The sequence below is a fragment of the Paenibacillus sp. YIM B09110 genome (genome assembly GCF_037167145.1).
Taxonomy (GTDB): Bacteria; Bacillota; Bacilli; order Paenibacillales; family Paenibacillaceae; genus Pristimantibacillus.
On record NZ_JBANSP010000003.1, the window covers coordinates 288,357 to 512,747 of the forward strand.

The window sequence follows — 224,391 nt, forward strand, 5'->3', positions numbered from 1 at the left end:
TGCTCGGCAGGGAGTAACGGAGGCAACAATACCAATGGAGCGAGTCCAACGGCCTCGCCTACTAATACGGCTGCAACAAGCACGAATGCGCCGCAAGCAGCTCAGCAAGCGTATCCGGTCGTTATTAAGCATGCGAAGGGTGAATTAACCCTCGAGCAGCATCCGGTGAAGATTGCAGTGCTTGATACGAAGTTCGTCGATCAGCTGGTAACTTTAGAAGAGCAGCCTTCGGGCAGTGTGAAGGCAGCTGCGGACAATTCCGATTTCCCTGCTTACTTGGTTAACAAGCTGACGGACGTGAAAGTGCTTGGAACGAGGGATGAGCCTAATCTGGAAGCTATCGTTGCCATGGAACCGGACTTGATCATTTGTACCGAATTTCAAGATAAAGTGTATGACAGCTTGACTAAGATTGCTCCAACCATCATGCTCGACTTTAATGAAGATTGGCGCGACACGTTGGTCACGATTGGCAAAATCGTAGGCAAGTCGGAAGAAGCGAATGCGGTACTGGAATCCTACAAGGAGAAAACAGCAAAGCTGAAAGAAGAGCTTAAAGCTAAGCTCGGAGATCAGACGGTGGCGTTAATAAGACCACGGGATGAAGGCATTCGCGTTCATACGGCAGGCCACCGTGCAGCTGCGATCCTATATAATGATCTTGGCTTATCCGCCCCGCAACAGGTACAGGAGCAGCAAGATAGCGCCTATGAAATCTCGCTTGAAGCATTGCCGGAAGTGGGAGCAGACCATTACTTCCTTGTTCAAGACGATATGTTCAAGAAAGTCGTTGAGGAGCTTCAGCAGTCCGAGGTTTGGAAAAGTATCGATGCCGTGAAAAATAATCAAGTGTATGACGTTGATTCGAACGTATGGATTGCTTATTATGGTCCGATCGCTATTAATATGGTTGTAGACAGAGTCGCGGAAGTGATCCTTGGAACTCCATAATATACCGCAGCAGCTGTCAAAGTCGGAGTGGGCGGATTTGAAAGGAAGATTCAACCTCACTTTTGCAAATGAAACTGCGCACTCAGCCCTGTCTATTGACTCTAGCGATTTGTTGGATAGGGAAAAGTGCGAAATCTACTTAGACGGTTTAGCCGCTCAGATTGGCTCGCCATCGAGACGAGTAACTGCGTCGATGCTTGCTAAACGCTACGCCTATCTTGTCATTGTACCTGTCTTGTATGCGATGAGCGTATACAATAAGGGCTTGCAGCTGACGCTGGATCAATGTCGATTGGCTGCGCCTGACGACAATGAATATAAAGCCAGCAATTCCAAATTCCCTAATCTACGGATTAGGGAGCTTCGTGTAACGGAACCGGAAGCGGACAAACGGGAAGAATGGCGGAATCAAGTGGTAAGTGAGCTGTTTGGAAATCACATTACCCCGTTATTTCGTTCATTATCGGTGTTTGGCCGAGTGCCCATGCCGATCTTATGGGAGAATGCGGTTGTTCGTATCGTTCCGTTGTATGAGGATGGATTAGAAGATGAAGACGACCCGGCAGTATGGCAACGATATAAGGATGACTTTACGTTTATATCTCAGACTGCGCAGGCGAGCCTCTTCGGAGAACGCCGCAATCCGCTTACAAAGTTCATTATCGCTGCGCATGAAGGAGTCGCCAACGAGCCGGCTCCCTACATGCGTCAGACATGCTGCTTCTACTACGAGATGTCTCCTGAATATTGCAGAGCTTGTCCGAAGTCGCCTTGTCCCGTTTAGGGGCAAGGCGGCTTTTCATTACATGCTGATTATATTATTGCTGTCTTCTTGCTGCGAATATGCCCTGAACCTTCGCTACCGTACCACCGTCAACACGGATGTCGGTGCCGGTAATATAGGAGCTGTCGCTGCTGCATAGGAATGCAATGGCGCCAGCGATTTCACTTGCTTCACCCTCGCGTCCGAGTGGGGTATTGTCAAGCAGCATCTTCATGCTTTGACTTTCTTCCGCTTCTTGTCTGCCCATTGGCGTATTGATCGAACCCGGAGAAACGGAGACGATGCGAGCGCCCTTTTGTCCCCAATCCCAAGCTTGTTCCTCTACGATCAATTGAACGCCAAGCTTCGAGAAGCCATAGGAAGTATCCGACTTGCCTTGCGTAACTTGTTCGATACGATCCAAGAAGTCTGGAGCAAGCGGGTTCTTAAGAAGATCATTGTAAGCTTCGTTACGCGGGAAGAAAAACGCCGACATCGACGCGATACAGACGGCAACGGAACCGGGAACGGCTAAAGGCAAGAAAGACTTCAAAATCAGTCCCGTCCCAACCATGTTGACTTCCATAATTCTGCGACCGTTCGACATCGTCGGCGACAAGCCTGCAGTGTGAACAATTGCCCCCAGCTCGCCTAGCTTAGCTGCGGAAGCGGCAAGCTCATCGACTTGCTGTTCGTTCGTAATATCGACAGTCTGGATGTAGACATCCGTAATGCCTTCTGCAGCGAGCTCTGCTACGGCTTGATTCAGGCGTTCTTCGCTCACATCTGCAAGGAGCAGCGTTCCTGCTTTGCCGAGACGGCGAGCAGTCGCCTTCCCTATTCCACCGGATCCGCCCGTAATCACATATACTTTGCTCATTGTTTTTTGCCTCCTATTAGGTTTGCTGGTATCATGAAGTAGAACTTATTTCTAGCATAGGCTAGATCGAATTCGTTCTTCAACTTACAATCGCATAGCAAATGTCCATTTATATAAGGAGGCGTATCTGATGAGCGTAGCTGGCAGAAACGTGATATCCGCACGTTGGCTCATTATGGAGGCCTTTACTTTATTATTGGCCGTACTTCCGCTTGAGAAAATTTCGGTGCATGCCATCGTCCATAAAGCCGGCATCAGCAGGTCAACGTTCTACTCGCATTTTCAAGATAAATTCGATTTGCTTGAGCAGGTGACTGAAGAAATCACGAGCAAGCTTCTCGACATTTACGAAGGTAAAACCAGCGAGGAACATGTGCGGATCATGGAATCGTATACGGACCAAATTCCGATTCCGGCTACGTTCGTCATATGCGAGCATATACGTTCCTACGAGAGTTTCTATCGTAACCGCTTTCATGATCCGCATTTCTTAAGCTGGTTGAATGAGAAGCTGCGGGAACGGCTTCAACTCATCTATGGCAATGAAGCTCAAGCAACCTTCGCCGCTGGCGGAACAGTCGGTTTTATTGGCCGTTGGCTGCTTAACGGGCTGCCGGGCACTTCGCTTGAGAATGCGCTCCAACTGAGCAAACTAGCTACGTTCTCGCTATCTGAAGGGCACATAACGAATAGGCAGTAATTGAAGCTCAAGAGCGCTGAAATGCTTCATATCGATTATTGGAGGAGTTAAAATGAAATTTCAAGCAACCGTCTTGTTAGCAAAAAAGTCAGCAACGGGAATCGAAGTTCCCGCTACTATTGTTGAAGGATTAGGCGCAGGGAAGAAGCCTGCAGTTAAAGTGACGATTGGGGATTATAGTTATCGCAGCACCGTTGCATCTATGAGCGGTACATATATGCTTCCGCTTAGCGCAGAACATCGTGCCGGCGCAAGCATTCAAGCCGGAGATACGGTAGAGGTTGATATCGTGCTCGACGACAATGAGCCGCGTGAAGTGACCCTGCCCTCTGATTTCTTAGAGGAGCTCGATCGTAATCCGAGTGCCAAAGCATTTTTCGAAAATTTATCCTACAGCAATAAACGGCGGTTCTTGCTGAACATAGAGGGCGCAAAGACATCTGAAACACGAACACGCAGACTGGAGAAAACGATCGCGGCTTTGAACGAAGGGCGTCTCCAGTAGAGGATGCCCATTCCAAGCTCTCATCAAGTATAAGTTATGGTCAGCCCGTCGAGATTGCTTCGTTTGGTAATGGCAGCGGGAGGTGAAGACTCAGCAGTGCCAATAGCTGCTCGACCATCTCCTCCGCAGGATAGGGCATCGATTGAATAATCCACCATTCCACCAGACCGACAGCAGCCGAAGTTAGAAATTGAACAGTAATGTCTCTATTCATTCCCCGCTTAATGCCGTAAATCTTTATTTGCTCCTCGATTCCTTGCGCCATGATGGTCATCAGCCGGTTTCTGAATGCCGGAATCCCTTTTCTAGTCAATAACATTGTATAGATGTAGGCGTGCTTCTCCAAGTATTGAAACGTAAGAAGAAGCGATTCCTTGGCAGTTAACTGGAGTGTGCCGCCGTTGTTTGGCATGCAGCTTTCGTACAATTGCTGCAAGTACGTTTCGATACATTGATCCAGCAGATCGTATTTGTCGGTGTAATGCAGGTAAACCGTTCCGCGATTGACATTGGCGCGGTCGGCAATATCATTGATTGTTATTTGGTCTAAATCCCGCTCTCCAAGCAGCTCGACTAAAGCGTCGATTATAGCTTTACGCGTTTTGAGTACTCGTCTATCCATCCGATCGCCTCCTTCTCTATTAGACATTTTGGGATCATTCGTTGATTATTCAACAATAACGGTTTTATTAAGCATTGAAGCGTATCTATGCGTTTGCTAAGCTTATTTTATTCAACATTTGTTGATAAATCAACGTTCATTCATAAAAGATGAGATAGAGGGATGCCGAATGAAAATTTTAGTGTACGGTGCCGGCGTGTTGGGCAGCTATCTTGCACATGCTTTGAAGCGCGGAGGCAATGACGTAACTGTTCTTGCTAGAGGTAAGCGGGCGGATGAGCTGGAGAGGAACGGAGTTGTGGTTCGTCATTTTTTTCAACTTCGAACGACGGTGGATCGAGTTCGCGTCATCCGGACGCTCGAAGCCGATGATCAATTTGATCTTATTTTCGTAGTGATGAAATATAGCGACTTCCCGTCTGTGCTTCCGATTCTGGCCGCCAATCAAAGCAGCCATATCGTTATCGTAGGGAATAATGCGGATGCCAGGCAGATGCAAGCCTATTTAGAGGAAAACAGTCGAACCAGAAAGCATGTTGCATTCGGCTTCCAGCTAAGCGGCGGTCGCCGATACGAAGACGGACGTGTACTGGCGGTGCGCGGAGGCGGACAAATGGTGCTGGGCGGGCTGGACGGCCCGATCCCATTCAAGTCATTGCTGGACAAAGCTTTCGCAAAAGCGAATTACAAGCTGGATTACCACGATGATATAGATGCTTGGCTGAAAAGCCACATCATCGCCATTCTAGTGCTTAATGCGGTCAGCTTCTCGCCGGAGGGAGTTATGAAGAAGCTGGATGGCAACAAAAAACTGCTGATGGAAATGATTGAAGCTATGGATGAGGGCTTTCGTGTACTGGAGGCGATGGACATTACGGTTACGCCGGCCGGACAAGTCAAGTTTATCCGCGAGCGTAAGCGGTTGGTTTATTATTTCTTGAAGCTGTACAGCATAGTTCCCATTTATAAATTAATTGACGGAACTATCTCCGAGATGGAAGCGTTAAGCAGCGTATTCGTCCAATGGAAGCGGGTAACGAATAGTCTGACACCTTCCTTGGATAAGTTGGCTAACAAGTTTTTGCCTCATCCATAAGTCGCGCATACAGAAATAAATAGGATCAGCGGATATGTTAAATATCCGCTGATTTTTTTGTTAATAATAGGTAGGGCTTATGTTTAGTTTTAGTTATCGATATTAAGTATTCGTTATTTCGTAGAGGATCAGGATCAAGTATCGTTAATGTTGCTGTAGCAATATCATTTCAGGAGGTTATGGCATGAGGCGATCCGGCGCGGCTCTTATACTTGCAGCTATAGCGGCAACCGGATGCGGGAACAGCTCAGATAATCGTTCCGCTGGAGAGAAGGGTACGGCGGACAAGCCTTTCGCCGGACAATCGATCACATTAGTGACGGGTTCTCATCCATGGGTCGATGCCATTAGGCCGCTTCTGCCGCAGTTCGAAGCCAAGACGGGAATGAGCGTTAGCGTGCAAAGTTTTTTCGAGGATCAGTTGACTCAGAAGCTAACCGTTCAATTCACGTCGCGCTCCGAAACGCCTGATGTATTCATGTATCGGCCTCTTCAGGAGGGCAAGCTGTTTTTTCGAAATGGCTGGTTAGAGCCGCTTGATGACTTTGTTAAGCAGACAACGGATTACGATTATGAGGATTTTACAGCTCAATCAATTGGATCATCGATCGTGGATGGAAGGCTAACGGGAATTCCGATTATTATCGAGCAAGCTATATTGTATTATCGCAAAGACCTGTTACAAAAAGCCGGTATACCGGTTCCTCAGACGATCGAGCAATTAGCAGAAGCCGCGTCCCGATTGCATGATCCGGATAACGGGGTGTACGGATTTGTTGCCCGCGGCGGGCGCAGTCCGCTTGTCACTCAAGTATCTTCCTACCTATATTCGGAGGGAGGAGACTTTACTTTGGGCAATAAAGCAACGATTAATACGCCTGCGGCAATCAAGGCATTCACGATGTACGGCACGCTGCTCCGGGATTACGGCCCGTCAGATGTGATTAATATGTCATGGCCGCAAGCGAGCGCTTATTTTGCGGAGGGCAAGGCGGCGCTGTATACGGATGCCAATTCGATCTACAAGATGACGATGGATCCAGATTATCCTGATGTTGCAGGCAATGTGGGCTTCGCGACCTTTCCGGCGGGGGCGAAGGGGTCGAGACCATATAACATCACCTCGTGGGGGCTGGCCATTAACCCGAAGTCGGCTCATAAAGAAGCGGCATGGACATTTATCGAATGGGCGACCAGCAAGGAGATTACGATGCTGATTCAACAGAAAGGGATTCCCGGGCCGAGATCCTCCGTATGGAATCAGGAAGAAGGAACGGCCGGATTTCCTGCCGAGCTCGTAAAAGTATTCAAGAAATCGGTGAATGGCGGAGTCGATCATGACCGACCGACAACGATCAATGTGACGGAAGCCCGTGAGACGGTCGGTGAAATCGTGCAAAAGGTTATAACCGGGGAGACGAATATACAAGAGACGGCAGATCAGGCGAACGCTGCCTTGCAGGCGATTCTCGATAAAGAAGCGGAGTAAGAAGGTGTAACGAGTGCGGAACAGATTATCTATTTTCAGCAAAATTGTCGTTACGACCGTTCTCTTGCTCATCCCGATCTTGCTTCTGTACAGCTATTCCAATCGCATAGCAAGCAGCGTGGTAGAAAAGCAGGTCCGATCATCCAATTTGAATCAGCTTACTTTCCAGATGAATCAAATGGATTCGATCATCGAGAACTTGTCGGTGTTCCCTGTGATCATTAGTTACGATCCTTACATCCGTGAATTTATTAGCGGAACAGGCGAATCGTTGAAAGCGCAAGCTCGCGTGACCGAGAAGCTAAGTCTGCAGAGTGTGTCCAGCGCTTGGTCGAATGATCTTACCATCGAGCTGCCAGTCGCGAAGAAGATTCTCTCTTCTAATATTTACGTGAATGGAGCGGCAACAAGGCCGGAAGAGCGGCCCATACGTACAACATGGACGTATGACCAGGACAGATCGCGGGGATATCCGGTTGGAACCTTTATTAGGGAAATAACCGAACCAGCTAACGCGGGCACATACAACGATTTAACTGCGATGTTTCAAGTGCGTTTTCCCGTGCAAAATATGAGCGATATGCTTGATATCCACAAAAAAGAAAATAGAAGCGATCCTTTCTTCTATCATCCGAATTATGAGACGATCTCGAACAGTACGCTCTCTTCAGCAGCGGCTGAATCCATTATCCGCACTATTCTGAACGATGCTTCCGGAAGTTCGGGGCAACGGACGATTAGCATCGATCGCGAAAAGTATCTGGTCAGCTATGTGAAATCTCGTCAGCTTGGATGGTATCTCGTCGATTACGTCCCGGTTGAGCGCATCGTATCGCCAATCATAACCGCGCGTAATTGGTTTTACAGTTCCATTGCGCTGCTGCTTATGATGAGCGTTGTGGCTGCCTTTCTGCTATATCGAAACGTTCAGATTCCGCTGCACAAAATGATCCGCGGCGTCCAACGAATGAAGGACGGCGATCTCTCATGGCGGATTAACTACAAGGCCAAGAGTGAGTTTGATGATCTGATCCGTCATTACAACGAGATGGCTGAGCAGATTCAGCGTTTAATCGAAGATGTGTATACCGAAAAGCTACGCTCGCGGGATGCGACATTAAAGCAGCTGCAATCTCAGATTAATCCGCATTTCTTATATAATTCGCTGTTCTTCATTATCAACTCTGCGATGATGGACGATCGTGAAGCGGTCATCTCCATGACGGAAAATTTGGCGGAATTTTATCGGTATACGACGAAGGTCGAGAATCAACAGGTCACGGTTGCAGATGAGTTGAATTTAGTAAGGCATTATCTGGCTATCCATCATCTGCGAATGGGACGTCTGGCTTACATCATTAACGTATCTGACACCATGTTAAGCGAGCCGATATCTCGTCTTATTCTTCAGCCGCTTGTCGAAAATGCCATCGTCCACGGCATCGAGCCGCGTATAGGCGGAGGAATGATCGTCATCACAGGTGAGCAGGACGGTCAATATAATCGGATTCACGTAACGGATAACGGCGTCGGGATGAAGGATGCTGAACTAGAACAATTGCAAGGACGGTTAGAGCAAAAAGACTCTAGTACGGATGAGTTGGGAAGCGGAATACGAAATGTGCACCAGCGTCTGCGTTATCAATACGGCGAAGGTTCCGGTCTAAGCTTTCGCAATGCGCCTGACGGCGGTCTAATCGTTACCGCAACCTGGACTCGCGATAGCGGCGGCGTTGATTCGGAATAGGAGGACGGAATGCGATGGCACAGCTATTGTTGGTGGACGATGAAGCGCATGTAGTGGATCGTTTTGCGACGACTATCGATTGGAAGTCAATAAACATTGAGCAGGTATATCGTGCTTATTCCAGTCTAGAGGCACTTGAATTGCTTAGTCAGTTCTCAATCGATATCGTCATCACCGATATTAAGATGCCGGGTATGTCGGGGCTTCAGTTATTAGCCGAAATCCGCCGCCTGTGGCCGAAAACCAAATGCATCCTCTTGTCCGGCTATTCCGATTTCGACTTTGCAAAGCAGGCTATTCTGCATCAGACCGAGGATTACTTGCTTAAGCCGGTCAAAGAGGACGAGCTGCTGGCAACGGTGAAGCGGGTGTTAATCAAGCTTGAGCAGAATTGGGAAGAAGTGCTCTCCAGCCAGCGAATGAGCTATACGCTCAAAGAAAATATGCCGCTTCTTCGGGCGAATCTCCTTCAAGAGCTGCTTCAGGGCAAGAAGTGGAGCGCAGAGCTGCTTCAAGAGAAGATGGCCAGGCTTGAAATGGGAAGTCACGTTTGGTCAGCCATTTCGTTAATGGTCATTCGGCTGGACGAGTCTTTCCTGCAATACGAACTTGAAGATTTGGCATGGAAAGAATATGCCGTCAGCAACATGGTCGAGGAATTGTTCGGTACAAGGTATGCCATCTGGCATACGAAGGACGCTCATGATTATTTAGTGTTTGTGATGACGGCGAAGCAGGATGACGGCGACCAGGATGATTCGGTCTGGTTCGAACGGACGGCAGCCTCGCTGCAATCTGCCGCATGTACGTATCTGAAAAGCAAAATATCCATTTTGGTGAGTAATAAAGGGAAGTTTCCAAGCGATGTTGCTGCTTACTACAACCGTGCTATTTCTTCTTTTCGGAAGCGTATCGGGAACGAGCGAGAGCTCTTCATGCGTCTTGAAGACGAGCCTACATCGGAGCCGCCCATCTATTCCTTGCAAAGTCTTTACGACCCGCCAACCTTGATTCATTTGCTTGAGGCAGCCCGGTGGGAGATCATCGACGAGAAGCTCCGCTATATTTTTGAATCGATGGAGCACGGCGATGATCCTTCACAGGAGCATCTGCTCGAGATCTATTTCACGATTGCATCAGCCTACACGTATATAACCCACAAGAACGGACGGCACTTAGCCGACTTGATTGGCAGCCACTTCGATCGGATGTCGGAAGGCATACCTTTCCGGTCTTTGAATCACTTGCGGGAATGGTCGTTCCGCACTCTGCAGCATATAAGAGACGACATGGAACGAGAAACGAAAGATTCCAGATCTACGCTCATACGGGATATTCAAACCTTTATTGAAGAGAACGTGACGCGCGATATTTCGCTGCAAAAGATTGCCGAGAACGTATTTCTCCATCCGGTCTATGTCTCGAAAGTATATAAGCTGGAAACCGGGGAAAATATGAGTGATTATGTGCAGCGCGTCAAAATGAAAAAAGCGGAATATATGTTGAAGCAGAGCAACGAGAAGATCTATGAGATTGCTGCTCTGCTAGGCTACCAGAGGCCGCACTCCTTCATCTACGCGTTTAAGAAGATGTACGGAATGACACCTCAAGATTATCGAGATCGTTGATCGTTAAATCACATACACAAACGGAGGGAACACACATCATGTTGTTATTTATCGTTCTTGCAGCGATCGTCGTGCTGCTATTGTTGATTACCGTTGTGAAGCTCAATCCTTTCGTCGCTCTGATTATCACCGCGATCGGTGCAGGGCTTGCCGCAGGAATGCCGCTTCTGACAACGGAAGACTCGCCGGGAATCATCGATTCCATTAAGACAGGCATGGGCAATACGCTCGGGTTCCTCGCTATCGTCTTGGCGCTTGGAACCATGCTTGGCAAAATGATGGCGGAGTCCGGCGGGGCAGAGCGCATCGCCCGGACCCTTATCAAATTGTTCGGTGAGCGCAACGTTCATTGGGCGATGATGTGCGTCGCATTTATCGTTGGCATTCCGGTGTTTTTCCAAGTCGGTTTTGTTCTTCTCATTCCGCTCGTATTCACGATTGCCAGACAAACAGGCCTTTCGCTAGTGAAGATCGGCGTTCCGCTCGTTGCCGGCTTGTCCGTCGTTCACGGCCTGGTGCCTCCGCATCCGGCGGCAATGGCTGCGGTTGGAATCTTTAATGCCGATATCGGCAAGACGATTCTGTACTCCATCATCGTCGGGTTGCCGACCGCTATCGTTGCAGGTCCGCTGTACGGGAACTGGATCGGCAAGCGAATCCATAAGGAAGTTCCGAAGGAAATGGGCGATCAGCTTACGGAAAATGCGGAAACAAAGCAGCTTCCTGGTTTCTTTAACACGTTGTTTACGATATTGGTGCCTGTATTTCTAATGCTCATTGCGACCGTCGCTGATCTGTTCCTGGAGAACGGGACGCTTGCGAGCGGGGACTTCCTCTACCAAGCGGCCAAGTTTGTCGGCGATCCAGTCGTAGCCTTGCTGATTGCAACGGTGTACTCGTTCTTCAGCCTTGGCTTCTTCAGAGGCCTAAGCCGCGAAACGGTACTGAAATTTACGAATGACTGCTTGGCGCCTACGGCTACCATTCTTCTCGTAATCGGCGCAGGCGGCGCTTTCAACCGCGTATTGCTGGATTCGGGCATCGGCGACTATATCGCAGAGCTTGCTACCGAGTCGAATGTTTCGCCGATTCTGCTGGGCTGGGGGATTGCGGCAATGATCCGCGTAGCGACCGGCTCTGCAACCGTATCGATGATGACGGCAGCCGGAATCGTTGCTCCAATCGCAATGGCGATGCCGGGAACGAATGTGGAGCTGCTCGTGCTTGCGACGGGCGCTGGCTCGCTCATTCTCTCGCATGTGAACGACTCGGGCTTCTGGCTGATCAAAGAATATTTTGGCATGAGCGTGAAAGAGACGCTTCTAACGTGGACAGCGCTTGAGACGATCATTTCGGTCGTAGCGCTTGGTTTGATCCTCGTCTTGAACACGGTTGTCTAACCGGAATACGAGGATGAAGTGGAAGAAAGGAGTGGAGGTATGATGGCTTCCTCTTATGTAATCGGCGTTGATATTGGAACAACAAGCACAAAGTCCGTTCTGTTCGATACGAAAGGCGTGCTTCAAGCAAGTCATACCATAGAGTATCCTTTATATTCGCCTAAGCCGGATGTTGCTGAACAGAATCCGGACGAGATCTTTCGCGCTGTCATCGGCACGATCAAACAAGTCGTGCAAGATAGCGGCGTTAATCCAACAAGCGTTTTGTGCGTGTCGTTCAGCTCAGCCATGCACAGCGTCATTGCGGTTGACGGCGACGGCAACCCGCTTACGAAATGCATCACCTGGGCGGATAACCGGAGTGCCTTCTGGACGGAACGAATTAAGAACGAGATGAACGGTCATCAAATTTATTTGCGCACGGGAACTCCGCTGCATCCGATGGCCCCGCTATCCAAGCTCACTTGGCTTAGACATGCGGAGCCGGATCTGTTCGCACGGACGCATAAGTTTATTTCCATCAAAGAATATGTGTTCTTTAAGCTGTTCAAGCAATATGTGATCGACTATTCCATCGCCTCGGCAACGGGCATGTTCAATTTGACGAAGCTGGCTTGGGATGCGGAAGCGCTTGAGGTAGCGGGCGTTACAGCCGAGCGATTGTCTGAGCCGGTGCCGACGACCTATAGCTTGACCGGCCTTGCTTCCGAATGGGCGGCCGAGCTGGGCTTGCCGGCTTCGACGCCTTTTGTCGTAGGCGCGAGTGACGGCGTGTTGTCCAACCTCGGCGTCAATGCGATCGATCCGGGAACGGTTGCCGTGACGATCGGGACGAGCGGAGCGATCCGTACCGTCACCGATCGTCCGATTACCGATCCGAAGGGAAGAATTTTCTGTTATGCGCTAACCGAGGATATGTGGGTAATCGGCGGACCGGTCAATAACGGCGGGATGATATTCCGGTGGCTTCGCGATCAGTTATGCTCTGCGGAGGTTGAGACGGCGCTTCGGCTAGGCAAGGACCCTTACGAGGTGCTCACCGAAATCGCTGCCCGCGTTCCGGCAGGGGCCGACGGTTTGTTGTTCCATCCTTATTTGGCAGGAGAGCGGGCGCCGCTATGGGATGCGAATGCAAGAGGCTCATTCTTCGGACTTGGCCTTCACCATAAGAAGCAGCATATGATTCGCGCTGTTCTGGAAGGTGTTATTTTCAACTTGTTTACCGTATTTATGGCGCTCGAAGAGCTGATCGGCCAGCCGAAGAAAATACAGGCGACAGGCGGCTTCGCACGGTCGGAGCTATGGCGTCAGATGATGGCCGATATATTCGACCAAGAGGTGCAAGTGCCTGAGAGCTTCGAAAGCTCCTGCTTGGGGGCCGCCATTCTAGGGATGTACAGCATCGGCGAGGTCGATTCGCTGCATGTCGTATCGACGATGATGGGTTCGTCGCATAAGCATCTGCCGAATCAAGACAATGTGTTGAAATATAAAGAGCTAAGCCGCATCTTCGTGCGGATGTCCAGGCTTCTGACGGATGAGTACCAGGAAATCGCAGCTTATCAGAAAAAGTGGATGTAAAGTTTGATCGCGGTGACCTTGTTGAAGTCAACAACATGAAATCGTGTTGCAAAAGGTATATGATTAAAGAGTCTTCCTAATAGGGGGACTCTTTTTACTAGTATCGGTACGGTATGGTTCATTTTGGGGAGGTAATGGGCTTGAGCCTTTTAAATAACGTTTTGTTTCGTTCGCTCGTATGCTCAATTGTATTTCTAAGCTTATTCATTGGACTAGCATCATTAGTTGGGCAGCAGCAAATAGCGGTCTTCGACGATCATGTTGCTCATTATATTCAAGGCTTTCATTCCGATTCGAATACCGCAATCATGAAGGGGGTCACAACGGCTGGATCCGGTTTATACGTCGTGTTGATTATCGGCGTTATTGTCATAACTCTGTTCGTTATCGGATACCGAAGAGAATTGTTCTTTTTTGTCGGCACTATTGTCGGCTCCAGCTTGCTTAACGTCGTGCTCAAGCTGCTGTTTCAACGGACTCGGCCGGATATGAACCGAATAATTGACGCTGCCGGCTACAGCTTTCCGAGCGGTCATTCCATGTCGGCCTTCACGCTATATGGGCTCACCATTTATTTCCTTTGGAAGCATATTCGTCATATTTGGCTTCGTATTGCGGCACTCGCGATCGGAATCGGCATGATCCTTATGATCGGCATTAGCCGGATTTATCTTGGCGTACATTACCCAAGCGATGTGATCGGCGGTTATTTAATGAGCTCGGTGTGGCTCTTTGCGGCTATTGGCTGGTACGAGCACTATCTAGAGCCGAGATGGCGATCCAACAAGTCACGCGCCTTCAGGAAAAGTCCTGCGTGAAGTTAAGCGCATTTTCAAGCTGCCTCGCCGAGGCGGCTTTTTTTAGTTGGCGACAGCCGTTTACGCTTGTGTTATGTCACAAAATTCAACTCATTATCGTTATACAAGAAATCGAGTCAATAGGAGTGGTCATAATGAAAACATTAACTTGCGTCGTTATTGGCGCTGGATACGCAGGCATACATGCCATGAATGAAATTCGTAAAAGCTTGCAGCGAAAAGAGGGCAGCCAATCCGTCCGGTTCGTTCTCATCGATAAAAATAAATATCATTTTCGCAAGGTGAAGCTATTTAAGCCAGCAGTAACGGACGAAGAAATTCGAGTGCCGCTCTCGCAGCTTTTTCCTGAGGGCATAACGCTAATTCAGGGAACTGTCACGGAGATTATAACGTCAGCGAAAAAAATACAACTGACGGACGCTGCCGGCGACTCGCAAAACTTGGATTATGATATTCTTGTTGTAGCGGCTGGCAGCATCGTTCGGCGGCCTGAGCCAAGTGCAGGGGGGCAACCGCTAGGAAATCTGGATGATGCCCTCAAGATACGGGAAATATGGCTTGCCAATCTGCGAAAGGCTGCCGTCGAACGGGATCCGCAGGAGCGCAAACGTTTGTTGACGATTGCGGTAGCGGGAGCGGGAATTAGCGGCATTGAGACGGCGGCGGAGCTGGCCTATTATGTCCGAGAGGAAGCCCGGAAGCTCGACATCGAGACGAATGAAATTGATATTCGCTTGTATAATGCGCATGATCGTCTCTTTACTGACGGACCGGACGGCGTGTCCCGGAAATTGGATCATTTTTTAAGAGATTGCGGCGTAAAGGTTGTCCATGCAAACCGAGTGCTACAGGAAACAGCAGGTATCGTTTACTTATCCGACGGTGAGAAGCTGCCCGCAGGCTTATGTGTGTGGACATTGGGACTAACGCCAAGTCCTGCGCTCGAACAATTCGGCCTGTCGGTTACTTCCGACGGTTATGTGAAGGTCGATGCCAGCTACCGGGTACAAGCTGCTCCCGGCGTATACAGTATCGGCGATTGCGCCAAAGTCATCGATCCGCTTAACGGCCGTTCCGACGGGATGACTTGTAAGGAAGCCATCCCTCAAGCGGGTAGATTGGCGAAAGTCATCGCGGCGGATCTTGCCGGTAAACCGGCACCTGTGCATACCAGCTATATGGACAGCTTCAGTATTGGCTTGGGTCCTGATAAAGGTCTCACATGGGTGCGCAAATGGGGAATTGATTTCATAATTACCGGCAAAATGGGCTATCGGATTAAGCTTTTTACTTGGAATTTGGCGAGTACAATCAAATAATAGGATATTCACCACTAGTGATGGAGGCGTAGGAATGGAGCAAATGTATATAAAATATAAAGGTTTGCTGCTTTCTATAGCTTACCAGATGACCGGCTCATTCTCAGATGCGGAGGACATCGTTCAGGATGTCTTCCTGAAGGCATATGACGGAAACCCGCAAGGATTGGCGGAAGCGCCGCAAGCGTATTTGTGCAAGATGGTGACGAATCGTTGCCGGGATTTGCACAAGTCGGCGCGCAAACGCAAGGAGCAATATTTTGGCGAATGGCTGCCCGAGCCCGTTCCTACCTCTGATGACGAAAATTTCGAAATGATCGCTCGCTCCGAATTATTATCCTATGCCATGCTGGTTATGCTGGAAAGGTTGTCGCCCGCGGAGCGGGCGGTGTTTGTCCTTCGCGAAGCGCTTGGTTTTGAATACGCGGATATTGCTGCCATTATCGATAAGAACGAGGCCAATACCCGCAAGCTGTTCAGCCGTGCGAAAGCGAAATTGAGAGAGGCTGGCAACGCGGCTGCCTTACCCTTCACCGATGATAATGCAGCATGGGTTCGCCAGTTTTTGAACATGCTTGAACAAGACCGAGTCGACGAAGTGATGGAGATGCTAGCCCAAGATGTCGTGTTGATTTCCGATGGAGGGGGAAAAGTTGTCTCCGCGGTTCATCCGATCGTGAGCAGGTCATTTGTTTCCCGTTTCTTGCTAGGTATCATGCGCAAAAGTGCCAGCGACGGTGTTTCCTCGTCATTCCGAGTAAGTGAAATTAATGGACAGATCGGCATCTCGATTTACTCCGAACAGGGCATAGAGGCCGTTACTTTATTTCAAATCGAAGACCAACTCCTTCGTAACATTTATTTGGTCAGAAATCCGGATAAGCTGAAGCTGTTCTAGAGCAATTGAACCAAGGTTTTGCAATCTGAACCATGTCGCTATGACGTGGTTTTTTTCTTTGGTAAATCCATAATTTACTCAACGTTGCAATTGATTCTGGGATCTTCTCCATTGCGTAGGCGTTGTGCCGACGAACCGTTTGAATACCGTTGCAAAATGCTGGCTCGATTGATATCCCAGCTGGAAAGAGATGTCCGTTATCGATGCTTCCGATTCCATAAGTTGACGACATGCCGCTTTCACACGAAGCCGCTCGACGAATGTCATAGGCGGCTCTCCGGAAAAGTCCTGAAACGTGCGGTAAAAGTGCGAGGAGCTGACGCCGGCGAAAGCTGCAAGCTCATCTACGGAGGGACGCCATTCCGGCTGTTTGCTCATTCTGGCAATAAGCTCATGAAAGGCATGAATCAAATCGGATGCGATATCATTCGTTCCGGAGCGAGGCCCTATAAAGGCAAGAATGATCTCAATTAATGCGGAACGCACAGCGGTGCTTTGACTAGGGCTATCTTTCATTAAAGCCGACTTTAATTTCTTGAAAACTTCAACGGCCGGCAGTCCAAGATGAAAATGGCGCGGTAATTGCAACAATGCTTCTTCGATGACTAAGCTTTCTGAAGGCGGCAAGCATAACCAACCGTCATGATGAGGCGCTTCGATGATCAACCACCAAAACTTGCAGGGCTCGATCACATTGAAGCCCCCTCTATGCTTCTCTCCGGGACGCGAATGGAATAGATCACCTGTCAATGTCTCATAAAATTGTCCTTCAAGCACCCAGCTTGCTTTTCCTTGCTCAATTAGAACAAATTCATAACATCCGGGATGTTCATGCTCATGCAGCGGCAGTGCCTTACGCAATTCATCGCTGCCAAGCATGACGAATTCCGGTACGCTTCCAATAGGCGGATTGCTGTCGATATCGTATGTCCAGCGTTTGTTCATGAAAGGGGAAGGCTCCTATCGATTGTTTGAGTATGTACTCTATGTTTCTCATCCTACTTCGTAAGAACTTGAACGTCAATCGCCAATGGTTCAGGTTAAGATGATGTCAATCGCAAATAAGGAGGAACATAGATGGCATTACAAGCTGAAAGACAGTACAAAATTACGCAGCAGGACAAAGAAATTTTTAACCGCGATGGCTATTGGATTAGCCCCAAGCTCTTTGATGACGAGCAGATCGAACAATTGCGCGAGGCGCATCGCCGAATATGGTCGGGCGATTACGATGGCGACGGGGTACCGATGAATCATTTTCGGCTTAGCGACAACCCTGGCGCGCTTCGCAAGCTGGATAACGGCTGGTGGATCAATGACGAGGTGAAGAAGGCCGTATTGGATCCGTTCATTGGAGAGCTGTCCGCCGATTTGTTGGATACGGATGAAATACGGCTTTGGCATGATCAGGTTATTTATAAGCCCGGTATCGGCAGTGAAATTTCCGATGCGGGCAATGTGGGCTGGCATCAAGACTACGGTTACTGGCAATGCTCGGATACGCCCGATATGATAACCGTTTGGATTGCACTGCAGGACACGGATTTATCGAACGGGGGCATGATGACGATACTCGGCTCTCACAAGTGGGGATTGGTACCCGACAGCGACTCCTTCTTTAACCAGAACATGGAGGAACTGAAGCATAAATATTCGGATGGCCGAAGCTGGGTAGAGGAGCCATGTATTCTGAAGGCAGGACAAGCAAGCTTTCATCACGGTCTTACCTTCCATGGATCGGGACCGAATCGGACGAATGATCCGCGGTTATCGGTTGTATCCCATGTGATGAAAGGCGGTACGAGCTATCGGGCAGGCATTCAGCGTCATGACAACATTCGCCTGCTGGGACCGCGTCCGGTTCTTGGTCAGCCGTTCGCCAATGACTATTTCCCGGTTCTATTCAAGAGATAATACTTACAAGCACGCTAACAAACAGCCCTGCTCTCCTATTGGAGAAGCAGGGCTGTTATTGTTCATTCGGCATTAGTGATTAAGCACTTGTTTTCTTTGTTTATCGAAAGAAACGATTACGGCGAACATTAGTAGAATGATGCCCGTGAACATAAATCCTCCGATGGTATCGAAGGGCAGCCAGCCGAGTACGCTGGAACCGGCGACGACACCGAGCGAGAAGAAGGCATAGAAGTAACCATAGGCTTTGCCTCGCAGATCGGCCGGCGTTGCTTGGATAAGCATCGTATTAATAGATGGAAATAAGAAGGCGAAGCCTACTCCGTATAGACCGAGTACCAGATAAAGTGAGAGTGTCGTATTCGACTGACTTATCAATAGTTGGCTTGCTCCCATTAACCCCATGCCGATGGCCATTGTCCTTGAAGGGGCGACACGGTCGAATATGCGATTCGTCGGAAGTACAAACAGCAGGACGGCAATGATGCCAAACGTGCTCATTAACGTACCGCTTAACCTTGAATCATAACCGAGCGACTGAACATGCAGAGGCAGTAAGTAAGCAATTACGCCTTGCGAGAACATTAAGAAAAATGCGCCGCCGTAAGCCTTTATTACACCTGCTTGGAAGAGCGAGCCAGCCGATTGTGCTTTAGCTTCGGTCTTCTCATTTTTTGTGATTTTATATTTACTGAGAAAAATAGCAGATAAGACGGCAAGCAGCAATCCGAGAACGGCTACGCAAGTAAAGACGAACGGCACGGACGTTCTGCTTGCCATTATACCGCTGAAGGCAGGGCCGATAATGGCGGCAAGTCCGACGAAGGTACCCGTGAAGGCAACTTTCTTCCCTTGCTCGTTACTCATCGTCGTATTCGCGGAGTAGGTGAACGCTGCCGGAACGATCAGCCCGGCGACGAAGCCGTGCAGTATTCGAACGATAATGAGCAGAGTTGGTTCTTCGACGAAATGATAGAGCAGCAAAGCGCCGCTCGATAAGACCATTCCGGCCATCAAGATCCGGAAGGGGCCAACCTTATCCGTCATTATGCCGGATAATATGTTGCCAAGTGTATTGGCCAGTGAGTACAGACCGATAACAAAACCAACGATAAAAGAGCTGGCGCCGACAGATGCCGCGAAGGTGCTCATGACCGGCAATTGCGCGAATAGATCGAAGAAAGAGAAGAATACGATTGCGTACACAAGCACGGAAATGTTGATCTGGCGAAGCTCGTATTTGGCTTTCGCTTTCTTCAGTTGCCAGTCGAGCACGAAGTTGCCCAGCGGGACGAAGGCCGCAAGGACGGCCACGGCAGGCCAGAGGAGGTTCCACTTCACTCGAATAGCCGAATAGGCGATAGCGGCCGCATAGAGACAGAAGATGCCGCCATGTATGCTGCCTACGATCGTGACCGCTTCTTCGATTCCGCCTATATACTTCAATGGCATCGCAATGCCTAATAATACGATCAGCGATATGCCGTCTAGAATGCCTGTTAGGCGTAAAAGGTTAATGGGATGTGCCCGCACTTGATTTGCTCCTAATCGCGTAATAATTGCTTCCTCTATTTTAGCATGCCGTTAAGCGTGTAACACGCAAACAAATGGACATTGTTTAAACTCCGTTTAAATTGGCGCGTTATGATCGCTTTATTCAGTTTTCATTTGCATAGGAGGAATCGCAATGAGTCATGTATACAGAAAAGAAACCGGAGAGTGGGCCGTTGAGGCACAAGGGCTTGTCAAAATTTTCGGTGACAATCGTGCTGTAGACGGTGTGGATCTGAAAGTGCCTACGGGTTCGATTTACGGCGTTCTTGGTCCGAACGGAGCCGGGAAGACGACAACGATCCGCATGCTGGCGACGCTGCTGAGGCCGGATGCCGGATCGGCTAAAATATTCGGGCATGATGTGGTAAAGGAATCTCAGATCGTGAGGCAATTGATTGGCGTGACCGGTCAATACGCTTCGGTAGACGAGTCGCTTAGCGCTACCGAGAATCTAATTATATTTTCCCGCTTGCTAGGGCTGGGGCGAGCGGAATCGAAGCGCAAAGCTGAGGAGCTGCTTGAGGAATTCGGCCTTACGGAGGCTGCGAAACGGCCGCTTCGCAACTTCTCTGGCGGCATGCGCCGCCGGCTCGATCTTGCGGCCAGTCTGATCGCGCAGCCGCCGCTCCTGTTCCTTGATGAGCCGACGACCGGTCTCGATCCGCGTACCCGTTCACAGATGTGGGATACGATTCGTCGTCTGGTGAATACCGGTTCAACCGTTCTGCTTACGACACAATATCTCGAGGAAGCAGATCAGCTTGCCGACAGAGTAGCGGTTATCGATCGCGGTCTCGTCGTCGCCGAAGGCACCGTAGATGAATTGAAAGCGTCTGTTGGAACGTCGTCTCTGCATTTGCGAGTAGCCGATGCAGAGTACATCGGTCAGGCGCGCCGAATCGTCGAGCAAGTGCTCCGCGTTCAGACGAGCGTATCATCAGAAGCTGCGAAGATTACGGCACCAATGGCGGATGCCGACCTAGTGACCGATCTATTGATCGCGCTTCGCTCGTCAGGCATTCATTTGGCAGAGCTTAGCGTACAGAAGCCGACGCTTGATGAAGTGTTTCTAACGATTACAGGACATGGCGTTAAGGAGGAAGTAACGGTATGAACCACACAACTACCAAATCAACAGTCTATAGCGAGCTGAGAAACCGCACGAGCTTTAGACAATCGGTACGCAACTCGTTCACGATGGCTTATCGGGGCTTGCTCAAAATTAAGCGTACGCCTGAGCAATTATTTGACGTAACGCTGCAGCCGATTATTTTCACTCTTATGTTCACGTATATTTTCGGCGGAGCGATTTCCGGCGATGTCATCAGCTACTTGCCTGTCATTATTCCCGGCATCCTCGTTCAAACCGTTATCACTACCTCTGTCGTTACAGGTGTTCAATTGCGCGAGGATATGGACAAAGGCGTATTTGACCGATTCAAGTCGCTGCCGATCGCCCGTATCGCGCCGCTTGCCGGAGCGTTGCTGGCAGATACGGTACGGTACAGCATTGCCACGGTGCTTACGTTCTCCATGGGTTATGTAATGGGCTACCATCCCGAAGGCGGCTTAGGAAGCGTTGCGCTTGCCGCACTGCTCGTCATCTTCTGCTCGTGGGCGATCAGCTGGATCTTTGCTTTCTTCGGCGTTATTGCGCGTACAGCATCAAGCGTGCAAGGCATCTCGATGCTCGTACTGTTCCCGCTTACGTTCCTGTCCAATGCGTTCGTACCGGTCGATACGATGCCGAACTGGCTGCAATGGTTTGTGAAGATCAATCCAATCTCACATCTCGTTACAGCCGTCCGCGAACTTACCAATTCAGGCACGGTAGGCATAGATCTTGTTATCTCGCTTATCGGCGCTGCGGTCATCGTAGCGGTCTTCGCACCAATTACGGTCAAAGCCTACATGCGCCGGACATAAGTCCAAACATTGTTAATAATATATGCCAAACAGTCTTGCTTTATAGCGGGACTGTTTTTTGATTATATAGGTAAAGATTTTTATGCTTTACCAGCGTTTTAAGCTATAGTAAGATCCAATCATTTTGGAATCAAATAAGAGGTGAATGACAGCTAAGAAGGGCGTATAATGGTGCACATACACTTCTAGAAATTTATCGCAGAATGGATGATTCAGGTTGCAGCTCAAGTTATCATCGGTCTACTTGCTCTATTACATGGGGCTTGGCGCATATGCGCCGTATTTAAGCTTATACCTTCACGATAGGGGAATAAGCGGCTCTCAGATGGGGCTTATTTTAGCGTTTGGCTCGCTGGCGGGCATCGTGGCTCAGCCTTTATTCGGATTACTTAACGACCGTTCGAAAGATTATCGCTCGATCTTGCGATGGATTTCGCTGCTCTCAGCCATCGTCGTGCTAACGCTTGTCCCCGATCAAGGCTTAACGGCTCTGATTATAACCTTTGTTTTGTTCTCGTTCATTAGCTCGCCTACTTCTCCGCTCATCGATGCGATCGCTGTTCAGCACGGAACGGGGCACGGTTTTTCTTTCGGTGAAGTCCGGGTATGGGGCGCTATCGGTTTTTCGGTCATTACGGTTTTTGCTGGATATCTTTATCAGGATATCGGCTATAAGCATATATTCACGGCTTATTCGCTGTTCGCGCTGCTTCTGTTTCTCGTCCTCTTCTGGCTGCCTGCAGTTCCAAGAGCGAAGATGAAGCAGCGGATCGAGAAGGGCGTCTTCCGCCAGCTCGTAACCAATTGGCGTTTTGTAAGCTTTATCGTTATCAGCATCCTCGTATCGGTAAGCATGACGATGAATTTCAACTACTTATCGATCTTTCTTCAAAGGCTCGATTATCCGGTGGAGCTTGTCGGATGGAGCTTCACGGTTGCTGCCGTCGTCGAAATTCCGTTATTTTGGCTCTCTTACAAGGTTATTCGCCGGCTCGGCTTGTTCCCGCTGCTTATCGGCAGCGTGCTCATGTACGCCTTGAAGTATATCGCGCTTAGCTTCGCGCCGCCGACCTCGATCGTTCTCTTACTGCAGGCCGCAGACGGCATCGCACTCGTCTTTTACTACAGCACGGCTGTCGAAATCGTGAATCTTATGGCGCCGGACAACGGCAAAGCGACAGCGCAAACGATGTTTGCTGCCGCAGGCGGCATTGCCGGAATTGCAGCCAATGCGGCTGCCGGCTGGATCGTAGACCACCAAGGCCCGCAATTTCTGTTCGGCATGATGGGCGCCATGGGCGTTGCGGCCACGCTATTGTTCCTGTTATTCTACGTTAAAGGCGATAATCGGCAGCAGCTGGCAAACGTCGATTGATAGAAGACTTATATGAATGAGCTATGTCCAAGAGGGACATAGCTTTTTTTAAGCCTTTGTCTAGTTACCCGTGTATAGATACAGGGAATTTCTCCAGTTATTCATTGGAAAACAAGCCGGCAGATTAGAATAACGTGAATTCCTCCTGTTATATTCACCGATATCGCTTAGCCTACTCGAAAACGGAGTTATTAACGGAGAAAATCCCTCTATATCATAAAGAATGGACAAGGATAGTCGTAATAACGGGAGAAATTCCAGTTATCTCGTTATACAAATAATTGACGGATATTGAGGGTTCACTCTCTCATAAAAAAAGCGCTTGCAAAGGAAGTTATTGTCATGGTATATTCTTTTCAACAAAATCTAAACGTTTAAATACGGAGGTGCAGTCGTGTCCAGCATAAGCATAAAAGACATCGCCGCAAAGGCTAAAGTATCCACCGCGACCGTATCCTATGTATTGAACGGGACCCGCAACGTCAAGCAGCAAACGAGAGAACGCGTCCTGCAAGTCATTGACGAAATGAATTATAAACCGAACAACGCCGCCCAAAGCCTGAAGCGCAGACGCACGAATACGATCGGCGTTATTGCGGAGGACGTCACGGTGTTCAACGTACCTGAAATTATCGACGGCATCAACGATTGCGCGGATCGGCTCGACATGCATATTTTGCTGACGAACTTGCGGCTGGATAAGAGAATCGGGCGCAGCTTCGACAATGTCGATGCATACCGGCATTTTGCTGACAATGCAGTGTCCGAGCTGCTGAGCAAGCAGGTGGAAGGAATTATTTATATCGGCGTTCATCCCCGCGACCTGACGGGACTGTGCGATACGCTGGACAAGCCGATCGTGTATACCTATTGCTATACGCAAAAAGATCTTTCGATTCAGTACGATGACGAGCAAGCCTCCTACGAGGCAATGGAGTATTTGGTGAAGAAAGGCCACTCCCGTATTGCGATAATCAGCGGGGCGATGGATTCGATTCCGTCACGGCTGCGTTTTAACGGTTTCTACAAGGCGGTAACCGAGTTTGAATTGCCTTTCGACCCGCTTCTGATCAAGATGGGGGATTGGGAAGCGGAATCCGGCTACCGGTTAACGAAGGAACTGCTGTCGCTGCCCGTTCCGCCGACGGCAATCCTCTCCATGAACGACGTGATGGCGGTCGGCATTTTACAGGCGGCCCGTGAGCTAAACGTTGTGATTCCCGAGAAGCTCTCGGTCATCGGCTTCGACAACAGGGAATTCAGCGAGTATTTGACACCGCGGCTTACAACGATGGGGCTTCCGCTTCATGAGATTGGCTATCAGGCGATGGAGGCGCTGTCCCGTATCCTTCAAGGTGAAGAGCCAGGCGTCAGCTCGAAACCGATATGTAAGCTAATTGAAAGAAACTCCGTAGCTTCACCATAAAAGGCCTTCGCCTTTTTTTCACTAAAAATCTAAACGTTTAGATTTTAGCGAAAGCGCTAACTCTAGCATTGGCTATGATCCGTATAGGATTGAGCATATATACCAAATCAACTAAAGGGGATGATGGAATGCGCAAGACAGGTATTGCTTTAACAGCACTAATCTTTATTTTATCGATCGTATTGGCTGGATGCGGAGGCAACAACGGTAACAACAAAGCAACGGAGGAAAGCCCGACTGCAGCGCCGGCGGAGACGAATAAAGCAACCGAAGAGGCGCCGCCTTCGGCAGAGCCGACGAAGCTAACGTTATGGACTTTCGTTCAACAGCATGCAGACTTCTACACATTCATGGCGAATGAATGGAACAAAGCAAATCCGGATCAAACGATCGAATTGGATGCGCAGAACATTCCATATGACGATATGCATACACGGTTGATGCTTGCCTTCCAGTCCGGAGAAGGCGCGCCCGATTTGGTCGATATCGAGCAAAGCAAATTCCCGAATTTCATGAAAGGCGACGTGCAGCTGGTTGAGCTTAACGATGTCGTCGATCCTGAGATCCCGAATATCGTCAAATCGCGTGTCGACATCTACAGCAAGGACGGCAAATATTACGGCGTTGATATGCACGTAGGCGCGACAGTCATGTACTACAACAAAGAAATTATGGATAAAGCAGGCGTTAATCCAGATGACATTAAGCTGTGGAGCGACGTAGAAACATACGGCAAAACAGTCGTCGAGAAAACAGGCGTTCCGTTCATCACGTTCGAAGGCGCTGGCAACTGGTCTTGGTGGCCGGCTATCAACCAATTGAAGTCCGATCAAGTGGGACCAAATGGTGAAATCACGGTTGATGATCCGCGAAATATTCAAGCGATGACGTACTTTAAGAAGCTGGTCGACGAGAAGATTGCCGCTGTATCTCCGGGCGTCGGACATGATACGCCGGAATACAAAGCGTTCATGAACGCAGGCGGCGCAGCAGCGGTATTCATGCCATTCTGGTTCATGAACCGGTTCACCGACGAAATGCCGGATTTGAAGGGTAAAATGATCATTCGTCCGATGCCTGCATGGGAAGAGGGCGGCAATCGCTCTGCCGGTATGGGCGGTACAGGCTTGTCGATTACGAATCAGTCGAAAGCATTGGACATATCCAAAAAATTCCTGGCATACGCCAAGCTGTCGAAGGAAGGCAATATTCAAGTATGGAAGCAGCTCGGTATGGACCCGATCCGCACAGAGGTATGGAGCGATCCGGCAATGGCTGAGCCGAACAAATTCACGGATTACTTCGGCACGGATATCTTCACTACGTTAAATGAGGTTAAGAACGAAATCTATCCAGTTAACATTCGTGAAACGTCACCGAAAGTATTCGACGCGGTTCGCAACGAGATCGTACCGAAGATCTTCCAATTCGGCGAAGATCCTGAGACAGTAATCAAAAAAGCAGCGGAAGCGCTTCGCAAAGATACAGGTCAATAACAACATCCAGTAACAAGGCCGCCGGCGAAGCTGTTCATGAATAGCCGTGCCCAGCAACGCCGGCGGCCGATTTATTTATAACACCAGATTGCTTAGGGGTGAGACGTACATGAATGCAGACAATCGAGTCTCCTATAGGCGGAAGGACAGTGTGAAGGCTGGCAAATTCAACAGTCAGAAGCTGGCACCTTATCTTTTTATTTTGCCTTTTCTATTATCTTTTGTCATTTTCTTCTCCTATCCGCTCGTAAGCGCTATTATCATGAGCTTCCAACGGGTGCTGCCCGGTGATGTCGCCTTCATCGGACTGGACAATTACAAGCGGTTACTGAATCCCGATTTCTACAAAGCTTTGTGGAACAGCACGCGCTATACGTTCTGGACGCTGCTCGTGCTCGTCCCGATACCGCTGCTGCTCGCTGTACTGCTTAACGCAAAGGCGATGCGCGCCCGCAACTTGTTCAGGGCCAGCTTGTTCATCCCCGCATTGACTTCGATCGTTGTTGCGGGCATTATTTTCCGTCTTATTTTCAGCGAGCTGGACGGAGCAATTATGAATTCATTCATTAAGCTATTCGGCTTTGACAGCCAGAAGTGGCTGCTTAGCTCATCGCTCAGCATGTTTGCTCTTGTCGTGCTTGCAACTTGGCGTTGGGCAGGGATTAACATCTTGTATTTTCTTTCGGCGCTGCAAAGCATCCCGAGGGAGCTGTATGAATCCGCAGATATTGACGGAGCGGGCACGCTGGGCAAGTTTTTCAAAATTACGGTTCCGTTATTAAAGCCAATATCCATCTATGTGTTCACGATATCGATATACGGCGGCTACGCGATGTTTACCGAAAGCTTTATGCTGTGGGGGAGCAGAGGGTCACCGCAAAATATCGGCCTAACGATGGTTGGCTACATTTATCAGCAGGGCTTCCAATACTTTGATTTGGGCTTCGGCTCGACAATCGGCATCACGCTTCTAGTGATAACGCTGCTCGTCAGCATGCTGCAGTTGAACGTGCTCGGATTTTTCAAGAAGGAGGACTAACATGACAGGGGCTAAGCGGGTCGGGATTATTCCCTCCTTATTGTTGATAGTGTTATTCACGGTGCTTGCCATTATTGCGTTATTTCCTTTATTCGCGCTGTTTCTAGCGTCAGTGAAGCCGGCATCGGAGCTCTTCCGTTTCGGTCTCAATGTACGGCTCGATTTCGATGTGATGACTTTGGCCAACTATAAGGCCATCTTTACAGGCAAGGGCGGCTCGAAGAACTTTTTCGACTGGTACAGCAATAGCTTAATCATTACTGCTGTTTTTACAGTCATATGCTTGTTTTTGTCCTCCATGGTCGGCTACGGGCTGGCTATGTACAAATTCAAGGGCAGGACGTTTGTTTTCACCCTCGTGTTAGCTGTAATGATGATACCGATGGAAATTATTATTTTGCCTCTATATAAGCTATCTATCGATTTGCTGATTATTGATTCCATATGGGGCGTCATATTACCCTTTGTCGTCGCTCCGCTGCCGATCTTTTTCTTCCGCCAGTTCGCATCGGGATTGCCCAAGGACTTCATGGATGCGGGGAGAATCGACGGATGCTCGGAAATGGGGATCTTTTTGCGAATCATGGTGCCGCTGCTGCTGCCTGCTTACGGGGCAATGACGATCTTGCAGGCGCTGTCCAGCTGGAACAACTTCCTATGGCCGGTCATCGTGCTGCGAACGACCGAGAAGTTTACGCTGCCGATCGGACTCGCTGGGCTGCTGTCGCCGACGAGCAACAATTATGAGGTGCTTCTAGCAGGCGCCATTTTGACCATTTTGCCTATACTGCTGCTATTCCTGTTCTTCCAGCGTTTCTTCATTGAAGGTCTGACGGTTGGCGGCGTGAAAGGTTAAAGATAGAGAGAAAAGGAGAGATAGCCAAGATGAAAGCGCAACATTCAGCTCCGGTTCCGCCGGGCATTCGAAAGGTAACGATACAGGACAGCTTCTGGTCCGACTATATACAGCTTGTTCGCAACGTAGTTGTGCCCTATCAATGGGAGGTATTAAATGATCGCGTCGCGGAGGCCGAGCCCAGTCATGCAATCCGAAATTTCAAGATCGCGGCAGGCTTGGAGAAGGGTGATTTTTATGGAATGGTGTTCCAAGACAGCGATGTGGCCAAGTGGCTGGAGGCTGTAGCGTATTTATTGGAAAGCGAACCGGATTCGGAACTGGAGTCTCTAGCAGATACTGTCGTTGAGCTCATTGCAAGAGCACAGCAGCCTGACGGTTACGTCAACACCTACTTTACGATAAAAGAAAAGGATCAGCGCTGGAGCAACTTGGCCGAATGTCATGAGCTTTATTGCGCGGGCCATCTCATAGAAGCAGCCGTTGCGTATTCGAACGCTACGGGCAAACGGACTATCCTTGATGTTGCATGCAGGTTCGCAGATTACATCGGCAACGTGTTCGGAGACGAGCCAGGCAAGCTGAACGGATATGACGGCCATCAGGAAATCGAGCTTGCGCTCGTCAAGCTCTACCATGCAACGGGAAGGCAGACGTATTTGGAGCTTAGCCGTTATTTCTTGAATCAGCGCGGAGCGAAGCCTAACTTCTATAACGAGCAATGGGAAGAGCGTGGACGGACGGTTCACTTTCCGGAGTTGCAAATGTCCCACGATCTGGAATACAGTCAATCTCATCTTCCGGTCAAGCAGCAGGAGCATGCAGTCGGGCATGCGGTACGTCTCGTATACATGTGTACGGCCATGGCCGATATTGCGGCAGAGACCGGTGACGAAGAACTGCTTGCCGCCTGCAGAAGGCTGTGGAGCAGCATCGTTTCTAAGCGCATGTACTTAACGGGAGCGATCGGCTCCATGGCGCATGGCGAATCTTTTACACAGGATTACGATTTGCCGAGCGATACCGCTTACGCTGAGACCTGCGCGTCTATCGGACTCATTTTCTTCGCGCAGCGGATGCTGCAAATCGAGCCGAGCAGCGTATACGCGAACGTGATGGAACGGGCGCTGTACAACACAGTCGTCAGCGGAATGTCCAGGGACGGCAAGCAGTTCTTTTATGTGAATCCGCTTGAGGTGTATCCGCCCGTGCTTGGCAAAAACAAAAATTACGATCATGTGCAGCCGAGAAGACAAGGCTGGTTCGGCTGTGCCTGCTGTCCGCCTAATATCGCAAGACTGCTGGCTTCGCTCGGCCAATACGTCTACACCGTCAAGGATGAGACGATCTATGCGCATTTGTACATCGGCGGAATAGCGCAATTCGAGCTGGACTCCGGTACCGTAACGCTAGAGCAACGTTCCGACTATGCATGGGATGGGGCAGCATCGTTTCACGTTCACGTGCCGCGCGTGAGTGCCTTCACGCTTGCGCTGCGCATACCGGATTGGAGCGGCGGCATTAAGCATTTGCGGGTGAACGGCTCCGAATATCTTTATGACGCGAAGGAAGTAGAGAAAGGCTATATTCGATTGGACCGCGTATGGGCTACAGGCGATACAGTTGAGGTTTCATTCGAAATGCCCGTTCTTCGCATGCAGGGTCATCCGCTCATTCGTCAGACCGCTGGCAAAGTGGCGTTGCAGCGCGGTCCGTTCGTATACTGTCTGGAGGAAGCGGACAACGGCGGGCAGCTCTATCAATTGACTTTGGCGGCAGGTAGCGAACTCGCCGTTTCCTTCGACGAAGAGCTGTTAGGCGGCATGCAGGTCATTAAGGCGCAAGGCGAACGCCGCAGTTCGGCGCCGTGGCAGGAGGAGCTCTACCGCCCGGATGCGCAATGGATCCAGGAGAAGACGGAATTGACGTTTATTCCCTATTACGCTTGGGCGAACAGAGAGCCTGGCGAGATGACCGTATGGACGAATCATTCATCTTAATTGACAAGTCAACATGAATATTGACACCCCCTATTTCCAGCAGCAGGCAATTGACATGCTTAAGCTCTGAGAGGTAGGGGGTTTTTGTAAGCAAAAAAATAGCCATGAGAGGAGGTGATGCAGCGGAGCATTGTCAATAGGAGGAGGTGACGTGTTCGGCATTGCGCATGCAATCGCCAGTTGGAAACGAAATCCAGACACCATGATGTGGACAAATGCTGCACCAAATAATCCGATATACAGGAGGCTTAAATGATGTGGAATCAAGCCCTACCCCTACACCGGAGATGGATTCTGCTTGCAGCGTCATTTTTTGTAACCGCTTCATTTATTATTGTTTACCCCCAAATCGCTTCTGCTTACACGCTAACGGACAGCAACTTCAATATTACGACGGGAACGCATGGCGAGATTAACTCCTTAAGGCTCGTCGGCGACACGTTCAACACCCAATACGTCATGAATCCGACCGTAACGCCGAATCAGAATACGGCAGACCACCAATGGCTTGGCGAGCTTATTTTCAAATACCGCTTAGGCACAGGCGCCTGGCAAACGGCGATGACCCAAAGCTCAGCCGATGCCAGAACGCAGGCCCAAAGCGGCAATACGGCGACAATTACGTATCAAAATTCAACGAATGCGAACGGCATCAAAAACTTCAAGCTCGTTAACAAGTACTCTCTCGTTAGCGACTACTTCCTCTGGGAATTCGAAATGACGAACACGAGCACGCAAACGATCGAATTCGGGGATGTGGGTCTGCCACTTCCGTTTAACGAGTTCTGGACGGGCGGCGGCAACGAGCAAATCTACGAATCGAGGGTGCTGACGCATTCCTTCGTGGGCAATAACAGCTCCTACATTACGGTCGGACGTCCAAGCGGTATCGGCCCTTCGCTGCTCATGGTGCCTGACGCCAGCACGGGAGCGGGGTTCGAATATCAGGATCGTTGGAGAGTTGAAGAGCATCCGGGCAGCATGTGGGCCATGGATCAAGGCGGCTGGATCGAAGGACTGAACGTGTTCTATATCCACTCGAATGTGATCAAGAGCACGAACCGCGGCTATTTGCCTAACACGAGCTTGACGCTCGCGCCGGGCGCAAGCAAGAAATACGCGTTCAAGTTTTTTAAAGTGACCGGCGAGAACCAAGTTAAGGATCGCCTATATAGCGAAGGCCATATCGACGTAACGGTCGTGCCGGGCATGATGGTGCCAACGGACCAAACGGCGAAGTTCGACCTGCACACGTCGAAAACAATCAATTCCGTCGTTGCGCAATATCCGTCCGAGACGACGATCACCTCGTTAGGCACGACAGGAACGAATCACAAAATTTATTCCATTCAAATGAACAGGCTCGGTCCGAATAACGTAACGGTGAACTATGGCAACGGAGAGAAAACGGTGCTTCAGTTCTACGCGATCGAACCGATCGGCGATGCGCTTCAACGGCACTCGACGTTCATGGTCAACAGCACGCAGTGGAATGTTCCCGGCGATCTTAGGGATAAAGTATTCGACGACTGGATGATGAATACGAATTCCAAACGCAACGTGTTCAACGGTTATTGGGGCTGGGGAGATGACTGGGGTTTGACGCATGGTCAATTCCTCGCCGAGAAAAACGTTCAGACACCTGTAGCTTCTGAGGTTCAGGCCGTCGACGACTATTTAACGGTAGCGATCTGGCAGAACCTGATGGGCGAGCACCAAACGGACTATCTCATTCATGACTTCCTCATGCCTGATCCGAACGATACGCCAACGTATCGCGGTTATGCTTATCCTCATATTTATAATACCTACTTCAGCATGTACAAGATCGCGAAGCTCTACCCCGATCTGATCACCTACGATAATCCGCGAAATACGTACCTGCTTCGGGCTTATAACATATTTAACGCTTTATACGGATCGGGGGTCGCCTACAACTGGAATACGGGGCTTATGGGCGAGCTGACGACACCGGAAATTATCAAGGCGCTTCAAGATGAAGGCTACACGACGCAAGCGAACAGCATCATTACCAAAATGGCTACCAAATACAACAACTTCGCCAATACGACCTATCCATACGGCTCCGAATACAACTACGACAATACCGGTGAAGAAGCCGTGTATACCCTCGCCAAGATGAACAACAACAATACGATGAAGAGCAAAATCAATACGAAGACGCGCGCGGCTCGCGGACATATGCCGATCTGGTACTATTACACATCGCCGGTGACGATTACGGGCGAGAACTGGTGGAACTTCCAATACACCGTTTCATTGGCCGGTTACGCGATGGACGATTGGATTCGGTTCCACTCCACGACGCCCGAGGTGGAGCAGCGATTGTCCTATGCGGCCAAGATCGCGAACATCGGTTCGATCAATTCGGGTCAGATCAGCTCCGATCCAGCAGATATAGGCGCTGTTGCATGGACTTACCAGGCGGAGAAAGGCAATTACAATGCGCTTGGCCACGGCGGCGGTCCGCTGCAGAACGGCTGGAGAGGCATGTCCGGCGAGGCTGACCTCGGCTTGTTCGGCGCAATCAAGATTCTTAGCTCCGACGTTGCGGTCGATCCGATCTTCGGTCTGTACTGCTACGGCTGCGAAGTAGCGAATACAAGCACAACCTATACGGTCGTGCCGAAGGACGGCGTATTCCAACGCTTGAACCTCATTACCGAGAAATTCGGCATGGAGCTGGAGCGGGACAAATATACGACGGCAACGGTTGCGAAGGCGAAAAATGCGGTTAACTTCACGCTGAAGAGCTCGACGCCAGGCACAGCCCACACGACAAAAGTGACTTTTAGAGGGCTGGCAGCAGGCAGCTACAATATTCTGGTTAATAACGTTGCCGTCGGCTCCGTCAATGCGGTCAACAACGTCAATGCGACGATTACCCTGAATATCGGCACTGCGGCAACGTACAACATTTCGCTGCAGCAAGGCACGCCGCTTCCGAATACGGCACCGGTTGTAGATGCCGGAGCGAATAGCACCTTCACTCTTCCGTCGACTGTTGCTCTTGCAGGAACGGCAAGTGACGACGGTTTGCCTAGCGGAACGGTCACGACGACCTGGACGCTGGTCAGCGGACCTGGCACGGCAACGTTTGCGAACAGCGCGGCGCTGAATACAACGGCTACCGTAACGGTAGCGGGAACGTATGTCTTCCAGCTGAGCGCAACCGATGGAAGCTTGTCGGCTAACGATACTGTTACGCATACGGTCAATCCGGCTGCTCCGGTGCCGGAGGTTATTGCAAGCTACGCCTTTAATGAAACGAGCGGCACCTCGGCCAGCGACTCTTCCGGCAACGGCAAGCATGCGACGTTAACCGGCGGAACAGCATGGTCGCCTGGCAAGACGGCTAACGGGCTTGAATTGAACGGCAGCAACGCTTATGCCAGTCTGCCGGCAGGCATCGTCAGCAACGTAAACGATTTCACGATTGCGACATGGGTGAAGGTGGACACCTTGAGCGATTGGTCGCGCATCTTCGACTTTGGTACGGGTACAACCAATTATATGTTCCTAGCGCCTAGAGCAGGCGGATCGGGACTGCGATTCAGCATTACAACAGGCGGGAACGGGTCGGAGCAGCAGCTTAACGCGCCTGCTTTGCCGACTGGAGTCTGGAAGCATGTTGCGGTCACACTCACAGGCACGACAGGGCGACTTTACGTTGACGGAGCGCTTGCCGCAACGAATACGGGGATGACCTTGAAGCCTTCAAGTCTTGGCAGCACGACCGCGAACTATATTGGCAAATCGCAATTTTCAGATCCATACTTGGACGGTATGGTCGACGACTTCAAAATTTACAGCCGTGCGCTCAGCGGAACGGAGATCAGCACCTTATTCAGCGGATCGCCGTCAGCGGCCGATATTGCACCGCTTGGAGTCGCCACGACCTCTTTCGTATCGACTTGGGAAAGTCTTGCCGGTCTGAACGACGGCTATGCGCCGACAAGCTCGGCAGACCGAGGTCATCCGATATACGGCAACTGGAACAATCCGAATACGACGCAATGGGTGCAATACGATTTCTCGCAAAATTACACGATATCCGGTATCCAAGTATATTGGTTCGACGACAATGGGGGGATCGACCTGCCGGCATCGTATACGATTCAATACTGGGACGGTACGGCTTGGGTGAACGTCTCAAGCCCGTCGGGGCTTGGCGTTCTTGCGGACCAGTACAACGTAACGACGTTCACGCCGGTATCGACGAACAAGATCCGAATCAACGTAACGGCGAAAGCGACGACGTCGACAGGCATTTCATCTTGGAAAGTATTAGGGTACTAAAGTGAAAGAGGGCTTTCCCGAGGAGGCAGATTGTCGACCTCAACGGAAAGCCCTTCTTTTTTTCGATTAACCTTTATTGGATCCGGACGTCAGCCCATCGACAAAGTAGCGCTGCAAGTACATGAACAGCAGCGTGATCGGAATCGCGATAAGCACGGCCCCAGCCGCGAACAGCGTAAAATAGGCGTTTTGGTAGGAATTGACCATATCGTACAGCCCGACGGCAACCGTCCATTTTTCCTTGGACCGCAGCACGAGGCTGGCGAATATAAAGTCTACCCATGCCCCGGTAAAGGCGGTCAATGCGACGAATACCAGCATCGGTTTGGACAGCGGCAGCATAATGCTCGTGAACACCCGCAGATTGCTGGCGCCGTCGATTCGGGCAGCTTCCTCGATGCCTTTAGGCAGCGTGTCGAAGAAACCTTTGGCCACGAACAGATTGAAGATGACCGATCCGAACGAATAGACGATGACCAGCGCCGTATGGGTATTCAGCAGACCTACCTGCATAAGCAGAATATAAACGGCTACCATGCTCATAAATCCAGGGAACATTCCGAGGATGAGCATCAAGGTTAAGGAGGCTTTCCTGAACGGGAAACGGAATCTAGACAAAGCATAGGCAGAGACCGTGACGAGAAGCGTACTGAAGATCATGCTGAATACAGCGACTTTGAATGTATTGAAATACCAGGTTGCGAACATCAGACTCTCGGAATGGAACAATTCCGCATAATGGCCAAGCGTCAAGCTTTTCGGAATAAACGTTTCGCTGTAGAGCGATTTGCCGGGCTTGAAGGAGGAGATGACGACCCACGCGGCGGGATACAGGCTCCAGCAGACGACGGCGAGCAGAAAAGCATAGCTGGCGCATACGCGTATTTTGGTCGCTGCTTTCATGCTCATTGAATCATCTCCTCATCCTTGAACGATTTCGTTTGTCTATAGTTCCATATGGAAAAGCCGGCGATGATGATGAACAAAATGATGCCGATCGCCGAAGCGATATTGTAAATGTTGTTGTTAAGAGTTAGCTTGTATAGCCAAGTAATCAACAGATCGGTATGACCCGCGTATTGGTACTGCGGATTCGATGGACCGCCGTTCGTAAGCAAATAAATGACATTGAAGTTATTGAAATTGCCCGCGGTTTGGATGATCATAATCGGGGCGATCGCGAACAGCAGAATCGGGAACGTCACGATTTTTCCCTGCTGCCAGCGTCCCGCGCCTTCGACCTTCGCTGCTTCGTACAAATCGGCCGGAATCGTCGACAGAACGCTGCTGACGAGAAGGAAGGACAACGGCATCCCGATCCAGATGTTAACGATGATGACCGTAAACTTGGCCCAATAGGGATCCGTCAGCCAAGGCAGCTGTCCCAACCCGAAGTAAGACAGATACTGGTTAATGGGGCCGAACTTGCCGTTGAACATCATTTTCATCGCCAGCAAAGAGATCATTTGGGGAATGGCGTACGGTATGATGACAGCCGTTCTCCATGCCCCTTTCAGTCGGATTTCCTTCTGCGAAAGGACGAGCGCGACGATCAAGCCGCTTGCGAACGTCGTTACGGTCGCAACCGCAGCCCATATTACCGTCCAGCCAAGCACGCCGACGAACGTACTGCTCCAGCTTTTCAACCGAAAGAGCTGCGCGAACGAGTCGAACCCGACCCAATCCACTAGATTGCCCGGCGGAATATGGTGCGGCGAGGAATAGTTGGTGAAAGCGAGCAGAATCATGAACACGATCGGCAATATCGTAATGAATAGAATGCCCGCTGCCGGAACGAACAGCAGCAGCTGCGCAAACTTGAAGTCGTGAATAAACGTTAGCGTTTGCCTGAAGCCAGACGGGGAACGTCCGTTATCGCGTAGACGACCGGTACGATAAGCGTCCCTAATCGAGCTGGCGTAAAGGAACAGGGCCAGCATGAAAAGAAAGAGCACGATCAAGCTTTCGATCATTAAGTTAATCGAATGGTCGCCGGCAATATGCTGCGATTTGCCGTTGACTTCGACGAGGCGGGAAGGGGCTTCCCCGAGCGTGGAGATTCCCCAGACCGCATGCTCCAAGTTGCTGCCGAAGTAAATCGCCGCCGCAGCGCTTACGGCAACGAGCAACATTCCTTTTATCCATTGCCGGTTGTACAATTGCCCGATGCCAGGTGTCAGTGCCGAGAGGAGGGCTGCGGCCAGCCGATGTTTGCTGTTCGGTTGCATGTTAGAATGGAGCCTCCGGCGATTGTTCAGGCTGCTGGGCGTTCAGCGCAATGGCATCCTTGATTTGCTTCACGGCCCGGTCCAGCGTTTGCTTGATGTCCTTGCCCTCCCAAATCTCGATCATGGCAGCATCCATCGGAACCCATACGCCGCTAACCTCGGGGATGGATGGGGCCGGGTGCGAACCGCTGAACTGATTGTAAAATGCGCTCGTTATTTCGTCGGCTTGAATAACGGGGTTTCCAGCTGCTTCCTTGTGCGTAGGCACAGCGCCCGTAAGCTCATAATTAAGCAGTTGAGCCGATTGGGTGGAAGCGAATCTCGCGAATAGTTTGGCTGCGTTCGGATATTTGCTATAAGCGCTTACATACCATGAGTTGACTTGCGAAAGCGTAACGGATTCGCTGCCTGCGATAGCCGGAATCGGAGCGACGCCAAAGTTGACGCCCGCTTGCCGGAACGTATCGATAAACCAGGAGCCGGTAACGTTCATCGCTACGCTGCCTTCGCTGAACAACGTTGTTTTGATGTCGCTGGCGATATCGCCTGCCGTTACGGGAAGCACCTCCTTGCGCAGAGACGCGAACGTCTCCATTCCTTTAATGGCACCGTCGTTGTTAAGACCGATGTCTCCCGCATCGGTGCCATCCTTGCCGAATATATAGCCGCCGGTAGAGCCGATGAACGGGTAACTGAAGTAGAAGAAGGGCGCATCGAACATGAATGCGTATTTATTGTTTGCGGTGTCGTTGAACGTTTTGGCATACTCGATTACTTCTTCCATCGTAGCCGGAGGCTCGCTGATCAGGTCCTTGTTATAGAACATCGCGTAAGTCATGACCTTAATGGGATAGCCGTACAGCTTATCCTTATAGGATGCGGTCGCGATCGCGACTTCCTCGTGCTCGGCTTTCGTTACCGCTTCGAATTCGTCGTTAGGCAAAATAAGTCCGGCGCTTGCCGCTTTGCCAAGATGATCCTGCGAGGTCGTAATGACGTCGGCGGCCAGGCCGGCTGGGCCATCCAACTCGAACTTGCCGATCTGATCCATGGTGCCGAGCTCCTGCATCGTTACTTCCACGCCGTAAATTTCCGTGAATTGTTTCATGATCGCTTCGACGAACGGCCTTGCTTCCTTGCTCTCCCAGACTAACAGTTTCGCGCCGGGTTCGGGCGTCAGTTCCGTATCCAGCTTCTCGAACTTCAGATCGAACTGGCCTTGCGGACCATCGTTATTGGATTTCGGGCGTTCCTGCCCGGTTTGATTGGAGCATGCGGCAGTAAGGACGAGAGATAACGATAAGCTGCAAAGCGCGAGCCTTGCTCCCGTGCGTGCTGATAGATTCCTCTTCATGGTCATTCCTCCGATTGTTTTTGTCTTATAGGGTATTTCCTTGAACCCAGCCTTTCACTTCGTACCGGATCTTCAGATTTTCATTCGCAATGAATCTGCGCTTCGGCAATTCGGCTCCTCCAGCATCCGTCTCCTGCATCCCCGAATAATCGCAGATACGGAATGAATATCCCGTGCCTCTAGGAAGGGAGAAGCGTCTTCTATAGATTTGACGGCCCGTTCTCTGGAGCTCAACCCCGGCATGAATCTTGGCGCTATGTGGGGTGTCCGCCGGTACGACGACCTTAAGCTCTACGGTTACTTGCGGAGGCAGCTCGTCGATTACCGCAAGGAGATGCTCGCTCTTTAGGCCGAATCGGCGGTACTCTACGTGATAACGGCCTGTTTTGGCAGCGAGAATGGTTCCTTGTGGAGAAATACGGACGCCTTCTCTCGGTATGACGCTGAATGCTGCATGAAGATCGACGATATTTAAACCGCTTTCATATTGAACGATCGGATACAGACAGCTCTTTGCTCCGCTGAGGGCAGCAAGCTCGTCGCCAATCAACAGGACGGCCGCGGGGGCCCCTTTGTCGCCGAAGAAACCAATCAAAGGACCGTGGACTCTTGATTCCCAGGCGGCTTCGTTATGCTCTGCGGTCTGCTCGTAACAGAAGTGCAAGTCGTCTCCCGAACGGTATCCGAGCTGGATGAAATGTTCCGCCATGCTTCTTACATGGGCAGCCAGCACGGTCATCCCTTCCATGCCGCCGACATCGATCCAAAGCTTAAGCGGCTGTTTCTTCTCGAATCGCAGCGCGATGGGGCTATGCTGCATCTTCTCTTCGTCGTATTGGGCGAAATAAGGAGAGAGCATGGCCAGCATGCCGAACACGTCGGGACGGCGAAAGCCGATATGATACGTGACGAGTCCTCCTCTGGACGAGCCCATGAGCGCCGTATGCCGGCTTTCCCGTTTCGTCCGGTACGTACGGTCGATATGTGGCTTTAACTCCTCGATCAAGAAACGTTCGTACATTTCGCCGCAGCATGGATAGTCCAACTCGCCGGCGAACGGTCCGTTGTGAGCATATTCGCTGTTTCTGGCAACGCCCATGTTGGATATCGCGACGACGATCAGCTTCTCGATGCGCCGCTGGGCAATCAATTGGTCGCATATGCCGTGAAGATTCCACGTCTGACCATTGAACGCTTTGGCAAATACGTTCTGTCCGTCATGCACGTACATAACCGGATACGATGCTTCCCGTTCCCGGTCGTAGCCCGGGGGCAAATAAACGAAAACATCTCTATCGTTGTTTAAGCAAACAGAATGGAAGGAGGTGATCGTCTCTATTCGAGAATGTACGTTCATCATTATTGCTCCTTTCCTATGTTGACGGGGTTTAAGTCTATCCAGTTGTTGACGGTATAGCTGACTTTTTTGTCGCCGTCCGCTACGAGCCGCCTATACGGAATCGGCCTGAACTCCTCATCGACTTCTTCTTTCTCGTACCCCCGCGTAATGAGGAAGTCGAAAACCAGATTTCGCGGCAATCGGATCGCCCCTCCGTATAAGCCCTTCTCAAGCTTGGGGATTCCGAAGGTCGCATAGATTTCTGCGTCTTCCGGCGTGGAAGGCGGTACGCGAACTTCCAACTCAATCGTTACGGTTTCCGATAATTGTTCCTTCACGGAATATACCTTGGAAGTTTGTAAGCCGTCGTACTCGTATACGATCGTCGCGCTCCCCGGTTGTTTGGGCAGCAGCCGCCCATTGGGGGCAACGTCCATGATTTGAGGCTGCAATGAACGATAACAGCCGGACAAGTCGCTGAACCTCAGCCCGCTATCCAGCGTGACTACTGCATTGGCATAGGTAGTCGGGCCGGCAATGCCAACGACCTCGGGACCCTCAAGCGCCACGCTTTCGGCAACGCCTTTGCCGCCGAAGAAATGAAGCAGCGGCATATGCGCCCTCCGGCCCCAATCCCATTCGGAATGGGCGGCTTCCTTGTCTTGGAAGTAATAAAGCTCCTCGCCCTGCTTCCAGCCCTCGTTCAGCAAAGCCTCGGCTGCAGCCTGAACATGGGCGGGCATGAAGAAACCTTCCGAGCCGCCGATATCCAACCATAATTTCTGTCCTTCGTTGTACGGATAAAGCCGATATTGCGGTTTTTCCTTCAGCGTACTCGGTTCAACTTGAATGAAGAAAGGGGACAGGATGCCGAGCATGCCGAATACATTCGGATTGCGCATGCCGATATTGTAAGTCGCGATACCGGCTGCAGAAGATCCCATCAGTGCAGTATGGGCAGCGTCGGTTAACGTTCTGAAACGGCCGTCTATCATTGGCTTGAGTTCTTCCACCAAAAAGTGCTCGTATTGCTTCCCTGTGCAGCGAATCGGATAAGCGCAAAGGTCATGGAAATATTCGCTTGTTCCATCTTCGAATTTGTGCTCGACGGCAACGATGATGATCGGCCGGATCAAGCCGTCGGCGATCAAACGATCCGCAATCCGGTGCATCGCCCAGGATTCGCCGGATTGCTTCCGCGGCTCGAAAACATGCTGTCCGACGTGCATGTACAGCACGGGATAACGGGCGTCCGCCTTCTCTTCATATCCGGCGGGCAAATATACGTAAATTTCTCTTTCGTTGCCTAGACGGGAAGCACGGATCCCCGAAAGAACAATTAATTGCGATGTTTGTAAGGAATTAGACATGCGTTACGTCCTTTCTGTCACTATTATTGCGTAATTGGATAACAACTTAACCGGTTAAGTTAAGCCTAGTATAGGGGATGCCCAATTGACTGTCAACTGCTCGAATTGACATTTTTCCAATATGGGATTTATGATTAGCTAAGCTTATAATTCGGATAAGGCGGGTTCTAATACGATGAAAAAAACGACGTTGAGGGACGTTGCCAAAGAAGCGGGCGTCTCTGTCGCTACGGTCAGCTACGTTCTAAATAATGTAAGCAAGCAAACGATTCCCGAAGAAACGAGACAGCGGGTATTCCAAGCCGCCAGTAAGCTGAAGTACGTTCAGAACCTGACGGCCAAGGCGTTATCGCTCGGCAAAACGAACGTCCTCGGCGTCCTCATCGTCAGTCCTAACGATGCCATCGTTCCGAAGACGGTCAGCTATGGGGCATACCTTGACCGGCTGGAGCGGAGATGCAGGGAGAAAGGTTACCATCTGCTAATCTCGCAGCTCGATCCCTCGGAGCCGAGCCTCGATATAATCGCGGAGAGAAAGCTGGACGGCGTGTTTCTAATCGATGCTGTCGCGCATTCGTTTCATGCGATCTCTAGCCATCTTCAATACGGCTCGCCACTGGTGCTCATCGATGGGCGGATCAACGATCCTTTGTTTCGTGAAGTGATGCCGGATCTGCAAGGGATATCGGAGATTCTGAACAATCGAATGCTGCCCGGTGAGCCCTTCGCCCTCATACATGAGCAGCTATCGAATATACCCTATGAACAATCGCTCCGTGACGCATTCGGGCTGGATGATTCAAGCATGCTCTTGGCAACGAGCGAGGAGGAAGTGTTGCGGTCCTTCATCGAGCGGCATTCGGACAAGTCTCTTGTCGTATTCAACGAATTCGTCGCGTTGCAGGCGTTGCGCTATCGCAGCCCTGAGAGCATTGTTGTCGTGTGCACGTCGGAGTGTCCGGAACTTCTGCCGGCGAGGATGAGGAAGCTTGTTCCGTTGCACTCCAAGGCAGACGCCAGCTTTGACTTGATGAGCGAGCTGCTGGTTTCGCCTTTCGGCTCGTCGTTGGATGGACGAATTCCGTTTCGAGCGGACTGTTTCGAATCCTAATGGTAAATATTTTCGAAAAAAATCCCCTGCTGATGAAATCATCAACAGGGGATTTTTTCGAACGCATACATTCTAAATGTCAGGATTCATGGCCGAGGATCCTCTCTGATTCGCGGGCTTGTATTGCTTTTACGCTAAACGAGCCCCCATCCTCTTCGCTTGCTCTAGCCACTTCTTCCGATTCTCTGCCGTTGCGTGGGTGACCGGACCGATATCCGTTACGCGAACGGGCTTGATGCCGCAGAATTGCAGGATACTTTGCTTCACGACTCGGTGTCCCGCTCGCCCGTAGATCAGCCGATTGTACCAAGACGGCGTGTCGCTCGTCACGATGAGCCGGGCGGTCTTGCCGGTTAGCAGCTTATCGAAGAAGACGGAGTTCTCCTTATACCTGAAGGCAAAGCCCGGCAGCAGGATGCGGTCAAAGAAACCTTTCATTACGGCCGGCATCATGCCCCACCATACGGGGTAGACAAGCACGATATGATCCGCCCATCGGATAAGCTCTTGAGCTTTAAGCAGATCAGCCTCCAGCTCCGTTCTTTGGCGGTAACCGAACTTTAAGTTCGGCTCGAATTCGAGCTCGCCCATATGAAGGGTACGAACTTGGACCGCCTGCTCCTTGGCGCCCTCGATATAAGCTTGGGACAACGCCGAACAGAAGCTTTCGGTGTCGGGGTGGCCGGTAATGACGAGAATATTTGATTTCATGATCGATCTCCTCCGCGATATTGTTGTAAGATATATACAGCATAATGAAACTGCGGCAAGAGATGAATGACGAGCGGCGCAATAAAAGTGAACAAAAGCGCAAAGGCGGGATTTAGCTTGAAAGATCAACGAATAGCGATTTCGATGGTTTATCCGATCATGAAGACGCTTGTTCATATGGGATATGAGACGGAGCGTTTCTTCCGAGCCGCTTCCTTCGACGAAGCTTTGCTGCAGGATCCGGAAGCACGGATATCGGGCAGGGAATTGGAGCGGTTAATATTATGCGCTGCAGAATATGCCGGAGACGAATTTTTCGGCTTGCATCAAGGGGAGCTGGCGGAGATCGCCGATATGGGCATTCTTGGCTATGTCATGATGCATTCAGGGAAGGTAGCCGAGGCGCTCGCAGCCTATCAGCGTTACAATGTTATCCTCGTGAGCGGGTTCAACCTGGAATGGGTGGAGCGGGGAGACGATGTCATCATCCGCTTATACACGAGCAATCGAGCAGAGCGCATGTCCCGCCATTGCATAGAGGATATGGCAAGCTCGCTTTATCGTTTGATTGGCAGACTGAGCAATCGTCGCATCACGCTCGATGAGGTGCAGTTTATGCATGAAGCGCCTTCTTCTACGCAGCCTTACGAGTCTGTATTCGGCAGAACGCCCCGATTCGGCACAGAGGATAACTTTTTGCGAATGAATAAGGAAGTGCTGAATTACCCTGTTCTGTACGCGGACCCGAAGCTGCTTAGCATCTTCGAGAAGCTGGCGGAAGAGACGAAGGAGAGGCTCATACAAGGGAATGCGTTCTCTAACCAAGTGTTTCAGTGGATGATGAAATGTATGCCCGCCTATTTTCCTACGCTGCAGCAGACGGCCGACTATTTCAATATGAGTACTAGAACGCTGCAAAATAAGCTGAATGACGAGCAAACCTCGTACAATCTATTGTCCGCCCGCGTAAGGAAGGAGCTCGCATTCAGTTATTTGGAAATAAAAGCTTATTCGATAGGCGAAATTGCTTATTTGCTTCACTTCTCCGAGCCTAGCGCGTTCCAGAACGCGTTCAAGAAGTGGACCGGCGTTTCTCCTGGACAATACCGCATTACAGGGCTTGGTGTACATTGAGTCAAGAGGACTGATTCAGAAGTATGCATTTGCAAGCTTTATATAAATTTAAGGAGCTATATGTCTACTTGATGTGATAAAATACCTATAATTCGGCAAATTATGCCAGATCATTGGAATCGCTCACCGTTTCTAGCGTGAGGAAGGAGACATCATGGTAAACTATCAAATTTGCGACTTTTGTGGAGAATTATCCGAGAGAACGAGCAAAAACATGTGCAAAAGCTGTGAGGACATGTATTACAAGCTGCGCGACATTGTTGTCGCTTATCCGGATACGATGGTTCTCGATCTTTCGAACCAAACCGGCATTAGCGTAAGTAGAATCCTTTCCTTCGCGAACAGAGGGTATTTCGTAATGAGAGAAGGAACGATCGAGGTAAACGAGTAGTCTGTTCTCCTCTTAACCTATGTATGTAAGAAACATGCCTGTTATAACTGGCATGTTTCTTTTTGTTGCGTACAAATCTATAGATTTATAAGTTTCACAGAGATGCCGATATGATAAACTAAGGAAAACGCTTTTACGCAAAGAGAGAGAGGTCGAATTCGAAAATGCCATTAGTAGACAAACCTATTGCAGAGCTTTATAAGTATGAGGGGCGGAATCCGAAACCGTCTGATCATGCCGAGTATTGGGATCGGGCGATTGCCGAAATGAAGGCGGTCGATGCTCAAATCGAGTTGATTCGAAGCGAATTTCAAGTGCCTAACGCGGAATGCTTCGATCTGTATTTTACCGGTGTCAGAGGAGCGCGAATTCATGCTAAATATTTGAAGCCGCTGCATACTGCTGAGCCTCATCCTGCGATCGTGCAATTCCATGGCTATTCGGGTAATGCGGGCGACTGGCAGGACAAGCTTCAATACGTAGCGCTTGGCTTCTCGGTGTTCTCGATGGATTGCCGCGGGCAAGGCGGGCTGTCGGAAGATACGGGCGGCGTGAAGGGGACGACGATGAACGGACATATTGTCCGCGGATTGGACGGTAATCCTGATCATTTGTTATTCCGCCATATTTTCCTGGACACGGCGCAGCTGGCTGGAATTGCGATGTCGATGCCGGAGGTTGACGCTGAGCGCGTAGGCGCGATGGGCGGCTCGCAAGGGGGCGCTCTCACGATTGCTTGTGCAGCGCTTGAACCGCGCATTAAGCGGTTAGCTGCTGTATTTCCGTTTCTAAGCGATTATCAGCGCGTATGGGAAATGGACCTCGCTAAGGATGCATATGCCGAGCTTAGGACGTTCTTCCGTCATTTTGATCCGCAGCATGAGCGTGAGGAAGAAATTTTTACGAAGCTGGGCTATATTGATATCCAGTATTTGGCTGATCGAATCGAAGGCGACGTGCTGATGGGGGTTGGGTTAAGCGATACGGTCTGCCCTCCATCCACGCAATTCGCGGCTTATAATAAGATCAAAGCTACGAAGCAGGTTGAGCTGTTCCCGGACTTCGGTCACGAGCATCTGCCTGGATTCAACGATAAAGCGATGCAGTTTTTGCTCAAGCTGTAATCTAAGGGAGAATTCGAATATGGATGGAAAAAAGCTTGCCGGAGAAAAAGCGGCTGCGTATGTAGAGAACGGGATGGTCGTAGGTCTCGGTACGGGTTCGACGGTTTATTGGACGATTATGAAGCTTGGCGAAAGGGTTCGCGAGGGGCTGCGAATCCAAGGCGTACCGACGTCACGGAGAACGGAAGAGCTGGCGCTTGAGCTAGGCATCCCGCTGCTGGATCTAGCCGAGGTGGATGAGATCGACTTGACGATTGACGGCGCCGACGAATCGGACGGCGATCTGAACTTAATTAAGGGCGGAGGCGGCGCTTTGCTTCGCGAGAAGCTGGTTGCTTCCGTATCCCGGCGATTCATCGTCGTTGCCGATGAGTCCAAATGGGTTGCGTCATTAGGGAAGTTCCCGCTGCCGGTGGAAGTTGTGCCGTTCGGCTGGGAGCTGACGAGAAGGCAACTGGGCAAGCTTGGCTGCGATCCGGTTCTTCGAATGGCCGGTAATGAGATTTACGTCACCGATAACGGAAACTACATTATTGATTGTCACTTCGGAGTAATTAAGGATGCGAAGTCCTTAAGCGAAACTTTGAATAAGTGGCCGGGCGTCGTTGAGAACGGGCTGTTCGTGAATATGGCGGAAAGAATCGTCTTAGGTTATACGGATGGTTCGGTAGAGGAACGATTGCCGGAGTAATTCATTGCTTTTAGCTGCCCCATGGTCAGAACATGACCATGGGGCAGCTTCGTTATCCCGATAAAGAAGATTCCTTGATTCGGAATGCGCTTGGCAGTAGCGCCGCGGTCAACACAACGAACACGAGCATCGCCGGTAGAATGGAGCCGAACGCGTCGGTGGATTTCTCGAACAAATATACGAATGCAGTGCCTGACACTTGACCGCCCAGCAGAATGACGCCTAGAGACGTGCCTTCTTGGACGGGATATGCGGTTTCTGAGCCGTGTTGGAACAAAATCGGCGCTACGCCCATGATGGCGAAGCCGGCAATTCCGGCAGTGATGATAAGCCATATGACGTTATTGGCAAGGGCAAGCGCCAGATAAGTAGGAAGCAGCAGGGCGATTGCCGTAATGAAGAAGGGGACTCTTAGCCGGCGTTTATCGGAGTACAGGGGTAGCAGAATAGCACCGATAATTCCTGCAACGATGAAGATAGCGCCAATTATGCTTGCTTCGTCTGTCGTTATTCCTCTTGGCAGCATAATATTCTCAAGCAGCGTTAAGATGGTATTGAAGATGCCGATTGATATGAAGCTAATGAGTAAAATGCGACCGTAAGCCCGATTGTTGATCAGCTGTTTCACAGTTGCTAGATTCATTCGCGTTTCAGTTGGCGACGGCTCGCCAGCGCCGGTAGGCGGTTTCACGAAGGCGAATAGAATCGCGATGCATGCCGATACAATGGCGATAATCGCGAACAGCATGAACAATTGCGGAATGCCGGATTGCTCCGCTACGATCGGTGCCACCACCACGGGAACGATGAATCCCATGTATTGAGCTAGCGTCAACAGACCTGCTGCGGTTGATCGTTCGGTCGCAGGAAACCATTCGGCGGCTGCTTTGGTAGACAGATTCAGCAGAAATGGCTGTGCGATAGCAATAATGAACTGGGTTATTAAGACGATTGTAAAGTCATCAGCGAAGACGGCTCTAAGCAATCCGAAGACGGCGGTTAATGATGCGCCGATTATCAAGGAGGTCCGATAGCCGTAACGGTCGATCACCCATGATGCCGGAAAGGAGAAGAGGATGAACATCAGCATGAAGCTCATTGAGCATAAAGCGATGGACAAGCTGCCGACTCCGTAATAGCTCTCGGCTAAGCTTGAAATCGGCGCTAATGATAACCACATCATTTCAATTGAAACGATGATCGGGATCATGGAAATCAGAACGATCCATCTGTACTTTGAATGTATATTTGCTTTTATAACAATTCCACCTTTGGCCATAGGATCGTTCACAAGTCTTATTAGAAAAATCAACTAGAATATACCATGGATCAGCAGGTTATGCCAAAGCGTATTTTCGGGCATATGAGTACGGACTAGACTGCTCAAGCGGCAAAATGCTATGATGGTAATGGGTGAAGCAGACGATGAACAATGAGACGAAAAATGCAGACGTCAATGGCAACAACGAGAATCAAGCAAACGATTCCAACGAAAGAATGGTCGAATTGATCAAGGCAGTCTATCATAACGGACTTACGGCATTGAAGATGTATTTCGACGATGTCGAGGGTCAAGTAGTGAATCAAGAACGATATGGCCCGGTATTCCTCTTTCAAGTGAAGGACGAGTCCAAGAACGGATATGTATGCGGTTTCTTCCTGCAAGAGCTCGTCGCGAAGTTCCAGTCTGGCGGCGATCCTGCGCAGTGGATGTCCTCGTTCTACTTCGAAATGATGAAGCAAGAAGGCGGCAAACCGTTTCCAACCCCTCCGGCTACTGAGGAAGCAGCCAAAGGCATTATCGACAATCAGCTCGTACCGGCTTGCATGGAGGCCATTCGCTCGGAATTCGCACCGGAGAAGGTGCATGTAGGTCTTGATATGCATCCCGAGCAAGGTCCGGTTCTAGAAGCCGGATTCCCGTCCATTATCGACGGCAACAATGTTTGTGCTGTTCCGCTCCATCTTTTGTTTACGCATCTGATGATGAACCGCGATCCTGCGGAATTGCTCATTCAAGGTCTATACAAGATTCGCGAAGAGCATGGCTTAGATTAGCATTTGTGATACGATAAACGTAAGTCGAACAACCGACACTCCTTCATATAGAAGGAGTGTTTTCTATGTTGTGTTACAAACAAGAGCCCGCTAGGAATGACTTCTTCCTGGCGGGCTCTTCGTTATACAAAACTAAGTTAAGCGGCTACGTCGCGTTTCGTGAACAACAGCCAAGCGACAAGCTGGAACACGACATAGTAAGCGACGAGCATGATGATCGAGAACGATAGCGTCATTTCCGGTCGCAGCGGCGATGAGCCGCTCAAATATTGCGTCAAATCGATGTTGGAGAACAGCAGGTACTTCACCCACCCGTAACCGCTCAATAGGGCCGAAAGCATGTTGCCGACCAGCATGAACAGCAAGGAGAAGGCGATCGCCATCGAAGAGCTGCGGAATGCGGACGAAATCATGAAAGCCATCGTGACGTACATGAGCATCGATACGACGGAAAAGCCGTATTTCTCCAGCGATTGCACGAAATAGGAGCTCTCTTCGATTACGCCTGCTTCGGTTATGGTTATGCTCGATTGGCTGGTGCCGTCGAAGCCTTCAAGGATGCCGCCTGCCGCATATGCGCTTGCGAAGCTTAGGATCAGCAGCAGAAGCGCGAAGCCGAGCGTTGCGATATATTTGCTTAATAATATTTTCGAACGAGAAGCCGGACCGACAAGCAGAAGCTTAATCGTGCCCCAAGTGAATTCGGCGGCAATCATGTCGGCAGCGATAATGACCGTAAGTATCGTCGCCAGTATAATCAAGGAAGCCGAGTTGTTCACATAGGTCCATAACGACAATTGGTTAGGATTTATGTTCTGTTCCAGGTAATATTCGTTGAGCTTTATTTCATTCGTGAAATAGGTTTTGTCACCCTCGGAAAGCTCTTTGTTATTTTGAAGCTCTTGTTGATAATAGTTGTTTTGCTCGATCAGGCTATTTTCCCAGTTGACATTGGAATCCTGACCCGAATCCCATTTCATAATACCGCTCATCAGCGCTATTGCCAAAATGAGAAAGGCAATCATGAGCCACGTTCGAGGACGGCGATAAATTTTCATATTTTCATTTCGAATTAGATTAGACAAACTAGACAACCATCTCACCTCCGGTAATTTCAAGGAACTGGTCTTCCAGCGACTTCTGTACGGCGTGAATGCCAAGCACATCTATTTCCGAGCTGACGAGCAGCCTTGTAATATCGGGAATCGCTGCTTTATCTGCGGAAAGCTCAAGCAGATTGCCTTTCACGGTAATTCGCGACGCGTCGAAGATAGAAGCAAGCAGCTGCTGCGCGCCAAGCTGGTCGCCGACCTCGATTACGATCTTCGATTCGATCGAATCGCGCGCTTCCTGCAGCGAGCGTATATCGATGAGCTTGCCCGCTTGGATGATGGCGACTCTATCGCACATGAGTTCCATCTCGGATAGCAGATGGGAGGAGACGATGACGGAGATGCCTTCTTCTCTCGTCAGCTTGCGCAAATAATCGCGCAGCTCGCGAATGCCTGCCGGGTCAAGTCCGTTAGTCGGCTCGTCAAGTATAAGCAGCGAAGGGCGATGCAGAATCGCCTGTGCTACGCCAAGCCTCTGTCTCATGCCAAGCGAGTAGCGCTTGACCTTCTCGTGGATGCGGTTCTGAAGCCCGAGCAGCTGTACGACCTCATTGATTCTTTCTTTCGTAATTCCTTTATGCCGCCTTGCAAAATGAACGAGGTTCTGATATCCGGTCAAAAATTTATACATTTCCGGATTTTCGACGATTGCCCCGACATGCGTCATTGCCAGCTCGAAGTGCTCGCTAACGGATATGCCCTTAATGAGGGCCTCCCCTTTGGACATCGAGATCAAGCCTACAATCATACGAATCGTTGTTGTTTTACCGGCACCGTTCGGCCCTAGAAATCCGAATACTTCACCTGCCGGTATATCGAAACTCAGATTGTCGACGATTTTGCGTCCGCCAATCGATTTGGTTACGTTGCGAAGCTGCAACACGGCTTCTGTCATGCGAATAAAACCTCCTAGAATTATTGTACATTTGAACTATACTGGAAGTAGTATCGGGATAAAATAGACCTTTGATTAGTATTTTCCCCCTGCTTAGGTCGAGTATACCTAGAGTTGATCCGGCTATTACTGAAATGATTTTGTATGCAGCCGCCGCTCTTTGAATATATAATTCCTTTAGAGCAGATGAAAGTTTCAGAGCAGGAGGCTGGCCGATGGATACGAAGCAATGGATGGTTATTTTATTAGTGCTCGCCATACTACTCATGTTGTTTGTCGCTTCGTTGTCTTATCGGAAACGGCACTTGCCCGGCGCGAAAACATTGATTGCCATTATGATAGGCGCTGTCCTTTATGCGTCAGGCTACGTTCTTGAACTACTAAGCAGCGATTTGAATGCGTTCAAGCTGTCGCTCCAGATCGAATATTTGGGCATACCTTTCGTCTCTACGCTTTGGCTGCTGCAGGCAATCCAATTCACGGGGACGGCGCCGAAGTTCAGCAGAAGCATGACGGCAGCTCTCTTCATTACTCCCGTAGTTATCTTTTTCCTGCATCTAACGAATGACTGGCATCATCTCATCTACGAGCGATACATATGGCATTCTGACACCTCCATTCCGCTATATACGACGGTTAAGGGATTCGGGTACAAAGTACATTCGGCTTACAACTACGCTGTCATGCTTTGCGGCATTATGCTTTACCTATCGATGTACTGGCGATCCATGGCGAATGTGCGCAAGCAAATCGCCGTGCTTCTGATCGGCGCAGCAGCTCCGTTCTTATTCAATATGTTTTTCTGGACAGGCATTAACGTCGATCTGACTCCGTTCGGCTTTGCCGTGTCGGGCGTTGCTTACTTATGGGGCATCTATCGCATTAATCTGCTCCGTCTGACTCCGCTAGCAATGGCCAAAGTATTTGATACGATTCGCGATGGCGCGATACTGCTCGACTATGAGGATCAGATCGTCAGCTTCAATAAGGCGGCTGGCGAAGTGCTTCCGGAGCTTGGCCTGGCGAAGCAATTGCCGATCCCGGCTGTTCAGGTCCTGTCCGATTGTCCGGAGCTTCTGACGCCTGTTATTGCAGCAACGTCCGAAGAGGAACGCTTCTCGTTCCAACGGTTCATGTTGAACCGCAATCGTCACTATGATTGCAGATTATCGTTCATTTACGATACAAGCACGCTCCCGATAGGCAAAATATTGCTGTTCACCGATATTACCGAGATGAAGGAGAACGAGGCGAGGCTGCGTGAGAACGCAAGGCAATTGTCCGAGCTGAACGCATTCAAGGACAAGCTGTTCACCGTCGTCACCCATGATATTCGCGATCCGATCGCGATTCTCGTTAGCTTAACCGAGCTTCTCGGCGAGGAACTGACTGAGGCTGATATGGAGCATGCCGAGTTGTTCCGCGAGCTGAAAGGGCAAATGCAAAACACGTTTCACCTGGTCGAGAACCTGCTTGACTGGTATCGCAGCCAGCGAGGGAAAGTCGTATTCCGGCCGTCGGGCTGGAATTTGCAGCAGGTTGTCAGGCAAGCTCTGTCCTTGGTTAATACGAAAGCCGGCATGAAGCAAATCCGTATGACAGAGCGGATCGATGAGCGGCTCACCGTACGAGCGGACAAAGAGATGTTGGATCTCATTCTGCGCAACCTGCTCTCGAATGCGATAAAATATACAGGAGTGGGCGGATTTATTGAGCTGGAAGCCGTATTGGAAGGGGAGGTTGTCGTCGTATCCGTAAGCGATAACGGTATAGGCATGGATAAGAAGACGTCTGAATTGCTGCTCATGGAGGAGCCCCTCCTCGGTCCGCTAGATCAAGAGGACGAACGCGGTGCGATGCGATTCGGACTCGTGCTGAGTCGGGAATTCGTTCGTATTAACGGAGGCACCCTGTGGTTCAGCACCGAAGCAGGCAAGGGGACGACATTCTCCTTCACGCTGCCAGGATCCATTGGCGGGCGCGAGGCGTTTGACAGTGAAGGAGAGGAGGCGGAATTGTATGAAAGTTATACTGGTTGATGACGAACCCGCGATGCATCTTATTTTGCGTAAAATGTTAGCGAAGCTGCCGGGGATTGAAGTTGCAGGCGCGTTTACAGATACGAAGTCCGCCGCTTCCTTCATACGCGACAGCGGGGATATTGAGCTGGCATTCGTCGATATCTCGATACCGGGAGAGAGCGGAATGGAGTTCGCCGTCAGCATGGAAGCTGCGAATGCTGAATTACAGATTGTATTCGTCACGTCGCATAAGGATTATGCGCTTAGAGCCTATGAGCTTGCCGTCGTTGATTATCTCGTAAAGCCGGTCTCTCAAGAACGGCTTGGGCGGACAGTGAACCGTATCCTTGCGAACCGCAGGCAGGCGAGTCCTTCACGAGAGGTCGAGCCGGTCGCGGAGCAGTCGGGCACGACAAGGGTAACGGCGCTTGGCGATGTTTCCGTCAGCAATGAACGAGGAAGGGTGAAGTGGACCTCGCGCAAGTGCGCAGAGCTATTCGCCTACTTGCTTATCTATCATGGACGGCGAATTCCCCGTTCCAGACTCGTCGAGGATATATTCGGCGGTATGGTCGCTTCGAATGCGGAGAGATATCTGAATACGACTGTTTATCAGCTTCGTAAGTCGCTGGAGACAATAGGCTTGCGCGATGTTGTACGGTCGGAGAATGACGGCTATGCACTGGAATTAAAGGATTCCATCATCGATTATATAGAGTTCGCTAGGAGAGTCGAAGAGATTCGGCCAAACGAAGTTCGTGATATGGAGCGAGCGCTGCAGGTTGAAAGGCTTTATGCGGGCAGATTATTCGGCGACAAGGCGTACATATGGGCCATTTATGAAACGGAGCGTTATGAGGATTTGTATGCTTCATTCGTTAAGCAGCTTGCAGAGATGCTTATCTCCATAGGGGATGCGTCGGCAGCATCAAAGCTGCTGCTCAAGCTTAACGAGCGTAATCCGCTGGATGATTCGGTTACTCGAATGCTGATGACCATTCGGGAGATGACAGGGGATAAGAAAGGATTGACGGCTCTTTATACGGATTATGCAAGGCTGCTTAGCCGAGAGCTCGGTATCCGTCCTTCGAAAGAAATGATTCATCATTATGATTTATTGATTAGCAGATTTGACGATAGCAATAAGAGAAGTACGACATTAGAAAGGAAATGATATTTGTCTATGGCCCATTTTGCCAAAAAAGTAACCTGGCTCGAATTATTTTATGATCTGCTCTTTGTAGCAGCAGTGTCGAAGGCTGGTCATGTGCTTCTTCATGTCGAGCATGACACCATTCCCATTCAGTATTTGCTGAAGTTTGTTCTTATTATTGTGCCTGTCTGGTGGGCTTGGGTTGGCCAATCGCTGTTCGTTAATCGGTACGGGGAGGATACCGTCTCCCATCGTGTGTTTCTTATACTGCAGCTGTTCTTCTCGCTGATTATGACGGCGAGTCTTTCCGTCGAGTTCGATGAATATTACTTAACCTTTCTAATCGGTTATGCTGGACTTAGAGCGATGACGGCTATTCAATATTTAGCGGTCAGCAAGCGGGAGAGCGATCATCGCAAGGATACGGCTCGATATTTGGGCAGCCGTTTCTGGATCGGTCTAATCATTTCCTCCCTATCGTTGTTCTTCGATTCATGGGTACGATATGCTGTCCTTTATGCAGGAATAGTCATCGATATGGCTCTGCCGCTTATGGGCAGACGCTATTTGGTTAAGACGTCAATCAATACCCATCATTTGCTGGAGCGCTTCGCCTTGTTCACGCTTATTTTGCTTGGAGAAATATTGGTCAGCATACTTGCTGTCTTGCAGTCCAGCGAGTGGACTTGGGAATCCGTTCTATTCGCTGTACTCACCTTCCTGCTTGCTATCGCGGTATGGTGGCAATACTTTGATAATGTCGAGCTGAAGGTGAACAAAAATATAAATACAACGGGACAAATTATTATTTACGGCCATTTGCTTATTTTCATATCACTATGTATGCTGGCGGCGTCCATTCGTCTATTATTTCTAGATCAGCTGGATTACGTCTATATGGTCACGTTCCTGTTCGGTTCGGTGCTGCTTTACTTTTTCTCAACCACGCTTGTATTCCATAAGTATAGACATAGCGATCAGAGACTCGGGACTTCTCATCTTGCTTTATTGCTCGGCGTTCTCGCCGTATTTATTGTCATCAGCTTCATCACGGTATTGCCTAGCTACTTGCTTGTAGGTGAGGTCATGTTGTTCTTCGCCTTGTATGCCAAAGTGACCACGAAATAGAAAGAAAGGGAGTACATTAAACAAATGACGATACATGTTGCGTTACTGCGCGGGATCAATGTCGGAGGCAATAACAAAATTAAGATGGCTGATCTGAGAGCTGCACTTGCCGACCTTGGTTTAGCGAATGTGCAGACGTATATTCAGAGCGGCAATATTTTGTTCGAATCGGCAGAAGACGAGGGTGTATTGCGCGATCGGATTGAGCAGCAGATTCAGAAGGTATTCGGGTTCTCGATCAAGACGATTATTCGAACGGCTGATGAGTTGAGAGCTATTGTTGCGGGCCTTCCGTTCTCGGATGAGCTGATGGCTGAAGCGGAAGCTGGAGAAGGCGAGAGCTTGTATGTGACGATGCTGCTTAGCGAGCCGGAGCCGGAGCGTGTCGAAAGACTGCGCACATTCGAGACGGACGAAGAGCGATTCGTAATCGCGGGCAAAGACGTCTACTTATTGTTCAAGCAGAGCATTCGCAACTCCAAGCTGGCCGCTCAAGTGGAGAAGCTCGGTGTACTTCCAACGACTCGCAATTGGAAAACAATGAATAAGCTCATCGCGTTAGCCGACGAGATGGCTAATGGGAAGTCGGAATAATTATTGATTGGGATGAATGAAAGGTCTAATGGTTTCTAGCAGAGAAGTAACCGGAGAGCCGATCAGCCGCTCCATCGCATCCGAGGTTGACGAGGTGTCCAGCTTACGAAGAAGTCCGTAGATCCAATGCTGGGCAGCAGCGTCCTCTCGAACGGTTATGGATGTTCCCGTCAGCTCGGATAGTGCATTAGCTAGATCGTTGAACTGCCAAGCGGTCGGTACAGTTAACTCGTAGATTCTATTGCTATGAAGCTCGGGCTCGGATAGGACAGAAGCGATCGCCCTCCCCAGATCGAAACGGCTAACGGCATTGAAATGCCAATTCCCCGGGGCAATCACAAGTTCACGGCTTGTTATAGCCGTGTTCAAGTCTAACACGTTAACGAAATCAACGTAGAAGGCATTTCGAAAAAAGGTATACGTCATGCCTGCTGCCAGAATCGTTTGCTCCGTCGCTCTATGCATATGAGCAATGGAGGCGGAGGACGCTTCCGGATAGGCGAAGCTCGTGTACATCAAATGGCTGATGTCTGCTCTCTTGGCCGCCTCGATGACATGCGAATGCTGGCGAATACGAACAAGATCGTCACGATGGGAGCTGGAAATAAGGAGTACATGCGTAGCACCTTCGAATGCCTGCGGCAGCGTATCCGGCTGGTCGTAATCGCATCGCTTAACCGTTACTCCTAGTTGCCCATACCGTTTCATCGTACCCGGCTCTCGAACGCAAGCGATCATTTGCTCGGCGGGGAGTCGCGTGAGCAGCTGCTCCATAATGATTATTCCTAATTGGCCATTCGCTCCTGTTATAGCGATTTTCATATCAAGTTATCCTTTCTTGCGGGAGATAGTTAAAGGCTTAACTAAATGGGCAAGCAAACGACATCACGCTTGCTGCAGCTTATGAAGCAACGCGAGCAGCTGGTGAAGCTCCTCTTCAGATAACCGTTGCATCTTATTGGAGATAAGCTGCCGATTGTCAGGCAGATGCCGCAGCAATACGCTTTGGCCTTCAGCTGTAATGGAAATAACCGACATGCGTCCATCGCTGGGATGCGGCTTGCGGCTTATTAAGCCGTCGCTCTCGAGCGGACTGAGCAACAAGCTAATGTTCGATTTGGTTACGCCGATCTTGCGGGCAAGCGTTGAGGGGAGAATCGTGCCGCCTTCCTTCATGATCTCGACGAGAAGCCGAATTCGCGCTCCATTCAGCCCTTTGGATTGCCAATATTGCTCCGATACGTCTACTAAGCTGGCAGTTGCCTCTACAAGCGCGAAAAATACGCGGTTGCGCAAGGGCAGATCATGAATAAATTGTTCGAGATCATCCATTCTTTTGTTGCCTCCACATAGTTAAGTGCTTAACTAAATACAGTATATGATTTTATCTCTGGTTTGTAAATAATGGATTCCATAAGTCTTCTGATTTCATTTACAGGTATTGGCAGAGGAGATACAATTACATTCATAAGTTTGGACGCTGCAGCAAGCGTATGAAAGGATGGTGACGATGTACAACTACCGTTTACTGGAGAAGCTGTTGTTTTCCTCTGGGATGCGTCTGGATAGGAGCAGATTGACCGCTGCTCTTCGCAAGAAGACGATTCTTATTACCGGCGCCAGCTCCGGCATTGGGGAACGACTGGCATATAGGCTGGCCGAATTGCCCGTACATCTGATCCTTGTAGCTAGGCGAGAGGATAGACTGCTCGTTATGAAGCAGGAGATGGAGAAGCTGTTTGCACGGGTGAGCATCTATGGCGCTGATCTGCGTGACGCGGACGAACGGGAAGGGCTGCTGTCATTCATTCATCGATTGCCAGACGGACTTGATATCGTTGTAAGCAATGCAGGTTTATCGATCAATCGCTCCATAATGGATTCATTGGATCGAAAACATGATTTTACGAGAACGATGGCGATTAACTATGTTGCCCCAGTAGAGCTTCTGTTGTCGCTCATTCCGCTGCTGAGGCGTGCTCAGGGACATATCATCAATATTTCAACGATTAATACATCAATCGTTCCGCTTCCCAAATGGGCTGCTTATCAAGCATCCAAATCGGCTTTCGATATATGGCTGCGATCTGCTTCATCTGAGCTGCACGTATCAGGCATCGCAACGACGTCTATTTACTTGCCGCTCGTACGGACGCCAATGATCGAGCCAACGGCAGCGTATCGCTCCGTGCCTGCGATGAGTCCGGATCATGTTGCGGACATTATCGCAAAATCGATGTATACGAGGCGAAGAAGCTGGATGCCTTGGTGGTTGCTGTTCGGTCAGCTTGCTTCGGTTCTGTTCAGAGGAACGCTTGAGCGATTGGCGGAAAAAAAGCTTCGCGGAAGGGGGAGATGACGCTGCTAATGCTGACATTACTGTCGGTATTACACCGAATGAAGCTGCTAACACCTGTCGGCGTGTTCCGATTGCTATTCGTTATTTGCGGATATGGGATTAACCTGATGGGCTTGTTGAAGCTTGCTGCCAGCTCGCATCGTCATCTTGTCGCTCTATCCGATGACCGTGAGACGTTAACCTATCAGCAGCTGTTGGATCAATCAGAATGCCTGGCCGTGCAGCTCCGTGAGCAATACGGACTTGGCAGCCGCTCGAAGGCAGGTTTGCTTTGCCGCAACCATGCTTCACTAGTCAAATCGATTTTTGCGTTATCCATGACAGGTGCGGATATTTATTTGATGAACGCCGAGATGAGCTCGGATGAGTTCGCACAACTGCTGGATGCTCATGCATTCGATTTCCTTATTTATGATGAGGAGTTCACAGCTGTTATAGAGCAATCCTCCTATACGGGGGCAAGTGTTTTAAGCTATCATGAACATTTTCCGGCAATTAGCAATTTGATGCATGTTCCTATTAAGGGGAGGTCTAGAGGGCATCGGAACTCGGACAGCAAGCTTATGCTGCTCACGGGCGGCACAACGGGAAGAGCGAAGAAGGTTGCCCATAAGCCTTCTATGTTCCATTACTTGCCTCCTTTCTCGTCCATGCTGAAGAGGCTGCGGCTCTTGCGGTATAAGACGGTCTATATTGCGACGCCGATCTACCATGGTTATGGGATCGCGATATTGCTATTGTTCGTCGCGCTCGGGAAGAAATCAGTCATTACGGACAAGTTCCAAGCTGAGCATGCTTGCCAACTCGTACGGGAGCATCAGGCAGAAGTTATAACGGTCGTTCCGCTGATGATCGACAAAATGCTCCGCGCAAGCAACGCCGAAGGAGATTTGAAGTCGCTTGCCTGTATCGCGTCAGGAGGGGCGGAGCTAAATCCGAGACTGGCGGAAGAGGTGTCTGCGAGGCTGGGAGAAGTGTTGTACAATCTGTACGGCACATCGGAAGCGGGACTGAGTATCATCGCAACGCCGCAAGATTTGGATGCGGCATCAGGCACGATCGGCAAGCTCATCGAAGGCGTGGGATTGAAAGTGCTGGATGGCAGCATGAATGAAGCTGCGGCTGGCGAGATTGGACAGTTTTGCGTAACAAGCGGGCCTACGTGGATCAAGACGGGCGATATGGGCTATCGGGATGAAAGGGGCTTCTTCTACTTGAAAGGAAGAGTGGATGATATGATCGTATCGGCCGGCGAAAATGTGTACCCGAGCGAGCTTGAGCATATTCTTCTCCAGCATCCTTTCATCGAAGATGCCGCCGTCGTCGGTGTACCGGACGAGCTATTCGGACAACGTCTGAAGGCGGTCGTCCAGGTTAAGGTTGGCACCGAGCTTGACGCGGAGACGCTTATCGAATGGCTGCGACCGAGAGCCGCGAGATACCAGATGCCGCGAGAGATTGTATTCGTCGATGAATTGGACTATACTCCGCTGGGCAAGGTTGATCGCAAGCAATTGCATTGAGCGGATTTCTGTTTTGGCGCAGCCGAATCCTCTATTAAACCGCCGAATGGCGGTCATTCTGGGCGATTCGGAAGAGCGCCTTTTATTTTTGCTGCCTCTAAAAAACGACTCGTTCGGAAATTTGTCCAAAGATTCTTTCGAAATTGTCCATTGGCATATCGTACTAATCACGTTATAGTAGTGAGTATGATAATCATTATCGAATAATAGAATCGAAAGGTAGGAATTCACACATGCTTCGCCGTTTTTTTGACTATTACCGTCCTTATAAGGGCCTGTTTATACTCGATTTTACATGTGCCATATTGGCAGCGCTGCTCGAGCTCGTATTTCCGCTGGCGCTCAATCGGGTCATTGACGATTTGCTGCCAAGCGGCAAGTGGGACACCATCCTCTATGCATGCCTTGGACTGCTTGGCGTATATGTAATCAGTGCCGTTATGCATTTTGTAGTAACCTATTGGGGGCATAAGCTCGGCATCAACATTGAATCGGACATGCGCAAAAAGCTGTTCGACCGGATACAGAAGCTCAGCTTCGGCTTCTTCGATAACAATAAGACCGGTCATCTCGTCTCCCGTATGACCAACGATCTGATGGATATCGGGGAAATCGCCCACCATGGTCCGGAGGATATGTTTATCGCCGTCATGACACTTATGGGCACGTTCGGAATTATGTTAAGCATCAACTGGCAGCTTGCCGTGTTGACCTTCATCATTATTCCGCTCATTGTTTATTTGTCTTTATATTTCAGCCGCAAAATGTCGCGTGCATTCGATAGCCTGTTCGCGAATATTGCCGATTACAACGCACAGGTGGAGAACAACGTAAGCGGCATTCGCGTCGTTCAAGCTTTCTCGAACGAAAAACACGAAATGAAACGTTTTGCCGTGCAAAACGAAAACTTCCGGCTTAATAAGCTGCTTACTTACCGGATTATGGCATGGAATTCTTCGATAAGCTTTATTTTGATGAAGTTGATTTCTTTATTCGTAATTGTCGTCGGCGCATGGTATGTAATGGAGGATCGCATGACTTACGGCCAGTTCATCGCTTTCGTCATGCTGTCGAATATGTTCCTTCAGCCGATTAGACAAATCAATTCGTTCATTGAATCATTCCCCAAAGGGATTGCCGGGTTTAAGCGATACTTGGAGCTGCTCGAGACGGAACCGGACATCGCCGATGCGCCGGATGCCGTAGCGGTGAGCAAAGTGAAGGGGGATATCGCATTCAAGGGCGTCAGCTTCGGCTATGAGGATCGGCCGGACGTACTGAAAGGCATCGATCTGTCGGTGCGCGCCGGCGAGACGATCGCTTTGGTGGGTCCTTCGGGAGCCGGCAAGACGACGTTATGCAGTCTGCTGCCAAGGTTCTACGAGGTGACGGGCGGAGCGATTACTATCGACGGCATCGATATCCGCAAGATGACGCTGGAGTCTCTGCGCTCGCATATCGGGATCGTACAGCAGGATGTATTCCTGTTCGATGGTACGATTAGAGACAATATCGCGTATGGCAGATTGGGCGCTTCCGAAGAGGAATTATGGGAAGCTGCCCGCCGCGCGCAGCTCGAGGAGCTGATTGCCTCCCAGCCAAGCGGGATGGATACGATTATCGGAGAGCGGGGGGTTAAGTTGTCCGGCGGACAGAAGCAGCGGCTATCCATTGCCCGGATGTTCCTCAAAAATCCTTCCATTCTCATCTTGGACGAAGCGACCTCGGCGCTCGATACGGAAACGGAAGCGGCGATTCAGCTGGCATTATCGGAATTGTCGACCGGCCGGACGACGCTCATTATCGCGCATCGTCTGGCAACGATCAAGAACGCCGACCGTATTGTCGTTATTGCGGACCAAGGCGTAGCAGAACAAGGCAAGCATGAAGAGCTGCTTAGCGTCGGCGGCGCATATAGCCGTTTGCACCGCGCATAATCAAGGGGAGAAGAGCGCCGAACGAGGCCGCTAATAGAGTCGTATTCTTTCCCTTAAAAAATAGAGGAGAACCAGCCACGCGGCTGGTTCTTTTTCTGCTTCGCCGTCAAATCTTATCTAACCAGACATGGTAGAAGCGGGCATGGATAAGATCCGTATATTTTATTTTGTAGAAGAACCGAAATCCGTAATTTTAAGCTTTATATCAAAAGTAACTGGAACCTGGCTGAAAACTTCATCCCAATTACCTTTAACCTCTTTCCATTTATGAGGATATTTAATGGAGAGATGTTTCCCGAAACCAGCTACATCTACTTTGTATTTCGCTTGCATTTTCGACATCAAATTATCGATCATTTTTTTCAATCGTGCTTCAAAAACCTTCTCTGCTGCTTCTAAATAGGCCATTTCGGATGGGTTTTCTTCTACATCCCAATTCTCAATTAATCTCCCGTTTGATTCAATGTCAACGTGAAAGGATAAATTATCACCTTGTAATTTTACAGTCGTTTTACTCTTCATCGATTTTATTTCATAGGTAATCGTCTCTTTTCTCCAATCATAGCTTTTAATGACTCCGCCTTTACCCGTACCTTTAACCCAAGATATGCTTTCTACATTTTCTTGATTGAGATCACCAATCCACTTGCCCGTATCCCCCTTAATAATACCGGCTCCTGCAAATTTGATTTCACCCTTTGAAGTGAAGATATTTTGCAGCAAGAAGCTTTGCTTAGAATGAATCAATCCATCCAACTGTGTTAGATTAACCTCAGGCATTACTTTATTTGTTCTATAACTATTTTGAGTCATAGAGTTAATCCGAAAGGATGGAACCACTTCCGGCTGGTCGCTAAGAAACGTATCATAAGCTCTGCCCTTACTGAAGAACACCCTGCAACTGGGACGTATATCATTATCACGGAGCACAAAGTCCATCAATTGATCCATATTTTGCCGCTGAGCTAATTTTGTTGATACAACAATCACTTTAAGATGATGTCCGATGACTGGACGATCACGACGTGTGGAGTATTGACGCATAATTTCGAATACTGAATCCCCTGTTAATCTCAAGTTTGAATATTTCAATAACTGCTTTTCTTTCGATTTCTCTTTTCGTCCAAACGAATTAATCGGCACGATTTGCACAGTAGCGGTAATTACATTTTTCTTATAATAATTTGCTCCCTGACTTTCTAAATCCCGTTCCGTTGCAACCCGTTCGCCTACATCTAATGCTAGACCTGCGTAAACACTTAAATCCTCGATCTCTTTACTGCTCCAGCAGCCTTGTATGATAACAAGCGAGGACAATAGAACAATAATTAGCAAGAACTTATGTCTATACATTCTGTTTTAAAACCTTCTTTCTCAATATGAACATGAATGAAAGGAAGACTGGCACGAGAAAAAACAATACAATCCCCATCTTGCCTATCATGTCTCCCAACTTAAAAACCTCATTCATTCGCTGTGGCAGCAGCGTCATAATGAACATGGCGGGTATTAATCCAAATATCACTGCTTGAATTTTAAAGCCAAACACCTGAGAAATGCCTAGTGATGCATTGTAATAAAAGCTGGTGAAGTTGCAAAATAATTGCATCATCCAGATGACCAAAAACGGAAACTCAAAACGTTCAAAAATTAACCCGGCAATTTCAAAGCTTCGTAGCAGGTCAATTGTTGGCCATGTGCTATTCAAAACGGAATCTACACTCATTCCTCCAATTACGACAATGACAGTCATAAGATATAGCACAAACGGAATGCCTATTCCTACAAAAGTAGCTTTCACTGCCCGCTCGGGATGCTGCATGTGTGCAACAAGAATCATGATGGCTTCGAATCCAGTAAAGGTAAGCACGGTAGACTTCAAACCTTTAAAAACCGGTAGTAAGCCTTCGCTTAAAACAGGACGTAAATGATTAATATCGAACAACCGAATACTGAGGAAATAAGAAAGCACCAGTATGAGGATACTGATCGGGAAAATAATTTGAAACACTCTTGCAATCGAATTAATTCCACCAAAGCAAATATAGGCGCCTACCCAAATAAAAGGAATGACAATCGCCCAAATCGGTGTTCCTTCCAGCAAATAATACATGGTAACCTCTGCAAATACCCTAACCTCGAATCCAGCAATAACGATGAAATAAATAATTAAGCACAAACTTAACACGCCGCCGGGAACCGTGCCAACGATTCGTTTAGCATATTGATACACCGTATGTTTAGGAAACTGCTGGCTTAATTTCACCATAACTAACGCTGCCAGCATGACGACAAAACCACCTAATATTACAGATAACCAAACATCAGGAGTTTGCGCAGCTTCGATTACACTTCTTGGCAAAGTCAAAATACCTGCACCCAGAACTGAATCTGTTACAAATATCGAGGTTTGTGTAGTGGTGATTTTATCATCTGTCCGTATAAACATCGCTGTCCCTCCAATCGAAGCGGCTATGAGATTCGATTCTTGTCCTGCGTCTTCATCATTTTCGGTCGTTTTTTCATTAAAGGTAACGGAGCACGAATAAACAAATCCTTCCAATCATTAAAGCGAAACGGTGAGATCGGTGTAACATATGGGACGCCAAAGCTTTTCAGCTTGCTTAAGTGGCCGCATAGTAACAAAAAAAACAAAATCGTTCCAAACATCCCCAGCACTGCAGCGCATAACATGCCTCCGAATCTTAAAATCCGCAACGTAATTCCTGCGCTATATACGGGAATGGAGAAAGAAGAGATTGCAGTCACAGCAACCACGATGACCAAAAAGGGGCTAACAATGCCTGCTTGTACTGCAGCCTCACCGATGATCAAGCCTCCAACGATGCCCATTGCGGGTCCAATCGGTTTGGGTAACCGTATTCCGGCTTCGCGCAATATTTCGATAGAGATCTCCAGAATCATTACCTCTATTAAGGCAGGAAAGGGAACGCCTTGCCTTGCTTCAATAATGCTGATCGCCAGCTCTGTCGGGATTAATCCGGGGTGAAAGGAAATAAATGATATGTATAATGCTGGTGCCATCAGTGCTAAGAATGCTGCAAAAAAACGCAGCATCCGCAATAAAGTGCCAGGAAGCCAACGGTCATAATAATCCTCTGGCGATTGCAGCAGCATACTGAACGTTACAGGAACAATAAGAGCGAATGGAGTGCCGTCCAATAGAATAGCTATCCTTCCTTCCAATAAACCGCTAATGACGCGATCGGGCCGCTCTGTATTATGAGCCTGCTGAAACGGACTAAGGTAATCATCCTCTATGAGTTGTTCTACATAACCAGCTTCAGCGATGAAATCCATATGGATGGTTTCAATTCGATCTCTTACTCCCTGGAGAAGGTCTGGATTAACAATATCTTTCATGTATGCTATAACTAATTTTCTTTTTATTCGAGCTCCTACCACATAGCTATTGATTTCCAGGCTCTCATTGTAGCCTTGTCTTCGAAGCATCAATGTATTCTCGCTTAATACTTCTGTGAAACCGATACGAGGACCGCGAAGTAATGCTTCCGAGCTTGGTTCGTTAATCTCCCTGGACTTCATATTGGACGAGTGAATGAGGAGTGCGCTTGGCATACCTTCTATAAGCAAGGCACTACACCCCATCAGAATGGATTGATTTAGTTCATGAAGCTCTACAGCTTCATAAGCCTCACAAACAGGAAGTACCTTATGTAGAAGATACGTCGCTAACAATACCGAACTTATGTCTGTTAAGTCCTTCTCCGAGTCTGACATTAAAATGTTCATAATATGACCGTTGATCAGTTCTTCATTCTGCAGCCCGTCAATAAAAATAAGCACGGCTCGAGCTTGAAGCTTGGTTGCTTCAAATTCACGGAAATGAACATCGCTATTATTGCCTATGAGTTGTTTGATTGCATTCAAATTGTCTTCATAATTGATCGACAAATTTGTATAATCTGTCTGATCGTTTCCATGATTATCTTTCTGGGATGGAGCACCGTTCTTTGTAACTAACGATCTTAGAAATTTGTTTAGATAATAAATACCTATGGCGATAAACATACTTAGGAAAGCTTGCGCGAATATTTTCCAATCGGGAAGTTTCGATATTATTGCAGCCCACATGGCAATCATTCCTTTCCAAAGTATCTTTCAATTAACTTGCCCTAGAAAAATTCTTCTTATTAGATGATTGTGGGGATCGTTCTTTCTTGAGAAAAAGACTGTGATAATATACTGTTTGTGATATAAACTATTTATAGTTTTAAAGCGGCTGATGCTAGGGAGCTATACATACATTGGCTCACTACAATAAAAGGAGCATGAACGATGGCTAACGTGCAGAGCAGACAAAGAGAGATCATCTGCCAATTGGCGAGCCGCGCATGGAATGAACCGCTGCTGGACAGCGGGCTTTGGCGGCATGATGATATTCGCAACAACCTGTATGATGCGTCTTACTTGGTGGCTGCCTCTTCCGATTCAGTATGCAGCGATAAGCTGGGAATAAACTCTCGGGAGGCGATGGCCAAAGCGGTCAGCGTTTTCGAGCGTGTACTGGAGCTTCAGGACAAAAACAGTGCAAGAGATACATATGGTCATTGGCCTCTTGGTCTCGGCGATAAGCCTGACGAGGCGCAGCCCAATCCGCTTCCGGCTGAGCTGATGGGTGTACTGATCGTTTACTTCCAGCAGCAATACGGGGCACAGCTTCCTGAGTCTCTCAGTCAATCACTGAATGAGGCGATTGAAGCATTGTACCAAAGTGCTTACTATCGTGAGCCTGTGAAGGCATTTAATCATCATGAAGCGAAGTATACGGCGACGAAGCTTATTTTCGGATATCGCTTCAAGGATGAAGAGCTGTTGGAAAGAGGCAGGCTGGATTTGCAGCAAACTTTGGACCGCGTGAGGACGCTAGGTTTACCGGAATACGGCGCGCTTCCTTGGTTCTGGCATTGGATTCAGGCGTTCACCTGTGCTTATGAAATCATAGCTGTACATGACATTCGCGAAGATCTGGCCTCGCTGTTGAATGAGCTTTGGAATTACCGAGCGACCTACTACTTGAAGGGGGCATGGACGGGTGGACGGATGCGCAGCTTAGGGCATGATTTGCCAAGAGACGGCAATGTCGCATTCGATTATGTTCAGTTCGGCGACTTTTCCTTGCCGCAAGCGCTGACGCGAGTCGAATATGCGGGACTACTGTTCTACCCAGCACCAGAGAGTGCTATACGTACAGCGATGAACAGAGATCTGCCTCAAATCATCGAGCGAGTCATTACGCCTGCTGGTGAAGATGTGAAGCGATCGCTGCATAGCTACCTGTACGTGGATAAAGGTTTCGCCATGGGCGGAATCAGGGAACGCGTCAAGGAGTATGACAACGAGCAGCATCGTTGGGGCATTGATTTTCCATTGCGCCAAGACGGTGGCGTGAACCGTCTGTACATCATGCAGCCGGGCGAAGGTTACAACGATGGCGATCCGCGCCATGCCGGGGAGTCGGGACAACTATTGTTCCATCGCAATGCAATCATCGCTTTATTTCCTTTCGCGCAAGGCGAGGACGGAAGGCTGGTTGGCGTTCTTCCGAAGGGAGAATGGATGCGCACAGACCATTCGCTCTTTGGACGCATTGATGATGTGTTCATCGCTTTGTATTTGCTCCATGACTTCACGCTTGTCGAAGAGGTTGACCGTATCGCGCTAACCAGCCGGGGACTTGATGCTGGCGGCGTAGTCGTAGAAGCAGTAAGCGCTGATACAGCAGCACGCAAACACCTTAACAGCTTGAAGGACTTTATGGAGGAAATGGCAAACCATAATCCGTTATGGTCAGGTGGCTTTCATCAGTCGCTGCGAGTGGAATATTCGAACTTGGATGGAGAAATATTGGCGTTAACTCTTCACGAGGAGCCGCAACGAACCCGGCGGAACATGAACGATACAGTAGAGAGCGAAGGTGATGTAAATTGACAAGCTCGGTTGGAACGCGAGAAACCTTGATCGGCTGGTTCGAGGAGCCGCGCTTAGCGGGAGCAGCCTTGTACACGAAGAATGGAAACGCTGTAGATTGGAAGAGGATAGCGAATGATTCCCTCTATGCCGACATGATCAAGGAAATAAAGGATGAGGGAGAGCGGCTGCTGACAGAACCGATACCGGAACTGACTCAAGAGTTGTATGCGCTGTTCGAAACGACGGGCAATCGACTGTCCTATGAAGGTCTTTACTTCAATCGGAGACGGAGACTAACGACATTTGCGCTGCTGTCTCTTCTATATCCGGATACTGCGGCGTATAGAAGCGCGCTTGAACGAATCGTGGAAGCGATCATAACTGAACCGACCTGGTGTCTGCCCGCGCATATGAAAGGTCACATCATCGGGAGAAATATCGATCTGTTCGCCGCGGAGACCGGCTTTGCGTTTTGCGAGATTTTATCGATGGCAGGCGATTTATTGCCGCAGACTCTGAGGGATGAAATGTTGGAGCAAGTGGATCAGAGATTGTTTATCCCTTACTTATGTTACGGCCCGTATCATTGGGAGACGGCGGATCATAACTGGGCGGCTGTATGCGCAGGATCGATTGCCTCAGCCGCATTGCTTGTCGAACGCGATAATGAGCGACTCGCTCAAATGATTGTGAAAGCGCTAGACACGATGGAGCATTATTTGTCCGGCTTCGGCGCGGACGGGGCTTGCCTGGAAGGGCCGGGCTACTGGAATTACGGTTTCGGCTATTATATTTATTTCGCTGATCTGCTGTATAACGCAACAGGTGGCCGGGCTAGCTTGCTTGATAATGCGAAGGTCAGAGAGATTGCGATGTTCCAGCAACGAAGCTATTTAACCGGTAATAGGCCAGCCAATTTTTCTGATGCGATGCCTAGTGTAAGCGTTCACATCGGGTTATCCGATTATTTGGCCGTATCCTTTGATGAAGCGGAGCATCCGCCCCTCTCCATCCGTGCTGCATTTAGCGAGGATCATTGCATGCGTTATGCGCCTGCCTTGCGGAATTTGATCTGGTATCGTCCAGAGGCGGCCAGACAAGCCGATTGGAGTCCGGCCAGCTGGTACTTGCCAGACGCCGAGTGGCTTATATCGCGCAGCCGATCAAGCGTAGGCAGCTTCGGCTTCGCGGCTAAGGGAGGCAACAATAACGAGCCGCATAACCATAACGACGTCGGCCATTTTATATTGCTCGCGGATGACGATCCGGCATTTGCTGCCGATCTAGGCGCTGGGGAATACACGGCACAATATTTTGGTCCTGATAGATACAGCTATGATTGTACTGGCGCGCAAGGGCATTCGCTTCCTGTCGTGGGGGGGAGACTGCAGCAGACGGGAGCCGGCAGTATGGCCTCCGTGCTTGAAGCGCATACGAGCGCGGATGAAGATCGGTTGGAGCTTGAACTAGCTAGCTGTTATTCGGATGTTGCCGAATTGTCCTCTTTCAAGCGGCAGTTCATATGGCGCAAGCTTACGCGGCCGGTTCTCGAGCTGACAGATTCATTTCGATTCACGGACAAAACGCTGTCCATCGTGGAGACCGTCATTACACGTTGCAAGCCATCGTTGCTCGAAGACGGGCACATACGTCTTCAAGGGGAACAACGACATGACGTTGCCCTCGAGTTCGAAGCTGGACGGTATGACGTAACGATCGATGAGATACGTTTTTCCAATCATTTTGGCCAAGTAGAAAGCTATTACCGCATTCAACTGATCGTGAAGGACGAAGTTTCGAGCGAGCCTGTCTATAAATTGTTATTCAAATTTTGATTGTTCAACCATTGCTATGGGTTAATGAAGCCTGGGAGCAAGCCGTCACGAAAGTAAGGCGGACTAGCGGCCGACGGCTGGCTTCTGGCCGGGATTGCTGTGGCTGCTGCATGAGGGCAGCGAGGAAGCTTCATTCCGGATCATTGCCGAGCAATGCGAGCAACGGCTGGACGATGTGCTAAACGGTTAGCGAATATATTTAATAGAAATCTTCCGGTCTACAGCGGCAACAAACAGTTGCGGCTGGAGATCGGATTTTTTTTGCGAAGCAGGGCATGGACGCGGCAGAATTGTGCTACATGTTGCGGAAGAGTAAGTGCAATTATTTTCCGCCGTTATCGTCCTGCTGCTAGCGATTGCTGCAACAATTATCCATTTGCCAGCGTTTTACAATTAGGAAGCGTCAGTGACGACTCAGTGAGAGGATGAAAGGCAATGTTAAAGCAACTGAAGGTGCGTATACGAATGACAGGTTTGCTATTCATTGCTGGCCTGCTGTTAGCGTCATGTTCTGCAACGAATGAGCAACCTGGAGAAAATTCGCTCTCCGCGAGTTCGGGATCTGTAGCCTCGGAGGCCCCGCCAACCGCAGCGCCGGTCAGCAACGAGCCGGATTTTAAGCCAGAGCAATTAGCATCCATTCCAGGTAAAGACATCTATTTGTATAGTCAACAGTCAGAAGGCGTTACGCTGCAAGTTGGCGAAAAGGAGCAGTCGTTTGATTGGATTTATGCGACGCCAAGAAATATTCCACCGCATATGAAAGCATTGGATTACGATGGAGATGGGGAGGACGAACTGGCAGTAGACTTGTATATGGGCTCCGGAACAGGCGTCTCTGTTGAGCAATTGCGCGTGGTAGAGCTGAATGATACAGGGCTAGAAAACGGACATTTCTTCAAGGACCATGTCTATATTCCAGACGTATACTTAGGGCAGCTTCATGATGCGGTTGCTTTTAGTTTGTCGAAGGCGGATGATGCGTTAAGCGGCTTAATCACGATAGGTGATCATTTGTATACCGTTAATTTAGAGCCTTATGAAACGCCGGATTTAGGATCGATCAATGAGGGTTTGGTGTTCGGAAGTATTGTCCGTTTCTCCTTTGAGGACAAAGTCATCAAGGCGGAATTCGGATCCGGCATTACTGCCGGATCAGCGGTTTCTCCCACATATATTGGCGTAATTCAAGGAGATGTTCTGTACTCAGATGGACAATTTCAACTGACGAATATACAATTTGCAGAAACAGATAGTATCCAAATTGAGCATTGAAATTCACCGATCGTTATGATATGATGATGAAAATTTTTGATAACAGCGTTGATGAGAAGGAATACAATGCGCTTCATGTCCAGAGAGCAAGGGAATTGCTGCAACCTTTGCCTTAAGCCTTGTAGATCGTCGTCTCTGAGCTATTCGAAGGAAAGCAGAGTGCATCTACTTCAGATGCATATGGATTGCGAGTAGAATCGAACGGATTGGCACTCGTTACTGTGCTGCAGGCAAACTATTTTGCCTCATGAGACCGAAATGACAACATTTTGGTGAATCAGGGTGGTACCGCGAAAAGTTAACCCCTTTCGTCCCTTTGGCTATAGCAGCATATGCTGCCGCCATCGGATGGAAGGGGTTTTGTTGTTGCTATTATCAACGATATAAATGCGATGAAGAGAAGAAGTACAAAGGCTTTATGTCCAGAGAGCAAGGGGAACGCTGCAACCTTTGCCTTAAGGTCCTGTACAAGTCGTCTCGGAGCTGTTGAAGGAAACCGCGCCTGTCGTTATTCCACCGCGAAGGCTAGCGAGTAGTAGAATCAACCGGAATGGCACACGATATCGTGCTGCAGACAAGTCGTATGTCTTGTCTCATGAGGCTGGAATGGCAACATTTCGGCAAATCAGGGTGGTACCGCGAAATGATAACCTCTTTCGTCCCTTGGCTTAGCAGCTGTATGCTGTCGCCAACGGATGAGAGAGGTTTTTTTATTTAGCTAAGTTTAATCGATAGAAATAAGCGATGAAGAGAAGCGTTTACGAATGCGTTATGTACAGAGAGCAAAGGAAACGGTGCAACCTTTGCCATAAGGCGCGTGAACGGTCGTCTCGGAGCTGTTGAAGGAAAGCCAAGACGGGCAGAAGCAATGCGTTGTTCGTCCATTTGGCGAGTAGACTTAACCGGATTGGCACACGTTAACGTGCTGCAGACAGATCGAATGATCTTGTCTCATGAGGCCGAAATCGCTACAATAACATTTCGGTGAATCAGGGTGGTACCACGAGAAGCTAACCCCTTTCGTCCCTTTGGCTGGCAGCGCATGCTGTCGCCATGGGAGGAGAGGGGTTTTTGATTTGCATAAATACTAAACCAATGGAGGGATTGGAATGAACAAAGGAACAACGGATTACATTAGTGGGTCGGAGGCGCTTCTGCGCTGTCTGCAGGCAGAGGGTGTGGATTGCGTATTCGGCTATCCGGGCGGCAGTGCGCTCTACATTTACGATGCAATGGTAGGCAATCCGGACTTTAAGCATATATTGACTCGACATGAACAAGGGGCGGTTCACGCAGCCGACGGTTATGCGCGCTCGACAGGCAAGGTCGGCGTCTGTCTCGCGACATCCGGTCCTGGTGCGACGAACCTCGTTACAGGCATTGCCACGGCACATATGGATTCCGTGCCGCTTGTTGTTATTACCGCTAATGTGTTCCAGTCGTTGAAGGGCTCGGATGCGTTCCAAGAAGCGGATATAATATCTATCACGATGCCGATTACGAAGCATAGCTATTATGTCAGCGATGCCGAGGAGCTTCCACGTATCGTTCATGAAGCGTTCTTTCTTGCGAACAGCGGCAGGAAAGGCCCAGTCCTGATCGATATACCAAAGGACGTATCGAATCAGAAGCTGCATTACAAGCCGCACAAGCACAAGGAGATCGATATTCGGGGGTATAATGCTTCTCCGTCACTTGATCTTATGCAAGTTGATGAACTGCTTGAAGCGATTGCCGTATCGGAACGCCCGGTTATTATAGCAGGGGGCGGTGTCGTCTATTCGGGCGCAGCAGATGAGCTGCTAACTTTCGCTGAGTTGACAAGTATGCCTGTAGCGACGACGCTGCTTGGTTTAGGCGCATTCCCAAGCGCGCATGAGCTATGGCTTGGCATGCCTGGCCACCATGGCACGTATACAGCTAATATGGCGATTCAACAGGCTGATCTCATTCTGTCCATCGGCTCGAGATTCGACGATCGGGTCACGATGAAGGTAGACGGCTTCGCGCCGCAAGCGAAAGTAATTGCCCATATCGATATCGATCCGGCGGAGATCGGCAAAATCGTCAAGACGGATATTGCTTGTGTCGGAGATATTAAAGAAGTGCTGACTCACGCGAATAGGAGTGCTCGCAGTGCTTGGTCGGCGCAATGGATCGAAGAGCTTAAGCTCAGCTGTCTGAAGCATCCGTTGCGCTATGCCGATTCAGATAAAGTACTGAAGCCGCAATTCGTCATGGAGTTGATTAGCGAAACGACAGGCGGCGAAGCGATCATTACGACCGATGTCGGCCAACATCAAATGTGGGCAGCGCAGTTCTATAAGTTCAAATATCCGCGCTCGCTCGTAACTTCGGGAGGTTTCGGCACGATGGGCTTCGGATTCCCGTCGGCTATCGGCGCTCAGATCGGCAATCCGCACCGGCTTGTCGTTTCCATTAATGGCGATGGAGGCATGCAAATGTGCGCACAGGAGCTGGCGATATGTGCGATTCATCAAATTCCGGTTAAGATCGTCGTAATCAACAACCAGGTGCTCGGCATGGTTAAGCAGCAGCAAGAGCTCATGTACGACAAACGGTTCAGTCAGATCGACCTTGCCGGCAGTCCGGACTTCGTCATGCTTGCCGATGCTTATGGGGTTAAAGGTCTCAGGGCCAGCACGAAAGCGGAAGCTGTGCGCATATGGGAAGAGGCACTGGCAACCCCTGGGCCGGTATTGCTGGAGTTTGTTATCCCGTCGGACGAGAATGTGTATCCGATGGTGCTGGGGGGGACGACGCTCGATCAGATGCTGCTCGGAAGCTTCGATTCGTAATTGCGGCCCTCGGCTTCCGCGATGCCGAAATGTTGATCGAGTTTCTCGGCAATTCCCGGTTGCTCGTAGAACGCGATTTTGTTATCAATAAGCTTCAGGTGATTAGCCAAATCGTCTATTTGCTTTAGTACGGCTTGCCGATGCAAAGTCAGCATTTCCTTGCGTGGATGAATCGTTCTGCCGCCTTCCTTGGCCCATTCCATATATTTCTTGATTTCCTTGATCGGCATCCCCGTATCTTTCAAGCAGCAGATGAGCGCAACCCAATCCAGATCGTTGTCGGAAAATGATCGGTTGCCCGATGAATTGCGGGAGATAAAGGGGAGAAGGCCCTCTTTGTCATAATATCGGAGCGTATGCGCGGACAGTCCAAACTTCGCGGCAACCTCATTAATCGTGTATGGCATATTTATTTTCATCCTCTCGCTTGACTTCGAGTTAACTCTAAGTGATAGCCTTACTTTAGACCGAAATGCTTCTATAAGCAAGCGGTTAAAAAAACAGGTTAGAGGAGAATGCAGAATGGGCAATACGACCACAATCGCGCTAGTAACCGGCGGAAGCCGCGGTTTAGGCAGGAATTCGGCCATTGCGCTGTCCAAGAAAGGCATCGATGTCATTGTGACTTACAATAAAGAGCAGGAGCTCGCCGATTCCGCCGTAAGTGAAATTGAAAGCAATGGAGCAAAGGGTTATGCGATGAAGCTTGATGCAGGAGATGTGTTTTCTTTCGAAGCATTCAGGTCGCAGCTGCAAGCTGTGCTTAAGGAACAATGGAATCGGGATCATATCGATTTTCTAGTCAACAATGCGGGTTTCGGCATAAATGCGCCGATTGCCGATACGACTGTCGAGCAGTTCGATAGCTTGATGAACGTTCACTTTAAAGGGGTATTTTTCCTTACGCAGACGCTGCTGCCGGTTATGAACGATCATGGCGGTATCGTTAATATTTCCACGGGACTGACGCGCTTCTCCATGAAGGGCAGTGCAGCTTATGCGGCAATGAAAGGCGCAATCGAAGTGCTTACGAAGTATATGGCGCAGGAGCTGGGCGAGCGCGGCATCCGCGTTAACGTCGTTGCGCCCGGCGCGATTGCGACCGATTTCGGCGGCGGACGCATAAAGTCGAACCAAGGTCTAAGGGACCACATCGGATCGATTACAGCGCTCGGACGAGCGGGCGAAGCCGACGATATTGGCGGCGTGGTCGCGGCACTTTGCACGCCGGAGCTCGCTTGGGTCAACGCTCAACGTATCGAAGCATCCGGAGGTATGCTTTTGTAAGTTAGCTGCAATAACGAAGAAGAACGCAAGGCCGAGGCTTCTAAAGCCCTCTGCCTTGCGTTCTTTTGGATTAGGATTCGTAAGGAATCGTTTGAATAGTGCCATCCTCATTGTAATGCAACTCTGTAAACTTAACGCTTCGCTTATTATCCGCACCGCCCGACAGCGAGCTGTCATGATAGAATAAGTACCACTTTTCATTGAACTGCACGATCGAGTGATGCGTAGTCCAGCCTAAGACCGGTGTAAGAATCGTTCCCTGATATACATAAGGCCCCTGGGGATCTTTGCTGATCGCGTAGACGATCTTATGCGTCGTTCCCGTGGAGTAGGACAAGTAATAGTATCCGTTGTACTTATGTACCCATGGGCCTTCGAAGTATCTGCGGTCTTCGTCGCCTGCCGGTATCGGATTGCCATCCTCGTCTACGATTGAGATTTGCTTCGGCTCGCTCTTGAACGTTAGCAAATCATCGCTAAGCTCAGCTACGATTGGACCGAGCGCCGGTTCAGACGCTGCCGGGCCTTCCGCATCTTCTACAAAGGAACCAGTCTGCCATTTCTCAAGCTGACCGCCCCATAATCCGCCGAAATAAATATATGCCTTATCGTCTTCGTCGATGAAGACGGCCGGATCGATGCTGAAGCTGCCAGGAATGTAGTCCGGCTGCGCCGTGAAAGGTCCCGCAGGCGATGTGCCGGTTGCTACGCCTAGTCGGAAAATATCGTCATGATCTCTAGCCGGGAAAAATAAATAGTACGTATTGTTGCGATAAGCCGCGTCAGGTGCCCACATTTGCTTTTTGGCCCAAGGAACATCTTTAACGTGAAGCGCTTCGCCGTGGTCAACACACTCGGAATTAACGTCATCCATTGAGAGAACGTGGTAATCTTCCATATCGTATTGGTCGCCGTTATCATTGGATGTCATCTCGTGATCGAGATCGTGGGAAGGATAAATATAAAGCTTGCCATCGAATACATGGGCAGAAGGGTCAGCGGTATAGATATGGGTTACTAAAGGCTTGTTCGGTGTAGTCATCGTTTCCTCCTAGTGAGTTCCTATGTTCGCGAAACCGTTTTCCTCCTTATTCTATCAAACAACGCTGCCCATTAAACCCTAACAATGTTTTGTTTTTAGCCCAAAATATTTAGATTTTCTCCCAAGCTTCCGTGATTAGCTCGCCGTTAAGGACAGCTGCAGCTAGCGACCCCATAGATGCGGCGGCAATCGCTTGATACATCTCTGTTGCGGCGTCTCCGGCGCTAAAGACGCCGGCAACGCTCGTCTTGCCGAAGTTGTCGATGACGACGGTTCCGGAATCGGTCATGTTGCAGCCAAGCATTTCAGGCAGTTTGGAGCCGGCAGCGAGCTTCGGAGCGAAGAAAATGCCCGTGCAGCTAATAATGCTCCCGTCTTCCAGCCGTATTTGGTTTACGATGCCGTCGTTTGACTCAATTTGCCCGATCGGCGAAGAATAGACGGCAACATTATGCCGGTTCAGCTCCTCGCGCTGCTCCTCGGACAGCTCGTCGGGCCCATTCGAGCATATAACCGTTTGATTCGTCCAACCGGTGAGCATCTTCGCGAGATGATGCGCTCCCTGCCCCTTCGCAATAATGGCGAGCGGCTGATCCCGCAGTTCCCAGCCGTCGCAATAAGGACAGACGAAAGCGCTCTTGCCATATACTTCTCGCAATCCATTGATCTCTACCGGCAGATCTCGTTTGCCAACGGCGAAGAGCAGCTTTTTAACATAGTATACCGCCCCTTGAGACGTCGTAATCATGAATCTGCCATCCGAACCGGATACGGCTGTCGCAGTTTCGTCGACGAAACGAACGCTAGGATAGGCGCTTATCTCCTCGCGCGCTACCTTCCTGAAGTCGGCGGGCTTAATGCCGTCGCGAGTGAGGTAACCATGAGTTGCATGCGTAACCCGATTGCGAGCCCGTCCCTCATCGATCAAGACAACGGTTTTTCTTGCTCTGCCCAGCACAAGGGCTGCACTCAAACCTGCAGGCCCGCCGCCGATAATACCTACATCCATCAATTGTTCCATTATAATCTCCCTTTCGGATCGTTAATTATAGACTTTCAATATCCATTATAGACTTTAATTATCCATAATTCAATGCGACGTTATCAAACTAAAGAAAAGGCTGCCCATGCGGGCAGCCTTCGTACTTTATTCGCCCCTAACATAGGCAAGCAGCTTCTGCAGCCATGTTAGGTTGTTTTGGAGCATTTGATAGGCATGCTCAGAGATAAGCTTGACCGGCACAAGCTTATTCTCCGAAATGTCGTGAAGAAGCTCGGGATCGCTATTTTCGATGAGTTCTATTCGTTTGGCCATACGATCGATCGATTCCTCAATGAGATAAGCCAGCTTGTGCTTATCGACTTTATCGAGAAATAGGAGCGAGGAGTAGAGCGTTGTTACGTTCGTGACGTTTTGGAAGACGGCATAGATGTCATCCTCCAGCGCCTTACGTCCTTTATCCGTTATGCCGTAAGTCGTTTTCTCGGGACGATTCTCCGATTGAACGACTTTAATTTTTTTGATTAAGCCTTTTTTGGCAAGTACCTCAAAATGATAATACAGCGTTCCATCATTAATGGATATGGCGCTGTCCAATGATTTGAGCACCTGCTTCTTCAGATCGTAGGGATGGCGCTCACCCTCGCTTAACGTTCCTAATATAAAAATTTGAAGTGTCATTATGGCCTCCTTAGCAACGGCAGACAAAAGGGCTGGCAGGACTATGAATCGTCTGCCGGCCCTTAAATTCTATAATAGCACATTAGAAAGCGTAATAATTACGTAAACTTTACATCATGATTGGCTGTGCAGCGGGCGGTTGCTGGGTGCCGCTTGGCTCTGCAGCTTCTTGAACGGCCTCCGATTTGCCTCCTTTGATAGCATGAATAACGGTATTGATAACAAGCGCGCCGACTGCGACAAGAGCAAGCCCGAGCACATAATAGCCTGTTCGGCCTCCGCCGAATAAGTTGTTGTAGACCAATTGAACATTGTAGAACATTGGCGTAACGTGGCTAACGGCTTTGAAGAAACCTGGCATCATATCTTGCGGCATCACAGCGCCGTTACTGACCGTTTGGCTAAGCAGGATCGGCAGGTTCACCAGCATGCCGGCCTGGCCGAGCAAGATGCAGAAGATGCTTGTGAATTCGATGGCTGCGAACATTTCCAGCGACTGAGTAAGCCACATATGAACAAACGTTTCGAAGCCGTAGCCTTGAACGGCAAAATAAATCGATATTCCAATGAGCGGAAGGATAAGCGACAGCAATACGTTAACGCCCTGCAACGACATGAACGCCTTCCACTTGCCGAGCTTAGACTTCAGCTCATTCAAAGCGCCAATGCTCATCATGGAGTAGATCATGGCAGCGGCATAGATAGACATCGTTAGAAACATCGGCGCCATCTGATTGTGCATCCCGGCAGGCGGTTGGTTCGTCATAACGATACTAGCCGCAAACTTGTTCTGAATCGCTTCTGTCATTTGCTTTGACTGCTCCTCAGGGACGTTCAGCGATTGCAGCGCACCTTGCGTCGACTGAGCGAGCAATTGCGAGCTCATTTGATTAGAAATTTGATCGGCTACGCTCTGGACGGTGCTGACGACAGAAGCAGGATTGGATTGATTAATGAAAAACTCAAGCTTTGCTTGCTCGCCCTGCTCTGACAGCTTCTGTGAGAAATCGGCCGGGATATGAATTAGAAGATGGGAGCTGCGGTCATCAAGTTGTTTCTTAGCATGATCCAACGAGTCATCCATTATGACTTTAAGCGGCAACTGTTCTTGCATTTGCTTTACGAACTCGTCCCCGTATTGCGCATCCTCATTGACGATGGAAACGGTAAGCTGGTCTACATTTTTGGGAATAGCGCTGTAACCCGACATGAAAATAACGATCATTACGACTTGATAAAAAACCATCATGAAAATGCCTGATGCAATCCCTTTGTGCTTCAAAAAACTTTTCATAGCTCCACTCTCCGCTCTTAATCTATACTCTATATAATATACTTTAATTAGAGTACTCTGTATGTAGTTTGTTGTCAAGTTCAATGGCAATGGACCAAGCATGCAGCGCTTGTACGTGAGCAAGTGCAAAAGTCCAAAAAATGATGCCTCTTATCTAAAAAATGCTACCTATAACGACCGCGCGCCAATTGCTACTATTTAATCGAAGGCTAGTTAGACGTCGTAACGAAGCAAAAAAACGATTCGGGAGGTAACATTCGTGAGGAAGATGGCAACCGTATTTATTGTTCTCGTCTTAGTACTGAACGGGTTCGCGACAATGGTTCATGCTGATTCGTCATCTGCGCCAGAAGGCTTGAATGGCATAATGACAGTCAATTCTGCTCAGTTGAGCTGGTCAGCCGCAGAAAATGCAATCGCTTACAATTTATACCGGGCACAAAGCAGTTCAGGGCCATACGAGAAGGTGAACGATGCTTCTATTGCAACAGCAAGCTATACGGACAAAGGTTTGGCGTCGGATACAACCTATTATTACAAGGTGTCCGCGCTAAGGGAGAGCGGAGAATCAAGTCTATCCGCAGAATTTGCAGGCACGACGGTTGTGGCCCTCGGCCCCAATGTGAAAGTCTATGATCCGACGATGGATATAGCAACGATCCAGTCGGAGGTTGATGACATCTTCGCCGAACAGGAACGGGCGGAGTTCGGTCAAAGCCGTTATTCGCTACTATTCAAGCCAGGCGTCTATAACAATCTGAACGTGAGAGTCGGCTTTTACACGCAAGTAGCAGGCCTTGGCCAAGACCCGGACGATGTGCTTATTAACGGCGGCGTCACGGCCGATGCCAAGTGGGACAACGGCAATGCCACACGCAATTTTTGGCGTTCGGTGGAAAATTTATCGTTTAAGCCGCTTGACCTGACCAAAAATCCGCCAACGCTGACCGATGCGAAGTGGGCGGTGTCGCAGGCTGCGCCGATGCGGCGCGTGCATGTGCTTGGGAAGATTAATTTATTCGACTTTACATCAAGCTGGGACGCGGGCTGGGCGAGCGGCGGCTATATCGCGGATTCTATTATCGACGGCACCATACTTCCAGCATCACAGCAACAATTTTTCTCCCGCAATAATGAGTATACGAGCTGGTTGAACGGCGTATGGAATATGATGTTCGTCGGCGATACGAACCCGCCTGAAGGAACATTCCCGGCACAGCCTTATACAGTCATCGATGAAACGCCGGCGATTAAGGAAAAGCCTTATCTCTATATCGACGATAGCGGCGAATATAACGTTTTTGTACCTTCACTGCAAACCGATAAAGTAGGCGTTAGCTGGAAGGACGGCTCGACTCCAGGCGACTCACTGCCGATTAGCGATTTTTACATTGCTGATCCCGAGAGCTCGACGGCGGACGATATTAATGCGGCCCTTGATAATGGACTTCATCTATTGTTTACGCCAGGCTTCTATTACTTGGACGATACGATAAGAGTAGAGAATCCGGACACCGTCGTAATGGGTCTTGGATATGCTTCGCTTGTGCCGACAACAGGATTGCCGGCTATGACGGTTGCCGACGTTGATGGAGTAAGCGTATCTTCGCTCTTCTTTATTGCCGGAGAGGAAATGTCTCCATCGCTTCTAACCGTTGGAGAGGAAAATTCAGGAGTCGACCATTCCGCTAATCCGATTCTTATTGCGGATCTATTCTTCGGTATAGGCGGATTTCTTCCAGGCAGCGCGGACGTCGGTCTTATCGTGAACAGCGACGACGTCATTGGCGATCACTTCTGGATTTGGCGCGCAGACCATGGCGCCGGAGCAAGCTGGGATACGAATATAAGCAATAACGGTATAATCGTGAACGGCAAAGATGTGACGATCTATGGGTTGTTCAACGAGCATCATGAGCAATACCAGACGATCTGGAACGGCAATGGCGGCAGGCTGTACTTCTATCAGTCCGAAATTCCATATGACCCGCCTTCCCAAGAAGCTTGGATGAGCCATGACGGAACCGTTAACGGCTATGCTTCCTATAAGGTTGGCGACGATGTAACGACTCATGAGGCGTGGGGGCTTGGCATTTATTCCTTTTTCAGGGACGCTGACGTTGACTTGGAAAATGCGATGGAGGTTCCGCAAGTAGAAGGGGTCAAGATCCATCATGTGACAACGATATGGCTGAACGGCGTGGCAGGCAGCGAGATTACGCATATTATTAACGGCACCGGCGGCAAAGTATATGCCAACTCGCCGGCAAGCGCGATGCGCCAGACGGTTACGCATTATACGACAGGCGACAGCGAAGCGCCTACCGAACCGACAGACTTAACGGCGCTTGCGGTATCCAGCAAGCAGATCGACTTGACCTGGACGGCTGCAACCGACAATATCGGCGTTGAAAGCTACGATATTTATCGCAATGGCGTGAAGGTGGGTACTGCGAACGGATCGTCCTATAGCGATTCGGGACTTAAAGCGAAGAAGGAATACAGCTATACGGTCGTAGCGCGAGACTCCGCAGGCAATCAATCGGAGGCCAGCAATGAAGCAAGCGCCGTGACGCAAAGAGAATTAACGACTTACAATCAAAGCGAATGGACAGCAACGGCCTCGTCCGGTACCGGCAGCGTCGGCAGTCTAATAGACGGCAATGCAAGCTCGCGCTGGAGCTCGGGAACGCCGATGGTTCCAGGACAATACTTTGCTATCGATATGAAGTCGGCCAAGCAAATTTCACGCTTGTCGATTACGTTGCCGGCAGGCAATAACGACTATGCGCGCGGTTACGAGATATACATCTCGCAAGACGGCATCGATTGGGGTACGGCGGTCGCAAGCGATTCGGGCAGCGCGTCCATCATCGTTGACTTCGAAGAAGCATTAACGGCGCAATTCGTTAAAGTCGTGCAGACGGGCTCAGCCGGAAGCTGGTGGGCCGTCGATGAATTCGGCGTTTACACGGATACGGAGAAATCGCTTGATCGGAAGACATGGACGGCAACGGCTTCGCCGGCAGGCGACTCTACAGCCAATCTGCTTGACGATAAGCCTTCAACCCGTTGGAGCTCTGGTACGACGATGGTTCCCGGCCAATCGATCGTCATTGATATGAAGGCAGAGCAAAGGTTTAACAAAATCGTAGTGGACTCTAATGGAAGCAGCAACGATTATTCACGTTCTTATGAAATCTATATTTCTGACGATGGCGCAGAATGGGGGACGGCGCTCGTTGCGGGAAACGCGAACGGTCCGCTCATTGTATCCGATTTTGCCGATCAGACGGCTCGCTATTTGAAGCTCGTTCAGACGGCGACGAATAGCAGCTGGTGGTCCATCCATGAGATTATCGTTTACCGTGACGGTACGGTGCCAGTGACGGTAAGTGAACTTGAAGTAGCGGCCGCTGGCGGAGCGGAGGCGATTACGGCGAAAGGAGGAACGCTCCAAATGACGGCGCAGGCGCTGCCGGTCTATGCGGATGATACGGACGTCGTTTGGTCGATCACAGGAACAGACGATGAGGAGACCGATCTCGCGACGATTAGCGCAAGCGGTCTGGTAACCGCACTCGATAACGGTGCGGTGAAGGCAGTTGCCACGGCGGTTGACGGTTCGGGGGTAACAGGGAGCGCGGTCATTGAAATAAGCGGCCAACATCCGGTCACTGCAATAGTCGTAACGGCTGAAGACGATGCAACATCGATTACAACCGCAGGCGGAGAGCTGCAGCTGTTCGCAGCCGTTTCGCCGGACAATGCTGACGATCCAGGCGTAATCTGGTCCGTGACGGGCTCTAACGGAGATGAGACGACAGCAGCGGCAATTAACGATAACGGCGTTTTGACCGCCCTCGATAACGGTACAGTCAAAGCCGTAGCTACGGCAATCGACGGAACGGGGGTCACAGGCAGTCTTACGATTGCGATTAGCGGACAACATCCGGTAACCGATATTGAAGTAACAGGAGCAGGCGGAGCGTCAACGATTGCGACAAAAGGCGGTACTTTGCAGTTGAATGCCGAAGTTCGGCCTTCGGATGCGGACAATAAAGAGTACGTTTGGTCGGTAACCGGAACGGACAGCTTGCCAACGGCACTGGCAACGATAAGCAGTTCGGGTCTGTTGACCGCGGTCGATAACGGTTCTGTGAACGTTGTGGCGTCTGCAACAGACGGCTCTGGCGTAACGGGTATCCTAACCGTAGATATTAGCGGCCAACATCCCGTAACAAGTATTGCAGTAACAGCGGCAGGCGGTGCAACTGCGATTACAGCTAAGGGCGGAACGCTGCAGCTGAATGCCGACGTACTGCCAGCCGATGCGGATAATGATACGGTAGTATGGTCAGTTGCGGCGCCTGACGACACCCCGACAGATAAAGCAACAATAAGTGTAGACGGATTATTAACGGCCGTTAAGAATGGAGAAATCAAAGCAGTTGCGACAGCAGCGGACGGCTCGGGCGTCACTGGCACTATTGTTATTGTCATTAGCGGTCAGAAGTCGCAAAATACAAGCAATCCTCCAGTGGATCAGCCATCCGTCCCTGAGCAATCGGGAGAAGATACCGAGCTTGTGCTGCAAGGCGAGAAAGCGGTAGCGGAGCTGTCTCCTGGGGAGACGGAGGCGCAACTATCGGTAGACAGTATCAAAGCAGTTGGCAACCATCCCGTTGTCATTCAAGCGGATGACGTGTCCATCACGATTCCGAATGCTGTTCTTGCGCAATTGATCGGTTTGGTTCCTGGGGCGATAGACGCTAAGGTCACCATTCGCATTCATGGCGCAGCACAGGCAGATACACCTGCCGGTCCGAACCTGACGTTCGGCGGCCAAGTGTTCGAACTCGATCTTTTTCTTACAGATAAGGACGGTAAGCAAGTGAAGCTATCGTCTTTCCCTGAACCTGTCGTCATTACGCTTCCTATCACTTCTAATAATGTCGATAAAGAGCTGCTCGGCGTTTATTACTACAATGAAGCGACGAAGGTGTGGGAGTATGTAGGCGGGACGGTTGATCCGTCAGGGACAGCAGTCGTCGTCAGCTTGCAGCACTTTAGCAAATATGCGGTTATGGCCTATAACAAGTCATTCACTGATGTGCCAATATCCCATTGGGCATATAAGACGATCAAAGTGCTCGCTTCGAAACATATTGTGAATGGCGTGACGGAGGTATCTTTTAATCCTGCCGGACAGACGACGCGCGCGCAATTCGTTACGATGCTTGCTAATGCGCTCGGGCTGACAAGCGATAACGGGGTTACGCCGTTCACCGATGTGGATGCTCAGGGTTGGTACGCAGGAAGTATTGCGGCTGCATATAAGGCCGGGTTAGTAACAGGAGTATCGGAGACGAGTTTCGCTCCGAATGCGACAATCACAAGAGAGCAGATGGCGATATTGATGGTAAGGGCTTATGAGCTGGCGAGCGGCAAGAAGGCATCGGATCAAGCAAGCTTGGCAAGCTTGAAGGACGGGGAGAAAGTTTCCGTTTGGGCTGCGGATGGTGTTGCGAAAGCTATCGAGTTGGGCTTAATGAAGGGCCAATCAGCAGCGTTGTTCGCTCCTCAGGATCAAGCGAGCCGCGCGGAAACGGCGCAAGCGATCTATAATTTATTGAACAAGTTGCAGCGGATATAGAATAACGGACGAGAGCAGAGAGGCTGAACCTGAGCAACGGCAGGTTCGGCCTCTTCGTCATTCTAATTGTGAACATTGTATGCCAGTCCGGATAAACCTTCATTTTGCGCCGATAGGTTGGTATACTTGGGACAAGTAGCAGGACAAGACGCGATGAATGGAGCTATTCCTATGTATAGTAGTTTGGAGCAATGTTTAATTGATCTTGAGAAAAACGGCCATCTCGTTCGGATTAAGGAAGAGGTTGACCCGTATTTAGAGATGGCGGCTATCCATATGAAAGTTTTTGAGGCGGGAGGACCTGCCTTATTGTTCGAAAATGTGAAAGGAACGAAGTTCCGATCCGTATCGAATCTGTTCGGTACGACTGAGCGGAGCATGTTCATCTTCCGCCAAACATGGGATGCAGTTCAGAAGGTAATGGCTGTTCGCAGCGATCCGATGAGCGCGCTGAAGCGGCCCTTCAGCAATATCGGAACAGGCTTAGCGGCTTGGAATGCGCTCCCCGTGAAGAAGACGCGCAGTCCGCTTGCGCTTCATGAAGTGAACATCTCCGACTTGCCGCTCATCCAGAGCTGGCCGATGGATGGCGGAGCTTTCGTAACGCTGCCTCAAGTGTATTCGGAGGATCCGGATAAGCCTGGCATTATGAATTCCAATCTCGGAATGTACCGCATTCAGCTAAGCGGCAACGAATACGAGATGAACAAGGAAGTCGGTCTGCATTATCAGATACATCGGGGCATTGGCATCCATCAGGAAAAGGCGACGAGGAAGGGGCAGCCGCTCAAGGTAAGCATCTTCATCGGCGGCCCTCCCGCACATACGCTGTCGGCGGTTATGCCGCTGCCCGAGGGCTTAAGCGAAATGACGTTCGCAGGTCTGCTTGCAGGTCGGCGTTTCAACTACAGCTATGTCGACGGCTATTGCATTAGCAATGACGCCGACTTTGTCATTACGGGTGAGATTCATCCCGGCGAGACGAAGCCGGAAGGCCCGTTCGGTGATCACCTCGGCTATTACAGCCTGACCCATGAGTTCCCGCTCATGAAGGTGCATAAGGTATACGCCAAACCCGGCGCCATCTGGCCATTCACGGTCGTAGGTCGTCCGCCGCAGGAAGATACGGCATTCGGCAATCTCATTCATGATTTAACGGGAGATGCCATTAAGCAGGAAATTCCTGGCGTGAAGCAGGTTCACGCGGTTGATGCCGCGGGCGTTCATCCGTTGCTGTTCGCTATCGGCAGCGAGCGCTACACGCCATACCAGCAGGTGAAGCAGCCTGCCGAGCTGCTCACGATTGCCAATCGGATTCTCGGTACGGGGCAGCTAAGTCTTGCCAAATATTTGTTCATTACGGCCGAAGAGAAGCAGCCGCTTGATACGCACCGCGAAGCGGATTTCCTGGCTTATATATTGGAACGTCTTGATTTAAGACGAGATATTCATTTCTACACGAATACGACGATCGATACGCTCGATTATTCGGGGACGGGTATAAATAGCGGCAGTAAAGTCGTGTTCGCTGCCTATGGAGATAAGAAGCGTGAGCTCTGCAGCGAGACGCCGGAGCCGCTTAAGCTGCTGAGCGGCTATGACAATCCGCGTATGATTATGCCGGGGATCGCCGTCTTGCAAGGCGCGGCGTTCACCGATTATGACAGCGCGAAGCTGGAGATGGCCAGCCTAAGCGAAGCTATTGCGGAGAGAGGATCGCTTGATTCATGCCCGATCATTATTGTCGCCGACGACAGCTCGTTCATGAGCGAGACCTTAGGCAATTTCCTGTGGGCTACGTTCACGCGCAGCAATCCGTCGCACGACATGTACGGAGTGAACAGCTTCTATGAGCATAAGCATTGGAGCTGCGATAACGTCATTATCGATGCCAGAGTAAAGCCGCATCAAGCGCCTCCGCTTATTCCCGATCCGAATGTCGAGAAGAGCATCGAGCGAATATTCGTCAAGGGAGCAAGCCTAGGGCATTTGAACATTTAATCTATGCAACGGCCCTGAGGAAATTTTCTTCGGGGCTTTCGATTGGATAAGCATCGTCATTTGTTAAATGCTAAGGGAAGTCAGACATCAGGGAGAATGACATATGCCGGCATTATCCAAGCTGCAGACGAGCTTATTGCTCGCTTTTTTAATTATCGTATGGGGGATTAATTGGCCTGTGTCCAAATACGCTTTGGATTACATGCCGCCTGTCTTGTTCTCAGGCATTAGAACGTTGATCGGAGGTTTACTGCTGCTCGCAGTCGCCATTCCGAGATGGAGTCGGCTTCGGCTCAAGGAAACTTGGGTGATCTATGTCGTATCATCGATCGTAAATGTTATTTTGTACTATGGATTGCAGACAATCGGATTGAATTATTTGCCTTCGGGGTTGTTCTCGGCAATCGTATTTCTACAGCCTGTGCTCGTCGGCATTTTCTCATGGCTATGGCTCGGCGAATCAATGAATGTGATTAAGATCGGCGGACTCTTACTCGGCTTCGCGGGCGTAGGCGTCATATGCAGCGGAGCGGGCGGCCTTTCAGGCCATATTTCCGTAGAGGGAATACTGCTAGCGCTTGGTTCCGCGTTTAGCTGGGCATTAGGTACGATATACGTGAAGAAGACGAGCGCTCGCGTTGATCCCATCTGGCTCGTGACGAACCAACTGCTGATCGGCGGCTTATTCATGACGGCTGTGGGCTCGGGCGTAGAGAACTGGTCTGAAGTCGAATGGAGCTCAGGATTTATTATCGCATTATTGTTCATATCGATCTTCGTCATTGCGATTGGCTGGATCATCTTCTATAAACTGATGGATTCGGGCGAAGCGAGCAAAGTGGCCTCGTTTACGTTTCTAATCCCGCTCATCGCTATCCTAATCGGGACGCTGTTCCTGAACGAGCCTTTCACGATGTCTTTGCTTGCCGGCCTTGTGCTCATTCTTCTAAGCATCTACTTCGTCAACCGCAGAACCAATAGAACTTAGAATAAACGAATCCCCTGCTTCACCGCATATGCGGAGAGAGGCAGGGGATTCGTTCTGTATTCAAAGTCAGACTAATGGTTGATATCGCATTTGTTCAATATAAACGAGATTTGATTTTCAAGTCGATTGATCGTTTCTTGAGATTCCTTGTCTTCCGCTTGCCGTCCACGAAGCGCTTCTAGCTCCTGCTTGAGTTGATGCAGATCGTCTCCCGCATTGGCGCAATCATAATTGCTCTCGAGGTTACCTAGCATGTCTAATCCTCCAATCAGTAGGTAGGTGTACCTGACTATTATGGTGGATTTTAAGCAACTTATTCATTTCCCCCAGATGCTACTTTCTTGTCGTTATCGGTTTAATCTATAATTCCGGTCGTTGAAGCTGACAGATTGCCCTTTTATGAGCGTGACATAGACGCGTTCGTTGTCGACGGGCTCGCCGGCTAACATCTTGAGCAACTGCTCGGAGGCTAGCGCTCCCCATTTGCGCATGGAATAATCGACGGTAGTAAGTCTAGGCTGGACGAATTGGGCCAGCTCGATATTGTCGAAGCCGATCAGATGAATATGCTCGCCGATGATAAGCTCGCTATGGTCGCGAACGTAACCATACACGCCAATAGCCATCTCATCGTTCAGGCATAAGACGGCAGCTGGACCGTCATATTGCTCGACGATTCGCTGCGCTGCCGCTGCGCCGCTTGCCTTACTGAAATCGCCCTCAAGCTCGATTAACTGCACGTCGTACGAACGCTCGGCTACCTGATGAACGGCGCGCAGCCTCTGGTTGGCATCGTAAGAGCCTTTCGGTCCCGTTACCGCATAGATTCGGTCATGACCTTGTTCAAGCAAAAACTCCATAGCGAGCGTGGCGCCCGCTTTATTGTCGAGCAGCACCTGATTAATAAGAGGATGGTGCAATTCACGGTCCAGCACGACCGACTTATGCCCTTGTCCCGCGTATTGAAGCAGCTCATCATTCGAAAATGTTTCATCGAGAATAATGGCGCCATCGATCATTCCTTCCGGTATGAGACGGCGGGATTGCGATCCGCTGCATACGAGCAAGTCATAACCCTTGACGCTCAAAAAGTCTTTGACGCCTTGAAGCAAATCGCCGTAGAAGCTGCCGCTGAAATCGGTTAAGAAGATGCCGATCAAATTCGATTTTTTCTTCTTCAATAGCCGAGCAGCGGCGTGAGGAACGTGATTCAGCTCCGCGGCGATTTGCAATATCCGAGCAGCGGTCTCTTTCGTAACCTTGTCGCTTCCGTTAAGCGCGTAGGAAACGGTGGATATGGATACGCCGGCTTGCTTTGCAATGTCTTTGATGCTTGCCAATGGTTTCGTGCCTCCGATATCGTTGGTGAAACGTTTTTATTTTATCTATTTTTGACTATAACGTATTAACAATTGTTTATCAATAGAAGGATTTATACGCATTGAGGCTTCAATTAAACGTTTGACAGCCTGAATAATGCGGATTTATAATCGATTATATGGTCAATCGAAACGTTTCGATTGATTAATAATCTTATTTTGGAGAGGTTGCGACCGCCATGTCAAATCACAATACAACTCAAACGCAGCAAGCTCAATCCCGCAAAGACATTGATCTGAATGGACTCATCAAACAAATGACGCTGGACGAAAAAATCGCCCAGTTAATACAATTGGCCGTGCCTTTCTATGAAGGCGCGGTTGGCGCTGGACAAATTACGGGACCGATGGAGTCGCTTGGCATTACGGAAGAGACTGTCCACAACTCGGGCTCCGTACTTGGGATGGCAGGCGCCCAGGATGTTATCAATGTGCAGCGCACCCATTTAAGCAACAATCGGCACGGCATTCCGCTGCTTATGATGGCGGACATCGTGCATGGTTTTAAGACGATCTTCCCGGTGCCGCTTGCGATCGGCTGCTCATGGGACATGGAGCTAGCCGAGTTGAGCGCGGCCATTGCTGCCAAGGAGGCTGCCGTATCCGGCGTTCATGTGACGTATGCGCCGATGGTCGATCTCGTTCGCGATCCGAGATGGGGGCGCGTCGTGGAATCGACTGGCGAAGACCCATATTTGAACTCGCTGTATGCCCGCGCATTCGTACGAGGTTTCCAAGGCTCGGATCTTGCTGGAGACATGGATAAGGTCGCTGCATGCGTGAAGCATTTCGCAGCATACGGCGCGGCTGAGGGCGGTCGTGATTACAATACGGTGGATCTTTCCGATCGCCAAATGCGCGAGTTTTATTTGCCGGCTTACAAAGCTGCTTTGGACGAAGGCTGCGAGATGGTCATGACTTCCTTCAACACCGTGGACGGCGTGCCGGCAACCGGCAACTCCAAGCTGATGCGGAAGCTGCTTCGTGAGGAATGGGGCTTCGACGGCATCCTTATATCCGACTGGGGAGCGGTGAAGGAGCTGATCGCCCACGGCATTGCTGCAGATGAATCGGAAGCTGCGCTGAAAGCGATCAAGGCAGGCGTCGATATTGAGATGATGACCTCCTGCTACGTGAGCCATCTATCCGAGCTTGTAGCGAGCAAGGAAGTCAATGAAGAGCTTATTGACGAGGCTGTCCTGCGAATATTGAAGCTGAAGCATAAGCTCGGCTTGTTCGACAATCCGTATCGTGCAGCAGATCCGAAGCGGGAGGCAGAAGTCGTGTTTTGCGATGAGCATCGCGATTCGGCAAGAGAGCTGGCTGTTAAATCATGCGTTTTGTTGAAAAACGACGGGGCACTTCCGCTGTCAGCCGATCGTAAGATCGCGCTTATCGGCCCTTTTGCCAAAAACAGCGACGTGCTTGGCCCGTGGTCGTGGACAGGCTCGAAGGATGCCGCGGTAACGATGGAAGCAGGCATGAGAAACAGGCTCGGCGATGCAGCTGAACTGCTTGTCGCGGAAGGCTGCGGCATCGAATCAGCGACGGAGGAGCAGTGGCAGGAGGCGCTTGCAGCGGCAACGGCCGCCGATATCGTCGTATTGGCGCTCGGCGAGCACTCGGATATGAGCGGCGAAGCCGGCTGCAGAGCGGACATTCGCTTGCCAGGCATTCAGCTTGAATTGATTCGTAAGATCAAGGCGTTAGGCAAGCAAGTCGTAGCTGTCCTGTTCAACGGACGTCCGCTCGATCTGCATGGCATATACGAGGATGCGGACGCGATTCTTGAAGCGTGGTATCCGGGCTCCGAAGCGGGCAGCGCGGTAGCGGCATTGCTGTTCGGCGATGCGAATCCTTCCGGACGGTTGACGATGTCCTTCCCGTATAGCGTCGGTCAAGTTCCCGTTTACTACAACGCGTATAATACGGGCCGTCCGCAAGGGGCGCCGGATGCGCAGGTTCGCTACGTGTCGCAGTACCTCGACATTCCGAATGAGCCTTTATTGCCGTTCGGGTTTGGACTTAGCTACAGCGAATTCGCATATAGTGAAGCAAGCTTGTCGTCGGAGACGATGACGGAGTCTGATCAACTTAAAGTAACGGTGAAAATCACGAATACAGGAAGCGTTGCTGGCGTAGAAACCGTACAGCTCTACGTGCGCGATCTGTCGGGCGAGGTTGTCCGTCCAGTGAAGGAGCTGAAGGATTTCCGGAAGGTAGAGCTTCAACCAGGGGAGTCCAGTGTAGTGGAATTCGTGCTCACAGAGCAGCAGTTGCGGTATTACCATTCCGATCTTGCGCATGAAAGTGATGCAGGTGCATTCGTTGCATTCGCAGGACCGAACAGCAAAACCAATGCGGCGCTGCCATTCAAGCTAATCAAATAATTAACGCCTGCACAATCAAACATAAAGGGGCTGCCGACGGAACCAAACGCCTGCAGCCTCTTTGCTTTTGGAGTACAAGCGCATATACGCTTTTACAGCGCCAATCTCTAAGGATGCGGGACGGCGAGGGTGGCAGTAAGCTCGTATGTGCTCTTACAACGCAGGAGTAACTGGTTACTTGGATGTGAAAGAGCATATATGCTCTTACAGATGGATACTGAGCGAGTGGACGCATCTACGAGAGCGTCTAGGCTCTTAAATGCACATAAAAAAAGCCGTCCGCACCATGAAGGGCGGACAGCCGAGGTTGATCATCCTATTCTTTTACCGCACCGATAACGATGCCTTTAACGAAGAAGCGCTGCAGGAACGGATAGACGAGCAGGATCGGCAAGGCGCCGATGAATATTTGCGAGGCGCGGAGCGTCCGCTGCGACAGATTGGCAATAACGGCGGGATCAAAGCTCGTCGTATTCCCTTGCACGATGATCGTCTGCATGAAGCTCGCAAGCGGGAGATTTTCCGATCCCTTCATATAAATAAGTCCGTCGAAGTACGCGTTCCAGTGGCCGACCATCGTGAACAAGGCGATCGTGGCGATTGCCGGCAGCGAAATGGGCAGATAGATCGAAATAAAGCTTCGAAAATGTCCCGCGCCGTCCATGAACGTCGCTTCTTCCAGCTCCTTAGGCACGGTGCGGAAAAAGTTGAGCAGCAATATAATGTTATATACGGCGACGAGGCCCGGAAGAATGAGCGCAAGCAGGTTGTTAATCAACCCGAGACGCAAGATTAGAATATAACCCGGAATGAGGCCGCCGCTGAACAGCATCGTGACGACGAAATACCAGAGATAGGCGTTGCGGCCGCGGAACACGCGGTTGTCCTTGGACAGCGCATAGGCGGCAAGCGAGTTTACGAGCAGAGCTAACGCCGTACCGAACACGGTACGCTTGACCGAGATCCATAACGATGCCAAGAAGTTGGCGTTGTCGAACGTCTTGACGTAGGCCTCGACCGTGAAGCCGATCGGCCAGAAGGTGACAAGTCCGGCATTGGCGGGCGCGGTATCGCTAAGCGATACCATCAACAAGTGGAACAGCGGAAGCAAACAGCATACAGAGATGACGGCGAGTAAAATATAGTTGAATACGCTGAAAATGCGGTAAGGCAGCGTCTTGTGGTACATAAGCGTTCATCCTTTCAAATCTAGCAGAGTCGGTTTAGAAGATGCGGTAACCGGCGTATTTGTACGCAAGACGGTATGAGATAACGATCAAGACAAGACTGATCATCGACTTGAACAGGCTGACCGCGGTCGCGAAGCTGAATTGTCCGCTTAACAAGCCTTCCCGGTAGACGAACGTATCGATTATGTCGCCTTGCTGGTAGATCATCGGACTGTACAGGTTGAATACTTGGTCGAAGTTCGCGTTAAGCACGTTTCCGAGCGCAAGCGTAGCAACAACGATCAGGATAGGCACGAGCGAAGGGATCGTAATATGCAGCGTCTGCTTCAAGCGGGTAGCACCGTCAACTTCGGCCGCTTCATAAAGCGCAGGGTTAATGCCGGCAAGTGCAGCCAGGAAGATGATTGTATTGAACCCGAACTCCTTCCATACGTCGCTGAAAATAATCGTTAAGCGGAACCAAGTGCCGTCGCCAAGGAAAAAGATCGGCTTATCCAACCCGAATACGTTAGTCAGCAATTGGTTAACAATTCCAGTCTGTGCGAGCAGGTCGATCAGAATGCCGCCGAGCGTAACCCATGACAGGAAGTGGGGCAAATAAACGAGCGTCTGAATCGAACGTTTGAAGCCCATGTTGCGGACCTCGTTCAGCAGCAAAGCGAAGCCGAATGGAATGATTAGATTCATGATGATTTTGGAGCAGGCGAAAATTAAGGTGTTGCCGGTAATTTTCATAAAATAGTCATTTTCGAACATGTACTGAAAATGCTTCAAGCCGACGAACGGAGAATCGGCAAAGCCAAGCGATGCCTTATAATCCTGGAAGGCCATAATAATGCCCGACATCGGCAGGTAGGAAAAGACGAAAACGAGCAATACGGCCGGCAGCACCATCAGATGCAGCACCCACGGTACCCGGTAGCCCTTTCTTTTTCCCGTTTTACGGGCGGCCCCGAGGTTAGCGTCTTTCAGAGTCAATTGTTCCATAGCCCTCTCCCGTTCTATAAAAAATTTATTTGTATATGAGGTGTAGCCCTGCTATATATAATATCAACGCGTACGATCAGCGAACTATAAGACATTATTAGGATCGATAGTGTTTTGTTAGGGTTATTTCCTAGGGGGAGAGAAATATGAAGCGGGGTTCAGTCATCGGTTATCTAAGAAAAAGGATGGGAGCCAAGTTCAGCTTGTTCGCCAAAATGAACGGATTGATCGTCATCTTGTTCATTCCGATCACCATTCTTTTTACTTACTCCAATGGAGTTGCGTCAAGCGTCATCGACAAGGAGCTGCAGGCGTCGAACATTAAGCAGCTGTCGTTCCTCGCGAGTCAGATCGATTCGCGGATCAGCCAAACGATGGACTTCGTACTGACGTTCTCAAGAGATCCGAACGTCCGCAAGTTCAACGGCCTTAACATCTGGGACGATCAATACGACCGGATGCAGACGAAGTATGTCATACAGGAGAAGATGATGCTGCAATCGGGCGTCATGAACATATGGCCGGTCAAGTTCACCGTCTACTCGCAACTTCACAAGGAAGCGATCTCTAACGCGAGCAGCATGGCTGAGTATGACGAGGATTACTTGAAAAGAAACGTAACCGGCAAGTGGAACTACGGCGACGGAAACGAAGTCCCCGCGGGAGGAAGGAAGGCGTTCCACTGGTTTTATACCGATTCATTCGGTCAGCAGGGCGCGCTCAAAGGGAGCAATTTGGTCGTACAAGCTACCTTCGAGCATGAAAATATTCAAAATATGCTAGATACGTACAAAGCGGGAGGGCAAGGCGATCCTTTGTTTTACCGCAAGGGAGACGCGCCGATCCTCAACCGCAGCGCCGACGAGAAGCTGACGAACGAGCTTGTCCGGTATCTCGATGACGGCACCCTGAAGGACACATGGCAAGAGGTCGTCAAGCTGGATGATCAGCGTTATCTGGTCAGCGCCGTGAAATCGCTGAATTTGGATTGGTATTTGGTCGATCTCGTACCGCTTGAACAAATTACGGGACCGATCTCGACAAGCCGCAATCTGTTTTATTTGGCGATGGCGATGCTGTTTGTCGTTGGTCTATCGTCTTCGGTCTTGCTTTACCGCAATGTGCAGCGTCCCATCCGCAAGCTCGTCCGCGGCTTGCAGAGCGTACAGCGGGGAGATTTCTCGATACAGCTCGATTCGAACGTTAATAACGAGTTTTCGTTTTTATTTTACCGGTTCAACGATATGTCCCGGCAAATCCAAAGCTTGATCGAGAACGTGCTGAACGAGAAGCTGCGATCGCGCGAGGCGACGCTGAAGCAGCTTCAAGCGCAGATTAATCCGCATTTCCTGTATAACTGCATCGGCTACATGATCAATATGGCGCAAATGAAGGATGACGAAGCTGTCGTATCGATGGGACATAATTTGAGCGCTTATTACAGGTACATGACGCGGCTCGAGAAGCCTACGGCATCGCTTGGCGACGAAATCGGCCTGATCGTCAATTATTTGGATATACAGAAGCTGCGCAACGGCAGAATTCATTACGATATCGCCATCCCCGAGGAGATGCTGAAACAACAAGTTCCGAGGCTGCTGCTGCAGCCGATCGTCGAGAATGCCGTCATTCACGGCGTAGGCAAGTCCTATTCCTCGGGCGAAATCCGTATCGCCGGCGAAATGGATAACGGCTGCTGCAAGCTGTACGTCGACGACGACGGTCCGGGTATGGACATGGAGCAGCTCGAGACGCTAAACCGCAAGATGAAGGGGCCGCTGGAGGAGGATATGGGCTACGGTTTCTGGAATACGAATCAGCGCATTATCCATCTATTCGGTGACAAATCTTCGCTCAGCTTCGCGCATTCGGAGCTGGGAGGACTTCGCGCAGTCATCGTCTGGGAGCCCGTCCAAGGAGCATTGCCAAGCAAACAAACGAACAACCTAAAAGGAGAACCGCCGCATGCAAATGATCATCGTTGACGACGAAGCCCACTGGGTAGACAGCCTGTACGCAACAAAGCCGTGGCATACGCTCGGCATTGAACAGGTTCATAAAGCTTATTCTGCGCATGAGGCGCTGCAACTATTGGAAACTCACCCGATCGATCTCGTCCTATCGGATGTTCTAATGCCGGAGATGACGGGAATCGAGCTTATAGCCAAAATCCGCGAAAGGGACCCGAAGATCAAGTGCATCATCCTCTCCGGGCACTCTGATTTCGAATACGCGCAGGAAGCGCTTCGTCATCAAGCGGTTAATTATTTGCTGAAACCGCCGACCGATCAAGAGCTGCTCGACGCGGTGTCTGCGGCCATTGGCCAATTGAAGGCGGAGTGGGAGAGCATCAGCTCAAACGAGCGGACCGAATTCACGTTGCGAGAAAATTTGCCGATGCTGCGAGGCCAATTACTGCTTGGCGCTTTACGCGGAGAGCGGCTGTCCGAATCCGACTGGAACCGGAAGCTGGAGAGCTACGATTTGCCGTTCTCCTTCGGGGAATGCGCTCTTCTTCTCGTACGGATGGAGGAGGAGTTCGGGCAGTACCGCAACAATGGCCAGCAGCTAATGGAGTACGCCATTATTAACATAGCGGAAGAAATACTTGGCGAATTCGCGAAGGTGTGGGGCGTCAAGGACGACCACGGCTATCTCGTATTCTTGCTCCAATTCAAAGAGCCGTACGACAGCGCTCTGAAGGAAACGATGCTCGAGAAGTCCGCCATGCAGCTCCAATCGAAAGTAAAGCAATTTTTGAGAGGCTCATTGTCTATCGTAACGACGGAGCCGTTCCTATTTCCCGATAAGCTGTCGGATCGTTATCGGCACGCTGTTGCGTATTTCCGCCAAATCGTCGGCGACGAGCGGGAGTTCGTCATGCGGGCTGACGATCTGGAGAACCAAGTGTCGCATGGCGCTCTAGATGCGATCCATGCTCCCCCAGCTTTGCGTAACTTGCTAGAGGCCGGCCGCTGGGAGGCGGCGGAGCAGAAGCTGGGTGAAGTATTCGCGGAGCTGGACGACAAATGGTCCGATTCGTGGGAGCACTGCCTGGAGGCGGGTTATATCATCGCATCCTCCTATACGCACTATGCACATCGCAACGGACATACGTTAGCCGGTCTATTGGGCGATCATATCGAGCAGCTGCAGAGCGGGGAGGCGTTCTCCTCGATCGGCAAGCTGAGGAGCTGGGCGCTTGGCGCGCTGGACCTGCTGGACAAAGGTACGTCCGAAGAAGTGAAGGACATCCGCTCCGTCTATGTGAAGAAGATTCAATCGTTCGTGGAGGCCAACCTGCATCTTGACGTATCGCTTCGCGCGCTTGCGGACCATGTCAATCTGCATCCGACACATCTCTCGAAGTTGTATAAGATCGAGACGGGTGAAGGCATCAGCGATTACGTATCCCGGCTGCGCATGGAGACGGCTTGCCATCTGTTGCGAACGACCGACAAGAAGGTATACGAAATAAGCTCGGAGATCGGTTATTTGGATCCCGCCTACTTCATCAAAGTGTTCAAAAGACAATTCGGATCTACGCCGCAGGAATTCCGCGAAGGAAATTAACAACATGACAGAGTCCTATGGAAACTAACAAAATCCTATAGATGACCTCCTAGTTGCGCCTGTAAAGTAACACTTGTAACCAACTTACACCATAGGGGGAGAATCAAATGGGTAATTTCAAAAAGCTATGGCTGCCTCTCATTGCGATCGTGATGGTCGTATCGGCTTGCAGCGGCAATGCCGGCAACAACAACGAGAACAAAGGCGGAACGAGTTCTGAAAGTCCGGCTGCGACGGATTCGGCAACGAAGTCCGAAGCGGATCTCGCATTCGAAAAAGGTAAATATGATCCGCCGATTGAAATCAGCACGATCATTATGCCGAAGGAATATACAAAAGGCGAGTCAAAAGAAAATAACGTGCATGACCGCTGGATGCTGGAGACGCTTGGTATCAAGCACAAGGATACGTGGTATCCGGCAGGCAGCGACCAATACAAGCAACAGCTTCAACTGGCGTTAACATCGGGAGAGAAGCTGCCAGACTTCGTCATGGTGCCTACGGACGCCGTACTGACGAATCAACTTATCGATTCGGGTCAATTCATCGCGATTGACGAGCTGTTCGAGAAATACGCGAATGAAACGTGGAAAAGCCATGCTGCCGAGCATCCTGAACTGTGGTACCCGTTCACGAAGGACGGCAAGAAATGGAACCTTCCGATCATGGAATACACAGACAACGATGATACGCTTCTATGGCTCCGTGAAGACTGGATGGAGAAGCTGAACCTCGAAGCGCCGAAGACGATCGCGGACCTCGAGAACATCATGGATAAATTCAAAAACAAGAATCCGGACGGATTGGCTGCAAAAGACGTATATCCGCTCGCAATCTCGCTCAAAAACAATACAAACACATGGATGGGCGGACTTGACTGGCTGTTCGGCGCTTATGGCAGCGTGCAAGAGCAATGGAACAAGGACGCAAGCGGCAACTTAGAATACGGTTCGGTTAATCCGGGAGCGAAGCAAGCGCTCGCTAAGCTGCAGGAGTGGATGGACAAAGGTTATATTCACCCCGATTCCGCGCTTTGGGATGAAGGCAAATCGGCTGAAATTTGGACCAAAGGAAACGCAGGCGTATTGCCAGGCGCGAACTGGGTACCGGATTGGCCGGCTCCAGACCTTCTGAAGAACGTTGCTGGTTCGAAATACAAAGCGTATCCGATCCCTGCTGGACCTGATGGCTTGATCGGTACCAAATGGCAAAATTCCGGCGTCAACAGCAGCTTCATGATCAACAAAGACGCGAAGCATCCGGAAGCGATCATTCTTTATTACAACACGCTGCTCGACAATCTAGCTAACCCTGCAGTAGGCAGTAAATACGAATATGGCTTCGCACAAGGCTACGACTGGGATGTAATTGACGGTCAGCCTACGAATGACAAAGAAAAGATCAAAGACTTCTTTGACGCATTCCCGTATATTACAGGTCCTGCGCGTATTCCTGGTCTGTACATGAAATCGCTCGTTAAGCTGGCAGACGGCGGTACGCCTGAGACGCCTTACGAGAAACAGCTTGCTACGTTCCGCAAGCCGGAGAACTGGTATGCCGCGAAGGTCGTTATGTCGCAAATCGATATTCGCAAGCAAAACTACTTCACGGGCGCAGCAACGCCAACGATGATCGAGAAATGGAACTTGCTCCGTCAATCCGAGCTGGAGACGTTCAACAAAATCATCTACGGCAAGCTGCCTGTTGATGCATTTGATGAGTTCGTTGCTAACTGGAAAGCAAATGGCGGCGAGCAAGTAACGAAGGAAGTAAACGAGTGGTTCAAGTCGGTATCGCAATAGGAAGTTCGAGTTCGAGAACCTCATCTCCCAGGTGTAGATGGGGTTCTTCTCATTCTTGAGCTTATTTTGCCGAAGTATGCTAAACTCTAATCGATATGAAGTAGACGAGCATACCCGAAGAGGAGCGATACAGATGGCCAAAGAATTATGGCTGAGCCTTCCAGTGAAGGATCTGGCGAAATCGAGACAGTTTTTCGCCGAGCTCGGATTTTCTTTTCACCCCAGACATGAGGGTAGCGATGCAATGGCGGGGTTGATCATCGGGGACAAGCAAGTGATGGTCATGCTCGTTCCCGAAACGACATTCAAGCAATTCACGAGCCACGACATCGCGGATACGGAGCGCGGCAGCGAAGTGCTGATCTCGTTCGATGCGGAGAGCAAGGAAGAGGTCGACGAGCTGCTTGCGAAAGTCGATCGCGCAGGCGGCACGATCTACGGCAAGCCCAGCGATCAAGGCTGGATGTACGGTGCGGGCTTCTCCGACCTTGATGGACATCGTTGGAACGTACTGTATATGGACGAAAGTCAGATGCCGAAGGGCTGAGTTTGACATCGACATCGCAATACTAATAGACGAACACGTCTTTTCTTTCGAGGCGTGTTCTTTTAACTTTTTATATCCGCTTCGGACAATCGTTACATCCAAATATCGCTTTAGATACACGGGAATTTAAAACAACCCCATAAAGTTTTCTTTTGCCCCCGTGCAATCCAAAATACAGTCAGTTAGTATGGAGATAAGCAAATCAATAAATAATCCGACTAAGTAAAAGCATAATAAGGGAAGGTGAGATAATGCTGCGTGCGCTAATTGTGGATGACGAGTTCGAAATCCGCGAAGGTTTGCGTAACCGCTTTCCTTGGGAAGCCTACGGCATCGAAGAAGTATTAATGGCTGATGACGGGGATACGGCGCTCATGCTAGCGCTGGATAAGCGGCCTGATCTTATCGTGTCTGACATCAAGATGAATCGAATGTCGGGAATCGAGTTTATACGTTCTTTGCTGCCTGTAGAGGACTATCATCCAGAGGCCATCGTTATAAGCGGCTATGATGATTTTGAGCTTGTAAGGCAGGCGCTGCAGATTGGCGTGCTGGACTATATTTTGAAGCCGATTAATATGCAGGAGCTGGAACAGGTCGTTCGCAGGACGATGGAGAAAATACATCAGAAGAGGATGGACCTGCACAACGAGCAGCTGCTTATTAATCAAGTGAAGTTTGCGATTCCCAAGATGCGCGAGGAGCTGCTGAGGGAAATGGTGGAGAAGGAATACGATCCCTATCGCGAATCGAGAAGAATTCATCGATTGAAGTCATTGAATCTCGATTGGATCGCAAGCGGGCAGCTCACGTTAATCGTTATTGAGGCTGACGATTTGAAGGCGATCGAGAATCGCCGCGCCAAAGAGAAAGAACTCATATTGTTCGGAATCGGCAATGTCGTTAATCAGACGCTGGAGGAGGAATATCCTTACTCGTCCGCTCTTTGTATGGATGGAAGCAACAGGTGGGTTATCATCTTAGGCTGCTCTCGTCCCGAGCATGCGGAGCTTAGTCCGGGAATCGCGCAGCTATGCATCAAGCGAATCAACGACTTTGTGAAGGTAAAGGCGAGCGCCGGTATTCCGACAGCGATTTGTACGTTCGAGCATTTGCATGAGATATATGTTGAATCCTTGTCCGTTCTTGAGCAGAAGGCCGTATATGGAGGCAATCGAGTGTTCACGGTACAGGAGAATTACCCCGAGGTCGAAGGTGCGGATTTGTCGCTTGCCGAGCCGGAGGAGGTGCTTGATCTCGTTAAGTTCGGTTCAGATGAGGAAATTACGATGGCGATGGATCGATTTGTGGCCATGGTACAAGCTTGGCAATTCACCCAATTGCGCGATATTCAGCAAAAAATATTCGAGTGGCTGTTCGAAGTATTCCGCAGAGCCGCAGCGGCAGGAATGCCGAACAAGCATTGGGGTAACAACCCCATCGCGGTATGGGAGCAGCTGGAGCAATACGATACGCTGCAATCGCTCCGCGTGCAGGTGGAAGTATTCCTGAAGTCGATAGCGGACGACTTCCGCAAGCTCTCCTCGACGCCAAGCCAGATCGTATATGAGGCGGAGAAAATTTTGCAGCGCGATTATGCGGAAGGGCTGACGCTGCAAAGCGTGGCGACGGCCGTTCATGTTACGCCGGTGTGGCTGAGCAAGCTGTTCAAGAAAGAGAAACGCCAGACCTTCCTTGAATATTTGACCGATATACGGATCGAGAAAGCGAAGGAGATGCTCGGCGACATTAAGTATAAAGTGTATCAAATCTCGTTCCAGGTCGGCTACAAGGATCCGGTGCACTTCTCCAAGCTGTTCAAGAAACAGGTTGGCTGTACGCCTAAGGAATATCGGCGGCAGAGAGGGATTAACGACGAATAAACAAACCTTAGATCACCCGCACATAGAAGCAGCCCCCAAGGTTCATTTTGCTTGTCCCTTGGAGGCTGTTTTTTAATCTGGTTTATTTTTGAGGAATGCCGATCGTCACGATTTTGAACCCTTCGACTTGAACGGTGTTCGCAATCTGCTCGGATGACTTATCCTCGAGAATATTGCTCACATAGCTGTTGTCGGCGGAGTCAGGATGAATCGCAAGACTCGTCGTGCTGCCGGACAGATTGTACCAGCGCACCATTTGATCGCCGCGTTCCTCGTTGATCTTGATGCTCGAGAAGGCAAGGCCATCGCCGCTCCACTTCAGGAAATGCTGTTCAAGCGGGAGCTCGCCCTCATGAAGCTTGCTGCTAAAGGCAGTCAGCGGAATAGGGAAGCGGTATGCTTCGCGATAAGCAGAGAAACGTTCTTTTTCGCCGCCATAAGGAATGATCATCCATTCGGCTTCTTGGACGCCGATGCACTGGGCGTCCGGCGTATGGAATACGCCCCAGTCGCCGAGCTCGCCAACCGAGCGCAGCAGTGTAACCGCAAGCGTATTGCGACCATCCTGCAGTACCTCGTATTCGTTCAGCCCTTTGCCTGCTACTGTCAATCCGCGATTGCTGTCATGCGTATCGATAAACGTCTGCATGTGCTGAGCGTTGCTTGGATTTTCCCATTCCTTCGACGGCACATTGTCACGTTCCGCTACCTCGAAGATCGAGTCTGCGAAGTGAGTTGTCGCCTTTGTATCGGAAGGCAGAAGGACGCGGATGCGGTGGTCTTTCGAATGATTGTCCATGGTTGCGTGCACACGGACGCCTTTGCCGGATTGCTCCAGGCTAATCCGAGTCACGATCCGCAGCGGTGCAAGCTCGCTCGATCTGCCTGCCTTGCGCTGGCGGAATTCTACCATCGCATTGACCTCTTTAGCTAGTTGCTCATCTGCGCTCGCTGGAATCGAAAGCTCATGGACGACCTCAATCGTCGCGCGATATGGCGTATCTTCAACAATAGCAATAGCAGATGCTTTAACGCCTTTGGTTGTAATCGCGATATCGCCGTTCGGCTGCTTGAAAATATATTCGTTGCCGATATCGCCTACGTTCTCGTAATGGCCAAGGTTCGAATATTGTTGTTTGTTCCGCTTGTCATAAAGCGAGTAGCTGCCATCTTCTTCGACCGTTATCTTGAGAAGGCCGTTCTCGAGCGTTCTATCATCCTTGACTAAGGATGAAGGCTCAAGCTCGCCGGAATCTTCTGCCGTAATCCAAGCAAACGTCGAATATCCCATTGCCGGCATCGTGCCTGTCTCGAAGGTCAGGCGCATAGCGCGAGCCATGTACGGCTGACGGAACTTATCGCTTGGCAGCTCATAGCCGAACCTGACGCCAAGATCCTCTGCCGTGCAGGCGAGGCGTTCTCCGGCAGCGTTCACGAGGTACCCGCGTCCATGTGTTCTTGCTCTAACGATGCCGGCGATCTCGATTGGATCTTCACTTTGATTGAAGAAGCGGTGCGACCATTCGACCTCGGTCGTAATGACGCTAGACCCTTCATAACCGCTTGTGTTGAATACGACAAGAGGAGCTGCCGCTTCACCGTAAGACGCGAAGCTAGACGTATCGATCTTGCCGCTAATGAACCTGGCGCTCTCCGCCGTTAAGGCTTTGCCGACCTCCATGCTTTTCGCGAAGCGGGTCTTCATCTCGTGATACACTTCGTCGACGCTGCAGCCGCAGATGCTGTCATGCGGATGGTTCTGCATGAGCGTCTTCCAAGCGTATTGGAGCATGCCATGCGGATACGGCTTGCCCAATTGGTGGGCGATCGCGGCGATCGGCTCTGTTACTTTCTCTAGCAGCGTTTGGTTTTGTGCATTGAGCTGCTTAATATAGACGCGAGCCGACGCCGTATTAACGAGCGAATACCAGCCGTCTGTCTTCTGACCGCGGAGCTCGCCGCGCGTTAGGCTTAAGTTCGCAGGCAGCTCAGCTTGCACGGCTGCCACGTAATCGTCGTAGTTCGAATGGACGAACTCGTAATCAGGGAACAGCTCTCGTGCGACGCGGAGCGCCTCAGACAGGTTCGTCTGTACCGGCTGATGGTCGCAGCCGTTCATCAGCAACAGATGCGGCGTCGATGCGAACTGCTCCGCTCTTGCCAGCCGGTGCTCCCAGTACCCTTTCGCTTCAGCCGGATCGACGGGAATCTCCATCCCGTTGTTGTACCAGTTCGCGAACAACAATCCGAGTACCGTCGAGCCGTCGGGGGACTGCCAGAGCAGCTCGGAATAAGGCGATTCAAGCGAAGGGCCTTCTTCGACCCGGTTGTTGAAGCCGGTAGCCTTGACGCCTCTGCCGAATACGGCAGTGCCGATGCCGGCTTGCTGCAGCAGCTGCGCGGCCTGGCCCATGTTGCCGAATGAATCAGGGAAGTAACCGAGCTTCGAGATCGGACCGAACTTCGCTGCGTCGCGGTGTCCGATTTGCAAGTTGCGAACGTTGGCTTCGCTGCTCGTAAGGAATTCGTCCTGGAGAATATACCATGGGCCGAGCGATAACTTGCCTTCGTCACATAACTTCTGAATGAGGTCGCGTTTCTCGGGATACACCTGCAAATAATCGTCCAGCACAATCGTTTGTCCATCTAAATAAAAGCTGCGGAATTCGGGATCTTTCTCGAACGTCTCCAGCAGCGTGTCCATCGTTTCGATCAGCTTCACGTGATGGGCTTCATAAGGCATATACCATTCGCGATCCCAGTGGGTATGCGATATGACGTGTACAACCCGCTTCGATGCAGTCATTGTTGTTCCTCTTTTCCATGAAGGTTAAGTGTTACGGAACTAGTGTAAATAATCGGCCATCACCGAACAATGAGAGAAAAGCAAACTTTAAGGGGGATTGTTGTCGCCTTCCTGTAAGAGAGGAGCGAGCGAATGCATGAATGTGAAAATACAGCTTGCATGAAAGCGTTTGTATGATTAAAATCGAGGACGAGCATGTTCAATCGATTATTGAATGCTAAAGCTAGAATGAGGAAAGGAGGCAGGCACTTGTGAAAAAAGTATCGTTCCGATTGGCATCATCGTTTCGTAATCGAATGATCCTTATCTTTCTTGTTATTATCATCGTGCCTTTCCTGCTTTTCGCCTATTACGCTCATATTAAGTCCATAGAGGGCATTTCCAATACGAATACGAAGATGACGATGAGTTATCTCCAGCAAGCGAAGAAAAACTTCGAAATTTACTTAAACAGGCTGAACGAGCAAGTGAATGAGGTTATCGGGGACAAATCCGTTCAGGAGTTGCTGGAGCGGGAGCCAATTACCGATATGGATGAAGAGGCTTTTGCCGTCAGTATGGTCAATGCGCTGCACAATGCAACACAAGTTATTGATGGCTTCCGAGTAAAGGTGTATCCGATGAATCCGGCCAAGTTCCCGAATTACATGAGAATGATCGACGAGTCGAGGCGCATCGGCGACGAGTATTGGTTCCAGCGCTCTAGGGCTACGGTAAGTCCGACCTGGTATTTAACAATGCCAAGGCAAGGGAAATACAGCAGGCCGCTGCTGACATATGTCAAACGATTTTCCGGTTTATACGATCAGAAGTTAAGGGGTATTATTGCAACGGATTTATCCGAAGATTATTTAAGACGGTTTTTCTCGCCGTCAGACCAGCTTCAGGATCAGAAAATGCTGCTGATCAACGAGAAAGGGGTCGTCCACTATGATTCCTCGGTCAATCAATGGACGGGAAAGGTGTTTCCTTCGGCATCGTTTATTGCAAAAATTCAAGGAAGCGAATCGGGTTCAGAGTCGCTTACGATTGACGGACAGACGTTTCTCGCAACGTATCTGAACATGGCGAACCATCCTTGGACGATTGTGAGCTTAACGCCGCTGCATGAGCTGACGAGCACGATCGACGAGATTAATCGGATGCTTGTCTACTTTCTCATCATTTATTTAATTTGCGGATTTAGTGTTGTGGTATACATTACCGCAACGTATACACAGCCGATAGCTCATCTCGTTCGGCTGATGCGAAGACTCGAAGCGGATAATCTTCATTATTTGCTGCCATGGTCGTCGCGCAAGGATGAGGTCGGGTGGCTGTACAGAGGCGTTAGCAATCTGGTTTCGCGTATCGAAGGGCTCATTGAGGAAGGAGCGCGCGCTGAACGGAACAAGAAGGCGCTTGAATTCCAAGTGCTCAGTCATCAGATCAATCCTCACTTCCTCTACAATACGCTCGAGTCCATTAGATGGAAGGCCGAGAATCATGGTCGTAGCGACATCAGCGAAATGGTGTCGTCGCTTGGCAATCTGCTGCGGCTTAGCTTGAATCAGGGCAAAGAAATTACGACGCTGCGGCGCGAGATCGAGCAAGTAAAGGCTTATGTGTCGATTGAGCAAGCGCGCATGGGCAAGACCGTTCGTATTTTATACGCATGTGACGATACGATAATGGATTCTCCGTTCCTCAGACTGTTGCTTCAGCCTTTGGTCGAGAACGCGATTCAACATAGCGTCCGTGACGATTTCGATAAGGGCAAGATTATGATTACGGCTGCCAAGGAGGATGCAGATCTCGTACTTGTAATCGCCGATAACGGAAAAGGGATCCCGCAGCATGTGCTTGAGCAGCTCGAGCAAGAGGAACAGCCTAGCGACCAATACTCGCATGCGCGCAGAGGCGTCGGGCTTCGCAACGTCAACGACCGGTTAAAGCTTTATTTTGGCGACAATTACAAGCTGCGTATCGAGACTGGACCTGAGATCGGCACCAGGATCACTCTTCGCCACCCGATACTGCAAGAAGGCCAAGAACTGGATACAATCGGAAACGGATAGAGCCAATCTCTAAGGAGGCATAGCCTTGAAAAGCAGACAATCAATTGCATATGCGAAGAGCATGCTGCTGCTTGCCATTCTCTCCATCACCCTTACCGCATGTACCATAGAAGGATGGCCTGGCGTCGATGGCAAGAATGGACGCAAGCCCTCGGACGATCAGCAGACAGTAGAGAGGACACCGGTTGAATTGAAGCTATTAACCTGGTCGGACGAAACGTACCAGGAGCTCTATGACATGTTCAATCGCAAGTATCCATGGATCACAATAAAGCCGATTTATATTACGAATGGAGGAGACCCGGCAATCGTCGCGAAGATTCAGGAGCTGCAGGCCGCGGGAACGCCTGCCGACCTGACGTGGGTCGCTGGCGATTTGCTCCAATACGAGCAACAAGGATTGCTCGAGAATTTGAAGCCTTACATGGATGCGGACGCTTCCTTCCGAGAGAAGGAGCTTCCCGACGGATATTTCAATATGATGGCGTTCTCCGGCCGCAGACTGGCTGTACCGTTCGTCGATGTGCCGATGTGGATCGTCGTAAACAAAGATTTGCTTAAGAAGAACGGCGTTGAGATGCCGCCGAACAACTGGACGTTCGATGACTTCAGGGAAATCGCGAAGAAGGTGACAGACCCCTCAGCCGGTGAATACGGTTTAACGACGAGCAGCGACTTTGTTATGCGACTGCTTCCGATGAAGTCGGCTGCGGACGGGCATGCTCCGAATTTGTCTTATATGAATGAAAATCTTAACCAGAGTCTGCTGAACACGCCGGAAGTAATGGCTGACGTTCGTTGGCTGACGGAATTCGTTACCGTGGACGGCACGATGCAATCGTGGGAGGAAGCGACCAAGCAAGGCGATGTAACGAGAGATTTCCTGAACGGCAAGACAGCATTCGAAGTCGGAGGAGACTGGCTGCTGCCGCGATTGCAGAAAAATGCGAAGTTTGAATGGGACATTCTCCCGTTTCCGCGCGGCAAGATCAATCAGTATTCGTTCCATATCTATGGACCGCTGGCGCTGCTTAGCGGCTCGAAGCACAAGGACGAGGCGTACAAATGGATTAGCTTCCAGTTTGAGATGGAAGCGCAGAAGTGGAAGATGGAGAAGGGAGCTAACGCTTCCGTCTTGGATCCCGAGCTAACCGCTTATCTTGACAAAGTGCCGCTCTGGCAAGGCAAAAATCTCGAGGCGGTCAAGATGACGAAGGATAACGGCCTCGTTCTGCCTGGCGCAACGATACCATGGTTCTCGGAATACGATTGGATCAACGTCATTAATGATATCGTTTTTGGCGGTTCGGACCCGAATCGTGTCATCGCTTCGACGGATGCGTGGAATAAGAAAACGTTGGAGCTGCGACAGCAGTGGAAGCGAAACTAAATTAAATACTGTTCAAATACAAGGCCGTTCTCACATGAGGACGGCCTTGTTATCGTCTTCGGAGGAGATAAGGGACAGAGGATAAATCAATACTACAAAGTATAAGAATGGCTCATGGTATGCGAATTGCCTCTCAACTACAATAAAACTATCACATAAACGAAAGGAAACACGATATGAAAACAAATGGAGTCATTCGGGAACTGCTTAGAAATCGTACGTTGCTGCTTATGTTCTTGCCCGTAGCGGTACTCCTATTTCTGTTCAACTACTTGCCGCTTGCCGGACTCGTAATCGCGTTCAAAGATTTCGATTTCCAGAAAGGCATCTTCGGCAGTGATTGGATGGATCCGCTGTTAAACAACTTTGATTATTTGTTCTCGTCCTCGACAGCTTTTCGGGCGATGAGGAACACCATATTGCTTAATGCGTTGTTCATCGCGGTAGGGCTTATATTCGAAGTAGGCTTCGCTTTGCTGCTCAACGAGGTTCGCAACAAATATTTCAAACGCGTTTCCCAGTCGCTGACCTTCCTGCCTTTCTTCATTTCTTGGATCGTCGTAGGCGTATTCGCCTACAATCTGCTCGACTTCGAGAGCGGGGCGGTCAATCGGGTATTGGAGAGCATAGGGTTCTCGCCGATCGATTTCTACAGTGAAGCGGGCTTATGGCCGCTCATCTTAACAATCGCGATTCGGTGGAAGATTACGGGTTATGGAACGATTATCTATCTGGCTGCATTGACATCGGTTGATAATTCGTATTACGAAGCGGCATCCATAGACGGTGCTACGAGATGGCAACAAATTCGGTATATTAGCATTCCGATGCTGCGGCCAACGATTATTATTTTGACACTGCTCGCGGTGGGCAGAATTATGAATGCGGACTTCGGCATGTTCTATGCCATGGTCGGCGACGCTTCCCTCCTATTCCCGACAACGGACGTTATCGATACCTTCGTTTATCGGAGCTTACGCAAATCCGGCGACATCGGCATGGCATCCGCGGCAGGTTTCCTGCAGTCGTTGATTGCTTTCGTGCTTATCATCGGCAGTAACTATGCGGCTCGCAAAATTGACAAGGATTCCGCGATATTCTAACTAGGGGAGGAACAACATAATGGTAGCAAAAAAATTCTCTATCTCACAATTGATGATCATTATTGTCATCTCCCTGTTCAGCTTGGCTTGTTTGTTCCCATTCATCATGGTTATATCAGGCTCGCTCAGCACGGAGAAAGACATCATGGATTACGGTTACACGCTTTGGCCGAAGACATTTACTTTCGATTCGTACCGAATCCTGCTGCTTGGCTCCACTCGCATCATTGACGCTTACGGAGTCAGCATTCTCGTAACGGTAGCCGGAACGGTGCTTTCACTGCTCGTAACGAGCATGGGTGCTTACGTTATGGCAAGACGGTCGTTTAAGTATAGAAATATTTTGTCCATTTACGTCATTATTACTATGCTTTTCAATGGCGGACTTGTTCCTTGGTACATCATCTGCGTCCGTTATTTGGATCTGAAGGATACGCTGTGGGCACTCATTCTACCGATGTTGGCGAATGCGTTCAACATGTTCCTGATCCGCAACTTCATGATGTCGATCCCCGAGGATATGAACGAATCGGCGAAAATGGACGGAGCGGGCGAGTTCAAAATTTTTTACGCCCTCATCATGCCGCTTTCGCTGCCGGTACTTGCGACTGTCGGACTTTTCGTAGCGCTGAGCTATTGGAATGATTGGTTCCTCGGGCTCATGTTCGTCGACAAGCAAGAGCTGCAGCCGCTGCAACTGCTCCTAAGGACGCTCGTATCGAACGTCGAGTTCCTGAAGAGCTCAAGCAACGCATCCGCCATGCAGCGTATCTCGGCGCAGATTCCTTCGGAATCGATCAAGATGGCGCTCACGGTCATTACGATAGGGCCGATTATATTCCTGTATCCTTTCGTACAGCGTTTCTTCGTAAAGGGATTAATGGTTGGGGCAGTTAAAGGTTAATGATTTGAGGCTATACCGGCTTCGGCCGTGTAGTATATAATGACAAGCAAAAGGGAGAGGTCACGATGAAGAAAAGCATCAAGGGATTACCGTTACTGCTTGCCGTCATCATGCTGTTCAGCGTTATTCTTGCAGCATGTAGCGGAGGCAATGGCAACAACGAGCCCGCTAATGGCGGCGAAGCTTCCAACAAGCCGTCCAACGGCTCGGAGCAGGAGGAAGAAGTTACGCTTAAATTCTACTTCGGCGGCGATAAAAAAGCGGCTACGGACGAAGTTTGGGCTAAAGTCAGCGAATATGTGAAAGCCAAAGGCCTTAATGTCAAATTCGATATTAACTTCATTCCGTTCGGCGACTTCAAAGAGAAAATGCTCGTTATGGCCGCATCCGGCGATAGCTGGGACATGAACTTCGACGGCGACTGGCTGTCGTACAAGCAAATGGCGGCGAAAGGCTCATACATGGCGCTGAACGATCTGCTGCCTGAGTTTGCGCCTAACTTGTACAAAAAGTATGAAGAACAAGGCACGCTTCAAGCGGCTACGGTAAACGGCGAAATCGTCGGCTTGCCTTGGACGATGAAGATGAACGAACGTAAGTTCACGGGCTGGCGTTCTGACTTAACTGAGAAAGCGGGTCTTGATTATCCGAACGGCTCAGTCAAGACGATCGAAGACGTAGATAAATTGCTGCGCGATCTGAAGAAAGCTTATCCAAACGAAAGAATTTCCCGCACACCTCCGGTATCGCTTATTATGATCCGCGATGAGTGGGTTGATCTTAACTTCCACGGTCTTGGCTTCTATCTGAGCGACCCTAAAGTAACGGTTCAAGCTGTAGAGCAACAACCGTTCTACCTAGAAGCTGCTAAGCTGGCTAAAGTATGGTACGACGACAACCTGATTAACCGCGATGCGATGATCGACAAATCGGATGAAGCGGCAGAGTGGAGAAACGGCAAGAAACTGTTCACGGTTACTTCCCATGAATGGGTAAGCGCGGACCCTGGCTTCTCCGATCCAGCATACAAAATGGAATCGTCGGAGCTCTACCCGGACAAACGCTTTATTAACCGTACAGCGCTTGCTAACGTAGTGGCGATCAACCGCAACTCCAAAAACCCTGAGCGCGTTCTACGCTTGTTGGATATGATCGAAACGGACAAAACGTTGTACGACCTTGTCCAATACGGTATCGAAGGCAAAACCTACGTATTGAACGGCGAGACTGCTGAATATCCGGAAGGCATGGAAACGACGACGAGCAACTACATGGAGTGGGGCGGCCAATGGGCATTCTGGAAACCGCAATTCATGCGTCCGACTATGACTTACGGACCAGACTTCTGGGTGAAAGAAGCTGAATTCGCAAGCGAAGAACGTAACGTTAACTCTCCTATCGACGGCTTGTTCATTGCCGAAGATGCGATGAAAAACGAAATCGCGAAGCGTGATACAGCAAGCGACGAGCTGAACAGACCGATTGAGTTCGGTGTTGTGAAAGACGTTGATAAAGCAGTAACAGATTATATCGAGACGCAAAAGAAAAACGGCCTTGATAAAATCATCGCTGAAACGCAAAAACAAATCGATGCATTCCTAGCATCCAAAAAATAAGCAGCACTACCGCATCTATAACCTGATGCCATAATAGCACTGAACGAATAAGCCAGCCCCTCTAAGCCCTAACGGACTTGGAGGGGCTGGCTTTATTGAGGCATGCATAGACACACTCCGCACACTCTAGCAAACTAAGAACGTATTTCTTTCAACGCATTCGCTCACTCTTCCGCCAGCTCAGGATGTTTGCTCTTCAACGTTTACGCTCACTCTTCCGCCAGCTCAAGAACTAAGCAGTTTAACGCAATCGCTCACTCTCCCGCCAGCTCAGGAACTATGTTGTTTACCGCTTTCGCTCACTCTTCCGCCAGCTCAGGAGCTATGCTGATTAACGCTTTCGCTCACTCTCCCGTCAGCTCAGGAGCTATGCTGTTTATCGCTTTTTGCTCGCTCTTCCATCAGCTCAGGAACTTTGCTGATTAACACTTTTCGCTAACTCTCCCGTCAGCTCAAGAACTATGCTGTTTAACGCTTTCGCTAACCCTCCCGTCAACTCAGAAGAATAGTCTTTAAGGGTAGTTGATCTAAGCCGTTTCGAGTGGATACTCGGTTTTATTTTTTGTTGTAGATTGGTTCTTTAGCTTTCTACCTGAGTAAATGGGAGAGTGAGCAAAAGGAAAAAAAGGCGCATTATCTACGAAGGAAGGCAGAAATATACCAATATCAGAATCTGTTGATCATTAATCTGAATGGTAATTGATATTGAATGTGCTGTGTAGATAAAAGACTCGAAAGATAAAGCTGATAAAAAGCAAACTTCCTGAGTAGAGGGGAGAGTGAACAAAAGGAGAAAAAGACGACATTATTTATATAAAGAAGTCCAAGTTGAGAGAAGCCATAGGAACGGAAGTAGTTTAATTGATCAAGACGAAAGAAAGAGGCCAATATTGGGATAGAAAGTTTAAGGATGTCTTATTTGGGTACCGGCTCATTCGGCTTACACTATAGGGGACATACAAAAAAGGATGGTGCCGGCATGGCGAAAATAACGGGAATCCAATGCATTCGCACACGCAAAAACGGGACTTGGACAATCGTAAAGGTATTGACGGATCAGGATGGGCTTTACGGGCTGGGATCAGCCTCGGACGTATATAATCCGGAGGCTGTTGTGCAAGTTATTGAGCAGTTGATGGCGCCGCTGCTGATCGGCAAGGATGCCGCGAATATAGAAGACTTGTGGCAGACCATGTACATGAGCGGGTATTGGCGCAACGGCGCGCTTCTGCATACCGCAATAGGCGGGATCGACATGGCGCTGTGGGACATTAAGGGCAAGGAGGCAGGTCTGCCTGTCTACCAACTGCTCGGCGGAGCGAGCCGTGCGGCCGTTCCTTGCTATGGACATGCCGGGGGGCGGGATATTACCGAACTGAAAGAGGACGTGCATCGTTTCAAGGAGGAAGGGTATACGGTCATCCGTGTGCAAATGGGCGGTTACGGCGGTGGCGGCTTTATCGATCGCGACAAGGCGATCTTGCCGGATCATGCTTGGGGCAAGGGACCGGTATTCGACGAGCAAGCTTATTTGCATGCCATACCGTCCATGTTCGAGCAGTTGCGGCTTGAGTTCGGTATGGGCGTACAATTCACGCATGACGTGCATGAGCATTTGTCGCCGATTAACGCGATTCAACTTGCAAAGCGGGTAGAGCCCTATAGTCTATTTTTCCTTGAGGATGCGCTAGCACCTGAACAGATTGGATGGTATCGCCATCTGCGTCAACAAAGCGCAACTCCGCAAGCAGTCGGCGAGCTATTCGTCAATCCTCAGGAATGGACGCAGCTTGTGCAGGAGAGGCTCATTGACTTCATCCGCGTACGCGTATCTAAGGCCGGAGGGATTAGCGCATGCCGCAAGATCGCGGCATTATGCGAAGCGTTCGGCGTTCGAACCGCATGGCAGGAAGGCGGAGAGAACGATCCTGTCAACCAAGCGGCAGCAGTCCATTTGGACATGGCGATCTGGAATTTCGGCATTCAGGAAGTGAACCATTTTAAGGAAGAAGAGCTGGATGCGTTCGAAGGACATATTGTTCGAAAAGGCGGCTATTTATATCCATCACAGAAGCCGGGGCTCGGTATCGAGCTTGATGAGCTTAAGGCACAGCTGCTCGTTGGGGACAATTGGAACAAAACAACTTATTTCAATCCATATCAGCTTGACCGCAAGGCTGACGGCACGCTTGTCCGTCCATAATGCCATGCGATACAACGGAGGTGCATAACAGATGAAGACGATTGCGGTAACGGGAGGCAGCGGCAAGCTCGGTACGGCTCTTATCAAGGAGCTGCAGCAGCAGGATTATAAAGTTGTATCGCTTGATCATCAGCTATCCAAAGAGCTTAGATGCAAGCAGATTAAGGTTGATTTGAACGACTTCGGGCAAGTCGTAGCTGCTGTTCATGGAGCGGACGCAATCATCCACTTGGCGGCGATTCCCGCGCCAATTCTGCATCCGAATCCTTATATTTTCGCGAATAACACGGTAGCCGGCTATCATATCCTGGAAGCTGCTTCTATTCTAGGCATACGGAAGGTGGTTATGGGCTCTAGCGAATCATCATACGGCTTTGCTTGGGCGCCTACGCCATTCTCGCCGGATTATTTTCCGATCGATGAAGAGCACCCGCAGCAGCCGCAGGAGTGCTATGGACTATCTAAAGTCGTGAATGAATTGACTGCCGCCATGTTCGACAGACGAAACGGCATGCAGGTTGTCTCGCTGCGCTTCTCTATGATTACGAAGCCGGAAGATTATAATCACTTATCGATTCGAAAACCTGAGGCGTTCAAGCAAATCATGTGGAGCTATATTGATATTCGCGATGCGGTAAGCGCATGTATCGCTTCACTTCAAGTCGAAGATCGAGGGGCGATCAGCCTCAATATTACGAGCAATGATACACTTAGCGATCGGCAGACGTCAGAGCTTCTGAAGTCGTTCTATCCCGAGGTATCCGTGTTGAAAAATGACCTTCCCGGAAGAACTTCGGTCGTCAGCAATAAGATGGCGCAAGAAGTATTGAATTGGCGTCCGCTTCACTCATGGGCCGATCATATAGGTGATCAGGCTTAGCACAATTAGAAAAATACATGTAAGAGACCATCCGAAAGGATGGTCTTTTTGATGACCATTTAACAAAGTATGACTTTAAATATAGCTTGTATGAAGCTTGTGAAACGCTTACAAGATAATTTTTGACAAAAAAAGCATATATCCTCTCATATTTACTCGTGTAATGATCGGATAACATTAGAGGTAGTTTAGGGAAACATATTTGTTCTGAGAGGTGAGCATGGGTGGGAAGCATTACGTTTAGCCATGTCTATAAGCACTACAAAGGGGAACAGCGTCCGGCGGTCAACGATTTCCACCTTTCCATTGAGGAGGGGGAGTTCCTCGTACTGGTCGGTCCATCCGGCTGCGGCAAATCGACTACGCTTCGAATGCTGGCTGGCTTGGAGGAGATCACGGAGGGCGAGTTGTATATCGACGACAAATTCGTTAATTACTTATCGCCGAAGGATCGAGACATTGCGATGGTATTTCAGAATTATGCGCTCTACCCGAACTTATCGGTGTACGAGAATATCGCGCTTGGCCTTAAGCTACGCAAGACAGCCAAGCATGACATTGAGCTTAAAGTGAACCGCGTAGCCAAAATTTTGGAAATATCGCATTTGCTCGATCGCAAGCCTAGTCAGTTGTCAGGCGGTCAGAAACAGCGTGTTGCGCTGGGGCGTGCGATCGCGAGGGAACCGCAGGTATTCCTGATGGATGAACCGCTGTCCAATCTTGACGCCAAGCTAAGGGCGCAGACGCGTGCCGAACTTATTAAGCTGCAGAGCGACTTGAAACGAACGACGGTATATGTGACGCATGACCAGGTCGAAGCGATGACGATGGGTACGCGGATCGTAGTCATGAAGGACGGCGTTATCCAGCAAGTAGCGCCGCCAAGGCAGCTCTATGATGAACCAGCCAATCTGTTCGTTGCCGGATTCATTGGCTCGCCGCAGATGAATTTCCTGGAAGGAAGCATCGTTCGTCAGAATGGCGTTTATTACTTCTTGAACAAGCGGATTAAGTTCCGAATTCCAGAGAAATATTATGGGCAATTCAATGCGAAACCCGGCACGCTTCGCAATTGCGTGCTCGGTGTTCGCCCGGAGCATGTGCAGCTTGGGCCTGATAAAGACGAGTTTCCTGAGGACGAATATGTGCGCGGCGTTGTTGAGATGACTGAGGTCACAGGCGCCGATTCTTACGTGTACGTCAAGATCGGGGAGAAAACGGTAATCGGCCGGACGGAGCCTGAGATTGACTATGAGAAGGAAGAGAAGCTGCTCGTAAGCTTCAACATGAACAAGATCCACTTCTTCGACGAGCAGTCCGGCGTGTCACTCGCAGCCGGGGGAGATGAAGGATGATTCGGCTTAAATCGAAGAAATGGCTGGGCAGAGGATTACGAATTTTGTTAGCGGTTGCATTGATTGTCGTCGCTGTCCGCTGGGTATCCGGCAGCGAACCGACATTGTACGCGACTACCGTTACCGCCGAGCAAATGCTTTCGTTCGAGAGCAAGCCGGGTGAGGTGCCCTACGCGAAACTGATGTTGGAATACCCGGAAGCTTTCGAGTCCGCAGAACAGTTGCAAGCGATTCCAATAACGCCCGCTGAATATGAATCTGCCTCAGAGGAGTCCGTTCTGGGATCGGATGAAGGCAAAGAACTCATTTGGGAGAACGAGCTTGGCTGGGTCGAATGGAGTTTCGAGGCGCCGCAGGATGGCTGGTACGAGCTGCATTTCGATTACAAAGCGCTTGAAGGAGGAAATGCCTCCGTCGTGAGAGGGGTTCAAATCGACGGAAGCTATCCTTTCGCAGAATCCAGCAGAATTGAGCTTGAACGGTTATGGAAGGATGCGAAGTATCCTTATGATCGCAACGAAATCGGTCAACAAATCCGGCCGGGACAGGTAGAGCTGACAGATTGGAACAAGGCAGCCGCATCCGTATATTCCGCTTCTTCCGAGCCTTTGCTCTATAAGCTGGAGCAAGGCGAGCATAAGTTAAAGCTCATTGGAATTAGGGAGGGAGTCACGCTGCGCGGGATTTCGTTCGAGTCGAAGTCGACAATCCCATCCTACGAGGAATACAAAAGCTCTTTAACCGAATCGAAGCCGCAGTCCGAATGGTTCAAGCTCATTGAGGCTGAACAATTCCAGCGCAAATCCAGCTTGGCTATTCAGACAGACTTTTGGTCTGAGCCTCATATATCGCCAGATCCGAAAGGGCGCATCACCTACAACGTGCTCGGCGGACAGCGATGGAGGCAGCCTGGCGAGTGGGTCGAATGGCAGATCGAAGTGCCGGAGAGCGGCTTGTATGAGCTTGATGTAAAAGCGTTCCAAAACTACCGGAACGGCTTCGAGGCCTATCGCACGATAACGATCGACGGCGAAGTGCCGTTCAAGGAAATGCTGCACTACGGCATTCCGACACGCAAGGAATTCGAGATCGTAACGCTTTCCGATCAAGCGGGTGAGCCTTATAAGTTCCACCTGGAGAAGGGTACGCACACGCTGCGTATGACGGCAGACTCTTCGCTGGTCCAGCCAGTCTATCTGGCGTTGACGGATACCCTGAACCAATTGGCCGTATACGATCGCCAAATTAGGCTGTTGACGGGCAATTACAGCAAGTCGGCGTTCGATGCGAATATCGACTCGACGCGTACTTGGGATATGAAGAAGCTAGATCCGGAGGTCGAGCAGAAGCTGAACGACTTCGTTAACCGCTTCGCCGATATCCGCAACTATATTAACGGGTTGAACAAAAAGGATTCCGATTTGTCCGAAGCGATCAAGAGCTCCGTGCATTTGCTCGAGGTAATGCTGGAGGATGTGAACGAGGTCCCGAACAAAATCAATGATTTCTCTACGATTCAGAATAATATCGGAGCTTGGCTAGCTACGCTGACGCATCAGCAATTGTTGGTGGATTATATCGTGGTGCGGACGCCGGAGGCGGAAACAGGGCTGAAGACGGCGAGCGCGATGTCGCGTATCCCCTATTCCATAGCCGACTTCGGCCGAACGTTCTACCTGGATTACGATACGCGCAAGCACAACCGCGACGGTGCGCTTACGGTATGGGTGCAACGCGGACGCGATTACGTGGAGCTTCTTCGTGAGTTGGTAGACCAAGACTTTACGCCAAGAACGGGCATTCAGGTCAACATTAACCTAATGCCGAATCCGAACCAGCTTATACTAGGCAACGCGGCTGGCGATGTGCCGGACGTTGCGCTCGGTCTAGGCGAATCGATGCCTGCCGATTATGCAATGCGAGGAGCGGTCGAGGATTTGTCCTCTTATCCGGGCTTCGAGGAAGTACAAGATCAATTCATTCCTGGCGTAAACCGATCGATGTACTACGACGGCGGCGTCTATGGACTGCCGGAGGTGCAGAACTTCCAGGTGCTGTTCTACCGCACCGATGTGTTGGAAGGGCTAGGCCTTACAGTGCCGGATACATGGGATGACGTATTCGACATGCTGCCGACGCTGCAGGAGAACGGGATGACCATGAACTTCCCGAAAGGCGATTTCTCAACGCTCTTCTTCCAGAACAATGCGGAAGTATATTCGCCGGACGGCTTAAAAGGAAATCTCGATAGCGAAGCGGGCCAAGCGGCCTTCAAGCGCTGGACGGAACTGTACAAAAAATACAATCTTCCGATCGATGTTCCTGCATTCTTCCAGCATTTCCGCGACGGCGACATTCCGATCGGCGTTGCCGACTTCAACACTTACGTGCAGCTTCTCGTAGCCGCGCCGGAAATTACCGGCCACTGGAAGATCGCTCCGTTGCCTGGCATGAAGCAAGCGAACGGCGAAGTGGCAAGATGGTCGCCGCAAGGCATCTCGGCGGCGATGATGATGGAGAAGAGCGATAAGAAAGACGAGGCGTGGCAGTTCATGCAATGGTGGACGTCCGCGGAGGTTCAGTCGCAATACGCGAAGGACATCGAATCGTTCTATGGTATCGAATTCAGATGGAATACGGCCAACGTCGATGCGATGAAGTCGCTCTCCTGGCCATCCGATGATCTGAAGGCGCTTCGCGAACAGGCGCGCTGGGCGAAAAACATGCCGTACGTGCCCGGATACTACTTCCTCAGCAGAGAAATGGAATTCGCATGGAACCGCACGGTAATGGAGGGCATTCCTGCTCAGGAATCGCTTGAACAGGCGCAGCTCTCGCTGCAAAGGGAGATGAACCGGAGACAAGGCAACTTCGGCATTAAAGCCGGAGATGATCTCGGCATCCCGCAAATCAATCAACCTTACGAATGGGAGGAATAGCACAGATGAATACAGAGCTTACTCCCGGGATAGCAAGGCCTAAGGCTCGACCGGCGATTGGGGCGAAGCTGACTCGCTTCCTGCGCGATCTTAAGCGCGACGCGTTCTGCTATTTGTTCCTCGCGCCGTTCCTGATCTGCTTCATGCTCTTCATCGTTGTGCCGGTCGTCATGGCCGCGACGCTTGGGTTCACGTCGTACGACGGATTTCAGAAGCTGCATTTTATCGGGATCGACAACTATATTAGCTTGTTCACGCAAGATATTATCTTTCTGACCAAAGCGATACCGAATACGTTCCTATTCGCGCTTATTGTGGGCCCAGGCGGCTATATCCTTTCCTTCCTATTCGCCTGGTTGATCCATCAGCTGCCGATCAAGATCAGGGACTATTACACGCTGGCGTTCTACGCGCCTTCGATGGCGGGCGGAGTAGCGCTGTCCGTCGTATGGATCGCGGCGTTCAGCGGCGACCGCGTCGGCTACGTGAACAACTTCCTGCTCGGCATGGGCTGGATCGACAGTCCGGTCATATGGCTTCAAGATCCGAAGTATTTGCTTAACATTATGATCATCGTATCGCTTTGGGTCAGCTTCAGCGTAGGCTTTCTCGCCATGTTGGCAGGTCTTCAGACCGTCAATCGCGAGCTTTACGAGGCAGGCCGCATCGACGGCATATCGAATCGCCTTCAAGAAGTGTTCTATATTACGGTTCCTTCGATGAAGCCGCAGATGCTGTTCAGCGCCGTGATGTCGATTGTCGGCACGCTAAAGGCAGGCAGCATATCGACGCAATTGACGGGCTTGCCGATCACGCCTTCTTATTCGGGACATTTGATCATTAACCATATCGACGATTACGCTTTTATCCGTTTCGAGCTCGGCTATGCTTCGGCAGTCTCGGTCATGCTGCTGCTTATCAGCTACTTCGCCATGAGATTTGCCTATCGGCTGTTCGGATCCAAGGAGGAGCTGTAAAACCATGATTCGAAAACTTCGCAGCGTGACGCCGTTTCAAGTAGCGCTCGTCACTTTCTTCACCGCGCTGGCCGCGTTCATGTCGCTGCCGATTATTTTCATACTGAACCATGCATTCAAGCCGCAGAATGAGCTGTTCTTGTTTCCGCCGAGGTTTCTCGTGCAGAATCCAACAATTCGCAACTTCGAATCGCTCATTCTGCACGCATCGAACGCGACTGTGCCATTCACGAGATATTTGTTCAACAGTATTATCGTAGCGGGATTAACACTTGCATGCGTAATTATCGTCAGCACGATGGCCGGTTACGTCCTTGCGAAATACCAGTTCCATTTCAAGGGACTCATCTTATCGCTCATTACGCTGTCTCTGATGTTCGCGCCGGAGACGGTCGGCATTCCGAGGTATCTCATCATTAGCGGTATCGGCATCAACAACACGTATTTCGGGCATATATTGCCCGCGCTTGCCTCACCGATTGCCGTCTTCATGCTCGTCGGCTTCATCTCTCAAATACCTAGCGAGCTGATTGAAGCGGCAAAGATCGACGGAGCAAGCCATTTCGGGATCTTCACAAGAATGGTGCTCCCGCTGTCTGTGCCGGCGATCGCCACGATCTCGATCTTCACGTTCCAAGGCGTATGGGGAGACGTCGAGACTTCGACGCTGTTCATGCAGGACGAGACGATGCGAACGCTGCCCTTCTATGTGAACAGCCTGCTCAGCGGGCTTCAGAACAGTGTCGCCGGGCAGAATATGGCTGCCGCAGCCGGCTTGCTCATGTTCGTGCCCAACCTCATCATCTTCCTGCTCTTCCAGCGGAGGGTGCTCGAGACGATGGTTCATTCCGGCATTAAGTAATTCAAATCAGCAAAGGAAGTCGAAACGATGAAGAAATTGTTATTGTTGTTGCTTCTAGCGGCGACCTCCATGCTCGCCGTTCCGGAAGCGATCCACGCGGAGTTGCCGTACCGAACGTTCTACTACGACAGTAATCAAGCGACATTCCTCCGTATCCAGCCGATCTATACGCCGGCAGATATGGACAGCGCGAGGTTTGCCGAGCCAGTCGACTTGCATGTCGGTGCGGACGACAACGTATACGTCATGGACAAAGGGGCGAATCGGGTTGTCGTCCTTGATCCTGACGGAGCGGTACTGCGAACGATCGGCGCAGATGAGGGAGAGAGCATGCTTAGCGCGCCTGAAGGCCTGTTCGTTACGCCTGAAGGGATAATCTATGTCGCAGACTCTGGCAATCAACGGATTGTCGTGTTCGACAACGAAGGCAACTTTCTCCGTGATTATAAGAAACCCGAATCCACCTACATGGAGTCCGGTCACTTCGTACCGACGAAGATCGTTGTCGATCGCCGGGGCGTCATGTACATCAACCTGAATTCATCCTACGACGGACTGCTTCGAATGAATCAGGAAGGGGAGTTCATGGGTTTCTTCGGAGCTAATAAAGCGCAGCAGACAGTGCTGAACTGGCTGAAGAAGCTCATCCTGAACAAGGAGCAGCTGCTCAAAGAAACGGCTAATCTGCCGCGGCCGATTACGAATGTCGCTCTCGACCAGGACGGCTTCATATTCACGGCTACATCGGGCGGATTCGGCCAAGGCGCCATACGCAAGCTGAACGCCGGCGGCGTCGACGCGCTCAAGAACAAGACGCTGGTGAACGGTCACGGTATCGTGGATGTGGCAAGCGATTCGGACGGCTTCCTGTACAACGTCGACATGGAATCCGGACGGGTCAATATATACGATCAGAACGGCGAGGCGTTGTTCGCGTTCGGCTATATTGACAACGAGACGCAGCAGTACGGCGTGTTAGGCTTTCCAACCTCGCTTGGCGTTGATTCCAAGAAAGATATATGGATAGCGGACAGCCGGACCGGAACGATTCATAAGTTCGAGCTTACCGAGTTTGGCGGCGACGTTATGAATGCGCTTACGCTGTATCTTGCCGGGAAGTACGAGCAAAGCAAGCCGTACTGGGATAAAGTATACGCTCGCAATGACATGTACAACGGCACGTTCCAAGGACTCGGCAAAGTGTATCTGCACGAGAACAACAACGAAGAGGCGCTCTCTTTCCTGAAGACGGCTTTCGATACGAAGGGTTATTCCAAAGCGTTCTGGCAAGTAAGGCTGAACTGGCTGCAAAATAACTTCCTCATGCTCGCTGCAGGCATCATCATCGCATTATTGCTCATTCGGTACGTGCCGCGCTTGGTACGCAGACAGTTGAAGCGTCACCCGCTGCCGGCATCATGGGATCGTCCAATCAGTGATTTGCGATTGTTATGGTATGTGTTGCTTCATCCGTACCACGGGTTCTATAAGCTGAAGGAGGCTCGAGTATCCTCCTGGATTCTCATTCTTATTTTGGCCGCGACGATTGGAATGAAGCTGTTATCGCTTTATTTCACCGGGTTTTTATTCAATCCGATCGAGACTTCCCAAATTAATCTAGTCAGCAGTCTCGGGCTGTTCGTCGTACCATGGATCACTTGGATTATCGCGAATTATCTCGTATGCAGCGTGAAGGACGGGGAAGGTAAGTTCAGGGAAGTTATTCAGGGCAGCACATACGCGCTCGCTCCTTACTTGTTCTTCTCGGTACCGCTTCTGCTGCTGTCGAATCTCGTGACGCTCGACGAGAGAGTTATCGTCGATTCGATTAATTCGCTGATGTTCATCTGGATCGGCGTCATGCTGATTGTCATGACGCAGGTTATTCATAACTTCGACTTCCTGGAGTCGCTGAAAAACATTGCGATTACGGTGTTCACGATCGGCACAATATGGCTTTTCGCCTTCCTTGTCTTCGGTCTATCTTACAACTTATACGATTTCTTCTATCAGCTTTACAAGGAGGTCACTTTCTATGGTTGAGTTCATCAAGCGAACGTCCCTCCGCGTAAAGCTGACAGCCATCGCCTTGCTTGCGCTTGTTATCATCGTGCTCTCGGTCGTTCTGCAAGGAGAGGAGCTGTCACCTGCCAAAGCAATGGAACTTGCGGGTATCGAGACTCTTCAAGCGGAGACGGCAGAGGTCTATACGGGCACACCGTGGAAGCCGGAGACGGGAGCCGATGGTTACGCCGAGGCGTTAAGCAATGAGAAGTTCACTCTGTATGTCGATCCAGCTAACACACAGATTGCGTTGGTCGACAATCGCACCGGCTACCGCTGGCGCAGCAATCCGAGCGAGGAGGAGCTCGCCGCCGAGACGGTGAAGGGCGTGCTGCTCGCGAATCTGAAATCGCCATTCGTTCTAACTTACGTGAGAACGCAAGGCAAGGATCAGACGATCAGAGAAATGTTGAACGCCAATGATCCAAAGATGGTGAAGGAGCTCGTACGGACGGATAAAGGATTGCAAGTCTCTTATTCCTTCCCTGACAAGAAGCTCGGAGTGTCGCTTCAATACGAGCTTACCGACAAAGGGCTGCAGGTTCGCATCCCGACGAAAGGGATCAAGGAGGAAGGCGATTTCAAAATGTTCTCCCTCGATCTGCTGCCTTACTTCGGGGCGGCAGCGGCTGGAGAGGACGGTTACATCTTCGTACCGGACGGTCCTGGCGGCTTGATCCGCTTCGAAAGCGAACGGCCGGGCGTATCGAGAGGTTATATCCATCAGGTGTACGGTCTCGAGCTGACGAATACGGGCAATTGGAGCCGTTCCGGCGAATGGCGGGAAAATATCGCCTATCCGGTATTCGGCATGAAGCGAGGCGATAACGCGTTCGTCGCGGTTCTAAGAGAAGGCGGTGACTCTGCCGATATCGCCGCGCTGCCGCCGGGGCTGAAGTCCACGACGTACAACGTGTTCGCAAGCCAAATCTATCGCGAGGAATACTTGTACCGAATGAGCAGGCTGGCCGCACCGATCAAGGCTATCCAGAAGCAGCGGCTCGATACCGACCGCGTGCTGGAGTACCGCTTCCTGAACGGTGACGACGCCGATTATGTCGGCATGGCGACCTCCTATCGCGATTACCTGACGGAAACAGAGCAGTTAAAAGAGCAACTGAAGCCCGTCGATCATACGCCGCTATATTTGAAGATCATGGGCGGCAATTATACGGAAGCGTATAACCAAATCAAATATGTGACTGCAACGACATTCCCTCAAGCAACCGAAATTGTTAATGCTTTGCGGAAGCGTGGAGTCGAAAGCATGAACGTCATTTATTACGGCTGGCAAAATCAAGGCGATTACGATTTGTACGATCGTTTCCCGATCGAGAAGTCGCTCGGCGGCGAGGAGGAGGCGAAGAAGTTCGTTTCCAACATGAAGCAGCAGGGCATCGACGTTCTATTCGAGGACGACATGGTATGGATCGATTCGGACAATTCCAATTTGTCTGGCAAGAAGAACGGCATTCGCAGCATCGACGAAACGGTATTTCTCGATGAGGGCTGGTTCATAAGCAAACCGGCGCGCACGGTTACGATGGCTTACGAGACGATCGATAAGCTGAAGGATATCGGCATTTCCGGCATTCTGTACAACTGGGTCGGCGAAATGGTGTTCCACGATTACGATCCCGACGGCATAATGACCCGCAAAGACACGATGGACGTGTATAGCGGCATGCTGGATTACACCCGGCAGACGCTTGGAAAGTCCAGCGTCTATCGCGGCAATGATTACGTCATCGGCCACACGGACTTTATTGCGAATTTGCCGCATGAATCAAGCTATGACTTCTTGGTCGACCAGACGGTACCGTTCTATCAGATCGCGCTGCATGGCTACGTCGCTTATTCATTCGGAGACGGCAACCTGCGCGGGGAAGTGGAGGATGAGTTCCTCAAAGCGATTGAGTACGGAGCAGTGCCTTCCTTCTACTTGACTTACGATGAGTCGAGGAAGCTGAAATACACAAACTCAGGTTTCTTGTTCAGCAGTCAATATTCGAAGTGGACCGATCGCATTGAGAAAGAATATAAGGCATTCGACTCGCTCTCCAGTCTGCACTCGCAACGAATCATCGATCATGAGCAGTTGTCCAAAGACCGGTTCGCCACCGTGTACGAGGATGGTACGCGCGTAATCGTCGATTATAGCAGCAAGACGTTCGAAGTTGAGAAAGGAGCTGGCGCATAGTGCAACCGAAAGCAAAAATACGCGCAGAGCGCCTCTATCACTGGAAACGTTACGGCACTGGCTTCCTGTTCATGCTTCCGTGGATTATCGGCTTTGCCATATTCGTACTGATCCCGATCAGTTGGTCGCTGTTCATGAGCTTTAATAAGGTGCAAGTTGCGGTAGGCGGCTTCCGGTACGAATGGCTCGGCATGCAAAACTATCGCGATGCGTTTTTGAAGGATAATATTTTCCCGATTGAGCTGATCACATACTTCCAGGAAATGCTGCTGATGGTGCCGATTATCGTCATCTTCGCTCTTCTGATCTCGCTTATGCTGAATCAGCGGTTTCCCGGACGCTTCCTGTACCGCGCGTTGTTCTTCCTTCCGGTTATCTTCGCAACCGGGCAGGTGCTGAACGAGCTGTTCGTGCAGGGCGCGGGCGACATCCCGTTCCTGGAGCAGTACAACCTGCAGCCGCTTGTAGAAGAGTACGTCGGCAAGCAGTTCGGCGAGACCGTCATGGAAGTGCTTGGACGGGCGATTCTTATTTTATGGTATTCAGGCGTGCAAATTCTGATCTTCATCGCCGGGTTCCAAACGATCTCTCCTACGATCTATGAAGCGGTCCGCATCGACGGCGCATCGCCGTGGGACAGTTTCTGGAAAATAACGCTGCCGGCGTGCGTGCCTTTCATCAGCCTTAATGTGCTTTACACGATCATTGACCTGTTCACGTTCCCGCTTAATCCGGTCCTTGAGCATATCAGGGAGAACATGTTCAAGGTCGATACGGGCTACGGCTACGCCAGCGCGCTCGCCTGGATCTATTTCGCCTTCATCTTCCTGCTGATCGCCATCGTGCTGTGGATGTTCAACCGGAGCATGAAGACAAGGAGGATGCATTCATGATTACCGCGATGAAAACCGAGCTGGAAAAGCTAAACGGGCGAGTACGCGGCATCTTCTGGAGCCGCAGGGCGCAGAAAACGAAGATGCTTGTTCTCGGCAGAAGCGTATCGGACGGCTTGCTAGCCAAGCTCATCATCTACATGCTGCTCTCGATCGTCGCTTACCTGTACTTGCAGCCGATTCTTTATATGGTCAGTACGATGTTCAAGACGGTCAGCGACCTGCTTGACCCGACCGTGAAATGGATTCCGCGCGATATGACCTGGGAGAACATTACGAAGGCTTACAAGGGCTTGCAATATCCGGAGGCGCTGCGGAATACCTCAATAATTGCGCTTAGCTGCTCGCTTGTACAGGTCATTATTTGCGCGATGACAGGTTATGCATTGGCTCGGCTGGCGCTACCGTTCAAGTGGCTCTTCATGGCGCTGATCATATTGACGTTTTTGATTCCGCCGCAGGTCATCATTATTCCGTTATACGTTATTTTCAGCAAGCTGGGGCTTCTGAACACGCTCTTCGTGTTCCTAATCCCCGCCATATTCGGGCAAGGGCTGAAGGGAGCGCTCTTCATTCTCATCTTCCTGCAGTTCTTTAAGTCGCAGCCGGCAAGTCTAGAGGAGGCGGCTAAGCTCGACGGCGCATCGACGACGAGATTGTTCTTCGGCATTATGCTGCCGCTGGCGAGATCAGCCTGCTTGGTCGTGTTCCTGTTCTCCTTCATCTGGTATTGGAACATGTACTACGAGCCGTCCATGTTTTTGGCAAAGGGCTTCACGCCGCTATCCATCAGACTCAATATGCTTGAGGAAGTGCTGAATCCGGCGCTGCTCGGCAACACGTTCACGATCACCAATCCGATTACGGAAGGAACGAAAATGGCTGCCGCATTTATGATCATTTTGCCGCCGATCGTTATTTTCATGTTCCTGCAGCGTTGGTTCGTAAGCGGTATTGAAAGAACGGGGATCGTGGAATAGTCCATTAACTTGCTGCCAATCTGACTCACCGAGAGGGGTGATGCTCCAGGATCGTTTTCAGCGGTGTTAAGCAACAACGGTAAGCAATCTGAGGGGTAGGCATTTGGGGGCGAACATGGCTCGTAACTGATGACTCATGGCTCCCACACAAAAACGAGGAGGTTTGCGAAGTGAAAAGAAAACGCGCGTTGACCCTTGCATTAAGTCTGGTACTTATGTTCTCAATGGTATTAACGGCTTGCTCAGGCAACAATTCGAAAGGCAGCAATGCGGGCGAAGGTACGAATGCGCCTGCCGAGACACAAGCACCTGCGGATGAAGCGACTGCTGCGCCAGAGGTGAAGAAAGACCCGGTTACGCTTAAGCTGATCTCATGGTCTGACTCCTACACCGAATTGTATCAAATGTTCACTAAAGAGTATCCATGGATTACGATCGAACAAATTCCGGTTAACAGCCAACCGATTATGGAAATCATTGCATCGCTCGAAGCGGCTGGCACGCCTGCCGACTTGACTTGGATCGATTCCGATCTGATCACATACGACCAAGCAGGACTGCTTGAAGATTTGACGCCTTATATCGAGAAAGATCCTACGTTCCAATCGGTTCAACTGCCTGATGGCTTCTACGATACGATGACGTACAAGGGCATGCGCCTTGCCGTTCCTTTCGTCGACGTACCAATGTGGATCTTGGTTAACAAAGATTTGCTCGCCAAGCATGGCGTAGAGATGCCTGCTAACGACTGGACGTATGACGACTTCCGCGATATCGCCAAAAAAATCACGGATCCAGTGGCTGGCGAATACGGTCTTACAACACAACCGGAATTCCAAATGCGCGTGCTTAGCACGAAAGCAATTGCTGACGGCCATGCAGCCAACATTCATTACCTGAATGAAGACTTGACGCAAAGTTTGCTTGCTACGCCTGAAGTTATGAACGACGTAAGATGGCTGTCGGACTTCGTATGGAAAGACGGCTCGATGCAATCCAACGCGAAAGCGGCAGAAACAGGCGACGTGACGAGAGAATTCATCAACGGCAAAACAGGCTTCGCTATCGGCGGCGACTGGGTATTGCCTAACCTGAAAGACAACGCAAACTTCGAGTGGGACGTACTGCCGTTCCCTAAAGGCAAAGTCAGCCAGCCTGGATACAGCATCTATGGTCCAATGTCCTTGCTCAAAGGCTCGAAGCATAAGGAAGAAGCGTTCCTGTGGATCGCGTTCCAATTCTCGAAACAAGCGCAAAAGTGGAAGATCGACCAAGGCGCGAACGCTTCGGTTATCGATCCGGAATTGACGGCTTATTATGACGAGACGCCAATGTGGCAAGGTAAAAACAAAGAAGCCGTGAAGATCGCGAAGGAAAACGCGAAAATTCAACCGGGCGTAACGATTCCTGCTTGGGGCGAATACAACTGGAACAATATCTTGAACGAAATCATCTTCGACGGCGCAGACATCAACCGACTGATTCCGGAAACGGAAAAATGGAACAAGCGCACGCTTGAAGTCGCTGAATCGTTGAAGTAATAGCGCATAACAAAGACGGTTATTCATCAAGCTTCCGTAAGGATGCTTGAGAATAGCCGTCTTTTATTGACCTAAATAACGAATTAACGGTAATTCCAGCCGTTGCCGATGACGGGATGATATTGCGGATATGGCGGCTGCTCGTCGCGGTGCAAATAAACCTTTTTGCCTTGACTCGGTACGAACTGGCTTTGCATCGATTGATTCGTATGAGCGACGTTGCCGGCAGCGGCGCCTTGTACTTGATTATTGGCGCAATTGGCGGGAGGGCCGATGACGACGGTGTTCGTAATTGGCGCAAGCGCCTCTTCGACAAGCTGCTCATTTAAGCAATACGTGTGGGCGAGTACGCTGGCTGGAGTAAGGCGCAGCATATCGGAAGCACCGATGAATTCCGGTATCGGAGCATCGAAGATGGCGAGCAGATGGGTATTGTCGACGGTCGCGATCTCATAATGCCACCAGCCCTGAGGGATGTTGGCCACAAGACCCGGTTGAATCGGATAATTAAGCAGTTTGTTCGTGAACGGATTAATGAGCGATACGACGGCTGAACCGGTGATGCAATAAACGAGCTCGGATGCATTTTGGTGAGTATGCGGCTCGACCACATTGCCCGTGCTTAGGAAGATGTCCAGAAGCGATACATTTCCTAGCGTATTGAGTTGATTAATCGACAACGTATTGATGTAGTTGCGATTGTCTTTCGTAAACGTATTATTATTACGCAGATCATAAGTAAATTGTACGGTTGGAGAAGTGAAGTCCATATAAGATACAGCCACTTGATTCCCTGCCTTTCGTATGCGCGCAAGCATGTTCGGATTGTAGGCGTATGACCTACCGTATACCATATGTACGCATAACAAAGTCCGTTCCAGCAATAGGAAACGGTGAGCAAAGCTTTTTATGGAGTTTAGCGAAACTTTGCACGCAAGCTGTGCGTACATACCCCGTATGCCTAATAAGTAATCATTTGGAAGCAGTATAGGGGGAAGATAATTAGTGCGGCTTATTTTGGATCAAATCGTCAAGACTTTCGATGCGAAGCAAATACTGCAAAGCGTGGAATATTCATTCGAGCAAGGTAAGATATACGGTCTGCTAGGACGAAACGGTGCGGGCAAGACGACGCTTTTCAATTGCTTGAGCCGGGAAATTGCGACGGATGGCGGCAAAACTTGGCTGGAGCAGGACGGAGTGAAGCGGGAGCTGGCGGAGACGGATGTCGGTTATGTGTATTCGATGCCGATATTGCCAGAGTTCCTTACAGGCTACGAATTCGTCCAGTTCTTCCTAGCTGCGAATCCAAACATGAAGCGTCAGGATGCTAAGATCGACGAATGGTTCGATCGGATGCGCATGAGCCGAGAGGATCGTCATCGTCTGATCAAGGGGTACTCGCACGGCATGAAGAACAAGCTGCAAATGCTGCTGTTTCTTATTGCGAAGCCGCCGGTCATTCTCCTAGATGAGCCGCTGACGTCGTTCGACGTGATTGTAGCGCTAGAAATGAAAAATATGCTGCGTGAAATGAAAAGTGAACATATTCTTATTTTCTCGACCCATATTTTGCAGCTGGCAACCGATCTCTGCGACGAATTGGTTGTGCTGAACAATGGTCAGCTGACTTCGGTGCCTTCCGAGCTGATGCACAGTCCGGAATTCGAACGTGAAGTCATTGAGCTGCTAAAGGACGATCCGACCCATGCTTAAGGCGTATCGGCTGCTGCTAGACGTATCGGTCTCCTCTTTCCTCAATCGGACGGTTTATTACTTGCGCCGGTTGCCGCTTGTCGGCCGCGCCATACCGGAATCGCTATACGGGAGCTTGGAATGGAAGCGGGCTATCGCTTGGCTCGTCCTTATTGCACAGCTGCTATGGGCGGTGCTTAACAAAGGGATATATCTTGGACTTATGGCGTACATGCCGGCGATGGCGATAAACGAGCGCAATCCGGAGCTTCATTCGCTAGAGCTGTTTCTAGCCATCTTGTTGCCGCTTAGCTTCCTGACGGCAAGTATTTGGAACGCGCGAGTGTTCGAGCCGAAACGCGACAAGTATGTTGCCGTGAAGCTGCTCCGCATCTCGGCAACGGCATACATGAAAGTCACGTTAACGATGCGTTATACGATGTTCTTCTTATCCTTTGCAATCATGCTTGCGTTCTTCATGGCGGTGCTAGGAGGAACGGTGATTGAAGGCGTGCTCGTTGCAGCAGTCATTACGGGCTGGCGGCTGCTTGCCGAGTTGACGCATCTAATCGTATTCGAGCATACGGGCAAAATCATCATTCGAAGCACTATACTTGTCTGGTCAAGCATTGTTGCCGGCGGTGCGCTAGCCTATGGACTGCCTTTACTTGGCGTCTCGCCAGCTTATGGCAGGGTACTGTTGTACTTACCGCTTGTTTTGCTCGTTATTGCATCAGGTCTAACGGTTGCTCTGATGCTCGCGCGTTATAAACGCTACCCGGAGGCGGTAGAGTCGGCGACGAGACGAGATGATCCACTGCTTAATCTCGGTCAATTCATGGCCGATTCACGGAAGGCAGAGGTATCGATGAAGACCGATGATCTGACGGAAGAAGAGACCGTCCTCGCCGATGGGGCTGCGCTTCCTCGTGCAGACTCGGACGGTTATGACTACTTGAACCGGCTATTTTTCCGCCGTCATCGTCGTCTCGTTAGGAAGCCGCTATGGAATCGGCTTGCGATCAGCGTTAGCGTGAGCGCGCTTGCCGTTTCAGCGCTAGCGTTAATCGGTGACGGAGCAACGTTGACCGAGCTGGCGAGGTTCGTGCCGTACTTCGCATTTAGCGTTTTCGTCGGCGAGAAGCTATGCCGCGCTCTATTCTACAACTGCGACATGCCGCTAATGCGCTACGGTTTCTACCGGCAAGCGGTACGGAAGCATTATGTGCTGCGTCTCGCCAGACTGTCCGGCATGAATTTGCTGCTGTCGGTCGCGGTTGGCGCAGTGCTGACGATTACGGCATGGTTCACCGGCAGTTTGCCGGATACAAGCGAGCTGATCGCTTTATGGATATTGCTGCTTGCCATGGCGCTGCTTATTTCGGTCCATCATATGACGGTTTACTATTTACTGCAGCCGTATACGACGGAGATGAATGCGAGGAATCCACTGTTCTTTATTGTAAACATGATGTTGTCTGCTATATGTGCGGTCGCATTCGTCATTAGCCCTCCGATCGCAACACTAGCCGTTATCGCGCTGACGCTGCTGCTGTTATACTTGGTTATTGCCCTGCTGCTCGTTAGCCGTTTCGGGGCGGTAACATTTAGAATCAAATAAGCTTTCGCGTTTTTCATCATTGACAGTCTGGAGCGGCTGTGTTGCAATCGTAATGCAGTCTAATTTGTTAATAGCGGGTGAGCGGGACGATGACGAGAGCACGGTTGTACAAAGATTTTTTCCTTCATACGGATATTACGGTTATGTTTGTGCTGCTGCTGGCGCTTGTTGGGGCGCATCTGGCGTTGTTCGGAGTCGGCATCCGAAGTCTGATCTGCTTCGCGGCGGGTCTCGTTGGGTTTATGTTCAGCGAATATATGACGCATCGGTTCTTCTTTCATCTGAAAGCGCCTCGTAACCCTACGTTTCTGAAATTGCTCAAGCGCTTACATTACGATCATCACACACATCCAAGCGACTTGAAGCTGCTGTTCCTGCCGCTATGGTACAGCTTGCCGAACTTCATCGTGTTCGTTGGCGTATTCTATCTTATAACAGGCTTGCCGGACGCTTCCGCCGCGTTCGCTGCGGGACTCATTACGATGCTGCTTATGTACGAATGGAAACATTACGTCGCCCACCGTCCGATGCTGCCTAGAACGAGGCTGGGTAAGTGGGTGAAGAAGACGCATCTGCTGCATCACTTCAAAAACGAGAACTATTGGTATGGCGTATCGACGCCGTTCGTGGATGCGATCTTCGGAACGCTAAAGGACGAGAAGCAAGTGCCGACCAGCGCGTTCGTGAAAGATTTGGAAGGGCGCCCAGAGGGGCAATAGTACGTTGGTGTGAGAAGAGGGGGGCGAGTCGCCCTCCTCTTCCTTTATTCATTCTCGTTTATTTAGCGTGCGGCAAACTCCGCTTCGTAGATGGAGCTGACGAGCTGCAGTACCTTGCTGCCTTGATCTGTAAACTTGAGCTTGGCCGCTTTGCCCTTCACTAGAAAATCGCCCGGCTGCATGTTACGCGCATGAATGGCTGCCGAATAGAGCAGCGATGCTCCGGCGGTCGGCGGCGGGAAAAACAGTTTAATAACCGTCTTCAAGTAAAACGGAATACCGGATTGCTTGACTGATCGTATCGTATTGTTGCCTCCCGGGTCGACGCTTAACATCGTGATACCTTCCTTGCTGACAGAGGGCGCAAGCTCCTTCGTCCAAAGGGAGAGCGCAAGCTTCGTTGCTGCATAAGGGCCGAACAGCTTCTTGAAGGAAGCTGGATGCTCAAGCTGGCCGGAATCGAAGTTCGTATACGTTTTGAAGGCATGGGATGACGTATTGATCACAGTCTTCATCGTACCGCGCAGTAATAGCGGCTTCAGTTCCATCCATATGATGTATGGCGCAGCGGTTTGTAGATCGAAATGGAGTTCTCGACCTTGCTTGGATAAGCGAAGCTTAGGCAAGCTGCCGCCGGCATTGTTGAAGAGCAGGTCAATCTTGTCGACTTGTTCTTTAATCGCGTTCAGTGCGCTTCTTAAGCTAACGAAATCGGCAAGGTCGGCTTTAAATACGCGGAGCCGTCCTTGTCGTTCGCTCTGTATGAACTGGGTATCTTCCTTATTAAAGTCGGAACGGTTAAGCGCAATAACTTGCCAGCCTTCGGATAACAGCTTGCGAGCAAGCTCGCGTCCGATTCCATTGCTTGCGCCAGTAATAAGAGCGACGCGCTCTTCGGTAAAAGTTGTCATACTCAAATGATCCTCCTTGCATGATGCATTTGGCATCTGCTCGTATTTGTGCCCTCAGTCTACAAGCTGGAGTCGGCTCCAAGTCAAGCACGTTCTAAAACAAATTGACTTGGAGTCAGCTCCAGGTTATACAATAATGACAACAGCAATGAGGAGGGAAAGAACCATGAACGAAATGGACACATACTCAATTAAGGAAACGGCGGATTTGACCGGCATTGCAGTGGATACGCTGCGCTATTATGAGAAAATCAGCCTTTTGCCGCGAGCAGACCGCAAGCCTAACAGCCATCGCATCTATCGGGATGATGATATTCAGACGCTGAAGCTCATTGCTTGCCTGAAAAAAACGGGCATGTCGCTAGATGAGATGAAGCCGTTCCTAAGCTTGACGACACGTTCCGATCTTATGGATTTTCCAGAGCTTCACGATATGATCGTGAACCATAAGCGGAAGATTGAAAGCCAGATCGCTTCGCTGCAGGAGGTTGTCGAGTTTATCGATTCGAAGCTGATTCAAGGCGAGGCAGTACCGCAGAATTGCACATTAACCGGCGATCGCAGTCGGAAATTGTCCGTTCGTAAACCGTAGGGCAATTGAACGAGTTGAGGAATTGACAGATGAGAAGATGTCTGTTACTTTAAATCTAATAAAACATAGTTAAATAGTTGGATTTAACTTCGTGTAAAACGGTAATGGCAAGGAGAGGTTCGGCATGAATATTGAGAATATTGAAGCGTTCGTGTACGTCATACACTGCGGGAGCTTCAACAAAGCGGCCGAGGCGCTTTATTTGTCCCAGCCGTCGGTAACGGCCCGGATCAAATCGCTGGAGCAGGAGCTTGATTGCCGATTATTCGATCGTCAGGGCAAGCAGGCTCAGGTGACTGAGGACGGGAAACGATTTCTGCCTTACGCCCAGCAGCTCCTTATGATCTATCAGAAGGGGAAGCTTCATCTCAATCAGAAGAAATCGGAGCTTAGCGAGCTGCGGATCGGTTGCACCGTATCGGTGTCCAACTATATCGTTCCAGAGCTGCTTCCGCGGCTTAAGGAACGGTTTCCCGAGACACATTACAAATTTACGACAGGCACGACCGACGAAATCGTAAGCAAGGTATTAAGCAGAGAGGTCGATATCGGATTCGTTCGCAACATCTCGCATCCGAATCTGCAGTCGACGAAGTTCTATGAGGATCCCATCCGTCTCTATGCATACGAAGGTCATCCGTTTCTTCATAATCATAATCCGACCATTGAAGAAGTCGCCGAGCAGCCGCTTGTTTTCTTCGAGTGCGGCTCAATGGATTGGCTTCGCATTCATCGGATCTTCGAGCATTTGGAGAAGTCGCCTAATATTCGGATTCATACCGATAATTCGGAGATGGCCAAGAAGCTGGTCATCCGCAAGACGGGAATCGGCTTCCTGCCCGGTCTATGCGCGCAGCAGGAAGTGTGCGAAGGGAAGCTGCATTCAATAAGCGTTCCCGAGGCCGACGGCATATCTCTGCAGACCAATCTGATTGCACAGCACGGCGAGTTTGCCGAAATCATTACTGAAATATTAGATATAGGCAGAAGTTTGTTCGAGGCCAAGCCTAGCCTCTCCGCTATATCTTAATAAGAGTGCGCCCGTTGATCCTACTAGGATTGCGGGCGTTCTGCATATCGGAAACTAAAGATTGAATTGTTGAATCGACATATAGAATATCTCTATTAACAATAGCATTGACGAGTCGGCGAGCCAGGTGATAAAGTGAATGCAACACTAATCCTTACTTATCCACTAGGAATTATAAGGATAACAAATTAACCATTATTAGGGGGAAAAGAAAATGAAAAAATCAGTATTGCTTTTAGCATCTTCCGTGCTCGTATTAACTTTAGCAGGCTGCGGCGGAAGCAAGGATAACAATGCGGAACCGGCCAGCGCAGACAGCGCCGGCAAAGTGACAAAGATCGTTGTAGGAACGGGAACACAATTCCCTCAAGTATGCTTTATCGATGAGAACGGCAAGCTGACCGGCTTCGACGTGGAGCTGATTCGTGAAATCGACAAACGTCTGGACGAATACGAATTCGATATTCAAACGCTGGAATTTACGAATTTGCTGTTAAGCCTTGAGACGAACAAGATCGATCTCGTGGCGCATGAAATGGAGAAAAATCCGGAGCGCGAAGAGAAGTACCTATTCAACAAAGAGCCGTACGCTCACTGGAGAAACAAAATCGTTGTCGCTAAGGACAACAATTCCGTTCAGACACTCGACGATCTGAAAGGCAAAAAAGTGTTGACGACGGCAACTAGCGCGCAAGCAACGATTCTTGAGAACTACAATAAGGAAAACGACAACGCGCTTGAAATCGTCTACCAGAACGGCGGAGCAAATGATACCGTACAACAAGTGACATCCGGAAGGGTGGAAGCTTTCCTGGCAGCTGACTTCACCTTGTCTCTTGTCGATTCGAAGCAAGAATTGAAAACGGTTGGCCCGGCGCTTAGCGAAGCGGATATTTTGTTCATGTTCCGCAAAAACGACCCTGAACAGCAAAAGCTTTCCGATCGCGTCGACGAAGCGATTAAGGAATTGAAGGCTGACGGAACGCTTGGCAAGCTGAGCTCGGAGTGGCTGGGCGATGACTTCACATCGGAAGAATAGTCTAGTAAAAGAGACTGGAGGAGGGGCACACCATGGGAGAGCCGTTTGACTTTCATTACTTGCTTGAATACTTCATAAAGCTGCTGCCTACGTTACAGATGACTCTGCTCATCGTCGTGTGCTCCATCTTGATCGGTCTGGGGATTGGGCTAATTGTAGCCCTTCCCCAGCTTTACAAAATACCGGTAATAAGACGAGTATCTCAAGTCTATCTATCGTTTTTCCGCGGAACACCGATTCTGATCCAGTTGTTCCTATTCTATTACGGCTTGCCGGAAATATTGAAGCTGGTTCATGTGGATGTTTCGAGGGTTCCGGCTCTGTACTTCGTCATACTGACTTATGCGCTTCATAGCGGTGCGTACATGTCGGAAATGATAAGGGCGGCGGTTGGCGCAGTCGATCGCGGGCAAGTGGAGGCAGCTTATGCAGTTGGCATGACCGGTTTTCAAGCCTTCACAAAAATTGTTCTGCCGCAAGCGGCTGCCATCGCGTTGCCTGTATTCTCCAATCTCGTTATCGCTAATCTGAAGGATACATCACTTGCCTTCTCCCTAGGCATTATGGAGCTGACTGGCAAGTCGCAGACGTTGGCCGTCATGTCGAGACATTTTGTGGAGACGTATATTTCGCTCGCTATTATTTATTTCATTATTAGCTTTGGGCTTGAGAAGCTGTTCCATCTCGTGGAACGCAGGCTGCTTCGCCATGAACGCCAGATCGTTACGGACGAGAAACCTTCCCGTTTCGTGAAGTGGAAGCAACGTCGTTTCGCTATTACACCGGGCTTCGGCAGAGGAGGGCAAGAGAATGAAGCTTGATTTCGGATTTATCTGGACCGCATTCGTTGCCTTGCTCTCAGCGGTGCCTACAGCGCTTGCGATTACGGCAGTCTCGGTCTTATGCGGGCTGATCATCGGAACGGCTGTAGCCGTTATTCGGCTGTATAAAGTTCCGGTCCTTTATCCGCTGGCCTCTGCATACGTAACCGTAATTCGCGGAACGCCGATGCTCACTCATCTCTTAATTATCTATTTCGGTCTTCCCATGCTTATCGATGGCATTGCGGAGTCGCTGGGTCTAGCATTCCGTTCAGTGTCCATACCAATGATTGGCTTCGCGTACATTTCATTCTCGATCACAGCCGGTGCCTACATGTCAGAAGTCGTTCGTTCAGGCTTGCTGGCGGTTAACCGAGGCCAGATCGAGGCAGCGTATTCGATTGGCATGACGACGCCGCAGGCGATGCGCCGGATTATTCTTCCGCAAGCATTCGCGGCAAGCCTGCCGAACCTGTCGAATATGGTTATCGGCATGCTTCACGGCTCGACGCTTGCTTTCACGGTGTCGGTCGTTGAGATTAACGCCAAAGCGCAAATTGTAGCAACAACGAACTGGAAGTTTTTCGAGGCATACATCGCGGCAGCACTCATATTCTGGGGATTAACGTTCCTAATCGAGCGGCTGACTGCATTGGCAGAGAAACGATTTAATCTTTATAACCGAGGCGGTGTCTCATGATTAAGTTAACGCAAATTCGCAAGAGCTTTGGACGAAATGAAGTGCTGAAGGGCATCGACCTTACAGTCGAGAAGGGCGAGGTTGTCGCTATTCTTGGGCCGAGCGGTTCAGGCAAGACGACGCTGCTGCGCTGCATTAATTATTTGGAGAAGCCGAATGACGGTCATATCGTCATCGATGACTTCTCGGTGCAATGCAAGCGGCCGGATAAGAAGGATATTCATACGCTGCGCCAGAAGACGGCGATGGTGTTTCAACAATACAACCTATTCAAGCATAAGACGGCTCTCGAGAACGTAATGGAAGGGCTGGTCGTGGTCAAAAAAGTGCCGAAGGAGCAAGCGCGTAAGCGCAGCGTCGAGCTGCTGGAGAAGGTCGGACTTGGCAACAAGCTGGATTCTTATCCGAGCGAGCTGTCCGGCGGACAGCAGCAGCGTGTAGGGATTGCGAGAGCGCTGGCGCTTAATCCCGAAGTTATTTTGTTCGACGAGCCAACTTCAGCGCTCGATCCGGAGCTGGTCGGCGAGGTGCTGGCTGTTATTCGCAAAATCGCGAAGGAAGGCATCACGATGATAATCGTGACGCATGAGATGGGCTTCGCTCAGGACGTAGCGAGCCACGTCGTCTTCATGGACGAAGGCGTCATTGTCGAACAGGGCAAGCCGAACGAACTGTTCACGTCTCCGAAGGAGGAGCGTACGAAGCAGTTTTTGAAGCGCATTACGCCTGAGGCGGCCTATTCCATCTAACGAACAGAGGAGAGAGTCAAGATGACACTTACATTTGGCATATTGGATCAAAGCATTGTTTTTCCGGGCCAGACGGCTGCGGAGGCACTTGGGAATACGGTAAAGTTGGCGCAGCAGGCGGAGGCATTAGGCTATGAAAGGTTCTGGGTTGCGGAGCATCACGATTCGCCGGTAACGGCGGGTTCGTCGCCGGAAGTTCTCATTGCTTTCCTGCTTGCGAACACGAGCTCGATTCGGATCGGCTCAGGCGGCGTCATGCTGCAGCATTACAGCCCGTACAAGGTGGCAGAAAACTTTAACGTGCTCGCATCGCTCGCGCCAGGCCGGGTAGAACTCGGCATCGGCCGCGCTCCCGGAGGTCTTCCCCGCTCGACGAAGGCGCTGCAGAAAGGGATCGCCGAACCTGCGACGCTGGATGAGAAGTTGACGGAGCTGGAGGGTTTCCTTCATGGCAGGACGGGTGAAGATCACCCGCTCGCGGGTCTGGAGGCGAGTCCGCTTCCTGTACAGCCTGCCGACGTCTTCTTGCTCGGAACGAGTCTATCGAGCGCGAAGCTAGCTGCCGAACGCGGTTATCCATATGCCTTCGCACTCTTCATCAACAACGATCCGGCATTGGCAAGTCAAGCGCTCGACCATTATCGCAGCAACTTCAATACGGAGCATGGCAGGAAGCCGAAGGCGATATTGGCGCTTTCCGTCATTGCATCGGATTCGGAGGAAGAAGCGAATGCAATAGCAGGACAAATGAAGAGCGTAAGAGTGACGCTAGCCAGCGGCAAAACGGTAAACGTCGGCTCATTGGCGCAAGCGGAGGAATTCGCGAGACAAGCGGGCGAGACGTATACAGTCGAGGAGCGGGAGGCCGACATTACGAGAGGGACGAAGGAAACGGTCCGCAAGCGGCTGCTCGAAATTAAGGAGCAATATGGCGTAGATGAGTTTATTTTCACTACGATAATTCCTGATTTCGAGAAGAGAGTTCGTTCCTTCGAGCTGCTTAAGGAAGCGTTCCAAGGAGAGCTTGTATGAGCCGCAAGCAGTTGGCTGCGGAAACATTGCAGGTTCGATTGACCGCAATCCGCAGACAGCTGCATGAGCAGCCGGAGTTGTCGCATGAAGAGTTCGAGACGACAGCATCGATTAAGCGCTGGCTCGAGGAAGCAGGCATACGCATCATCGATTATGGGCTGAAGACAGGTGTAATTGCCGAGGTTGGAGGTACGCGCGGTGTTGGCGGACCGATTGTCGCCGTAAGAGCCGATATCGACGCTTTGCCCATACAGGAAGAGACGGGATTGCCGTTCGCCTCGAAGGTGCCGGGGAAGATGCACGCATGCGGGCATGACTTTCATACGGCGGCCATTATTGGAACAGCTTTGCTGCTAAAGGAGCGGGAGGCGGAACTTGCCGGAACGGTGCGGTTCTTGTTCCAGCCTGCGGAGGAGAAAGCGAAGGGCGCGCTGCAATTGATTCGGGCCGGTGCGTTAGCAGGCGTCGATGCGGTATTCGGCTTGCATAACAAGCCGGACTTGCCGGTCGGCACGATCGGGATTAAGGGCGGACCGCTCATGGCGGCAGCGGACGGCTTCGTTGTTGAGGTGGAAGGTCGAGGCAGTCATGCCGCCGTACCTGAAGCGGGGCTTGACCCTATCGTAACGGCAGCGCATATGATAACAGCGCTGCAGTCGATCGTCAGCCGCAACGTTAGCGCGCTGGATAGCGCGGTCATCAGCGTGACGAGACTTAACGCCGGAACGGCGTGGAACATTATATCGGACAAAGCGGTATTCGACGGCACGCTGCGGACGTTCGGCGATGAAGTGCGAAGTGTGGTCAGGGAGCGGTTCGAGCAGGTCGTGCATGGCGTGGCGGCAGCTTTCGCCACGAAAGCAGCAGTGAAATGGATCGAGGGTCCGCCTGCTGTACGCAATGATCAGAAATGGGCGGAAGCGGCGATTCCGATTGCCGAGAAGCTAGGGTATGAGGTCATAGCGCCAACCCCTTCACCTGCAGGCGAAGATTTCGCTTTCTACTTGAAGGAGACGGAAGGTTTGTTCGTCTTCCTCGGAACGGACGGTCCGCAGGAATGGCATCATCCGGCGTTCGATCTTGATGAGGCTGCGCTGACAGTAGCGGCTTCGTTTTTCGCAGCGCTAGCGGATGAAGCTCTTTACAATTTGTCGGCACAGTCCAGTCAAGGAGGATAGACCATGTCTAATGCGTATGACGTCATCGTCATTGGTGCCGGTTCGGCTGGGATGAGCGCAGGATACGAGCTTGCATCGCGCGGGCACAGGACGCTGCTGTTAGATGCCTTCGATCCGCCTCATCAAGAAGGCAGCCATCATGGCGAGCCGCGCCTCATCAGGCATGCGTATCACGGCGGAGACGTATATGTGAAGCTTGCGCTGCGCGCGGATGAGCGATGGCTGGAACTGGAGCAGTTATCCGGGAAGAAGTTGCTGGATCGGTCAGGCGTTCTGAACATGGCCGATATTAGCTATTACGATTACGCAGGCCGTCTTGACGATGCACAGGCGAATGGCGTTGTAACCGAGTTGCTGGAAGCAGGTGAAATCAATCAACGTTTCCGAGGCGTACAAGTACAAGACCGCTTTCGCGGCTTATATGAGCCGAATGCGGGCTACCTGTATAGCGAGCGATGCGTGGCTGCATACAAGCAGTTAGCTATCGCTGCAGGAGCGGAGCTTGTTACGAACACCCTTGTGACGAAGATCGTCCCGCAGCAGTCAGGTGTGACGGTGTATGCGAAAGATCGCGTTTATACCGCAGAGCAGGTCATTGTTGCTGCAGGTGCAGCGTTCAACCGGTTATTTCCATACGAGGTTGTTCCAGTTAAGGCCGTTCGCAAAGTAGTAGGATGGTTCGAGAGGAACAGAGGGAACTTCGATGCCGGCGTTTTTCCTGGTTTTACATGGGGCGGCGCATTAGGCGGCTATTATGGATTTCCAAGCATTGACGGTGCCGGAGTGAAGATCGGCCGTCATGATGGGGGCTACGAATGGAAGCCGGGAGAGACAATTGCGCCCTTCGGGACATACCTCGAGGATGAAGCCGATCTGCGAAGAGCACTCGAATCCTTTATGCCAGGCGCGGCCGGAAAGCTGCTTCGGGGCGTCGTGTGCAAATACGAGATGACGCCTGATGAAGATTTTATAATCGATGCTCATCCCGAGTATCCGAATGTGCGGCTGGCTGGCGGCTTCTCAGGACATGGCTTCAAATTCGCAAGCGTAATAGGTGAAGTGCTGGCCGATCAGATTGAAGACAAAGATACCGGCTATGATCTGACTAAGTTCAAGATCGGCCGATTCAAATCCCATTAAGTAAATTTGAAACGTTCGTAACGATGAGAGGGAGCTTGCATGAGCCAGATAACTGAAAATGTGAAAGCTTATTTGAACGCCTATGATGAAATCGAACAAGAAATTAAGGGATTAACGGAGGAGCAGCTCAAATGGAAAGCGGCTCCGGAATCATGGAGTGTGACGGAGGTGCTTACCCATCTTGTGGATCACAACATCGTCGTCTCCTTCCGTATACGCGAGCTTCTCTCAGGCTCGGAAGCGAAGCTTCCTGCCTTCAATCAAGATGCTTGGGTGAGCAGTCAGCTTGCGAATGAAGAGGATGTGCAACATATCGTGGCGGCAGCTCATGCCTTCGTTTATTACAATAGCTTGTTGTTCAAACGAATACCTGCGTCGGATTGGGATCGCACGGCCGTTAATTTCAAAGGCGAAAGCGTATCGTTATCGACGATTGTTAAGGCATTCGTTACTCACGTTAACGGACATTTAGGGCAAATACGAAGAATTAAGGCGGCAGAGTCGGCTGCGCGCAACATTATATAAGAAGGCAGGTGGCAGTATGAGTCAGCATTCTATTAACATCCGCCATGCGGAACAAACCGATCGCGCAGCGATTGAAGAGGTGCTGTTAGACGCTTACGGTCAGTATGAGTCGGTGCTGCCTTCGCCATATTGGGAGCAATATAAGTCAAATATATTGGAAGCCATCGATGCCGGTAGGACAAAAGCAAGATTGGTAGCAGAGCTGGATGGAGAGGTTGTCGGCAGTGTGTTCCTGTTTGATTCCTCGGAGCTTGCATACGGGAATCCAGAGCTGGATATTCAATCTCCGATCATTCGTCTGCTTGCTGTATCGCGCAAGGCGCGAGGTCATGGCGTGGCTACCGAACTTATCCGCGGCAGCGCTAGATTAGCGCTCGAATGGGGAGCTGAAACGCTGCATCTCCATACTTCCGATATGATGGATTCGGCCGTCCGCTTGTATGAGCGTCTCGGTTTCGAGCGCGCGTTCGACAAAGATATCGTGAACGGTGCAACGCTAGTAAAAAGTTACCGACTTCAATTGAAGGAAACGGCGTTGTTACAAGCTTGACAATCAGTCAGCAATTTCATTCAAAAATGAACCATATAGGAGGTTGACTACAATGGCGAAGAAGCGCAAATCGATCAAGTTTGGTGCAATTATTCATGGTGTAGGAGGCAATATATCGGCATGGAGACATCCTGAAGTGCCTACCGATGCGAGCGTTAATCTCGATTTTTACAAACGGCAAGCACAAACGGCTGAAGCCGGTAAATTCGATCTCGTATTTATTGCGGACGGACTTTATATTAACGAGAAATCGATTCCACACTTCTTGAACCGGTTCGAACCGATTACGATCTTATCAGCATTAGCTGCGGTTACGTCCAAGATCGGACTAGTCGGTACGTTGTCGAGCTCCTATGCCGAGCCGTTCACGGTCGCTAGACAATTCGGCTCGCTCGATCATATTAGCGGAGGTCGCGCAGGCTGGAACGTCGTTACTTCGCCGCTTGAGGGCTCGGCGAACAATTACAGCAAGAAAGAGCATCCGACGCATGATGAGCGTTACAAAATTGCCGAGGAATTTCTCGAAGTAACCCGCGGGTTATGGGATTCGTGGGAGGACGACGCTTTCGTAAGGGATAAGGAAGCAGGTGTATTCTTCGATCCTTCGAAGCTGCACCGTCTCGACCATAAAGGCGAATATTTCTCGGTCCAAGGGCCGCTTAATATTGCACGTTCCAAGCAAGGGCATCCCGTCATCTTCCAAGCGGGCTCGTCGGAGAGCGGCAAGCGACTGGCAGGCAAAGCAGCGGACGCTGTATTCACCGGACATGAGAATATTGAGGAAGCAAAAGCTTTCTACAAAGAAGTGAAGGAACGTACCGTTGCCGAAGGTAGATCGGTCGACGATATCGCGATCTTCCCTGGTATTGGACCGATTATCGGCCGAACAGAGGAGGAAGCGGAGCGCAAGTATCAGGAGATCGCCGAGCTTGTCTCGATCGAGAACGCGCTGAACTATCTAGGCCGTTTCTTCGAGCACCACGACTTCTCGCAGTATCCGCTTGACGAGCCATTCCCGGAGCTCGGCGATCTCGGCAGCAATAGCTTCCGCAGCGGCACGGATAAGATTAAGCAGAACGCCAAAGCTCATAATCTGACGCTTCGTCAAGTTGCGCTGCAATCGGCTACTCCGCGCGGCCAGTTCATTGGTACGCCTGAGAAGATCGCAGACCTTATTCAGCAATGGCATGAGGAAGAAGCGGCAGACGGCTTCATTATTCACTCCTCTATCCCTACCGGGCTGAACGACTTCGTCGAGCTGGTCGTTCCTATTTTGCAAGAACGCGGCATCTACCGTACTGAATACGAGTCGGATACGCTGCGCGGCAATCTCGGATTGCCAATCCCTGAAAACCGTTATGCGAAGCAGAAAGTAAATAGCTAATGTATCTTAAGGCCAAATGGCATCATCTGCCGCTTGGCTTTTTTTTTCTATTTTCCGACTCAAACTGATTTTATCTATTTCTATCGAATTAGCTTCTGAAGCTATCGCTTACCTAAAATTCTCTTTAGCTACGACTCCCCGCAGCTCAGGAAAAACGTAACATGTAAATTGGGATTTGCGTAGGTCCTTCACTAACAGATGTCTTTAACCAAGACTCCCAACAAATCAGGAAATACTCATCGGATAACGAGGGAATGCATAGTTAGGTCGAACTATAAAGTTTCAATCGCTGCGAATGCGAACGAAACTATATTTTTTTGTATAGGTCCCTTTTCTAAAAAATACTTTAGCTAACACTCCCAACAGCTCAGGAAACATTCATAGCGATAGCTGAGGATTTCATAGCTAGGAAAACATTAAAGTTGTACTCATTACCTCGGTACCCTGTTTTTTCAGTAGAGCTCACTTCCTAAAAACCCTAAAGTAATCCTCAGCTTAGATTCTCCGCAGCCCAGGAAAGGCTTCTCATAAGAACAGAGGAGTAAGATTCAACTATAAAATTGTAGTTAGTAACGATAATCGTGCAATCCGATATGGATATGTGAAAAGTGCAGCTAATCATTTTGATTTCTTGTTATCGGATGTCAGTTGTATTTTATAAGTGGGTATTATAACGATACCGCGATCTACTCTTTAGTAGGCTATACAGCTTGTTGATAGGGGTTATTTCGTTGTTGAAACATAGTCTGATCTTGTCTAACACATATGTTGAGAAGTGTCTCCATAGCATGCAATGGAGACAAATGCTTCGTGTTTTGGCGGAAACAGAATTCATCCAAATATGGCTGAGCAGAGGAGGAAGGAAGGCCGTAGAAGGAAACATTTATCCAATTAAAAGCTGCTTTTGCGACTTGTTTCAATGGTGAGTGATCCGCCAACCCAAAAGCAGGACGACGATGGATTACTAGATTGTTGGCGTTCTCGTTGACATGAGCAGCTAGAAACTCTTCTTCGGCTTCCTGGGTAAGCAGTTTTCGCGGCTCTTGTTTGCAGGTAGTGAACTTTATTTTGTAATAGGGAACATCAGCGAGACTCGTCGAACGAGCTACTATGACGGCGCGTTCGGCTTGCTGCTTTTCCACTGTTTGGTAAAGCTTAAGACTGTAGATGGCTGGTTTGACTTCGACTTTGCCGGACAGAAGTATCGTACAATCTATATCAGAAATTGCACGTCTGATTTTGCCCAGAATGGACCAAGCTGTCTTGTACGATACCGAAATAAGCTCGGCGAGCGTAACAGCATTCATCCTCTTCTTGCAAGCAGCAACTAAATACATCGTACAAAGCCATTTGTTAAGCGGAGTCTTGCTCTTGTCCATAACTGTACCTGAAGTAAGCGAGGTTTGATGCTTGCATCTGGAGCATTCGTACAAGGGTAATCGGCGGGTATTAATCGTGTAAGCGGAGTTGTGATCGCAACGAGGACACCGAAAGCCGGCCGGCCACTTAAGCCGATGTAACAGTTCTATACAAGCTGCTTCATCCGAATATTTTCGTTGAAATAACACTAACTCATCTTCCATCAATAATCGCCTCCGACTTAAATATAGAACATATGTTCTTATTTTAATTTTAACATAGCTTTCACGAAATAACAATGTTTGGATGCTCAAAATTTCAGTAATACAAAACGGAGTAGTAGTAACAAGTCGTATGCGAATTGCATACTGCTGGCCGCTAGTTGTAGGAGGATCAGAGTAAAAAGTAATTTCCTGAGCAGATGGGAGTTCTGTCTAAAGCGATTTTTTGAGGGATAGGATCGTACGTCGAGGAGGACGAGGAGGAAGCAGCAACTGGCGTTTGGACTTAATCGAATTGTGGGGGAGCGCTACCAAAGTCGATGGAGAAACGAGTAGGGGTGTTTGCACATGAAAAGTAATGTGTGCTAGAATCATTTGCTGACGAATGACAGGATGATGAGGGGTCTTACTTATGATTTGGGTGAAGAGAATGAATAGCCGCTTTGGCCGGTTTATGGTTACACTTGGCGCTGCTCTAGCAGGGGGCATTCTTTTCAAGTTGCTTCATGTTCCAATACCTTGGCTGCTGGGGCCTATGATCGCTACCTTAATCGTATCTAATACGACGAAAGTTAAGCTTGTGTGGCCGGGGCAGCTGCGGCAAGCGGCTATGATTACGGTCGGATATACGATTGGATTATCGCTGACCGGTTCTGCAATGCGCGAGATGTCGCTGCAGCTTCCTACTATGCTGTTAATGACAGCGTTGCTGCTACTATTTTGCGCTTTCATCGCACTTATTATTTCCAAGCTGTCTCATTCGGACTACAAATCGGCGTTGTTAGGAAGCGTGCCAGGTGGGCTCTCTCAAGTGATATTGCTGGCAGAAGAGACGAAGGGTACGAATCTTACCATGGTTACGGTGACACAGGTTGTGCGGTTGATGGTGATTGTTATCTGCATCCCGCTGCTCGCCTATAGTCCAATGATCAGTCATTATGACGGCGAATCATCTGCAACTGAAGTTACTACTGTTACTGCTGTTGTTGAAGCGTCAACTTCATCGGCTGCATTATGGAGCGGCTTGTTTCCTAATCTTATTTTGTTCGCGGCAGTAGGTGTAGCGTGCGCATGGCTAGGTGACAAAATCAAGTTTCCGACCGCATATTTACTCGGTCCGGCGATAGGAACGGCAGCGCTGCAGTTCACAGGCGTTCATGGACCGGAACTTCCGTCCTTGTTCGTTAATGCCGCCCAGCTAATGATTGGAGTCTATGTAGGAATGTTGCTTAAGCCGCAGCAATTGGAGCATAAAGTGAGAACGCTGCTGCTGGCTATTGCCAGTGGGCTGCTCATGCTTCTCGGTGCGCTTGGTCTCAGCGTCCTGCTCTCAAAGCTTCAATCGGTATCCGAAGCGACTGCCATGCTTAGCCTCGCTCCTGGAGGCATGGATCAGATGGGCATTATCGCACATGCCATCAATGCCGATCTGTCGATGGTAGCCGGGTATCAGCTATTCCGCATGCTATTTATTTTCTTTGTCGTTCCGCCGTTAATTAGGTTCGTGTTCAAGGTTGTTGACAAACGGCAGAGCAGTGGCATATAATTCAAATAATTTCATCCACAAATGTTATGATTAGAAATAGTAGAAATGTTATGACCTTTCAGAGAGCCGCTGGGTGGTGCGAAGCGGTAACGTCGTTCATTTCGAACTCGTCTATGAACAGCTGCCTGACATGTAGGGTATGCCGGAATTCCACCGTTACAGGGATAGATGGTGACAGCCATCGAAGAAGATCATTTCGTAACGAAATGAATTAGAGTGGTACCGCGAGCTAACGCCTCGTCTCTATACATAGAGACGGGGCTTTTTTGCGTGTTGAATTCCGGGTTCAGCACGCCTCGCTTCACATATAACCGATTTAAATTCCAATACGCAAAGTCCAAGGAGGACATACCTATGAGCCGTAAAATTATCGTATTCGACACCACATTGCGCGACGGAGAACAAGTGCCGGGAGCCAAGCTTAACATACAGCAAAAAATCGAAATTGCTCAGCAACTGAAGCGGCTGAACGTCGATATTATCGAAGCAGGTTTCCCTGCGTCATCACTCGGCGACTTCCAAGCCGTGCAGCAGATCGCTCGCAGCGTTGGCGACAGCGTGTCCATAACAGCGCTTGCGAGAGCGGTCAAAGGCGATATCGACGCCGTTTACGAAAGTATAAAGCTGGCGCAAAATCCATTAATCCACATTGTGCTGGGTACATCCAATATTCACATAGAGAAGAAGTTCAGCCGCTCCAAGGACGCGGTACTGCAGATGGGCGTCGACGCCGTCAAATACGCGAAGACGCTGCTTCCGCAGGTGCAATATTCGACCGAAGATGCTTCGCGTTCGGAGTTCGAATATTTGTGGAGCACGATCGAGGCCGTCGTCAAAGCGGGCGCGACGATGATTAACGTGCCGGATACGGTCGGCTACGCGGTACCTGAAGAGTTCGGCGAGCTGATCCGCAAAATCAACGATCGTCTGAAAAATCTTAACGATCAAGTCATTCTTAGCGTTCATTGCCATAACGATCTTGGTCTTGCAACGGCCAATACGCTGAGCGCAATCAAGAACGGTGCCCAGAAGGTCGAAGTCACGATTAACGGTCTTGGCGAGCGGGCAGGCAATGCTTCCCTGGAAGAGGTCGTGATGGGGCTTAAGGTGAGAGAAAATCATTTCGGCTGCTACACGGATATTAATACGAAGGAACTGCTCAAATCATCGAGACTCGTTACTTTGTTAACGGGGCTTGATGTGCAGGTGAACAAAGCGATTACGGGAGACAACGCCTTCGCTCACTCGTCGGGCATCCATCAGGACGGTCTTCTGAAGGATAAGCAGGTGTACGAAATTATGTCGCCGGAGGATATCGGAGCCGACAGCATGGAGTTGATCTTGACGGCTAGATCCGGCAGGCATGCGTTCAAAAACGCGGTCGAGAAAATGGGCTTCGATACGAGCGATGCGGAAGACTTCGAAGCGTTGTTCGCCAAGTTTCTAACGCTGGCCGATGCGAAGAAAGAAGTGTACGACCATGACGTGTTCTATCTCGTGACGAATCACCGTACGATCGATGCGAGCAGCAAGCAGCTGTTCGAGCTGGAGTCGTTCCAGGTCGTCAGCGGCGACGTAAGTCCGTCAGCGTCCGTTACATTGAGAAAAGGCGCGGAATCGGTTCAAGGAAGCTCTGGCGGAGACGGTCCGATCGACGCGCTATATAGCGTCATCAAGTCATTGGTTGGCCTTGATGTCCAGCTCAAAGACTACAAGATCAACAGTCTATCCAGAGGCATGGAGGCCGTCGGAAGAGTCAATATCCGAATCGATTACGCGGGCAAGACGTATTCGGGCCGCGCGATGGATACCGATATCATTAAAGCGAGCGCGTTAGCATTCTTAAATGCAATCAATGCTGTATTGTTGGACAGCGCCAATGAAAGCCAAAGCTAGGAGCAAGTATCTAATAAAGGACGCTGGACATCTATGTTCAGTGTCCTTTTTATTTGGATTGGGTGTCCGATTTTTTTGGATTGCACATATTAAGCTAACTTATGACCTTGTGCAGGGTTCAAGGAAGCAGTAATATTTATGAATACTTACTGATGATCGACCAAGGGGGCGGATATATAGATGAAGCAATGGCTGCATAACCTGTTCGTCCAGGTTCGCTTTCGTAAAATTAGAAGCCGTTTTTTCGCCGCAATGATTTTGTTATCCGTCCCGCCGCTGGCGATTCTTGGCTATATTTCCTTCAATATTGCCAAAGAGACGCTTATGGATACGAATAAGCAGACGACGCAGGATCATCTTCGCACGTCGAGTGAGGTAGCAGACTTAATGTTTCGCAATGTCATTAACCTTAATCGATCAGTCATCTTGAACAATGATATCCGCGACGACTTGAGAGCGAGTCGAAATCCGACTGCCGAAGAGCAAAGCCTCATTAAAGACCGGACAATGGATCAATTGCAAAAAATGATAAACAGCAACTTTCTGGATTCCCGGTTTGTTGATTCGATCTGCCTGTATGACCTTCGGTTCGAAGCGTATTGCCTAGGCCGATCGGACGATGCAGGTATTTATGAAGGTGAGAATAAGTACGCGCAAATCGAACAGAGCGACTGGTATCAGAAAGCATTTAAGCGCCAAGGCGGCGTCGTTTTTTTCAGCAGCAATATCTTGGGGGATAAGTCCAATACGTTCTCTACGGTTAAGCTGTTTCGCGACTCTGATACGAATAACGGAGAACCGATAGGGTTGCTCGTTATTAACATATCGAAGTCCATCTTCGATACGATATTTACGAGAAACATTCATTACAGCGGTGAATTCCTCGCAATTGATTCGTCGGACGACAAGGTTCAAGTGATCTATCCGAAGCAATCTAAAATGATTGAACAACAGACCAATGACAATCTTGAGGCTACGTACCGCAGACTGCAGGATCAAGGTTACTTGAGCGTCAACTACGAGAATGAGACGACGGGATGGATATTCATCCATGTTATCGCGATGCAGGATCTGTTGAAGGAGTCTAACAAAATCGGGTGGGCAACAGCACTAATCGCTTCTGTAATCGGTTTCATAGCGCTGGTGCTCTCTTTCATTCTTTCTGGAAGCATAACAAAGCCGCTTCTGCAGCTCAAAAAAATGATGGTGAAGTGGACGACCGGGACGCGGGATTTCGACGAGACGTTCGAGGAGGACGAGGTCGGCGCGATTGGCGAGTCGTTCAAGCGGATGTCGTCCGTCAACGAGGAACTTAGCGAGAGATTGCTTCATTCGGAGCTGAAGGAACGCGATGCCGAGCTTCGCGCTCTTCAGGCTCAGATCAAGCCCCATTTCTTGTATAATACGTTAGATTCGATCTATTGGATGGCGACGCTTCAGAACAATCATGATGTTGCCCAAATGTCAATCTCGTTGTCGGAGAGCTTCAAGCTGAGCCTGAACAAAGGCAAGGAAACGATACCGTTATACAAAGAGCTGAAGCATGTCGAGCACTATATGACGATTCAAAATATACGCTATAACAATCGCTTCCAATATATAGAGGACGTGGAGCCTGCGATAATGGGCATCGAAATTTTGAAATTGCTGCTGCAGCCTTTAGTGGAGAATGCGATCTACCATGGTCTGGAGCCTAAGGTCGGCGAAGGGACGATCAGCTTGACAGGCCGCAAGGATGGACAATTCGTGCAGTTCACCGTGAAGGATGACGGAGTCGGCATAGAGGATATGGCGAAGACCGAGCAAGGCTACGGACTTCGCAACGTAAAGGAACGTATTTTGTTGTTCTACGGAGAATCGAGCTCATTTGTTATCGTAAGCGAAGCAAACGTTGGTACAAAAATCGTCATACGATTTAAATACCTGGAAGAGGGAGGCGCAGAACATGCTTAAAGCGGTCGTATTTGATGACGAATATATCGTGCTTAAGGGGCTGCAAGCAATGATCGATTGGCCGAGCTTCGGTATTGAGCTGGCGGGTACGGCAAGCGACGGTTACAGTGCGCTAGAGCTGTTCAGAAAAGTGCAGCCCGACATTATCCTTACGGATATACGCATGCCCGGCATGGACGGCTTGCAATTAATCGAGGCGGTCATGAAGGAAGCTCCCAATACGTACTGCATCGTCTTCAGCGGCTTTAATGAATTCGAATACGTTCGGCGAGCTATAGAACTGGGCGTCGCCGATTATTTGGATAAGCCTATTACGATTCAAAGCATCGAGAAGGCGATCCGCAAAATGTTAGTAAAAACGGAAGAGCAGAAGGAAAACTTGGCGATTAAGCAAAAATGGCAGGAAAGCAAGCAGGAGCTGTTGGAGAAGGCGACGCTGGACTTGCTGCTGACAGGCAGAGAGTCTCTGTCGAAGTGGCGCTCCAGCTTCGGACCGGATGTCGAGCGGATAAAAGGCGTTACGGTTCTTGCCTATAGCGGAAAGTTTGTTTGGACGAATCAGGAACAGGTAGAGGCGGTTGCCGTTAAGCATGGCCAAGAGCAGTGGCTTGCGTTATTTCATTATGAGCACCCTACCTACGAATGGTGGCAGTGGCTCGCTTATGATGTTGATCTTAATGATCGGGAAGCGATTGCGATTGGGGTCGGCCATACGTATTCGAACCTTGAACAAGCGTGTGCAAGCTGTAAAGAAGCGGTTCGCGCTCTGCGTTCAGCTCGCTTGCTGCAGACGAAGGGAATCGTTCGATTCGAGGAGCTCGGTGAAGCGATGACAACGCCCAAAGGGCTGAGCGAGCGTGAAGAAGCGATCGTTCTTAGCATTCGTGCGGGTAATAAGGCGGGATTGCTGGAGCAGATTGATTATTTTATCGCATGGATCCAGAACGAGAAGGTTGACACGGAAATCATCGAGCGGGAAATGCTGAAGCTTATTTATATGACGCTGCAGGCTGCTCAAGAATCAGGCTTGGATGCTAGGGCAGATGAGTACCATCGTCGATATATGCCGCATGTCGAGATCCGTGAAGCGGCTGCAAGCGGACAGCTGCTGCCATGGTTCCGCGAGCAAATCGAGAAGATCGCCGACTTGACGATGGAATCGAGGGAACTAACAAAGCATGCTGCCGTCGAGCAAGCTAGGGCATATATCGAACTGAACATTTCGCGGGATCTGTCGCTGCAGGAGGTTGCAGGTCACGTCGGCTTGAATGCAACTTATTTGAGCGTACTGTTCAAGGAAGTGATGGGCGAAACGTATATTAAGTTTCTAACCCGCTACCGGATGGAATATGCCAAGATTCTGCTGGCCAAAGGGTTGAAGGTGAATGAAGCGAGCGAAAAGGTCGGCTATCATACGTATCGGCATTTTTCCGAAGTTTTCAAAAAGCATACGGGGTTTACGCCGGGGCAATATAAGGATGAATTAGGGAATCCTTCGTGACTCCCTATTTTTATGTTCATAATTAATGTTATCCAAAAAAAACGGACATCGATCGATAAAATGCAGCACTGCAAACGCATACAATATCCGGTTTATAATCATGTCAGAGGGTACCCGGGCCCTAACTGCCATATTAATTCGAAGAATCAGGGGGATTTAAGCATATGACGAATACAAGAAAAAGCTTGATTACTCTTTTTTGCGGCGTACTGATGACAAGCATGCTTGGCGCTTGCGGCAACAACTCGAACGGAACGAACGACAACCAGGCGCCAGTTGCTAATGACAATGCAACGACGGCACCGGCATCTAACGACAACGGCGCATCCGACAAGAAAGTAACGATCTCATTGCTGACGGACAATACGCAGGATGCGGTGAATACGGCTAAAGCGGCTATCGAAGCGTTCGAAGCGAAATACCCGAACATAACGGTTGAGCACGAGACGCGTCCCGGCGGCGGCGAAGGCGACAACTTCGTCAAAACTCGCCTATCCACCGGCGATATGAATGACGTCTTCTTCTATAACTCCGGTTCACTCATGCAGGCGCTTAACCCGGCGCAAAATATGGTCGACCTCACGAATGAGCCTTTCATGGACAACGTCCTCGATACGTTCAAAACGACGGTTGCATTCGAAGGCAAAGTATACGGCGCACCTGCCGGCGCAGCGCTTGGCGGCGGATGGTTCTATAACAAAAAGGTGTATGCAGACTTGGGATTGACTGTTCCGAAAACATGGGATGAGCTCATGGCGAACAATGAGAAGATCAAAGCTGCAGGCATTACGCCGGTTATCGGCACGTACAAGGACGACTGGACCAGCCAAATGATTCTGCTTGCTGATTACTACAACGTACAGGCGCAACTTCCGGCGTTCGCAGAGGAATATACGGCTAACAAGGCTAAATTCGCAACGACTCCGGCAGCTTTAAGAGGCTTCGAGAAGCTGCAGGAAGTGTTCGACAAAGGTTACTTAAACAAGGACTTCAAAGCGACAACCTATGATGCGGGCGTGAAAATGCTTGCCGAAGGAAAAGGCGCGCATTATCCGATGCTTACATTCGCGGTACCGGTATTCGAGCAAAACTATCCAGATACGCTTGATGACATCGGTTTCTTCGCTCAGCCTGGCGACAACGCTGACCAAAACGGCTTGACGGCTTGGATGCCTGGAGGCGCGTACATTTACAAAAACACGGAGCATCTGGAAGAAGCGAAGAAATTCGTCGAATTCGTCGCTTCGGCAGAAGGCATGGAGGTATGGGCGAAAGTATCGAAACCGACAGGCCCTTATCTGATTAAGGATGCAAAGCTGCCTGACGATATTTCGCAAATCGTCAAGGATATGCTGCCATACTTCGAGAACAACAAAACCGCTCCGGCGCTTGAGTTCGTATCGCCGCTCAAAGGACCGAGCTTGCCGCAAATTACGACGGAGGTCGGCGCGGGTTTCAGACCAGCTAAGGAAGGTGCTGAGCTGTATGACAAGGACGTTGAGAAACAAGCTCAGCAGCTCGGACTTGCTGGCTGGTAGTCAATGAAGGCAACTGAATAGAACACAGTCGGCCCTCATATGCATGCAGGGCCGACTTTATCGAACAATCGGGAGGGGACAGCATGAACAAGGTATGGAAAAGGAACTATTCGTATACCTTCCTACTGCCTGGAGCTATTATTTACTTCATTATTTTTATATTGCCGACCTTCATGTCTTTTTTCTTCAGCATGACAAGATGGACGTTGCTCGATTATGAGTTTATCGGCTTCGATAACTTCATTACCTTCTTTCAAGAGCCATCGCTTACGATCGGATTCAAAAATACGTTCATTTATGCACTTGTGACCTGTGTGCTTAAAGTTGTGCTAGGTTTATTGCTGGGTGTGTTCCTTACATCGAAGATTAAGTCCAAAGCTTATCTTCGCTCGGTCGTGTTCTTCCCGACCTTGGTCAGTACAATTGCGATCGGAACGGCCTTCAGCATGATGATGCATCCGACCGAAGGGCTTATCAATACCGCATTAAACGCAATCGGCATTGCCGGACCTGACTGGCTCGGCGATACGCGGATGGCGCTGCTGTCCGTCGCATTCGTAGATGTATGGAAAGGCGTAGGCTTCGCTACCGTTATTTATATTGCAGGCATTATGTCCATTCCGGAAGACTACTACGAGGCGCTGCAGATCGACGGGGGAAATGCTTTCAACAAGTTCTGGAATATTATCGTTCCTCTGAGCCGACCGGCTACGAATTCGGTCATTACGCTTGCTTTTATAGGCGGCTTGCGTTCATTCGATCTTATTTGGGCGATGACGAAGGGCGGACCGGGATTCACGACGGATGTGCTTGCATCGGTTATTTACAAGCAATATCAGGGCGGATTCTATGGTTTAGCAACTGCGGGCAACGTGATTTTATTTATCTTCGTAACCTTACTCGTGTATCCGCTCACGGCTTACTTGAACAGAAAAGAGGTTGACCTATGATTCGATCCTCCCGCAAGTTCATCGTTGAAATTATCGCAATCCTAGCGTCTATCATTATTTTCTGGGTGCCGTTCTATTTCATCATCGTTAATGCAATGAAGGATGCGAAGGAAGCGTCACTTATGAACCTATCGTGGCCTTCGAGCATTCATATTTGGGAAAATATTGTCGAGGTTATTTCGGTTCGCGATTATATGCTCGTTCGAGCGTTCTACAACAGCACTTTGCTGACGGTTCTATCGATTGTCATAATGGTCGTCGTCTGCGCAATGACGGGCTTTGTCATGCAGCGCCGCAAAGACAGATTTACCCCATGGCTTAGTTTCTTCGTCCTTGCGGGCCTTATTATCCCGCCTGCCATCGTGCCGACCATTTGGGTGCTTGACGGGATCGGCCTATTCAAGACGATGACCGGTATCGTGCTTGTCGAGGTTGCGCTCGGATTTCCTTTCGGCGTGCTTCTCTATCGGGGATTTATGAGCGGTATTCCCCGCGAGATCGACGAGGCGGCAACCATTGACGGCGCTGGAGGCTACCGATTGTTCTTCCAGATGATCCTTCCGCTGCTGAAACCTGTTACAGCAACAATTATCGTAACATCGTCCGTCTCTATATTTAACGATTTCACGAATCCGCTTTATTTCTTTCCGGGTTCCAAAAACGCGACGGTTCAGCTCACGCTCTACAATTTCACGAGCCAGTTCGTGTCGCAGTGGAATTTGTTGTTTACGAACATACTGCTTATTACAATACCGCCTTTGCTGCTGTTTATTTTCTTCAATAAGAAAATCGTAGCCGGTATGACCGCTGGATCGGTTAAAGGCTAATCAAATATTTGATTCAGTAGGAAAGTGAAGTCCTGTCGGTGGTCGGCAGGGCTTTTTTGCTTTAGTCGGCTGAGTTGACTTTAATAGAACGTTTCGCAATACTGAAAGGAGGAATATGAGAGGGGCGATAGGCAATGAATGTACTCCTTTTCGGCGCATCAGGCATGATCGGCCAAGGCGCGCTTCGCGAATGCTTGCTTGATCCTGAAGTGGCAAACGTGCTGTCAGTTGGGCGAAGCGGGACGGGGAAGCAGCATCCTAAGCTTACGAAAATTATACATAACGATTTACTTGACCTAGCTGCGATCGAGGAGCAGCTCTCGGGCTATGACGCTTGCATCTTCTGCCTTGGCGTATCTTCTGCCGGCATGTCCGAGGAGAAGTATCGCGCGATTACTTACGATATTACGATGAGTATTGCGCGTACGCTTGTAAAGTTAAACCCGCAAATGACATTCCTGTACGTGACGGGCATGGGGACAGACAGTACGGAGCAGGGCCGAAGCATGTGGGCAAGAGTGAAGGGCAAGACGGAAAATGATTTGCTGAAGATGCCTTTCAAAGGCGCGTATATGTTCCGTCCCGGCGCGATCTTGCCGAAGCATGGCGTGAAGTCCAAGACGAAGCTGTATCAATTCTTCTACGTCATATTGAAGCCGTTATATCCATTGATGGAGCGTATGAAATCGGTCACGACCTCGGATAATTTGGCGTGGGCGATGGTCAAGGTTGCCAAGCATGGCCATGACAAGGCGATAATCGACAGCGAAGAGATTAATCGGATTGCGCTAAATCGTTAAAGATGTTGGTAAGCAAGACACTCAAGTATAGGAATGGAATCAGTCATATCGTTAGATATGGCTGTTTTTGTCGTCTGCTGGTGTTCGAACCTCGGCTTTGTCGGAAATTGTTCGATCTCCCATTGAGTTGTCTCCGTCCTCCGCTTATAATATAACGAGACTAATAATTGAAGAAAAGGTGTTAATTAATGAGCATATTAAATGTAGAGAAATTAAGCCACGGCTTCGGGGATCGTGCGATCTTCAATAACGTGTCGTTCCGCCTTCTTAAAGGCGAGCATATCGGACTGATCGGCGCCAACGGCGAAGGCAAGTCCACCTTCATGAACATTATAACAGGCAAGCTGCAACCGGATGACGGCAAGGTCGAGTGGTCCAAAAGGATGCGTGTCGGTTACCTTGACCAACATGCCGTGCTGAGCAAAGGCATGACGATGCGCGATGTATTGAAGGGCGCATTCCAATACTTGTTCGATATGGAGCAAGAGATGAACGACAGCTACGCACGCATGGGCGATGTAACGCCGGAAGAGCTTGAGCAATTGCTTGAGGATGTCGGCACGATTCAAGATGCGCTGACGAGTCAGGATTTCTATATGATCGATGCGAAGATCGACGAGACGGCTCGCGGTCTCGGACTTACAGATATCGGCCTCGATAAGGACGTCAACGATCTGAGCGGCGGGCAGCGTACGAAGGTACTGCTCGCTAAGCTGCTGCTTGAGAAGCCTGACGTGCTTCTGCTCGATGAGCCTACCAACTATTTGGACGAACAGCATATTGAGTGGCTGAAGCGTTATTTGCAAGAATATGAGAATGCCTTCATTCTAATCTCGCATGATATTCCGTTCCTGGACAGCGTTATTAACTTGATCTACCATATGGAGAATCAAGAGCTGAACCGCTACGTTGGCGACTACAGCCACTTCCAGCAAGTGCATGAAATGAAGAAGCAGCAGCTGGAATCGGCTTTTAAGCGTCAGCAGCAGGAGATTGCGGACTTGAAGGATTTCGTTGCGCGCAACAAAGCAAGCGTTGCAACACGCAACATGGCGATGTCGAGACAGAAGAAGCTCGACAAGATGGATGTCATCGAGCTTGCGGCCGAGAAGCCGAAGCCGCAATTCAACTTCAAAGACGCGAGAGCGTCAGGCAAGCTTATTTTCGAGGCGAAAGGTCTCGTTATCGGTTATGACAGCCCGCTCTCCAGGCCGCTTGATCTGCGGATGGAACGCGGACAGAAGATTGCGCTTGTCGGTGCTAACGGTATCGGTAAGACGACGCTTATGCGCAGTATCTTGGGTGAAATCCCCGCTCTTGAAGGAACGGTCGAACGTGGCGAGCACCAGTACATCGGCTACTTCGAGCAAGAGATGAAGGAAGCGAATTACAACACCTGTATTGAAGAGGTGTGGAAGGAGTTCCCATCCTTCTCGCAATTCGAGGTGCGCGCGGCGCTTGCCAAATGCGGACTAACGACTAAACATATTGAGAGCAAGATCGCAGTACTGAGCGGCGGCGAGAAAGCAAAGGTACGCCTATGCAAGCTCATTAACCGTGAAACGAATCTGCTCGTGCTCGATGAGCCTACGAACCATTTGGACGTGGATGCGAAGGAAGAACTGAAACGAGCGCTTAAAGCCTTCAAAGGCAGCATTCTGCTTATTTCCCACGAACCTGAATTTTATCGGGATGTTGTGACGGAAACTTGGAATTGCGAGTCTTGGACAACGAAAGTATTCTAATTCTAATGAATAAGGAAAGCCTGCCTGACTATTGCAGTCAGGCAGGCTTTTGCATATTTTAGCCGATAAATTCTTGCACCCATTCGCCTTTGTAATAAGCGACGCCGATCTTCGTGAAGCTCGACTTAAGAATGTTCGCTCGGTGGCCCGGGCTGTTCATCCAGTCGTTCATGACTTGCTGCGGGGTAGGCTGGCCTTTGGCAATATTTTCGCCTGCATATTGATAAGTGATGCCGAATTGGCGCATCATATCGAATGGCGACCCGTATGTTGGCGAGTTATGGTCGAAGTAATTGTTGTCGAACATATCCTTTGCTTTGACCATCGCCATATTGGCAAGCTTCGCATCCATGCTCAGCGCACCAAGCCCAGCGCTCTGACGCTGCGCATTAACAAGCTTCAGCACTTCCTGCTCGAAATCGCCCGTACCTTGGCTAGTGCCCGTATTCGGGTTCGTATTTGGAGCATTCGTTACGGTTGGCGCAGGTGAATTGGAAGGATTTTGTACATAATTGCCATTGCCGTAGTTGTAATTGCCATCATTCGCAGTTCCGCCCGGATAGCCGATCTGTATTCTTCCCATCAGCCAGTCAGGCAAATTAAGCGATCTTGTTCTCATCGTATGGTCCGGCTGTCCATGCGGATACGTAAGTGACGAAGAATAAGTGCCATTCTGCGAGTTGATCTTCATATTTCTGTCGGTATGAGGGATAACTGTCCGCGTATTGGCATAATTATTGATCCGCATATGCTCGCCAGTCGATTGTTTTTCAACCGTATTAGGCGTGGAGGAACAAGCAGTAACAAGCAACAACGCAGCCAGCGCAACGTATTTCTTCATGAAATTCGATCAGCTCCTCGGCAAAGTATGATGTCGTGCGGGTTCGGCATTATGGTTGCCCGTTCACGCTTCCGCTATCCCGACATTCCGAGTCAAACGATGCCAATTCGCCATTCTTTGATGACAATGGAGTATATAATTTCAGAATGACGTTGAAACTAGAATGAAATATGCTATCATAAAAGTAAGTGATTAATCAAGCAAAAAGAAAAGCTGCTTTGTGGAAGGAGTAGTAACCCTGAACGCCGCAATGAAGATGTTGAAAAAGACAAGTCGTACTTTTTTTATTCCCATTAACCGTTTGAAAGCAGGCTTGAAAGAAGCTGTTAGCTCTGCTTATTTGTGTATGAGAGCGATCGATGAGATTGAGGACCACGAGACTCTCCCTGATGATCTAAAGGTGGAGCTGCTGTTAGCGATCCACGAGGCGTTTCAATCCGAGGATGTTGTCAAGAAGACGCAGGAAGTGCTTGCTCCGCACAGCAAAGTGCTGCCTGAAGTAACAATGATGCTTCATGATTGGGCGTTGTTATGCCCTCCAACGGTTGCGCCGGTTGTGTATCGCTATATTTCGAAAATGTCCAAGCAGATGGCCGATTGGGTGCATACGAGCTGGAATATCGATACGGAAGAGGATCTTGACCGTTATACGTACAGCGTTGCCGGCATGGTTGGCGAGATGCTCTCCGAAATCTGGTTATGGTTCGACGGTACGAAGAGCGACTTTGCAAAAGCGGTTGCGTTCGGCAGAGGTTTGCAGGCGGTTAACATTTTGCGTAATCGCAAGGAAGACTTGGAACGTGGGGTAGACTTTTTCCCTAATGGCTGGGGCTCTGAAGAAATGATTACGTACACTCGCCGCAATCTGAAGCTTGCCGATGCTTACATCGTGGAGTTGAAGGGCGGACCGGCACTCGATTTTTGCAAAATACCGCTCACTTTAGCTCATGCAACAGTTAATCTCATTGCCTCAGGCGGCAACAAGCTAACGAGAGATACGGTTTTGAAGCTCGTGAACAGTATTACTTAGTGGAACCGCGTGAACCGATTAAAGTCTAATCTCACTTCGATAGAGTGATGGTTAGATTTTTTTTTATGCTTATTTGTAATCGTTTGTCATCTGTTATTCACACTCCGTTCATGTTGCGTTCCTAAACTTGGAGCTATTCGGAGGGAGGAGAAAGCCATGTATCTAGCTCTTAGAGAAATGCGTCACGCGAAGACGAGATATGCTTTAATCATTACGATTATGCTGCTCGTTTCTTTCCTGGTGCTGTTCGTAACGGGGCTTGCGCGAGGGTTGGCCTATGCGAACGGTTCGGCTATCGAGAATATGGAAGCTGATTATATGATCCTGCAGGATGATGCCGATCATCGATTGATGCGATCAGAACTCAGTGCTGAGCAGCTGGGGGCTGCCGAAGCGGTATTGGGGAAGGAACACGTGTCAGCCTTTAACTTGAAAATGACAACATTGTCGCAAGAAAACGGGCAAGGAAAAGCGGACGTCGCTTTAATAGCTATTGATCCCGATAGCTGGATCTCACCTGCCGTCACCCAAGGCAAAACGTTGACGGGGGATATTGAAGGGGCGATTGTCGTCGATCGCAAGCTAGCGAAAGAGGGTTATACGATTGGTAAGGTTGTTGTGGATCATGCAAGCGGTACAAGCTGGACAATAAGCGGTTATGTCGACGATCAGTCGTTCAGCCATACACCGGCCGTGTTTCTGAATCCGCTGGAATGGAGCAAGATGCAGGCTAAGATGACACTCGGGAGTGATGTTCGTACCGACATTGGGCAATACAACGCTTTTGCCGTACTAGCATCGGAGAATGAAGCTGACCAGTTACGTACAAAGGTAGAGGGAGTCGAAGTGATCTCGAAGAGCGAAGCCGTGTCGGCAATTCCGGGTTATAAGGAAGAACAGGGCTCTTTAATGATGATGATCGTATTTTTGTTCGTTATTTCGGCTTTTGTACTGGCGGTATTCTTCTATGTCGTCACGATTCAGAAATCTGGCCAATTCGGCGTATTGAAGGCGATTGGAACGAAAACGGCATATCTTGTAGCTGGTGTCGTCGGACAAGTGCTGATGCTTTCGGTAGGCAGCTTGACGGTTAGTTTGCTTCTTATATGGGCAGCTGAAGCTGTTCTTCCTAACTCGCTGCCTTTTCAGCTGGAGAGCGGCACATTGGCCCTCGTGTGCAGTTCATTTGTCGCCATGTCGCTAGCGGGTTCATTGCTGTCGGTGTATCAGGTTGCTAAGACAGACGCTTTAGAAGCTATCGGGAGGACGACATAATGGCCATTAAGCTGCAAATGGATGATGTAAGCCGAATGTTTCAAGACGGTGGTACAACGCTTACCGTACTGAGCAAGCTGTCGCTCCAAGTGAAGGAAAATGAATTGATTGCGGTAATGGGACCTTCGGGTTCCGGAAAAAGCACGTTTCTGTCTATCGCCGGAGCGTTGCTTACGCCAACGAGCGGGGAAATATTCATTGGCGGCGAAGCGGTCTCGGGTTTGAACGCGAAGCAGCTTGCCGAATTAAGGCTCCGTAAGATCGGCTTCGTCTTTCAAAGCGCCAACCTCATCCCCTACTTGAAGGTTGAAGAGCAATTGCTGCTGATTGCCAAGTTGGCTGGCCTAAGGAAAGAGGAAGCGCGCATACGTGCCAAGTCACTGCTAGAGCGGCTGGGACTGTCGCATAGAAGCCGGTTCTATCCAAGCCGTCTGTCAGGGGGGGAAAAGCAACGAGTCGCTATCGCAAGAGCGCTAATGAACAAGCCGGACGTGCTGTTCGCCGATGAGCCGACGGCGAGTCTCGATGCTGAGCGCGGAGCAGCTGTCGTCAAGATGCTGGCGGAAGAGGTGCGGGCCGAAGGCCGCGCTGCAGTAATGGTAACCCATGATGAACGCGTTTTGTCTTATTGCGATCGTGTGCTTTATTTAGAGAAAGGGGCTCTGCGTGAAGCTTAGCCGAATGTAAAGCCATATAGCAGAAGCTGCCTGGGAAAAAGAATCCTGGGCAGTTTCTTTTTTTTTTGGAAAGAAAGAAAAAGACGGGTTTCCATTAAAATTACTTTACAACTAAAGTATTTTGGAGTAGCATACATTTTATCGTTATAAAGAACGAAAAGTCATTATAGAGAAAAAGGTGTGAAGAGAACAATATGAAACAGAACGATCTTAACCATGTACGATTCTGGCCGGTAATGCTTGCGATCTTTATCGGATCCTTTCTGTGCGTGCTTGCATCTGCAAGTATTAACCTTGCATTGGAGCCGCTCAAGGATCATTTCCATACGACCTTAGGCTCGGTGCAGTGGACGTTAACCGGCTTCATGCTTGCAATGGGCACGACAGCGCCTATCGCCGGCTACTTAGGGGAGAAGCTGAGCTATAGACGCTTATACTTGTATTCCTTAATTGGCTTCACGCTTGCGTCCGTATTGTGTGCGGCAGCTTGGAGCGAGGGATCGCTAATCGCGTTCCGCGTTATGCAAGGCGCGTTCAGCGGCTTGATCATTCCGGCTACGATGTCTATTATTTATCAAATTATTCCGAAGGAAAGACAAGCGATGGCAGTAGCCTTCTGGGGCTTATCCGCGATGCTCGCGCCAGCCTTCGGACCAACGATCAGCGGTTGGGTGCTAGAGAACTTCAATTGGCATTGGCTATTCCTGATGAACATTCCAATTGGACTTATCGCGATCGGTTTTGTATACGCCTATATCCCTTATTACCGTATGAATGTGCCAAAGGCGTTCGACGGTATCGGATTCATTACCGTTATTATTAGCAGTTCATCCTTGCTGTTAGCGTTAGGACAAGGACATGGCTGGGGATGGAGCTCGGTCAAGGTAATTGGCTTGTTCGTAGTTGGCGCTATTTCATTGATCTTGTTCATTTGGCGTGAATTGACTGCGGAGACGCCGCTTCTGAATTTGCGCGTGTTCGCGAACAGACGTTTTACACTGAATGCAATTATTGCGAACATTATTACAATCAGCCTGTACTCGGGTACTCTACTTACCCCAATATTCCTGCAACGCATTCAGCATGTATCGGCCATGGATACGGGTATGATTCTTCTGCCGGCTTCGCTGGCTATGGCGCTGTTAATGCCCGTTGTCGGCAAGCTGTACGGCATTATCGGTCCGCGCTGGCTGATGTCGATCGGCATCGCGCTTTTGTCGGTCGGTACGCTTGCGCTTAGCTGGCTTAGCGTGGATGTATCCCATTCCTACGTCATCTGGTGGATGGTCGTTCGAAATCTCGGCATCGCTTTCGTCGTAATGCCGTCAAGCAACGCGGCGATGGAGCAGATTCCGGCGGAGCTGTCCGGACACGCATCGGCGATCACGAACTGGACCCGGAACGTATTCGGTTCGTTCGCGATTGCGATCTTCACAACGATGCTAACGTCAAGGTCGGTAAGCCATGCTACGGTTTTCGTGAAGGCAGGCGACACGGATCCGCTGCATATTGAAATGATGTCGTTCACGATGAGCGTGAATGACGTGTATGTAGTGGCAACGATTATTGCCATCGTTGCTTTACCGCTAAGCTTGTTCGTCGGCAAGTTGAATGGTGCAACACCAGTGGACAAAGCAAAGGCCAAGTCTGCTGATGGTCAAATGACCGCGAAGGTCGCATCGAAATAATGAAGCAAGTGGAAGAAGCAAACTGCTACGCGCAGTTTGCTTCTTTTTGTATTCTTATGCTCAGTGATCGATCACGCATAATTCCATATTTAGTCCGCATTGTTCCATTTACTGACGTTGCTCTGCGGATTAGTATGAGAGGGATTGCACATGCCACATGCAGCATAAGGAGGAGCTATCGATGACAACTGCACCTGCACCTTTCTTCAAAGGGATGACTTATGGATGGGGCTCAAAGCGCGGAGAGTATCGCCAGCCATACGCCATCGATTCTATGCGCAAGCTGAGAGAGACAGGAAGCGAGTGGATTGCCTTATCGTTCTGGACATATCAGGACACGATACATGCTACTCAAATTTATTTTGATTACGGCTATACGGTGACCGATAGAGACATTGAGTTTGCGGTGAAGCAAGCGAAGAGTCTTGGGCTTCGGGTATGTCTGAAGCCGGTCGTCAATTCGCGTGACGGTATATGGCGTGCGCATATTGGCTTCCCGAACGATAACGATGCTGCACCGTACTGGGAGAAATGGTTCGAATCGTATTCGAATTTCTTGTGCCATTATGCGGAGCTGGCTGAAGAGCAGGAATGCGAAATGTTATGTATCGGATGCGAGATGGTGAAGACGGAATCGCGCTCTGCAGAGTGGCGCACCCTTATTGCCAAGCTCCGCACCATCTATAGCGGACCGATTATTTATAACGCGAATCACGGCAAGGAGGAGGGCGTTGATTGGTTCGATGCGGTAGACTATATCGGTACCAGCGCATATTATCCGGTTGGCGTGAAGCCGGGAGACAGTGTGCAGTCGATGATAGCCAATTGGGAACAGTATAAGCCGCGGCTTGCCGCCTTGTCGGCGAGATTCAATAAGCCAGTCGTATTCATGGAGATTGGCTGTCGAAGCGCGCTTGGCTGCGCAACGATGCCGTGGGACTTCACTCATAAGGAGCTTCCGGCAAGCGAAAGCGAGCAGGCTAACTTCTATCAATCTACGTTACAAGTGTTTTGGGACGAGCCGTGGTTCGCCGGATTTTTCTGGTGGGACTGGAGCGCGAAGCTGTATGCCGCTGAGGATGCTGCTTCAAACCAGGGGTTCGGTATATACGGGAAACAAGCAGAGCATATATTAAAAGACTATTATGCAAAAACCGTTGTGAAGGAACTATTGTAATAAGGGCATAATAGAGGGGCGTTCGAAGGTGAACGCCCCTTTTGTTATGTTGCGCGGATCGGTTTATTTCTTGTTTAAGCTCAGAGCATCGTTGAATCGCTCGTTAATCATATCCAAGTCGATATTGCTTATTGGGCCATCGTTATCGCTTAGCGCATACTTGGCCTTCAGCTCCAATATCCGATGGACATGCTCATCGATCTTTTCTTTGCTTAGTTCGCCTGAATCAGCGCTTGCCTTAAGCGCATTATACACTTTGTTCTGCATTCCGTTGTCATGCCCGACTAATACGATATCTGTGCCAGCTTGGATGGAACGAACGGCCGCTTCACCAATATCATGATGATTGATAATACCGCCCATCGTCATATCATCAGTCATAACGACACCATCGTATCCAAGCTCGTCCCGGAGCAAACCAGTGATGATCTCTTTGGACAGGGATGCAGGATTGGTATCATCTATGGACGGAATGAGCAGATGCGCAACCATAACCGCGTCGGCATCTTGAGCGATCGCCTCCTTGAAGGGAAGCAGTTCAAACTGTTCCAGCTCGGATAAGCTCTTGCCGACTACAGGGAGTTCTAGATGAGAGTCGACCGATGTATCTCCATGCCCGGGAAAATGCTTCACGACCGCCGCGATATGATTCGACCGCAATCCTTCCATCGTGCCGATACCATGACGAATGACCGAGTCAGCATTCGAGCCGAAGGACCGGCTGCCGATAACGGGATTGTTCGGGTTGCTGTTAATATCGAGAACGGGGGCGAAATCCATATTGAAGCCAAGCGATTTTAGCGCTAGACCTATAGCCTGGCTAACTGCCCCAGTATAGCTGTCGTTATCCGCTGCACCGATGGACTTCGCGGTAGGGATGCCCACAAAGGATTTCGGCAGGCGATTCACTTTGCCGCCTTCCTGATCGACGCTCAGCCACAACGGGATGTTGTTCGATTCGTTCTCGGACTTAAGCGCATTTAGCAGGGAGACGATCTGGTCAGCGCTGCTCATATTGTCTTTGAACAAAATAAAACCGCCAATCTTATTTTCCTTAATCATCTTAATGGCTTCCTTATCGGCTTTCGTACCTTCTAGTCCGACAATGATCATTTGACCGATCTTCTCATTAAGGGTCATGTCATCAATCTGTTCCTGTATAGGATCGATAACTGGTTTTGCTGTTTCGTCAGGCGGCTGATCGGTCTGAGCGGCGGCTGTAGCGGTTGGTTCGGTAGATTGGATAGGTGGGGTTTCGTTTGGCACATTCGTATTGTTGGCCTGGTTCGAGCCGCAGCCCGCAACGATCAAGCAAATCATAAGCAGTGCAAGAAGATGGTATGACTTTCTGTGCATCATGCATCCCTCCATTATTGAATGGCTGTACCTATTATTGTAATCAATGTTGCCGAGCGATACAAATCGTCTGCATGCATACGAAAAAAATGGCAAACAAAAAGACAAGCCGGCATTTAAGCCGGCTTGCCTCTCACTCTTATATAAACGACGTTAGTCGGGAATGCTTAGCATTGTTCTTGTTGCGGCTATCGTAGTTGTCAAGCAGCTTCACGGCCTGCAGCTGATCAGTCAGCTCCATGAACCAAACTTCATCTCTAGTCGCCAAAGCAAGATCGATCATGCTTAACAATTGCTGTGCATTCATTGGTGCGTCTTCGGGAATTTTTTTGATCCAATGCTCGCGAACGGCGGTAGGTTTGCCTACTGAATCTTCATTGTCCGACTTAATAACTTGCACGGTGACGATTCCTTCAAGAGCATCGATATGCTCGATAAATCCTTGAATTAATTCTCCGTTGCTCGTTTTTCCTTGTACCCAATCGCTCGTTTCAAATCTCATCTTTTCCACCGCCCCTATTCAAATGTGTGTAACTGTAATCAATGTTGTTACTGTAATAATATAATATACAGTTAAAACTGTCAAGCGTGTAATTGCTTATTTTTTCAAGTGAGATATAATGCTTGACAGTCTAACTGTATCATAATATAGTACAGTATACAAAATAGTTACAGTTTGAGCTGAAGCTATCTATGAAGTATATACAATGAGGAGTGTTGAAATGAAGGAACAATACAAACCACTATTCGAAAGCTTTACATTCAAAAGCGGTGTTCAGATAAAAAATAAAATCGTAATGGCTCCAATGACAAATTACTCTTCCCATGAGGACGGAACGGTATCTGAGGATGAGCTTCATTATTATGAACGCAGAGCGGGCGGCGTGGGGATGGTTGTAACAGCCTGCATCTACGTATCTCCGAATGGCAAAGGCTTCTCCGGTCAATTCGCCGGCGATCGTGATGAGATGATTCCAAGCATGAGCCGCGTAGCGGCTTCCATTAAGGAAAAGGGAGCTAAAGCTGTGCTTCAAATTTATCATGGAGGCAGATTGTGCCCGGCAGCATTAGTGCCTGGTGGCGATGTCGTCAGCGCAAGCGCCGTTGCTTCCGAACAAAATGACGGCATTGTACCAAGAGCATTAACGGAGTCAGAGATCGAGTCAATTGTGCTCGATTTCGGCGCAACGACAAGAAGGGCTATTGAAGCTGGGTTCGACGGCGTGGAGATACATGGCGCTAACGGGTATTTGCTGCAGCAGTTTTTCTCCGAGCAATCAAATACGAGGGATGACCGCTATGGCGGCGATATCGACAGACGCCTCGTCTTCCCGTTAGCGGTTGTTGATGAAGTGAAACGAGTTGCAGCGCAGCATGCGAAGGAGCCGTTCCTCGTTGGCTATCGGTTCTCCCCTGAGGAAGCGACGACTCCGGGCATTACGATGGAGCATACATTTAGGCTTGTGGATGAATTGGCAAGGAAGGAGCTTGATTACCTGCATATATCACTTATGGAGGCGGATTCTCTGCCAAAACGCGGAGCTGAGCCCATCAAATCTCGTCTGGAGTGGATTCAAGAGCGCGTAGGCCATCTCGTACCGATTATCGGGGTAGGCTCGATTCGCACGCCTGACGAAGCGCTTCGTACGCTTGATGTTGTTCCGCTGGTCGCGATTGGGAGAGAGCTCATAATGGAGCCTGATTGGGTGGAGAAAGTAGAGAGCGGGCAAGAGGAGCAGATTAGAACGAAGCTGTCGAGAAGCGGGCAAGCGGATCTGACCGTGCCAACCCCGTTATGGGAGATGATCGTAAGACCGACGAACTGGTTCCCGGTTGGCGATTAATCAATAACGGCTAGCAACAGCGGCTGCCTAGGTGATGCTATAGCATCACCTAGGCAACCGCTGTTGTTTTTATTTACGGGTACTTTGCGGATTAAGCAATGGGAGTGCCATTGTTCACAAGCTGATCTAGCCGTAGAAGAACAACGTCGCCATCCTCCGGCGTACCGCCAAGGACAAGCACTTCCGACTTGAAGCCTGCAATCCGCCTCGGCGGAAAACTAACGACGGCTGCTACTTGCCTTCCGATAAGCTGCTCCGGCTCGTAACGATGCGTAATCTGTGCCGATGTCCATTTAACGCCAAGCTCGCCAAAGTCGATCTCCAGCTTGATAGCCGGCTTGCGCGCCTTGGGAAACGGCTCTGCCTTCAGTACCGTGCCGATTCGAATATCAAGCTTCATCAAATCCTCTATTGTTGCCAGCGTATTTGCCTCCAATCGTTTCACACTCCCATTTTACACGAAGATCTCCTTGCATCCTAAGTAAAGAACGATTAATAATCGAACGTTCCTTATCCGTTAGCAAGTTTGACGCTTAGTTGTTTGTTTGCATGGCTAACGGACATACAGGACACTAATGGCCATTATTCGGCCGCTGCTACTTCGTTACGGACACCACAGACCCTAACTCCTCCAATCGAAGCGATTTCGCTGCCAAACACAGCTGTTAGAGTCTTATGTGTCCGCAAGACCAGCTAAAATCGTCAATCAAGTCTATAAGGACCTCTACTGTCCGTTAGCAGGAGCAGATTTTCGTATGCTAATTGGTCGGTCGTAGCAAAAACAGGTTCTATTCGGCGCTCAAACCGCTATAACTAAATAACATGGAGTAAAGCAGCGGCAAATGAAGGCAAGCGTGGCGACGTTGTTTTGGGGAAAGGAGAGGAGGAGTTGTTCTGGAGGACATTCGGAATTTGAACGATTTCCTTGCCGTGTTCGGGCTTCCTATCGCGATGAGTCTTATCGGGGGATTAATCGGACATTTTGTTAAAAATGGGATAGTCGAACTGCCGAAGTTCGTCATAGAATATGACGAGGAAGGGGCTAACTTCTCCAGCAGCAAGCTGATCCGGTGGGTTCAGCGGCCGCTTCGTTTTCTCTTTTTTATGATTGGATACCGCAATGGCGGCAGCGCCAAAAAAAATATATTTTTTGACCTCGGCTTCCTTGGTGACCTGCTTATAGCCATCGGCACGGGCATCGTGGCGAAAAGTACGCTGGCCATGGCCAACACGGACAATATATATGCTGTTGTCAGCAGCTCCCTGCTTGCCGGCTATGCGGGATTGTCTTACTTGAAGGCGAAGCAAAGCAAGGAGATCGCGGATACGGTAATCGAACAATTGGAAGTGGATCATAAGGGAAAGGAGGAGGGCGCGCGTGGCGAGAGCAACAGCTAAAGTAACGCCAGACGAGATGAAGCAGCTTAAGATGCTGGCCGAAATTGTGAAGAACCCTCAACTTCCAATGTCCGACAGAAGAATAGCGAAATCGCAATACGAGACGATTATCAAAAATGCCAAGGGTTTGAAACGCGGTATCATATCCTCATTTTCTATTTAATAGCTATGTAAATCTAAAGCCGCCCTGGTGGGGCGGTTTTTTGTATGTTTTTTTTTGATACACAGAGCTATGTTGGATTCTGGCAGTAACTTCTGCAGTTTGGGTCATATTGGGAAGCTATATTGGACAATTGCAGTAACTTTTCCCTCCATAGCTCTGAATTAGCTCGCATTGATCAAAGTTATTGCTAATATTCAACATAGCCCTCCAATCCTGATTTTATCAAACGAAGTTAGTGCAGCAATCCAATATAGCTCATCCAGCTAGCTCGTAAAAACCAATATACAAAGGTATAAAAAGGAAATAAAATGAATGAAAGGGAATATGGAAGTTGGAGGCAGCGACCGATGAAGCTTTTAAAGAGTATCAAGTTGGAAAATATAAACATCAAGTGCAAGCCGAGGATTGTTGGAGTAGATGCGCATTGGGATCGATTAACCGATTTTAATTATCATTTCAGCTCCTCTAAGGTTTATGGTGTTGTAAGTAAACCGGGAAACGGAGCTTGGGCTCTTTCATATTTGTTAGCGGGACGGGTGAAACAAGATTCGGGATATGTCTTTGCCAATAAAGGCAGCATGTTGATCCAGGCACAGCTTAAGCAGAGCAGTTGTTATGTCGGAGACATCATTTATAGACGAAATAGGTTTGGCATGAAATATTACCCGACTGTGCGACAATTGCTCGAAGAAGATCCGAAAATGAAGGAGGAAGCTATTCGGAGCGTCGTGGAGGAGCTGGAGCTATCGACTTCCAGAATGGACCGTCCGCTTCACCAGATAAGCAATGAAAGATGGAATGCAACGGTTGCTATTGGCCTTGCGCAAGGTAAAAGCATATTTTGTTTTCCTTATTTGAACAATGATTGGAAAGAGCAATTAAGTGTCCGTTTAGAAACATGCGGGAAGGTTTTGAGAAGAAACCAGTCCATTATGATCATACCTTCTGACAGTGATTCATTCATTTCAGATGTAATGGATGAAATGATTGTTTTAGAAGATCAATAATATGAGCCGTATTCAATTAGAAGACGCATGGGAGAGATAGCCAGCCTGTTAAATGTAAAATAATTTAGAGATCATTCGGACAATTTGTCTTGGATGATCTCTTTCTTTGTGTTCAACAAAGAGCAACGCTCGTTCAAAAAACTTTCGAAATATGCCAGTTGTCTTAGTACTAAAATTGTTGTAAGATACATAGATAGGTAGGTAACCTAACTATTTAGTGGTAGTAATTTTACTGCTAAAGGGTAATATTAAATTATAAAAGCAAGGAGAGTAAACTTCATGGAGCAATTATCACAGAAGAAAAAAATTACGATCATGATTGCGCTAATGGCCGCGATGTTCTTCGCCGCTATTAACCAAACGATCGTTAGTACGGCGATGCCTCGCATTATTGCGATGCTTGGCGGTATTGAGCACTACTCTTGGGTTATCACGATTTACATGCTTACCTCTACGATCGCAACCGTTCTGGTCGGCAAGCTATCCGATATTTATGGTCGAAAACCGTTTCTGTTATTCGGTATCGTCATCTTTATGATCGGTGCATTTTTATCAGGAACGTCTACATCGATATTCCAAATGATTACTTACCGCGGTATTCAAGGTCTTGGCGGCGGTATTCTAATGTCCGCAACCGTAACCGCAGTCGGCGACTTATTCGCACCGCGCGAACGTGCAAAATGGACCGGAATCATGATGGCAATCTTCGGCTTCTCCAGCGTTATTGGCCCGACTCTAGGCGGTTTCATGGTCGACCATATGGACTGGGAATGGATCTTCTGGATATTCCTTCCGCTTGGTTTAGTCGCTTTCGTCATGATTATGAGAATGTTCCCTAAGACGGTGCGCAAAACAACCGAACCGATCGATTATTGGGGCTCGCTCTTCTTGACTCTAATGATCGTTGCCTTGCTGCTTGGCTTCTCATGGGCAGGAACGAAATACGATTGGGGCTCGTTCGAAATTATCGGCTTAATGTCGTTGGCAGCTGTATTTCTCGTTATTCTGCTGCTTATTGAGCGTAAAGCGAAAAGCCCAGTCCTTCCGCTTGGAATGTTCAAGAACAGTATCGTAACCGTTTCGAACGTCATCGGCTTCCTGATGAATGCAGGGATGATGGGCGCTATGATGTACCTGCCGTTCTTCACCCAGGGCGTTCTCGGATATTCGCCGACCACTTCTGGCTTTATCAATATGCCGATGTCGGTTGCGATGATCGTGCTTAGTACATTGTCTGGCCGCTGGATTTCCAAATCCGGCAAATACAAACGTTTTGCAATCGCGGGTATGCCATTCATGGTAGTTGGCATGCTGCTGATGGCGTTCATGACGAACGTATGGATGGCCGTCGGAGCAATGGTCGTCTTCGGTATCGGCCTTGGCATCTCGATGCCGGTCTTCACGCTGACCGTTCAGAACGCGGTGGAACCCAGCCAGCTCGGGGTTGCTACAGGTACGGCTACGCTGTTCCGTAACATGGGCGGCACGATCGGTATCGCAGTGCTCGGCACAGTTATGAACTCGACTATGGCAGGCAAGTTGAAGGATGCGCTTGCTGCGGGCGAAGGTCCGGATCTGTCCAAAGTTGATCCTGAAGTGGCGAAAGAAATGGGAAGTTTCATGAACCCGCAATTGCTGCTTAATCAGCCGAAGCTGAAGGAGCTGCAACAATCGCTTCCGACAGAGGTTCACGAACTGTTCAATCAGACGATTGATTTTATTCGTAATGTTCTTAGCGATTCGCTAACCGTCGTCTTTTTATTCGGGATGTCACTGCTTATCGTTGCACTCGTTGCGGTGTTCTTCTTGAAGGAGATCCCTCTTCGTACATCGAATAACACGAAGGCCGCAACAGCGCCAACCGACGACAAAGTCAAAGATTTAACAAAAAAAGAGCCAGCCATTCAATAACTTGAATAGCTGACTCACGAGGGGGGATTTCGAGTCGGCCAACGTGCCTATTCGAAATCCCTTTTTTCTCATTTGTATATTTTCCCTAGTTTTCCTGATGTCTGACTAGATCCAAATATTCGAAGACGTCATTCAGCAATCCGATTAATTGATCGCTTTGCTCCTTGCCGAGATGATCAATCAGACCAATAAACATTTCATGATATCGTTTTTTGGCTTCGACCGCGAGCTGTTCGCCCTTCTCGGTAAGCATGATTTCGGTAATCCGTCGATCATTATTGTCCGATTTACGGTAGACGTAGCCGCTCTCAATGAGGCTGTTCACCATTTGGGTAACGGTTGGCGAGGTTACTTGAAGACGTTTGCTTATATATTTAACGGTTGTCCCTCTGGAACCATTGACTGAACCATGCTTAACGCAGAGCAGCACGCGCATTTCGCTCGCTTTGAGACCTAATATCGTCTTCTTGCGCCAGTCGGCCTTGCCGAAGCGTTGAAATATATCGATTAATTTTTCGACATTTTCGTATTTATCGATACTCATTACAATCACCTCGGATAATGGAATGTAGAAAGGCTAACAAGAACGTTGCCAAGGTCATTATAGATATTTTGTACCAAAATAGTCAACAAAACTTAATCCTCGTTACGTCATTTGAGTGTTAAAATAAATAAGTGAGGTGTAATAATGAGCAATTATGAAGAGTGGTTGTCACTATCGCCCTTATTGAAGAGCACGTACAAGAAGCTAAAAGCCGAATGGTATAAAGGTGTCGATGATTCGTTCTCCATAAGCCAAATTCGGATGATGCAGCATTTGAGCAGGACGAGTCCGTTAAAATCGACGGATTTAGCTGAGATGCTGTGTGTGACCGCAGGCGCAGTAACGCTGATGGGAGACAAGCTGTATGAACGCGGTCTAATTGACCGGTATCGAGGCGAGCAGGATCGAAGAGTTGTTTATATTGCTATAACGGAGCAAGGCAAGCAATACATTTCCTCCTTCCGAGCCAATGACGAGCAGCTTATCAAGATTATAGCGGAACGGATAACGGAGAAGGATATGCATGAGCTTAAGCGAATCATCTTGCTGTTGAACGAAAGTTTGGAAGGGGATTATCAGTAGGATGGATCAAATGCTAATGATTAAAGATTTGAAGACACAAATGACTCGGTTCATGATGATGTATAAGTTCGCGCTTAGCGAGTTGGAGACAAGAATTGAAATTTTGCAGGAAGAATTCCATTTGCTTCATGAATACAATCCGATTGAGAATACGAAATCGCGATTGAAGTCTCCAAAAAGTATTTTCGAGAAGCTGTATCGCAAGCAGACAGGGCTGAGCTTAACTAGCATTCGCAATAGTATTCGGGATATTGCCGGCATGCGCATTACATGCTCGTTTATCTCCGATATCTATCGGATCAGCGATATGCTTCGTAATCAGTCAGACCTGAATATCGTTGAGGTCAAGGACTATATTAAGGAACCGAAGCCGAATGGCTACCAAAGCTTGCATTTGATCATTGAAGTGCCTGTATACATCTCGGACCGTCGTGAAAACGTGTTCGTCGAGGTACAGATTCGCACGATTGCGATGGACTTCTGGGCAAGCTTGGAGCACAAAATTTTCTATAAGTATAATCAGGAAATTCCAGAGCGCCTGCTTAACGAGCTTCGCGAGGCGGCTGTCTCCGCATCGGCTCTCGATCATAAGATGGAGCGGCTGCATGATGAGATCGAGGCGATCAAGGAAGAGCAGGATAATGATTTCAGCGACGAGCTGCTTCAACTGCTGATGAACAATAACAAGCAATTAGGCCAGATCGGCTTGCCTAACGTGCTTGCGGAATTTCTCGACGACCAGTTTGCGAAGTAACCGCTGCTAGCCGTTCAGCTGTTGCCCGGACGGAAGCTGTCGATAAAATATTGCGCACGCTTAGGAAGGTATCGATCGTTCAGCCATAAGATGCCTACACCAGATTGGAAGTCTGCATCCTCGATCCGCAGCATCGTAACGACATCGGACGGGAAGGAAGACAAGACAGACTTCGGAAATACAGTTGCGCCGATACCGGCGGCGATTAGTGACATAATAATAGCGACGCTGGAGCATTCGCATATAATATTTGGCTCGAAGCCGTGGCGGCGGCATTCATTGACGACCTGTTCGTGCATCCGAAGCGTTTTGTCCGTCTTGAGGGTCAGGAACGGGAACTGGGCAATCTCCGCCATGTTGATCGATCCGCGGCTGGCGAGCGTCGTCCAAGAGCTGGGAATGACGACTACGAACGGATCCGAAGGGAGCGGGAGAACGGTATAATCGCTCACGATCGACTGTGCTTCGAACGGCAGACGCGCAACGATTAGATCAATCGCACCTTTCTCGAGCTGCTCGCCAAGGTAGAAGTGATCGCCCTCGAGTATTTTGTAGGTCACTTGGGGATAGCGCTCACGATACCGCTCGATCTGCTTCGGCAGCAGCGAGATGCAGGAAACGACGGAGCCGATGGACAAGACGCCGCGAGCGCCTTCCTCCGTTTCCTGCACTTCGCGGATCGCGCCGTCGAATTGGAGCAGCAAAGATTCCGCTTTTTCCAGCAGAAGCTGCCCGGCGTCGGTAAGCTTAAGTCCTTTGCCGCTGCGGTCGAACAGCGTTACGCCAAGCTCTTCTTCGATGAGCTTCAGTTGGCGGCTAAGGGGCGGCTGCTCCATATTTAGCCTTTTGGCGGCGCGCGTAATTTGACCTTCTTCGGCAATCGCAACGAAATATTTGAGCTGGCGCATATCCATAGGGTATCCCTCACTGTCTCATACCTTTAAGGTATGGGGTTTGTATAAAATAGATATTTTAAATATATCGCATGAAGTGTTAGCATTCAATTAACAGCCCTAAAAAAAAGGAGAGTTGCATGATGTTAGAAGGTTTGCAAATCGAGCGCACAACGACAAAAAAGGCTAAGCCTCCGGAGTCAAAGCTGGGATTCGGCAATTATTATACAGATCATATGTTTATCATGAATTACGAAGAGGGAAAAGGGTGGTTCAACCCGCGCGTTATTCCTTACCAACCGATCGTGCTTGATCCGGCAGCGAAAGTGTTCCATTATGGCCAGACGATATTCGAAGGTTTGAAAGCGTACCGTACGAAGGACGGCCGCGTGCAATTGTTCAGACCGCACAACAACTTCCTGCGGATGAACCGTTCCAACGAGCGTCTGAGCGTTCCTGAGATTAATCCGGATGTTGCTGTTGAAGCGCTTAAACAGTTGATCCAAGTCGATATTGACTGGATTCCTTTCGAGGAAGGCAATTCGCTATATATTCGTCCTTACGTAATTGCGACGCAAGCTCAGCTTGGAGTTGCACCATCGACGGAATATCAATTCCTGATCATCATGTCGCCTGTAGGTGCTTATTATCCGGAGGGCGTGAACCCGGTTAAGATCTACGTTGAGTCTGATTATGTTCGCTCGGTGAAGGGCGGCGTCGGTGAAGCGAAGACGGCAGGCAACTATGCGGCTGGCCTTAAAGCGCAAGAGATCGCTAAGGAAAAAGGTTATACGCAAGTGCTTTGGCTGGACGGCGTTCACCGTAAGTACATCGAGGAAGTGGGCAGCATGAACGTCTTCTTCAAGATCGATGGCGTTATTCATACACCAGCGCTTAGCGGCAGTATTCTGGACGGTATTACGCGCAACTCGATTATTCACCTATTGAGACATTGGGGTTATGAGGTTCAAGAAAGCGCGATTGAAATTGGCGAGCTGTACGAAGCGAGCAAGCAAGGTAAGCTGGAGGAAGCGTTCGGCACAGGTACGGCAGCTGTTATTTCTCCAATCGGCGAGCTGAACTGGCAGGACGAAGTGCTTGTCATTAATAACGGCAAGACGGGCGAGCTTTCGCAGAAGCTGTACGATACGCTGACAGGAATCCAAAAGGGCGAGCTTGAAGATCCGTTCGGCTGGATGATTGAAGCAGCTGTATTCGATTCGCAATTGGCGAAATAATATAAAGTAAAACAAGAAAGGCTTTCCTATAGGTCGGAGATTAAGCGACCTTGCAGGAAAGCCTTTTTGTTATGCGTCGATGATGGGCTGTAAGTGCGAATATGCTCTTACATGCCGAACAGCTGCCGATAAGCCGTCGGTGTCATGCCTTCATGCTCGATGAAGCGCTTGTTGAAATAGCTGACGCTCGGGTAACCTGCATCTTGGGCGATTTGGCCGATGTTCGCCTCTTTGCGGTCGAGCAGCCATTGTTTGGCCATCTGCAGGCGGCATCTCGTTATGAAGTCCATCGGAGTCATCTTCATCGTGTTCTTGAACAGCTTGCAGAAGTAATGCGGCGTAACGCCGGCTCGCACAGCCCATTCCTCCAGGATGAACGGGCGCATGGCTTCCTCCTGCATATGCGGAAGCAGCTCTAATATCCGGTTGCCGGCTGAACTTGCCTTGCTGCTGCCCGTCAGCGGCACAGCCTGCTCGGCGAACAGCGCAAGCAGCGTATACGTCAATGTGGACAATCGGATCGGATGCAGCATCCGATGTGTCTCCGCCTCCACGAGCAGCTCCATATGCGCCTGCTCCCAGCCCTTCGTTTGCCGCAGCGTCCATAGCTGACTCTTGTGAAGACCGCGTTCTAAAAAATAATCATGCACACCGCTTCCGTAGAAATGAACCCAGCGAACGTCCCAAGGCTCATCCTTGCTGCTGTAATAATGCTGAGATTGCATCGGAAAGTAGAGGACGGCATCCCCTTGCGTAAGCTGGTGCGTTTTTCCTTCCCATTCAACATACCCTTTGCCAGAGGCGACATAGTGGATGTTGAAGGTGTTGTGAGCATCCGCCGCGCGAATCGTATGATGCTCGGGATATTCACTGTATGCGCCTACCGATTCTGGCAGGCAGAAGTAAGGCGTCTGCGAAAGCGTAAGCAGATGGCTCTGGCGTTGCATGGCTATCACCTCAATGACAATATTGTTTCAATTGCGTGCAAAATAATATCATTTTAATTTTGAATTGATCGTCATATAATCACAATATAGTCGTAGAAAATATTCGATGAGGTGATTATAGCATGACCAGCAAAAAGTTAAAATGGGGCATCCTGGGCTGTGCGGGAATTGCGAAACGCGCTGTCATTCCGGGATTGCAATTGTCCGGTCTGAATGAAGCGGCGGCAATTGCGAGTCGTGATCTAGACAATGCGAAGCGGACTGCCGAGGAGTTGAACATACCAGCTGCATACGGCAGCTACGAGGAACTGCTCGCTGACGATTCGCTCGACGTTATCTATATTCCGCTGCCGAACCATCTTCACCGCGAATGGACGATCCGCGCAGCGGAAGCAGGCAAGCATATCTTGTGCGAGAAGCCGCTTGCACTGAATGAGAAGGAAGCGGCGGAGATGGCGGAAGCTTGCGCTAAGGCCGGCGTGCTGTTGTCGGAAGCATTCATGTACCGTTATCACCCGCGCTATGCGATGATCAAGGATATTATCGCATCAGGCCAGATCGGCGAAGTAAGAGCGATTCGCAGCGCCTTCACCTTCAACAATGCCGGCGACAAGAAGAACGTCAGATACCGCAAGGACTGGGGCGGTGGCTCGATCTATGATGTGGGCTGCTATCCGATTAACGCAGCGAGGCTGCTGCTCGGCCAAGAGCCGCAAGCGGTTACGGTACAAGCTTTGTTCTCTCAAGAACATGACGATGTCGATATGATGGCGTCCGGCCTCATTGAATTCGACAACGCCGTATCGCTTAGCTTTGATTGCGGCATGTGGGCGGCGTTCCGCAATCCGCTGGAAGTGCTCGGCTCGGAAGGCATTATTGAGGTGCCAAGCGCCTACGTTACGCCTAACCCGGGAAGCGGCAATTTCTTCGTCACTGCTCAAGGCGAACGCAAAGAAATCGAAGTTCCGCATGTGAATGCTTACACGGAACAGGCGGATCATCTGGCACGCGCAATTGCTGGAGACGCAGCGATGCGCTTCGATACAGTGGACGCTCTTGCGAATATGAGAGTCATTGATGCTTGCCTAGAATCAGCGCGTACGCGCTCTAGAATTACAATCTAACGAAGAGAGGATGGATATAGATGGATTACATTACAATTCAAGGCGCTAAGAAGCCGGTCTCGCGGCTTATGAAAGGCTCGGACTACTTCTTCCATCATTCGTATGAGAAGGCGGCTGCCAACTTAGACGCTTATCTGGCTATCGGCGGCAACTCGATTGATACGGCGCATATTTATTGCGGCGGACAGAGCGAGGAAGTCATTGGCCGTTATATGAGCGAACGCGGTAATCGGGAGCAGATCGTCGTGTTGACGAAAGGCGCCCATCATGACCAATCCGGCCCGCGCGTTAGCAAGGAAGCGATCGCTGCCGATTTGAAGGATAGCTTGAGAAAGCTGCAAACGGACTACATCGACCTGTATGCCCTGCATCGCGATGACCCTGCTATCCCTGTTAGCGTCATTATCGACGCGTTGAACGAGCATGTTGCCGCAGGCGTAGTACAAGCAATCGGCGTATCGAATTGGACTTGGCAGCGTATTGAGGAAGCAAACCGCTACGCGGCAGATCGCGGACTAGTAGGCTTCACGTTCAGCAGTCCCAATCTAAGCCTTGCAAAAGCGAACGAACCGTTCTGGTCGGGCTGCGTATCGGCAGATGAGGAAACTTGCGCATGGCACGAAGCTAATCAGTTGCCTTTGCTTTCGTGGTCGTCGCAAGCCAGAGGTTTCTTCACGGGCAGATTCTCTCCGGAAGTGCGTGACAATGCCGATTTAGTAAGAGTCTTCTACAGCGACGACAACTGGGAGCGGCTTGAGCGCGCGAAGCAGCTTGCAGCTGACAAAGGCGTTAGTGCGATTCAGATCGCCCTCGCTTATGTGCTTAACCAATCGTTCCCGACCTGCGCCTTGATCGGCGCTCAATCGACTGAAGAACTGCAATCATGCGACGAAGGCTCGCTTATTAAGCTGACGAGGGCCGAGATGGACTGGCTGGATCTGACGAAACAGACGGTATAACAGCTGCTAGACTAACGATTAAGCCATTCAGAACGTTTCTTTTGACTTCATTATTCATGGAGCCAAGAGGAACGTTCTTTATTTTACAACGATGCAGGTTTGACGGTATTCAATAACTTATGTATGATTACTTACATAAAGTAACTGCATTAGCGGGCTTGATGAATGTTGCATAAATAGGGAAATATAGAATGTTGAACACTATTAGGGGGAAAGGCAGATGCTCAGTCACGAGAAGGTAAAGGCAAGCAATGGGACAGAATTCGAATTCGGTATATATACATTAGGAGACTTGGCAGCTGATCCGCATACGGGCAGGTCATTATCCGCAGCACAGCGGATCAAGGAGGTGCTTGCAGCGGCTAAGCTAGCCGATGAGGCAGGGCTCGACGTATTTGGCGTTGGAGAGCATCATAGGCTTGATTTTGCGATTACGTCGCCGCCCGTATTGCTGGCAGCTATTGCTCAGGCTACCAAACGCATTCGTCTGACCAGTGCAACGACTGTACTTGGGACTGCAGATCCTGTAAGAGTATTCGAAGACTTCGCCACGCTTGATCTATTGTCAGAGGGACGTGCAGAGATCATTGCAGGACGAGGAGCATACGTGGAATCCTTCCCGTTGTTTGGCTATGAGCTGGATGACTATAAAGAGTTGTTCTCGGAGAAAATGGACCTGTTATTGGAGCTCGGCGAGCATGAGCGAATTACGTGGAATGGCGAACTTCGATCTTCGCTGGATGACGCCGAGATTGCACCGAGACCCTTCCAGCCGAAGATGCCGATATGGATAGGCGTTGGCGGAACGCCTTCGAGCGCGCAGACGGCTGGCAAACTGGGCGTAGGAATGGCACTAGCTATATTAGGCGGCGATCCGCAGCGTTTCCAGCATCTCGTTACTGCGTATAGGGATGCTGCACTTGAAGCGAAGTTTCCTTCGAAACAGGCTAAAGTAGCGATAACGAGCCACGGTTTCATTGCTAAGACGTCCGAGCAGGCTATAGCTGATTATTATCCGTATTACGCGAATTATGTATATGAATTCATGGGCGGCCGCGAACGCGGAGAGAAGATAACGAAGCAGCAGTTCGAGCTGATGGCGGGACCAGATACGGCTCTGGCTGTAGGCAGTCCACAGCAGATCGTCGAGAAGATACTGGCGCAGCACGAGCTGTTCGGACATAACCGGTATATGGTGCAGTTCGATATCGGCGGCCAGCCTTATGCGAAGGTTGCTGAAGCGATTGAGCTGCTAGCGACAGACGTTATGCCGGTTGTACGGAAAGAGCTCGGAAAGAAGCAGGGCTAGAAGAAGCATTACATCAAATAAGCTGCTCATGAAGGTCGTAGGACTTTCCATAAGCAGCTTATTTGTTTTGTATGTCATTCACTCATAGCAAGTAACCAACAAACCAAGGAGTGGCCACCAGCGTAACGAAGGCGGTCAGCATCATGGCAATTGTCGCGACGGAACCGGATACGGTATCGTATTCCATTGCTTTCGTAATGCCGGCTGAATGGGCGCTAGTGCCGAACAAAACGCCTCTGGCAATCGGGTTGTCGATCCTGCACCATTTGACGATAAGCGGACCAACAATCATGCTCAGCAATCCAGTGACGAGCGTTGCAACAGCTGTAATCGTCGGCAGTCCGCCGATGCTGCCAGAGATGGATATCGCGATAGGCGTTGTGGCCGAACGCGGGGCCAAGCTGTCGATGATAGCGGTCGGCAGTCCGAACATAGAGGCGATGCTGGCGGAGGTGATAATCGCTAACGCAGCGCCGCAGCTAGCGCTAATTGAAATGAGGGCGGCATCTTTTTTGAATACGGCAGCATTTTTGTACAAAATGACGGCAAGCGCGATTGTTGCAGGCTCAATCAGCTTTGTCAGCAGACCCGCCCCTGCGTTATACGATCGAAATGACACACCGCTCCAATGCAGGGCGGCAATGACGATGATCGGCGTAATGAGGAGCGGGGTTAAAAGTATTTTACCTGTTTTGGCATAAACGAGCTTTGAAAGCCAGAAGACGGCGATCGTGATACATAACCAGACAATCGGCTCTAACAGCTTCATCATTGTTGGCCACCCGCTCTCCGTCTGCCAATGTATTGCCCGAGCAGTCCGCTGCACAGCATGACGGCGATGAGGCTCAACAGGATCGTCAACAAGATAGGTACGCCGCTTCGTGCAATCAAACTTCCGTAATCTATAATGCCGACGGTTGACGGGATGAAGAACAGCAGCATTTGGGCGAGCAGCCAGGTAGCCCCTTGATCGATCCAATGCAATCGAATTACCCCGAGCTGCAGCAAGGCGAATAGAAAGATAATGCCGACAATCGTGCCAGGGATCGGAATATGCAGCCATGCAACGAAGGCGTCCGATCCTTGGGCGAGCAGCACGAAAAAGACAATCTGAGCAATGGTGCGCAATATGGATTTGACCTTCATCAGTCCGAACCTCGCTTTCATTTCATTAAGTATACGCAGTGCCCTGTTATGAGTAAAATGAATATATTGAATTGTTTTCATTCCATTTGGTTATGTAAAGAGGTGTTCGTATCGACATTCGGCAATTGCAGGTTGTTTCGGAAATAATACGGCAAGGCAGCTTTACGAAGGCTGCGGAGACTCTCCATGTCACACAGCCTACGATTAGCAAAATAATTAAGAGCATAGAGGATGAATTGCAAATGGAACTGTTCGCGCGCGAAGGGAGAGCCTTCAAGCTGACAGATGCAGGGCATGCGATTCTGAATCATGCAGGCCCGATTTTGCAGGCATTCGACAATCTGATGCAGGAATTAAATGATTTGTCCTACTTGAATAAAGGGAGTATCCGCTTCGGCGTGCCGCCGATGGCGGGAGCGCGTTTCTTCCCGGAAGTCATCAAGCAATTTCAAGAAAAGTACCCGGGCATCACGCTCGGCATGCTGGAAGACGGCGCAAGGAAGATTGAAGAGAGCGTTGCGGACGGCACGCTGGATGCCGGGGTAGTCCTTTGGCCGGCTGACGAGGCGATGTTCAATTCCATCCCCATTGTGAAAGACCGGCTAAAAGTGATCGTGCCAGCGAATCATTCCTTCGCGGAGCGTCAGCGGATAAGCTTGAGAGAGCTTGCGGCAGAAAGCTTTGTTTTGTTCAACAGCGACTTTGCGCTTCACGGACGCATTATTAACGAATGCCGACAAGCGGGCTTCGATCCTCGCATCGTTCATGAAAGCTCGCAGTGGGATTTCATTGGCGGGATGGTCGGAGCGGGTTTGGGGGTTGCCATGCTGCCCGGAGCCGTGTGTAATCTTCTTGATGAGGAGAAGACGAGGGCAATCGCGCTTGATGATCCGATCATTCCTTGGGAGCCGGTGCTCGTGTGGCGAAGGGAAGGTTATCTGTCCCGCGCTGCAAGGGAATGGGTCCGGTTCATGAGGAACTATTTCGGAGAAAAGCAGCATGTTCTCCACGAGCAATCGGGTGCGGTTGGCGAAAACGATTGACATAGCGCTATATTGTAACTATTATAGTTACAGGAAGTGTAATTGTGATAGTTACAACAAATCAGGAGGTTATTTATTATGAAAATAGCAGTTATCGGTGCAAGCGGCAAAGCAGGGAACTTAATCTTGAAGGAAGCGGCAGCTAGAGGCCATGAAGTCACAGCGATCGTTCGCAACGCAGCCAAAGTTAACGAAGAAGGCGTGAACGTCGTAGAGAAGGATATATTCAATCTGACTTCGGCAGACTTGAAGTCATTTGATGCGGTTGTTAACGCATATGCGGCACCGCACGGCGAGGAGCATCTGCATGTGGAGGCTGGACAAGTACTAATTCATGCACTCCAGGAAGCTTTGAACACTCGATTGCTTGTCGTTGGCGGAGCAGGAAGCTTGTTCGTTGATGAAGCGAAGACGGTCAGACTAGTTGAAACACCGGAATTCCCTGACTTGTATAAGCCGACTGCGCTTAACCAAGCGAAGAACCTGAACGAATTGGAACAGTCGACAGGCGTTCAATGGACGTTCATTAGTCCCGCAGCTTTCTTCGATGCAGAAGGCAAACGGACGGGCGCTTATCAGGTGGGCGCGGATAACCTGCTCGTTAACGCAAAGGGCGACAGTTATGTTAGCTACGCCGACTATGCGATCGCAGTGATTGACGAAATCGAACAGCCGAAGCATCTGAACAAACGGTTTACGCTCGTATCCGAAGGTCAATAAATCGATTATCACTGCACACAAAAAAAACCGGCCGCAGCTCACGCTGCTTGTGCCGGTTTATTGCGTTCCGTAGCAGTTACTGCAACGGATGCTTCTAGTCGATCAGACCTGCATACTGCAGACCTTTGCGAATGCCGCCTTCGTCGACGTGAGCAGTCACATAGTCCGCATAGGGCTTCACTTCTTCATGAGAGTTGCCCATCGCGATGCCAAGGCCGACAACGGACAGCATCTCTACGTCATTGAGACCATCTCCGAAAGCGACCGCTTCCGATACGGAAAGATTGAGGTGCTTCAGCAGCGCCTCAATGCCTTGCGCCTTCGATCCATCGGATGGCAGCACGTCAAGCGCAGTCTTATGCCAACGGATGTAGCGCAGCGCAGGCACCGCTTCGTTATACAGATGCTCTTCATGCTCCTCGCAATGAAGGAACACTTGATAGATGCTCTCGTTCTTCCAGAAGTCAGGGTCGTAACCCGGCAAGTCGACTCGAAGCGACTTGACGGCATCCACCATATGCGGATGGCTTTCCTCGCTCGCATAGAACTCGCTGTGTCCTTCGAAGACGAGTGAATGGTTATGCTTGGCCGCATGTCCCACGAGCGCTTCAAGATGCTCGCGCGGAATTGCTTTCTCGAAGATCGGTTTTCCTTTGTAGACGACATATGCGCCGTTCAGACTGACGAAGCTGTCGATGCCAAGCTGCTCGGCGATCGGCCTGAAGAAATACGGAGCTCTGCCTGTTGCGATAACGGCTTCCACACCACGGCTCTGCAGCGAGCGTATGGCGTCGATCGTATCCTGCGGAATTTGCTTCCGCTCATTTACTAACGTTCCGTCAATGTCAAAAAAAGCAATTTTGTAGCTCATCCCAATATGATCTCCTATCCATAAATCTTCTATTTGATTCATTGCGTTGTATATTGTGGTAATATAACATCAGATGCCGTTATTAGGCAATCCAAAAACCATTTCCAATCGGACAAGGAGTCGTTGATTACATATGAAAATCGCAGCGCTTGTCGGCAGCAGCCGCAAAGGTTCGGTCAATAAACAAATTGCTGAGTTTATGGCGAAGCGTTACGCCGGTAACGGTAAGCTGACCATCGAATTTGTACCTATCTCGGACCTTCCGCTCTACAACCAAGACAATGAATTGACACCGCCGCCGTCTGTTATTGAAGCCAAACGAATCGTTGCTGAGTGCGAAGGCGTACTTATTGTAACGCCTGAATATAATCATTCCGTGCCGACTCTGCTTAAGAACGCATTAGACTGGTTCTCCCGCGTCGACAAGGTGCTTGTAGGCAAGCCGGTATTCATCGTTGGCGCATCGCCAGGCGTGCTAGGCACAGCAAGAGCGCAGATGCATCTTCGCCAAATTCTGAATTCGCCGGGCATTGCAGCCTTCACGCTGCCTGGAAATGAAGTATTCATTAATGGAGTCGGCGAGAAATTGAATGCCGATGGCGAGCTTATACATGAATCGACGGTTCAGCACTTGGACAAGCTGGTCGACAACTTCATCGGCTGGTCGCAGCGTTTGAAGCAGCAATAATAATCTAATCGTGATGATTAGGCCGGTTCGTAAGCATGCTTATGAGCCGGCTTTTTTGCGCGGTAATATAAGCGCTTAATTGGAGATAAGGGTTGACAGCGAACAAGTATTCTGTTTTTATTATGTAGACCGATCGTTATAATGAAGAGGGTGATCCGGTGTCAGAGAAGCAAAATGCTAAGCAATCGATTGTGGAAACAGCCTCCAAGCTGTTCGTTACGCAAGGCTATCATGCGACGGGACTTAGTCAAATTATTAAGGAAAGCGACTGTCCCAAAGGCTCTGTTTATTATTATTTTCCGAAAGGGAAAGAGGAGCTGGCGATTGCTTCCATCGAATGTACGAAGCAGGAGGTGCTTGCGAAGTGGCATGATTGCTTCGATAGAAACGAACATCCCGCTGACGCGATTGCGATGTGCATCAACGAGCTGGCCGAAGATGTAGCCAAGAACGACTATGAAGGTTATGTGCCATTCAGCTTCTGGTTGGCGGCCGAGACATCATCGGTTAGCGACAAGCTTCGCGAAGCTTGCCAATCCGTATTCACCGCATGGCAAAATGTCATTTCCAGCCGATTGATGATGTCGGGGATCGGACAAGCTAAGGCTGCCGAGCTCAGTATGGTCATCGTATCCCTGCTCGAGGGGGCGTTGTTGCTCGCCATCACCAACCGTGATACAACACCGCTTTTAAGCGCTGCGAAATATGTGCCCTATCTGATCACGAAATGCCCTTCTTTATAAGGTGAGAACGTCAAGCATACATCAAGACCTGATATAGGAGGAGAGAAATTTGCAAGCTACAATGACAGCAGGCATGCAAGATACGGGAGTGAAATACAAAGTGCTCCCGATTATGATTTCATTATTACTAAGCGGCTTTATCGGCATGTTCAGCGAAACGGCCCTAAATGTCGCGCTTAGCGATCTCATTCAAGTATTTCAAATTACGCCGGCAACGGTCCAATGGCTGACGACGGGGTACTTGCTTACTTTGGGCATTCTAGTGCCGATATCCGGCTTATTGCTTCAATGGTTCACGACGAGGCAGCTGTTTATAGCCGCCGTTAGCTTCTCCGTAATCGGAACATTCATCGCGGCGATGGCGCCAAGCTTCGAAATGCTAATGACCGCACGCGTCGTTCAAGCGATCGGCACAGCACTGTTGCTGCCGCTTATGTTCAATACAATCCTTATCATTTTCCCTGCGGAAAAAAGAGGCGCGGCAATGGGCATTATCGGCCTTGTCATCATGGTTGCTCCGGCGGTCGGACCAACGATCGCGGGTCTGCTTATCGATAAGCTGAGTTGGAACTGGATTTTCTGGCTATCGCTGCCGTTCCTTATTATTGCTCTTATTTTCGGTTATTTCTTTATGCAAAACGTGTCGACGATAACCAAACCGCGAATCGACTTGATCTCGATTCTGTTCTCGACGCTTGGCTTTGGCGGAATCGTATTCGGCTTCAGCAGCGCCGGTGAAGGTGATCATGGTTGGAGCAGCACGAAAGTGATTGTCTCGATGGTTGTGGGCATCATTGCCCTTATTATTTTCGCCATACGCCAATTGCGGATGCAAGAACCGATGATGAATCTTCGCGCGTTCAAGAAGCCGATGTTCGTAGTCGGGACGTTAATGGTATTCATCTGTATGATGGTTATTCTGTCTTCGATGCTCGTCTTGCCGATGTTCCTGATCTCCGGGCTTGGTCTTAGCGCGCTTACTGCGGGCTTGGTGTTGCTGCCGGGTGGCTTGATCAACGGTATTATGTCTCCGATCATGGGCGGCCTGTTCGATAAATTCGGACCCAAGTGGCTCGTTATTCCTGGTCTTGTCATCGTTGCTGCCGTATTATGGTTCTTCTCCGGCATCACAACGGCATCAACGCTCGCACTTATTATCGTTCTTCATTCCTGCCTGATGATCGGCATTTCCATGGTATGGATGCCGGCGCAGACGAACGGTCTGAACCAATTGCCGCGCGAGCTGTACCCGGACGGAACGGCGATCATGAATACGCTGCAGCAGGTAGCCGGTGCGATCGGCACAGCGCTTGCGGTAAGCATTATGACGGCGGGCAGCAAGAAGTTTATGGAAGGCGTGGACAACGTAGCCGATCCGGCGAACATTCCGCTGGCCTTGACGGCAGGCATCCAGAACGCCTTCATCTTCGCGATGGTTGTCGCGATTATAGGCCTTGTCGTCGCGTTCTTCATCAAGCGCGTGAAGGTAGACAAAGCGAATCAGCATTAATCTCAGGTACATTGGCGGCTAAATGCACACTCGTGCAGTTAGCCGCCTTTTTCGTTACCGGAAATTCAAAATAGGTTAAAAAAAAGCACTCGGAACTAAAAAAACTTGCATACGCGCAGCGAACCTCCTGTGCTAGTCTGATTAACATAGGCTAACTATCATTTTTATTGGAGGAACGCGCATGCAACCATCTAATCTAACCATTCAAAATCCGATTCTCCCCGGCTTTCAGCCCGATCCTTCTTTTGTCCGCGCCGGAGAAGACTATTATATCGCCACTTCGACGTTTGAGTGGTTTCCCGGCGTGCAGATCCATCATTCGCGAGATTTGATTCATTGGGAGCTCCTGCCTCAGCCATTAACCCGACTGGAGCAATTGGATCTTCGAGGCATACCGAGCTCGGGCGGCGTATGGGCGCCGGCGCTCTCTTATCATGACGGCTTGTTCTATTTGTTGTATACAAATGTTGCTGCCCGCAAGAGCGTCTACAAGGACTTGGGCAATTATTTGGTGACGGCCGAGAGCATAGAAGGACCATGGTCCGATCCGATCTTCCTGAACGGCAGCGGCTTCGACCCTTACTTATTCCATGACGAGGACGGCACGAAGTGGGTGCTCAATATGCAGTGGGATTTCCGAGATGACCATAAACGATTCAGCGGCATCGTCATGCAGCAATATGATCCTCGGCAGAAGAAGCTTGTCGGTCCTGTTAACGCCATCTACCATGGGACGGATATTGGCGTTACTGAAGGGCCGCAGCTATTCCAGCGGGATGGCTACTACTACTTGCTCGTAGCCGAAGGCGGTACAGGAGCTAATCATGCGGCAACGCTTGCACGCTCGCGCCATATCGAAGGTCCCTATGAGACCGATCCTGAGTATCCGATCATGACAACAAGCAGCAATTCGGACTTTCCGCTGCAAAATGCGGGCCACGGCTCGCTCGTCGAGACGCATACGGGCGAGTGGTATATGGCCCATATTTGCAGTCGTCCATTCGAAGGGACGAAGCTTAACCCGCTTGGCAGGGAGACGTCGATCCAGCGCTGCCGCTGGACGGAGGACGGCTGGCTGCGCCTCGACCACGACGGCCGCCTTCCGGCTTTAATCGTGCCTGCGCCGCAGTTCGCTTCCGAAGCGGCCCCAGCCATGCAGGCGATTACGGAGAAGGACAACTTCGATGCGGCTGAGCTTCATCGCGTCTTCCAGACGCTTCGGGTGCCTGCTGACCCGTCATGGCTCACTTTGACGGAGCGTCCGGGTTATTTGCGTTTGCGCGGGAGAGAGTCGCTGTTATCGTGGCACCGGCAGAGCATGGCTGCGCGCCGGCTTCAGCATTTGGAGTGCACGGTAGAAACCCGGATGGAATACGATCCGGACCACTTCATGCAAATGGCCGGCCTTGTCTTCTATTATGACGAAGCGGATTATTATTATTTGCGAGTGACGCAGGACAGCGAGAAGGGCCGTGTGCTAGGCGTCGTGATGAGCAAGGCTGGCAAGTATGAGGAATGCAGAGCACAGGAAATTAACGTGGATACATGGGAGAGCTTCTATTTGAGAGCTGTCGTTCGGGATAGGGAGCTTCGCTTCTTCGCTTCGCCTGACGGGAATCTGTGGCAGGCGGTCAGCGATACGCTCGACATCGGCAGTTTATCCGATGAGTACGGCGGCAAGCTTGGCTTCACGGGCACGATGATCGGATTATGCGCGCAAGATTTGAACGGAGAGCTTAAGCATGCAGACTTTGATTATTTTAGTTATCGCCCCTTTTTGCATTAGCCGAGCCTATGCGGGCATGGTAAAGTTATGAAGGGGAGGGATGCCGATGTTCAGCGTGTGGCAGCAAAAGCGGCGAAGCATGTTCGTCAAGTTTTCGGCAGCTTTCATACTCGTAGGATTGATTCCGTTGCTTGCGCTCAGCTATTATTCCGTCCAGACGTTTACGGGCCATGTGGAGCGGTATACGTCTAACAATTTGAATCAAATGATGCTCTACATGAGCTATAACCTCAATTCGGTGTTCAAAGATTACGATGATGTGTCTCAGCTAATGTATACAGGGAGATATGACGGTTTCTACGAAGGCTCGAACGACAATCAGAGCTATAACGTCAATGAGCTGGAGCAAATCAATTCCATGCCGATTGACGGTTTTTTGAAGACGATCATCTTTAGCGATTCCTATATTCGGACAGCCTATTTCGTAAGGTCCTCTGATAATAAGCTGTTTTACCAGTACAAAGAAAATCAAGTGTTTCAGCCCGAGCTGCTTCCGATCGAGGAATGGGCCAAAAGCTTCGACGAGAAGAAAAACAAAATCGCGATATTTCCAATGCACAAAGAAAGCTACTACAAAAATTCGGACGTGAACGTAATAACGGTCGGCCGTAATTTGATCGACGTATCGGGCACGCTTACAAGCGAGCCGAAGGTGCTCGGGACGCTTTACTTCGATGTTGATATCGCCGTGTTCGATCAGTTTTTCAAAGAGCTGAGCATCGGGGCGGACGACGAGCTTTACGTGCTGGACAGCGAAAACAACGTGTTCTTCAGCAATATGGACATCATGGGCAAGAAAGACGAGCTGCTGCAGGCTTCTAACGATGACACGCTTGTGTTAACGGAGACCATCCCGTATTTGAAAGGGCAAGTTACAGCCTTATTCGTGAAAAAAGACCTGTACGAGCAATTGGTGACAACGCGTCTTGCCGTCTATATCGCGATCTTCGTCAGCGCGGTCGTTCTTATCGTCATGGGCGCGTGGTTCTCGCGCAGGTTGGCCGCTCCGATCAGCAGTCTGATCAAGCAGATGATCAAGGTCGAGTCGGGCAATTTGGATGCCCAGGTCGAAATCAAAGGCAATGATGAAATGGGCAGGCTCGGCCATGGCTTCAATCGGATGGTCGAACGCTTGGGGATTTTTATCAACGATGCTTATGTTGCGGAAATCAAGCAGAAGCAGGCGGAGCTTAATGCGCTGAAGAGCCAAATCCGGCCGCATTATCTTTACAACACGCTGGAGGTTATCCGCATGAACGCGGTTCATAATGACGCTGACGAGGTGGGCGATATGATTATATCGTTATCCAATCAGCTGAAGTACGTCATTGATTACGGAGAGGATTGGGTAACGCTACAGCAAGAGCTTGATCATCTTCGGGACTATTTTTATATCATCCAAGTGCGTTATGAGAACCGCTTCGAGCTGCGCGTTCATCTTTCCGAGCAGGTAGATCCTAACTGGCCCGTGCTGAAGCTGTCGCTGCAACCGATCGTGGAGAATGCGATCCAGCATGGCGTGCGGCCCAAAGGCAAAGGGACGGTCGGCATATCCGTCGAAGCGGCGGATGGACAACTTGCGATTACGGTATACGACGACGGTGTCGGCATGGAGAAGGAGCAGCTTCAGCGCTTGAACGAAATGTTATCCGATCCGAGCACCCCATCGGGGCATGTCGGGATCAAAAACGTCCATGAACGAATCAAAACGGTATGCGGCAGCGAGTACGGGCTTACCATCAACAGCCGCCAGCATGTCGGTACATCGGTTCATTTGGCTATGCCGATCAAGGAGGGCGAGGGTCATGATTAAGGTTATACTTGCCGACGACGAGCCGCTTATTATCAAAGGGTTGCGCAAGCTCATCAATTGGGAGTCGATGGGCCTCGACATTGTAGGCCAAGCCTACGACGGCAATGAGCTGCTCGAATTAATCGAGACCAGCCAACCGGACATTATCATCAGCGATATTAGTATGCCTCATCGAACGGGCATTGAAATCATCAAAGAACTGAAGCGAAGAAACCATCCCGCCAAGGTGATATTCATTAGCGCTTATCAAGAGTTTTCCTACGCGAGAGATGCGGTTACGTACGGCGCTGTCGACTATTTGGTCAAACCCGTCGTGAAGCAGCAGTTGGAAGACGTGCTGCTGGGCGTGCTGTCGTCTATTACAGAGCAGCAGGAAGAGTTAAAGCGGAAGAGCAAGCTTCAGCACTTGGAGAAGAAGAACAGGCATGAAGAGCTGCAGGAGTGGCTGCTTCAATTGACGGACGGCACGCTAACGCCGCATTCGGAGGCTTACCGGCTGCTGGCTGCGGAACTGCCCGGTCCCCTGTATTCCGTTGTCATTATCGAGATCGATCAGTTCGGGGACGGTTCGGACCGTTGGTCGGAGAAGGAAGGACGGCTCATTGAATTTGCGATTGGCAACATCGTGCAGGAAATCGTCGTAGCCTCGCATAACGGGTTCGCTTTTCTAAAGGATCATAAATTCGTAGCCGTTATCAGCCACGCGGATCGTAATGGAGCTGCTGCAATAGCGGACAACATCGTACACAATATCATGGTTTATTTGAAATTGAGCGTTTCTGCGGGAGTGAGCGAACCCGTCGACGGAACGGACCGACTGGAGCACGCTTATCGATATGCGGAGCAGGCGCTGCAGATGAACTATTTTCTCGGGCGCGGCAAGGTCATCGCTTATGAGGCTCAAGAATCCAAGCAGCCGTTCGATAAAGAGCTGTATGGCATGCAAATGGAGGTTGTACGCAGCCTGACGGCGAATGCGTGGCCGGATGCTGTTCAAGCTCTGATCAAGCTGCTAGCGATCGTTAGAACGGGTGCATACGGCAACCGTACGCTAGCTGTATCGACGAGTCTTTCTTCCGTCCTATTTATTTTGCAGGAAATGACCAAAAATGGCGTTCAACTGCCGGACGGCGCGATCGACATGCATGAGCTGCAGAGCAGGCTCGGCTCCTGCGAGACGTTCGAACGATTGCAGGATGAAACGATCCGCGCGATCGAGCAAATTCATTCCATGATGGACGTCGATTCCGGGAATAAGGACAAAATATTGTTAGCCAAAATCAAGCAATATATCGAGAAGAACTATGCGCAAGAAATTACGCTCGAGTCGGTCGCCGGCATTGCGTTCATGAACCCTTATTACTTCAGCAGCTTCTTCAAAAAACATACGAAACAGAATTTCAAGCAATACGTTACCGAGGTCAGAATGAAGCATGCGGTCAGGCTGCTTCTTCATACGGATGGGATGGTCTACGAAATAGCGGAGCAGGTCGGGTACAACAACGCCCGGCATTTCAGCGATATGTTCAAGAAGCAATTCGGCCAGCTGCCGAACGATTACCGCCAGGAACGGAAAAAAAGCGAATGACCGGGCTTCCGGTCATTTTCGTTTTAAGGGAAGCATCAGAAATTGTCAACGATCTTAAATTAACCGCATACGCGGCTTAAAAAAGTTCATTCTAACGGTTTTCGAACGATGTTACTCTATGTACAGGGAAAGCGTATACACTCGATGCTGCGCACATCGACGATCCAATCCCGAACATGCATATTAAAGGGGAGGCTTATACACATATGAACAAAAAATCATGGACTCAGCTTGCATCGGTAGCCATTGCTACTTCACTCGTATTGACGGCATGCGGCGGAAACAATAATGGCGGCAATTCGAACAACACCGGCGGGACGAATGAAGGGACGGCAACGAACGCGCCGGGCAAGGAAGAGGCGAAAGAGGTCAGCTTCTCGATCGGTTACGCAACCGGCGACCCGGCAGGCAAGAAAGCGATCGGCGATGCAATCAAAGCGTTCACCGATGCAAATCCTAACATTAAGATCGTAGACATAAGCGAGGGCACGTCATCCTCTTACTTGGATTGGCTCAAAACGAAGGATGCCGTCGGCGAGTTTCCCGATCTCGTAGAGATGCGCGATACGGAGCTGTTCGCCAATGCCGGCAAAATCGTCGAGCTGCCGTCGGAGCTTCTTGACTTGTTCGGAGAAGTACCGATGGTCGGCGGCAAAGTATACAATGCGCCGCTGACGCTGAACGCGCCCCAAGGCATTATTTATAGTAAAAAAGCTTACGCGGATGCGGGCATTGCCGAGCTTCCGAAAACATACGACGAATTTCTTGCCGCGCAAGAAAAGCTGAAAGCGACAGGCATCACGCCGATCGTCGTTGGCGGCAAAGATATTTTCCATATGGGATTCTGGCTTAACAAGTTCCTGATTGACGATGTCTATTCCAAGGATGGGGACTGGAACTCCAAGCGCACAGCGAAAACGGTTAGCTTCACGGACGAAGGACCTGTACAAGCAATGACGGATTACAAAGAGCTGTTCACGAAATATGTGGACAAAGGCTGGCTCAGCACGGCCGACAACCAAACGGCGTCGATTCTCGTATCGGGCAAAGCGGCACAGCTTTTCTCCGGTCCGTGGATGTTCACGCAGATCGCCGAAGCGGATCCGAACTTCGAGTTTGGCTATTACCCGCTGCCGGATAGAACAGGCGCCATCAACGTCATCGGCCTGCCGTCGCCTGCTGGTTGGACACTGTCCGCCGAAGCTGCCAAAGATGCGGATAAAGCCGAAGCAATCAAAACGTTTATCAAGTTTTTCTTCAGCAAGGAGCAGTACTCGCAATTCCTGAAAGCGTCAAACGGCATCCCTTCGACGAAGGAACAGATTACGTACGAGTCGACGCCGCAAATGCAAGACGTGCTCAAAGTGATGGCTGATCCTAACGTGAAAAAGTCTCTTGCGATCAATAACTGGTGGGGCGAGAACCAAATTCCTCCGCAATTCCGCAACTGGTTCTACAAGCTGATGCAGGATCTAGTGCTTAAGGATGGGGACGTAAAAGAGTACATGTCCAAAGCGGACGCGGAGTACGATACGCAGGTTAAGGCAAACCAGCAGTAATAGAATGAAGTCGGATGGAGCCGGGGCCTTTGCACACTGCAAGGGCCTCCGTTAATCCGGCGTTTAATCGGAGGAGGAGAGCACCATGGCCATGCCGCTTGCAAACAAAAAGAAAAAGAAAAAATGGCAGATCTATGCGGTTTTGTTCATCTTGCCGTCTTTCTTATTGTATACGCTGTTCGTTATCGTACCGACGATCAGCAGCATGTACTTAAGCTTAACGTCGTGGGATGGCGTTAGCAGCGATATCCGGTTTATCGGACTGAGCAACTTCGTAGAAATATGGAACAGCGAACGCGTGCATAACGCTCTTAAGAACACGCTGCTCATGGCGGTCGTATTGGTTTTATTGGAAAATATCGTCGCCATGGCGCTTGCGATTTTCGTCGATCAAGTGAGATGGTTCCGCAATTTGTTCCGCAGCGTGTTCTACTTCCCGGTGCTGCTAAGCGGCATCGTTATGGGTTTCGTATGGACGATTATTTTAAATTACAACTTCGGCGTACTGAATCAACTGCTGGACGTCGTTGGACTGGGCCAGCTTAAGGCGGATTGGCTCGGAAATCCCGATTATGCCCTTATTTCGATCATTCTGTCGACGGTTTGGAAATCGGCGGGCTACTACATGATTATTTATTTGGCCGGATTGCAGAGCATACCGCAGGATCTGTCGGAAGCGGCAAGCATCGACGGAGCGAACAGATGGCAGCAGTTCCGCCATATTACGTTCCCGCTGCTTGCGGGCGCTATGACCGTATGCATCGTGCTCTCCATGATCAGCGCGCTCAAAATTTTCGACCAAATCGCGGTCATGACCGACGGCGGCCCTGGATTCGAGACCGAGACATTGACGTATATCATTTACAAAGTAGGCTTCGGCGAGCTGCGTCAAGGCTTCGGTACGGCGCTTGCGCAAGTGCTTTTCGTGCTCATCATGATCGTTACGGTTATTCAGGTGAAATTTTTGCGGAAGCGGGAGGTGCAGCTCTAAGATGCAGAAGAGAAGAAAGCTTAACGACATCCTGTTGTTTGCAGCGACGCTGCTGCTCGCACTCGTGTTTTTCTTCCCGATTTTGTTCAACATCATGTCGGCGTTCAAGAGCAATGCGGAAATTATGAAAGACGCCATCGCTTTTCCGAAAGGCTTGTATCTGGACAGCTTCAAATATTTGCTGATGGAGACGGAGTATCCTCGGGCGATCTTGAACAGCCTGATCCTAACGGCTATCTCGATTTTGTTCATGATATTGCTCATCCCGATGGCGGGTTATGCCATTGAGCGCCATGACAAGAGATGGACGCGTGCCGTATTCGTCTTCTTCCTTGCAGGCATGATGATTCCGTTCCAAGCGTACATGATACCTTTGTTCAAGGAATTGAAAATGCTGGGGCTGTACGGTAATCTGGCGGGACCTGTTATGATCTATATTTCCGGGTCAGTCGGCTTTGGCAGCTTACTGTATACGAGCTTCCTGAAGGGAATCCCGAAGGAGATCGAGGAATCCGCAGAGATCGACGGCTGCTCGAAGTACGGTATCTTCTGGCGCATCGTCTTTCCGCTGCTCGGACCGTGTACGGCTACACTGGTTGTACTGAACGGCCTTGGGATATGGAATGATTTCCTTATGCCGATGCTTGTCCTGCCTTCGGGCCAAACGAAAACGATGATTGTCGAGATCTTCTACTATGTCGGCGAGTTTTCATCACGTTGGGATATGATCTTCGCCGGAACGACGATGTCGATCATCCCGATCCTGATCGTATTCCTGTCGCTGCAGAAGTACTTCGTGAAGGGTATCGCTTCGGGTGCTATTAAAGGGTAATTGTTATAGGTGAGAAATGAAACAGCGCTTAAAGGTGAGTTCTTTGCCTTTAAGCGCTGTCTCTTTGCAATGTGCGGAGTCGGACGTTAGTTATTTGCACGTATACCTTAGTTTCATCCAATGTTAAGGGATGTAATCGTTTTTATAATAGTAGTGAACAATGGAATCCCTTATGCCTTGTGATGAGGCGCAGCGCGGTACTCGGTAGGCGAAAGGCTCGTTTCTTTGCGGAAAAACTTCGTAAAATGGCTTGTATCCTGGAAGCCTATCTGATCGGCTATTTCCTTAATGCTCAGCGGTGTTGTGGTCAGCAGAAGCTTGGCACGTTCGACGCGCTTAAGGCCCACGTATTTCATTGGCGGCACGCCGAGGTGTTTCTTGAAATAGGCGATAAAGTAGTTAGGGTGCAGATGGACAGCCTCGGCCATTTGCTCAACGGTGATGCTAGTGTTCAGATGTGAGGCGACATATTGCTGAATCACGGCAAGCCGGCTTATTTCATCCGAACGATGCTGCAATACACGTACTTGCACGTCATCGAGGTAAAGCGCGACAAGCTCTAGCAGCATCGCTTTCTCCCGCAGGCGAGCGGCTATCGAATGCTGCCATTTGGCATCCACCATAGCATGGAAAAGCGTCGTTATGCGGCTCGAATCTTGTGCATCGATACATAGCGGCATGCCGATCCATTGAAACAGATCGAACGGTCCGGCCGTAATCGAGAAATGGCACCAATATTTCAAGAAGGGACGACGGCCGTTAACGGTGCCGAAGGATATTGGAGCATGTGCCGGCGCGATGAACAGCTGGCCAGCCTTCGGGGAATATTCGGTATCTCCGACCCGTATCCAGCCTTCGCCTTCGCATATGTAATACAGCTTATTGTAAGGCGGCTGAGTGACATCTTCGCCCCACTCATTGGATACTTGCGTGTAATCGGCTGCATGAATTTGCAACTGAATCGATTGCAGCAGATCGGACAAAGTCTGTTGTTCGTCAAGAAATAACATAGGTTCACCTGCAGTCGGCATGAATGGTCGTACAAATTCTATAGTAAAGCAAACCTAGCGTAATTCATAGAAGCATTCCAAACGGAGGTTATTAAATGACGAATCAGCTTGAAAAACGTATCTGGTACAAGCAGCCAGCTGGCGCATGGGAAGAAGCGCTGCCGATCGGCAACGGAAAGTTAGGAGGCATGGTGTTCGGCGATCCGAAGCGCGAACGAATCGCGCTTAATGAGGACAGCGTATGGTACGGAGGTCCGCGAGACCGGAACAACCCAAGTGCGCTGCCTAACCTTCCTAAGATTCGCAGTCTGCTGAGCGAAGGCAAGCTTCGCGAGGCCGAAGCGTTAAGTGTGATGTCGCTGTCCGGCGTTCCGGAATCGCAGCGCCACTACTTGCCGCTCGGCGATCTTGCTTTGCAATTCCAGTACGAGAATAACGAAGTGTCCGAGTATACGCGCGAGCTGGATGTCTTCAGCGGCATTGCCGCCGTATCGTATCAGATGGGAAGCATCAAGTATTTAAGAGAAAGCTTCGCAAGTTTTCCGGACGAGTCGATCGTTACACGCATAACAGCTGACAAGCCGGGAAGCATTAGCTTCACCGCGAGGCTGCTTCGCGGTCCCGGCAACCGTTTTTATGATGAGCTAGCGAATGCCAATGATGCAGGGGATACGCTGCTTATGCGGGGCAACTGCGGCGGGGCTGGAGGCATGGAATTCCGCTTGGCGCTGAAGGCTGTCACCGAAGGCGGCAGCGTTCAAATTATAGGCGAGCATCTTATTGTCGACAAGGCTGACAGCGTTACGTTATTGCTATCCGCCGCAACCGAGTTTCGGCATGAAGATCCAGAATCGTATGTGCTGCATACGGCTGACACAGCAGGGAGATACTCCTATGAGGAGCTTCGAGCAAGACATGTGCAGGATATAAGCCGTCTTACCGAGCGTGTGACGCTGAAGCTTGGCGGACAAGAGCTATTCGCCCAATTTCCAACGGATGAGCGGCTCAAGCGGGTGCAGCAGGGCGAAGAGGACAGCGGTCTTATGGCGCTGTATTATCATTTTGGACGTTATCTGCTATGCGCCAGCAGCCGTCCCGGCTCTTTACCGGCGAATCTGCAGGGGATATGGAACGATAAGATGCTTCCGCCTTGGGATAGCAAATATACGATTAACATCAATGCGCAAATGAACTATTGGCCAGCGGAATCGGGCAATTTGGCAGAATGCCATGAGCCGTTGTTCGACCTGATCGAGCGGATGCGCGAACCGGGCCGTCATACGGCTCGTGCGATGTATAATTGCGGCGGCTTCGTTGCTCATCATAATACCGATATTTGGGGCGATACGGCGCCGCAGGATCTTTATTTGCCGGCGACCTATTGGCAGATGGGCGCCGCTTGGCTTTGCTTGCATCTGTGGGAGCATTATGAATACAGCTTGGATAGAAGCTTCTTGGAGAAGGCCTATCCGACGCTGAAGGAAGCGGCTCAGTTTTTCGTTGATTTTTTGATCGAGACAGACAACGGCTTGCTCGTTGCGTCGCCGTCGGTATCTCCTGAGAATACGTATATTTTGCCGAATGGACAGTCAGGCGTTCTATGCGTTGGTTCGTCGATGGACAGCCAAATTTTATATGAGCTGTTTGGTGCCTGTATCGAAGCGTCGAAAACCCTCGCGGTAGACGAGACGGAGAGGATGCAATGGAGCGGAATCGTGGAGCGATTGCCGCAGCCTAAGGTCGGCAAGCATGGACAAATCCAGGAATGGCTGGAAGATTACGAGGAGGCCGAGCCGGGACATCGGCATATTTCGCATTTGTTCGCCCTTCATCCGGGCAAGCGGTTCACCGTACGCGGAACGCCGGAATGGGCGGAAGCGGCCAAGGTAACGCTGGAACGACGATTGGCGAGCGGAGGCGGCCATACCGGCTGGAGCAGAGCGTGGATCATCAACTTCTGGGCTAGGCTTGAGGAGGGCGAGAAAGCTTATGACAACGTTCATGCGCTTCTCAGTCATTCGACGCTGCCGAATTTGTTCGATAGTCATCCTCCGTTCCAAATCGACGGCAACTTCGGCGGTGCGGCAGGCATCGCGGAGATGCTTGTGCAAAGCCATGAAGGCGAGATTCATCTGCTTCCTGCGCTGCCAAAAGCATGGGCGAGCAATGGAGAGATTGCAGGTATTCGTGCTAGAGGCGGTTATTCGGTCGACCTTCGCTGGGCAGACGGCCGGTTAATTGAAGCAACGATTCGCTCGCAGGCGGGAGGAAACTGCATTGTCCGGGCTGCTGGACTAACAGGCGTAGTAGAGGAAGAAGGCAATTCTTCTGTTGTGACGCATGTTTCGGAGGACGGCGTTGGGAGCTGGGAAGCAGCGGCTGGCCGCAGCTACCGCTTGAAGTTTAACAATTAAAATATGCATGCATAAAGGAATGGGTTGTTCCAAAAGTGTTCGCACGACATGGGACGCCCTAATTAACTCGCGAAGGGCCTCTGAATTCCACTATAAAGTGGAACTTGGAGGCCCTTTTTTCATGTCAGGGGGATGTGAATGGATTTCCTCTTGGCTATCCAATATTTATACTCGTGGATGAATTATCCACTTTTGTATGATAAAACGTATAAGTTTTGACTAGTTACATCGTGTTTATCAGATCTTGCGTGAGAAATCATATAAATTGAGATAAGCTTTTTTCGATAGCTAAACGATAGTAGCGCGACTGCCGGCGACTCGAAATAACGTCACAAAAAACTCAGCATTATCGCCTAATTTAAGTGCATGGTATAGTATAATCTATAGGAGCTTGGATTACTTGCGAAGGAGGAGTTGGAATGGGTGTACCGGTTGGCGTGTGGATAGCCGCAGCTATTATCGTTGTTGTATTATGCTGGATGACGTTCTGGGTAACTAACAAGGCGTACTCCAAGAAGTGGGATGACCAAGAGGAAGACAAAATATAAAGCGTGAGATGCTTAGGCGCGCTGTCTGGAGTTATAAATATGGATGAGCTTGATCAGGTGCAGGAGACGGTTCGTCCAAGCACGCATAAAAAATGCTCTTACTGCGGGCAGAGCAAGCCGCTTGCGGAATTTCTGCGACGGACGGGCAGGCGCTCCGGTCCCGGGTCTAGACGCGGCGCATGCAAAGATTGCCGCAAGCTTCGAGCATCTGCTGCCGAACCTTCAGGGCCGGCTGCCCGCGTCTCGACGGGCAAAGCTCGGACAACGTTAGAGCAAGCATTGCCTGTAATAACAGCACCAGCACCAGTAACACCTGAAGTGTCTGCCAAAGGCGAAATTATTCTTAGACCAACGCGCAAAGGGTTCATCTGGATGCGAGGTTTGACTGATAAAGGCCGGAGATGGCACCAGGAGATAGAGCTCGCGCTGGCGAATTTGCTTGTGAAGGAAGGGATGGCTGTTGTTGTCAACCGCCATACGATTCGCCGGCTCTATAGCAACAAGTCTTTCCGTCAATATATTCTTGCTAGAGACCATCATACCTGTTATTTCTGCGGGGAATATGGCGATACGATCGACCATAAGCTTCCGCGCGCCAAGGGCGGACACACGACACCTGTCAACTGTGTATGCGCTTGCAATTCTTGCAATCAATCGAAGGCTGACCAAGACATTGAGTCGTTTATGAACCTTTAATTCAGACAGTTTCAGCCGATTTCTCCGAAAACCCAGCCCTTTATCGAGAAGGGCAACCCCTTATTTCTCCACAAAAGGAGCCAAATCGTTGACTAGGCTGCTGCGGAATTGCCGCGGAGATAAGCCTTTCGTTTTTTTGAAAATTTTCGAAAACAATAGCGGATCATCATATCCGACGGACCTGGATATGTCGCCGATCGATAGCTCGCTATGCTCGATGAGCTCACAAGCTTTATTAATGCGATACAGGATCAAATAATCCTGTATGCTGAAGTGAACGTTCGCCTTGAATATCGAGCATAAATAACTGCGATCCAGCCCGATCATCGAGGCAATGCGGGATACGCTTATTTTGCTGGCGTAATTGTGCTCGATGAAATCGATCACTTGCTTAACGTATTGCTTCTTCCGGTTCTCCCTCTTATCGGTTGCTTGTTCAGCCGTCCCCGTTTCAACGAGCAGTGAGAGCAGCATATATAGCAGTCCGGTCAATCGCAGATCGCGCGAGCGGCTTAAATCCTTGGAATGGATGATCTGCTCCATATAGCGATAGAGCAAGTCGTCCTTATCATAGGTGAAGATGGGGGAGGCCGATGTCAGGTTGGCCTGAATGAGAAATGATTCCGCCTGAGCTCCGTGAAAGCCGAGCCAGCAATAATGCCATGGCTTGGCTGAATCTGCCTCATAGTAACTGATCTGATCCGGATAGATTAGGAAGCCTTGTCCTCGATGGAGCTTATAAGTATGTCCTCCCGATTCGAAGATTCCCTCACCGTCAAGCACATAATGAAGCAAGTAATGATCGCGAGCGGCCGGGCCGTGATAATGTCCAGGCATGCACTGCTCAATGCCGTACTGATTCAACTGAAGATCGGTATGCTTCACATTTCGAGAAAGATATTCAATGATAGCGCATCACCTCGCAAGGACTCAGTCGTTAAAGATGACCTCAGCTTGTATCAAAATTTTCTCATAGTTCGTTTTTGGATTCAGAATACGCCACAGTAATTGGTCTACTGCGCGCTTGCCCAGCAGCTCTTTGTCAATATTGACGGTAGCCCAGATCGGAAGATCGGGATGGGTGTTGTCGAAGCCGGTCAAGATCAGGTTATCCGGCGGTGTTATATTCATTTGTTTAAATTGGAAAAGGCAGTTGTCTACGAGAATGTCATTGACGCAAATGAATGCTTCCGGTAAGCCGTGCTGTCTGATTGCGATCGGAAATGCTTCTTGAAAACACTCAATCTCCGGTCCAATAAGCGATGGAATCTGCTTGAGGGGTATATCATGGTCCTCGAGCGTAGCGCGAAAGCTCAGGTAACGTTCATAGAAGCTAGGCGCATCCTTAATGTTGCCTACGAATTGAAAGTTCCGATAGCCTTTTTGGATGGCCGCGGTTGTGATTTCACGCATACTGGATAAATTATCGGTGAAGATCGAGTCGCTTTTGAAAGCAGGGTCGTAATGGTCCACCATCATGACGGGAATGCCTAACCGCTTAATTTCAAGCAAGATAGGCGTCGAGATGGATCCAACGGTAATAATGCCCATGATCGCATCTGGATTGAGCAGGGAAAACACGGAATCGTCCTTCGGTTCTGTCAGGGTAAGGATATTAATGCCCTTCTGATCAAGGTGAGTAGAGATCCCATTAATAATCGGCCCCCAATATAGCGATTCCGTATTCTGATAGCGAACGTTCGGGAACAGCACGAGTACGGTACCCGACCATTCACGCGTATTTAGATCGGTTAGTTCGTTAGATACAGGCGCATTCGAAGATTCCTTGAAATAGCCGAGCTGCGCAGCAGCTTTCAATATACTTTCGCGAGTCTGCGGACTGACTCCGGATTTGCCGGATAAGCCGCGGGAAACGGCGAATTTAGATAACCCTGTATAGTCAGCTATAGCTTGAATAGTTACTTTACCTTTCACGATATCATCCTACTTTGGCCAGTTTAGTGGGTAGCGTTTGGCATATTAACCTTAATATTAACTGATTGGACGAGCGAGTAAAACCTTTCTTTTCATACATCGTGTGACTTTGTTCCTATGTTTGGTTAATGACGCTAGTAAATAAAAAATGTTAGCATCATTAACAAGAAACAAACATAATAACTTTCGTTTTGTTATTTTTGTTATGTTATTAAAGATAGCATCATTTGGCATAACGCACAAGGGGGTAAATGCTATAAGAATAAGTATATTAAGCGATTTTTCATATAGAACCAATAAAATATCATAAAAAACAATTGACCGATTTGGAAAACGATGTTAGAGTTTGTTATGTGATACAAAACATTTTACATAACAAAAGAAAGGTTGGTGTCCTAACAAGTAATAACCGTATTCGTGTTTTATTTTTTTAGATCAGCTTTGCAAGCGCTTTATTTATAGGGTTTCGCTTGTTTGAACGCTGGTGAGTACCAACTGATGAACAATAAAATTGGGAGGTTCTGCTATGAGAAAGATGAAAGGGTTTACAATTTTGGTGTTGGGTCTAATGCTTCTATTAACGGCTTGCGGCGGTGGAAATAACGGCAACAACGAGGCGACGACGCCTCCGGCAAGCGATGCGACGAACGCTCCAGCGGTGGAAGCTACGGAAGCTCCGACAGCTGAACCGATTGATATGGGCGGACGCGTCATTAAGGCAGCGGCTTGGTGGGACTTGAAGCCAGCGGGCAACACGGCTTCGGAGAAAGCTCGCCTCGACAAAATCGCGGAAGTTGAGAAAAAATACAATGTCAAATTCGAATTCGTAAACGTACCTTTTGAAGAATATATGCCTAAATTCACAGCATCCGTGCTGGGCGGCGAACCGTTCGCCGACATCGTCCAAATGGAGTACAAATCCGCACTGCCTGCTATTCTGAAAGGCCAGCTGCTTAAAGTAAGCGAGTTCACGACGGCAGCTAACAATATTAACAATGAAGCGAACCTGCTCTGGAAAACAGCGCCGATCGCTGGCGAAGAGTACGGCTTCGACAATCCGGGCACCGGCGGCGTAGGCTTGCACTACAACCGCGACCTGTTCCAAAAGCTTGGCCTTCCTGATCCGAAAGAGCTGTATGAAAGCGGTCAATGGAACTGGGATAAATTCCTGGAAGTTGCGAAGCAAGCGACTAAAGACAATGACAATGACGGCAAAATCGACACTTACGGCTTCTCCGGTTGGGCGCTGGACGTGTTCCGCAACTTCACTTACGCGAACGGCGGATTCGTCGTTGACGAAAGCGCTAAGACGCAAGGGTTCACGGATCCAAAAACGATCGAAGCGGCTGAGTTCGTTAACCGCATGTATAACGTAGATAAAGTTGTTCGAATTAAGGGCAGCAACAAAACGGCATGGGATGAATACAACACGTTCAAAGACGGCGACGTTGCTATGTTCATCACGGCTGCTTGGAACCTTGGCGGCTTGACGTTTGACCTTGGCGTTGTTCCGATGCCGACAGGACCGCAAGGCGATCCTTCCATTACGTTTGCCGACAATGCAGCATCGGGCAAATTTATTCCAAAAGGCGTCAAAGATGCGCAATTGGTATACCAAGTTTGGGAAGAAACGTTCGACATCCCGCAAACGGAAGATTTCCCAAGCCAAGAATGGCTTGAAGGCATCTATACGCATGAAGATGACATCCTGATTACACGCGATCATATTAACGGAACGGGCAAAGTGCTGCTTGACGATTCGTTCCCTGAATTCCCTACTGGCTTGTTCGTAGAGGACATTATCGTGGGCAATCAATCGGTTACGGCGACTGCCGAGAAAGTTAAGCCTCTCGCAGAAGCCTCCATCGGCAAGCTCGGTCAATAATAGAAGCAATTAATAGGGCGTAACGGTTGGGGGATGTCGGGTGCGACCTCCCCCAACTTCATGAATAAAGCCTAAGGAGGACCTCTGGTGATAAGCAATATGCGGCTTACTCATTTAGCTGGAAAGATAGTGCTCGCTGTAATGGCATTAATCATCGTGCTGCCGATCGGAACAACCTTGCACGCGGATGCAAGCCCGGACGCCGCATCATCAGATGAACAGCAAGGCAGCAGCGCAGCCAAACAGTCGGCTTACAACGAACAAAGATATGCGCAATATTTGTCCGAATTCGAAGGAGAGGCTAGACCAGAGCAAGAGATTGTGCTGGAAGCGGCCGATCATAGCCGCATCGAAGGGGAAGGCTTCCAGAAGCTGGAGCAATATGAGGGGATGGACGGAACCTCGCTGCTGACCGGTGAATCAGGCAGCGTAGAGTGGACGTTCCAAGTTGCCGAAGCAGGGCTGTACAACCTGTCGCTGATCTATTATCCAGTAGAAGGGAAGAGCTCGGCGATTGAAAGATCGCTAACGATCGACGGCGAGCGCCCGTTCCGCGAAGCGGCATTCCTGCAGTTCGACCGCATCTGGAGCAATCAGAAGGAAGAGGTGGTAAGGGATAATCAAGGCAATGAGCTGCGTCCGAAGCAGATCGAGAAGCCAAGATGGAGCGAGAAGCTGTTCCAAGACTCCGACGGTTACGAGAACGAGCCCTTTTTATTTTACTTATCGCAAGGAACGCATACGATTGCCCTGGAATCGACTCGCGAGCCGATGGTCGTAAAGCAGTTGAAAATTTTGCAGCAGCGGACGCCTTTATCTTATGAAGATATGGTTAAGCAGTATGACACGGAAGGTGTTAAGCCGACTACTGGCAAGCTGATAACAATTGAAGGGGAAGCGTCGACTGCCAAATCCTCGCCTACCTTGTATCCTTTGAGCGAACGTTCAAGTGCTGCGGTGTATCCATACAGTGCTTCAAAAATAAAAATCAACACAATCGGCGGCTTCAACTGGCGTCTGCCCGGTCAATGGATGGAATGGGAAGTCGAGGTGCCGGAGACGGGCCTCTATAAGATTGCCTTTAAGTCGCAGCAAAACTTCGTCAGAGGTATTTACTCCACTCGCAGATTGACCATTGACGGCGAGGTGCCGTTCAAAGAGATGGAGAAAGTAGCCTTCCGCTATAAAGGCGGCTATCGAATGGATGTTATGGGCGGCGACGAGCCTTACCTGTACAGCCTGGAGAAGGGCAAGCATACGATTCGGATGGAAGTCAGCTTAGGCGAATTCGCCCCGCTCATCCGCGAGGTGGAAGAAAGTCTTTATAGCCTGAACGACATGTATCGCAAAATATTGATGATTACGGGAACGAAGCCGGATGAATTCCGCGATTATCAGCTCGATAAGAAAATTCCCGATTTGCTTGAAGTATTCGGTGCTGAAAGCGATCGGCTGAAGCGTATATCGAAGCAATTAGTAACGCTGTCCGGTCAATCGAGCGATCAGGAGGCATTGCTTAAGACGATGGCGCTGCAGCTCGACGAGATGATCGACAAGCCTGAGAGCGTATCGAAGCGACTGTCCGCTTATAAGACGAATACAGGCGGTCTCGGCACTTGGGTGCAGCAGGCTAGACAACAGCCGCTCGAATTCGATGCGATCTATATCGCTTCGCCGGACAAAAAGTTTCCGAAGAAGGGCATGAGCTTCTTCTCGAAGATGAAGCATGAGGCATCGACCTTCATGTATTCCTTCTTCACCGATTACAATCAGATCGGCAACGTAACGGACAAGGCGGATCAACGTTCCGTAACGGTATGGATCGGAAGCGGCCGCGACCAAGCGAATACGATCAAAGCGATGATCGACGAGACGTTCACTTCGGCAACCGGCATTAACGTTAATCTGAAGCTCGTCAATATGGGTACGCTGCTTCCGGCGACATTGGCCGGTCAAGGTCCCGACGTAGCGATGCAGATCGAGAACGATATTCCGGTCAACTACGCGATGAGGAATGCATCGGTCGACCTGTCGCAATTCGCCGACTTCAATGAAGTGAAGGAACGGTTCCGCTCAAGCGCGCTCGTACCGTACAGCTACCAAAGCGGTGTGTATGCGCTGCCGGAGACACAGACGTTCAACATGCTCTTTTACCGCAAGGACGTGCTTGAGGAGCTGGAGCTTGAGGTTCCGGAGACTTGGGATGACGTATCCAATCTTCTGGCTGTTCTTAGTAAAAACCATATGCAATTCGGCTTGCCGGTCGTTGCCCAAGCAGCCGTTCAAGGACAGAACATCCCGCCTAACTCGATGTACGCGACACTGCTCTATCAGAATGGCGGCCAGTTCTACCGCAACGATGGCAAAGAGTCGGATCTGGATTCGCGAGTCGGCATCGAGACATTCAAGCAATGGACCGAGTTCTATACCGACTACAAGCTGGAACGCGAATACGACTTTGCCAACCGGTTCCGTACCGGTCAAATGCCTATCGGCATTGCTGACTATACGACGTATAACCAGCTGTCCGTATTTGCTCCGGAAATTCGAGGCATGTGGGGCTTCGCTCCTGTACCGGGTACGGTTAAAGAGGACGGCACGCTCGATCGCACGGTGCCAAGCGGAGGCAGCGGCGTCGTGATGATGAATGCGGCGGAAGACAAGGAAGCGGCGTGGGAATTCATGAAATGGTGGACGGACGAAGCGACGCAGACGACGTTCGGCCGCGAGATGGAAGGTCTTATGGGCGCTGCGGCGCGTTATCCGACTGCTAATATTAAGGCGCTCGACAGCCTGCCATGGCCGGTTGCCGACTATGAGAACTTGAAAGAGCAGTTCGATGCCGTGAAAGGCGTGCCGGAGGTGCCTGGCGGCTACTTCACAGGCCGTCATTTGTTCAACGCATTCTATAAGTCGGTCGTAGGCGCCGTTGAAGCGCGCGAGTCGATTATGGACTACGTCCAATACATGCAAGATGAGATTCGAACGAAACGAAAAGAGTTCGGACTACCGCAATAATGGGGGGGTTAAGCGTGCAAAACTGGTTGAGCCTGAAGTTGCGGGAAGCGAAAGCGGCTAAGCATTCGTACATTTTGCTGGCTCCGTACATGCTGTTGTTCACCGTATTTACGGTATTGCCGGTGTTGATATCGATTGTACTGAGCTTTACGTACTTTAATATGTTGGAATTTCCGAAATTTATCGGCTGGCAGAACTATACGCGGCTGTTTCTAGAGGATGACGTCTTCTTGATCGCGATCAAAAATACGATTCTGTTCGCCGTCATTACCGGGCCGATCAGTTATATCGCCTGCTTCGTGTTTGCCTGGATTATTAATGAGCTGTCGCCGAAGCTAAGAGCCGTAATGACGCTCGTCTTCTACGCGCCGTCGATTTCCGGCAACGTGTTCTTCATTTGGCTGATGATCTTCTCCGGCGACCGTTACGGAATCGCGAACGGCTTGCTTATCAAGCTCGGCATTATTCTCGAGCCGCTGCAATGGCTGAAGACCGAAGCTTACGTATTGCCGATCATTATTCTTGTACAGCTGTGGCTCAGTCTCGGTACAGGCTTCCTGGCTTTCATCGCCGGCTTGCAGACGGTTGACGGCACGCTGTATGAGGCCGGCGCGGTTGACGGGATTAAGAACCGTTGGCAGGAGCTATGGTATATAACGCTGCCTTCGATGCGTCCGCAGCTCATGTTCGGCGCGGTTATTCAGTTGACCTCGGCGTTCGCTGTGGCCGACGTATCCATCGCGCTCGCGGGATTCCCGAGCGTCAACTATGCGGCGGAGACGATCGTTACGCACCTAATCGATTACGGCACGACAAGGTTCGAGATGGGCTACGCTTCTTCCATCGCGACGGTGCTGTTCATGATTATGGTCGGAACGAACATCCTTGTACAAAAACTTCTTCGTAAGGTAGGTGAATGAGCTGATGACGTTCTCGTTTCGACTTCGCAAGAAGCGGGTCAACCGCTCGTTCTGGGGCAGCTTCTCGCTATTTGCACTGTTGACCTTATTCGGCGCATTCATGATTCTGCCGCTTATCTATGCGATCAACAACGCATTCAAGCCGCTGGATGAAATCTTTATGTTCCCGCCGACGCTGTTCGTCCGCAATCCGACGATGAACAACTTCGTGGACTTAATCAACCTGCTAGGCAATTCCTGGGTACCCTTCTCCAGATATATTTTTAACACCGTATTTATTACGGGCATGGGCATTATCGGCCATGTGCTCCTGGCGTCGGCAGCGGCTTACCCGCTTGCCAAGCATCGGTTCCCGGGCAAAGGCTTCATGTTCACGATTGTCGTTCTGTCGCTGATGTTCACGCCGGCCGTAACGGCCATTCCGACTTATATGATTATGTCGTGGATCGGTCTTATCGATACGTACTGGGCGGTAATTATACCGGCGTTCGCGTATTCGCTTGGCTTATATCTAATGAAGCAATTCATGGAGCAAATTCCGGATGTGCTGCTGGAAGCAGCCAAGATCGACGGCGCGAGCGAGTATCGCATCTTCTGGACCATCGTTATGCCGAACGTGAAGCCAGCATGGTTAACGCTCATTATTTTGCTGTTCCAGATTTTATGGGGCAGCGACGGCAACGGCTTCATCTACAGCGAGCAGCTCAAATCGCTGCACTTCGCGGCTAATCAGATCGTGCAGGGCGGTATTGCCCGTGCCGGCGCGGCGGCAGCAGTGGCGCTCATTCTCATGAGCGTGCCGATTACGCTGTTCGTATTCTCGCAGAGCCGCATTATCGAGACTATGGCTACTTCAGGAATGAAGGATTAAGGAGGGACAGCACTTGACAGCGAAAAAATGGTTTCTCGTAGTCGCGGCGGCTTCCCTACTGTTCATTAATGCAGCGCCCGCGCCGGCGTACGCTTCGTCTACGCCTTATGAGAGCTACAACTACAATTACTGGGAAGAAGCCGTTCCCGCACCTGCGTCTTACGTGCCGGGTCGCGTCGTCTCCGGCAAAGAACTCGGCGTAGGCGACTTCATTGAGCCGGCCGATATGGTCGTGGACGATAAAGGTCTCATCTACGTGGTCGACAGCGGCAACAACCGAATCGTACGCATCGACGGGGAGTGGCGCGTGCAAGACATCATATCGAGCTTCGTGAAAGACGGCAAGGAGGACGGCTTCAAGAACCCGTCCGGCATGTACGTTGACGGTGACGGCATGATGTACATTGCCGATACGGACAATGGGCGCGTCGTTGTCTTAGATACGGACGGCAGCTTCATTCGCTTAATCGAGCAGCCCAAGTCCGAAATATTGGCGAGCGACTTTAAGTTCGCGCCGATCAAGGTAACGGTTGACAAAGCGAAGCGTATATTCGTCATCGCTCAAGGGATGTTCGAGGGGATTATGCAATTCGATCCGGACGGCGAGTTCATCGGCTTCGTAGGGACGAATAAAGTGCAGCGCGATTACACGGAGTTTTTCTGGAGACTGTTCTCGACGAAAGCCCAGAAGGCGCAGATGATGTTATTCATCCCGACCGAATTTTCCAATATTGACATCGATGCGAAAGGTTTCGTATATGCCACCAATATCGACCCGGGATCTCAGGAGCCCGTAAAGCGGCTTAATCCTTCAGGCGAGGACGTGCTGAAGCGATACGGCTACTTCGATGTCAGAGGCGACATTCGGTACCGGCTGTCGGTTGGACCCTCGAAGCTGATCGACGTGAAGGTGCAAGAGGGCGGCATGTACAGCGTACTTGATTCCAATCAAGGACGAATATTCACGTACAACGACGAAGGCGATCTGCTCTACGTCTACGGCGGCAAGAGCAACCAGGCAGGCACGTTCAAGACGCCGGTCGCGATCGAGAGCATCGGCGACGATCGGCTCGTGCTCGACAGGGGCAAAAGCAATATCATCGTCTTTAAACCGACGAAGTTCGGATTGAAGATTAATGAAGCGGTCGCGCTTCACCATAACGGCGATGACAAGCTGGCAGTACCGGTATGGGAAGAGGTGCTGCGTCTGAATTCCAACTACGATATTGCCTATATAGGCATCGGCAAGTCGCTGCTCATGGAGAAGCGGAATAAAGAAGCGATTAAATATTTTAAGCTCGGCATGGATCGGGACGGTTATTCGGTCGCCTACAAGCGTTATCGCCGAGAATATATGAAGGAACATTTCGGAACGTTATTGTCGGTCATCGTCGCGCTTGCGGCAATATGGCTTGCGTTCAAGCTTTATCGCGTCATCAGCCGCTATCGCAAGGTTAAGCTGAAGTTGAATCAATCGACAGGGGAGGGCAAAGCGCTATGAAGCAAGATTTCATCAAATTTCCGCTGCATCTGATCGTACATCCGTTCGACGGTTTCTGGGATATGAAGTATGACGGTAAAGGCAAGGTGCGCGTCGCTTTGTTCATTCTGGCTTTGGTCATCCTGTCGGTTATTTTGCAAAATCAGTTCGCAGGATTCCTCGTCAACTACAACGATCCGCGGTATCTGAACAGTTTGACGCAGCTTATTACAATCGTATTCCCATTCTTCTTATGGTGCGTATCGAACTGGGCTATTACGACGTTAATGGACGGCGAAGGCAAGTTCAAGGAAATTGTTATGGCCACGGGTTATGCGCTTCTGCCGCTCGTGCTCATCTATGTACCGTTTACGATTGCCAGCCGGTTCATGGTGCAGGAAGAAACAGCATTCTACTATTTATTTAATTCGATCTCGACGATATGGTTCATCGGCTTGCTGTTCGTAGGCACGATGACCGTACACCAATATTCGGCGCTGAAGACGATTGTAACGATGGTCCTTACGGTAATCGTTATGGGCATCATCGTGTTCCTCGGAACGCTTGTATTGAGTATGATGCAGCAAATCTATGAATTCATCGTCAACATTTATCGGGAACTTATTTTCCGTACGTAAAGGAGGCCGCATCAAGTGAAAAACAGAAAGATTCTCGTTGCGGCGCTTTCTTGTGTCGCAGCAATTATCGTCATTGCCGCTGTGCTTATACTCGTTATTGACCGCGGCGTGAAGGCTGTGGACACAGCCTCTTACATGGAGACGACTGCCGAGCTTGCGGCCGGAAGCGAATTGAAGGCTCTGCCGGATTCGTCGCAAGGCGTGCCGGGGATGAAGCTCGTAGCGGATAATGAGGAGACGTCGCTGTATTTCAATCCGGAGACGACGGAAGTCGCCGTTAAGGATAAGCGCGAGAACCGGATATGGTACAGCAATCCGGAGAAGCGCGCTGAAGATACGATAGCTTCGCCATACGAGAAAGAAGTCATGTCATCGCAGGTGTCAGTAAGCTATCGCGATTCCGTAGGGACGCTGAATACGTTCACGAACTTCGCTAAGAGCATCAGCTCGAAGCAGTTCACAGTGGAGAGCATCGCTAACGGTGTGCGCATTACTTATACACTTGGCGATATGTCGCTTGGCGTCGATGCGCTGCCGAAGTATATTAGCAAGGCGCGAATGGAAGAAAAGCTGATCTCTAAGCTCGATGCATCGCAAGCGAGATACGTCTCGACGCGATATTATCCGAAGGAAGGCAGCGACGATATATTGGAACGTCTCGACGAGCAAGTATCGAAGCAGCTCGTCCTTAACAAGATGATCGCGGCTTTCGAGGCGGCCGGTTATACCGAAGAGGATCTTGCCTTCGACAACGCGGAGAACGGCGTCTCGGGCGGCGGCGCAAGCGACAAGCCTACCTTCACGATCCCGCTGGAATATCGTCTGGACGGCGGCGAGCTGCTCGTATCCGTTCCTGTCAGCCAGATCAAGGAAAGCGGTCCCTTCAAGATCGGCTCGATCGAACTGCTTAACTTCTTCGGCGCGGCAGACATGGGTACGGACGGCTACATCTTCGTGCCTGACGGTTCAGGCAGCCTTATTAATCTGAACAACGGCAAAGTGAAGGAAGAGCAGTACGTTCAGAAGGTGTACGGCTTCGACCCGAATGATAACAGCTGGCGGCGCGGACAAGTGACGGAGAGCGCTAGAATGCCGGTATTCGGCATGAAGGCGGGCGAAGCAGCTTGGTTTGCGGTTATTGAGAAAGGCGACGCGATCGCAAGTATCGCGGCCGATATTAGCGGGCGCAAAAACTCCTACAACTATGCTTATACGACTTTTGCGCTTCGCGGAGAAGATGAGCTGGAGCTATATACAGGAGCTAACATTCAAGAAATTCAATTGCTCGGCGAGCAAATCTATACCGGCGATATTCAAATTCGATACAGCTTTCTCCCAAGCGAGCAAGCAAGCTATTCCGGTATGGCCGAGCTATATAGAGAGAAGCTTGTGAAGGAGCAATCGCTTCAGCCGCTTAGCGGCGATAAGCAATTGCCGTTCTATCTGACGATTACGGGTTCCGTTGACAAAAGAAAATCGATGCTTGGCGTTCCTTATGACGCCGTCGTCTCGTTGACTAGCTTCAAGGAGGCATCGCAGATTGCATCGGAGCTGAAGCAGGACGGCGTTGACCGGCTGATGATGCGTTATTCCGGTTGGTTCGGCAAAGGCGTCAACCATAAGACGCCGGTTAAGCTTAAGACAGACAGCGTGCTTGGCAGTAAGAAAGAGCTAAGCGCTCTGGCGAAGCAGCTGGAGGAAGCGGGAGGCATGCTTTTCCCGGATGTGGCATTCCAACAAATGTACCATGACGACAGCGCATTTTCTCCTTCATCCGATGCGTCGAGGTTCGTCACTCGTGAAGAAGCGGAGCTGTATCCATACAACCGGGCTTTAAACCGAATGGATATGACGCTGGGCACTTATTATTTGTTGTCGCCGGCAAAGCTGCCGTATTACGTCGACAAGTTCATTAATCAGTACGACAAGCTTGGCATGAAGGGTCTATCCTTGCGTGATCTTGGCGGGATGCTGACGTCTGATTATCGGGTTAGCCGGGTCGTACAGCGCGAGACGGCGAAGGAAATCGTCAAGGAGCAGCTCGGCAAGCTGGACGAGAGCATCGGCGAGACGATGATCGCCGGCGGCAATTCGTACGCATTCCCGTTCGCTGATCACTTGATTGATGTGCCGACTGCTTCCAGCGGATTCCTAATTACGGATGCAGAGGTGCCGTTCTACGAAATGGTCGTGCACGGATTCATCGATTATGCAGGCAAAGCGATCAATCTTAGCGACGAGCAAGATACGAAGCAGCAATTGCTGAAAGCGATCGAGCTTGGCGCGGCTCCTTACTTCTCATGGACGTATGAACCGTCCTCGAAGCTGAAGTTCACGCATTTTGACACAAACTTCTCTACGTATTACAAGGATTGGTATGATGAAGCGTTGACTATGTACAAAGAAACGAATGCCGCGCTTGCGCCTCTCCGAAACGAGAAGATGGTGGAGCATATCCGCCATCAAGAAGGTGTTGTCGAAGTGAAGTACAGCAATGGCAGCTCGATCATTGTCAATTATACGGATCAAGCGGTGAACGTTGGCGGCGTTACGGTTGAACCACAACAATATTCGATAGGCGGTGAACAGCCATGAATGGAACGAAGCTTACACTAGCCCACAAACGCTCATTGCTCGGAATCGCCTTCATCCTGCCTTGGTTGATCGGTTTCGTTCTGCTGTTCGCGGCGCCGCTCTTCCAATCGCTGCAATTCAGCTTCAGCAAGCTGACTGTAGGCATTAACGGCTTTGAGCTGGAGGGCGCCGGCTGGAGCAACTTCAATAACGCTTTGTTCGTCGATGCGACGTTCAACCGGATATTGACCCAGTCGGTATCGGAGATGCTGCTCAACGTGCCTATGATCTTGTTTTTCAGCTTATTCTCCGCAACGCTGCTGAACCAGAAGTTCCGGGGAAGAACGCTCGCACGGGCGATTTTTTTCCTGCCGGTCATTCTGGCATCGAACGCGATTGCCTCGGCCGAGTCGGCAGGTCTTATCAATCTTGTCGGCGACGCCAGCGTCGTGAATGAAATGGGCGGCTCGACGTCGCAATACAACATTATGTCGATGGTTATGATCTTAAGCGATATCGGCCTTCCGATCTCATTCGTCGACTATATCGTCAGCGCCATTATGCGTATTTATGAGATTATTACTAGCTCCGGCGTTCAAATTCTGATATTCCTGGCGGCACTGCAATCCGTGCCTGGCTCGATGTATGAAGTAGCTAAGATGGAAGGCGCAACGGCTTACGAATCGTTCTGGAAAATTACGTTTCCGATGGTTAGCCCGCTCATCTTAACGAACATCATCTACACGGTTATCGATTCGTTCGCGGGAAGCGCGGTTACCGACATCATCTTCACGACCGCATTCAAAACGCAAAATTTCGGGCTTAGCTCAGCGATGTCATGGATTTATACGCTTATCGTCAGCTTGATACTCGTCATTATTGGATGGGTGCTGGCTAAGAGAATCCATTACAACTAAGCGCCAGCCATAGCGAAGGAGGAAACAAGATGGAAGCTCAAGCTTCTGAGGCGGTCCGCAGTGAAGCGAACAAATACAAGCTCCAAAAGGCGAAAAATAAAACGGTTGATATTCTTTTCTCGATCTTCCGTTATCTGCTCGTCATAGGTATCTCGTTCATTATCATTTATCCGCTGCTGATGAAGTTCTCGACGGCATTCAAGGACAAAGTCGATATTTACAATCCGACGATCTATATGGTCCCCGTCCACTTTACGCTCGACAACCTGAAGCTGGCGATGGAAATATTGGATTACTTCCCGCTGCTTAGCAACACGATGCTGTTCGTCGTCATTACGACGCTGCTGACGGCCGCGTCTTGCGCGCTCGCCGGCTACGGATTCGCCAGGTTCAGCTTCCCGGGCAGCAATATTTTGTTCGCGCTCGTTATTTTAACGATTCTCGTGCCGACCAGCACGCTGCTCGTCCCGATGTACCTGCACTTTAGAAGCTTCGATGTGCTGGGGCTGGTCTCCTTATTCACGGGCAAGGAAGGCGTTAATCTGTTGAACACGTACTGGCCGTCGATTATTACGTCGGCTACGGCAATGGGACTGAAGGCGGGGCTGTTCATCTATATTTTCCGCCAGTTTTTCAAAGGGATGCCGAAGGAAATCGAGGAAGCTGCGCTTATCGACGGCGCTGGCGGCGTTAAGACGTTTTTGCGCATTATGCTGCCTAACGCCATTCCGCCAATCATTACCGTCATCTTGTTCTGCTTCGTTTGGCAATACAACGATACGATCTATACGTCGCTGTTCATGAGCGAGACTTCGCTTATGCCGATCAAGATCGCTTCGCTGCCGGCTCAGGCGAACGCGCTTATTCCTGTATTGACGGGTGTAGGAAGCGGAACGAATGTGAAGGCCGACCCGAACCATGTCGCTCTCATTATCGATACGGGAATTTTGTTGGCTATTATTCCGCTCATTATCCTGTACTTGATCGTACAGCGCTACTTCGTAGAAAGCGTTGAGCGTTCCGGTATTATCGGTTAATAAATGTTAAAAGCCATGAATAGGAGAAGCCGCTAATGATAAATACGAACGATCAAGCCACATTTCAAGTAGAGCCGACGCTAGTTAATCCGAATGCGGAAGATAATGCGAAGCGGCTCATGACCTACTTATGCGACATGTATGGAAAGCGGATATTGACGGGACAGCAGATTGGCGTCGTTACTTCTCCCGAGGTAGAAATCATTTACGAAACGACTGGCAAATATCCAGCGGTATACGGTTTCGACTTCATGAACTACTCGCCGTCGCGAACGGAGCGAGGTTCCGCATGCAGCGATACCGACATTGCGATCGACTGGTGGAATAATGGGGGAATCGTCACTTTTTGCTGGCATTGGAACGCGCCGAAAGATCTTATCGACGAGTTGCCGGATCGCAACTGGGACAGAGGCTTCTATACGAACGCCACAACGTTCGACATCGAGAAGGCGATGGCCGATGAGACGTCCGACGAATATTTGCTGCTTATTAGGGACATCGACGCGATTACGATTCAGTTGAAGCGGCTGCAGGAGGCGGGCGTTCCCGTACTTTGGAGACCGCTGCATGAAGCGTCCGGCGGTTGGTTCTGGTGGGGGGCGAAAGGCGCCGAACCTTGCATAAAGCTGTGGAAGCTGATGTACGAGCGGATGACGAATCTACACAAGCTGAATCATCTCATCTGGGTATGGAACGGGCAGCATGCCGATTGGTATCCGGGTGACGAGTACGTCGATATTATAGGTGAAGATATTTATCCGGCTGCGCAGACGTATGAGTCGCAGTACGAACGGTTCCAAAAAGCTCGGTCTTATACGAAAGCAAGCAAGATTATCGCTTTGTCGGAGAACGGCCCGATTCCGGATCCGGATCTGATGCTTCGCGATCAAGCGCCGTGGGCATGGAATTGTACGTGGTATGGCAACTTTGTCTTTACGGAGAAGGATGGCAATAGGGAGTATTCAGGCGAGTATACGGAGCTTCAGCAATTGCTCAAGTTCTATCATCATCCATTCTCGGTGACGAGAGACGAGATTCCCGATTTGAAGTGCTATCCATTGCGCTAACTTGTTAGGTAAAGTAGGATGAACAGAGAGATAATATAATAACTAAAAGTGTGGTAGGACGACAGAAGTTACAGTGGATACACACAACAGGAGGATATGATGAGAGAAACATTTACGCTAACAAACAATTGGAAGTTTAAGTCCGTCGAGGAGGAGAAGTGGCTCCCGGCCGTCGTTCCAGGCTGCGTTCATACCGATTTACTGAAGAATGGTGTCATCAAAGATCCGTTCTATGCGACGAATGAGCATGATTTGCAATGGATCGACAAAATAGATTGGGAATACGAATCTACCTTTGACGTGCCGCGCAGCTTACTGGCTTTATCGTCGATCGAGCTCGTATTCGACGGACTTGACACGTATGCCGAAGTCTATGTGAATGGCGAGCATGTATTGTCTGCAAACAATATGTTCCGTTCATGGCGCGCGGATGTGAAGGCCTATGTGAAAGAGCAAGGCAACAGCCTTCATATTGTGTTCCGCTCGCCGATACGCGAGGATCTGCCTAAGATCGAGGCGCTTGGCTATAATCTGCCGGCTTCGAACGACCAGTCCGAGCTTGGCGGTTTAGGCGACGATAAAGTTAGTATTTTTGCGCGCAAAGCGCCTTATCATTACGGCTGGGACTGGGGCCCGCGCTTCGTTACGAGCGGCATATGGAGAGAGGCTCGGCTGGAAGGCTGGTCCGAAAGCGTCATATCCGATCTGTACGTAGAGCAGAATGAGGTATCCGCTTCAGCGGCGGAGCTGACGGTGCATGTCGAGCTGGAATCCGAGCAGGATTGGAGCGGGACGATTCACCTTTCAGCAGATGGCTTGACTTGGGAAAGCGAAGTAAGCGTGAAGGCGGGCAAACAAACACTCGCCGTTCCGGTTGTCATCGAGGGTCCGAAGTTATGGTGGAGCAGAGGTCTGGGCGAAGCTCATCTGTACAGCTTCTCGGCTAAGCTGCTTGCGGGCGATAAGGTCGTTGCCGATAAATCGGTTCGTACCGGCTTGCGCAAGGTAAAGCTTGTAAGGGAAAAGGATGCCGTCGGCGCAAGTTTCTACTTCGAGCTGAACGGCGTGCCCGTATTCGCGAAAGGCGCAAATCATATTCCGAATGACAGCTTCATTACGGAAGTGACAGCTGAGCGATACAGACATGAGATCGCATCGGCAGCGGAGTCGAACATGAACATGCTTCGCATATGGGGCGGCGGCATCTATGAACAGTCTGTATTCTATGAGCTGTGCGACGAATACGGCATTCTCGTCTGGCAGGACTTCATGTTCGCATGCAGCATGTATCCGGGCGACGAGGCGTTCCTTGCCAATGTGAGATCGGAAGCGGAACAGAACGTGAAGCGTCTGCGCAATCATCCGTCCGTCGTATTATGGTGCGGCAACAATGAGATCGATTCCGCTTGGGCGCAATACGATGAGACAGGCGGCTGGGGCTGGAAGAAGAGCTATACGGCCGAGCAACGCGAGACGATCTGGGCGGATTATGAAGCGATCTTCCACCGTATATTGCCTGACGTCGTGGCGAGCTATGCACCTGGCATCGATTATTGGCCGTCCTCTCCGATCGTATCGGTATCCGGCGACATTAACCAGCATGCGCATCCGCTCACGACGGAAGGCGACGTCCATTATTGGGGCGTATGGCATGCGGTTGAGCCGTTCGAGAACTACAATGTGAAGATTGGCCGCTTTATGAGCGAATACGGCTTCCAGTCATTCCCTGAGTACGATACGGTCATGACGTTTGCGACCGAGCAGGACCTGGCGCTAGACTCGAAGGTAATGCGCGCCCATCAGAAGAATGGCGACGGCAATCGTCTCATCAAGCAATATATGGACATCTATATGAACGAGCCGAAAGATTTCCCGTCGTTCCTGTATATGAGCCAAGTGCTGCAAGCGGAAGCGATGAAGATGGCTATCGAGGCGCATCGTCGTCGGATGCCGTATTGCATGGGTACGCTCTACTGGCAGATGAATGATTGCTGGCCGGTCGCTTCATGGGCGGGCATTGATTATTACGGCAAGTGGAAAGCAATGCAATATTACGCGAAGCATAGCTTCGAAGATACGATCCTTTCATTCGACCGTTCGGAAGACGGACATGTGCGCGTTCATTTGGTTACGGATAAGCTTGAACCGGCCGAAGGAATTCTTACGCTGAAACTGTACGATTTCTCAGGTGGGCTGGTAAGAGAAGCGACTGCTTCAGTAGCTATGCAAGGCAATAGCGCTGCTGTTATTTATTCGCTGAACGAAAGCGAATGGCTCGGTGGACGCGAAGCGGGCTCCGTTGTGCTGCATGCGGAGTTTGCTGCTGCCGGGGGTAGTGAAGCTTCTGCGATCAGCAAGCTATTCTACTTCGCTAGCGCGAAGGAGCTTCAGCTAGAGTCGGCAACGATTGCAGTGAAGGAAGTAGCAGGCAGCAATGGAACGGCGTACGAGCTTTCGACGGATAAGCTGGCGAAGCAAGTATGGCTGAAGACGGAGCGCGCGGGCCGCTTCACCGATAACTTCTTCGATCTGATCCCGGGCGTAACGAAGGTCGTTCATTTCGTGAATCGCGAGGAAGGCGAAGCAGTAAGCAAACCAACCGCAACTAACGCAATTACAGTAAGCTCGATGATTGATTACTTGGCTGAAAGTCAGGTTAAAGTCGTATAAAAAGATTTGAACAAAGGCTGGGGACGGGCAAGAAGGTTCTCCGGCCTTTTGTTCGAAATTCAGCAATAAGTATAGCGAATGTGAATGGATTTCATCCAACCAAATGGGCTCAAACGCTCGAAATAAGCAATTTGAATGGATTTCATGCAGGCTAAGGAGAGTGTTTTGGCATATTCGGACAATTTGGGCGAAGTAGGCTGTACGTTTTCCAATGAAAAGTTAATTTTTCGTCTGTAGATGCCGTTTGGCTGTACAAATTCCACTCAAATCTGGACAGGAATTGAAATAGAGATCGTTCTTAATAGGGGGCCGACATGTTTAAAAGAAAACAGTGGTTCATAGCGGGTGCGTCACTCTTCGTCATCATTTTGGCGGTATTCGTTGTATGGCAGATCAACGATATAGGTAATTCTGATTCTGCTCAAGCGCGAATTCTTGTTTTGCAAGACCCGGACGGTGATGCGGGGCCTGTGATTAATTCGATAAAAGCAAAAGTAGGAAATGAAGCTGAAGAAGAGGGAGAAAATCCGAAGCCGGTCACGCTGATCACTTATGACAAGCTTGAACTTGCGCTGGACATGAAGGCCGAATACGTTAATCCGTACGATCCGGAGGAGATTGACGTACGGGCCGTTTTCCTTGCGCCTAGCGGCAAGGAGTGGCGGATCAACGGCTTCTATAACGGAGCGGCATGGCGGCTGAGGTTCGCGCCGAATGAGAGTGGGACATGGCGGTATAAAGTTGCTATGACGGATAAGTCAGGAACTTCGGTTAGCGAGGAAGCGGAGTTCGTTGCCGAGCAAGGCGCGAATAAGGGCTGGATACGCGTATCCGATACGAATAAACGTTTCTTCGAATACGACGACGGTTCTTCCTTCTATGGGGTTGGAGTCGCGTACCCGTGGGGAATAACAGAAACTAACTTGACGAAGATCGCAGACAATGGCGGCAATCTCGTTACGTATTGGAATGGCAACTACGACAACGCGGGCATGGGCGGCGGCAAGGAACAGCTGGAATCAACTGCTTCCGGAATCGGCAGCTACGATATGTTGAAGGGCTTCCGCATAGATGAACTGGTCGACTGGTTCGATGCGCGCAATCTTCATATGAATTTTGTTATTTGGCCGCATGACTCCTTGGCTGATGAAATCGAGAACTGGCCGGCGACCTGGAAGCGCAGCGCTTACTCGACGCTCGGATCGGCGGAAGAGTTCTATAGCAGCGAAGAAATGTGGAAATATCAGGAGAAGCTGTACCGCTATATGATTGCTCGGTGGGGTTATAGCTCCTCTATCGGCATATGGAACTTGATTACCGAGATTAATGGAACGGACGGCTGGGCGTTCGGCCGCCAAGACGAGGCGAACGCTTGGGTAGCGAAGGTGCATAACTATTTCAAGGCGAACGATCCTTACGGACATCCAACGATGGGCTCAATGGCCGGCGGAGGAGAGGACTTCTGGGATCATGGCTACAAGACGCTCGATATTGCGGATCGCGAGAACTATTACGATCTGAACTTTGGCGCGTACGCGGAAGATATTGGGGCGAGATGGAAGCAATACGAGAAACCCGTCATGACCGGAGAGACCGGCAATGTAACAGACGCCGTTGTCCATCATAACTCGATGTGGTCTTCGCTAGCGAACGGCGCAGCATCGGGTCCTATCTGGTGGGCGCTTGAGAGCTATAACGATGAGATGTATAAGCAAATGAACGTCTTCGCTTCATTCGTTCAGAAGATCGACTTCTCCGAGCAGCGGCAGCCGGTTGCGATGGAGACGCCTAAAGTGAATCGGCAATTAGCGCATGAGGCGCTGCTTGAAGATGGAGCCGATGCGGCGGATTGGTTGATGCCAGACTGGCCGGAAGCGAATAAGGATGCGACGGGGGCGCTGTTCAAGCCGGGGGCAGTCGACGGAGCGATACAGACGTCGATGCGGTTCGCAACGGGAAGCTATGCGCAAGGTTTCCTGCAGCAAGCTGGCGGGAAGTCAGACTGGCAAGGTTATGACGAGTTGCTAATAGACGTATTTGCCGAATATGAAGGAGCAGAGCCGCTTAAAGCTAGACCGGTGCTGATGCCTAACGGTAATTGGACAGAAGGCGACGAAGCCAGCGACGTCGTATTGCAGAGCGGAGAATGGACGACGCTGCGTGTTCCTCTATCGGATGTTCCTGCCGGCTATTGGCGGGAAGGCAAGCAGGTCACGGGCGAGCAGCTTGACCAAATTAGCGGCTGGGGCGTTAAGGTCTATGCTTCTAGCACGGATAAGGCGGCGGAAGCGGCGGTAGTCAAACTGCGCAATCCGCGACTTAGCGCGGCCGAGCCGCCATCCATAGAGCTGCAGGATAGCGAAGGCTGGACGATGGTTGGAGCGAAATCGTCCTATGGTTGGCTTGTTAGCGAGAATGGCCCAATCGGAGGAAAGACGGCAACGATTAACGGGTTCGGGGAAGGCGAGGCTAAGGTGACATGGTTTGATGCGTGGACGGGAGAAGCGGCTGGAACGTCCGTTGTCCTACCGGAGAATGGCGCGCTTAAGCTGACGGCTCCGGCAAGCGATCGATCGGATATGGCATTTCTCATAACACGTTAAGGCAAGCTGCTCTTATTCGTATACAGGAAAGGGGACAGGTGGGATGAAGAAACTCAGCTTGTCTGCGATTGCGATTGTGATTGTATGCGTTACCATTGTGTTAGCTGGGATAGGCTTGTCGGCACAGCCGCTTTACGCGGATAAGAAGAAGGAGGGGAATGAGATGAATATGCAGTCTTATGTAGATGCGATGCAGCCAGGCTGGAATTTGGGCAATACATTCGATGCTACCGGCTCGGAGACGTCATGGGGCAATCCGGCTACATCGAAGGAATTAATTGATAGTCTGGCCAGTCAAGGCTATCGAAGCATTCGTATTCCGATTACATGGAAGCACAGAATGGGCGATGCGCCCGATTACCGTATTGATGCTGCGTTCATGGATCGGATTCAGGCGGTTGTGGATTGGTCGCTTGATGCGGGACTGTACGTCATGATTAACCTCCATCACGATTCGCACTGGATATTCGATATGGAATCGAATCATGACGACGTATTAGGCAGATACAAGTCGGCATGGGTACAAATTGCGGACCGCTTCAAGGATTATCCGATGGAGTTGATGTTCGAGGGCATTAATGAGCCCCGTTTCTCGGAAGATTGGGGCAGAGATACGGAAACTTACTTTGTTATGCTGGATGAATTGAACACTTCCTTTCACTCGATTGTTCGCGGCTCGGGAGGATCGAATAAGCTGAGGCCGATCGTGCTTTCAACGCTGACAGCATCGTCCTCGCAGAAAAGATTGAATGAGTTGGATAAAACAATCGCCAAGCTGGATGACAAACGGATTATTGCCACGGTTCATTATTACGGTTTCTATCCTTTCAGCGTTAATCTTGGCGGAGTTACGACGTTCAACGAAGAGGCGCGCAATGATCTTGTTCAAACGTTCGATCGCGTTCATGAGACGTTCGTTGCCAAGGGGATTCCGGTCATTGTCGGGGAATTCGGTCTGCTTGGCTTCGATAAGTCGGTAGACACGATCGAGCAAGGAGAAAAGCTCAAATATTTCGAGTATTTGGGGTATTACGCGAAGCAGAAGCAGTTGACTACGATGCTATGGGACAACGGGCAGCACTTTGACAGACGACTTTTCGAATGGAAAGATCCTGAGCTGTACGCCGTTATGAAAGCTTCTGCTAATGGGCGATCGTCGACTGCGTCTGCCGATCAGCTATTCGTGAAGAAGGATGCAGAAGCAGCGGATCAGAACGTTACGCTTCAACTGTACGGCAATACGTTAACCGAGCTTCGGCAAGGGGACAAAGTGCTTGCTGAGGGAGGAGATTACGAGCTGACCGGGGATACGCTCACGATCAAGGCTAATTTGATTAAGTCGTTGCTAACGGATGATTACGGCATAATGGCATCTCTAACTGCCGTATTCTCCGCAGGCGCGGACTGGCATATCCATATTATTCATTACAATACTCCGATTCTTAAAAATACGGAAGGAACAAGCGGCGGATTGTCTATTCCGACGGCTTTCAAGGGCGATCGGCTTGCGACGATGGAGGCGGTATACGCAGACGGACGAAACACGGGCCCTAATGATTGGACGCCATTTAAAGAAATGGCGCATTCCTATAAGCCGGCGTATGACCTCAGCGCGATTACATTGACGAAAGAATTTCTAGAACAGCTGAGTGATGGCGACGTTAAGCTGCGGATGCATTTCTGGAGCGGTGAGGTCATCGGCTATAACCTTGCGAAGTCAGGTACGGCGATCGTGGGCGTATCGTCTAATGATCCGGAGGCAACGGCAGAGCAGGTTCAACCGGAAGCAGACGGAGATGAGCCATCGCAGGCGGACGGCTCAACTGTTGCGATAGAAGGCGAGGCATCACGGGAGGTTGCCGCTGCTGCAGAGGACGACGGAGATTCTGATTCTGCAGATGGAAGGATGGCTGCAGGCGCAATTGGTCTCGTAGCGGTAATAGCAGCTGGAATAATAGCGGGCATTCTGATGCATAACCGCAATCGGAGAAAACATAAATAAGCGGAGGCGAGTATAACCATGACGCTACAGGTGTGGAAGCATCGAGGCTCTTTGAAGCATACGAAGGCAAAAATTATTGAGGGAAAATTGACCGTCGGCTTTATAGGCGGTTCGATTACGGATGCCAGACCAAGGCATAACTGGCCAGAGCCGGTTATTGGCTGGCTGGCGGAGCAATTCCCGCATACCCGTATCGCTGTGGAAAATGCGGCAATCGGGGCGACCGGCAGCGATTTGGCAGCGTTCCGCGCGAAGCGGGACTTGATCGATCGCGGCTGTGATCTCGTATTCGTCGAATACGCGGTTAACGACGAAGGCACGGCGTCTGAGCAGCGGGGGCGTTCTCGCGAAGGGTTAATCCGCCAACTGCTTGCAGACGGAGAGCGGGATGTCGTTCTTGTGTATACGTATTCCTCCGGCATGTATGAAGCGATGTCAAGTGGCGAAGTACCAGACACGATCGGTGAGTTCGAACGAATTGCCGACCATTACGGTATTAGCTCTATTTGGATGGGCTTGCATGCATTTGAGGAAGTGAAGCGGGGACTCATCCGCTTCGAGGAGTGGCTGCCTGACGGCTTGCATCCAACGAGCAGAGGAAGTCTAAGCTACGGGGCGAGCGTCATCCAATTTTTGCGCCAGCAGCTTGATAAGGCGGCTTCAGTCGATTCAGACAGCTGCGCAGATGAAGCTTCTGAGCATGCAGCTCCCGCAGAGCTGCCGGCACCGCTCGATGCGAAATGCTGGGACGATGTGTATGAGCTGCCATTGGAGAGCATTCATACGACTGGACCATGGACGCTTCGCAGATGGCCTTATTATGAATGGATTGATCGTGTATTGGAGACGGCAGCGATAGGCGCCCGGCTTTCTTTCGAATTTGAAGGGAGGGGGCTGGCGCTTGGCTTTGACTTCGGTAAGGCTTCTGCGGAATTCCGTTATCGCATTGATGGAGGAGAGTGGCAGACCGAGCAGCGCGAGCGACCCGACTGGGTCGGCGCTGACGGCTGGTATCGCTTGAGCTATTATGGAGACGACTGGCTGCCTCGCAAGCACCGTTTCGAGGTTGAGGTCATTCATGGCAATCGGCCGGATTGCTCAGGAACGAACTTCAGGTTGGCTAAAGTAGGGATTATACGCTAATGTCGCGATAATAAAGAAGCGCTGGAGCTCTGATGAGCTCCAGC

The 224,391-nt window shown here is 50.1% G+C and carries 178 protein-coding genes, 1 pseudogene and 1 other annotated feature (1 of these 180 cut by a window edge); of the genes and pseudogenes, 134 read left to right on the top strand and 45 right to left on the bottom strand.

The genetic code is table 11. The features are described 5' to 3' along the window. Positions 1-951, top strand: the final stretch of a protein-coding gene (locus V8F51_RS05860) for an ABC transporter substrate-binding protein (protein ID WP_337099164.1). 1,023 nt of this gene lie to the left of the window's left edge; only the last 951 of its 1,974 coding nucleotides appear in the window; the start codon falls outside the window, past its left edge; the stop codon is at positions 949-951. Between the two features lie 193 nt (positions 952-1,144). Beyond that, positions 1,145-1,735 carry an IucA/IucC family C-terminal-domain containing protein gene (locus V8F51_RS05865; protein WP_337099165.1) on the top strand — a complete coding sequence of 197 codons (591 nt, stop codon included), beginning with the start codon at positions 1,145-1,147 and terminating at the stop codon, positions 1,733-1,735. A 34-nt stretch (positions 1,736-1,769) separates the two neighbouring features. Here V8F51_RS05865 and V8F51_RS05870 read toward each other — a convergent pair whose 3' ends face one another. Continuing rightward, complete coding sequence (locus V8F51_RS05870) at positions 1,770-2,594, bottom strand: SDR family oxidoreductase (RefSeq protein ID WP_337099166.1); 825 nt, start codon at positions 2,592-2,594, stop codon at positions 1,770-1,772. Positions 2,595-2,724: 130 nt separating this feature from the next. On the opposite strand from V8F51_RS05870, the gene V8F51_RS05875 reads away from it, so the two are divergent. Both V8F51_RS05875 and V8F51_RS05880 read left to right on the top strand, forming a co-directional pair. Next, positions 2,725-3,294: a TetR family transcriptional regulator gene (locus V8F51_RS05875; RefSeq protein ID WP_337099167.1), complete on the top strand. Its 570-nt coding sequence runs from the start codon at positions 2,725-2,727 to the stop codon at positions 3,292-3,294. 52 nt (positions 3,295-3,346) lie between these two features. Next, positions 3,347-3,799 carry a YdeI/OmpD-associated family protein gene (locus V8F51_RS05880; RefSeq protein ID WP_337099168.1) on the top strand — a complete coding sequence of 151 codons (453 nt, stop codon included), beginning with the start codon at positions 3,347-3,349 and terminating at the stop codon, positions 3,797-3,799. 40 nt (positions 3,800-3,839) lie between these two features. On the opposite strand, the gene V8F51_RS05885 is transcribed toward V8F51_RS05880, so the two are convergent. Beyond that, positions 3,840-4,421: a TetR/AcrR family transcriptional regulator gene (locus V8F51_RS05885; RefSeq protein ID WP_337099169.1), complete on the bottom strand. Its 582-nt coding sequence runs from the start codon at positions 4,419-4,421 to the stop codon at positions 3,840-3,842. Between the two features lie 169 nt (positions 4,422-4,590). Between V8F51_RS05885 and V8F51_RS05890 the strand changes: the two genes are divergently transcribed. The 9 genes from V8F51_RS05890 (at position 4,591) to sigJ (ending at position 16,397) form a co-directional block, all read left to right on the top strand. Next, a complete protein-coding gene (locus tag V8F51_RS05890) occupies positions 4,591-5,517 on the top strand; it encodes a ketopantoate reductase family protein (RefSeq protein WP_337099171.1) in 927 nt (308 codons plus the stop codon). 184 nt (positions 5,518-5,701) lie between these two features. Further along, positions 5,702-7,006 carry an ABC transporter substrate-binding protein gene (locus V8F51_RS05895; RefSeq protein ID WP_337099172.1) on the top strand — a complete coding sequence of 435 codons (1,305 nt, stop codon included), beginning with the start codon at positions 5,702-5,704 and terminating at the stop codon, positions 7,004-7,006. Positions 7,007-7,019: 13 nt separating this feature from the next. Continuing rightward, positions 7,020-8,753: a sensor histidine kinase gene (locus tag V8F51_RS05900; RefSeq protein WP_337099173.1), complete on the top strand. Its 1,734-nt coding sequence runs from the start codon at positions 7,020-7,022 to the stop codon at positions 8,751-8,753. Positions 8,754-8,767: 14 nt separating this feature from the next. After that, positions 8,768-10,381, top strand: a complete 1,614-nt coding sequence (locus tag V8F51_RS05905; RefSeq protein WP_337099175.1) for a response regulator transcription factor — start codon at positions 8,768-8,770, stop codon at positions 10,379-10,381. Between the two features lie 38 nt (positions 10,382-10,419). Then, entirely contained in the window at positions 10,420-11,781 is a 1,362-nt protein-coding gene (locus tag V8F51_RS05910; protein ID WP_337099176.1) for a GntP family permease, read from the top strand. A gap of 39 nt (positions 11,782-11,820) precedes the next feature. Continuing rightward, positions 11,821-13,362 (top strand): gluconokinase, encoded by a 1,542-nt coding sequence (gene gntK / locus V8F51_RS05915; RefSeq protein WP_337099177.1) that lies wholly within the window; start codon positions 11,821-11,823, stop codon positions 13,360-13,362. Between the two features lie 140 nt (positions 13,363-13,502). Then, positions 13,503-14,180, top strand: a complete 678-nt coding sequence (locus tag V8F51_RS05920; RefSeq protein ID WP_337099178.1) for a phosphatase PAP2 family protein — start codon at positions 13,503-13,505, stop codon at positions 14,178-14,180. Between the two features lie 134 nt (positions 14,181-14,314). Then, positions 14,315-15,499, top strand: a complete 1,185-nt coding sequence (locus tag V8F51_RS05925) for an NAD(P)/FAD-dependent oxidoreductase (protein ID WP_337099179.1) — start codon at positions 14,315-14,317, stop codon at positions 15,497-15,499. A gap of 34 nt (positions 15,500-15,533) precedes the next feature. Beyond that, a complete protein-coding gene (sigJ, locus tag V8F51_RS05930; RefSeq protein ID WP_337099181.1) occupies positions 15,534-16,397 on the top strand; it encodes an RNA polymerase sigma factor SigJ in 864 nt (287 codons plus the stop codon). 78 nt (positions 16,398-16,475) lie between these two features. Here the strand turns inward: sigJ and V8F51_RS05935 are convergent, their stop codons facing one another. Beyond that, positions 16,476-17,342 carry an AraC family transcriptional regulator gene (locus tag V8F51_RS05935; RefSeq protein ID WP_337099182.1) on the bottom strand — a complete coding sequence of 289 codons (867 nt, stop codon included), beginning with the start codon at positions 17,340-17,342 and terminating at the stop codon, positions 16,476-16,478. A 132-nt stretch (positions 17,343-17,474) separates the two neighbouring features. Here V8F51_RS05935 and V8F51_RS05940 point away from each other — a divergent pair, with 132 nt between their 5' ends. Next, entirely contained in the window at positions 17,475-18,311 is an 837-nt protein-coding gene (locus tag V8F51_RS05940; protein ID WP_337099183.1) for a phytanoyl-CoA dioxygenase family protein, read from the top strand. Between the two features lie 72 nt (positions 18,312-18,383). Here the strand turns inward: V8F51_RS05940 and V8F51_RS05945 are convergent, their stop codons facing one another. Continuing rightward, the gene (locus V8F51_RS05945) at positions 18,384-19,844 is read right to left on the bottom strand and encodes an MFS transporter (protein WP_337099184.1); all 1,461 of its coding nucleotides are present in this window, start codon (positions 19,842-19,844) and stop codon (positions 18,384-18,386) included. A 154-nt stretch (positions 19,845-19,998) separates the two neighbouring features. On the opposite strand from V8F51_RS05945, the gene V8F51_RS05950 reads away from it, so the two are divergent. The 9 genes from V8F51_RS05950 (at position 19,999) to V8F51_RS05990 (ending at position 34,303) form a co-directional block, all read left to right on the top strand. Then, a complete protein-coding gene (locus tag V8F51_RS05950; RefSeq protein WP_337099186.1) occupies positions 19,999-20,979 on the top strand; it encodes an ATP-binding cassette domain-containing protein in 981 nt (326 codons plus the stop codon). Further along, positions 20,976-21,791, top strand: coding sequence for an ABC transporter permease (locus V8F51_RS05955; protein WP_337099187.1), 816 nt, complete (start codon positions 20,976-20,978; stop codon positions 21,789-21,791). The genes V8F51_RS05950 and V8F51_RS05955 overlap by 4 nt, the downstream gene beginning before the upstream one ends. Before the next feature lie 217 nt (positions 21,792-22,008). Beyond that, complete coding sequence (locus V8F51_RS05960; RefSeq protein WP_337099188.1) at positions 22,009-23,166, top strand: MFS transporter; 1,158 nt, start codon at positions 22,009-22,011, stop codon at positions 23,164-23,166. A gap of 394 nt (positions 23,167-23,560) precedes the next feature. Beyond that, the gene (locus V8F51_RS05965; RefSeq protein WP_337099189.1) at positions 23,561-24,592 is read left to right on the top strand and encodes a LacI family DNA-binding transcriptional regulator; all 1,032 of its coding nucleotides are present in this window, start codon (positions 23,561-23,563) and stop codon (positions 24,590-24,592) included. 128 nt (positions 24,593-24,720) lie between these two features. After that, a complete protein-coding gene (locus V8F51_RS05970; protein ID WP_337099191.1) occupies positions 24,721-26,088 on the top strand; it encodes an ABC transporter substrate-binding protein in 1,368 nt (455 codons plus the stop codon). Positions 26,089-26,197: 109 nt separating this feature from the next. Continuing rightward, positions 26,198-27,127: a carbohydrate ABC transporter permease gene (locus V8F51_RS05975; RefSeq protein WP_337099192.1), complete on the top strand. Its 930-nt coding sequence runs from the start codon at positions 26,198-26,200 to the stop codon at positions 27,125-27,127. 1 nt (position 27,128) lies between these two features. Beyond that, the gene (locus V8F51_RS05980) at positions 27,129-27,983 is read left to right on the top strand and encodes a carbohydrate ABC transporter permease (protein WP_337099193.1); all 855 of its coding nucleotides are present in this window, start codon (positions 27,129-27,131) and stop codon (positions 27,981-27,983) included. 29 nt (positions 27,984-28,012) lie between these two features. After that, entirely contained in the window at positions 28,013-29,983 is a 1,971-nt protein-coding gene (locus V8F51_RS05985; RefSeq protein ID WP_337099194.1) for a glycoside hydrolase family 127 protein, read from the top strand. Between the two features lie 255 nt (positions 29,984-30,238). Further along, complete coding sequence (locus V8F51_RS05990; RefSeq protein WP_337099195.1) at positions 30,239-34,303, top strand: DUF5695 domain-containing protein; 4,065 nt, start codon at positions 30,239-30,241, stop codon at positions 34,301-34,303. 66 nt (positions 34,304-34,369) lie between these two features. Here V8F51_RS05990 and V8F51_RS05995 read toward each other — a convergent pair whose 3' ends face one another. Genes V8F51_RS05995 through V8F51_RS06015 form a run of 5 tightly spaced genes read right to left on the bottom strand, consistent with a single transcriptional unit; the run spans position 34,370 to position 40,594 of the window. After that, complete coding sequence (locus V8F51_RS05995; RefSeq protein ID WP_337099196.1) at positions 34,370-35,212, bottom strand: sugar ABC transporter permease; 843 nt, start codon at positions 35,210-35,212, stop codon at positions 34,370-34,372. Beyond that, positions 35,209-36,531, bottom strand: coding sequence for a carbohydrate ABC transporter permease (locus V8F51_RS06000; RefSeq protein ID WP_337099197.1), 1,323 nt, complete (start codon positions 36,529-36,531; stop codon positions 35,209-35,211). The genes V8F51_RS05995 and V8F51_RS06000 overlap by 4 nt, the downstream gene beginning before the upstream one ends. Before the next feature lies 1 nt (position 36,532). After that, a complete protein-coding gene (locus V8F51_RS06005; RefSeq protein ID WP_337099198.1) occupies positions 36,533-37,885 on the bottom strand; it encodes a sugar ABC transporter substrate-binding protein in 1,353 nt (450 codons plus the stop codon). Between the two features lie 25 nt (positions 37,886-37,910). After that, a complete protein-coding gene (locus V8F51_RS06010) occupies positions 37,911-39,242 on the bottom strand; it encodes an alpha/beta hydrolase (protein WP_337099199.1) in 1,332 nt (443 codons plus the stop codon). A gap of 2 nt (positions 39,243-39,244) precedes the next feature. Further along, complete coding sequence (locus tag V8F51_RS06015) at positions 39,245-40,594, bottom strand: alpha/beta hydrolase (protein ID WP_337099200.1); 1,350 nt, start codon at positions 40,592-40,594, stop codon at positions 39,245-39,247. A 175-nt stretch (positions 40,595-40,769) separates the two neighbouring features. Between V8F51_RS06015 and V8F51_RS06020 the strand changes: the two genes are divergently transcribed. After that, entirely contained in the window at positions 40,770-41,705 is a 936-nt protein-coding gene (locus V8F51_RS06020) for a LacI family DNA-binding transcriptional regulator (protein WP_337099201.1), read from the top strand. Between the two features lie 129 nt (positions 41,706-41,834). Here the strand turns inward: V8F51_RS06020 and V8F51_RS06025 are convergent, their stop codons facing one another. Continuing rightward, entirely contained in the window at positions 41,835-42,416 is a 582-nt protein-coding gene (locus V8F51_RS06025; protein ID WP_337099202.1) for an NAD(P)H-dependent oxidoreductase, read from the bottom strand. A gap of 117 nt (positions 42,417-42,533) precedes the next feature. On the opposite strand from V8F51_RS06025, the gene V8F51_RS06030 reads away from it, so the two are divergent. The 4 genes from V8F51_RS06030 to rpiA all read left to right on the top strand — a co-directional run bounded on the left by V8F51_RS06030 (position 42,534) and on the right by rpiA (position 45,756). Then, the gene (locus tag V8F51_RS06030) at positions 42,534-43,550 is read left to right on the top strand and encodes an AraC family transcriptional regulator (protein ID WP_337099204.1); all 1,017 of its coding nucleotides are present in this window, start codon (positions 42,534-42,536) and stop codon (positions 43,548-43,550) included. Between the two features lie 154 nt (positions 43,551-43,704). After that, the gene (locus V8F51_RS06035; RefSeq protein ID WP_337099205.1) at positions 43,705-43,941 is read left to right on the top strand and encodes a hypothetical protein; all 237 of its coding nucleotides are present in this window, start codon (positions 43,705-43,707) and stop codon (positions 43,939-43,941) included. 164 nt (positions 43,942-44,105) lie between these two features. Further along, positions 44,106-45,065: an acetylxylan esterase gene (locus V8F51_RS06040; protein WP_337099206.1), complete on the top strand. Its 960-nt coding sequence runs from the start codon at positions 44,106-44,108 to the stop codon at positions 45,063-45,065. Between the two features lie 19 nt (positions 45,066-45,084). After that, positions 45,085-45,756 (top strand): ribose-5-phosphate isomerase RpiA, encoded by a 672-nt coding sequence (gene rpiA, locus V8F51_RS06045; RefSeq protein WP_337099207.1) that lies wholly within the window; start codon positions 45,085-45,087, stop codon positions 45,754-45,756. Between the two features lie 52 nt (positions 45,757-45,808). On the opposite strand, the gene V8F51_RS06050 is transcribed toward rpiA, so the two are convergent. Next, on the bottom strand, positions 45,809-46,939 hold the full coding sequence (locus V8F51_RS06050) for an MFS transporter (RefSeq protein WP_337099208.1): 1,131 nt from the start codon (positions 46,937-46,939) through the stop codon (positions 45,809-45,811). 242 nt (positions 46,940-47,181) lie between these two features. Here V8F51_RS06050 and V8F51_RS06055 point away from each other — a divergent pair, with 242 nt between their 5' ends. Further along, entirely contained in the window at positions 47,182-47,814 is a 633-nt protein-coding gene (locus V8F51_RS06055; RefSeq protein ID WP_337099209.1) for a hypothetical protein, read from the top strand. 137 nt (positions 47,815-47,951) lie between these two features. Here the strand turns inward: V8F51_RS06055 and V8F51_RS06060 are convergent, their stop codons facing one another. Both V8F51_RS06060 and V8F51_RS06065 read right to left on the bottom strand, forming a co-directional pair. Next, positions 47,952-48,917 (bottom strand): ABC transporter permease, encoded by a 966-nt coding sequence (locus tag V8F51_RS06060; RefSeq protein ID WP_442956407.1) that lies wholly within the window; start codon positions 48,915-48,917, stop codon positions 47,952-47,954. Further along, complete coding sequence (locus V8F51_RS06065; protein WP_337099211.1) at positions 48,901-49,821, bottom strand: ABC transporter ATP-binding protein; 921 nt, start codon at positions 49,819-49,821, stop codon at positions 48,901-48,903. The genes V8F51_RS06060 and V8F51_RS06065 overlap by 17 nt, the downstream gene beginning before the upstream one ends. A gap of 215 nt (positions 49,822-50,036) precedes the next feature. Between V8F51_RS06065 and V8F51_RS06070 the strand changes: the two genes are divergently transcribed. Genes V8F51_RS06070 through V8F51_RS06085 form a run of 4 tightly spaced genes read left to right on the top strand, consistent with a single transcriptional unit; the run spans position 50,037 to position 54,717 of the window. Continuing rightward, entirely contained in the window at positions 50,037-51,860 is a 1,824-nt protein-coding gene (locus V8F51_RS06070; RefSeq protein WP_337099212.1) for a sensor histidine kinase, read from the top strand. Continuing rightward, positions 51,841-53,016 (top strand): response regulator, encoded by a 1,176-nt coding sequence (locus V8F51_RS06075; protein WP_337099213.1) that lies wholly within the window; start codon positions 51,841-51,843, stop codon positions 53,014-53,016. The genes V8F51_RS06070 and V8F51_RS06075 overlap by 20 nt, the downstream gene beginning before the upstream one ends. Positions 53,017-53,025: 9 nt before the next feature. After that, entirely contained in the window at positions 53,026-54,123 is a 1,098-nt protein-coding gene (locus tag V8F51_RS06080) for a low temperature requirement protein A (protein ID WP_337099214.1), read from the top strand. Positions 54,124-54,147: 24 nt separating this feature from the next. Beyond that, positions 54,148-54,717 carry a DUF1697 domain-containing protein gene (locus V8F51_RS06085; protein ID WP_337099215.1) on the top strand — a complete coding sequence of 190 codons (570 nt, stop codon included), beginning with the start codon at positions 54,148-54,150 and terminating at the stop codon, positions 54,715-54,717. Here V8F51_RS06085 and V8F51_RS06090 read toward each other — a convergent pair whose 3' ends face one another. Both V8F51_RS06090 and V8F51_RS06095 read right to left on the bottom strand, forming a co-directional pair. Next, complete coding sequence (locus V8F51_RS06090) at positions 54,718-55,539, bottom strand: NmrA family NAD(P)-binding protein (protein WP_337099216.1); 822 nt, start codon at positions 55,537-55,539, stop codon at positions 54,718-54,720. Positions 55,540-55,602: 63 nt separating this feature from the next. Beyond that, positions 55,603-56,049 carry a MarR family winged helix-turn-helix transcriptional regulator gene (locus V8F51_RS06095; protein WP_337099217.1) on the bottom strand — a complete coding sequence of 149 codons (447 nt, stop codon included), beginning with the start codon at positions 56,047-56,049 and terminating at the stop codon, positions 55,603-55,605. Between the two features lie 169 nt (positions 56,050-56,218). Between V8F51_RS06095 and V8F51_RS06100 the strand changes: the two genes are divergently transcribed. From V8F51_RS06100 to V8F51_RS06110, 3 genes are all read left to right on the top strand, one after another. Beyond that, complete coding sequence (locus tag V8F51_RS06100) at positions 56,219-57,076, top strand: SDR family NAD(P)-dependent oxidoreductase (RefSeq protein WP_337099218.1); 858 nt, start codon at positions 56,219-56,221, stop codon at positions 57,074-57,076. Between the two features lie 8 nt (positions 57,077-57,084). After that, entirely contained in the window at positions 57,085-58,599 is a 1,515-nt protein-coding gene (locus V8F51_RS06105) for an AMP-binding protein (protein WP_337099219.1), read from the top strand. A 233-nt stretch (positions 58,600-58,832) separates the two neighbouring features. Beyond that, a complete protein-coding gene (locus V8F51_RS06110) occupies positions 58,833-60,536 on the top strand; it encodes an ABC transporter ATP-binding protein (protein ID WP_337099220.1) in 1,704 nt (567 codons plus the stop codon). 162 nt (positions 60,537-60,698) lie between these two features. Here the strand turns inward: V8F51_RS06110 and V8F51_RS06115 are convergent, their stop codons facing one another. From V8F51_RS06115 to V8F51_RS06125, 3 genes are read right to left on the bottom strand one after another with little or no spacing between them, the layout of a single operon-like run. After that, on the bottom strand, positions 60,699-61,889 hold the full coding sequence (locus tag V8F51_RS06115) for a Ger(x)C family spore germination protein (RefSeq protein ID WP_337099221.1): 1,191 nt from the start codon (positions 61,887-61,889) through the stop codon (positions 60,699-60,701). Continuing rightward, entirely contained in the window at positions 61,882-62,985 is a 1,104-nt protein-coding gene (locus tag V8F51_RS06120) for a GerAB/ArcD/ProY family transporter (protein WP_337099222.1), read from the bottom strand. The genes V8F51_RS06115 and V8F51_RS06120 overlap by 8 nt, the downstream gene beginning before the upstream one ends. Positions 62,986-63,008: 23 nt before the next feature. Further along, complete coding sequence (locus tag V8F51_RS06125; RefSeq protein WP_337099376.1) at positions 63,009-64,652, bottom strand: spore germination protein; 1,644 nt, start codon at positions 64,650-64,652, stop codon at positions 63,009-63,011. A gap of 204 nt (positions 64,653-64,856) precedes the next feature. On the opposite strand from V8F51_RS06125, the gene V8F51_RS06130 reads away from it, so the two are divergent. The 4 genes from V8F51_RS06130 to ilvB all read left to right on the top strand — a co-directional run bounded on the left by V8F51_RS06130 (position 64,857) and on the right by ilvB (position 72,420). Next, a complete protein-coding gene (locus V8F51_RS06130) occupies positions 64,857-66,509 on the top strand; it encodes a hypothetical protein (protein WP_337099223.1) in 1,653 nt (550 codons plus the stop codon). Then, the gene (locus V8F51_RS06135) at positions 66,506-68,326 is read left to right on the top strand and encodes a heparinase II/III family protein (RefSeq protein WP_337099224.1); all 1,821 of its coding nucleotides are present in this window, start codon (positions 66,506-66,508) and stop codon (positions 68,324-68,326) included. The genes V8F51_RS06130 and V8F51_RS06135 overlap by 4 nt, the downstream gene beginning before the upstream one ends. A gap of 435 nt (positions 68,327-68,761) precedes the next feature. Beyond that, positions 68,762-69,601: a hypothetical protein gene (locus tag V8F51_RS06140; RefSeq protein ID WP_337099225.1), complete on the top strand. Its 840-nt coding sequence runs from the start codon at positions 68,762-68,764 to the stop codon at positions 69,599-69,601. A 1,109-nt stretch (positions 69,602-70,710) separates the two neighbouring features. Beyond that, entirely contained in the window at positions 70,711-72,420 is a 1,710-nt protein-coding gene (gene ilvB, locus V8F51_RS06145; RefSeq protein ID WP_337099227.1) for a biosynthetic-type acetolactate synthase large subunit, read from the top strand. Here the strand turns inward: ilvB and V8F51_RS06150 are convergent. Continuing rightward, on the bottom strand, positions 72,390-72,827 hold the full coding sequence (locus V8F51_RS06150) for a MerR family transcriptional regulator (RefSeq protein WP_337099228.1): 438 nt from the start codon (positions 72,825-72,827) through the stop codon (positions 72,390-72,392). The genes ilvB and V8F51_RS06150 overlap by 31 nt on opposite strands. Positions 72,828-72,942: 115 nt before the next feature. On the opposite strand from V8F51_RS06150, the gene V8F51_RS06155 reads away from it, so the two are divergent. Then, complete coding sequence (locus tag V8F51_RS06155; protein WP_337099229.1) at positions 72,943-73,707, top strand: SDR family NAD(P)-dependent oxidoreductase; 765 nt, start codon at positions 72,943-72,945, stop codon at positions 73,705-73,707. Between the two features lie 70 nt (positions 73,708-73,777). Here the strand turns inward: V8F51_RS06155 and V8F51_RS06160 are convergent, their stop codons facing one another. The 4 genes from V8F51_RS06160 to V8F51_RS06175 all read right to left on the bottom strand — a co-directional run bounded on the left by V8F51_RS06160 (position 73,778) and on the right by V8F51_RS06175 (position 77,724). Then, a complete protein-coding gene (locus V8F51_RS06160; protein ID WP_337099230.1) occupies positions 73,778-74,749 on the bottom strand; it encodes a glycoside hydrolase family 43 protein in 972 nt (323 codons plus the stop codon). A gap of 109 nt (positions 74,750-74,858) precedes the next feature. Next, positions 74,859-75,770, bottom strand: a complete 912-nt coding sequence (locus V8F51_RS06165; RefSeq protein ID WP_337099231.1) for an NAD(P)/FAD-dependent oxidoreductase — start codon at positions 75,768-75,770, stop codon at positions 74,859-74,861. A 126-nt stretch (positions 75,771-75,896) separates the two neighbouring features. Continuing rightward, entirely contained in the window at positions 75,897-76,430 is a 534-nt protein-coding gene (locus V8F51_RS06170) for a PadR family transcriptional regulator (RefSeq protein ID WP_337099232.1), read from the bottom strand. A 109-nt stretch (positions 76,431-76,539) separates the two neighbouring features. Further along, positions 76,540-77,724, bottom strand: a complete 1,185-nt coding sequence (locus V8F51_RS06175) for a YhgE/Pip domain-containing protein (protein WP_337099234.1) — start codon at positions 77,722-77,724, stop codon at positions 76,540-76,542. 268 nt (positions 77,725-77,992) lie between these two features. Between V8F51_RS06175 and V8F51_RS06180 the strand changes: the two genes are divergently transcribed. The 3 genes from V8F51_RS06180 to V8F51_RS06190 all read left to right on the top strand — a co-directional run bounded on the left by V8F51_RS06180 (position 77,993) and on the right by V8F51_RS06190 (position 86,369). Beyond that, positions 77,993-83,380, top strand: coding sequence for a discoidin domain-containing protein (locus V8F51_RS06180; protein WP_337099377.1), 5,388 nt, complete (start codon positions 77,993-77,995; stop codon positions 83,378-83,380). Positions 83,381-83,551: 171 nt separating this feature from the next. Beyond that, entirely contained in the window at positions 83,552-85,381 is a 1,830-nt protein-coding gene (locus V8F51_RS06185) for a UbiD family decarboxylase (protein ID WP_337099235.1), read from the top strand. A gap of 103 nt (positions 85,382-85,484) precedes the next feature. Then, complete coding sequence (locus V8F51_RS06190) at positions 85,485-86,369, top strand: DMT family transporter (RefSeq protein ID WP_337099236.1); 885 nt, start codon at positions 85,485-85,487, stop codon at positions 86,367-86,369. A 71-nt stretch (positions 86,370-86,440) separates the two neighbouring features. On the opposite strand, the gene V8F51_RS06195 is transcribed toward V8F51_RS06190, so the two are convergent. Both V8F51_RS06195 and V8F51_RS06200 read right to left on the bottom strand, forming a co-directional pair. Continuing rightward, positions 86,441-86,623 carry a DUF2524 domain-containing protein gene (locus V8F51_RS06195; RefSeq protein ID WP_337099237.1) on the bottom strand — a complete coding sequence of 61 codons (183 nt, stop codon included), beginning with the start codon at positions 86,621-86,623 and terminating at the stop codon, positions 86,441-86,443. A 93-nt stretch (positions 86,624-86,716) separates the two neighbouring features. Further along, positions 86,717-87,709: a LacI family DNA-binding transcriptional regulator gene (locus V8F51_RS06200; protein WP_337099238.1), complete on the bottom strand. Its 993-nt coding sequence runs from the start codon at positions 87,707-87,709 to the stop codon at positions 86,717-86,719. A gap of 218 nt (positions 87,710-87,927) precedes the next feature. Between V8F51_RS06200 and bglX the strand changes: the two genes are divergently transcribed. Then, positions 87,928-90,138 carry a beta-glucosidase BglX gene (bglX, locus tag V8F51_RS06205; protein ID WP_337099239.1) on the top strand — a complete coding sequence of 737 codons (2,211 nt, stop codon included), beginning with the start codon at positions 87,928-87,930 and terminating at the stop codon, positions 90,136-90,138. 316 nt (positions 90,139-90,454) lie between these two features. Here bglX and V8F51_RS06210 read toward each other — a convergent pair whose 3' ends face one another. Together V8F51_RS06210 and V8F51_RS06215 are read right to left on the bottom strand one after the other, a co-directional pair. Continuing rightward, complete coding sequence (locus V8F51_RS06210) at positions 90,455-91,327, bottom strand: carbohydrate ABC transporter permease (protein WP_337099240.1); 873 nt, start codon at positions 91,325-91,327, stop codon at positions 90,455-90,457. A 34-nt stretch (positions 91,328-91,361) separates the two neighbouring features. Next, on the bottom strand, positions 91,362-92,315 hold the full coding sequence (locus tag V8F51_RS06215; RefSeq protein WP_337099241.1) for an ABC transporter permease: 954 nt from the start codon (positions 92,313-92,315) through the stop codon (positions 91,362-91,364). A 146-nt stretch (positions 92,316-92,461) separates the two neighbouring features. Between V8F51_RS06215 and V8F51_RS06220 the strand changes: the two genes are divergently transcribed. From V8F51_RS06220 to V8F51_RS06240, 5 genes are all read left to right on the top strand, one after another. After that, positions 92,462-94,300, top strand: coding sequence for a sensor histidine kinase (locus V8F51_RS06220; protein ID WP_337099242.1), 1,839 nt, complete (start codon positions 92,462-92,464; stop codon positions 94,298-94,300). After that, on the top strand, positions 94,281-95,888 hold the full coding sequence (locus V8F51_RS06225) for a response regulator transcription factor (protein WP_337099243.1): 1,608 nt from the start codon (positions 94,281-94,283) through the stop codon (positions 95,886-95,888). The genes V8F51_RS06220 and V8F51_RS06225 overlap by 20 nt, the downstream gene beginning before the upstream one ends. Before the next feature lie 107 nt (positions 95,889-95,995). Continuing rightward, positions 95,996-97,690 carry an ABC transporter substrate-binding protein gene (locus tag V8F51_RS06230; RefSeq protein WP_337099244.1) on the top strand — a complete coding sequence of 565 codons (1,695 nt, stop codon included), beginning with the start codon at positions 95,996-95,998 and terminating at the stop codon, positions 97,688-97,690. A 133-nt stretch (positions 97,691-97,823) separates the two neighbouring features. Then, complete coding sequence (locus tag V8F51_RS06235) at positions 97,824-98,237, top strand: VOC family protein (protein ID WP_337099245.1); 414 nt, start codon at positions 97,824-97,826, stop codon at positions 98,235-98,237. 251 nt (positions 98,238-98,488) lie between these two features. Beyond that, entirely contained in the window at positions 98,489-100,120 is a 1,632-nt protein-coding gene (locus V8F51_RS06240; RefSeq protein WP_337099246.1) for a response regulator transcription factor, read from the top strand. An 82-nt stretch (positions 100,121-100,202) separates the two neighbouring features. On the opposite strand, the gene V8F51_RS06245 is transcribed toward V8F51_RS06240, so the two are convergent. Next, positions 100,203-102,926, bottom strand: a complete 2,724-nt coding sequence (locus tag V8F51_RS06245; protein WP_337099247.1) for an alpha-mannosidase — start codon at positions 102,924-102,926, stop codon at positions 100,203-100,205. Positions 102,927-103,177: 251 nt separating this feature from the next. Between V8F51_RS06245 and V8F51_RS06250 the strand changes: the two genes are divergently transcribed. The 16 genes from V8F51_RS06250 (at position 103,178) to V8F51_RS06325 (ending at position 126,890) form a co-directional block, all read left to right on the top strand. After that, positions 103,178-104,983, top strand: a complete 1,806-nt coding sequence (locus tag V8F51_RS06250) for a sensor histidine kinase (protein WP_337099248.1) — start codon at positions 103,178-103,180, stop codon at positions 104,981-104,983. 25 nt (positions 104,984-105,008) lie between these two features. After that, positions 105,009-106,373, top strand: coding sequence for an ABC transporter substrate-binding protein (locus V8F51_RS06255; RefSeq protein ID WP_337099249.1), 1,365 nt, complete (start codon positions 105,009-105,011; stop codon positions 106,371-106,373). A 176-nt stretch (positions 106,374-106,549) separates the two neighbouring features. Then, positions 106,550-107,476 (top strand): ABC transporter permease, encoded by a 927-nt coding sequence (locus V8F51_RS06260; protein WP_337099251.1) that lies wholly within the window; start codon positions 106,550-106,552, stop codon positions 107,474-107,476. A gap of 19 nt (positions 107,477-107,495) precedes the next feature. Beyond that, a complete protein-coding gene (locus tag V8F51_RS06265) occupies positions 107,496-108,380 on the top strand; it encodes a carbohydrate ABC transporter permease (RefSeq protein WP_337099252.1) in 885 nt (294 codons plus the stop codon). Positions 108,381-108,445: 65 nt separating this feature from the next. Next, on the top strand, positions 108,446-109,996 hold the full coding sequence (locus V8F51_RS06270; protein ID WP_337099253.1) for an extracellular solute-binding protein: 1,551 nt from the start codon (positions 108,446-108,448) through the stop codon (positions 109,994-109,996). A 979-nt stretch (positions 109,997-110,975) separates the two neighbouring features. Beyond that, on the top strand, positions 110,976-112,199 hold the full coding sequence (locus tag V8F51_RS06275) for an enolase C-terminal domain-like protein (RefSeq protein ID WP_337099255.1): 1,224 nt from the start codon (positions 110,976-110,978) through the stop codon (positions 112,197-112,199). 31 nt (positions 112,200-112,230) lie between these two features. After that, positions 112,231-113,079: an NAD-dependent epimerase/dehydratase family protein gene (locus V8F51_RS06280; protein WP_337099256.1), complete on the top strand. Its 849-nt coding sequence runs from the start codon at positions 112,231-112,233 to the stop codon at positions 113,077-113,079. A 224-nt stretch (positions 113,080-113,303) separates the two neighbouring features. Then, a complete protein-coding gene (locus V8F51_RS06285) occupies positions 113,304-114,434 on the top strand; it encodes an ABC transporter ATP-binding protein (protein WP_337099257.1) in 1,131 nt (376 codons plus the stop codon). Continuing rightward, positions 114,431-117,373 carry an extracellular solute-binding protein gene (locus V8F51_RS06290; RefSeq protein WP_337099258.1) on the top strand — a complete coding sequence of 981 codons (2,943 nt, stop codon included), beginning with the start codon at positions 114,431-114,433 and terminating at the stop codon, positions 117,371-117,373. Before V8F51_RS06285 ends, V8F51_RS06290 begins: the two co-directional genes overlap by 4 nt. A 5-nt stretch (positions 117,374-117,378) precedes the next feature. Then, positions 117,379-118,350, top strand: coding sequence for a carbohydrate ABC transporter permease (locus V8F51_RS06295; RefSeq protein ID WP_337099259.1), 972 nt, complete (start codon positions 117,379-117,381; stop codon positions 118,348-118,350). A 4-nt stretch (positions 118,351-118,354) separates the two neighbouring features. Beyond that, positions 118,355-119,212, top strand: a complete 858-nt coding sequence (locus V8F51_RS06300) for a carbohydrate ABC transporter permease (RefSeq protein ID WP_337099260.1) — start codon at positions 118,355-118,357, stop codon at positions 119,210-119,212. Between the two features lie 27 nt (positions 119,213-119,239). Next, entirely contained in the window at positions 119,240-121,255 is a 2,016-nt protein-coding gene (locus V8F51_RS06305; protein ID WP_337099261.1) for a YIP1 family protein, read from the top strand. Continuing rightward, a complete protein-coding gene (locus tag V8F51_RS06310) occupies positions 121,248-123,476 on the top strand; it encodes a DUF5696 domain-containing protein (protein WP_337099262.1) in 2,229 nt (742 codons plus the stop codon). The genes V8F51_RS06305 and V8F51_RS06310 overlap by 8 nt, the downstream gene beginning before the upstream one ends. Further along, positions 123,476-124,369, top strand: coding sequence for a carbohydrate ABC transporter permease (locus V8F51_RS06315; RefSeq protein ID WP_337099263.1), 894 nt, complete (start codon positions 123,476-123,478; stop codon positions 124,367-124,369). The genes V8F51_RS06310 and V8F51_RS06315 overlap by 1 nt, the downstream gene beginning before the upstream one ends. Then, on the top strand, positions 124,366-125,349 hold the full coding sequence (locus V8F51_RS06320; protein ID WP_337099264.1) for a carbohydrate ABC transporter permease: 984 nt from the start codon (positions 124,366-124,368) through the stop codon (positions 125,347-125,349). Before V8F51_RS06315 ends, V8F51_RS06320 begins: the two co-directional genes overlap by 4 nt. 170 nt (positions 125,350-125,519) lie before the next feature. After that, positions 125,520-126,890, top strand: coding sequence for an ABC transporter substrate-binding protein (locus tag V8F51_RS06325; protein ID WP_337099265.1), 1,371 nt, complete (start codon positions 125,520-125,522; stop codon positions 126,888-126,890). 83 nt (positions 126,891-126,973) lie between these two features. Here the strand turns inward: V8F51_RS06325 and V8F51_RS06330 are convergent, their stop codons facing one another. Continuing rightward, complete coding sequence (locus V8F51_RS06330; protein ID WP_337099378.1) at positions 126,974-127,675, bottom strand: cupin domain-containing protein; 702 nt, start codon at positions 127,673-127,675, stop codon at positions 126,974-126,976. Positions 127,676-127,895: 220 nt separating this feature from the next. Between V8F51_RS06330 and V8F51_RS06335 the strand changes: the two genes are divergently transcribed. From V8F51_RS06335 to V8F51_RS06345, 3 genes are all read left to right on the top strand, one after another. Further along, the gene (locus V8F51_RS06335) at positions 127,896-128,606 is read left to right on the top strand and encodes an ABC transporter ATP-binding protein (RefSeq protein ID WP_337099266.1); all 711 of its coding nucleotides are present in this window, start codon (positions 127,896-127,898) and stop codon (positions 128,604-128,606) included. Further along, positions 128,599-130,206, top strand: coding sequence for a hypothetical protein (locus V8F51_RS06340; protein WP_337099267.1), 1,608 nt, complete (start codon positions 128,599-128,601; stop codon positions 130,204-130,206). The genes V8F51_RS06335 and V8F51_RS06340 overlap by 8 nt, the downstream gene beginning before the upstream one ends. A gap of 89 nt (positions 130,207-130,295) precedes the next feature. After that, on the top strand, positions 130,296-130,925 hold the full coding sequence (locus V8F51_RS06345; protein WP_337099268.1) for a sterol desaturase family protein: 630 nt from the start codon (positions 130,296-130,298) through the stop codon (positions 130,923-130,925). A 62-nt stretch (positions 130,926-130,987) separates the two neighbouring features. Here V8F51_RS06345 and V8F51_RS06350 read toward each other — a convergent pair whose 3' ends face one another. Continuing rightward, positions 130,988-131,836: an SDR family NAD(P)-dependent oxidoreductase gene (locus V8F51_RS06350; protein WP_337099269.1), complete on the bottom strand. Its 849-nt coding sequence runs from the start codon at positions 131,834-131,836 to the stop codon at positions 130,988-130,990. Between the two features lie 166 nt (positions 131,837-132,002). On the opposite strand from V8F51_RS06350, the gene V8F51_RS06355 reads away from it, so the two are divergent. The 12 genes from V8F51_RS06355 to V8F51_RS06410 all read left to right on the top strand — a co-directional run bounded on the left by V8F51_RS06355 (position 132,003) and on the right by V8F51_RS06410 (position 142,576). Next, positions 132,003-132,428 (top strand): MerR family transcriptional regulator, encoded by a 426-nt coding sequence (locus V8F51_RS06355; protein ID WP_337099271.1) that lies wholly within the window; start codon positions 132,003-132,005, stop codon positions 132,426-132,428. A gap of 124 nt (positions 132,429-132,552) precedes the next feature. Then, positions 132,553-133,458: a LysR family transcriptional regulator gene (locus tag V8F51_RS06360; RefSeq protein ID WP_337099273.1), complete on the top strand. Its 906-nt coding sequence runs from the start codon at positions 132,553-132,555 to the stop codon at positions 133,456-133,458. A gap of 214 nt (positions 133,459-133,672) precedes the next feature. Continuing rightward, entirely contained in the window at positions 133,673-134,497 is an 825-nt protein-coding gene (locus V8F51_RS06365) for a transporter substrate-binding domain-containing protein (protein ID WP_337099274.1), read from the top strand. Positions 134,498-134,529: 32 nt separating this feature from the next. After that, positions 134,530-135,318, top strand: coding sequence for an amino acid ABC transporter permease (locus tag V8F51_RS06370; protein ID WP_337099275.1), 789 nt, complete (start codon positions 134,530-134,532; stop codon positions 135,316-135,318). After that, positions 135,308-136,018: an amino acid ABC transporter permease gene (locus V8F51_RS06375; RefSeq protein WP_337099276.1), complete on the top strand. Its 711-nt coding sequence runs from the start codon at positions 135,308-135,310 to the stop codon at positions 136,016-136,018. The genes V8F51_RS06370 and V8F51_RS06375 overlap by 11 nt, the downstream gene beginning before the upstream one ends. Next, positions 136,015-136,767, top strand: coding sequence for an amino acid ABC transporter ATP-binding protein (locus tag V8F51_RS06380; protein ID WP_337099277.1), 753 nt, complete (start codon positions 136,015-136,017; stop codon positions 136,765-136,767). Before V8F51_RS06375 ends, V8F51_RS06380 begins: the two co-directional genes overlap by 4 nt. 21 nt (positions 136,768-136,788) lie before the next feature. Beyond that, a complete protein-coding gene (locus tag V8F51_RS06385; RefSeq protein WP_337099278.1) occupies positions 136,789-137,799 on the top strand; it encodes an LLM class flavin-dependent oxidoreductase in 1,011 nt (336 codons plus the stop codon). Further along, on the top strand, positions 137,796-138,977 hold the full coding sequence (locus V8F51_RS06390) for an amidohydrolase (RefSeq protein WP_337099280.1): 1,182 nt from the start codon (positions 137,796-137,798) through the stop codon (positions 138,975-138,977). The genes V8F51_RS06385 and V8F51_RS06390 overlap by 4 nt, the downstream gene beginning before the upstream one ends. 3 nt (positions 138,978-138,980) lie before the next feature. After that, complete coding sequence (gene solA, locus V8F51_RS06395) at positions 138,981-140,117, top strand: N-methyl-L-tryptophan oxidase (RefSeq protein ID WP_337099281.1); 1,137 nt, start codon at positions 138,981-138,983, stop codon at positions 140,115-140,117. A 39-nt stretch (positions 140,118-140,156) separates the two neighbouring features. After that, positions 140,157-140,642, top strand: coding sequence for a DinB family protein (locus V8F51_RS06400; protein ID WP_337099282.1), 486 nt, complete (start codon positions 140,157-140,159; stop codon positions 140,640-140,642). A 16-nt stretch (positions 140,643-140,658) separates the two neighbouring features. Next, positions 140,659-141,192, top strand: coding sequence for a GNAT family N-acetyltransferase (locus V8F51_RS06405; protein WP_337099283.1), 534 nt, complete (start codon positions 140,659-140,661; stop codon positions 141,190-141,192). A gap of 52 nt (positions 141,193-141,244) precedes the next feature. After that, the gene (locus V8F51_RS06410; RefSeq protein ID WP_337099284.1) at positions 141,245-142,576 is read left to right on the top strand and encodes an LLM class flavin-dependent oxidoreductase; all 1,332 of its coding nucleotides are present in this window, start codon (positions 141,245-141,247) and stop codon (positions 142,574-142,576) included. Positions 142,577-143,277: 701 nt separating this feature from the next. On the opposite strand, the gene V8F51_RS06415 is transcribed toward V8F51_RS06410, so the two are convergent. Then, positions 143,278-143,955, bottom strand: coding sequence for a hypothetical protein (locus V8F51_RS06415; RefSeq protein ID WP_337099286.1), 678 nt, complete (start codon positions 143,953-143,955; stop codon positions 143,278-143,280). Between the two features lie 36 nt (positions 143,956-143,991). Beyond that, positions 143,992-144,159 (bottom strand): annotated as a pseudogene (locus tag V8F51_RS31545) (transposase); the annotation flags it as partial. Positions 144,160-144,568: 409 nt separating this feature from the next. On the opposite strand from V8F51_RS31545, the gene V8F51_RS06420 reads away from it, so the two are divergent. From V8F51_RS06420 to V8F51_RS06460, 9 genes are all read left to right on the top strand, one after another. Then, positions 144,569-145,702 (top strand): AbrB family transcriptional regulator, encoded by a 1,134-nt coding sequence (locus V8F51_RS06420; protein ID WP_337099287.1) that lies wholly within the window; start codon positions 144,569-144,571, stop codon positions 145,700-145,702. Positions 145,703-145,719: 17 nt separating this feature from the next. Continuing rightward, positions 145,720-145,950, top strand: a binding site (T-box leader). A gap of 106 nt (positions 145,951-146,056) precedes the next feature. Beyond that, positions 146,057-147,598: a 2-isopropylmalate synthase gene (locus V8F51_RS06425; RefSeq protein ID WP_337099288.1), complete on the top strand. Its 1,542-nt coding sequence runs from the start codon at positions 146,057-146,059 to the stop codon at positions 147,596-147,598. Positions 147,599-147,778: 180 nt separating this feature from the next. After that, a complete protein-coding gene (locus V8F51_RS06430) occupies positions 147,779-149,551 on the top strand; it encodes a cache domain-containing sensor histidine kinase (protein WP_337099289.1) in 1,773 nt (590 codons plus the stop codon). Continuing rightward, positions 149,544-151,052: a response regulator transcription factor gene (locus tag V8F51_RS06435; protein ID WP_337099290.1), complete on the top strand. Its 1,509-nt coding sequence runs from the start codon at positions 149,544-149,546 to the stop codon at positions 151,050-151,052. The genes V8F51_RS06430 and V8F51_RS06435 overlap by 8 nt, the downstream gene beginning before the upstream one ends. A gap of 164 nt (positions 151,053-151,216) precedes the next feature. After that, a complete protein-coding gene (locus V8F51_RS06440) occupies positions 151,217-152,590 on the top strand; it encodes an ABC transporter substrate-binding protein (protein ID WP_337099291.1) in 1,374 nt (457 codons plus the stop codon). An 83-nt stretch (positions 152,591-152,673) separates the two neighbouring features. After that, the gene (locus tag V8F51_RS06445; RefSeq protein ID WP_337099293.1) at positions 152,674-153,540 is read left to right on the top strand and encodes a carbohydrate ABC transporter permease; all 867 of its coding nucleotides are present in this window, start codon (positions 152,674-152,676) and stop codon (positions 153,538-153,540) included. Next, positions 153,537-154,367 carry a carbohydrate ABC transporter permease gene (locus tag V8F51_RS06450; RefSeq protein ID WP_337099294.1) on the top strand — a complete coding sequence of 277 codons (831 nt, stop codon included), beginning with the start codon at positions 153,537-153,539 and terminating at the stop codon, positions 154,365-154,367. The genes V8F51_RS06445 and V8F51_RS06450 overlap by 4 nt, the downstream gene beginning before the upstream one ends. 134 nt (positions 154,368-154,501) lie before the next feature. Then, positions 154,502-155,167, top strand: coding sequence for an NAD-dependent epimerase/dehydratase family protein (locus tag V8F51_RS06455; RefSeq protein WP_337099296.1), 666 nt, complete (start codon positions 154,502-154,504; stop codon positions 155,165-155,167). A 188-nt stretch (positions 155,168-155,355) separates the two neighbouring features. Next, a complete protein-coding gene (locus tag V8F51_RS06460) occupies positions 155,356-156,912 on the top strand; it encodes an ABC-F family ATP-binding cassette domain-containing protein (protein WP_337099297.1) in 1,557 nt (518 codons plus the stop codon). Positions 156,913-156,970: 58 nt separating this feature from the next. Here the strand turns inward: V8F51_RS06460 and V8F51_RS06465 are convergent, their stop codons facing one another. Further along, a complete protein-coding gene (locus tag V8F51_RS06465; protein WP_337099299.1) occupies positions 156,971-157,753 on the bottom strand; it encodes a CAP domain-containing protein in 783 nt (260 codons plus the stop codon). 250 nt (positions 157,754-158,003) lie between these two features. Between V8F51_RS06465 and V8F51_RS06470 the strand changes: the two genes are divergently transcribed. The 5 genes from V8F51_RS06470 (at position 158,004) to V8F51_RS06490 (ending at position 163,600) form a co-directional block, all read left to right on the top strand. After that, positions 158,004-158,783, top strand: coding sequence for a phytoene/squalene synthase family protein (locus tag V8F51_RS06470; protein ID WP_337099300.1), 780 nt, complete (start codon positions 158,004-158,006; stop codon positions 158,781-158,783). Between the two features lie 156 nt (positions 158,784-158,939). Then, a complete protein-coding gene (locus tag V8F51_RS06475) occupies positions 158,940-160,058 on the top strand; it encodes an ABC transporter permease (protein ID WP_337099302.1) in 1,119 nt (372 codons plus the stop codon). Beyond that, positions 160,058-160,735 (top strand): ABC transporter ATP-binding protein, encoded by a 678-nt coding sequence (locus V8F51_RS06480; RefSeq protein ID WP_337099303.1) that lies wholly within the window; start codon positions 160,058-160,060, stop codon positions 160,733-160,735. The genes V8F51_RS06475 and V8F51_RS06480 overlap by 1 nt, the downstream gene beginning before the upstream one ends. Positions 160,736-160,929: 194 nt before the next feature. Then, positions 160,930-162,423: a DHA2 family efflux MFS transporter permease subunit gene (locus V8F51_RS06485; protein WP_337099304.1), complete on the top strand. Its 1,494-nt coding sequence runs from the start codon at positions 160,930-160,932 to the stop codon at positions 162,421-162,423. A 181-nt stretch (positions 162,424-162,604) separates the two neighbouring features. Beyond that, on the top strand, positions 162,605-163,600 hold the full coding sequence (locus tag V8F51_RS06490; protein ID WP_337099305.1) for a glycoside hydrolase family 113: 996 nt from the start codon (positions 162,605-162,607) through the stop codon (positions 163,598-163,600). A gap of 63 nt (positions 163,601-163,663) precedes the next feature. Here V8F51_RS06490 and nagZ read toward each other — a convergent pair whose 3' ends face one another. Then, entirely contained in the window at positions 163,664-164,956 is a 1,293-nt protein-coding gene (nagZ, locus tag V8F51_RS06495) for a beta-N-acetylhexosaminidase (RefSeq protein WP_337099306.1), read from the bottom strand. 139 nt (positions 164,957-165,095) lie between these two features. Further along, complete coding sequence (locus tag V8F51_RS06500) at positions 165,096-165,458, bottom strand: IDEAL domain-containing protein (RefSeq protein ID WP_337099308.1); 363 nt, start codon at positions 165,456-165,458, stop codon at positions 165,096-165,098. Positions 165,459-165,678: 220 nt separating this feature from the next. On the opposite strand from V8F51_RS06500, the gene V8F51_RS06505 reads away from it, so the two are divergent. After that, positions 165,679-166,800, top strand: a complete 1,122-nt coding sequence (locus tag V8F51_RS06505; protein ID WP_337099309.1) for an NADH-dependent flavin oxidoreductase — start codon at positions 165,679-165,681, stop codon at positions 166,798-166,800. Between the two features lie 91 nt (positions 166,801-166,891). Here the strand turns inward: V8F51_RS06505 and csaA are convergent, their stop codons facing one another. Next, positions 166,892-167,221 carry a chaperone CsaA gene (gene csaA, locus V8F51_RS06510; RefSeq protein WP_337099379.1) on the bottom strand — a complete coding sequence of 110 codons (330 nt, stop codon included), beginning with the start codon at positions 167,219-167,221 and terminating at the stop codon, positions 166,892-166,894. A 491-nt stretch (positions 167,222-167,712) separates the two neighbouring features. Between csaA and V8F51_RS06515 the strand changes: the two genes are divergently transcribed. The 4 genes from V8F51_RS06515 to V8F51_RS06530 all read left to right on the top strand — a co-directional run bounded on the left by V8F51_RS06515 (position 167,713) and on the right by V8F51_RS06530 (position 171,279). Next, positions 167,713-168,198 carry a hypothetical protein gene (locus V8F51_RS06515; RefSeq protein ID WP_337099310.1) on the top strand — a complete coding sequence of 162 codons (486 nt, stop codon included), beginning with the start codon at positions 167,713-167,715 and terminating at the stop codon, positions 168,196-168,198. Continuing rightward, positions 168,179-168,361 (top strand): hypothetical protein, encoded by a 183-nt coding sequence (locus tag V8F51_RS06520; RefSeq protein ID WP_337099311.1) that lies wholly within the window; start codon positions 168,179-168,181, stop codon positions 168,359-168,361. Before V8F51_RS06515 ends, V8F51_RS06520 begins: the two co-directional genes overlap by 20 nt. Before the next feature lie 347 nt (positions 168,362-168,708). Continuing rightward, complete coding sequence (locus V8F51_RS06525) at positions 168,709-169,368, top strand: hypothetical protein (RefSeq protein WP_337099313.1); 660 nt, start codon at positions 168,709-168,711, stop codon at positions 169,366-169,368. A 279-nt stretch (positions 169,369-169,647) separates the two neighbouring features. Further along, entirely contained in the window at positions 169,648-171,279 is a 1,632-nt protein-coding gene (locus V8F51_RS06530) for an MDR family MFS transporter (protein ID WP_337099314.1), read from the top strand. Between the two features lie 85 nt (positions 171,280-171,364). On the opposite strand, the gene V8F51_RS06535 is transcribed toward V8F51_RS06530, so the two are convergent. Then, a complete protein-coding gene (locus V8F51_RS06535) occupies positions 171,365-171,823 on the bottom strand; it encodes a MarR family winged helix-turn-helix transcriptional regulator (RefSeq protein WP_337099315.1) in 459 nt (152 codons plus the stop codon). A 144-nt stretch (positions 171,824-171,967) separates the two neighbouring features. On the opposite strand from V8F51_RS06535, the gene V8F51_RS06540 reads away from it, so the two are divergent. Both V8F51_RS06540 and V8F51_RS06545 read left to right on the top strand, forming a co-directional pair. Continuing rightward, on the top strand, positions 171,968-172,405 hold the full coding sequence (locus V8F51_RS06540) for a MarR family winged helix-turn-helix transcriptional regulator (RefSeq protein WP_337099317.1): 438 nt from the start codon (positions 171,968-171,970) through the stop codon (positions 172,403-172,405). Between the two features lies 1 nt (position 172,406). Next, positions 172,407-173,159: a GTP pyrophosphokinase gene (locus V8F51_RS06545; RefSeq protein ID WP_337099318.1), complete on the top strand. Its 753-nt coding sequence runs from the start codon at positions 172,407-172,409 to the stop codon at positions 173,157-173,159. 14 nt (positions 173,160-173,173) lie between these two features. Here V8F51_RS06545 and V8F51_RS06550 read toward each other — a convergent pair whose 3' ends face one another. Then, positions 173,174-174,073 carry a LysR family transcriptional regulator gene (locus tag V8F51_RS06550; protein ID WP_337099319.1) on the bottom strand — a complete coding sequence of 300 codons (900 nt, stop codon included), beginning with the start codon at positions 174,071-174,073 and terminating at the stop codon, positions 173,174-173,176. Between the two features lie 122 nt (positions 174,074-174,195). Between V8F51_RS06550 and V8F51_RS06555 the strand changes: the two genes are divergently transcribed. Then, positions 174,196-175,290: a branched-chain amino acid aminotransferase gene (locus V8F51_RS06555; RefSeq protein ID WP_337099321.1), complete on the top strand. Its 1,095-nt coding sequence runs from the start codon at positions 174,196-174,198 to the stop codon at positions 175,288-175,290. Positions 175,291-175,397: 107 nt separating this feature from the next. Here the strand turns inward: V8F51_RS06555 and V8F51_RS06560 are convergent, their stop codons facing one another. Then, the gene (locus V8F51_RS06560; protein WP_337099323.1) at positions 175,398-176,237 is read right to left on the bottom strand and encodes a helix-turn-helix transcriptional regulator; all 840 of its coding nucleotides are present in this window, start codon (positions 176,235-176,237) and stop codon (positions 175,398-175,400) included. A gap of 122 nt (positions 176,238-176,359) precedes the next feature. Between V8F51_RS06560 and V8F51_RS06565 the strand changes: the two genes are divergently transcribed. From V8F51_RS06565 to V8F51_RS06575, 3 genes are all read left to right on the top strand, one after another. Continuing rightward, complete coding sequence (locus V8F51_RS06565; RefSeq protein WP_337099325.1) at positions 176,360-177,361, top strand: Gfo/Idh/MocA family protein; 1,002 nt, start codon at positions 176,360-176,362, stop codon at positions 177,359-177,361. 20 nt (positions 177,362-177,381) lie between these two features. Then, on the top strand, positions 177,382-178,320 hold the full coding sequence (locus V8F51_RS06570) for an aldo/keto reductase (protein WP_337099327.1): 939 nt from the start codon (positions 177,382-177,384) through the stop codon (positions 178,318-178,320). Between the two features lie 220 nt (positions 178,321-178,540). Further along, positions 178,541-179,629 (top strand): LLM class flavin-dependent oxidoreductase, encoded by a 1,089-nt coding sequence (locus tag V8F51_RS06575; RefSeq protein WP_337099328.1) that lies wholly within the window; start codon positions 178,541-178,543, stop codon positions 179,627-179,629. 82 nt (positions 179,630-179,711) lie between these two features. Here the strand turns inward: V8F51_RS06575 and V8F51_RS06580 are convergent, their stop codons facing one another. Next, positions 179,712-180,398, bottom strand: a complete 687-nt coding sequence (locus tag V8F51_RS06580; RefSeq protein ID WP_337099329.1) for an LrgB family protein — start codon at positions 180,396-180,398, stop codon at positions 179,712-179,714. After that, positions 180,398-180,856, bottom strand: a complete 459-nt coding sequence (locus V8F51_RS06585; protein WP_337099330.1) for a CidA/LrgA family protein — start codon at positions 180,854-180,856, stop codon at positions 180,398-180,400. Before V8F51_RS06585 ends, V8F51_RS06580 begins: the two co-directional genes overlap by 1 nt. 29 nt (positions 180,857-180,885) lie before the next feature. Between V8F51_RS06585 and V8F51_RS06590 the strand changes: the two genes are divergently transcribed. Both V8F51_RS06590 and V8F51_RS06595 read left to right on the top strand, forming a co-directional pair. Then, positions 180,886-181,818: a LysR family transcriptional regulator gene (locus V8F51_RS06590; protein ID WP_337099380.1), complete on the top strand. Its 933-nt coding sequence runs from the start codon at positions 180,886-180,888 to the stop codon at positions 181,816-181,818. Between the two features lie 78 nt (positions 181,819-181,896). Beyond that, positions 181,897-182,538, top strand: coding sequence for an NAD(P)-dependent oxidoreductase (locus V8F51_RS06595; protein WP_337099331.1), 642 nt, complete (start codon positions 181,897-181,899; stop codon positions 182,536-182,538). A 94-nt stretch (positions 182,539-182,632) separates the two neighbouring features. On the opposite strand, the gene V8F51_RS06600 is transcribed toward V8F51_RS06595, so the two are convergent. Further along, positions 182,633-183,409, bottom strand: a complete 777-nt coding sequence (locus V8F51_RS06600) for a Cof-type HAD-IIB family hydrolase (RefSeq protein ID WP_337099332.1) — start codon at positions 183,407-183,409, stop codon at positions 182,633-182,635. 133 nt (positions 183,410-183,542) lie between these two features. On the opposite strand from V8F51_RS06600, the gene V8F51_RS06605 reads away from it, so the two are divergent. The 9 genes from V8F51_RS06605 (at position 183,543) to V8F51_RS06645 (ending at position 194,919) form a co-directional block, all read left to right on the top strand. Continuing rightward, positions 183,543-184,097 carry an NADPH-dependent FMN reductase gene (locus tag V8F51_RS06605; RefSeq protein WP_337099333.1) on the top strand — a complete coding sequence of 185 codons (555 nt, stop codon included), beginning with the start codon at positions 183,543-183,545 and terminating at the stop codon, positions 184,095-184,097. A 158-nt stretch (positions 184,098-184,255) separates the two neighbouring features. Then, positions 184,256-184,840: a TetR/AcrR family transcriptional regulator gene (locus V8F51_RS06610; protein WP_337099334.1), complete on the top strand. Its 585-nt coding sequence runs from the start codon at positions 184,256-184,258 to the stop codon at positions 184,838-184,840. Positions 184,841-184,901: 61 nt separating this feature from the next. Beyond that, on the top strand, positions 184,902-186,350 hold the full coding sequence (locus tag V8F51_RS06615) for a DHA2 family efflux MFS transporter permease subunit (protein WP_337099381.1): 1,449 nt from the start codon (positions 184,902-184,904) through the stop codon (positions 186,348-186,350). A 181-nt stretch (positions 186,351-186,531) separates the two neighbouring features. Further along, entirely contained in the window at positions 186,532-188,136 is a 1,605-nt protein-coding gene (locus V8F51_RS06620; protein ID WP_337099336.1) for a glycoside hydrolase family 43 protein, read from the top strand. Positions 188,137-188,182: 46 nt separating this feature from the next. Further along, positions 188,183-189,949 carry a sensor histidine kinase gene (locus tag V8F51_RS06625; RefSeq protein ID WP_337099337.1) on the top strand — a complete coding sequence of 589 codons (1,767 nt, stop codon included), beginning with the start codon at positions 188,183-188,185 and terminating at the stop codon, positions 189,947-189,949. Next, positions 189,942-191,537 carry a response regulator gene (locus V8F51_RS06630; RefSeq protein WP_337099338.1) on the top strand — a complete coding sequence of 532 codons (1,596 nt, stop codon included), beginning with the start codon at positions 189,942-189,944 and terminating at the stop codon, positions 191,535-191,537. Before V8F51_RS06625 ends, V8F51_RS06630 begins: the two co-directional genes overlap by 8 nt. Positions 191,538-191,743: 206 nt before the next feature. Further along, entirely contained in the window at positions 191,744-193,096 is a 1,353-nt protein-coding gene (locus tag V8F51_RS06635; RefSeq protein ID WP_337099340.1) for an ABC transporter substrate-binding protein, read from the top strand. Between the two features lie 85 nt (positions 193,097-193,181). Beyond that, on the top strand, positions 193,182-194,087 hold the full coding sequence (locus V8F51_RS06640) for a carbohydrate ABC transporter permease (RefSeq protein WP_337099341.1): 906 nt from the start codon (positions 193,182-193,184) through the stop codon (positions 194,085-194,087). A 1-nt stretch (position 194,088) separates the two neighbouring features. After that, on the top strand, positions 194,089-194,919 hold the full coding sequence (locus V8F51_RS06645) for a carbohydrate ABC transporter permease (RefSeq protein WP_337099342.1): 831 nt from the start codon (positions 194,089-194,091) through the stop codon (positions 194,917-194,919). A 170-nt stretch (positions 194,920-195,089) separates the two neighbouring features. Here the strand turns inward: V8F51_RS06645 and V8F51_RS06650 are convergent, their stop codons facing one another. Beyond that, complete coding sequence (locus tag V8F51_RS06650; protein WP_337099343.1) at positions 195,090-195,929, bottom strand: AraC family transcriptional regulator; 840 nt, start codon at positions 195,927-195,929, stop codon at positions 195,090-195,092. A gap of 95 nt (positions 195,930-196,024) precedes the next feature. On the opposite strand from V8F51_RS06650, the gene V8F51_RS06655 reads away from it, so the two are divergent. The 3 genes from V8F51_RS06655 (at position 196,025) to V8F51_RS06665 (ending at position 199,587) form a co-directional block, all read left to right on the top strand. Next, the gene (locus V8F51_RS06655) at positions 196,025-198,343 is read left to right on the top strand and encodes a glycoside hydrolase family 95 protein (RefSeq protein WP_337099344.1); all 2,319 of its coding nucleotides are present in this window, start codon (positions 196,025-196,027) and stop codon (positions 198,341-198,343) included. A 419-nt stretch (positions 198,344-198,762) separates the two neighbouring features. Further along, positions 198,763-198,891: a hypothetical protein gene (locus V8F51_RS06660; RefSeq protein ID WP_337099345.1), complete on the top strand. Its 129-nt coding sequence runs from the start codon at positions 198,763-198,765 to the stop codon at positions 198,889-198,891. Positions 198,892-198,930: 39 nt separating this feature from the next. Continuing rightward, positions 198,931-199,587: an HNH endonuclease gene (locus tag V8F51_RS06665; RefSeq protein ID WP_337099346.1), complete on the top strand. Its 657-nt coding sequence runs from the start codon at positions 198,931-198,933 to the stop codon at positions 199,585-199,587. 60 nt (positions 199,588-199,647) lie between these two features. Here the strand turns inward: V8F51_RS06665 and V8F51_RS06670 are convergent, their stop codons facing one another. Beyond that, complete coding sequence (locus V8F51_RS06670) at positions 199,648-200,472, bottom strand: AraC family transcriptional regulator (protein WP_337099347.1); 825 nt, start codon at positions 200,470-200,472, stop codon at positions 199,648-199,650. Between the two features lie 45 nt (positions 200,473-200,517). Beyond that, positions 200,518-201,522 (bottom strand): LacI family DNA-binding transcriptional regulator, encoded by a 1,005-nt coding sequence (locus V8F51_RS06675; protein WP_337099348.1) that lies wholly within the window; start codon positions 201,520-201,522, stop codon positions 200,518-200,520. Between the two features lie 526 nt (positions 201,523-202,048). Between V8F51_RS06675 and V8F51_RS06680 the strand changes: the two genes are divergently transcribed. The 14 genes from V8F51_RS06680 (at position 202,049) to V8F51_RS06745 (ending at position 224,347) form a co-directional block, all read left to right on the top strand. Next, a complete protein-coding gene (locus tag V8F51_RS06680; RefSeq protein ID WP_337099349.1) occupies positions 202,049-203,407 on the top strand; it encodes an ABC transporter substrate-binding protein in 1,359 nt (452 codons plus the stop codon). Positions 203,408-203,548: 141 nt separating this feature from the next. After that, entirely contained in the window at positions 203,549-206,425 is a 2,877-nt protein-coding gene (locus V8F51_RS06685) for an extracellular solute-binding protein (protein WP_442956408.1), read from the top strand. 14 nt (positions 206,426-206,439) lie between these two features. Continuing rightward, positions 206,440-207,345, top strand: coding sequence for a carbohydrate ABC transporter permease (locus tag V8F51_RS06690; RefSeq protein WP_442049257.1), 906 nt, complete (start codon positions 206,440-206,442; stop codon positions 207,343-207,345). 4 nt (positions 207,346-207,349) lie between these two features. Beyond that, on the top strand, positions 207,350-208,216 hold the full coding sequence (locus V8F51_RS06695) for a carbohydrate ABC transporter permease (RefSeq protein ID WP_337099383.1): 867 nt from the start codon (positions 207,350-207,352) through the stop codon (positions 208,214-208,216). 13 nt (positions 208,217-208,229) lie between these two features. Then, positions 208,230-209,717 (top strand): NHL repeat-containing protein, encoded by a 1,488-nt coding sequence (locus V8F51_RS06700; RefSeq protein ID WP_337099352.1) that lies wholly within the window; start codon positions 208,230-208,232, stop codon positions 209,715-209,717. After that, a complete protein-coding gene (locus V8F51_RS06705) occupies positions 209,714-210,334 on the top strand; it encodes a Yip1 family protein (protein ID WP_337099353.1) in 621 nt (206 codons plus the stop codon). Before V8F51_RS06700 ends, V8F51_RS06705 begins: the two co-directional genes overlap by 4 nt. 15 nt (positions 210,335-210,349) lie before the next feature. Next, on the top strand, positions 210,350-212,929 hold the full coding sequence (locus V8F51_RS06710) for a DUF5696 domain-containing protein (RefSeq protein ID WP_337099355.1): 2,580 nt from the start codon (positions 210,350-210,352) through the stop codon (positions 212,927-212,929). Next, positions 212,926-213,825, top strand: a complete 900-nt coding sequence (locus V8F51_RS06715) for a carbohydrate ABC transporter permease (RefSeq protein WP_337099356.1) — start codon at positions 212,926-212,928, stop codon at positions 213,823-213,825. The genes V8F51_RS06710 and V8F51_RS06715 overlap by 4 nt, the downstream gene beginning before the upstream one ends. Before the next feature lie 29 nt (positions 213,826-213,854). After that, positions 213,855-214,862, top strand: a complete 1,008-nt coding sequence (locus V8F51_RS06720) for a carbohydrate ABC transporter permease (protein WP_337099357.1) — start codon at positions 213,855-213,857, stop codon at positions 214,860-214,862. Between the two features lie 35 nt (positions 214,863-214,897). Next, entirely contained in the window at positions 214,898-215,929 is a 1,032-nt protein-coding gene (locus tag V8F51_RS06725) for a glycosyl hydrolase (RefSeq protein ID WP_337099359.1), read from the top strand. A 99-nt stretch (positions 215,930-216,028) separates the two neighbouring features. Further along, a complete protein-coding gene (locus tag V8F51_RS06730) occupies positions 216,029-218,599 on the top strand; it encodes a beta-mannosidase (protein ID WP_337099360.1) in 2,571 nt (856 codons plus the stop codon). Positions 218,600-218,913: 314 nt separating this feature from the next. Then, the gene (locus V8F51_RS06735; RefSeq protein ID WP_337099361.1) at positions 218,914-221,202 is read left to right on the top strand and encodes a DUF5060 domain-containing protein; all 2,289 of its coding nucleotides are present in this window, start codon (positions 218,914-218,916) and stop codon (positions 221,200-221,202) included. Positions 221,203-221,245: 43 nt separating this feature from the next. Next, positions 221,246-223,204 (top strand): cellulase family glycosylhydrolase, encoded by a 1,959-nt coding sequence (locus tag V8F51_RS06740; protein ID WP_337099362.1) that lies wholly within the window; start codon positions 221,246-221,248, stop codon positions 223,202-223,204. Between the two features lie 18 nt (positions 223,205-223,222). Further along, entirely contained in the window at positions 223,223-224,347 is a 1,125-nt protein-coding gene (locus V8F51_RS06745; protein WP_337099363.1) for an SGNH/GDSL hydrolase family protein, read from the top strand. Positions 224,348-224,391: the final 44 nt, after the last annotated feature.

Excerpts from the sequence above, each read along its gene's own strand:
- V8F51_RS05865 (WP_337099165.1), top strand. The coding sequence starts at position 1,145 with ATGCTTGCTAAACGCTACGCCTATCTTGTCATTGTACCTGTCTTGTAT.
- V8F51_RS06530 (WP_337099314.1), top strand. The coding sequence starts at position 169,648 with ATGGAGCAATTATCACAGAAGAAAAAAATTACGATCATGATTGCGCTA.
- V8F51_RS06485 (WP_337099304.1), top strand. The coding sequence starts at position 160,930 with ATGAAACAGAACGATCTTAACCATGTACGATTCTGGCCGGTAATGCTT.
- V8F51_RS05955 (WP_337099187.1), top strand. The coding sequence starts at position 20,976 with ATGAACCACACAACTACCAAATCAACAGTCTATAGCGAGCTGAGAAAC.
- V8F51_RS06150 (WP_337099228.1), bottom strand. The coding sequence starts at position 72,827 with ATGCCATACACGATTAATGAGGTTGCCGCGAAGTTTGGACTGTCCGCG.
- V8F51_RS06070 (WP_337099212.1), top strand. The coding sequence starts at position 50,037 with ATGGATACGAAGCAATGGATGGTTATTTTATTAGTGCTCGCCATACTA.
- solA (WP_337099281.1), top strand. The coding sequence starts at position 138,981 with ATGTCTAATGCGTATGACGTCATCGTCATTGGTGCCGGTTCGGCTGGG.
- V8F51_RS05885 (WP_337099169.1), bottom strand. The coding sequence starts at position 4,421 with ATGGATAGACGAGTACTCAAAACGCGTAAAGCTATAATCGACGCTTTA.
- V8F51_RS06560 (WP_337099323.1), bottom strand. The coding sequence starts at position 176,237 with ATGCAACGCCAGAGCCATCTGCTTACGCTTTCGCAGACGCCTTACTTC.
- rpiA (WP_337099207.1), top strand. The coding sequence starts at position 45,085 with ATGGATGGAAAAAAGCTTGCCGGAGAAAAAGCGGCTGCGTATGTAGAG.
- V8F51_RS06575 (WP_337099328.1), top strand. The coding sequence starts at position 178,541 with ATGCTCAGTCACGAGAAGGTAAAGGCAAGCAATGGGACAGAATTCGAA.
- V8F51_RS06275 (WP_337099255.1), top strand. The coding sequence starts at position 110,976 with ATGGCGAAAATAACGGGAATCCAATGCATTCGCACACGCAAAAACGGG.
- V8F51_RS06310 (WP_337099262.1), top strand. The coding sequence starts at position 121,248 with ATGGTTGAGTTCATCAAGCGAACGTCCCTCCGCGTAAAGCTGACAGCC.
- V8F51_RS05910 (WP_337099176.1), top strand. The coding sequence starts at position 10,420 with ATGTTGTTATTTATCGTTCTTGCAGCGATCGTCGTGCTGCTATTGTTG.
- V8F51_RS06160 (WP_337099230.1), bottom strand. The coding sequence starts at position 74,749 with ATGACTACACCGAACAAGCCTTTAGTAACCCATATCTATACCGCTGAC.
- nagZ (WP_337099306.1), bottom strand. The coding sequence starts at position 164,956 with ATGCACAGAAAGTCATACCATCTTCTTGCACTGCTTATGATTTGCTTG.
- V8F51_RS05990 (WP_337099195.1), top strand. The coding sequence starts at position 30,239 with ATGTGGAATCAAGCCCTACCCCTACACCGGAGATGGATTCTGCTTGCA.
- V8F51_RS06650 (WP_337099343.1), bottom strand. The coding sequence starts at position 195,929 with ATGTTATTTCTTGACGAACAACAGACTTTGTCCGATCTGCTGCAATCG.
- V8F51_RS05935 (WP_337099182.1), bottom strand. The coding sequence starts at position 17,342 with ATGAACAAACGCTGGACATACGATATCGACAGCAATCCGCCTATTGGA.
- V8F51_RS06410 (WP_337099284.1), top strand. The coding sequence starts at position 141,245 with ATGGCGAAGAAGCGCAAATCGATCAAGTTTGGTGCAATTATTCATGGT.
- V8F51_RS06120 (WP_337099222.1), bottom strand. The coding sequence starts at position 62,985 with ATGTTTATACGGACAGATGATAAAATCACCACTACACAAACCTCGATA.
- V8F51_RS06430 (WP_337099289.1), top strand. The coding sequence starts at position 147,779 with ATGAAGCAATGGCTGCATAACCTGTTCGTCCAGGTTCGCTTTCGTAAA.
- V8F51_RS06230 (WP_337099244.1), top strand. The coding sequence starts at position 95,996 with ATGGGTAATTTCAAAAAGCTATGGCTGCCTCTCATTGCGATCGTGATG.
- V8F51_RS06260 (WP_337099251.1), top strand. The coding sequence starts at position 106,550 with ATGAAAACAAATGGAGTCATTCGGGAACTGCTTAGAAATCGTACGTTG.
- V8F51_RS05985 (WP_337099194.1), top strand. The coding sequence starts at position 28,013 with ATGAAAGCGCAACATTCAGCTCCGGTTCCGCCGGGCATTCGAAAGGTA.
- V8F51_RS06320 (WP_337099264.1), top strand. The coding sequence starts at position 124,366 with ATGATTACCGCGATGAAAACCGAGCTGGAAAAGCTAAACGGGCGAGTA.
- V8F51_RS06405 (WP_337099283.1), top strand. The coding sequence starts at position 140,659 with ATGAGTCAGCATTCTATTAACATCCGCCATGCGGAACAAACCGATCGC.
- V8F51_RS06545 (WP_337099318.1), top strand. The coding sequence starts at position 172,407 with ATGGATCAAATGCTAATGATTAAAGATTTGAAGACACAAATGACTCGG.
- V8F51_RS06155 (WP_337099229.1), top strand. The coding sequence starts at position 72,943 with ATGGGCAATACGACCACAATCGCGCTAGTAACCGGCGGAAGCCGCGGT.
- V8F51_RS06095 (WP_337099217.1), bottom strand. The coding sequence starts at position 56,049 with ATGGATGATCTCGAACAATTTATTCATGATCTGCCCTTGCGCAACCGC.
- V8F51_RS06115 (WP_337099221.1), bottom strand. The coding sequence starts at position 61,889 with ATGTATAGACATAAGTTCTTGCTAATTATTGTTCTATTGTCCTCGCTT.
- V8F51_RS06525 (WP_337099313.1), top strand. The coding sequence starts at position 168,709 with ATGAAGCTTTTAAAGAGTATCAAGTTGGAAAATATAAACATCAAGTGC.
- V8F51_RS06360 (WP_337099273.1), top strand. The coding sequence starts at position 132,553 with ATGAATATTGAGAATATTGAAGCGTTCGTGTACGTCATACACTGCGGG.
- V8F51_RS06140 (WP_337099225.1), top strand. The coding sequence starts at position 68,762 with ATGTTAAAGCAACTGAAGGTGCGTATACGAATGACAGGTTTGCTATTC.
- gntK (WP_337099177.1), top strand. The coding sequence starts at position 11,821 with ATGATGGCTTCCTCTTATGTAATCGGCGTTGATATTGGAACAACAAGC.
- V8F51_RS05975 (WP_337099192.1), top strand. The coding sequence starts at position 26,198 with ATGAATGCAGACAATCGAGTCTCCTATAGGCGGAAGGACAGTGTGAAG.
- V8F51_RS06165 (WP_337099231.1), bottom strand. The coding sequence starts at position 75,770 with ATGGAACAATTGATGGATGTAGGTATTATCGGCGGCGGGCCTGCAGGT.
- V8F51_RS06380 (WP_337099277.1), top strand. The coding sequence starts at position 136,015 with ATGATTAAGTTAACGCAAATTCGCAAGAGCTTTGGACGAAATGAAGTG.
- V8F51_RS06445 (WP_337099293.1), top strand. The coding sequence starts at position 152,674 with ATGAACAAGGTATGGAAAAGGAACTATTCGTATACCTTCCTACTGCCT.
- V8F51_RS06000 (WP_337099197.1), bottom strand. The coding sequence starts at position 36,531 with ATGCAACCGAACAGCAAACATCGGCTGGCCGCAGCCCTCCTCTCGGCA.
- V8F51_RS06605 (WP_337099333.1), top strand. The coding sequence starts at position 183,543 with ATGAAAATCGCAGCGCTTGTCGGCAGCAGCCGCAAAGGTTCGGTCAAT.
- V8F51_RS05890 (WP_337099171.1), top strand. The coding sequence starts at position 4,591 with ATGAAAATTTTAGTGTACGGTGCCGGCGTGTTGGGCAGCTATCTTGCA.
- V8F51_RS06090 (WP_337099216.1), bottom strand. The coding sequence starts at position 55,539 with ATGAAAATCGCTATAACAGGAGCGAATGGCCAATTAGGAATAATCATT.
- V8F51_RS06025 (WP_337099202.1), bottom strand. The coding sequence starts at position 42,416 with ATGAAATCAAATATTCTCGTCATTACCGGCCACCCCGACACCGAAAGC.
- V8F51_RS06470 (WP_337099300.1), top strand. The coding sequence starts at position 158,004 with ATGAAGATGTTGAAAAAGACAAGTCGTACTTTTTTTATTCCCATTAAC.
- V8F51_RS06215 (WP_337099241.1), bottom strand. The coding sequence starts at position 92,315 with ATGGAACAATTGACTCTGAAAGACGCTAACCTCGGGGCCGCCCGTAAA.
- V8F51_RS06220 (WP_337099242.1), top strand. The coding sequence starts at position 92,462 with ATGAAGCGGGGTTCAGTCATCGGTTATCTAAGAAAAAGGATGGGAGCC.
- V8F51_RS06105 (WP_337099219.1), top strand. The coding sequence starts at position 57,085 with ATGCTGACATTACTGTCGGTATTACACCGAATGAAGCTGCTAACACCT.
- V8F51_RS06595 (WP_337099331.1), top strand. The coding sequence starts at position 181,897 with ATGAAAATAGCAGTTATCGGTGCAAGCGGCAAAGCAGGGAACTTAATC.
- V8F51_RS06355 (WP_337099271.1), top strand. The coding sequence starts at position 132,003 with ATGAACGAAATGGACACATACTCAATTAAGGAAACGGCGGATTTGACC.
- V8F51_RS06730 (WP_337099360.1), top strand. The coding sequence starts at position 216,029 with ATGAGAGAAACATTTACGCTAACAAACAATTGGAAGTTTAAGTCCGTC.
- V8F51_RS06440 (WP_337099291.1), top strand. The coding sequence starts at position 151,217 with ATGACGAATACAAGAAAAAGCTTGATTACTCTTTTTTGCGGCGTACTG.
- V8F51_RS06270 (WP_337099253.1), top strand. The coding sequence starts at position 108,446 with ATGAAGAAAAGCATCAAGGGATTACCGTTACTGCTTGCCGTCATCATG.
- V8F51_RS05880 (WP_337099168.1), top strand. The coding sequence starts at position 3,347 with ATGAAATTTCAAGCAACCGTCTTGTTAGCAAAAAAGTCAGCAACGGGA.
- V8F51_RS06085 (WP_337099215.1), top strand. The coding sequence starts at position 54,148 with ATGACGATACATGTTGCGTTACTGCGCGGGATCAATGTCGGAGGCAAT.
- V8F51_RS06620 (WP_337099336.1), top strand. The coding sequence starts at position 186,532 with ATGCAACCATCTAATCTAACCATTCAAAATCCGATTCTCCCCGGCTTT.
- V8F51_RS05870 (WP_337099166.1), bottom strand. The coding sequence starts at position 2,594 with ATGAGCAAAGTATATGTGATTACGGGCGGATCCGGTGGAATAGGGAAG.
- V8F51_RS06390 (WP_337099280.1), top strand. The coding sequence starts at position 137,796 with ATGAGCCGCAAGCAGTTGGCTGCGGAAACATTGCAGGTTCGATTGACC.
- V8F51_RS06450 (WP_337099294.1), top strand. The coding sequence starts at position 153,537 with ATGATTCGATCCTCCCGCAAGTTCATCGTTGAAATTATCGCAATCCTA.
- V8F51_RS06350 (WP_337099269.1), bottom strand. The coding sequence starts at position 131,836 with ATGACAACTTTTACCGAAGAGCGCGTCGCTCTTATTACTGGCGCAAGC.
- V8F51_RS06615 (WP_337099381.1), top strand. The coding sequence starts at position 184,902 with ATGACAGCAGGCATGCAAGATACGGGAGTGAAATACAAAGTGCTCCCG.
- V8F51_RS06370 (WP_337099275.1), top strand. The coding sequence starts at position 134,530 with ATGGGAGAGCCGTTTGACTTTCATTACTTGCTTGAATACTTCATAAAG.
- V8F51_RS06475 (WP_337099302.1), top strand. The coding sequence starts at position 158,940 with ATGTATCTAGCTCTTAGAGAAATGCGTCACGCGAAGACGAGATATGCT.
- V8F51_RS06735 (WP_337099361.1), top strand. The coding sequence starts at position 218,914 with ATGTTTAAAAGAAAACAGTGGTTCATAGCGGGTGCGTCACTCTTCGTC.
- V8F51_RS06020 (WP_337099201.1), top strand. The coding sequence starts at position 40,770 with ATGAAAAAAACGACGTTGAGGGACGTTGCCAAAGAAGCGGGCGTCTCT.
- V8F51_RS06420 (WP_337099287.1), top strand. The coding sequence starts at position 144,569 with ATGATTTGGGTGAAGAGAATGAATAGCCGCTTTGGCCGGTTTATGGTT.
- V8F51_RS06630 (WP_337099338.1), top strand. The coding sequence starts at position 189,942 with ATGATTAAGGTTATACTTGCCGACGACGAGCCGCTTATTATCAAAGGG.
- V8F51_RS06055 (WP_337099209.1), top strand. The coding sequence starts at position 47,182 with ATGAACAATGAGACGAAAAATGCAGACGTCAATGGCAACAACGAGAAT.
- V8F51_RS06725 (WP_337099359.1), top strand. The coding sequence starts at position 214,898 with ATGATAAATACGAACGATCAAGCCACATTTCAAGTAGAGCCGACGCTA.
- V8F51_RS06540 (WP_337099317.1), top strand. The coding sequence starts at position 171,968 with ATGAGCAATTATGAAGAGTGGTTGTCACTATCGCCCTTATTGAAGAGC.
- V8F51_RS06480 (WP_337099303.1), top strand. The coding sequence starts at position 160,058 with ATGGCCATTAAGCTGCAAATGGATGATGTAAGCCGAATGTTTCAAGAC.
- V8F51_RS06375 (WP_337099276.1), top strand. The coding sequence starts at position 135,308 with ATGAAGCTTGATTTCGGATTTATCTGGACCGCATTCGTTGCCTTGCTC.
- ilvB (WP_337099227.1), top strand. The coding sequence starts at position 70,711 with ATGAACAAAGGAACAACGGATTACATTAGTGGGTCGGAGGCGCTTCTG.
- V8F51_RS06210 (WP_337099240.1), bottom strand. The coding sequence starts at position 91,327 with ATGTACCACAAGACGCTGCCTTACCGCATTTTCAGCGTATTCAACTAT.
- V8F51_RS05980 (WP_337099193.1), top strand. The coding sequence starts at position 27,129 with ATGACAGGGGCTAAGCGGGTCGGGATTATTCCCTCCTTATTGTTGATA.
- V8F51_RS06130 (WP_337099223.1), top strand. The coding sequence starts at position 64,857 with ATGGCTAACGTGCAGAGCAGACAAAGAGAGATCATCTGCCAATTGGCG.
- bglX (WP_337099239.1), top strand. The coding sequence starts at position 87,928 with ATGTCAAATCACAATACAACTCAAACGCAGCAAGCTCAATCCCGCAAA.
- V8F51_RS05995 (WP_337099196.1), bottom strand. The coding sequence starts at position 35,212 with ATGAGCATGAAAGCAGCGACCAAAATACGCGTATGCGCCAGCTATGCT.
- V8F51_RS06500 (WP_337099308.1), bottom strand. The coding sequence starts at position 165,458 with ATGAGATTTGAAACGAGCGATTGGGTACAAGGAAAAACGAGCAACGGA.
- V8F51_RS06600 (WP_337099332.1), bottom strand. The coding sequence starts at position 183,409 with ATGAGCTACAAAATTGCTTTTTTTGACATTGACGGAACGTTAGTAAAT.
- V8F51_RS06050 (WP_337099208.1), bottom strand. The coding sequence starts at position 46,939 with ATGATGTGGTTATCATTAGCGCCGATTTCAAGCTTAGCCGAGAGCTAT.
- V8F51_RS05970 (WP_337099191.1), top strand. The coding sequence starts at position 24,721 with ATGCGCAAGACAGGTATTGCTTTAACAGCACTAATCTTTATTTTATCG.
- V8F51_RS05940 (WP_337099183.1), top strand. The coding sequence starts at position 17,475 with ATGGCATTACAAGCTGAAAGACAGTACAAAATTACGCAGCAGGACAAA.
- V8F51_RS06635 (WP_337099340.1), top strand. The coding sequence starts at position 191,744 with ATGAACAAAAAATCATGGACTCAGCTTGCATCGGTAGCCATTGCTACT.
- V8F51_RS06340 (WP_337099267.1), top strand. The coding sequence starts at position 128,599 with ATGCTTAAGGCGTATCGGCTGCTGCTAGACGTATCGGTCTCCTCTTTC.
- V8F51_RS06705 (WP_337099353.1), top strand. The coding sequence starts at position 209,714 with ATGAAGCAAGATTTCATCAAATTTCCGCTGCATCTGATCGTACATCCG.
- V8F51_RS06190 (WP_337099236.1), top strand. The coding sequence starts at position 85,485 with ATGCCGGCATTATCCAAGCTGCAGACGAGCTTATTGCTCGCTTTTTTA.
- V8F51_RS06015 (WP_337099200.1), bottom strand. The coding sequence starts at position 40,594 with ATGTCTAATTCCTTACAAACATCGCAATTAATTGTTCTTTCGGGGATC.
- V8F51_RS06660 (WP_337099345.1), top strand. The coding sequence starts at position 198,763 with ATGGGTGTACCGGTTGGCGTGTGGATAGCCGCAGCTATTATCGTTGTT.
- V8F51_RS06680 (WP_337099349.1), top strand. The coding sequence starts at position 202,049 with ATGAGAAAGATGAAAGGGTTTACAATTTTGGTGTTGGGTCTAATGCTT.
- V8F51_RS06625 (WP_337099337.1), top strand. The coding sequence starts at position 188,183 with ATGTTCAGCGTGTGGCAGCAAAAGCGGCGAAGCATGTTCGTCAAGTTT.
- V8F51_RS06435 (WP_337099290.1), top strand. The coding sequence starts at position 149,544 with ATGCTTAAAGCGGTCGTATTTGATGACGAATATATCGTGCTTAAGGGG.
- V8F51_RS06305 (WP_337099261.1), top strand. The coding sequence starts at position 119,240 with ATGAAGAAATTGTTATTGTTGTTGCTTCTAGCGGCGACCTCCATGCTC.
- V8F51_RS06280 (WP_337099256.1), top strand. The coding sequence starts at position 112,231 with ATGAAGACGATTGCGGTAACGGGAGGCAGCGGCAAGCTCGGTACGGCT.
- V8F51_RS06100 (WP_337099218.1), top strand. The coding sequence starts at position 56,219 with ATGGTGACGATGTACAACTACCGTTTACTGGAGAAGCTGTTGTTTTCC.
- V8F51_RS06400 (WP_337099282.1), top strand. The coding sequence starts at position 140,157 with ATGAGCCAGATAACTGAAAATGTGAAAGCTTATTTGAACGCCTATGAT.
- V8F51_RS06645 (WP_337099342.1), top strand. The coding sequence starts at position 194,089 with ATGCAGAAGAGAAGAAAGCTTAACGACATCCTGTTGTTTGCAGCGACG.
- V8F51_RS06720 (WP_337099357.1), top strand. The coding sequence starts at position 213,855 with ATGGAAGCTCAAGCTTCTGAGGCGGTCCGCAGTGAAGCGAACAAATAC.
- V8F51_RS06580 (WP_337099329.1), bottom strand. The coding sequence starts at position 180,398 with ATGAAGCTGTTAGAGCCGATTGTCTGGTTATGTATCACGATCGCCGTC.
- V8F51_RS06125 (WP_337099376.1), bottom strand. The coding sequence starts at position 64,652 with ATGTGGGCTGCAATAATATCGAAACTTCCCGATTGGAAAATATTCGCG.
- V8F51_RS06665 (WP_337099346.1), top strand. The coding sequence starts at position 198,931 with ATGGATGAGCTTGATCAGGTGCAGGAGACGGTTCGTCCAAGCACGCAT.
- V8F51_RS06465 (WP_337099299.1), bottom strand. The coding sequence starts at position 157,753 with ATGAAGAAATACGTTGCGCTGGCTGCGTTGTTGCTTGTTACTGCTTGT.
- V8F51_RS06565 (WP_337099325.1), top strand. The coding sequence starts at position 176,360 with ATGACCAGCAAAAAGTTAAAATGGGGCATCCTGGGCTGTGCGGGAATT.
- V8F51_RS06715 (WP_337099356.1), top strand. The coding sequence starts at position 212,926 with ATGAATGGAACGAAGCTTACACTAGCCCACAAACGCTCATTGCTCGGA.
- V8F51_RS06175 (WP_337099234.1), bottom strand. The coding sequence starts at position 77,724 with ATGAAAAGTTTTTTGAAGCACAAAGGGATTGCATCAGGCATTTTCATG.
- V8F51_RS06035 (WP_337099205.1), top strand. The coding sequence starts at position 43,705 with ATGGTAAACTATCAAATTTGCGACTTTTGTGGAGAATTATCCGAGAGA.
- V8F51_RS06290 (WP_337099258.1), top strand. The coding sequence starts at position 114,431 with ATGATTCGGCTTAAATCGAAGAAATGGCTGGGCAGAGGATTACGAATT.
- V8F51_RS06265 (WP_337099252.1), top strand. The coding sequence starts at position 107,496 with ATGGTAGCAAAAAAATTCTCTATCTCACAATTGATGATCATTATTGTC.
- V8F51_RS06075 (WP_337099213.1), top strand. The coding sequence starts at position 51,841 with ATGAAAGTTATACTGGTTGATGACGAACCCGCGATGCATCTTATTTTG.
- V8F51_RS06425 (WP_337099288.1), top strand. The coding sequence starts at position 146,057 with ATGAGCCGTAAAATTATCGTATTCGACACCACATTGCGCGACGGAGAA.
- V8F51_RS06385 (WP_337099278.1), top strand. The coding sequence starts at position 136,789 with ATGACACTTACATTTGGCATATTGGATCAAAGCATTGTTTTTCCGGGC.
- V8F51_RS06235 (WP_337099245.1), top strand. The coding sequence starts at position 97,824 with ATGGCCAAAGAATTATGGCTGAGCCTTCCAGTGAAGGATCTGGCGAAA.
- V8F51_RS06745 (WP_337099363.1), top strand. The coding sequence starts at position 223,223 with ATGACGCTACAGGTGTGGAAGCATCGAGGCTCTTTGAAGCATACGAAG.
- sigJ (WP_337099181.1), top strand. The coding sequence starts at position 15,534 with ATGGAGCAAATGTATATAAAATATAAAGGTTTGCTGCTTTCTATAGCT.
- V8F51_RS05925 (WP_337099179.1), top strand. The coding sequence starts at position 14,315 with ATGAAAACATTAACTTGCGTCGTTATTGGCGCTGGATACGCAGGCATA.
- V8F51_RS06550 (WP_337099319.1), bottom strand. The coding sequence starts at position 174,073 with ATGGATATGCGCCAGCTCAAATATTTCGTTGCGATTGCCGAAGAAGGT.
- V8F51_RS06080 (WP_337099214.1), top strand. The coding sequence starts at position 53,026 with ATGGCCCATTTTGCCAAAAAAGTAACCTGGCTCGAATTATTTTATGAT.
- V8F51_RS06180 (WP_337099377.1), top strand. The coding sequence starts at position 77,993 with ATGGCAACCGTATTTATTGTTCTCGTCTTAGTACTGAACGGGTTCGCG.
- V8F51_RS06640 (WP_337099341.1), top strand. The coding sequence starts at position 193,182 with ATGGCCATGCCGCTTGCAAACAAAAAGAAAAAGAAAAAATGGCAGATC.
- V8F51_RS06460 (WP_337099297.1), top strand. The coding sequence starts at position 155,356 with ATGAGCATATTAAATGTAGAGAAATTAAGCCACGGCTTCGGGGATCGT.
- V8F51_RS05950 (WP_337099186.1), top strand. The coding sequence starts at position 19,999 with ATGAGTCATGTATACAGAAAAGAAACCGGAGAGTGGGCCGTTGAGGCA.
- V8F51_RS06040 (WP_337099206.1), top strand. The coding sequence starts at position 44,106 with ATGCCATTAGTAGACAAACCTATTGCAGAGCTTTATAAGTATGAGGGG.
- V8F51_RS05875 (WP_337099167.1), top strand. The coding sequence starts at position 2,725 with ATGAGCGTAGCTGGCAGAAACGTGATATCCGCACGTTGGCTCATTATG.
- V8F51_RS06295 (WP_337099259.1), top strand. The coding sequence starts at position 117,379 with ATGAATACAGAGCTTACTCCCGGGATAGCAAGGCCTAAGGCTCGACCG.
- V8F51_RS06010 (WP_337099199.1), bottom strand. The coding sequence starts at position 39,242 with ATGAACGTACATTCTCGAATAGAGACGATCACCTCCTTCCATTCTGTT.
- V8F51_RS06185 (WP_337099235.1), top strand. The coding sequence starts at position 83,552 with ATGTATAGTAGTTTGGAGCAATGTTTAATTGATCTTGAGAAAAACGGC.
- V8F51_RS05905 (WP_337099175.1), top strand. The coding sequence starts at position 8,768 with ATGGCACAGCTATTGTTGGTGGACGATGAAGCGCATGTAGTGGATCGT.
- V8F51_RS06345 (WP_337099268.1), top strand. The coding sequence starts at position 130,296 with ATGACGAGAGCACGGTTGTACAAAGATTTTTTCCTTCATACGGATATT.
- V8F51_RS06300 (WP_337099260.1), top strand. The coding sequence starts at position 118,355 with ATGATTCGAAAACTTCGCAGCGTGACGCCGTTTCAAGTAGCGCTCGTC.
- V8F51_RS06365 (WP_337099274.1), top strand. The coding sequence starts at position 133,673 with ATGAAAAAATCAGTATTGCTTTTAGCATCTTCCGTGCTCGTATTAACT.
- V8F51_RS06585 (WP_337099330.1), bottom strand. The coding sequence starts at position 180,856 with ATGAAAACAATTCAATATATTCATTTTACTCATAACAGGGCACTGCGT.
- V8F51_RS06225 (WP_337099243.1), top strand. The coding sequence starts at position 94,281 with ATGCAAATGATCATCGTTGACGACGAAGCCCACTGGGTAGACAGCCTG.
- V8F51_RS06245 (WP_337099247.1), bottom strand. The coding sequence starts at position 102,926 with ATGACTGCATCGAAGCGGGTTGTACACGTCATATCGCATACCCACTGG.
- V8F51_RS06505 (WP_337099309.1), top strand. The coding sequence starts at position 165,679 with ATGAAGGAACAATACAAACCACTATTCGAAAGCTTTACATTCAAAAGC.
- V8F51_RS06240 (WP_337099246.1), top strand. The coding sequence starts at position 98,489 with ATGCTGCGTGCGCTAATTGTGGATGACGAGTTCGAAATCCGCGAAGGT.
- V8F51_RS06005 (WP_337099198.1), bottom strand. The coding sequence starts at position 37,885 with ATGAAGAGGAATCTATCAGCACGCACGGGAGCAAGGCTCGCGCTTTGC.
- V8F51_RS06170 (WP_337099232.1), bottom strand. The coding sequence starts at position 76,430 with ATGACACTTCAAATTTTTATATTAGGAACGTTAAGCGAGGGTGAGCGC.
- V8F51_RS06740 (WP_337099362.1), top strand. The coding sequence starts at position 221,246 with ATGAAGAAACTCAGCTTGTCTGCGATTGCGATTGTGATTGTATGCGTT.
- V8F51_RS06065 (WP_337099211.1), bottom strand. The coding sequence starts at position 49,821 with ATGACAGAAGCCGTGTTGCAGCTTCGCAACGTAACCAAATCGATTGGC.
- V8F51_RS06685 (WP_442956408.1), top strand. The coding sequence starts at position 203,549 with ATGGCATTAATCATCGTGCTGCCGATCGGAACAACCTTGCACGCGGAT.
- V8F51_RS05895 (WP_337099172.1), top strand. The coding sequence starts at position 5,702 with ATGAGGCGATCCGGCGCGGCTCTTATACTTGCAGCTATAGCGGCAACC.
- V8F51_RS06695 (WP_337099383.1), top strand. The coding sequence starts at position 207,350 with ATGACGTTCTCGTTTCGACTTCGCAAGAAGCGGGTCAACCGCTCGTTC.
- V8F51_RS06195 (WP_337099237.1), bottom strand. The coding sequence starts at position 86,623 with ATGCTAGGTAACCTCGAGAGCAATTATGATTGCGCCAATGCGGGAGAC.
- V8F51_RS06535 (WP_337099315.1), bottom strand. The coding sequence starts at position 171,823 with ATGAGTATCGATAAATACGAAAATGTCGAAAAATTAATCGATATATTT.
- V8F51_RS06415 (WP_337099286.1), bottom strand. The coding sequence starts at position 143,955 with ATGGACAAGAGCAAGACTCCGCTTAACAAATGGCTTTGTACGATGTAT.
- V8F51_RS06110 (WP_337099220.1), top strand. The coding sequence starts at position 58,833 with ATGCTTCGCCGTTTTTTTGACTATTACCGTCCTTATAAGGGCCTGTTT.
- V8F51_RS06570 (WP_337099327.1), top strand. The coding sequence starts at position 177,382 with ATGGATTACATTACAATTCAAGGCGCTAAGAAGCCGGTCTCGCGGCTT.
- V8F51_RS06555 (WP_337099321.1), top strand. The coding sequence starts at position 174,196 with ATGTTAGAAGGTTTGCAAATCGAGCGCACAACGACAAAAAAGGCTAAG.
- V8F51_RS06655 (WP_337099344.1), top strand. The coding sequence starts at position 196,025 with ATGACGAATCAGCTTGAAAAACGTATCTGGTACAAGCAGCCAGCTGGC.
- V8F51_RS06490 (WP_337099305.1), top strand. The coding sequence starts at position 162,605 with ATGACAACTGCACCTGCACCTTTCTTCAAAGGGATGACTTATGGATGG.
- V8F51_RS06455 (WP_337099296.1), top strand. The coding sequence starts at position 154,502 with ATGAATGTACTCCTTTTCGGCGCATCAGGCATGATCGGCCAAGGCGCG.